Genomic DNA, 230686 nt, shown 5'->3' on the forward strand with positions numbered 1-230686 from the left:
GATGATGAATATCCGTACATCAACAGTATTATAAATATTGCAATAAATCGGCAAATGTTGCGATTCGAACTTTAGCCTGTGCCTGATCCAGTTCTATAGCATTGCCGTAACCATATTCAACGGCAATCACTTGCAACCCATTTTCACGTGCACCAATCACATCATATTGACGATCACCAACCATCAGTGACTCTGCTGGTTTTAAATTTTCTTGCTGCAAAATATAGGCAATTAGCTCACTTTTATTGGTCCGTTCACCAGATAACTCACTGCCATAAATCCCATTAAAATATGCTGTTAAAGCAAAATGTTGCAAAATTTGCTTGGCATAAATCGTCGGCTTTGCAGTCGCTAAAAAAATGTGATACGACTTATTTTTTAATGCGTGTAGCGTTGTAATCACATCAGGATAAAGTTGATTTTCAAATAAACCCGTGACAGAAAAACGCTCCCGATAAGCGAGTAATGCCTGCTCAGCCAAATCATCATGTAATTCAACATTTAAAATTTTAGCTAGAGATGCCTTTAAAGGAGGACCAATAATCCAATCTAAATCTGTATCTGCTGTAATAGGATGACCCACCTTCTGTAAAGCATAACGCACTGAAGCTGTAATCCCCACATAAGGATCAGTTAAAGTACCATCTAAATCTAGTAATATATTTTTAATCACAAAGCGACTCTTTTTAATGCCAAAATAAATAAAAAAAAGACTATCGAGACTTTCGTCATTTTTTCCTATACTAAGCCTATTTTAAATTAAAAGGATACGCTTGTGCGCCCTACAGTCATTTGTTTTTCAGGATTAGATCCTTCTGGTGGTGCGGGTCTTCAAGCCGATATAGAAGCGATTGGACAAAGTGGTGCTCATGCAGCCATCGCATGTACTGCACTCACTATTCAAAACTCACAGCAAGTATTTGGTTTTGAAGCAACATCAAGAGAACTTTTGTTAGCACAAGCCAATGCCGTGGTCACTGATTTACCGATTAAATGTGTAAAATCAGGCATGTTAGGTACCACAGATAATATTGCAGCTTTGGCAGAGTTTTTACGCCAACATCCTGATTATCTTTATGTATTAGATCCTGTTTTAGTGGCAAATAGTGGCGGCTCATTGGGAAATCAAGCAACATTGGTCAAAGCCTTTGCTGAACTGATTCCACTTGCTACGGTAATTACCCCAAATACCGTAGAATTACGTGCACTGAGCGGTGAACAAGACCTACAAAAAGCCACTGAAAAATTATTTAAAATGGGCGCTAAAGCCGTTTTAGTAAAAGGTGGACATGAAGACACACCTGATTATATTCGCAATATGCTATTTGAACATAATCAGCTTATTGCAGACACCACCTGTCCACGACTACCAGGAGAATATCATGGCTCAGGATGTTCTTTGGCCAGTTTTATTGCTGGACGTTTAGCACTAGGTGATCCATTAAAAGTTGCTGTACAACATGCAGAGGTTTGGTTATTTGGGGTATTACAACGTGCAGAATCGCCTGTAGTAGATGGACAAAAAATTCCTAAGCGTTTTTAAATATATTAAAAATTCAGTAAGATTAAAGAAGATCCGCGTATGTTTAATAATTAAACATACGCGGATCTTATCACGAATGTCATATACTCGTTACGTTGTTAGCTCACCTTTACGATACCAATAAAAAACGAACAGAACTTATGATTTGATAAAGCAATATTTCCTGTTCTTGATGCGTAGAAAACCAAACTTGTTGAGATATGTTCATTAAACTATTGTTTATAAAAAATTAGATCTGATTAGCTTGCTGTTCCAGTGCTAATAAACATTGTTTATTATCCAATCCTCCTGCAAACCCCACCAGCCGACCATCCACGCCAACAACTCTATGACATGGTGCAATAATCGAAATTGGATTTCGACTATTGGCTGCACCGACTGCCCGAACTGCTTTAACATTACCGATTTGTTCCGCAATTGCTTTATAACTTCGTGTTTCACCAAAAGGAATCATCAACAATGCTTGCCAAACTTTTTTTTGAAATTCTGTACCATGAAATTCTAGAGGTAAATCAAATACCTGACGTTGAGCATTAAAATATTCATTTAATTGTTGCTGTGTTTTAAGCAAAATAGGATGGGATGTATCAAGTTGTAAGTTATGTAATGGCACACGTTTAGGCTGCTCATTTTGCCACAGTACAGCCAGTAATGCTTGTTCATGGGCAACCAACTTCAATCGTCCAACTGGAGAGTCCATCTCCAAATAGGCATATGTCATCAAACCCTCCAGAATTTTTTCTCTATTGCATTTATGCAGCCAATTTCATTAAAACCAAACCTGAAATAATTAATACTGCTGCCAACATTCGCATCGCACTTGCTGGTTCACCCAGTACAAAGATCCCGACCAAAAATGATCCAATTGCACCAATACCCGTCCACACCGTATATGCTGTACCTAGAGGTAGCGATTTCATGGCATAGGCCAATAATGCAAAACTCAGCAACATAAAAATAATGGTAATTATACTTGGGCCAAGCTTACTAAAGCCTTCCGACAGCTTCATGCTATAGGCCCAAACAATTTCAAATATACCTGCAAAAATCAAAACGATCCAAGCCATTAAATTCTTTCTCCTTGATCAGGTCGTCCTGACTAATGTTCTGAATACATGGCTCAAAGTAGCTGTAGCAATGCGACATACAAAACAAGATTTGTTTTGTTCAGGGTGGTCGTCCACCATTAAAATAATCATTAAAGTATAATATATGTCATACAACTGACCAAACCCATACCTCAAAGTGAATAGGTATGGATCATGATTTAGCGCAAAAATGACATCTCTTTATCATCAATTATGATGTTTTAATCTTCTTCGTCTTCATCATAAACATAGGCCATACATCCCCAGCCATCATATTCAGCATCATATTGATCAGCAATATCAGTTAACCATTGTTCGACAGCAACGATATCTGCATAAATAGGTTCCATATAGAGATAAATGGTAATAAACCAAATATCACTCTCATCATCTTGACTCAAGGTTATTTTTTGATCTTGATGCAATAAATGTAATGCACAGCGCTCTGCAGATTGCTGATGCTGAACGGCCAATGAATACTCAATTTCATGCGCTTCACTCAGATCATCACCATCTTGATACATCTGCCAAAGTACATCACCATTGTCATCGTGTGGAAATTGCTGGTCATCACGTATCATTATCTTTCCTTATTGTATTATTTATTTGGCTCCTGCTAGATTAACGTAAAATCAATTTGATTGAAAGCCAGCTAAAAAGGCACATGCGCATGAATATTAACTTCAATCGCTTGCAAAGGATGCGTAAAAATTAAATCACTAGCATGCAAAGCCATTCGATTTAAATGTCCATGTTTTGGCTCAGGATGATAAATCTGATCGCCGAGAATCGGATGACCAATATGCAGCATATGAACGCGCAATTGATGTGAACGCCCCGTAATCGGCGTCAATCTCACTCGAGTAAAATTACGTTGTACATCATAATCTAATGCTTGATATAGGGTCTTGGCAGTTTTACCTATGTTGTAATCCACCATTTGGCGTGGCCTATTTTCCCAATCTGCAATGAGCGGAACATCGACCTCCCCTGTATCCTGTAACTGACCTTGAATTAAAGCAATATAGTTTTTCTGTACACCGCGTGCTTGAAACATTTTGCTAACTGCAACTTCCGCATCACGATGCTTAGCAAACATCAATAAACCAGAGGTTGCCATATCTAGACGATGTGTCACTTTAGCCAATGGAAAATCCTGTAAAATACGCAGATAGGCACTGTCCTGATGTTCCGGTAATCGCCCTGGAACAGATAATAATCCTGCTGGTTTTTCAATAACAACCAAATCATCATCTTCATAAACAATCGACAATCGACCTTGTGGCGGCATATAAATAAAATCAGGATCTAAAGGCATACAGACACAATTTTAATAAAAATGGCAAAATATCAAGCTGCTGAATGACTGTCAAACAGAATTAAAACGAGAATTGAGAATCATTAGGGAAATAAAGAATAGCGGTGAAACAAGATAATTGTTTTTAATTGTTATTGAATCGTAATAAGGGGGGATATAGGGAAAAACATTGTATCTGTTTACTTCAACAACCATAACTTGGTAAGTGATGATTTTTTGCCTATAAATTTCTGATTTATAGCGTCCTAAGCCGAATCGAGACCTTTTGGGTAAGTATTGTGCTCGCGTTTTGCGCCGCTGACAACATGCTACTCTTTTCGATTCCCGTCACACCCTTGAGATTTATAATAACTAGATAGGACTGAAATTAATTTCCTAAGAAATGCTTTTTTTTAAAAAAAATTGAAATATTTTTCATAAAAAGTACTTTAGATCATATTTTTTTTTCAATTCAATTTAAATAAGCTTTTTTTTTGCATGATTACAATGTTTTTTGAAATTTATTTAATACAATCTCATCAAACGATCTTAGATAAAAAATCGACTAAAGTATCCATGGTATTGCATAACCTGATACTTTAGTCCGTTCATTTATCTAAATTTTAACGTTCTTGATCTAAATATTCTGGCACTTTTGGTAATGCCCAACTGCAGAAAAAGCAGATAATCAACATGATAATCACGTAGATAAAAAAGAGATTCTCAATCCCAGCACCTTTAAACTGTAAAGCAACAGCTGGTGCAGAACCACCAAATATCGCATTACCAATGGCATAGGAAAAACCAACACCAAGTGCACGTACATAAGGAGGAAACATCTCAGCTTTAACTAGCCCACTAATTGAAGTATAAAAACTCAGTAGCAACATGAGAAAAATCAATAATAGTGTGACAATCAACGGTGAGTAGCTAAAATACGGCATCGCAATGACCATTACTGGATAAATAAATACAGCAACCGATGTACTAAAAATCAACATCGCAGCACGGCGACCAATCCGGTCTGAAATCATGCCAAAGAAAGGCTGTGACAACATAAAGACCAACAAAGCAACTGTCATCATTAAGCCAACGGTTTTGCCCTCTATCCCCAGATTGGTCATATATGTTTTTGAATATACTGTAATAACATAGAAACTGAGTGATCCTGCCGAAGTATATCCCACCACCAATAAAAAAGTTTTCCAGTGATGTTTAAACAGCTCTCTTAAACTACCTGCAACCTCTTTATCTTCCTCTGATTTATTTAATGTTTCTTCTAAGCGACTGCGTGCCAATAAAGAAATGATCGCGGCAATTCCACCAATGACAAATGGAATACGCCAGCCACCATCCATAAGTTGCTGCTCGCTCATTAATATTAAAAGCACCACACCCAATAAGCTGGCTAACAACTGGCCGCCAGATAGCGTGACATATTGAAAAGACGCATAAAAGCCACGTCTACCTTTTAGAGCAATCTCACTCATATATGTCGCAACTGCACCATACTCCCCGCCTACAGATAAACCTTGTAATAGACGTACCATTAATAACAGAAAAGGAGCTACCATTCCTACTTGCTCATAGGTTGGCAACAGTGCAAACAATATTGAGCTTAAGCCCATTAAACTAATTGAGATGACCATCGATTTTTTACGACCATGTTTATCGGCAATTCGGCCAAATAACCAACTCCCAATTGGACGCATAAAAAAGCTGGCAGCAAAAACTCCCCATACATATACAGCTTGGGTTGATGAACTCATACTCGGTGCAGTTAACGCATGCTGAAAATACATGGCAAATACAGCATAAATATAAAAATCAAACCATTCGACCAAGTTTCCGGAGGATGCACCTATAATTCCTCGAATACGTTTACGTTTTTCTTCTTGACTATAAATCGCTTCGCTCATTATTTATTCCCTATCTTCTCTATCGAAAAACTTATCTCCATACAGTGTCATCAATTTCAACACTGATTTGCATGTTAAGTTTAATCAATCAAAAAACCATTGAACGTTACATTTACAAACTAATATTTAATCAAATAAATACATATTTATTGATCAACCTTAGCTGAGATGAACTTAATATTGTTTAAAATTTATTAACAATAACCATGCCAAAACACAGATACAATATCAAACCACTACTTATTTTGAATTTAAATTAAATACAATTTCTTGATTTATTTATTATTATATTTTAAATATTTAAATTTAATCGAAATATACTTTAAAACTCATTAATTTTTCTAAAAATTAAAATATTAGGTATTTTGATCATGATTTAAAAAAAATTCTTTTTTTGTATTTGACGACTTATTTTTATAGCCATGATTAAAGTCATATAATAATAAACAAAATATACCATCAGAATATTTAACATATCTATATAAAAAGCCCTATTGGATAATAGGGCTTTATTTATTCTAAAACAGGATCTGCTGTTTATAATCGTGTGGCTTAGACTTAAGCAACCTTATCATTATATTGGGTGCAAAAGCATTTGGTACACGGGGGTAAACGATCTGTACCAATTTCTAAGAAGATACGATGTCCGCATTGCACACAAAAATAGAAGCCTGTTCCAGGTTTTTCACCAGCACTCACCATCTTTGTTCTCCATATGATTAGAAATGGTCCATTGAGTATAATCCAATTGTGATGAAGATCAATTAGCCATTTAGTCTAATAATATATAGATCAATCTGTGGCAATTTTGCACCATCATCAAGTCATCAATAGCGCTTGATGATGATATTGCAATGATGCTCTTAGCTCACTAAGCAACTTGACCTTCTAAAAAGTCTTGTGCAAAACGCTGTAATACACCACCTGCTTCATATACATGAACTTCTTCTTCGGTATCTAAACGGCAGGTTACAGGAACTTCTATCACTTGACTTTGTCCATGCTCTGTTGCACGTTCAATCACTAAAGTTAAATCAGAGCGTGGAGCAATATTTCCAATTACACTGTATAACTCAGTACCATCTAATTTTAGAGTTTTACGATCTGTGCCTGGTTTAAACTCTAATGGTAAAACCCCCATTCCAACTAAATTAGTACGATGAATACGTTCAAAACCTTCGGCAACAATCACTTCAACACCTGCAAGACGAACACCTTTAGCAGCCCAATCACGGCTTGAACCTTGACCATAATCCTTACCAGCAATCACAATTAACGGCTGCTTACGGTTCATATAGGTTTCAATCGCTTCCCACATGCGCATCACTTCACCTTCAGGCTCTACACGTGCTTTAGAACCTTGTTTAATTGTACCATCTGAACGGACAACCATTTCATTGTACAATTTTGGATTGGCTAAGGTTGCACGCTGTGCAGTTAAATGATCCCCACGATGAGTTGCATAAGAGTTAAAATCTTCTTCTGGTAACCCCATTTTTGCTAAATATTCACCCGCAGCACTGTCTAATACAATTGCATTTGAAGGCGATAAATGGTCAGTGGTAATATTATCACCTAAAATTGCCAATGGGCGCATTTTAGACAATGTACGAGGTGCAGCTAAAGCGCCCTCCCAATACGGTGGACGACGAATATAAGTGCTTTGCGGACGCCAATCATATAAAGGACTTGCTGATTTTTCAGTTACACCCAAATCAAACATTGGAATATAAACTTGGCGAAATTGTTCAGGTTTAACTGATGTTTTTACTAAAGCATCAATCTCTTCATCTGAAGGCCAAATGTCTTTTAAATAAACAGGTTGACCCTGTGAATCAGTACCTAAAGCATCTTTTTCAATATCAAAACGAATCGTTCCTGCAATTGCATAAGCAACTACCAATGGTGGCGATGCTAAAAATGCCTGCTTGGCATAAGGATGAATTCGACCATCAAAATTACGATTTCCAGAAAGTACCGCTGTCGCATATAAATCACGATCAATAATTTCCTGCTGAATGACTGGATCTAGCGCACCAGACATACCATTACAGGTGGTACATGCATACGCCACAATACCAAAACCTAACTGTTCCAGATCATGTAAAACACCAGCTTCCTCTAAATATAAAGCTGCTGCTTTAGAGCCCGGTGCAAATGATGATTTTACCCACGGTTTACGCGTTAAGCCCAACTGTCTTGCTTTACGCGCCAATAAACCGGCTGCCACGGTATTACGAGGATTAGAGGTATTGGTACACGATGTAATTGCAGCAATAATGACTGCACCATCTGGCATTAAACCATCATCTCGCTGTTCTACCACACCAGCAATACCTTTTTCTTTAAGGTCTGCGGTAGATACACGTGCATGAGGATTCGATGGTCCAGCAATATTACGTGTTACCGTAGATAAATCAAAACGCAATACCCGTGGATATTGTGCTTGCTGCATTTGCGATGCCCAAAGACCAGTTTCTTTGGCATAAGTTTCTACCAATGCAACTTGTGCAGCATCACGTCCAGTTAAGGTTAAATAATCAATGGTATTTTGATCGATATAAAACATCGCGGCTGTGGCACCATATTCAGGTGTCATATTGGAAATCGTCGCACGATCACCAACTGACATACTGTCAGCTCCTTCACCAAAGAATTCTAAATAAGCGCCAACGACACGTTCTTTACGTAAAAATTCCGTTAATGCCAAGACAATATCCGTTGCAGTAATACCTGCTTGACGCTGACCAACCAATTCAACCCCAATGATATCGGGTAAACGCATCCATGATGCACGACCTAACATGACATTTTCAGCTTCAAGGCCACCAACCCCAATTGAAATTACACCAAGTGCATCGGTATGTGGTGTATGTGAATCTGTTCCTACGCAGGTATCTGGAAATGCAACGCCATCACGTGATTGAATGACAGGTGACATTTTTTCCAAATTAATTTGATGCATAATGCCATTACCGGCTGGAATCACATCTACATTTTCAAATGCTGTTTTCGTCCACTCAATAAAATGGAAACGATCTTCATTACGTCGATCTTCAACCGCACGGTTTTTAGCAAAAGCTTCTGGATCAAAACCACCATATTCAACAGCCAAAGAGTGATCAACAATCAATTGTGTCGGAACAACTGGATTTACTTTAGCTGGATCGCCTCCTTGATCAGCAATGGCATCTCTTAATCCTGCTAAATCAACCAAAGCCGTTTGTCCCAAGATATCATGACAGACAACACGCGCAGGATACCAAGGAAAATCATGATCTTGCTTACGATAAATTAACTCTTTTAATGATTGTTGCAAAATAGATGGATCACAACGACGTACCAACTGTTCTGCCAATACTTTTGATGTATAAGGAAGTTTGTCATAGGCGCCTGGCTGAATATCCTCAATCGCTTGGCGCACATTGTAATATTCTAACTGGGTATTGTTCAGTGGTTGACGATAGTTGTTATTCATAGCTTACCTGCCTGTATTTCACGCGGTGTATTAACTTGTTTTGTTCATAAAGCTGTATGACTTTTATCGCATACTACACTGTCAAAACATCATTTCCCAAATTTGTTATTTTTCAAATAGTTATATAGAAATATACAATTATCATCATAAAATCATCATTATCATCAAATAATTCATGCTCCAAACCCTAGTTTTTTTTCAAAAATAGCGGAAAATAGACCTTATTCTTTAGTATTAGACATGACAATAGAGATTAAAAAATGAACACACTTGAATTTCATGCTTTCACTTTCAATGGCGTAGACGCACAAAAATTTCTGCAAGGTCAAGTGACATTAAATGTCGAACAACTCTCTGAGGGTCAAACACGTTATACAGGAATATGCAACTTAAAAGGTCGCTTAAAATTTGGTTTATGGTTAAACAAAATTGACACTGAACATTTTAAAATCATTGTTACTGCTGATCAGAGTGAAGCCTTCGCTAGCCATATTAAAAAATTTGCCGCTTTTTCCAAAGCAACACTCGATAATATTGGTACGGTTTATCCATTAATCGATGGTGAACATACGCAATTCTCTAGTACAACAACAGATATCACAGCATGGCAACATCAAGCCATTGAAAGTGGTCAAGCATGGATTTGTGCAGCCACTTCAGAAAAATTCCAACCACAAGAGTTACGCCTACATCAACGTGATGGTGTTCATTACGATAAAGGTTGTTATTTGGGACAAGAAATTGTGGCTCGTCTGTGGTTTAAAGCAAAACCAAAACACTGGTTACATCTCATACAAGGTCAAGGCGCAACACCGGACGCTGCAACTGAGATCACAAAAGACGTTGAGGTGGTCAATAGTATTGCCATCACCGATGGATATAAAGCTTTGGTGGTGGCCAAACCTGATGCATTAGCTGAATTACTCTCTGTACAGATCTTAGCCTTACCTGATGCGCTAAATGGTGATGTAGCACGTCCTCAAGCATAGGATAAAACTCATCATAATAAATCAAATAGAGGGAAAGTTGACAAGATCAATTTTCTCTCCGTAAGCCTATAGCATGGTGTTTAGAAATAAGATGATCAGGTTTATATTAGGTCCACCAAAGTGTAATTAAACCACTAATGACGGTAAAGCCCAAAATCGTACTCATCAATAATGGTGTTAATGCTCTGGCATTTAATCCATATACCTGTCCAAGTATTGCAAATAGCGTAGGCATTGGTAATGCCGCAATAATCGTACCGGCATAAATCATTTCTTGATCTACATCAGTTAAATAACTTAATCCTAAAAAAACCAGCAACGGCATTAAAATATTACTGGAAAAAACAATATAACAACTGGCTAAATTGACATATTTTAAAGTCATTCCCACCATACCACCACCAATTGCAAATAATGCCAGAGGTGATGCAGCTTGCCCTAAAAGCTTTAATACATCATCCAAATAATGAGGAATAGTCAGTTGTAATACCGAACAGCTCATCCCCAATACAACGGCCATAAATAAAGGATTTTTAACGAGCATCAACAAGGTATTTTTAATGATCATCGCAACAGGCATCTTTGTTTGCATACCCACTTCAGCCAATATTAATACCAGTGGTAATAACAATACACTTTCAATAATCACCACCAATGAGGTATACATCATGGCTTTTTCACCCATTAACAATGTCAATACTGCCGTACCAATTAAACCAGTATTCGACATCGCAGCACCCAGTGAAAATACGGATGTTTCTGAACGATTATATTGAAAATATTTTAAAACCAGCCAGTAAGCACTACCATACAAAATAAAAGTAATGGATGCATATACGATGAAATATTCTGCAAACCATATTTCATCAAGTTTCTTTGCTGCAAGCGATTGAAAAAATAATGCAGGTAAAGCAATTTTAATCACAAATGTGCCAATAGCCGCAATTTGTATTTGATTTAATAACCTGAGTCTTAGCGATAAATATCCGAGACAAAGTAAAATAAAAATCGGAATAATGACAGCCAAAACCATTAAAATTATGTCCTTACAGCGAGTGATAGCGTATGAGGTGATTGCATTCTATTCAGCAACCCTCTTTATCACACTCAATGATAAAAAGATGAGAGTCAAGAGAATGAGGGGGGGATGACTCACGCAGGATCAGCACATTTTAAAACCACAAAGGGTTACAATGTCATCTATCCGCGTGGTCATCCAATCAATATCATAGATCAAAACAATCTTGATTGGATTCTATTGATAGCATGCAATACAGCAATCCATCAGGAGTAATCATCCCATATTAATTAAAGTCGCTATCCACGCCAATATTTAAAAAGAATGAAATAAATCCTTTAATCCATGTGGTTGACATCTTAAATACTGGGGCGCAATTGCAATTTTTTCATCCAGTGCAGCTGCTGCATGCCATGGCCAATTCGGATCATAAAGAATTGCACGTGCAATTGCGATTGCATCTGCTTGCTGCTGTTGCAAAATTTCTTCTGCCTGTATTGGATCAGTAATTAATCCAACAGCAATGACCGGGATTTGCACATATTGCTTAATCGCATGTGCAAATGGTACCTGATAACCTGGCTGTACTTCAATTTTTTGTTGTGCATCTAGACCACCACTCGATACATGGATATAGGCTGCACCTAATTGCTCTAATTGCTGTGCCAATAAAATAGATGAATCAAGATCCCAACTCGGCTGTTCAGCAACCCAATCTGTTGCCGAAATACGTACACCAACAGGATAGTGAGCTGGTAAAGCCTGCTTTATCGCCTGAAAAACCTCTAAAGTAAAGCGAATACGTTCAGCAAAACCACCCCCATAACCATCTGTACGCTGATTGGTTAAAGGTGACATAAATTGGTGTAATAAATACCCATGCGCTGCATGTATCTCAATAATATCAAAACCGGCATCAACAGCTCGAATCGCTGCTGCAACAAAATCCTGAATAATCGTGTGAATTTCCGCAACAGTTAATGCATGAGGTGGAACATCTGTAGTATGAAAAGGCAGATCGGTTGCAGAGACCGTTAACCATCCTTGAGGATTATCTGGAGGTAATTGTCCACCTCCTTCCCATGGACGACGCACAGAGGCCTTACGTCCAGCATGCGCTAATTGCACGCCCATTGGCATAGGGGAGATCGATTTGAGTTCAGCTAAAAGCTGCTGCATTTTATGTGCTTGATGGTCATTCCATAAGCCCAGATCAGCATAACTAATACGCCCTTCAGCATGTACAGCGGTGGCCTCAATAAGACATAATCCTGCACCTGATAAAGCATATTTAGCCCATTGTTGCTGATGCCAATAGCTCACCTCGCCCTGCGCTGTTGCTGAATATTGACACATCGGTGCAATGATAATTCGATTGTCGAGCTGTAAACTTCCCAATTGCATCGCTTGAAATAATAATGACATACTGTCCTCTACGCTTGATTTTGTAATTTGACATCCACCAATATAGTTTTCATTAATCATTTAAGCTATATTTGAGCTGCTTTACCTTAACTATTTTGTCACTTTCTCGCTTTACGATAAAAACAAATTAATTTTACGATTAATCCTACAATATCATAACAATTTTTCTCATAAAACACCTAAATCATCAGCAGTTAAGTGATGTTTTAAATACCTTGATCCACTTTCTTTAGCTGGGCGGCCATTTTATTCAGCATTATGATCATGCTGAATATTGCTTGTATTTCATGATCATTAACCCAATATTAAAGCTATTGTTTCACCATGATGATGCCTTATGCCTGAGTTACCAGAAGTCGAAACCACCAAAATTAGCTTAGAACCTTTATTAGATCATACTGTGCTGGCTGTAACTGTTCGACAACCCAGCTTAAGATGGCCCATTCCTGAAGACATCCAACAATTGGTTGGACAAAAACTATGCCGATTATCTCGACGCTCTAAGTATATTGTGGCTGAATTTGAACAGCATCATATGCTGTGGCACTTAGGGATGTCAGGTAGCTTTCGATTATGCCAACACCATGAAGCATTAAAAAAACATGACCATATTATTTTTAAATTTGCTGATCTAGAATTACGTTATCATGATCCGCGCCGCTTTGGCTGCCTGATCTGGTTAGATCCACATACACAGCATAAACTGCTTGATCCACTCGGACCAGAACCTCTTGATGATACATTTAATACGGTATATTTAAGTGAAAAGCTCAAACATAAACGTGTAGCGATTAAAATGGCCATCATGGATAACCATATTGTTGTCGGAGTCGGTAATATTTATGCCACGGAAAGTTTATTTAATTTAGGTATTCATCCAGCCCAACCTGCCTCAACCCTAACCACTGTACAAATTCATCAACTGGTCATTGAAATTAAACGTATTCTCAAGCAAGCCATTCAATTGGGTGGCTCAACACTACGAGACTATACTAATGCTATGGGAGAAAACGGCTATTTTCAACAAACCTTATTGGCGTATGGCCGCAGTGGCGAGATGTGTGTCAATTGTGAAACAACCTTACAAAATATCAAATTAGGCCAACGTGCAAGTGTATTTTGTCCACAATGTCAGCCCTTGATCAACATCAAAGCAAGTAAATGAGGTGATTTATGAAAATGGCCATCGTACGTCATATTTTAGTCAAAGATAAAACTTTGGCAGAACAACTACGGCAAAAAATTAAGCATGGTGCTGATTTTACAAAAATTGCCAAACAATACTCTACCTGTCCCTCAGCAAAAAAAGGAGGTGAATTAGGTGAAGTAAAACCTAAACAACTGGTTGCAAGTATCGATAAAGCCGTATTTAGTCTTGCAGAGCATGAATTACATGGCCCCATCAAAAGCCCATTTGGCTGGCATTTACTCGAAATCAAATTTCGTATGGATTTCTAAATCTCAGTCTCTTTTAACATAAAAACGGCATATCATATGCCGTTTTTTCTATGATGTAAGTAGATATTTATCACGATAACATACCGCTAGATGATTAATTTTTACGTTTTAATTCATCACGAATTTCACGTAATAATGCAATATCTTCAGGGGTTGGGGCTGGTGCAGCAGGCTTTTTATCTTCTTTAATATGTAGTTTATTCATTAATTTAACCAATAAAAATACCACCCATGCTAACAAAATAAAATTGATTAAAATCGTAATAAAATTACCGTAGGCAAATACATTTAATCCTGCTGCTTTTGCGGCAGCAAGATTACTAATGTTATTTGGATTATCACCCAATACAATAAACCAGTTTGAATAATCAACCTTTCCACCTAAAATCCAAGATACAAATGGCATAATTAAATCAGTGACCGTTGAATCAATAATTTTATTGAATGCGCCACCAATAATGACACCTACCGCCAAATCCATGACACTGCCACGCATCGCAAAGGCTTTAAACTCTTGAATCATACCCATATTTATCTCCTATCATGTTCTTAATGACTGCTCATCTCATTAGGACTGATTGTAACTCACAGTCATATCAACTCATTATTTCAATTTTTTCAGTAACTTTTAACATTAAGGTATATAAAAAAACGCCAACTGACTGTTGGCGTTTTTTTACTTTTCTTCAAAAAGATTATTTACTACGATTACGCTTACGTTCGTTTTCAGTTAACCAACGTTTACGAATACGAATAGATTTTGGTGTTACTTCTACCAACTCATCATCTTCAATAAACTCGAGTGCTTGCTCAAGTGTAAACTCAACAGCTGGTGTTAAGGTTAATGCTTCATCTGTACCAGAAGCACGAACGTTTGTTAACTGTTTTGCTTTGGTTGGGTTAACAACCATATCGTCTGAACGAGAGTTTACACCGACGATCATTCCTTCATACACTTCAAGCTGTGGTTTAGCAAATAAACGACCACGATCTTGCAGGGTAAACAATGCATAACCCAAACAAGTTCCTTGAACCATAGAAATCAGTACACCGTTTTGACGTTTTGCCACAGTACCCTGTTTTGCAGGACCGTAATGAGCAAAGCTTGATGTCATAATCCCCGTACCAGACGTCATCGTCATAAATTCAGAACGGAAACCAATTAAACCACGTGAAGGTACGGTTGCTTCAATACGGATACGGCCTTTACCGTCAACTTCCATATTGGTCATCTCACCTTTACGATGGCCCATTTGCTCCATGACAGCACCTTGATGTTGTTCTTCAACATCGAAAGTGACATTTTCATACGGTTCTTGCATTTCACCGTCGATTTCTTTCATGATCACTTGTGGACGAGATACACCCATCTCAAAGCCTTCACGACGCATGGTTTCAATTAAAACAGATAAATGAAGCTCACCACGACCAGATACTTTAAAACGGTCAGGACTATCGGTATCTTCTACACGCAATGCCACGTTGTGGATCAATTCACGATCTAAACGCTCACGAATATTACGTGAAGTGACAAATTTACCTTCTTTACCAGCAAACGGTGAGTTGTTGACTTGGAATGTCATCGATACCGTCGGTTCATCTACAGATAATGCAGGTAATGCTTCAACATTTTTCGGATCACAAATTGTGTCAGAAATATTTAATGCATCAATACCAGTAATACAAACGATATCACCTGCTTGAGCTGATTCAACATCAATACGCTCTAAGCCATGGTAGCCCATGATTTTTAAAATACGGCCATTACGGGTATTGCCATCTTTATCAACTACAGTCACTTGAGTATTCAATTTAACTGAACCACGTTGAATACGACCTACACCAATTACACCCACGAAACTATTATAGTCAAGTGAAGAAATTTGCATTTGGAATGGACCGTCAACATCGACTGCTGGTGGCTCAACAATGTCTACAATCGTTTGGAACAATGGTGTCATATCTTCAGCAAGTTCTTCAGGAGAAGGACCAGCAACACCACGTAAACCCGATGCATACACGACTGGGAAGTCGAGTTGTTCATCCGTACCACCCAAGTTATCAAACAAATCGAATACTTGATCAATCACCCAATCAGGACGTGCACTTGGTTTATCGACTTTATTGATAATCACAATTGGCTTTAAACCACGTGCAAAGGCTTTTTGTGTCACAAAACGTGTTTGTGGCATTGGACCTTCTTGTGAGTCAACCAATAATAGTACGCAGTCTACCATAGACATCACACGTTCAACTTCACCACCAAAGTCGGCGTGTCCCGGGGTGTCGACGATGTTAATACGGTATTCTGTATCAGTACGTTTATCTAACCATTTAATCGCAGTGTTTTTAGCAAGAATGGTAATCCCACGCTCTGACTCTAGCGCGTTAGAATCCATGACACGCTCAATCTCGCCCGCTCGTTCACCGAGTGCACCCGATTGCTGTAAAAGTTTATCTACAAGAGTTGTTTTACCGTGGTCAACGTGCGCAATAATGGCAATGTTGCGAAGAGTTTTAATATCTGACATGTAAATTCGATACGCTTTAAATTTGAGGGCAAATTATACAGAAAAAACTTAACTTTTTATAGTGACAGTTTATTGACATTAACAATTTTTTTATCTTTAGCATGCGCTTTTCATTTTATAAATAAATCTAATCAGATTAGAATACCGCCATCTCGCCTTTATTTGCTGTATTTCATGTCAGATTTAAATCAATCCCAAGATCAAAAAGATCAACTTGATCTGGTTTATGGATTAAATGATCGTCCATCTCCTTTAATTGCATTTTTAGCCGCATTTCAACATCTACTTGCCATTATTGTGCCTATCGTTACACCTGGCTTATTAATCTGTTTAGCCTTAGGTGTGTCAAAACAAGATACCAATATGATTTTATCGATGTCATTGGTGATCTCTGGTATTGCAACATTCTTGCAATGTAAAAAAGTCGGACCATTTGGTGCCGGTTTATTGATTGTACAAGGTACAAGCTTTAATTTTATTGGTCCTATTATTGGAATTGGTTCTGCAATGGTGGCAGCAGGAACACCTGTAGAAACTGTTATGGCCTCTATTTTTGGTGTCGTCATTGCGGGTGCCTTTATCGAAATGGGGGTATCACAAATCTTGCCTTGGATTAAAAAGCTGATTACACCGCTGGTTACCGGGATTGTCGTATTACTGATTGGTTTAACTTTAATTAAAGAAGGACTCATCAGTATGGGGGGTGGCTATCAGGCCATGAGCGATAAAACTTTTGCCAATGCAGATAACTTAATCATGTCATGTACCGTACTGGCACTGATTATTTTATTAAATCGCGTTCGTATCACTTGGATTAAAAGTTCAGCGATTTTAATTGCTTTAGTGTGTGGCTATATTCTCGCTGCCTTTATGGGACATCTAGACTTTTCTAACTTAGCAGATGCACCACTAATCCAAGTTCCCACACCAATGCATTTTGGTTTAGATTTCTCTTGGAGTCTATTTATTCCTATGGCCTTTATTTATCTGGTAACTTCACTTGAAGCAATTGGTGATATTACCGCAACCTCCAAGCTATCTAACCAGCCAGTCGATGGTCCACAATGGATGCAACGCATTAAAGGTGGCGTATTGGTGAATGGTGCTAACTCTTTTTTAGCTGGAATTTTTAATACTTTTCCAAGTTCTGTTTTTGCACAAAATAATGGTGTCATTCAATTAACAGGTGTAGCGAGTCGCTATATTGGTATTTGGATTGCCATATTATTGATTATTCTCGGCTTATTACCTGTTGTTTCTGGCGTGATCCAAGCTGTACCACAAGCGGTACTGGGTGGTGCCGTCATGGTGATGTTTGGGGCTGTTGCTGCTTCTGGGATCAATATTTTATCCAGTATCCGCTTAGATCGTCGTGCATTATTAATTATTGCTATTTCATTGGCTTTGGGTTTAGGTGTAGCACAAGTACCACAAATTTTAGAACATCTTCCCGAATTATTCCGTAATATCTTTAGTTCTGGTGTTGCCACTGGCGGTATTGCGGCATTAATTCTCAATATTGTTTTACCTGAAACCCATAAGTAATTTTATAAACATGATCACACTGTTCAAAGCAATTTTGAGCAGTGTTTTTTATGAGAATGAGTGGTAAATATGGATCCAAGAAGTGAAGTCGTCATTCGACAACAAGATCATCTTCAGGGGCGAGTATTATTTATTAATGCGCCGAATGATCAGTTACTTAATATGATCAGCTCAGATATTCAAGCCAGTATTTGGACTTGGAATTATGCTGATTTTCTTGCGTTTAAAAAAAATGATTTCAATGTTCATTTTGGGATTGAGTTCGCATCACAAGATTTTGATCAGGTGGTTATTTTTGTCCCCAAATCTAAAGAGCTGCTGCATTATATTCTTCATTTAATTGCCAGTCATTTTCCGACCCAAAGCGCTGTTTTCTTAGTGGGTGAAAAAAAAGGTGGTGTTGAACGTGCAGCAAAACAACTTCAAGTACTTGGACCATGTCTTAAACTGGACAGTGCTCGACATTGTCAATTCTGGCAAGCATCGCTAACAATACCACAAGAGAAAACGTCTTTAACGCAATGGATCAAACATTATGATATTGACGTAAATGGACAAAAAATAACGGTTTATGCATTACCTGGTGTTTTTAGTCAAGCCAAGCTTGATATTGGAACAGCTGTACTTTTACCGTATCTCAAACAGGTAAAATCAGGTAAAATCGCAGACTTTGGTTGTGGGGCGGGTGTAATTGCTTGCTATTTAGCCAAGCTAAATCAGCAAAATTATATTTATGCGTCAGATATTGATGCTTTTGCGCTGTATTCAACTCAGCTCACGTTTGAACGTAATGGCATTGATGCAACTCAGTTTCAACTTCTCCCTGTTGCAAATTTGAGCGATCTCCCGACTGAACTGGATGCCATTGTCAGCAATCCGCCATTTCATCAAGGTATTCATACCCATTACGATGCGAGTGAACGTCTGTGTACACAATCAAAACATTATCTAAACTCAAATGGTGAACTCTGGATTGTGGCCAACCGCTTTCTCAATTACCCCATTTTAATTGAACAGCATTTTGGTCAATGTAAAGTGATGACAGACCAAAATGGCTTTAAGGTGCTTTATGCCTGTGTTTAATCATATAAAAAAGGAAACACCATGAGCGAGAATCAATCTGCACATTTAAAGCGTAAGCTAAGTGCACGCCATTTAAATATGATTGCGATTGGTGGCTCTATCGGTACTGGCTTATTTCTAGCTTCTGGTGAAACAATTGCAAATGCTGGCCCTGGTGGTGCCTTATTGGCCTATTGTCTAATTGGGATTATGATTTATTTCTTAATGACCAGTTTGGGCGAGCTGGCAACACACAATCCCACCTCAGGTGCCTTTTTTACCTATGGCACCAAATACGTCGATGGTGGCTTTGGCTTTGCCTTAGGCTGGAACTATTGGTACAACTGGGCAATTACTGTTGCATTTGAATTGGTTGCCGTACAATTTATTATGAAGTTCTGGTTTCCAGATCTTCCCGGCTTCTATTGGAGTGCCCTCTTCCTTGCCATTATTTTTGCCATCAATGCGCTCACGGTAAAAGGTTTTGGTGAAAGTGAATTTGTTTTCTCCTTAGTTAAAGTTCTCGCGATTATTGTTTTTATTATCATTGGTATTGCCATGATTGTAAAAATCATGATGACCCCTGATGCGCATGCCTTTGCCAACTGGACTCTGGGTGAAGCACCTTTTGTCGGTGGCTTACAGGCTATGATTGGTGTTGCCATGATTGCAGGATTCTCCTTTCAAGGCACAGAAATGGTTGGGGTCGCAGCAGGTGAATCCAAAGATCCTAAGAAAACGATTCCACTGGCCATTAAACAAATTTTTTGGCGCATCTTACTGTTTTATGTCGTATGTATTTTTATTATCGGTACACTGATTCCCTATACAGATCCATTCCTGTTACAAGCGGCATCAAGTGACAACATTGCTCTTTCACCATTTACATTATTATATGAAAAAGCAGGTTTTGCCTTTGCTGCCAGTCTGATGAATGCCGTTATTCTCACCGCTATTCTGTCTGCTGGTAATTCAGGAATGTATTCCTCTACACGAATGCTATTTGATATGGCACGTCATCAGCGCGCACCAAAATGGTTTGCCAAACTCGATTCTCGTGGCGTACCAATGAATGCGTTATATGCAACAACAGCAATTGCAGCCTTATGTTTTTTAACTACATTTATTGGTGAACAGCAAGTCTTTAACTGGTTACTGAATATCTCGGGTATGTGTGGGTTTATTGTCTGGCTCGGTATTGCCGTATCGCATTATCGCTTTCGTAAAGGTTATTTAGCGCAAGGATATAAACTTGAAGACTTGGCATATAAAGCCAAATTTTTCCCTTTTGCACCTTGGTTTGCCTTTACACTCTGTTCTGTGATTATTTTAGGACAAAACTACCAAGCATTTATGGGGGGGAAAATCGATTGGTTAGGCCTGATTTCGACCTATATCAGTATTCCATTGTTTTTAGCCATTTGGCTCGGCTATAAATGGAAATATAAAACCAAACTGATTTCCTATCAAAACATGGATGTTAAACCTGCAAAACTTGATGATGATTAAATAGTTGAGTATTTAGTAAAATCAATATGCTGTACTAGACCCTATGAGTATACCGCTACTTATAGGGTTTTTTTATGAGATGATATTTAAAAATTGAGTTGGCCTAATATCAACATCTTGATTTAAATTACCTCATTATCTACCCATAAACTTAGCACTCAAGACCTTATATTTATCTTATAATCAATAAGGTTATCGCAGTAATTATCTTATTTCATCATACGCGTAATTTTTATGGTTGCTCAAATTTAGATAGCCTATCACGACGAAAAAACCGTATAGCGCAAATTAAATTGTTTAGCACCTATCCGCTATTCGTTCATAACAGTTAATACTGTTTGACACTGTGAATGATATTATTTTGACCTTCCTTTCATATACTGAGCGATCTCATCCTTAGACAGCAATTCGCCTTTTCTAGATCCCTAAACCTTAAATCATTCACCACGTTACAGATAAAATTAAGCTTAAGTGCTAATTGATTGAGCACCTTGCAATATTGCTCTTTGATACGAAATTAACTGTTTTCATCGCCAAATATCAACACAAGAAAAATATCTATAAGCTTGCACAATAGGCCATCACCTCATATTTTGTGATATGGCTTACCTGATATCGATACCTTTAAAAAGGGTACTTTTACGCTCAATTTGATAAAAAAAACGACCCTTAAGGGTCGTTTTTTAGATCATCAGTTCAAATTATTGTTGAACTTGAGATGCTGGAACTGTACGGCTACCAGAAATCGTTGCAAATACACGACGGTTCATTGCACGACCTTCAGCAGTACTGTTGCTTGCAATTGGATCATTCCAAGCAAAGCCTTCAGTTGCTAAACGAGATGGATCAACGTTATATTCGTTTACAAGTGCTGATTTTACAGAGTTAGCACGAGCTAAAGATAAACGTTGGTTCAACGCTAATGGACCAGTGTTATCAGTATAACCTTTGATGTTAGCAGTCGCATTTGGATACTCAACTAACTTCTCAGCAACTTTAGCAATTTCTGGTTGGTATTGTGGTTTGATGTTTGATTTGTTTGTATCAAAGAACACACGAAGTTCCATGTTCAAATCTTCAACCAAATCTTGTGGCGGTGGAGTAACTGGAGCAATCACTTCAACTTCAGCAACTTCAACTACAGGAGCAGCAGGTTTTAAGTGGCCGCCAAGTACGACATTAAGACCAGCAAGTGCTGTATAGTTCCAGTTTTTAACTGCTTCGTTATAAGTTGCACGTGCTTCAGTACGAAGAGATAAAGCATCGTTTAAGCGCCAGAATGCACCAACACCTGCGTTACCAACAGTACCTTCTCTTTCGTCGATACCGCTTGCGCCATCTTCAAATTTTACTTTAGCATGACCTGCACCTAACAATACGTAAGGCTTGATTTTGCTGTCATAATCTTTAGTAATAAGATCAGATGTTACATAGAAGTTACCAGCAACAATACTTTGTTTGTATTTGCCTAGCTTGTCAAAATCACGCGCGCCTGCAGCTCTAGAATCAACATCACCTTTAACTTGGCTATATTCAGCTTCAAAGCCTAACCATGGTGTTAATTCAACACCAAGCGCAGCACCAGCAAAGACATCATCTTTAAGTTTGATATCGCCAGCTGCATTTGCATTATCTTTATTATAATCTTTCAAAGAATCTTGGAAAGTATAACCAAGTAACAACGGAGTAACAGTTACACCTGCATTTGCAGCAGCTAATGGAGCAGCTACGAGCATTGCTAACGCAATACGGCTCATTTTCATGGATTTATCCTCCAGAGATAACATTATTTTTCAAGTACAAGCCTAAACTTTGTCTATCCTGAGATAGGCTTTTACCCCAGTTTTTAAGCTAGTCACTATGAATCATACAAACACTTTGAGTCTTTTCCAAGTGGTTGATAGTTTTAATCCAGCAAATTATTGACAAAATTACTTACAAATTCCGTTGTAATTACGTAAATTTTACTAAATTTTCCGCAGTGAATAGCTTAAGCTAATCTTTTGGTTCAGTTTTATTCTACCATTCTTTCTTAAATTTCAAGAAATAAATCTTTTAAAAAAAATTTAATTTTTCAAAAAAAGCAACATAAGACAATGTTTTATAATAAAAATTTAGGGTTATGTCTCATTGAAGTTTTCATAGTATTGGCTATTTTAATATTATGTGCAAGCCTCATTTTCCCTTACTTTCAACATCTGTGGGCCAGACAAGAGTTATCACAAGTCACGCATCATCTCTATCAACAGATTCATCTGGCTAAAAATGCAGCTCAATTAAGACATAGCAACATCATATTGTGTTGCTCTCATCAGGGCCAACAATGTGAACTGAATTGTTGGCATCGACAATCGATTGTCTTCGCAGATCTTAATCAAAATCGTCAAATAGACCCGAATGAACCCATCTTGGATCATCGACAGCTTAATTTAAAGTATGGTCAGTTAAACTGGCATGGTGCATTACGTTCACCGTGTATTGTCTTTAAGGCCCACCTTGGCCACCCAATCGGATATAACGGCAGCTTTTACTATCAAAGCCATATACTCCCATTACAACAGCGAATTATCTTAAGCAAAACAGCACATATTCGAGTCGAAATAGCAACACTAGAGCAAAACTGATCAGTCTAACGATCTCGACTTTAATTGATCAACTTATTCCGTATAATTTTGTCAATCATGATAAACATGATGGAGAATGAAGACTATGCTCAACTATCGCTTGTTTATGATATTAGCACCTCACTCCCCTACATGTGCATGCTAGATTGTCATCTATTGATCATCATCGATAAAATAGTTTGAGATAAACTTACATTGCCATCATGCTATTGAATTGGGCTTGAATATCGACCTATTGATTACTTGATCTATTTTTAGCTGCGACAATCGATCAACAACAGAAGCAAATGATATTCAAGCATGAAAATATGGTTTTGCAAGGTAGTGACGCCATATTCAACCCTATAGATAATTACTCAGCATAAAAATTCAATCGACAAGGAAAAATACCAATGACAGATATCGTTATTCTCAGCGGTGCACGTACTGCAATGGGCGGTTTTCAAGGTAGCCTATCCAGCATTAGTGCACCTCAACTCGGTGCATTAACCATTCAAGAAGCGCTACATCGCTCGGGTTTACAAGCAACAGATATCGATGAAGTCATTATGGGTTGTGTTTTACCCGCTGGCTTAAAACAAGGACCTGCACGTCAAGCGATGCGTCAAGCTGGCTTAGCAGACAGTATTGGTGCAACCACCATCAATAAACTTTGTGGTTCCGGAATGAAAGCGGTGATGCAAGCTGCCGATGCAATTAAGGCAGGCTCTGCACATGCCATTATCGCGGGTGGCATGGAGTCGATGAGCAATGCACCTTATGTCCTTACCCAAGCACGTGCAGGTTACAGAATGGGCCACGGTGAAATAAAGGACCATATGTTTTTTGATGGTCTAGAAGATGCAGAAACTGGACGCTTAATGGGAGGATTTGCTCAAGACATGGCAGATAATCGAGCATATACGCGTCAACAGATGGATGAATTTGCGATTCGCTCTTTAAAACGTGCACAACATGCAATCACTGCTGGTTATTTTAATGATGAAATCGTCGCAGTCCCTATCACCACACGTCAGGGTGATAGCGTGATTACACAAGATGAGCAACCCCTGAATGCAAATCTCGAAAAAATTCCAACGTTACGTCCAGCCTTTGCAAAAAATGGCAGTATTACCGCAGCAAACTCCAGCTCAATTTCAGATGGTGCTTCTGCCTTAGTGATTAGCTCTGCCGCATATGCAGCAGCAAAACAGCAAACACCTTTAGCTAAAATCATTGCTTATAGCTCACACTCACAACATCCTGCAGAGTTTACTATTGCACCTATCGGTGCGATTGAAAAACTCTTAAAAAAAACTGGCTGGCATATTGACGATGTAGATCTTTGGGAAATTAATGAAGCCTTTGCCATGGTGACGATGGCTGCAATCGATGCCTTTAAGCTTAATCCAGATCAAGTCAATATTCATGGTGGTGCATGTGCGCTAGGACATCCTGTTGGTTCTACAGGTTCACGTATTATTTTAAGCTTAATTTATGCATTAAAACGTACAGGCGGTAAAAAAGGCATTGCTAGCTTATGTATTGGCGGTGGTGAGGCAACAGCGATTGCGATTGAACTATGCTAACAAATAGGCATCGCTATCATAGATAATCCTACAACTATAATTATAATCAAAAAAGCTGGATACAATATCCAGCTTTTTAATCATGATTGCGATCAATCTTAGACGCGATTAAGCACCAGTTTGATAATGCGCCTGTAACACTGCTGTAGATGCTTGATAAGGTGCGGTAAAATCAGTTAAACCAGCAGCAGCTTCGTGAATATCCTTGCCGTCTTTAATGATAAAACTATCAAAACCTGCACGTTTCATATAGTTTAAGACATCTTTAAAGACATCGCCTGTTGCACGTAACTCACCCTGAAAACCTTGACGACGTAATAAAGCAGCAAAAGAATAACCTCGACCATCATTAAAGCCTGCAAATTCAATAAAAATTGCATCTAATTGCTGTAATGGAAATTGATGCGTTTCTGGTGAAGTTTCTACCGTGACATACAGTGCCTTTCTTCCTGAAACAGCATCAATTTGATCGAGTTGCTCTACCGTTAACAGAACATCACCTGCAGGTAATACACCATCTTCTGTAATCATTTGATAGCGATTATCAATCACTTGACCATCTTTTGTCAGTACTGGTCGTGCGAGATTAAGCATATGCACGCTCCTTAAACGGTTTAATTCCTACACGGCGATAAGTATCAATAAATGCTTCACCTTCACTGCGTAAATCCAAATAAGTATTTAAAATTTCTTCGATGACATCTGGCACCACTTCAGCCGCAAATGATGGTCCTAAAATATCTCCAATAGAAGCATCATGATCAGCATTACCGCCTAAGGTAATTTGATAAAACTCTGCACCTTTTTTATCCACACCTAAAATACCAATATTACCGACATGATGGTGACCACAAGCATTCATACAACCTGAAATATTAAGATCCAATTTACCTAAGTTATAAATCGTATCTAAATCATCAAAACGACGAGTAATTGCTTCAGAAATCGGAATTGATTTGGCATTGGCCAATGAACAAAAATCACCACCAGGACAGCAGATAATATCGGTAATAAAACCAATGTGTGCACGAGCAAGATTGTTTTTATCCAGAATTTTCCATAATTCAAACAAATCTTTTTGTGGTACATCAACCAAAGCAATATTTTGCTCATGGGTAGTACGTAACTCACCAAAGGTATAACGATCAGCCAGATCAGCGATTAAATTCATTTCCTCGCTCGTCATGTCACCAGGTGCAATACCTGCACGCTTTAACGAAATCGTGACAATACGATAGCCTGGTACTTTATGCGCATAGGTATTGATATTAAACCATTGCTTAAATTTTGCTTCTGCAGCAAAAAGCGCACTAAAATCCTCATTGGCATAATTTTGATATGCAAATGGCTTAAACTCTTCATCCAGTTTTTGTAAAATTTCAGGCTGAATTTTTAAGCTTTGCTGGGTATGAGCAAACTCAGCTTCAACTTTTTCTGCAAAAACTTCTGGAGTGAGTGCTTTAACTAAAATTTTAATACGTGCTTTATATTTATTATCACGACGACCATGCAGGTTATAAACACGTAAAACCGCCTCTAAATAAGCAATCAAATCTTCACGTGGTAAAAAGTCACGAATAAAACTACCAATGACAGGGGTACGACCTAAACCACCACCAACTTTAATTTTATAACCGATCTCTCCCGCCTCATTTTTAACGATATACACGCCGATATCGTGAAATGATGTTGCTGCACGATCTACTTCTTCGAGTGCAGAAACTGCGATTTTAAATTTACGCGGTAAAAAAGCAAACTCAGGATGAAAGGTTGACCATTGACGGATCAACTCACAGGTTGGACGTGGATCAGCAATTTCACCTGCCACCACACCTGCATACTGATCGGTGGTCGTATTTCGAATACAGTTACCCGAAGTTTGAATCGCATGCATTTGAACAGTTGCAAGTTCAGCCAACATATCAGGAACATTTTCAAGTGCCGGCCAGTTAAATTGAATATTCTGACGTGTTGATACATGGGCATAACCACGATCATACGCTTTAGCCAATTCCGCAACTTTACGCAGTTGTTTAGAATTCATTAAACCATAAGGCACAGCAATACGGAGCATAGGTGCATAACGTTGCACATATAGACCATTTTGTAGACGTAACGGGCGATACTCGTCTTCAGTCAATTTACCCGCTAAATAACGTTCCGTTTGATCACGGAACTGCGCAACACGTTCATTAATCAGTTGCTGATCAAAATCAGTATATAAATACATGGCGTACAGCTAGTAATTTCTATTATAACCAGTTAAGCATAACCAGATTTAATCTATCAATAAAATGCGTTTTTTACATATTTCATAGCGATTTTATTGATAAGTATATGTTTAACCGGATCACCAAGCCAAAATCACCATATTTTATTCAATATCAATCGATGAACTGGCCCTCACCCCTCAATGCTACTGCAATCATTTTCAGTCACCAGATCAATTTAAACAAAAGATACAGTTAAGATCATTTTAAACAATATGCTAAGCATCACATTTTTGAGCTAACTTAAAATTAATATTTTCAAATATATCAATTTGTTAAAATATTTTTATTGTTAAAAACAATGTATAATCCACCATTAAAGGATCCATAAAGATCTAAAAACAATGTCATCTTAAGCCATTTACCTTGATAGTTTCGGCAATTTAACATGTGTAAACTGGTAATACTGATCCATCTATTGCCAGAAAATTTCTAAGTCATTTAGGTCAAAATACGTGAATGTGAACATACGAGAATCGGAAGGATTAGTGATGAGTCGAGATACGATTAGTATCCATTTTGTCAATGCTGCACTTACAGGTGTCAAACGCCTCGGCATGGACGTTGAAACACTACTTTCCCACGTGGGTATTGAAGCTGAATTACTCCGTCAGCCGAAAGCACGTATCTCGCCAGAACAATATACTCGTCTGGTTAAAATGCTCTGGATGGTCACTCAAGACGAACATGTTGGTTTTGATACTCAACCACGCAGACTGGGTACATTTGCCATTATGTGTCAACTGATTATCCATGCTAAAACCTTGGGTGATGCACTTGAACTCTCGACACAGTTCTACAAGCTTTTTGGTGATGAATGGTGTGTTTCACTGGAACGTGATAAACATGAAGCACGTTTAGTTCCGCTTATTCCAACTGCAGCAGATCCAGATCACTATATTACCGAAAGTATGCTAATGATCTGGCATGGACTAGCGTCTTGGTTAATTGATCGCCGTCTACCTCTTGAACGGGTACATTTTGGTTATCCACGTCCACATCATGCCGATGAATATGATGCTTTATTTTTTGCGCCTGTCATGCAATTCGATACACTACGTACTGAAATTACTTTTGCAGCGGACTATTTAGATTTACCAATTCGTCAATCAGAAGAATCACTGGAAGAGTTTTTAAAACTGGCGCCAGCACAATTGCTAGTCAAATTTAAAAATACCAATTCACTCACCTCACGTATTCGTGATGTACTAAAAAGTCAAATTGGTGAAGAAATGCCGACGCTCAATGATGTCGCATCGATGTTATATCTTTCACCACAAACATTACGTCGTCGCCTCGCTGCGGAAGGTAAAAGCTATCAAGGGGTAAAAGATGCATTACGTCGCGATGCTGCCATTCATTTATTATTAAACCCAGGCTTAACATTAGAAGACGTTGCACAGCAAGTGGGCTTTAGTGAAACCAGTACCTTCCATCGTGCCTTTAAAAAGTGGACTGGCGTAACACCTGGCTTATATCGCCAGCTCCATGGTTATCATTAATCAAATCTTTTGGATCTATTTTACAATAAGGTAAATATAGGTCCATCTTTAATTTGTAGATAAAGAATCAATATACAATCACTTGATATCTGACTGATTCTAATCATCTATTCCATCTTGGCTTAAGATCTAATCTGAATAAATCGTCCACAAGCCGAGTAGTTTATGCTATAAAGCTAGGCAACTTTTTCTGATGGATATTGCTCATTATGGCTAATCTTCCTCCTCCTGAAAGTACGCCTTGGGGCTGGAAAGCTCTCATCATCTCATGTATCGTTGGTGCAATATTTTTGGCTTTTATTTATTTAGCCGTTAATACAGAAGCAGACTACATGCCAAGCCAACAGCATAAACAAAATATGCAACAACATGCTTTTAAAGAGGCACCAACCATGTCTCCAGAAGCACTGCAAAAAGCACAGCAAGATCAATTAAAACGTGAAGAAATTGAAAAAAACATGAACAATCATGCCATGGCTAAACAAGATCATATGCAGATGAATATGCCAGCACAAGAAGCCAGTTCAACCCATTCACACTAAGCTTGGTCATCGCGTTGCGCTGGAGAATATCTCTACTTGCGCAGCGCAGATGATCTTGATCAAATCAATCTATTATTTAACTTCGCCTAAAGATCACGATCTCTCATTAAAACAATAAAACATAACGACCTACACTTGGTTATAGCACTGATTACAACGTATTTTAATTGATATCACTACACCTTATTGCCCGATACCTTCCAGCATAGATGATACTATTTACTTAGCTTTACATGAAATCACTATGATTTTTAAAAAAAATTTGTCATTTATATAGTGTGTGATATGCACTACTGTAAACAATAAAACATCCATGTATTAATGTCATTTTCATTCATTTATAGAAATATGATATTTCCGATCCATCATCATTCATAACATAAAAAGAGGGTTTACTTAATGTATTACAGCAATGGAAATTATGAGGCTTTTGCTAAACCAAGAAAACCACAAAATGTGGAGCAAAAATCAGCTTGGTTTGTTGGTTCTGGTCTTGCTTCATTGGCAGGTGCTGCCTTTCTGATTCGTGATGGACAAATGCAAGGTGACAAAATCACCATTTTAGAAGAACAAGCATTACCTGGGGGGGCATTAGATGGTATTAAAGAGCCCGAAAAAGGGTTTGTGATTCGTGGTGGCAGAGAAATGGAAAATCATTTTGAATGCCTTTGGGATTTATTTCGTTCCATCCCTTCTTTAGAGATTGAGGATGCCAGTGTCCTAGATGAATTTTACTGGCTAAATAAAGATGATCCGAATTATTCCTTACAACGAGCAACCATACAACAAGGTAAAGATGCTCAAACCAAAAACTTATTTACACTAAGTGAAGCTGCACAAAAAGATATTATTCAATTATTTCTTGCCACGCGTGAAGAAATGGAGAATAAAAGAATTAATGAAGTCATGGGTGAGGAATTTTTTGCAAGTAATTTTTGGTTATATTGGCGCACCATGTTTGCTTTTGAAGAATGGCACTCTGCTTTAGAAATGAAACTTTATTTACATCGTTTTATTCACCATATTCATGGTCTTCCTGATTTATCTACGCTGAAGTTTACCAAATATAATCAATACGAATCTCTGGTACTTCCTTTAGTGAAATGGCTTAAAGATCATGGCGTTAAATTTCAATATAATACAACGGTCACTGATGTAGACTTTCACATTACAACACAGAAACAAGCCACCTATCTCCACTGGATTCAAGATGGCCAAGCTGGGGGGAAAGCCTTAACATCAGATGACTTACTGTTTATTACCAACGGCTCATTAACTGAAAATTCTGATTGTGGAGATCATCATACTGCAGCAAAAATTAATGATGGCGCTGCTCCCGCTTGGGATTTATGGAAACGTATTGCGCAAAAGGATCCTGCTTTCGGTCATCCGGAAAAATTTTGTAGCAATATTACAGAAACGAAATGGGAATCAGCAACAGTCACGACTTTAGATCATCGTATTCCTCAATATATTGAAAAAATTGCAAAACGAGATCCTTTTAGTGGCAAGGTTGTCACTGGAGGGATTGTCACTGCCAAAGATTCATCGTGGTTACTGAGCTGGACTGTAAATCGTCAACCACATTTTAAACACCAACCTAAAGATCAAATTGTCGTATGGCTATATTCTCTTTTTGTTGAAACTCCTGGAGATTTTATTAAAAAACCGATGCAGGATTGTACTGGTGAAGAAATCACTCAGGAATGGTTATATCATTTAGGTGTGCCGGTAGAAGATATTGCAGAGTTAGCCCGTACTGGTGCAAATACCGTACCTGTCATGATGCCTTATGTTACCTCCTTCTTTATGCCACGTCAGGCAGGCGACCGCCCTGATGTTGTTCCAGCAGGTGCTGTTAATTTTGCATTTATTGGCCAGTTTGCTGAATCCAAACAACGTGACTGTATTTTTACGACAGAATATTCTGTGCGTACGCCAATGGAAGCAGTTTATACCCTATTAAATATTGAACGTGGAATTCCAGAAGTTTTTAATTCAACCTATGATATCCGTTGCTTACTTGCAGCAACAGGACGCCTACGTGATGGCAAAGCACTGGATATTCCTGGGCCGAAGTTTTTACGTCATTTATTGTTTAATAAACTCAATCACACACAAATTGGAACGTTGCTCAAAGAATATCAAATTGTCTCGGAAGATTAACAATTAATGTATTCGTAACGGTTATTGGCGGCTAGAATAAAGGCAATCGATGCTAACAGTCGATATGTGGTCATTATTTTAGCCGCGCTATACGCTGGAACACAGCAAATTACGCTAGCCCCATTTAAAATCAATAAACACCATAGTCTTGCATTAAATTCAGAAAATCCTGCTCATTGATGACACGTATACCGAGCTTTTGTGCTTTATCCAGTTTAGAGCCGGCCTTTTCACCAGCAACTAAACATTTGGTTTTACTCGAAATGCTTCCACTGACCCGCGCACCTAATGTTTGTAGCAGTTGTGCTGCCTCATCACGTCCCATTTGTGTCAATGTACCCGTAATCACCCAGCTTTCGCCATTTAACGGTTGGCGAGTGGGTGCAACAGGCGCATCCCAATGAATACCAGCCAACAATAGACGCTCAATCACTTCAATATTATGCGGTGCTTGAAAAAAATCGAGAATCCATTCTGCTGTAATAGCACCCACATCAGGTGTTTTCTTTAATGTTTCTAAATCAGCTTGTCTTAGCGCATCTAGTGTTTGAAAGGTATTAGCCAACATCCGTGCTGTCGTTTCACCTACACCGCGAATACCTAAAGCATAAATAAAGGCTGCTAATGTGGTATGTTTACTTTTTTCAATCGCATCAAATAAATTTTGAACAGATTTCTCTCCCATTTTTTCAATGCTTAAAAGTTGTTCTCGGTGTTGATCGAGTTGATAAATGTCGGCAACGTTTTTTAATAAGTCCAGATGTAATAATGATTCCGCCCAACGATCACCCAGACCTTCGATGTCCATTGCTTTACGTGAAACAAAATGTCGGATCGCTTCAATTCGTTGTGCTGCACAATACAATCCACCACTACAACGTGCCAAAGCCTCCCCTTCAGGCATCACCACAGGAGATGAACAAACAGGGCATTGACTTGGCAATTCAATACTTTGTGTTTGTTCTGGACGTAATTCAAGCCACACCTTTTCCACTTTTGGAATCACATCACCACTACGATAAACACTGACTGTATCACCAATACGTAAACCTAAACGATGAATTTCACCAATATTATGTAGCGTAACATTGGCAATCGTCACTCCACCGACAGCAACAGGATTCAGGCGTGCCACTGGCGTTAAAGTACCTGTACGTCCAACTTGCCAATCCACTTGTTCAACCTGAGTTAAAGCGGCAACTGCGGGAAATTTATAGGCCGTTGCCCAACGTGGTTCACGACTTAAAAAACCGAGTTGCTGTTGTTGTTTAAGATCATTGACCTTGATCACCATCCCATCAATTTCAACACTTAAATCTGCACGTTCCTGATTGATTTGCTCATAAACATGCTGCACCTCTTGAATGGTTTTACAGACAAAATGACGCTCGCCAATGGCAAAACCAAACTGCGTTAACCATGCTAAACTGGCAGACATGGTATGCTGTTGATGATGAGGCTCACATTGGGCAATACCGTAAGCATAGAAAGCCAAAGGACGTGCTGCTGCAATCTGAGGATCTAATTGACGTAAACTACCCGCAGCAGCATTACGTGGATTTGCAAAGGTTTTTTCATCTTTGGCCGCATTTTCAGCATTCAGTTTTTCAAAGCCCGATTTAGGCATTAACACCTCACCTCGTACTTCCAGCAGTTGAGGTATCGGATCTTTAATTGATGAGAGGACTTTTGGTAAATTACGAATTGTTTTAACATTTTGCGTAATATCTTCGCCAGTTTCACCATCGCCACGAGTTACACCACGAACTAAAATACCATTTTCATACCAAAGTGAAATGGCTAAACCATCAAATTTTAATTCAACATCATATTCAACATCCTGATTGCCTAAACGCTCTTCGACACGACGTGCAAAAGCAAAAAGTTCTTCTTGATTAAATACATTCCCCAAAGATAGCATCGGCACTGCATGAGTCACATTCTCAAATTTCGATAATGGCGTACCACCAACCGTCCTTGTAGGTGTATCAGGCTGAATACATTCAGGATATTGCTGTTCTAACGCCTTGAGTTGATGAAACAACTGATCATACTCACTGTCCTCAATCATCGGCTGATCCAACACATAATAGGCATGATTATGCTGAGCAAGTAATTGAATTAATTGACGCATATGTGCAATCACAGTGGCGTTTTGAGTCATGAGTTCACCATAAAAAAAGAGTGGTTTCCCACTCTAGACTGTAGTCTTTAAATACTTCAACTTAATTTCTGATCAATAAAATAATCACCACTCATCATGATGACTATAAATACAATCATGGGTGATTTTAAGCAAACATCCAATTAAAAACACAAGCGATTTTAGCGCTAAATCGTCTATTTGTTGCTTAATTTACCCGATCACAGCGACATTAAGTCGAAATCTATACATGTAATGTCAGCTTTTCAGCACAATATTATTAAATAATCGACTGACATTATACACCAAGCGTTTTTCCAGATTTATAATCAATCGCCTGATGACGCCAATACTCACGTAATTGAGGTGTTAATTCAAAATTATCTTGATCGTAAACTGCACCAGAAATTTCTCGTGCAATTAAACCAGAAATACTCACCATCGTATCAAATGCATTTTGTACATCATTATGTGGTAATGCTAAAAAGCAGGCCAAACCTTTAACCTCTTCAGTTGATAATGTTTCAAGATCAAATCCTTCAGTACCTTCTTCTGTAATTTTCAAAACAGAAAAAAGGAGTTTTGAACCATCATCATTATAGCGATGGAAACATTTCATTTCGCCAAAACGCAAACCATATTTTAACAGTACTTTTAAAGTCTTATCCCCAGATAAAACACGATGATTTGAAACAATATTAAAGGCAATAAATGACTCGGCTGTCACTAAAGCACACTCATCATCAACCACTTTTTGCTCATGTAAATGTGCATCCAAAATGCTACTTTCTTCGTTAAATTCAGCAATTTCAGCTTTATTGATATGATTGTTTAAACTAAACCCTTGCTCTGATGGTTTCTGCTCAAGCGGATTGGCCACTAAAATGCTTTCTGCGGTTAAACGCTGTGTTTCACGCGCTGAATCTTCAGCAACCGAATCTGCCTGAACCAATGTGGATACTGTCTGTTGATGATTTAAATCAATTTGAGCTTGATCTAAGCTGACTGACTCATGGACCACGGCATGATCTGCTGGTGGTTCATTTAATACAGGTTCAATTCGCTGTGATTCAATGCAATCAACTTGTAACTGGTCACGTACGTGACGTGGAATAATGGGCTGCTGAGATTCTTCATTTAACTGCAAAGCACTTTCTAATGAAGGCGCAGTATCATTTGGTTTTTTTAACAACCAAAATAATCCCAATAGAATCATAATGACTGCAAATACAATCCCAATAATTGTGGTAATTTCCATACTATGCCTCCGCGACTAAACCATATTCAACAGCTTCTTCTAAATTTACCGTCACTAATTTTGATGTTCCTGGTTCAGGCATGGTCACTCCAAGTAAATCTGTTGCCATGGTCATTGCCAATTTATTATGTGTAATGTAAATAAATTGAACCTGTTCAGAAAGCTCTTTAACCAGATTGCAAAAACGTCCAACATTCGCATCATCCAAGGGCGCATCAACCTCATCCAATACACAAAACGGTGCTGGATTTAAACGAAAAATTGCAAAAACCAATGCTAATGCAGTTAACGCTTTTTCACCACCAGAAAGTAATGCCAATGAACTATTACGCTTACCTGGTGGACGAGCCATTAGTTTTACACCCGATTGCCAGTCATCTTCAAGTATTAAACTGGCTTCACCACCATTAAAGACTTTAGGAAAAAGTAATTTTAATTCGGCATTCACTTGATCAAAGGTGGTCATAAACAGTTTACGCGTTTCTTGATCGATGCTCTTCATCGCAGATTGTAATTGAGTTACAGTATTTTTTAAATCATCCATTTGATGACTAAGCTCTTGATAACGCTTTAATACTTCTTCATACTCTTTAGAGGCTGCCAGATTTACAGCGCCTATTTTTTCAAATTGTTGCTGTGCTTTTGCTAAGTGTTGTTGATGTATTTTAAGATCAAGAGTGAGATCAGTGATCCTATCGGCAGCCATATCCTTTAATTGATCTAAATAATGCTGTACATCTGATTGAGCCGCTTGCCAAGCCAAACGTTTTTCTTCTAAATGTGTACGTAATGTCTCATCTTGTTGCTGCTGTTGCTGACGTTGTTCTGTGAGCTGCTGCTGCTGCTGCTGTACATGATTTAATTCAAGCTGCCATTGTTGCCAGGTTGTCTGTAAATGTTCAGTCAGCTGAATTTGCTGTACCAATTGAGTTTCTAATTCTGGTAATTCGGATTGAATCGGATGCAGTAATTGTTGTGACTGCTCAAGTTGTGACTGTATTTGTTGACACTGTACGCGTAAAAAAGAGCGATCTTTTTCTAACAGTTCATAGTGTTGAACGGTTTGAAGTTGTTGTCGTTGCTGTAAATGTAATGCTTGTTGGAGTGCTTGGCTATGTTGTTCAGCTACTGCTACTTTTTCATTGCAGGCTGCTAACTGTAATTGCAATGCTTGATACTCAGGCAAATTTTGCTCTAGCTTTATTGTTAAAGCATGGAGGTCAATATCTAGATCATCTTTTTGCATTGCATCTTCTTCAAGCTGTACATCAAGCTGTTGCAACTGTTGTTGTAATTGTTGCTTTTGTAAATCAAATGCCTGAGCCGTACTGTGTATTTTAGCAAGTTGAAGATCTAGCTGTTGATAGGCTTTTTGTTGTACTTTAAAGTGATCTTGTTGTTGCTGAATATTGTTTTGTAGTTGCTCAATTTCGGGTTGCAAAAGCTGTTGCTGTTGTTGACATTGTTGCTGTTGAATCAACAATTGACTTAACTGCTGCTCTATTTCTTCTAAACGTATCGTGTGACTTAATACACCTTGTGCAGCCTGCGATAACTGATCATACTGCAAGGCAATCACCCAATCTATGCCTACATGATAGCCATCTAAAGTCAAAATACTTTGTCCTGCAATTAATTGCGTTTGCTTAAGTAAAGCCTGATCTAATGATGTTGCAATTGCCACCTGTTGCCATAATGAATGTACTGGCTGCTCAATCCAGTCTGCCAAACAAGATAGACCTGCGATCATGGCTACTTGTGTATCTGTCACAGCAGTTAATTTTAGTTGACGGGCAATATCATGTTGAAAGTTCTCTGTCGATTGCAGTATATCTGCCGTCAACCATTTGGCTAAAAATAGCTCAATTAAATGCGCGTAAGGCTTAGCCTGCGGTTTTAATTTTAAATGATGTAACAATATGCTTTCACTGTGCGGTGAAGGACTGATTTGCACCATTAAACGGTGTAAATTTTTCTGCTCTGCGCGTAATACCTGAATATCAGACTTTAAATTTCGCTCATGGTGCTGATACTGAATTTGCTGTTCTAATAGCTGACTCAACTGAGCTGATTCACGTTGTAGATGATGTTCAATCTGTTGGATCATTGCAGCCAAATCAACTTTTTCCTGTTGCCGTTCTGCCAGCTCCTGATGCTGATCGTACTGATCAATATGTTGAATTTGCTGCGCTATTGTCTGATGTTGCTGCTCAATTCTTGCCATATTTTTAAGCAATTGTTGTTGCTGAGACAACAAGGTCGCTTTATGCTGCTGCTGTTGCTCTACCTTTACTTTAATATGAGCAAATTGTGCAGCGATCTGTTGCTGTTGTTGCGTTAATAATTGATCACTTTGCTGTTGTTGCTGTATTTGAGTTTCTTGAATTTGAACAGCGTCTATTTCTTGCTGTTGCTGCTGCAATAAAACCTCGAGCTGTTGCTCAATGAATTGTAAGCGTTGCTTGCCTTGATTTTTTTGCTGTTCTAGATCATCTATGCTGGCAATATACTGCTGTTGTAAGTTTTTTTTCTGTTTTAAAGTAATCTCTAATTCAGCCTGCTTTTTTTCTGCATGTTGCCACTGTTGCTGTAAAGGTGCTGATTTTTCAATAAGGTGCTGAAATAATGCATTGGTCGACACAAGCTCATGTTCAACACGATGTAACTCCACACGAACCAATTTAAATGTGTCATTTAATGCATTCATCTGCATTGTGTACTGTTGCTGTAGATCTAAGCTATGTTGACATTGAAACGACAGTATTTCGATTTTAAGTGTACGAATTTTTACTGCTAGATCTTGATATTGAAGAGCAGCTTCAGCTTGTTTTTTTAAGATTTTAAGCTGTGAATGCAGCTCAGTGGCAATATCCTCAAGACGAGATAAATTCTGTGTGGTATGTTCTAAATGTAACATTGTTTCGCGACGTCGTGCCTGATAACGAGAAACACCTGCGGCCTCTTCAATAAAAATCCGCATCTCCTCAGGTTTAGCATCAACCAAACGATTAATCATCCCCTGTTCGATAATGGCATAAGAACGCGGTCCTAATCCTGTCCCTAAAAAAATATCTGTAATATCACGACGACGACATTTGGTACCATTTAAAAAATATTCTGAAGCTCCCTCTCGCGTTACTTGACGGCGTATGACCAATTCATGGTAGGCATTATAAGCCCCCCCAAGCGTGCCATAAGTATTTTCAAAGCGTAACTCTACGCTGGCCATTCCAACAGGTTTACGTTTTACTGTACCCGTAAAAATTACATCCTGCATACGACCGCCACGCAATTGACGTGCGCTCGATTCTCCCATTACCCAGCGAATTGCATCAATCACATTCGACTTTCCACAGCCATTAGGGCCAACCACGGCTGTACGGTTTGCTTTAAAATTTAATCGTGTACTATCGGCAAAAGATTTAAAGCCGGAAAGTTTTAAGCTGCTTAAACGCATAATGTCCTAGAATTCATAGCATGAGTATCAACTGATGCAATTTTCAATTAACTGGATTTAAAGTGACTATCACAATACGCTACCCAAAGCAGCAGTATTGATCAAAAATCATTTGAGTAATCAAAGATTAATATAAGGTGGTCAATGCTTTAGCCACAAAATAAATACCAATCACCACCAACAGCATTGAAAAACATTTTTTCAACATCGCAGGAGATAACTGATGGGCAACTTTAGCACCTTGCTTAGCAGTAATAAAACTCATCACACTAATGCCAACAAACGCATAAATTTGAATATAACCAATGGTATTGGGTAACTGAATATTAGCTTGCTCACCAAACCACATAAACCCGAGTGCACCAGCTACGGCAATCGGTAAGCCACATGCTGCCGAAGTTCCGACCGCTTTTTGCATGACTACGCCACATTTATTTAAAAATGGAACAGTTAAACTTCCACCACCAATACCAAAAATAGCAGAAGCGATTCCAATCCCCCCACCAGCAACCACTTGCATTGCCGTAGAAGGTAATTTGTGATGAGGATCAACTACAACATTAGCCCCCTTAAACATTTTAAAGCCTACCGACAGCGCAAAAACACCAATCAATAATTGTAACCATAAACCGGGTAAGAGATCAGCAATTCCAGCACCAAAAAATGCACCGAAAATCAATCCAGGAGCTAAGTTCCTCACGACTGGCCACAGGATTCCTCCTTTGTTGTTGTGTGCCAAAATAGAACTGATAGATGTCACAATAATCGTCGCTAATGAAGTCCCTACCGCCATATGCATCACGATAGTCGGATCATAATTTAAGTAGGTAAAAACAACATATAAAATAGGAACAACAATCAGCCCTCCACCAACACCAAAAAGGCCTGCTGCAAATCCAGCAATTGCACCAATCAACAAATATATGATTAACTCCATAAATATTTTTCCAGAATCTGCTTAAAAATGGACTTCGAAACTCGTCAACTTCAACAATATCTTCGTGATGCCGATCAGCTACCAGAAATTGTGATGCTGAAACCGACTACAACATCCACCAATGATGATGTCAAAGCATTAGCCTCAAAAGGTGTACAAAGCATACTGATTTGCAGTGAGCAACAAACCCAAGGACGAGGGCAACAACGACGTTCATGGATATCACCACAAGGTAATATCTATTTAAGCGCCCTATTAAACTTAAATTTGCCTGTCGATGGTCGTCTTGCTTTAGAAATTGCGCTCAATATACTGCAAATGCCAAGCTTACAACACTTAGATTTACAAATAAAATGGCCAAATGATCTCTATCATGAGCATAAAAAGTGGGGAGGTATTTTAGTTGAACCACTTTCACCACAACAAGTGGTGATTGGTGTGGGCATTAATCTTCATCCGATCACAGCAGATGATCTCGAACAGCAAACCAGCTCTCTGGCTGAATTAGGTTTAAATTCAGCAGATCGAATCAGATTAATTGCTGAATTATATTTAGCCATTCAACGTGCTGGCGAATGGTTTAATTTTAATTGCTATAATCTTGCAACACGCTTTAATCACTATGCTGCCTTTATGCATAAAACCGTTTGTTTTCAGCATACACAGGGTGAAGTCGTTGGCGAATTTATCGGTATTCAAAATGATGGAGCAATACAAATCATAAATGCTCAAGGTCTTAACGTATTTTATCAGGGTCGTATGCGATACCAACCAGATAGCCAATAGAGTCACAACAATGAAAAATTTATATCTAGATATTGGGAATACTCGACTTAAATATTGGGTTACACAGCATAATCAAGTGATCGAACATGTTGCTGAATTACATTTACAATCTCCAGCTGATTTATTGCTGGGTCTGATTCAGCATTTTAAAAGTCTCGATTTACAGCAAGTTGGTGTTTCTTCAGTTCAAGACCAGAAAAACAATCAACGCATTCAACATATTTTACAATCTTTAAATATTCCAGTGATTTTTGCTAAAGTACATGCAAATTATGCCGGATTACAATGTGGATATGATGACACCACTCAGCTCGGTATTGATCGCTGGTTACAAGTACTGGCGGTCGTCAATCATCCTGATGAACAATATTGTGTCATTAGTTGTGGTACAGCATTAACGATTGATCTTACAGATGGTTTACAGCATTTAGGCGGTTATATTTTACCGAATTTATATTTACAGCGTGATGCCCTGATCCAAAATACCAAAGGCATTAAAATTCCTGATGCAGCCTTCGATCAACTGACGCCTGGGCGAAATACCATTGATGCCGTACATCATGGTATTTTATTAGGTTTACTCAGCAGTATTGAAAAAGTACTGCAACAACAGCCTAGAAAGCTGGTACTGACTGGCGGAGATGCAGCATTATTTGCCAAGTTTTTACCACAATACCAACCAATCATTGAAACGGATCTCTTGCTACGGGGCCTACAACGCTATTTAGATCTTTATCAGCAAACAACAGATCATGTTGATTGACACCATCAATAAATTTGAGATTTATCTTGCGATATTTTTAGCTCAATTGAGCTTATATGGCTGAGATATTTTTAATATAATTGCCCTTTCAGTAATATATTGAGTTTGAATTGTTAAAGTTGCTGCACAATCAATTAGGAATTTTAATCGCTCCTTTTATTTTTATCGCAACTTTAACTGGGCTACTGTATGCGTTAACACCACAGCTTGAACACTATATTTATCAAAAACAGTTAATTGCTCAACATACACCTGATCAAAAAACCTATCCACTTCGCCAACAGATTGCAGCCGCTTTAAATGTTTTACCTATGCAAGCAACCATCGTTGCTGTTCGTACGGCAACAACATCTGATGCAACCACTCGTATTCTTTACCAACTGCCTCAATCCAATACCACTACAGCCATATTCATCAATCCCTATAGCTTGACCATACAAGGTCAACTTCCTGTCTATGGAACCAGTGGTGTTTTACCGTTAAGAACCTTTCTTGATCAATTGCATCGCAGTTTATTATTAGGTGAATATGGACGTATTTATAGTGAACTTGCAGCCAGTTGGTTAGGTCTGTTTGCTTTAACTGGTTTAATTCAATGGTGGCGCTACCGTCAAAAAACGCAGCATGTCTCTAAACGATCTCGTGCTATACGATGGCACTATCTATTGGGTTTAGTGCTGTTACCGATGTTATTTTTCTTTTCGATAACAGGTCTAACTTGGTCAAAATGGACTGGTGCCAATATTGCCGAGCTTCGTCACCTCTTCAATAGTGCAACACCAAGCCTAAATCGTACCTTAACCACAACTGCCGTACAGGATCTCAATTCAGATCTACATGCAGAACATCAATCGCTCAGCCATACACATCAGCATAATGTTACGCCAATTGCACAGTTAGACAATTTTGATCATATTATTGATATTGCACGTCAATATGGGTTAAATGCAACTGCATTACAAATCAAACCCAGTCATCGCAACGATCAAGCATGGTCGATAGAAGAACTGGACCATCATTGGCCTATTGCGATTGATGCTTTAGCTGTCGATATGTCAAATCAACATGTTGTTGATCATTTAAAATTTAATGATTTTCCCTTATCTGCAAAACTTACACGTTGGGGAGTCGATTTACATATTGGTGTCTTATTTGGTTGGATAAATCAACTGCTATTAATCACTTCAGCTTTGATGATTTTATTACTGCTGATATTTGCTTATCGTGCTTGGTGGCGTTATCAGCGTCCATTGCAAACCTTACAACAGCTTAATTATACCATTTTGCAAAACTGGAAAATATTAACAACAAGAAAAAAATTAATATATATCAGCATAATATTTGCACTATATAGCATATTACCGATATGGAGCATCAGTGTAATCATTTTACAACTGACGGTATTTATAGGTCATTATTTTAATACTAAAAATCGCGATTGCACTTAAACAATCTGATGTACAGCCTGAGCTCATCAGGCTGAATCTATATACCTATTGATTTTACGTTTAAACTAAATTAGCGCATATTCGCATATCACAATCATCGATTTAACTTAGAAATATTTAAGCCAGCGATATTGTTTATGACTATGTTTATAGACAGAAAACCACGTTACAGCAGGATATAAGAGCAATATCAGTACAACACTCATCATCCACACTTGCTGCATCTGATTAAATGCAAAGTAATTACCATGATTATTACCCCATATCGCGAAACACAAGGCATAACATAATTTAAGCACATATAAATGTAATAGGTAAAAGAACATCGGCACTGAGCCAAAGATAATCAAAGGCTTAAAAATTTTATGTTGAATATAACGTTGAAAAAGCACCAAAATAATTAAACCAATACCTGCATTAAATAAAATAAAAAATAATGAAGGTGGATACTTGGTTAAATTAAAAAAACTCATGACTTGTAATGCAAAACTATCATGATATAACCATGGATGATCACCATATTGGTTGATCATGCGTAATATGATGAACAAGCCAATACTCGCAATCCCGATAGCACATAAATAGCGATCTCGTTGCTGAGGAGTAAAACGTGGTTCAAATAATTGTCCTAAGCAATATCCCAGCAAAATAACACCAATCCAAGGAAGCACTGGATAAGTGGTTCGGATACGCAAGGACTCAAATTCAATCCATGCTTTTTCATGCAAAATAAACCATAAATGTTCAAAAAATAATGGCCCCTTAAACGTCAGCATATCCAGTAAGTTATGACCAAAAATAATCACCAAGGAGAATAGCAATAACCATTTTTTAGAGAATCCAATACATAATGCCAGTATCACCATACTAAGGCCAATCGCCCAGATCACTTGCAAATAAATAGTCTGGGGTGGAAAAGTTGCTGTCCAAGCAAAATTGACCAATGTCAGTTCTAACAGTATTAGAAATATACCACGCTTCAATAAAAAAGCCCGTGTCTGCGCAAGATTCTGTACCTTCATTTGATATAAATAGGCAGATATCCCCGTCAACAAAACAAAGATTGGCGCACATAAATGCGCTAAAATTCGGCTCCAAAATAATAAAGGTTCAGTTTCAGAGACACTCATCGGATCTGATACTTGTTTATGCATATAAAATGTTTCGCGCACATGATCGACAAGCATAATCATGATCACAAAACCACGCAGTGCATCAATCGACTGTAATCGTTGCTGATTGTTAATTTTAGCTATCAATGCAATAAAACCCACTCGCCTATATAATGTTATAATATTACATTATTTTATAGCAGAGAGCAGTAATAGATCATATTTCATCTGCTTGATGATTGCTCATATCACTGTTGAGCTACGGTCATTTCATTGCACAATAAAAAAAGAAGCAATTTAAATTGCTTCTTTTGGATGGATTATGCTACTTGATCGATCATAAAATCAGATGATTAAGCTTAAGCGCTTTGCAATCGACCATGGTTATTTTTTACTATTCTGATTACCAAACAATGGTCCCATACCACCACCGCCACCAAACTGCTTTTGTAGACCGCCGAGTGAGCGCATCATTTTGCTCATACCAGATGGATTGGCAAATTTTTTCATCATTTTGGCCATTTGCGCATGTTGCTTAATCAGTTTATTCACTTCAGTGACATCCATACCACAACCAGCAGCAATGCGCTTTTTACGGCTTGGATTCATAAGATCTGGATTACGACGCTCTTTAATGGTCATCGACTGAATAATGGCTTGCATTTTTTTGACTTGTTTTTCAGGGTTAGCCTGTTCAAGTGCCTGTTGAATACCTGAGTTACTCATGCCAGGCAACTTGTCCAAGAAGCCCATCATTCCACCCATTTTATTCATTTGCTCAAATTGCATCAGCATATCTTCAAAGTTGAAGCTACCGCCTTTTTGCAATTTTTTTGCCATTTTTTCGGCTTTTTCTTTATCGATCTTACGTTCAACTTCTTCGACCAATGAAAGAACGTCACCCATACCCAAAATACGTTGGGCAATACGTTCTGGATGGAATGGTTCTAGCGCATCAAGTTTTTCACCCATCCCTAAAAACTTAATCGGTTTACCCGTAATTGCACGCACTGAAAGCGCTGCACCACCACGTGCATCACCATCAGTTTTGGTCAAAATGACCCCAGTCAGTGGTAATGCATCATTAAACGCTTTGGCCGTATTTGCAGCATCTTGTCCAGTCATTGCATCAACCACAAATAGTGTTTCTGTTGGTTGAATGGCTGCATGTAATGTTTTAATTTCATCCATCATGTCATCATCGACATGTAAACGACCTGCTGTATCGACAATTAAAACATCAGCAAATTGAATTTTGGCCTGTTCAATTGCACGATTTGCAATATCAATCGGTTTTTCACTGCTATCTGATTCAAAAAACAGTGCGCCAACTTCGCCTGCAACAGTTTGTAACTGTTTAATTGCTGCTGGACGATAGACGTCGGCTGAAACCATTGCCACTTTTTTCTTTTGGCGTTCTTGTAAAAAACGTGCCAATTTTGCTGCTGTCGTGGTTTTACCAGCACCTTGCAAACCAGCAAGCAAGACGACAACAGGAGGTTTAGCTGCGAGATCAAGGCTCTCATTGGCCTCGCCCATCATTTTAGTCAATTCGTTATGGACAATTTTAACAAAGGCTTGTCCTGGCGAGAGCTGTGTCATCACCTCTTGACCTAATGCTTCTTCCTTAACTTTCGCGATAAACTCACGAGTTACAGGTAATGCGACATCAGCTTCAAGAAGTGCCATACGCACTTCACGTAACGTATCTTTAATATTATCTTCGGTTAGCTGCCCTGAGCCAGTAACATTTCTTAAACTCTGCGTGAGGCGTTCTGTTAAGGTATCAAACATTGCAAAATCCGCGTAAAATAGTTACTAATGGCAAAAAATTTTCTGAAAGTGGAAAATTTTTGCTTAAGATGCTATAGGATACTTTAGTTCGAGTAGAATTTATATAAATGAATTTTTATCATCCCGAAAAAGGTTTGACATGATTAGCCTTCCGTTGGTTTATACCATCTTAGCCTTAATTGCTTATACGTCTGGTTTCTGGTATTTGCTGATTCACTTATTGTCTAAAAATGATATTAATCAATGGTTTATTCGTGTCATTTTAGGCTTAGGCTTATGCCTACATGCAGGCGTATTATATCAAGATATCATCACACCTTTGGGTGTAAATTATGATGTATTTAATCTGATGTCTTTTACATCTGGGATTATGCTATTACTCAGTATGGTTTTTAGTACTTATCGGCCTGTTATTACCATTAATTTACTGGGTATTCCAGTTGCCGCAACAGGGCTTATTCTTGGTTTTGCCTTCAGTCAACAAAATAATTTTATTGAACAACATTCCATTGGCTTAGATATTCATATTATTTTATCTTTAGCCGCTTATGTGGTTTTGCTGATGGCTGCCATCCAAGCCATCATTTTATGGTTTCAAAACCGCGAGCTTAAAAATAAGCAAAAGCGTCGTATTTGGGTGAATTTACTGCCCTCATTTCAAGCAATGGAAACACTGTTGTTTGATATGTTGATCATCGGATTTGCATTATTGACGGTTGCACTTGGTTTTGGCTTCCTAACAGTTGATGATGTATTTGCCCAGCACTTAGCCCACAAGACTGCATTTAGCATTATTTCATGGTTTATCTATGGCTCATTGTTGATTGGCCGTTACAAATTTGGTTGGCGTGGCCAAAAAGCGATTCGCTTTACCCTACTGGGATTCTTTTTATTGGCATTAGGTTTTATTGGTTCTAAATTTGTTTTAGAAATGATCATTAGACATTAAGTACTTTTATATCAAATCTGCATTAATAGCGTTTGATGGTACAAGATCAGCATCATGTAATAAAAACTTGACTTGTACTTTAAGTCCACCCAACTGTTCACTCTGTGAAAAAATCAACTCACCGTGTAATTGTTGCACAGCTTTGCTTACAATAGACAATCCCAAACCACTGCCAACTTCACTATGATTTTGAGTACGATAAAAACGCTGAGTAATAGTTTGATATAAGTGTGGATCTATTCCAGCACCACTGTCTTCAACCACGATACTGACATGGTGTTGCTGTTGTTGAATAGTCACATTAATGATCCCCTGTCGAGGCGTATATTTAATCGCATTATCAATTAAATTATAGAGTATAGAATGGAGTGTTGACTCAACACTATATACTTGAACACTATGCTGCTCCATGCCTAGATCAATCTCTTTTTGTAAAGCAAATTGAATCAATTGTTCCACACAATTTACCGCGATATCATTGATATCAAGCCAAGTAAAATTTGCGACCTCATTCAAGGATGCATCCTGCTGAGCCAGACTCAATAATTGACTCACCAAATGCCGAATCCGTTCCAATCCCTTACTTAAATTAGCAATCGCCGGATCATCTGGATAAGACTGCATTAATACTTGAATCTGTAAGTTCAATGCTGTTAAAGGGGTTCTGAGCTCGTGTGCTGCATCTGCAACAAATTGTTTCTGTTCATTTTGTGCCAAAGAAATACGTTCAAATAAATGATTCATCTCTTCAATAGTCGGGATAATTTCTTCAGGATAATGATCAGGTCGTATTGATGTGAGTGCATTGGCTTTACGTTGCGCCAATTCATCTCTAAAGTCTTGTAACGGTCTTAAATTACGCCGAATAATCCAACTTAAAGCAAGCAATGCAAAAGGTAGCACTAAAATATACGGAATAAACATATTGGCAGCTAACTCAAATGCTAAGCGTTGGCGTACGCTAGCCTGCTGGCTGACTTGTATTTGATAGTCAGCAACAGGTAAAACATACGTATGCCAAATACCATACGGTGTCTCATGCATATAGAATCCGGCTTTGGGTACAGCCGGTACCAACAACCCTAAATCAGATACAGCACTGGGCCGATGTTGTTCAGCATAAGACCAAACATCGACAAAAAGATCTTCCTCATGATAATGTCGATGTAAATCAATATTACTTTTACTTGGCTGAGGATCATGAACAGCAACTCTTTCAGCCAAATTTTGCATTTGTGCGTTTAAAATTTCATTGGTTTCTTCTAAAGCAATACGATAAGCAAATAAAATTAACAACGCACCCAAGATTACACTAAAAATAGAGACATAAATAATTAGCCGTTTTTTTAATGAATACGTCGATTGCATCGTATTTCCTAAACTTGTCCTAAACGGTAACCTAAACCTCGAATTGTACGAATAAAGTCTTTACCAAGTTTAGAACGTAAATGATGAATATAAACCTCAATGGTATTACTATTGATTTCGGTATCAATATTATAGAGCTTTTCTTCAAGATTAGTTTTAGAAAAGATTTTATTTGGATGGCTCATCAAGGCGAATAAAATCGCCCATTCTCGCTGAGATAACTCAATCACATGACCATCAAGTTGAGCGATATGCTGTTCAATATCCAAACTAAGATTGGCATGTTTTAAAATTTTATGCTCATCAAACTGACTGAGTTTCAAACCACTCCGACGTAATAACGCTTGAATACGTGCCAACAATTCATCAAATTCATAAGGTTTAATCAGATAATCATCTGCACCTTGATTTAAACACGCCACACGATTTTGTAACTGATCTCTTGCCGAAATAATCACGACAGGTAATTCAGATGAGTACTCTCTGATCTGTTTTAAAACTTGTGTACCATCTTTGAGTGGTAAACCTAAATCCAGCAATACCACATCAGCATGACCTTGCTGAATTTTTTTTAAACCATCAATGCCATTATTGACCCACTCTACCTCAAATTGATGTAACTTCAATAAGGTTGCTGTGGATTCAGCAATCATAAAATCGTCTTCAATAATGAGAATTTTAATCATATTCTAACTCTTATTATTTGATATCACAGTGTTGCAACATATCATTTTTCGAATCGCTTACTTGCGTATGAATCTGTAATAAATCAAGTAAAGTTGGAAATAAATTATCCTGACTTAATTGACTATTCTTTAATTTATTCAAACATGCCATATTCGCAGCTTCTGATTTTTTCCACTGTGGTGAAAACCACATTAGCATTGGTATATGGGTTTGCTGTGAAGGGGCAATTGCATATGGCGTACCGTGTAAATACATGCCTTTTTCACCCGTAGACTCGCCATGATCAGATAAATACCAGAATCCAGTTTGATATTGATTTACGTTTTTTAATGTATCAATCATTTGACTTAAAACATGGTCAGTATACAAAATTGAATTATCATAGGTATTAATTAAACGTTCTTGACTACACCCTTGTATTGCATTGGTATCACAGGTCGGCTGAAACTTTTTAAAATTAGCTGTAGTACGTTTAAAATAAGCAGGTCCATGGCTGCCCATCTGATGTAAAACCACTAATCTTGGCGTTTTATCATCTTTAGGAATCGTTTCAATATAGGCTTTTAGCGCATCAACTAATATCTCATCTAAGCACTCACCTTCAGCATCACACCATTTTTGTTTAATTGCCGCTGGTATTTGATAATTTTCAACACGATCACAAACCCCTTTACAGCCTGAGTTATTCTCAATCCAGGTCACTTTATAGCCTGCACGCTGCACAATATCGAGTAGACCTTCACGATGCATTGCTAACTGCTCATCATAATCACGACGTGGCATTCCTGAAAACATACAAGGTACTGAAACAGCAGTTGCTGTACCGCATGAACTGACTTGAGTAAAATTAATGATGTCCTGTTGTGCTAACTTTGGCGTGGTATTTTTCGTATAGCCATTCAATGCAAAACTTTCTGCACGTGCCGTCTCTCCAACCACCAATACCATCAATTTAGGTTCAGATGGCGTTTTTGCTTGAGCAGTCTGAATATATTTGGCATCTTGACCATAACGAACCAAAGGTAAATCCTTCTGTGGTCGTTGTTTTTTATAATAAGATAAACTTGATGCAATAACATTTTGTGGTGAAATCATTCCTTTTAAATAACGATGTTCACGAAATATCGCAGCATAATCCACATAGAAAAAGAATAATAAACCCGCAATCACGATCAATGAAGCGACCATTGCCATTATTTTTTTTAAGATCAGTTTACTCAACTTTTCAGGTTGAATACGAATCAGTAAAATTAAGATGATGGGAACCACCACCATCGAGAGCATCCACAATATATATTTAATAGACAACAGATCACGTACTTCTCGTTGATCTGTTTGCATCATATTTTGAATTTGTTCAGCATTCATAATTACGCCAAAATTAGTGACAAAATATGCGCTGACTCCGCCTAAAATCACTAAAATAATTGCGCTTGCTTTCGTGGTCCATTTCCAAGTGAGTAATTGTATGACCAAATTATAAAAAGCAACCACAATACATATCGTGGCCAAAAGCAAAAGTTGTGCCTTAAATCCTTGATAAGGCGTAAGGGTCTTAATCTGTTCAAAGAATCTAAAATTGAGTGCAATCCCTAACCATAAAGCCAAAATTAAATTAAACACTGTTAAACGCATTAAAGGAATAAAATTTCTTATGGTATTTAACTTCTTTCTAAAACTTAACATTGTGGTCGTCATGCAATTCTCTAAGAATGAATACTGTATGATGTAATTCTTAAACTATACTTAAATTTTATTTTTTAACTGTAACCAATTAAAAATCATATAAAAATTCAAATTAATTATTGGTTTCATCATCGCCAATAACAAAAAATTTAGGCCACCTTAACGTTGGCATTAAATAACGCTATACTTGTGTAAAGCAATAACTTATTTTAAAACTGAAGTACAAATTTCACGTCTATTATCATTTGAATAATTTCTATCGTTAATTATTTTTACGATAAAATTAATATTTAAGATAAAGTCAGATGAATATCTAAAATTTTAATTAACTCAATATCATATGATCAGCCTGTGAGCCAGTGTACATGAAAAAAATTCATCATAAACATATATTTTGGATTAAGCCTTTAATTCTTTCCTGTGTGATGAGTGGTTTTATCTCATTTACAGGTATCTTTTTTCATGAAAGCTTTTCAATTGCACAATTACTCAAATGGTTACATCACTGGGGAGAAGCATGGGTCTTGGCATATCCCTTATTATTACTGTGCTTACCCTTAGTTGAAAAAATTTTATTTCGTATCACACGATAAATATGTGCCAAAATAAATTGCTGCACTAAAGCGGCATACCAAAAACAATTTTAACGGATTAATCAGCCTATATAATTTAAATCATCCACACAATATGATCAAAAAAATCTTTAATATCGTGTCATTTATCGCCATCATGGGCTGTGTTTTTTGATTCTGTATACTGTTACAAAAGCATCTGGAAAATGCTAGTCAAAACAATTTTTTTTTGTTGAGATAGTCAGCTTATTCATTTTATTTAATAATCGATTTTAATTTATATGATGAAACTGACTCACTTCTCCCTGATCGCACTACTTGGCTTAAGCCTTATGGGCTGTGATAAAGCCATTAAATCATCCAGCAATACCACTGCAATTAATGCCCGAGAACCAGTCATTGCGATTGCCCTAGGGGGTGGTGGTGCCAAAGGTTTTGCACATATTGGCGTCCTTAAAGTTCTTGAATCACATGGTATTAAACCTAAAATTGTTACTGGAACCAGTGCTGGTAGTTTTGTTGGTAGCTTATATGCAAGTGGAAAATCGCCTTATCAATTACAACAACTTGCCCTAAATTTCAAAGAATCGGACATCCGCGATTTAACACTGAATCGTCAAGGTTTTCTCGTCGGTCAAAAGTTACAAGACTATGTCAATAAAAATATTGGCAATAAACCAATAGAACAATTTCCTATTCGTTTTGCAGCTGTGGCAACACGGTTAGACAATGGTAAAAAGGCTGAATTTATTAAAGGCAATACCGGTCAAGCTGTTCGTGCTTCTTGTAGTATTCCCAATATTTTTGTCCCTGCAACAATTGCTGGAGTGAAATATGTCGATGGCGGTTTAGTCAGCCCTATTCCTGTTCAAACGGCTAAAGCTATGGGGGCAGATTTAGTGATTGCAGTAGATATTTCCGCGCGTCCACAAGGCGGTAAAGCCACTAATGCTTTTGGTTTACTCGATCAAACCATTAATATTATGGGACAAAAAAGTATTGATGCTGAATTAAAACACGCGGATATCATTATTCAACCTCAAGTGGGTCATATCGGAACACTCGATCTAAAAGCCAGCAATCAAACCATTCTTGAAGGAGAAAAAGCAACTCAAGCTAAAATTCGCGCGATTCAAAAAGCAATTTATGACTTTAAACATTCACCTGCGGCACTTAAAGCACCGATAAAGGCCAGATTCTAAAACGAGTACGATGTGGTGATCATCGCAATGTGTAATAAAAGCTTGATAAGCACAGTATGATTGTCTACATTTTATCTGGTGTTTGTTGTATTGCGGCCTATCACGCAAGTATTGATCCGATATTCTTGGCTTCTGATGCAACATGTTCAAATACAATCAAAAAGAGTTGATCTATGGAATTTGTTTTAGAGCCTTGGTATTGGTTTGTATTGGGCGTTCTGCTCATGCTTTCTGAATTATTATTGCCTGCCTTTGCTGCACTGTGGTTTGGTATTGCCGCTTTAATGGTGGGTATTTTATATCTGATGTTTCCAATGATGAGTTTAACCACTCAACTGGTGACATGGATTATTCTGTCAATTTTATGTACCTTGGCTTGGTTTAAATTTATTAAGCCTTTATCCATTGATAAAACCAAAGCTGGATTATCTCGTGAGGCCACTATTGGACAAATAGGTATGGTCATCCAAACTCAACTGGAACATGATCAAATTCGTGTCCGTTTTCCATTGCCCGTGTTGGGTTCTGATGAATGGAACTGTCGTGCAAAGTCAGTGGTACAGGTCGGTGATCGTGTGCGTGTGATTGACATACTGGGAAATGATCTCGTGGTACAAGCACATCATCTCCATATAGAAAATGAAAATAGTGAGTAAATTATATGACTGCCAGTGCAATTATTGTTTTAGCCATTTTGGTTTTTGTCGGTGTAACCATTTTTAAAGGTGTACGTATTGTTCCTCAAGGTTATAAATGGATTGTACAACGACTGGGTAAATTTCATACCACTTTAAATCCAGGTCTTAATTTTGTAATTCCTTATATTGACGAAGTCGCTTATAAGATTACCACCAAAGATATTGTATTAGATATTCCATCACAAGAAGTCATTACACGTGATAATGCAGTATTACTCATGAATGCAGTCGCCTATATTAATTTAACGACACCAGAGAAAGCGGTATATGGCATTGAAAATTATAGTTGGGCAATTCAAAATTTAGTACAAACTGCATTACGTTCAATTGTTGGCGAAATGGATCTCGATGATGCACTTTCTTCACGTGAACATATTAAAGCCAAACTCAAAGCAGGTATTTCTGATGATATTTCAGACTGGGGAATTACGCTTAAAACTGTAGAAATTCAGGACATTAAACCATCCAATACCATGCAAGCAGCGATGGAAGAACAGGCAGCTGCAGAACGTCAACGTCGCGCAACCGTAACCAAAGCAGACGGCGAAAAACAAGCTGCTATTTTAGAAGCAGATGGACGTTTAGAAGCCTCACGTCGCGATGCAGAGGCACAAGTGGTATTGGCCGAATCCTCTCAACGTGCAATTGAAATGGTAACATCAGCGGTAGGTGATAAAGAAATTCCTGTGGCGTATCTATTGGGCGAACAATATGTCAAAGCCATGCAAGATATGGCGAAATCCAATAATGCCAAAACCGTGGTATTACCTGCAGATGTACTCAATACGATTCGCGGTATTATGGGACGGCAGTCTTAACCGTTATTTTCTTTAAGCTTCGGGCAAAGGAAAATCATATCTTATCTGTACTCAAACAAGATCAAGATAAGCAATGCTTAATTTATCTTGCTCTTGTTGTGTATGCTAAAGCCAATACCATTTAATCAAACCAGCTTGAGCCTAAAATATCTCATCGATTTGCTGTATATCGTATTTTTAATTACGATAAAAACCATTTTACTGTTAAATTATGTATAAATTTCGCCATAACTGTCACTTCTTCGGCAATTAAAAGCTCATTATAGCTCCCATATTTTTTCGGTCTCTCCCAATCAGGCTGAATGAGGTCTATGGTGTAGTCATTTTAATTTTGCCTTGATTCAAATTTGGATATTGTATGAGCTCCCTAAATCCGACCTTAATCACCTTCTTTTTTTATATTGTCGCCATGATCTTTATTGGTTTAATGGCATATCGTGCCACCAGTAACTTTTCAGACTATATTTTAGGAGGACGCAGTCTAGGAAGTTTTGTTACAGCACTTTCTGCGGGTGCATCAGATATGAGCGGCTGGTTACTGATGGGGCTGCCAGGTGCAATTTTTCTGGCAGGACTTTCTGAATCATGGATTGCGATTGGCTTGATTATTGGTGCATGGATTAATTGGTTCCTTGTTGCTGGTCGTTTACGTGTTCACACTGAAGTACAAAATAATGCCTTAACGCTACCTGACTATTTTTCTCATCGCTTTAATGACCATAAAAAAATTCTTCGTATTGTTTCAGCCTGTGTCATTTTAATATTTTTTGCTATTTATTGTGCTTCAGGCATGGTTGCAGGCGCTCGTCTATTTGAGAACATGTTTGACATGTCTTATCAAACTGCTCTTTGGATTAGTGCAATTGCAACCATTAGTTACGTTTTTATTGGTGGATTTTTGGCGGTGAGTTGGACCGATACGATTCAGGCCAGCTTAATGATTTTTGCCTTATTGATTACGCCAATGATTGCCTTTTTATCATTTTCAGATGTATCTGAATTTACCATGGCATTAGAAGCTGCTCGACCACAAGCCACGCATATGATGGGCAATTTAAGTTTTATCGCCATTCTTTCTTTACTTGGCTGGGGTCTTGGTTACTTTGGTCAGCCACATATTCTGGTGCGCTTTATGGCAGCAGATTCCGTTAAATCAATTCCTAATGCACGTCGTATTGGTATGGCATGGATGATTTTATGTCTGGGCGGTGCCGTTGCAGCCGGTTTTATTGGGATTGCCTTCTTTCAACAACATCCCGAACTGGCTCATGCTGTGAACAGCAATCCTGAAACGGTATTTATGGAACTTACCAAGGTATTATTTAATCCATGTGTTGCAGGTATTATTCTGGCTGCCATTCTCGCTGCAGTGATGAGTACACTCAGTTGCCAACTTTTGGTTTGCTCAAGTACCTTAACTGAAGATTTTTATAAAACCTTTATTCGTAAACATGCCTCTCAAAAAGAACTGGTTTGGGTTGGACGTTTAATGGTACTCCTGATCGCTATCCTCGCAATTTGGCTGGCAAGTAATCCAGATGCTAAAGTTTTAGGACTGGTCGCGTATGCTTGGGCTGGTTTTGGTGCCGCATTTGGTCCATTAATTATCTTATCGTTATTCTGGAAACGTATGACACTCAACGGTGCGATTATTGGTATGCTCGTGGGTGCTTTCGTGGTGATTATCTGGAAAAATATCTTCGCGGATACCGGACTTTATGAAATTATTCCCGGATTTATTTGTTCATTGTTGAGTATCATTATCGTCAGTTTATTAGATAAAGAACCCACTCAAGATATGACAGCACGTTTTGAAGAAGCAGATCAACGCTATAAAGCACCAAACTAAAACTCAAAAAATGATCATATCGCTGTGATAAAAAGGGAAACTATAAATAGTTTCCCTTTTTATATCGAAGATCATACTGTTCAATACTACCGATTCATCAATCTATTCAGTGGTTTATCTGATGGAGAAGATTTGATTATGAGGTTTTTTTACTTCTTGCTTTAAAACGTTTGGCAGGCCAAAACATCATAAATCTTGCGCCACCAAGTGTTGGACTTTCATCGACCTCAATACGTCCTCCAAACCAATAAGCAATACGGCTTACAATTGATAAGCCTAGCCCATAGCCACCAGAAGCGCGATTACGACTACCATCTAAACGAGTAAATGCTTCAAAGATACGTTTACGATCCTCAACGGGAATACCCGGCCCGTCATCCTCAACACAGATATAAGCCATACCTTGATCATCTACCCCACCACTCACAATCACTTTTTGATCGCAATAGCGTACAGCATTACCCACTAAGTTTTGTACGACACGATGTAAGTAACGATACTCAGCATCAACTTCTAAAATAGGTGATGGTGGATTTAATACAATTTCTTTCTGTGTTTTTAGTGCTTCTGTTTCAAGTACAACCTGATCCAGAACTTCTAATAAAATAATTTTTTCAAAATCAAATGAAGGAGTACCTTGTTCTAATTTGGCATAGGTCATGATTTCATCAATTAAGGTATTGAGTGCTTCAATATCTTTATCAATTTGTTCGACTTGTTGCAGACGATATTCATAATCTTCTTCTTCTGCCAACATTTCCATCCCAAAACGGATACGTGCTACTGGTGTACGTAGCTCATGCGAAACGGCACGCATCAGCTCACGTTGAGATTCAATCAAGCGCTGAATATGATCAACCATACTGTTATAATTGGCCGCCAAACTGGCCATTTCATCTGCACCTTCCACCGGTAAACGCAAACTAAGATTACCCGACTTCATGCGATATAATGCATAATTCACTTCTCTCAGCTTACGCTGCATAGGCACTAATAAACCATAAACACCTAAACTTAAAACAAATAGGCTTAATAAGGTAATACCTGTTGCCAATTCAAATGGCATCCAATTAAAAATTGGAATTGGACCAATCACCAATACTTTGCGTGGTGAATTTGGCATAGGTGAAAAAATTGACATGGTGGTGCCATTTTCACTGGCACTATCTTTAAATAGCACAATACTCTGATCAAGCAGAATACGGCGGATTTGATCTCCATCTAGATTCAGATCAGAAACATTTTTAATCGTCACGTTATATTTAAAGTGTTGACGAATTTCTGCCAGACGCTCTGCCTCTTGACCTGGATAGTAAGCCAGATAATCCCAAATAAATAATGGGATAAAGCGCATTTGTCTTTCACCAAGATCATCCACATTGATATTGATATAAATCAAATGCTTTGGATCATTTTTAATCCCAATAATAACATGAGCAACTTCATCTTTAGCATTATATTGAACAACAGCCTGCTGTTTTTCAATACGTGCCTTTTCCGAACCTGTAAGTTCAATTTTATTGGCGTTAATATAAGAAATGGGTACAGCAAATAATTCTGAGGCATCTTTAATCCAATCTCTTTTGAGCTGTATAGTCGGTTGCCGTGCTACACCTTCACTAATCACAAATGAAATACCGTCAGTGAGCGACTCTCGATATTCTTGCGCACGCTTATAGTTAATAATCTGAACTAAAAAATATCCAAATAAAGCTACCACCACAACCAATATGACTAAACCGCCATATATGCGCAAAAATATACTGTGTTTAAACACGGAAAGACCTTATTTTCATCAAAAGAAATTGACCTTGCTCAGGTTAAATACCATTGGTTTCTTTAACAAACAAATACCCTTTACTACGTACCGTCTTAATACGTTTAGGATTCTCTGGATCATCACCAATTTTTGGACGGATACGAGAAATACGGACATCAATCGAACGATCTTGCCCATCGTATTCTATACCTCTTAAGCGCTCAAAAATATCTTCTCGAGATAAAATACGGCCTGCATTCGATGCCAACAACCACAGCAGATCATACTCGGCACTGGTAAAATCAACCAATTCACCATGTAGGGTGACTGAACGACCACCATTATCAATGACTAAATCATCAAATTCGATACGCTGAGAGACTTCATCTTCTGGAACTTTATCAGTACGACGCAGTAATGCACGAATCCGTGCCAACAATACGCGTGGCTGTACAGGTTTTGCGACATAATCATCTGCCCCCATTTCTAGACCTAGCACTTGGTCCATATCTTCAGTACGTGCTGTTAACATCAAAATAGGCTGATGATAATGTGGGCGAACTTCACGACAGATTGTTAAACCATCTGCTCCCGGTAGCATGACATCCAATACCACTAAGTCAGGCTGTTCAGCAACAATACGACGAATAGCACGATTGCCATCTGGTTCTACCCCGACCTCAAGACCATTACGAATAAGATATTCTTGAGTTAAACGCGCAAGACGTTCATCATCTTCAACAATTAAAATTTTTGGTAACTTTTCTTCTTGGCTCATAACCGATCCTTTTATTCATCTTTATGTATTCTTCTTAGATGCAAGAGATACATTTCAACATATTGTTTCAATATACACACGTTTACATTGTAAACAAGATTCTATTCACCAAACTGATACATCAAAGTATAAATTTGTAATGTTTTTTATTACACATTGAATTAGTTGTATTTTTTATAATCATTCCTTATAAATTTACTTACAATTTGTGTGTAAAATAACCATGTATTCAAAGATATTCATCACAACAGCATTTAAGTTATTCTTTTTTACTTATCCACAAGGTTATCTATAAGCACTTAATCTAGGCTTTGCTATGCTATGTCCTTATATCACAAGCAATAAATAAGAACGTGTAAAAACAGAGACACTTTATGATATTTTTTAACCAGAAAAAATCAAAAAAAATCGGTAAATGTCAATATTGATCTGCTGGCAATTTTCCCGTATCTTGTGCCTAAATTGATTTTAAACCACTAAGTCTTGTGTTTATCCCCTCAAACACTGCGGCCCACTTTCTGCCCAGTTCAAATGGTCTATAAACATAACAATAGATGACAATGGAGCTATGCTGACAATGAGCGTAATCACATCAACACCAGGTCAATTTCAGGTGATTAAACGGACCGGAGACGTTGCCATATTTGATGCAGAAAAAATTTCTGTCGCGATTGGCAAGGCTTTTTTAGCCGTTGAAGGTCAACAAAGTGTTGATTCTAGCCGTGTTCATGACCGTATTGCACAGCTCACAGAAATGGTATTAAACACCTTTACACGTCGTTTACCATCTGGCGGTACTATTCATATTGAAGAAATTCAGGATCAAGTTGAGTTGGCATTGATGCGTACAGGTGAACAAAAAGTAGCACGTGCTTATGTGATTTACCGTGAGCAACGTACAGAAGCACGTAAACAAGCGGGTGGCAATCACCATCCAACCCTACAGATCAGTGGTGCCAATGGTCAACTTAAACCTTTAGATTTAAGTGCATTGCAAGCGACAATTGCAAAAGCGGCTGAAGGTTTAGAAGGTATTGATGTACAAGCCATCATTGATGAAACTGTAAAAAATCTTTATAACGGTGTCCAAGAGTCAGATATCGCAACCACGATGATGATGGCGACTCGTACCCGTATTGAACAAGAGCCTAACTATAGCTATGTGACGGCACGCTTATTACGTGACAATCTGGTCGCAACAGGTTTGGCATTCCTTGGCTTAAATAGTGATACGCTGGAAAATGATGCTTTAACGACCTTCTTAAACAAGGGAGTTGAACTCGAGTTACTCTCTCCTGAGTTATTAAACTATGATCTTGAACAACTGGCAGCAGCCATTCAACCTGAACGTTCAAATCAGTTTACTTACTTAGGTTTACAGACGTTATTTGATCGTTATTTTATTCATTCAGATGGTATTCGTTTTGAATTACCACAATTGTTCTTTATGCGTGTTGCCATGGGCTTGGCGTTGAATGAAGAGAATCGTGAACAACGTGCGATTGAGTTTTATAATCTTTTATCTAGCTTCGACTATATGGCATCAACGCCAACATTATTTAACTCGGGGACTTTACGTCCGCAATTGTCAAGTTGTTATCTGACCACGATTGGTGATGATCTATATGACATTTATGGTGCAATGCGTGATAACGCAATGCTATCAAAATGGGCAGGTGGTTTAGGAAATGACTGGACTCCAGTACGTGCACTGAACTCGTATATCAAAGGCACGAATGGTAAGTCTCAAGGTGTAGTGCCATTCTTAAAAGTGGCTAATGATACAGCCGTTGCCGTGAACCAAGGTGGTAAACGTAAGGGTGCCGTATGTGCATACTTAGAAACATGGCATTTGGACATCGAAGAATTCTTAGAATTACGTAAAAATACTGGTGATGATCGTCGTCGTACCCATGATATGAATACTGCGAATTGGGTTCCAGACTTATTTATGCAGCGCGTATTTGAAGATGCAGACTGGACCTTGTTTACGCCATCTGAAACACCAGATCTACATGATTTAACCGGTACTGAATTTGCTGAACGCTATGCGTATTATGAAAGCATTGCCAAAGAAACAGACATGCTGCATAAAAAAGTTCGTGCCAAAGATTTATGGCGCAAAATGTTGTCAATGCTGTTTGAAACAGGTCATCCTTGGATTACATTTAAAGATGTATGTAATCTACGTTCTCCACAGCAGCATGTTGGTGTCGTACACTCCTCTAACTTATGTACAGAAATTACGCTAAATACCAATCAAGATGAAATTGCGGTATGTAATTTAGGTTCCATCAACTTGGTACAACACATTCAAGATGGTGTACTTAATCGTGAAAAACTGGCTCGTACCGTTAAAACAGCAGTACGTATGTTAGATAACGTGATTGATATTAACTATTATGCAGTACCACAAGCACGTAATTCCAACTTAAAGCATCGCCCTGTTGGTATGGGAATTATGGGCTTTCAAGATGCACTTTATGAAATGAATCTTGCCTATGGTTCAGATGCTGCGGTTGAGTTTGCTGATGAATCTATGGAAGTCATTAGCTATTATGCCATTAGCACATCAAGTGACTTAGCTGTTGAACGTGGTCGTTATGAAACATTTAAAGGTTCATTGTGGGATCAAGGTATTCTACCAATCGACTCTTTAGAGATGGTCGCAAAATCTCGCCCAGAACGGATGTTTGAAGTTGATCGTAGCATGCGTCTTGATTGGGATAGCTTACGTCAGAAAGTACAAAAAGATGGCATGCGTAACTCTAATGTCATGGCGATTGCACCAACTGCAACCATTTCAAATATTTGTGGTGTATCACAATCGATTGAACCAACTTTCCAAAACCTCTATGTAAAATCTAACCTTTCTGGTGAATTTACCGTGATCAACCCTTATTTAGTGCGTGCACTCAAAGCACGTGGTTTATGGGATGCCGTCATGGTCAATGATTTAAAACACTTTGAAGGTTCAGTACAAAAAATTGCGCGTATTCCTGAAGAATTAAAAGCAATTTTTGCAACAGCATTTGAAGTTGAGCCTCGTTGGATTGTAGATGCAGCATCTCGTCGTCAAAAATGGATTGATCAAGCTCAATCATTAAACCTGTATATTTCAGGTGCAAATGGTAAAAAGCTCGATATCACCTATAAAATGGCATGGTTACGTGGTCTTAAAACCACATATTATCTCCGTGCATTAGGTGCAACATCTGCTGAGAAATCAACGATTAATACTGGTGCTTTAAATGCAGTTAAACCTGCGACTGTCACAGCACCCGTCGCAGCTGCTGCCGTAGCAAGCAAATCTCCAGTTGCGCAAGAAGAAGATGGTTTTTCACAAGCAGCTCCTGTACCACAGGCATGTTCCATTGATAATCCTGATTGCGAAGCATGTCAATAACAGCAATCTGTAACATATTCATCAAGCGCTGATGTTCGTCATCAGCCTTGATTAGATGACTTGAATCGAGACCGGTCTCATCAGCATCGCAGGTGATGCGATCACCTGCTGTCATGATTCAATAGATCACGGTTTATTAATCAGTAAGCCTTAGCACAAAGATACGTTTTGCCGACTGAATGGCTCAACATGATCTTGGATACTGATTCAATCGATCGGTCTATTTTTAAATTGTGGAATGTGTCATTTTCAATCAGAAAGTAGACCCCCTAACCATCTAACAGAGGAAATCAGCATGCTGCATATGACCCATAACTATATGTTAGGACTGGCTGTGTTGGTCATTTCCTTTGCCGTATTGTTTTATCTGCCAGTGGGTTACTTTTGGATTAAATTCCATAAACAAAAGCGTAAACAAAATAAGTCTTAGAAAGATGGGCTTGGATATAAAACCAACCATCGTCACTAAAACTTAATTTTGCTTACACAGAATAAGCGTATACTAGGCATCCTAGCTGTCGAAGCTTTGATGTCTGCATAAAAGATATAAAGCAACGTAGAGAGAGTTCATATGTCTATCCTAAGTTGGGACGATTTAGAAGATGATTCGCAAAAACCAGCTGCACCATCACAGCAGCCTGCGCCCGTCGAACCGCAAAAAGCGGCTCATTCGCAAGTGGTATCTGATCCAGAGCAACCACAGACGCATGTGGCAACTCCACAATCCACTTCATCCAGTCGAAATAGAACAGCAGATTCAACCGATTCGTTGGCAAGAGCATCTGCTTCCCTAGCACATCTTGATGTTGCACCAGGGTTAGAAGAGCTTGAAATGGGCGCACAGCGCGTACAAGTTGATGATAAAGCAATGATCAACTGTCGTGCAGACTTAAACCAACTGGTTCCATTTAAATATGAATGGGCTTGGCAAAAGTATCTTGATGGTTGTGCAAACCACTGGATGCCTCAAGAAGTCAATATGAACCATGATATTGCACTATGGAAATCAGAAAATGGCTTAACTGAAGATGAACGTACCATTGTCATGCGTTCTCTCGGTTTCTTTTCTACAGCCGATTCTTTAGTTGCCAATAATTTGGTTTTAGCGATTTATCGTCATATTACCAATCCTGAATGCCGTCAGTATATTTTACGTCAAGCATTTGAAGAAGCAATTCATACCCATGCCTATCAATACTGTATTGAATCTTTAGGCATGGATGAAGGTGAAGTCTTTAACATGTACCGTGAAGTACCATCGGTTGCACGTAAAGCGGCTTGGGGCTTGAAATATACCCAATCTTTAAGTGATCCAAACTTTAAGACGGGTACACCAGAAAATGATCAAATCTTGCTACGCAATTTAATCGCCTTCTATTGCGTACTTGAAGGGATCTTCTTCTACTGCGGTTTTAGCCAAATTTTATCAATGGGTCGTCGTAATAAAATGAATGGTGTTGCTGAGCAATTCCAATATATTTTACGCGATGAGTCAATGCACTTGAATTTCGGTATTGATATGATTAACCAGATCAAAATCGAAAATCCACAGTTGTGGACTGCTGAATTCCAAGAAGAAATTATTCAAATGATTTTGGAAGGAACCATGCTTGAAATCGAATATGCACGTGACACAATGCCACGCGGTGTATTGGGTATGAATGCGGCAATGATGGAAGAATATTTAAAATTCATCTGTAACCGTCGTTTAAGTCAGTTAGGTTTACCGGAGCAGTTTACTGGTGTGACCAATCCATTCCAATGGATGTCTGAAATGATGGACTTACGTAAAGAGAAAAACTTCTTTGAAACACGTGTCACTGACTATCAAACTGGCGGTGCATTAAGCTGGTAAGCTGATACGTCACGCGACACATAAGTTGTCATTTGCGACAAATGAAATTTCCTTGAATAAAAAAATAGAGCCTAATGGCTCTATTTTTTTATTCCAAATATTAGGTTGGCAATATAATTTTATATTCTTCTTATATGAAATTAATCTAGGAAGCCTACTTCCCAGAAATCCCCCCACCTGATCTAAGATTATAAAATCAGAATATCAATATGACCGATGATAGCGTTAACGCTATAATCATCTATTGACTAAAATTAAATTATTCATCATAAATATCGATTGATTACTATTTCATTATCAATAGATATGGTTTTATTTTTTAATACGAACCTATCCTTAGATTTAACTCAGATAAAATTTTATGTATCAGAATTTACAACATAGCTTTGAAAACCATGTCATTCTCGTTGTAGAGGATGATTATGATATTGGAGATATTCTCGAAAAATATATTAAAAATGAGAATATGCAGGTTATTCGCGCTATGGATGGGCAACAGGCTTTAGAGTACCTTAAAACCCATGCTATTGATCTTATTCTTCTGGACATTAAATTACCCAAAGTTAATGGTTGGGATATCCTACAAATTATTCGTCAAAGCAGCAGTTTACCCGTCATTATGCTAACAGCATTAGATGATCAGATTAATAAAATTATGGGGCTTAAAATGGGAGCCGATGATTTTATTATCAAACCTTTTAATCCCAATGAAGTGATTGCTAGAGTTCAAGCAGTATTAAGACGTAGTATCACTCAAACCATATCGCAAAATATTATTCGCTATCAAGATATTGAAATCAATTTAGAAAACCACCAAGTATTCTTATTAAAAAATAAGTATAAACAATTGCTTAACCTAACTTTAACTGAATATAACATTCTTGTTCTGATGCTAAAAACACCCAATAAGGTCTTTACACGACATGAACTCATTCAAAACTGTATGCCAGAAAGTGATGCATTAGATCGTACTGTCGATAGTCATATGAGTAAATTACGTAAAAAACTTGAAGAAAATGGTATTCATGGCTTATTAACGAATGTCCGTGGTGTCGGTTATCGGTTAGATCAAAAAAATGAAATTTAAATCAATAAAAAACTCGATTGGTATCAATTCCCAATTTATTTTAATGATGAGCCTATTAAATTTGGGGATTACCTTATTATCTTTTGCGTTAGGTTACGTAGTCTATAACTGGGCAATCAAAATTGGCTTTTTAGATGAACAAAATATTAATCCAGATGACTTTTATATTACCTCTGTTGATTTTATTTGGTTTTTCCTAGTGCTGTTAACAGGATTTTTGCTCTCTACTTTTTTAGCTTATCGATATGCTAAACGCTATACTCAACCCATTCATGCCTTAGCCAATGTGATTCAAGAAATTCAACAAGGTAATTTATCATTACGAATTGAAGCACCTCATCATGATATCCCCCATGAAATAAAATCACTCATTCAAAACTTTAATGCCATGGCTAATCAACTCGAAGTATCCGTAAAAAATGCAACGATTTGGAATGCTGCGATTGCACATGAATTAAGAACGCCTGTCACCATTTTACAAGGTCGATTACAAGGTGTGGTAGATGGTGTTTTTATTGCTGACCAACAATTACATCAAAATTTACTCAATCAAGTCGAAGGATTATCTTATCTGGTTGAAGATTTGCGTACATTGACCTTAATTGAAAATAAACAATTCCGTTTAGATCTACAAGAAAATAATTTACAAAGTAGTATTTATAAATGTGTACAAATGTTCCATGATCGCTTTCAAGTCAGACATATTCATGAAATATTCCAGCTAACAGATCAGCCTGTTTTATGTGATGTGCGACGAATGGAACAAGTTCTGATTGCACTCTTCTCAAATGTCTTAAGATATGCCAATTCAGGAAAACTGTTAATCAGTACCTATGTGACCTCAGATGCATGGGTCTTAATGTTAGAGGATGAAGGACCAGGTATTGATGATATTCACCTTGAACATCTATTCAAACCATTTTATCGTTTAGAAGATTCTCGATCGCGTTTAGATGGCGGGACTGGTTTAGGATTAGCAGTCATTTATGCCATTATTGAGGCACATCATGGCCGTATTCATTATTCTAAATCAAAAACATTAGCAGGAAGTTGTTTTACCATTCAATTAAAAAATAATCATTAACATATAATGCAAGGCTCAATTCTTATCTAAAATAAGCGGATAGGCCCATGACATCATATGCTTATTTTCAATCCTCCATAATACCACTGGCACTGGACTGGAGTACTGCGCGATGGTATCTATGAAGGCACCGCAACATAAACGGCGATATCCATGATGATAGAAAGAAATGCCTATCCGATCGTGATCAGCACTCACCCACGTTTCGAATCAAAAAGAACAGTTGTTATGCATGATACCGAGTGGCTATAGTTAACTGATCGGATCAATGGTGATTGTATAATTGAAATATACGCTGACGCTGAGCTGGTTTTGATCCAATATCCTGCTGATCACCATATTTACGATAAAATAGACATTACGCTATCTAGCTGATCACAGCGTAGATTAGTCTCTCATCAGCTCAAACCCAGCGTAAATCATGTATTTACTGATTGATAGAAAGATCATGAACCGCAGTTGTCTGTACTTTCATACCACCGCCCAACGATTTATAGAGTTCAATTTGATTATTTAAATTTGCTTGTTCAAGTGCCAATAACCCTTGTGCAGCACGATATGAACTACGCTGTGCATCTAGAACATTTAAATAGTCATCAATGCCAGCCTTAAAGCGTTGACTGGATAAATCATAAGCAGCTTGAGATGCATTCAACAAACGATGCTGTGCAGATAGGCGATCAGCGAGCGTAGCACGAACAGCAAGCGCATCATTAACTTCAGTAAATGCCGATTGAATCGCTTTTTCATAATCAGATAATGCTATTTGTTGATCAATCTCAGCAACTTTAATATTGGCTTTACGTGTCCCCCAATCGAAAATCGGCAGGTTAATACTCGGCCCAACAGACCAAACGAAAGTACCTGATTTAAATAGCTGATTTAAATCAGTACTGGCATAACCTGCATTCGCTGTTAAGCTAATCGTTGGAAATAAAAGTGCTTTAGCAGCACCAATATCAGCACCTGCGGCAGAGAGTTTAAATTCTGCACTTCGTAGATCAGGACGATTAAGTAAAAGATCACTCGGTAAACCAGTACCGATTGAAGTAATTGAGGTGACCTGCTTTACAGGTGTTTGCGCAAGTAGATGTGTTGCTACAGGTTGACCGACTACTAAATTTAATGCATTTAAAGCTTGAACAACTTGAGTTTTATAATTGGCAACATCAGCACGAGCCGTCTCGACGGAAATTTGTGCTTGACGAACTGAAAGTTCATTATCAAGACCAGTATTAAAACGCTTTTGATTCAGCTGATATGCTTGTTGTTGGCTATTTAATGTTTTCTGTGCTAATGCTAAGTTGGCATTGGCATAAGCATAAGCCAGCCATGTTTGTGCAACTTGACTGATCAAGGTAATTTGAATCGCATCACGTGCAGTTGCTGTCGCCAAATAACGATCCAAAGCACTGTCTTTCAAGCTACGAATCCGACCCCAGAAATCCAGTTCATAAGCCGTGATACCCAAACCGATATTGTATTTGGTTGCAGCTTTTGTGGTGCCTTGGCTATTTTGGCGTAATATCCCGCCATTGGCGCCAATCGTAGGTAATTGGCTATTAGCGCTAATTTGAAACAATTGCTGGGCACGTTCTATATTCAACGTTGCCGTACGTAAGTTTCGATTATTTTCTAAAGCTAAATTAATCACCTTAACTAAACGAGGATCGCTAAAAAAATCCTGATAACCAACTTCAGCGATGGTTTGACCATGAGCATGCGGATAAGCCAGTGGCAGATCTGCGTGTACAACAGGCTCTGGACCACGCATACTTTGGCAAGCTGCTAAAGTAAGGGCAAGTATAGAAACCATTGTACCGCGGCCGAGATAAGGGCAAAAATTTAGGACCATGTTTGTTACTCCTGATGATTAAACATCATAGGGTTATATTTAAAAATACCGATTATTCTGAATATGATGACGATACTCGATAGCGCTTAAATCGATCCATACAACTGTCTGCTTAGATAATTTAGAACACACTATTCATCTATACAGAATCAAATAAAATGATATTGATTAACCTACTATCGCCAATTGATAGGCATCCCATTCTTTTCTTAAAATGGCATATTGCAGCGTATTCTCATATTTTGCCGTTCCATCTGTATTCTTGATAAAAGAAATAAACTCTAAAAAATGTCCTTCCTGACGAAATCCTAAGCGTTCACATAATTTTTGCGAAGCAAGATTATCTTCTTCAACATAGGCATAAATTCGTCGTGTATTAAATTGCTGAAATAGGCAATTCATCACCATTCCAGTACTTTCTTTGGCATATCCCTGACCATGAAAGCGCTGATTAAAGTTCCAGCCAATCGAATAAGTATCGGGCTGTTCTTTCATCAAGAAAATTTCACCAATAAGTTGATCTGAATCTTTTAAACACACTGCAATATAATCATTATTGCGTTGTCTATTACGAATTTTAACCAATGCATCTTCAATCGAAATAATGCGATCAGCAACAAAGCAATGACTGATTGGGTGTGCTAAATAGGCCAATAAATTTGCTGCATCTCGTTCTTCAAATGGTCGTAAAATTAAACGAGAAGTTTCTAATCTAATCATTATCTGTGGTCTCTATACTTATTATTCACTTGAAAAATGGGTTAAATGTCATAGAAATTTAACCCATTCTTGATCAAGTATTAATTTGATCTCTTTGGTTTAGAGAATTTATCTACAGCTCCCATCACCACAATAAAAAAGATGGGTACAAATATAATCGCAAGTAGTGTTGCACTGATCATGCCGCCAAATACTCCAGTACCAATCGCTTTTTGAGTTTCGGAACTTGCGCCCGTGGCAATCACCAATGGAATAACACCACAAGTAAAAGCCAGAGATGTCATTAATATTGGACGTAAACGCAATTTTGCAGCAGCAATCGTCGCTTCAACCAAGCCCATACCTTCTTCTCGTAATGCTTTGGCAAATTCAACAATTAAAATGGCATTTTTTGCAGATAAACCAATAATGGTAATCATCCCGACTTTAAAGAAAATATCATTTGGCATACCACGAAGCATGACGGCAACAAAGGCACCAACCAATCCCAATGGTACGACAAGCATAACGGAAAGCGGAATGGACCAGCTTTCATAGAGTGCTGCGAGCACCAGAAATACGACGAGCATCGACAAAATTAATAGAAATAACGTTTGCGATTCAGACTGTTTCTCTTCTAAAGAAATACCTGTCCATTCATATCCCACGCCTTTAGGTAATTGTTGAATCAATGTTTCCATTTCTTTCATTGCTTGACCAGAAGATATACCAATTGCGGGGCTTCCGGTAATACTTAATGACGGACGGCCGTTATAACGGTTATATTGTTGTGCTGAATTTTGCCACACAGGTGTAATCACCTCAGACAAAGACACCAATTTACCATTTTGACTATTCACCTTAATCTGTAAAATGTCATCAATACTCATCCGCGACTGAGCATCCAGTTGTACGATCACTTGTTGCATACGATCTTGATTTGGAAAATCATTGATATACATTGAACCCATTGAGGTAGAAATAATATCGGTTACATCACTAAAATTGACCCCTAAACTTTGTAATTTATCACGATCAATTTTAAGCTGTACTGAGCTTCCATCTGGTAATCCTTCAGGATAAACATCCATAACAAGTTTACTTTGTGCAGCAAGTGCCAATAATTGTTCTTGTGCTTGCCGTAGTGCAGGCATACCAATATTGCCACGATCCTGTAATCGCAATGAGAAACCAGAAGAACTTCCAAGCTCATCAATTGCTGGAGGCAAGACTGACATCACTTGCCCCTCTGAACTCTCAGCCATTGCATGATTTGCATTTTTAACCACTTCCTGAGCACTAATGGTACGTTCTTTAAAGTCAACCAGATTAGTAAAATACATCGCGGTATTTTGACCTGAGCCACTAAAACCAAAGCCCAGAATTGCCATATTATCTTTAATACCAGTTTCTTGATCTAAGTGTTTTTGAAATTCAGCAACCACTTTACGACTACGTTGTTGTGTTGCATCAGCAGGAAGCTGAATAGAGGTCATAAACCATCCCTGATCTTCTTCTGGCATAAATGCAGTCGGGACATGTTTGAAACTAAAAATCAGTACCATAATAATGCCAAGGTAACATAAGATTGCTGCAACCTTGTGTTGAATAACCTTGAATAAACTACGCTCATATTGATGATTGAGCTTTTCAAAACTCCGATCAAACCATGCAAATATTCCTTTCTTCTGATGATTTTTATCGATTGGCTTTAATATTGTGGCACATAAAGCAGGCGTTAACGTTAACGCAAGCAATGCAGAAAATAGAATCGACACAGACATGGTCATCGTAAATTGACGGTAGATCATCCCCACCGAACCGGCTGCAAATGCCATGGGTAAAAATACCGCAGCCAATACCAAGGTAATGCCAATAATCGGATTGGTAATTTCTTTCATGGCTTTAGAAGTAGCATCAACGGGAGACAAACCTTCCGAAGCCATAATTCTTTCTACATTTTCAATCACAACAATCGCATCATCTACAATAATACCAATTGCCAAAACCATACCAAACATGGTCAATACGTTAATGGAAAATCCAGCAATCAACATCACAGCAAATGTCCCCAATAACGCAATTGGAGCCACAATTGCAGGAATGAGGGTATAACGAACATTATGTAGAAAGATAAACATAACGATAAAAACTAATGCCATTGCCTCAAGTAATGTTGTCACAACCTTTTGAATGGAGACCTTGACAAATGGTGCTGTATCATAAGGAATTGAAAAAGTCATTCCTTGAGGTAAAGAAGCAGTTAATTGTGCTATTTTTGCCTTGACACCTGCTGCAGTTTTAACAGCATTGGCACCGGGACTCATTTGTATCGCCACAGCGGTCGCAGGATTACCATTTTCTAAAATTGCAAAATTATATGATTGTGCGCCCAGTTCCACACGCGCCACATCGGATAAACGCACACTGGCACCATTTTTATTGGAACGTAAACTGATATTTTCAAACTGTTCAACCGTGCTCAGTTGTCCCAATGCCGTTAATGGAATAGTGATTTGCTGCCCACGCACAGCAGGTATATCACCAATACGGCCCGGAGAAATAGGTAAGTTCTGGTTTTGAATTGCGGTATTGACATCTTTAATACTTAAACCATAAGAAACTAAACGGTCCGGATCAACCCAAATCCGCATCGCTTTTTCAGCACCAAAATTTTGTACTTTACCAACACCTTCAACACGTTTAAGTTCTTCAATAACATAACGCGTCATATAATCACTTAAATCAATTTCAGAATATTGATGATTCGGCGAATTCAAACCAACCATCATCAAAAAACCCGATGAGGCGGCATCAACCATCAGCCCTTGTTGTCGTACAGATTGAGGCAATCGTGATTCAATTGCCTTGATCTTATTTTGTACATCAACTTGAGCAAGCTCAATATCTGTCCCCGGCTTAAAAGTAGCACTTACCGTTGCACTGCCGGAACTATCTGAACTAGAGCTGTAATAGAGTAAATGTTTAACCCCTGACATTTCACGCTCAATCAGTGTCACAACACTATCATTCAGTGTTTTAGGTGTTGCACCCGGATAAGTTGCCGTAATACTAATTTGTGGCGGTGCAACACTTGGAAAACGTGCAATAGGCAATTTAGGAATACTCAGTACACCCAATAAAATAATGAACAAGGCAATTACCCATGCAAAAATGGGACGCCGAATAAAAAATTGCGACATTATTTTGTGCCTCCATTTTCATTCTTGATCACAGCTGCTTGCCATGGTTTTATCTTAAGTGCCTGATTTGGCTGAACTCGATCGCCACCTTCAACAATCACTCGCTCTCCAACAGCTAAGCCTTGCATCACCACATAACTATTGTCATAACGTTGACCCAGTTGTACTGCTTTAGTTTGTGCAAAGCCCTTTTGGTTAATCACCATTACCGTTGCTTTACCACTGATATCATGCTGTATCGCTTGTTCTGGGACTAAAATGGCATTATCCACTTTTGCCCGACTGAGATTGACGCGTACATACATACCCGGTAATAGTTGATGCTGTGGATTATTGGCTAAAATACGGATCGTCACATCCCCAGTATCCTGATCAACCTGAGTATCTGAAAATAAAATTTGGCCTGTAACGTTATAAGGCTTTGCTTGACTATTTAAAATTTCAACCTGATTCTCTGCTTGAGAAAGCTGACCCTGTTGCAAGGCTTCTTGTAATTTTTCATAGTCACTAATAGATTGTTTGACATCCACATATACTTTATCAATTTGCTTGACCACCGCCATGGCATTACTATCACCTTGGCTGACTAATGCACCTTCAGTCACCAATATTTCACCAATAATCCCTGAGATAGGTGCGCTGACCGTTGCATATTTTAAGTTAAGTTGTTGTCTTGCGAGCGTTGCTTGCATTTGGGCAACATCGGCTTTGGCCTTACGATACTCAGCTTCAGTATTATTATAATCTTGCTGACTAATCGCATGAATCGGCACTAATTCAGCATACCGCTTTAACAAAACCTGTAAGCGTATCACTTCAGCTTGTGCACGCTGTAAAGCAGCATGATTACTTTTTACATCTGCTTGGAAAACTTCAGAATTGAGCTTAAAAAGGGGCTGACCAGCGTGTACATATGAACCTTGGGTAAATAAAACTTTATCAACAATACCACCCACTTGCGGTCGAATTTGTGCAATACGATATGCAGCAACACGTCCAGGAAGATTTTCAATTAAATGAATAGATTGCGCTTGTACAGTAATGGCACTGACTGTTGCAATTTGCTGTATTTCAGATGCCTGCTGTTGGCTATCGTCAGATTGACTACATCCCATCAATAGTACAGTCATCATGACTGAGCCGATTAAATGATGACTTTTTTTCATGATTTTTTCGAGAGAGTTTTAGATCATACTATTGTTCAATCATGGTGTGGATATCGTGCTAATATTGTGTGGAGATTGTGTGGAGAGATTTAAAAAATTAAGATCTGTATCTCAAATACAGTTTAAAAATCATCAATAGCGTAGGACAACATTTATTTCATCTAAGGGCCGATAATGCTTTATTACGTTCAATAAACTGGCATAACAAAATTAAAATTTAATATTGATGATCATATTTTTTTATATAACGGTATGATGTTAAAGTAACAGCATACGGTTTGATTAAGCATCTAAAATTGGATGTATTTTAAGTCAACTGTTATGTAGAAAATCATATCTTCATAATCAAATATCTCATCTCAATTAACCAAAGTATATATAGCAAGTCAATCAACTACTTTTATTGATACATTTCTGACCAATTTGCATATATTTTTTATTAATCACCAAAAAGATTTTATTATCGCCAATCAATGCCTGATCACGATATTCCTCGCCTGGCAATATATAAAAATGGGTTGCATCTTCATCTGTACCGTTACAACCTTGATGAATAATCACACGAAAAAAAGTATTTCCTGTATTTTTTAATAGCCCTTGTTTTTCATCTAAATGGTATTGAAAATTTTGTTTACGTGGACGCACGATTAAAATCGTACTTAAAGCCACTGAAGGTAAATAACTTGGTGATCGTGTCGTTGCGTTATTATTGAGCGATGTTAATGGTGTTTCAACAAAACTGACGCGATAATAACGCTCTTTATTATCTTGAGGACCTCGATAAATAAGCTTAAAAAAATCAGTAGATTGTTTATCAATAGTTTTTCTTAACGGTGTATACAAAATTTCTTTTTCTTTACTATTGATACGAACTTCATTTGTATTACTGGGTTTTTCTATTTCATAACTTTGAATAGTATATAAATTCATACTATTGGTATCATTGGTCAAATATTTTGCCATGATATTTTCATCACTGCCCATTTCATAAATATAGGAAGAAAAATACATGGCCTGACTGCTTAAACTAAAAAAAGCAGTCACTAATCCAATTAAAATCAAAGCAAAATATTTCATAAATTATCGATTCACACCAATCCATTTGGCTTCTACTTTAACATCCCCTTCCGCATGTACACTGCCTAACCAATCTACGCCTTTATCTATGGTAAATTGAGAAACACGGTCATTCATCGGAAATCTTAATTTTAAATCAGTCGAATAAAAATAACCAGATTGCTGCGTATCCCATGGTTCCACTGTCCAAGCAGCATGGGTTAAATCCAATGTTGCACTGGCATTACAACCACTATATTGTTCAACTATATTTCCTGTTTCATGGGTATAAGACAAATACGCTGGAATCGCCACATTAAGACTATTATCATTTGATTTAAATAAACAATAACGCATTGATTTTACTGTGGTAGATTCACCAATGACGCTTGCTGTAACGGTATCAGCTTTACGTGGTGCCGATTGTGTCACAATATAGTTAAATACGATATCCTGTTCATTGTCACCAATTTTACCCGATTTGACATCTTGGCTTAGATCTTTATGGCGAATACTAATGCCATATTCACGAGGAATAATATCAATATCAATTCCTGAAGAAAACTGATAATAGCCTGATTGTGGTGTTTCTGTATTATTTACAGCAAAAGTAAATACACCTCTTTGACCACCAGTTGTTGCTTGAGCATTTAACATTTTTTTAAAAAATGCTTTAGTAAATAAAACCCGAACAAAACCATCACCAGTTACAAACATACCATTCATACTATTATCTGTACCAGTATAATTAAAACGCTTCCAAACCCCATTTCCACCATCTATTTGGATATCTCGTGCAGCAAGTGAAATATTATTTAAGAGAGCTGTATCAACTACCATATAAAAACGTAAGTCACTTGAAAAGGTAGAAGGTGTGCCCTCAATATTATATTGCAGCATTTTACAAGCAACACCTTGCTGATTATCAGAAGAGCCTAAGATAAGATCTTCACAATATTGAGAATTGGGTCTTAAAGTGGGTGTGCCGTCTGTCGATACCCAAATTTCAGTAAAAGCATTAGTATCTAACAATGTAATATCAGCTTTTTTGGTAACGTTTAACTTAGCTTTTCCCCATCTACCATTAGGTGTATCCTTACAACGCTCACCTTTTGCTGCATCGTAACTGTCGCGTGTAGAACAATAATTAAAGTCATAGCTAACCATTGTACCAACTATTTGATTTTTTAAAAACTCATATGCAGGCATTGCAAAAGAGCCACGTGCAATCCCGCCATTAGCCGAACTAGATCCCCCTTTTATGCCATAAGCACCATATTGATCAACACTTACTGCTGGTAAAAATCCAGTAGATGGACAAGCTGCATTATTCGTTCGACAACGTATCCCTTGAAAAGGATAAAGCATAGCTGAATTTTCTAACCATAAGTCAACATTTGCATTATTAATAAGACCAGTATCAGTTCCCATATAACCTAATGAATCTTGCTTATTTTTACCGTATTTGGTCCAGACATTATTCCCTGTAAAACGTGGATTTAACTTTTCAGCTGCAATAAAATATTCTTTATCGATATTATTCTCAAAAAAAACAAAAGTATTATTTCCTTCGGTATCATATTTTGTAGGGGGTGTCGCTGCATAACTTAAATGTTGAATACAAACAGTTCCGACTGCTAAAAATAATGCTTTATAATTAATCATAACGACGTGCCTCTAAATTATCTTTACCATGAGTTGCCGCTTTATATATACAAGAGATTTCACCCAACCAAGCCACACCTTGTTGTTCTTTCAATGATAAAGTTGATTCACAAATATCACCATTTTCTTTAACAATAGTAATCACTGGATATTTTTTATCGACATCTAAAGAAAATTCACCATTAAAATCGGTTTTGGTTTTACCAATGTGGTTATTGAGCTGAACATGTGATGCAATTTCGCCATCTGGATAACGAATACGCCCAAAAATCGTTACCATCTGTTTCACATCAGGTTCAATTTTGGCCACATTCCCTGGATATAACACCACGGTATTTTTACGTCCCTGACCAATGCTGACACTATCCATTGAGTTTTTATCACTTCTTAATTCAACAGTATATTTTTTATAAGGTGCTAAAGGAATAAAATTACGATTACCACTTAAGGTATAATCTTGACCATTAATCAATGCCGACATTTTGGTACCACGAGGTAAACCGGTATTGATCAACACGCCAGAACCAAAATTATTATTTCCAAGCCCGATCGAAAAATTCGAACTAGCAATCGAGCCTTGGGTAGTATAGTTAAAGTTTTTACTATGTGCCGATGCACTGGCAGATAAAGTGCCTGAATTAATGGTAGTTTGATAAGATAAATACGCAGATGCAGAGAAGTCATCCTGATTTAAATAATCATTTTCTCTTTTAATAACTTGTTTAACATCAACACCAATACCATTAATGATGCTATTGCTAAAATTCTGTTTATAACTGGCATTAGCCAATAAATTACTATTACGGCTACTGATCCCCGCACTAAACCAGCGCGAAATTGGTAAACTGACATCAACAAAAATATATTTATCTTGATCCGAACGTTGACTCTCATAGGTCGATTTTTGTATTCCCGTTCTTAAACTGATATTGGCATAACGGGTATTAAATAAGTTTTGAAAATATTCAATATTGGTATTGGAATACTCACGTAATAAGCTTTTAGAATAACTGACATTTAAAAAACCTAGGCGTTCATAAAGTTGTTTAAAGTTAAAACTCAAACCTGCATCAAAGCCATGATTTTCCGTAAAATATAGTTTATTGCCCTGTTCACTTTTATTATAAGACCCCCAAACACTACCATAGCCTTTTGGTAAGTTATAACTTAATGCAATTGACCCTAAATAAGAAGAATCTGTCGCCAGCATTGCTTGTGCTGTAATATTGGTATTTGGATTAAAGGATAAAGTTGTTTGTGCTTCTGCAACAGCATTTTCATCAAATGCATAAAACGTGGATCTCAATGCCAAACCAGAAAGTACATTATAGTTTTTAGCCAGAGCTGCACCCATCAGCCAGGTATCTTGTTTACTGACTGTATTTAAATAAAGACTATTATTATTCTGGTCTTGTTTATAATATTCCAGCATTCCACCAAATAATTGCCAGTCCAATTTACCAGTGACACTGGAACTACGCCCATAAGATTTATTGACCTGAGCCGTTGTGGTAGTTTCCTGACCATCAATAATGGTTTTTAATTCAACATTATAAATACCATAAGGAAAGTTAGAGGTGTCAATTTCATGACTCCCCATGGAGAAATTTTGAATACTCAACAAACGACCATCACGGTAAATCTGTACCGTTCCAGCACTAGGTAAAAACACCACAATAGGAGTCAAAGACTGTTTATTATCTTCAATCACTGTATTACTTTTAGTCCCATAGCTGAAACCATAAATTTTACTGGTACTCAGTGCAGATAAACTGGCAATCGATTGCATACTCCAGGTATCCATCATCCCTGCAGCTAAACGACGTCCTGCAAAATCACGCTCATACATGGCCCGATATAAATTGCTTTGTACGTTACTCGTTCCAATCCCATAAATAGAACCATTTAAATTAACATGATGCTCTTTATAAGAACTCATGCTGTCCAAACTTAAATAGTTGGAAGAATTTGATAAACTATCATAGTCATTATAAGAATAACCAAAACGATAATTTAAAATGGAAGAAATTTCATTCGATGTCGCTTGAGCCAATACATCTGAACGTGGAATTAAACTCGTTGCCAATGCATTACGATCTACGGCCAATTCCAGATACATCGATTCGAGATTCATATTTAATGTTGAATCATCATTCACTTTAATCTGCATACTATGATTAAAGCTTTGATCAAGGGTCTGTAAGCGATCTTTTAACGCTGGTGATAGGGTTGTGGTTTGCTGATAACCATTAAAATCAATTGCCTCAACATATAATTGATCATTTTTATAAACAATTTTTGCATCCGCAACTTTCTGCTCACTCTTACCCTGTTTTATTGAGGCATCTTCTGTATATTTTAAATATACAGGGATACTAATCCCTTGTGCCAAAGCGCTCGACAATACCTCTGGGAAGGTATAATCCCCGACAACAATACGTTTTTCTCCAGCATAAGAGAACGTGGCCGCCAAAGTGCACCCCGTAAATAAAACGCTGGGCAATAAATGAGTTTTCATAGGCCTTTATTTACATTAATATATTGTCCAGCATACCAAATGCCTAAATGAGCTTTTGGCGCATTCCAATCAGTAAATTGTAATTTCACTGAAGTTCCAGGCATGACGTAATAGCGTTCACGACAGCCTTTCCCATCAATCTCTTTCTTCTTATCTAAACATGGACCTGCCGCAACAATACGAAAGCTGGCATTGCCGGTATTGGTAATGGTGCCATTGGCATATTGATAGTCGAGTTTGTCTTTACGTGGTGCAACCACTAAAATGGTATTAATAATCGCAGATGTGGTGGCAAGTGCCGCTTTATTGGCAGTATTGTCTTCTGCACCCAATACAGGGGCATCTAACCAAGATAAACGGTAATATCGTTCTTGATCATCTTCTGGTCCGGTATATAAAATTTTAAAAACATCTTTCCCCCCTCCAGGCAATACCAATCCTGCAGGGGTCGATAATACTTCCTTATTGTCATCTTTGATAACAACACCTGCTGCTGTTGGAGAGGTTATTTTTTCTATTTTTAAGCCAATATAACGTGCAACATTGGTGGTGTTTTCAACTTCTTTAACAATATTTTTTTGATGTGAATCAATAATCGAGGTGATATCACCCACATTGACTGCATGACTATGAATTGAAATTAAACAAATACAAATAGAAAGAATTTTTTTCATTATTATCAGTCGCTCATCCATATTAATATCTGGGAAAGATATGAGGGAATATTTTCCCTCATACCGTTACAACTACGACATTATGGAGTGTCCGACCATAATGCAGTAAATTGAACTGCGACTTCACCATTCCACATCCCATCAGCCAATGATGAAAAGTCTGTAGCTGCGCTACCATCTGAAGTAGCATCATCAATGGTAAACTCAAAACTACCTTGCGCTGATTCACGCCCACTACTTGCATAAATAGATGATTGTGCAAGTGCATCTAAGCCAGCACTAACCATCGGATTTTTAGTGCTAATTAAAGTTGTTGGAGTCGCTTTGGTTAACTTTGTACCATTCCACGCCACACCGACATTTAAAGTAGATGCATCAGATCCACGTGTTAAGGTATTGCTAATCAATTGTGAAGTAAGCTGAAAATCAGTTGCGCCAGCTTGACCTTCAATGGTGACATCAAAGGCACCAGTTTGCGTATTAAATGCTTTTAAACCTTCTGCATATTGAAAGTTTAAAGATTTTAATGGAGTAACTACCAAAATTGATTGAGTGTCTTTTACCGCAGTTGCATCCCATTTTGCAGTTGCAGATGCAGTGACAGGAAAATCAGCAGCAAAAGTTGCTGTAGCCATTAAAATAGATGATGATAACAATGCGAGTTTTGTAAGTTTATTTTTCATAGAGACCTCTGAATATATTTAATTATCACTTAGTTCATGTGTCTTCATAATGATCATATATTGCTATAATTCTTATTTAACATCATGAGATTAAGCCAGTTAAATATAAACAGTTGTCAAAAAAAATAATGCAGTGAATTATGTTATGAATTATGTATTCATGTTACTTAATTACCGCATTACTTACATAATAATGCATAAAAAATAACCGTTTTTTTTACATAAAAACATCTTTGCTTACATTGATCACTTTATATACAAAATCTATGCAACGAATATCTTTTTGCATTAATAACGCTTTTTCAGTGCTCAAAAATAATCGCTTTTTTTCTTAATATTTAATTTGATTTTTAGTATTTATATATAACCTATACAAGGTAATGACCTAATAAAATCAAAGCAGATAATCAAAATATCATTTCACTCAACGCATGATTTCGATCTCATTAAAATCAAAGCTACATTGGATACAACATATTGAATGATAAATTAAACTAGGGCGTGTCCTCATTTGAAGAATAATATTTAAACGCCTAGAATTAGGCTCTACTTTATCTCCATTTCAATATTTTTCAATGGCACGTACTCTTCTCACAGATGATATTTGGCAACAGATTCAAGTAACAATGAAATTTCATGGTTGCTATAGCTCAAAGAACAGTAGAAATATTATGGAAGCTATTTTATGGAAACTACGCACAGGTGCGACATGGCGTGATATTCCTCAAGAGTTTTGCCCTTGGAAAACTGCTTATAACCGTTTTAATCGCTGGGCTATGAAAGGCTTATGGGATAAATTTTTTTCAAACTACGAGGCAGCTTGGACCAAGAATGGGTATTCATTGATGGAAGCTACATACGCGCGCATCAGCATGCAAGTGGAGCTCGGCATGGCTTCGAGCGTGCAATTGGACAATCTCGTGGAGGACTCATAACAAAGATTCATCTTGCAACCGACGCGAATGGATTACCGATTGATTTTAAAATCACTGGGGGTGATGTCCATGACAGCCAAGTTGCAGAACACCTAATAGATCTAATTGAAACAGCAGATTATCTAATCGCGGACAAGGGATATGATTCTGAATATATCAGGAAGTCTGCTAGAAATCGAAAAATGATACCTATTATTCCATTAAGATCAAATAGTAAGAAATTCAATCTTGATTTTGATAAGTACTTATATTGCTTAAGACATTTAGTTGAGAATGCCTTTGCAAGATTAAAACACTTCCGTGCAATAGCAACTCGATTTGATAAACTCGCACGTAATTATCAGTCTATGATTTATATCGCCTGCATGTTCATTTGGTGTAAATCTAAATGAGGACACACCCTAGATATTGAATGAGCAATAGCATTCAATCAAAGAAAAAATCGAGTAATTCAATGAGAAATTTAAGCACGTTAAGATGATATTGCTATGCTAAAAAGGTGATGAGCTTTATTGACTTTTCTCGTATGCCTATTACGATCTGGGGGTGTTTTCGCTATTACAAAAAAGCCTCATTTTTTACATCTGCCTCTCAATTTCATCTATAAACGCTGCACCCATCAATGCGATTATCGTATATAAAGAAAAATACGCCTCATCACATTGAGATATCCATCTATGAATATAAAAAAATACGCGCTGGCCTAATCTTAAGTGTAACTACTTTCGTATTGGCTTCAACTGCTTTTGCGGCAGAACATGTGCAATATCAACAACAAAAACCACAGCAACATCATAGCAATCACACTAAAGCACAGCCAAAAACGAAACATATACCAACAAAATCGCATCATCGGCCACATCATGCTCAATCAGTAAAAAAAATTGACACTTCAAAAATTTAACAGCGAGATATGCTGAGTGATATCTCGCTTTTTTTAAGCGAAATGCATCTGCATCTGAATATGCGGAATTCCGCAATCTAGATAAGACCTTCCTTCAGATACAAATCCTAATTTTTCATAAAATGCAGTGGCATAACACTGTGCAGATAAAATTAAAAAGGGTCTTTGCTGCTGCTGTGCAAATTCAATAATCTGTTGCATCAACTTAAAACCAAGACCTGTTCCACGATATTCTTTTAATACCGCTACCCGTCCGATACGATGATCATCGGTTAATCTGGCCGTGGCAATCGCATATGAATCGATATAGATGACAAAATGGATACTCGATGCATCCAATTCATCCCACTCCTCGCTGGCAGGAATTTGCTGTTCTTCAATAAATACCTGTTGTCGAATAGATTTTGCATCTTGAGATAATTGACTCCAATCACCCGATTTAAATTGACCACTCATCGTCCATAATTCCTTTAGGCTTAATCGATATCATGTAAAAATACCTAACATTTACACCCTAAATCTTGTTGCTGCCATTGATTATTTAACAATAGCTCTAAAGCATGTTGCTCAATACCATACATCTGTTTTAATGCAGCAATTTGCGCAAGCACATCTGCATCTGGCTGTTGTATATCTTGACGTTTGATGGCCAAAATCATTTTATTTTTACTGGTATGTTCCAAGGCAACAAATTCAAAAACCTTGGTTTCATAACCATACGCTTTAAGTAATAAGGCACGAATGGTATCAGTTAACATTTCTGCTTGTTGTCCCGCATGAATACCAAATTGCAACATTGGTTGTAACACTTGAGGTGCTTGCAATTGTGGTCGTAATTCTTTATGACAACACGGCGCGCACATAATCACTTGTGCATGCAGACGAATGCCTGTGTGAATGGCAAAATCCGTTGCGATATCACATGCATGTAAGGCAATCATGACATCTAACTGTTGTGGCTGATAGGTTCTGACATCTCCCTGAAAAAAATCCAAATCTTGAAAACCCGATTTTTCTGCTACGCCTTGACAAAACTCAACCATCTTAGGATTCAGCTCTACACCAGTGATGCTAGGTTTTTGTTGATTTTTTTGCATATAATCATATAAGGCACAGGTTAAATAACCTTTACCCGAACCAAAATCAACCACATGTAAAGCATCATCCTTGGCTGGAATTTGCTGTAATGCACCTGCAAAGATTTCAACAAATTTATTAATTTGCTTCCACTTTTTCGCCATACTCGGAATGATTTGTGCATGAGTATCACTAATGCCTAAATGATATAAAAATGCACTATCCTGCTCAACATAACGCTGTTTAACGCGATCATGACTTTGTGGCTGTTTATTTTTAGACACATTTGTCTGAGGGTGAATATGCAACATGACTTTCTTTTTGTTTTTTTTCAACTGAATGATTTGATCCTGTAAAAATAAATTGGCCTGTTTACATTGTGCCAGTAATTCTGCGACTACATCATATGCTGTAGGTAATGAATAATTTTTAGTGATGTCTTGTGTTGAATAATGATATAAAGCACTTAAGTAAGCTTCACTTTGTAACATAATGACTCTCAAAGTGATTTTTTCTAAATCAACTAAACTGCCTTTATATTGACTTAAAACAACCTTTTCAAAATTTTTATCTGCAACAGCCTGTTGAATTTTTTCTAAAAATTGTTGTTCCTGTCGTGTAACAGTAATCATTTGAGACATGCGATTAACCTAAAAATAATGCTCTTTACAGTTTAAAGTGTATTACTTTAAATGCAAAATTAAATTATTATACAGTTGTATATTTTTATAAAGTATAAAACAGCATGAAAAATAATCCTCCCCTCGTTGAAAGCTATGATGAGCAAGAAGAACGTATCAATTATCTCAGTCATGGTTTAGGTGCATTGCTTTCATTAATCGCAGGAGTATTGTTGATTATTAAAGGCGCTTATTTAGACATCGCACAGTGGAGTGCACTTTGGATATATGCGATCAGTTTAGTCGTATTATTCTCTGCATCTGCACTGTATCACAGGGCAACCACAGCAGATCGTCGACATTTTTATAAAAAACTTGATCACACGGCAATTTATTATTTAATTGCAGGTACTTATACCCCATTTCTTGCGATTGCTATTCCAACAGCGAAAGCACACTATTTACTTATTTTACTTTGGGTGATTGCACTGATTGGTACCTTATTTAAATTGGTTTTTATTCATACTTTCCAACGGATTTCACTGATTGCTTATTTGGTGATGGGATGGCTAGCATTACTGGTTATCGATGATATGAAACACTTCTTAAATGATCAAGCATTAACCTTACTGATCGCTGGCGGTATAGCATACACGGTTGGTGCATTGTTTTATGCTTTAAAAAGCGTAAGATACACACACGCTATCTGGCATATTTTTGTACTGATGGGGGCAGGATTACAATTCTTGTCAATCTATCTGTACGTGATTTAATCCTTTTATTCTCTGTATTTTAGTGACCCTAAACGTGTTGAAAAAAGGTTGCCGTTGTTTTTTTAAGAAATTACGCCTTTTTTAAAAAGATTACGCTATTAAATCTAATTTTTTATTTTTAGTCAGTGTAAGGTCCTTTATGGCGTCAACAAATCTTGCTACAGATCAAACAGTAGTCAGCAACTCAAAATTTCGTGTACTTACAGCCAGTCTCGTCGGTACCACGATCGAATTTTTTGATTTTTATATTTATGCAACTGCAGCAGTCATTATTTTTCCACATTTGTTCTTCCCTGCCAGTACTGATCCAACAACGGCAACTATTCAGTCTTTAGCCACATTTGCTATTGCCTTTATTGCTCGTCCTATTGGTGCCGCAATTTTTGGTCATCTGGGTGACCGTATTGGCCGTAAAGCAACACTTGTCGCAGCATTACTCACGATGGGACTGTCGACCGTTGCTATTGGTTTACTGCCAACCTATGCTCAAATCGGCTTAGCAGCACCTTTACTTTTAGCACTGTGTCGTTTAGGTCAGGGGTTAGGCTTGGGTGGTGAATGGTCTGGCGCAGTATTATTGGCAACGGAAAATGCACCAGCAGGCAAACGTGCATGGTATGGCATGTTTCCACAGCTTGGTGCACCGATTGGTTTTATTTTAGCAACAGGCTCATTTATTGGTCTGGGTGCCTTTATGTCGGAAAGTGCATTTATGACATGGGGCTGGCGTATTCCATTTATAGCCAGTGCTTTACTGGTCATCGTTGGTCTATGGATTCGACTACAACTACACGAAACTCCTGCTTTTCAAAAAGTGCTAGATAAACAAAAAGAAGTCAATGTACCTTTTAAAGAAGTTATTGTAAAACATTGGAAAATGCTTATTTTAGGTACGATCGCAGCAATTTGTACTTTTGTCGTATTTTATCTGACCACCGTTTTTGCCCTCAATTGGGGAACAACTCAATTGGGCTATACGCGTTCTGAATTTCTCAAATTACAATTACTGGCAACATTATGTTTTGCGATTTTTATTCCGCTTTCAGCCATCTTAGCTGAAAAATTTGGTCGTCGTACAACCTCAATTGGCGTTTGTATAAGCTCGGCTTTGTTTGGTTTAGTATTCTCAAGTATGCTTGCATCTGGCAGTACACTGATCGTATTTTTATTCCTGTGTATCGGTTTAGCCATTATGGGACTCACCTACGGGCCAATTGGTACCGTTTTATCTGAGTTATTTCCCATTTCAGTACGTTATACCGGTTCTGCATTAACGTTTAATTTAGCTGGAATTTTTGGTGCATCATTTGCACCCTTGATTGCAACAGAATTAGCCACAAACTATGGCTTATATGCGGTCGGCTATTATTTAACAGCAGCATCTATTCTCTCTTTATTGGCATTTTTAGCGATTGGTGAAACCAAAAATATTGATGTCAATAATCAAGTTGAATAAGCTGGCGATATTTTAGTGTCAATTTGGCTTCAAGCAGTTGTCACGCCTGCCCAGAAATACGGTCAGTCAGTGTAAGCTGACTGACTGGAATATTTAAACCAGTTCAATTATATCAATTGTCGGTGGCACTCTAAAACGTAGTGGAACACCGACCATCCCTGTTCCAACAGTCACAAATACATTGGCATTTTCATGATAATAAAGCCCTTTTTTATGACCTAAAATAGAAACTTTCTTCATGACATAATCTGTAATCCAAGGTAGTTCTACTTGTCCACCATGTGTATGCCCAGACAACATTAATGGTTTATATTGAAGTTTAGGTACCATATCCACGGTATCAGGATTATGCGATAAAATTACCCAAGCTTTATCTTGAGGTAAATCTGGCATATGACGCATATCGGTTTTCCCTGCCCATAAATCGCCGACACCAAGTAACCTAAACTCATCAAAATCAACCATTTGACCTTCAATATCCAAGACATTATTTTGCTTCAATGCCTGTGCCAATAATGGCTGAATCGGTGGGCCAGGATATTGTTCATCATGGTTACCATTGACTGAATAAACGGGGGCTTGAATTTGTTTTAAGATGGCCAATTCATCTACCAGTGTCTGTTCTGGTTCATAAGTCCAATCACCAGCAACAACAACTAAATCAGGCTGTTGTTGATTAATTTTTTTAATCAGCAGTTTTAATTGTCGTTCATGGCCAGAAAATAAACCAATATGTAAGTCAGCAATTAAAGCAATTTTGACTGGCTGCTTAAGCCTGCTTTCAGGATAGAGTTGATATGATGTATACTTCACTCGAATCAGCATGGGTTCAATAAAGCGCGCATAAATCAGTAAAGCGGTTATACAGCAGACAAAAATGGCCTCATTGACTGAATAGTACCCCACACTCCCAGCATAAATGCTAAACAAACAGATTGGAATCAGTAAATAGGACAAATAAAATGCCAGCAAGTGTATAAATGCTTTAAATGGATGAATCGTTTCAGTTTTTTTCTGACTCATCCATGCTTGAGAGACAGCCCATAAGGTAAGCAATCCTAAACCAATATAAAAATAACTCAGGATTGAATGTTCTTGCCACATGATTTGCCTCGTAAATTTTGACTGCTAACATTTATTCAATTGAATATTTATCTTTTCATCGCTGAATATTAGACTCAAATCCAATTTGTTACTCGATTCGGCTCAGCTTTTGTTTAAGGAACTCATTTTGAATCATTCTCCTTCTCCATATCTCAACATATCTTTATCGCTAAAGATTTTCCTGAGCTGTCTCTTGAGTATTGGAATTGCAGCATGTTCAACTTTACCGCCTCAACAGCCTCAGCCTATTCAATCTGCACTGAGCACAGATACTCGCGATACATCATTAGCCAAAATGATTCAGCCGCTACGCCTACAGCATCCAGATTTAACAGGATATCATATTCTTTCTGATCCGCTCGATGCATTAGCAGCGAGGATTAGTCTAATTAACCAAGCCGAAAAAACATTAGATTTACAATATTATATTTGGAACAATGATCGGATTGGCGCACTTGCATTATATTCTATTTTGCAAGCTGCAAATCGCGGTGTCAAAGTACGATTATTAATTGATGACAATAATGCTAAAGAAATGGAAGGTATTTTTTTAGTTCTAGATCAGCATCCAAATATTGATATTAAACTTTATAATCCTTATCGTTTTAGACATTATCGCGCAATCGATATGTTACTCGATTTAAAACGTATTAACCGTCGCATGCACAATAAAAGTTTTATTGTCGATAATCAAATTGCACTGATTGGTGGTCGCAATATGAGTGATCAATACTATAATCTGGGTGACAATTATCAATTTGCTGATGTTGATGTGATGCTGGTGGGACAATCCTCAGACCAAGTAATTAATTCTTTTGATAATTACTGGAACGATGACTATGCCTATCCTGTAAAACAACTGGTTAATCCACAGCAATATCGCCTAGATTATGACAACTTAACACAGCAGTTAGCCCAAAATTATAAAGAGATTTCAACACAAAATTATTTAGATTTAGCCTATCATTCTCAAGCTTTTGAACGTAACTTTAATCAATTAATGCATTTTAATTGGACACAAGCTGAAGTATTTAGCGATCCTCCTGAAAAAATTAAAGGAACAGCAGTCCCAGCACAATACTTAGGACCTCAATTACTGGCAAAACTCGAAAAACCCGAACACCATCTTGATATCATTTCAGCCTATTTCGTACCAGGTAAAGAAGGTACTGCTCAATTAAATGCCTTGGCCCAACAAGGTGTAAAAGTTCGTATTCTGACCAACTCATTTAAAGCCAATGATGTTCCGATTGTGCACGCTTTTTATTCTAAATATCGTCCAGATCTGCTAGATCACAATGTACAACTGTATGAGTTTCTATATTCACCAGATCAAGAGGTATTGCATAAGGATATTGAAGAAATTGCACAAAAAATTAAAGTGAATATCAAAGGCTTAAGTCATGCAAGCTTACATGCAAAACTGTTTGCGATAGACGATAAACAGGTGTTTATTGGTTCACCAAATTTTGATCCTCGCTCGGCCTATTTAAATTCAGAAATTGGGGTACTACTCAATAGCCCAACATTGGCCCAAGGAATTCATCAAGCCATGAATCAAAATTTATCGCACTATGCCTATAAATTGTTATTAAATGCCGATCACCATATCAATTGGCAAGTTGAAAAAAATACCAAGGATATTCGAGAATTTAAGACTGAGCCAAGGATGAGATGGTATCAAAAAGCGGCATTAAAAGTCTTATCTTGGTTACCCATTGAAGGTTTTATGTAGAATCAAGTTCCCTTCGATTGAGTACTGAGTACCTGCTGATGCAGCTGTTTTAAGCCTTCAGTCATTTTTTCTTGAACTAAAGCTGTTAATGTACTCACCGTATGTCCTTCAACCGCTATACTGGGAAGTGCCATTAAATGTGCCGTCACTTTAGGCATAGCCACTACCTTTTTAACGTGCTCAACTAAACTGATATCTCCCACATAAGGTGCAACCATATCTAGTTCACCTTGTTGATTAACATAGCAAATCAAACAAATTTGAACCGGTTTTTGTACCTCAATTGCTGCACCTAAAATACGCCCATGAATTTTTTTAATCCGCGTACCATCAGTCGTCGTCGCTTCTGGAAAGAACAATACAGGAATACCCTGCTGTAAAAAACGGGCAATTTGTTCACGAATACGAATCGAATCACCAGATCCACGTTGAATAAATAAAGTTCCTCCTCCCTTCGCCAGTTTTCCCAGTATCGGCCAACGTTCAATTTCAGCTTTTGCTAAAAAAAATACTCTTGCACCTGAACCCAATACGGCAATATCCAACCACGAAATATGATTCGATACCCATAACGCAGGCGTTCTCGGGATCTCACCGTGAACTTTCACTTCAATATTAAATACCTTACACAAACGTTGACAAAAATATTGCACATAACGTGTATTGTTTGGATTATTGGGATCCTGATATAAGCCATGTCTAAAGACCAGATAAAATCCTTGTGAAATCGTCATTATTCCGGAGATGGCTTTTTGAGGATATAAAAAAAATTTTGACATATTACTCATATTAAATATCTAATTTCCATATTGACCAGCGTAATGATGACATCAATAACATGGAACAATCATAAGATTCTGCATGCTAAATGGGTTCGGTCTTTATCAGTATAATGACTGTTTTTAGTATACAAGCCGATAGGTAATGCGTAAATGGCATCAAAACCTATTCTTATTCAATCCATATTGATCTAAATCGACCTTAATTATTATCATCCATGACGATGATACTGATATGTTCATGACTACATCATGGTGATATCACGCTAAAATAGGACTAATTAGATCCAACAATTTGACGATCATGATGAATGTGCTGACATAAAATGGCATATTCATGTTAACTTTATAATATTAAATTTTATGTATCTTATGATGATCCTACATCTTTGGAGTTATTAAAATTCTATCATCCGTTTGCTCTATCTTCGCCAATCATGTGAATGATATAAAACAAGCCAATCGATTTAAAATCATCGTCTTATCATTGGGAGTAATGATTGAGTGATCAATGCAATGCAACAAGTACATGCTGAACGTGTTATTTTGGTCAGTGTATCTGTACAGATTTTAGCTGATTTAGATGCTGATGAGTTTGCTCTGCTCGCAAAATCCTCTGGTGCGCAAATTTTGCAGCATCTTCATGTACATAAAGTCAAACCAGAAGCAAAATTATTTGTCGGCTCTGGTAAGGCGGATGAAATTGCTGCTTTAGTGCAAACACTTGAGGCTGATCTGGTGATTTTTGATCAATCACTGAGTCCAGCACAAGCTCGTAATCTGGAAGCTGTAATGGCCTGTCGCGTTGTCGATCGTACTGAGCTTATTTTAGATATATTTGCCCAACGTGCACGTACCTATGAAGGTAAATTACAAGTTGAACTGGCACAATTACAACATCTATCTTCACGTTTAATTCGTAATCGAGGTCATTTAGATAGCCAAAAAGGTGGAATTGGCTTACGTGGTCCAGGTGAAACATTACTTGAAACAGATCGACGTTTATTACGCATCCGTATGGGACAACTCAAACATAAATTAGAAAAAGTACAACAAACGCGTATGCAAGGTCGTATAGCCCGCCAGAAAGCAGCCGTGCCAACAGTATCATTAGTAGGCTATACCAATGCTGGCAAATCGACTTTATTTAATGTATTGGCCAATAGCGATGTTTATGCCGCAGATCAACTTTTTGCTACCTTAGATCCAACATTAAGACGTCTAACTTGGGATGGTATTGGCACATTGGTATTGGCAGATACTGTGGGTTTTGTCCGCAATCTTTCTCATGCTTTGGTCGAATCCTTTAAAGCGACCCTTGAAGAAACACGAGAAGCAACACTATTGTTACATGTCATTGATGCTAGTCATCCAGATATGCTTGAGCAAATTGCAGCAGTTGAAACTGTATTACAAGAAATTGGTGTCGATGTGCCTATTATTCGTGTTTATAATAAAATTGATCAAAGCCATGATCAGGCAAAAATCGTCTATACCGCGTCCGGTCAACCTGAACGGGTCTACCTTTCTGCATATACTGGAGAAGGTCTATCATTATTACGTCAAGCCGTCCATGAGAGTTTAATGGGACAAATCCAAAGTTTTGATGTTATCCTGAAACCGGCTTACGGTAAGCTACGTCATCAATTTTATGAGCTAAATGTCATTCAGTGCGAATATTATGATCAAGAAGGTTATCTTCATTTACAGGTCATCATGTCGGCAGATAAAATTAAGCAACTGATTCAACAAGCAGGTTTACCCATCGATCAAATTCTCGGTGAAAAAGCAAAAATATTTGAGCGAACACTTGAAGAGTTTGAAATCAGGGATTAGATTGGTCTAGACGTGATAAATAAAATATTTGAACACATGGATTGGGTAAAAAAGATTGATTGGACAGCATGGTTTGCTACGATTGTATTAATTGTGGTATTTCGAGAAAGTGCCTTATGGTTAATGACACAACTGCATTATCCTGAGCTCGGTAATTTAACAGGCCTATTGAGCTTACTGATTGTCTTGGTCATTTGGCGAAAATTAGGGCATATTCCACCTCGACTCATCGATACAAACAATAAACTTATGAAAGAAAGTGCGTTTGCATTTTTACCCATCAGTGCTGGCTCACTGATTATGTTATTACATATGGGGGAAAAAATTCCAACATTTGTCGCGATACTCTTTATCAGTACATTAATTCCACTTTGGGTATATGCCAAAATAGCAAAACGCTGGTTATAGGAGGTCAAGTATGCTGTCGATTGTATATGGTTTCGTGATTACATTAATTGCCTATTTGATTTCTAAACCTTGTAATAAAAAACTGCCACAGATTCCTGTGATTGTATTTAGTATGTTTTTTATTTTAATCCTACTGTTTCTGTTTGGCATTCCTTATCAAACTTATGTTGAACAAACCAATCCACTCTTTAATCATTTATTGGGCTATGTGACTGTGGCTTTAGCCATTCCTTTAGCAGCGATGCGTTATGATGATTTACCGCTAAAAGCGGTGATTGCCATTTTAGTGTTTGCTAGCCTCAGTGCAGTTGCCTTACCGATGAGCTTGGCCTATTTACTACATATGGCCAATCCAGAAATCATGGCATTTGCCACACGAGCAGTCACCACACCAATTGCCATTAATATTGCGACCTTATTACAGGCCCCTATTGGTTTAGTGATTTTAATTGTGATTTTATCTGGCGTCATTGGTGCAGCCTTTTCACCTCTTATTTTACGACATATTAATGATGAAAGAGCTTCAGGTTTAGCGTTAGGTTTAGCAGCACATGCGATTGGTACCGCACAAGCATGGCAACGTGGTAGCGTAGCAGGTCGTTATGCAGCATTTGGTATGGCAGTCAATGCGGTATTTACGGCGATTTGGCTACCCAGTTTTATTCTCTATCTACAGTATCTCTGATATGTAATATTCATTCCGGTTGAATATCGTGGTAGAGCAAGCAGGTTTATGCAATAACAGATTCAATTGTGAATATACTTACGAAATAATACTTAGATGAGGTCATTTCAACGTCCTCATCCAATAGCATTATAAATGAATAATTTGATATTACATGTATTTTGATTAAGCTAGATGGCCATTTACAGATACAGATGTTCTAAACCACTAAGTATCATTGGTGCACCTTCTTTTGCATGAATGGCATTTGAAAGATTATGTATTAAAGATTCAGCAAAATTACCTTGATAGAGCTTTGTTCCTTGATGTGATAAATTTGACTTTGCATCGACATAAATCTTGCCACCAAGTTGTTGCCATAAATAACAAAAATGATAATCCTCTGAAAGATAACGTTTTGATTCCGGATGAACCATTGTATCAAAAAAGCGGAAATGTAAACCTTTATTCTCATAATCAATAGAATCAGAGACATAGTTTAATTCAGGATACGCTAGCATCATTTTTTCAAAAACCTGTCGCTTAATTAACATAAAGCCTGTAGGTGCTTCGTTTATTTCGATAAAACCATCTTCTTGGATTTGAATATGAACTTCACCCTGTTGATTGGTAGAGGCATTAACCGTATATTGCTGATAATGTGTAATAAATTCATTTTGTGTCATATGTTTGGGTAAACCCTCTACAGGCCATAGATCTCGTTTTAAAGGATAAACACCTGCGGCAATATCATAATCTGCTTGTAATAATCGAAATGCAGCATCTGGGCTAAAGCCAATATCTGCATCGATCCAAAATAAGTGTGTCCATTGTTTATTTTCTAAAAAGGTAGCAACACAATTATTTCTCGCCCGAGTGACTAAACTTTCACCCTGCATTAAATAAAACTGGATCGGCATACCAATTTGTAGTGCAGCTTGATGAAAATTAAGTAGTGACAAGATATAGTTATAAAAGTATTTACCATCATGACTTGGTGTTACAACCAATGGATAAATATTTTTTAATTGTTCTATTTTTAGCATTATTATTTCCAATTTTAATTCTATAGTATTTATTTAAAATTATTTATTTTATGTAGTGGTATTCTTTTATTTCAGAAATTTTTTGTTTCGATCACCACCAACATCCTCAAAACTATAAAGTTTTATTGATCTAAATACCATACTTTTCTGCGCCAATATGACAATTACGTTGAATACGATATGATATGTTTAAAATCATGAATGACGACTATTTTAGTCCTCTATAAATCACGATAGTGATACTCAATTGATCATAATGAAAACAGCATAAAAAAGATAAATAGCATTTATTTTTTATGCTGCACAATCACCCAGCCAATCACAGAACACGCTATGATCCAAGTTTTGGTCACACATATAGTCAGATCAACTTTTTAATCAGTTCAGCATAATACTGAGCCATAAGCGTGATACTTGATGCTAAAGCTTACATGACAGGATTATCTACTGCAAAACTGTGTTGATCTTCTAATCGATAAGCGATTAATTGATTTCCCCATACACAGCCGCCATCCACATTTTGTATGCCATCTGAAATGCGCTGACCTTGTAATGCTGCCCAATGGCCAAATATAACCTGATGGGTTTGTGCAGCTTGAGATTTAAACTCAAACCACGGTTGAAAACCTTTCGGCATCGGATCATCTAGAGCATCTTTAAAACTAAATTCTAAACGCCCTTCAGGATTGATTAAACGCATTCTGGTCAAGTAATTGGTAATACAACGTAAACGCGCATGTCCCGTTAAATCCTCTGACCATAAACTGGGTTCTTTACCATACATTTCAGCTAAAAATGCATCCAATACCTGAAAATCATCATGGGCAAGAATTGCTTCAACTTCTTGAGCAAACTCTGCTGTTTGCTGGGCATTCCATATATGAGGAATGCCCGCATGGGTCAAAATCGTTTGCTCGTTAGGAAAAAGACACAAGGGTTGGTGACGCAACCAATCAATCAGTTCATCACTATCAATAGCATCAATAACATCACGCGTATTGTCTTGTACTTTGCTTTGTTTAATACCACGTGCACAGGCTAATAAGGTTAAATCATGATTCCCCAAAATAGTTGCAGCAGCGCCAGCATCGACCAATTTTTTAATAAAACGTAATGCACCGAGTGAATTTTCGCCACGTGCAACCAAATCACCAGCAAACCAAATAAAGTCTTGATCTGGATCAAACTGAATTTTTTTAAGTAGTGCTTTTAATGCTTCAAAACAGCCTTGTACATCACCAATAACATAATTATATCGTATCGTACGGGTCATTTCTTTATGCCACCATTTGATCTGAGAGTGCAACAAACTGAGCCAGTGTTAATGTTTCTGGGCGAGCCATTGGATCAACACCTGCTTTTTCAAAGCCATCCTCAACTAACATGCCTTTTAAACTATTACGTAAAGTTTTACGACGTTGAGTAAACACATGCCCAACCAGACGTGCCAATGCTTTTTCATTTTTGGCAACAATCGGTTTTTCTTGATAAGGCTCTAAACGAAAAACTGCAGAAGTGACTTTAGGTGGTGGATTAAAAGAACCTGGTGGGACTTCAAATAAAAAAGTTGGTTTACAAAAATATTGGATCATCACCGATAAACGGCCGTATTCTTTGCTATTGGGAGCGGCAGTAATTCGATCAACAACTTCTTTTTGCAACATAAAATGCATGTCTTTCACCTTATCGCCAAACGCTAAAAGATGAAATAATAATGGTGTCGAAATATTATAGGGTAAGTTACCTACGACACGTAATGGACGATCTGGGCTAAATAATTGGGTGAAATCATATTTCAACGCATCTGTTTCAATAATCGTTAAGCGTTCAGGATAAGGAACCCGATTGGCCAAGCCTGCTGCCAAATCACGGTCCAATTCCAATACCGTTAAGGCATCACACTCTCCAATCAATGGCGCAGTTAATGCTGCTAGACCAGGTCCAATTTCAACAATATTATCACCTGTACGAGGATTTACTGAACGTACAATTTTTGCAATGACACGTTGGTCATGTAAGAAGTTTTGACCAAACCGTTTCCGTGTATGATGCCCTTCATCTTTAGGGTTTAAGGCATTAATTTGATACATAGACATTTCCAACGTGTAAATAAAACAGAATTATTGATGCGCTAAACTGAGCGCTAAATCGACAGCAACATGTAAGCTTGAACTTTGTGCCAGTCCAGTACCTGCAAGAGACAATGCTGTACCATGATCAACTGAGGTTCGAATAAAGGGTAAGCCCAAGGTAATATTAATGGCCTCGCCAAAACCTTGTGATTTTAACACAGGTAATCCCTGATCGTGATACATTGCTAATACAGCATCTGCATCTTTTAAATGTTCTGGTGTAAATAAGGTATCTGCTGGCAATGCCAAACTGATCGCGATACCTTTATCACGATAACTTTCCAATACCGGATTAATTATTTCAATTTCTTCCAAACCTAAATACCCGCCTTCACCCGCATGTGGATTTAATCCGCACACTAAAATACGAGGATGTTTGATTTTAAATTTTTGAGTTAAATCATCAATTAAAATATCAATTACTTGATGCAAACGCTGTGGCGTAATCGCATCAGCAACAGCGCGTAAAGCTAAATGGGTCGTGACCAATGCAACGCGTAAAGTTTTTGTTGCCAGCATCATGACGACACGTGGCACACCGGCATAGTCTTGGTAATATTCTGTATGCCCACTAAATGCGATACCTGCATCATTAATGACTGATTTTTGTACAGGTGCCGTCGCGACACCAACACTGTATCCGCTCATGGCATATTCTGCTGAACGACGTAATTGCTCAATCACATAGTCAGCATTATTTACATTTAATACACCAAGCTGTACATCTTCAGATAAAGGAACATGCTCAACATATAACTGCCCTTTTTTTGCTGGCTCCGTCTGTCCTTTAAATGCAATACAATCAACATGCATGTTTAATTGCTGAGCACGTGCTTGTAACATGGTCATATCAGCCAGTACAACGATAGGCCTTTCATCAATACGTTCAGCTAAACTTAAACAAATATCAGGGCCAATACCTGCAGGTTCGCCACTGGTCACATATAAAGGAAGCATACTGTCTATCTCATTGATTAGATGGCTTAGTTTATTATATACCTGTTTTTATTATTCCGTTTTATATTACAGCTTTAAACCCGTCTAACAATTTCTTCACTGATCTTGACCACTATTCAAGTATCTACTGATTTTTAAATCACCAAAAATCAACATAAAAACAAATAACTCAACATTATACTATTGATAAATATAAATTAAATAGAATTCCACCCAAATACTTTATGCTCAATCATACCGCTTTAGCAAACTTAGAGTCTTTATCTACCCAGCACAATCGTGTTAATGATACTTTGCGCTGAGGGGCTTTTGTTATATAATATATCGCTTGAAATTTTAATTTTTCATTTGTGATTCTTCACGCTTTCGTTTAGAATCTCGTCTCCTTTAGTTTGGACAGATTCCATAGTCCAAACCAACTATAATAGGTAGTGGTTTAATGAAAACTCTCAGCGCTAAGCCAGCTGAAGTTCAACACGACTGGTACGTTGTTGATGCTTCTGGCAAAACTTTAGGTCGCCTTGCGACTGAAATCGCTCGTCGTTTACGCGGTAAGCATAAAACATCTTATACTCCTCACGTTGACACTGGCGACTATATTGTTGTAATCAATGCTGAAGAAATTCAAGTGACTGGTAAAAAAGCACTTGATAAAAAATATTATCGCCATACTGGTTTCCCTGGTGGTATTCGCGAAACTAACTTTGAAAAGTTAATCGCGCATAAACCTGAAGCTGTTTTAGAAAAAGCAGTAAAAGGAATGTTACCAAAAGGTCCTCTTGGTTATGCAATGATCAAAAAAATGAAAGTGTACGCTGGTACTGAGCATCCACATGCTGCTCAACAGCCACAAGTTTTGGACATCTAAGGGATACAGCACATGGCTACTAACTATGGTACAGGTCGCCGTAAGACCGCAACTGCACGTGTTTTCCTATCAGCTGGTACTGGTAAACTCGTAATTAACAACCGTACTCTTGAGCAATATTTCGGTCGTGAAACTGCTCGTATGATCGTACGTCAACCACTAGAACTCCTTGAAGCTACTGAGCAGTATGATCTTTATATCACTGTTGCTGGTGGTGGTATTGGTGGTCAAGCAGGTGCTATCCGTCACGGTATTACTCGTGCATTGATCGCTTCTGACGAAACATTAAAACCTGCTCTTCGTCAAGCTGGTTTCGTTACTCGTGATGCTCGTGAAGTTGAACGTAAGAAACTTGGTTTACGTAAAGCACGTAAACGTCCTCAATTCTCTAAACGTTAATTCGTTTACCGAATTTGGACAAAAAACCCTGGTCTATCCAGGGTTTTTTTATATTGAACTAAAAATAAAATCTTAAATTACTCAATCAAATACCTTACATCCTTACACTATACAGTCGCTATTTAAATGCTGATGAAATCGCTATAAAGGATCTATGGCATAAAAGTAGTGTCGCCTTAAAATATCAATCGATATCGTTGCAACCAGCTTAGAATCGACCATTGTCTTATTTATACAAACAGATCCGTGATTTTATACGCCATTTTTAGTATCCTATCTTATTCACACACTATTGCATTGGAATATGTCCGTCGAAAGCACTCCAGCTCAGGGAATTACACTTTATAGTCATGTAGATGACTTTCGCTCACATTGGATTCGTTATGTGCTTGCTGAAAAACAAATTAAATACCATCTTATTCTGGTTGAAGAGGATGATGAAGATTTAGCGAGTCTTAATCCATATAACCGTTTGCCAATGCTAATTGAAAATGAGCTCAAACTCTTCAACGCTGCTATTATTTCTGAATATTTAGACGATCGCTATCGGCAAAATAAATTGTATGCAGATGCCCCAATGCCTCGCGCTGATCAACGTCAATATATTTGGCGCTTAGAACAAGACTGGTTTAAACTTGCCGATACAATTTTATGTCACCCAGATACCTTGGACCCTGATGCACAAAAAAAGGCACAACAGCAACTTAGGGATACGCTTATCTCTTTAACGCCCTTATTTCAACATTTTCCTTATTTTATGTCTGAACAATTTAGCATACTCGATTGTATGCTAGCGCCTATTTTTTTAAGATTAAAATCAATGAAAATTAATTTACCTGTACAACATTGTCGCCCTATTATTCTTTACTGCCAAAGAGTTTTTGCCCGTCCTGCATTTGTAAAATCCTTGACCATGCAGGAAAAAAACCGCTATGGTCAATATATTTCCAATTAAACGAGTGATATTATGTCAGAACAAAGTTTAAAATTAAGTCCTAATCGTCCTTATTTGGCTCGTGCAATTTATGATTGGATTTGTGACAACCAACTTACACCGTATATTATTGTTGATGCAACCCAACCTTATATCAGCGTTCCAGAACAATTTATTCAGGATGGACAAATTACACTAAACATTGCGCCACATGCGGTTAATAACTTTTACATGGATAAACAGGCCATAGCTTTCGCAGCACGTTTTGCTGGGGTGTCACGTGATATTTACGTTCCTTTTAAAGCATTAATTGGAATTTATGCACGTGAAAATGGAGAAGGACTGTTTTTTAATCCAGATGAATATCAAGACTTAGATGATACTGAAACAGAAGCTAGTTCTGAACAGCATCATGAAACGACGAAGAAGAAACCAACGCTCAGACTATTAGATTAATATACGGAGTATGTTTAATGGCTTTTGATTTAGTTCACTATTTTAATGATCAAATTATGATTCAAAAGCCAACACTCTTGAATCACTATCCACTTGATCAAAAAAACAAATATATTCAAGAAATTAATGCATTATCGCTCGGCAAGCTACTGATACTCTGGCGTGAAAATGATACTGCACTCTATCAAGAAATTCATCAATTAGATCATCTCTATATCCAAAATATCTCACGGCATTTAACTACCGCAGGTAGTAATCAATCCACCCTAGCTAAAACTGAATTAGAGCAAGTAATTGCTGAAATCTTTTCCTTACAGCTTATTGAACTTAAACAACTTGATGAAACAGGTCATTTAGGTAAAAATGGCATCGCAGAGCTCTTGTCTGGTCAAGTAGAACATTTGTCTGGTCAAGCTGAAGATTGGGTCTGGATCACGAATCGCCTTGTCGAACTTAAAGGGTCTAAAGCCACTCTCTCAGAAGAGCAATCACTCGCAAATACAGTACAGGAATTTAATAAGATGATGACACAAGATCAATCTCATATCCAAGCAGCAGAAGATGAAGTCGGCAGCATTAAAGAACCAACATGGGCCAAAATACTTGAACCTATTGTTGCTTTAGCAATCTTATGGATTCTGATTGATGCGCTGTGCACAGTGCTTGCCTAATTTACGTTAAAGCCGCATTTATGCGGCTTTTTCATGTTGTTTTATTGTCTTTCGAAAGACAGCACATCTGGCACATTTACTGGCATGGATGATCAGCACAGATGCAACCCTAGAGCAACTCTTGATACAACCTTTCTACCATCCCACCCTTGAAGAAGGGCTTAGAACAGCCTTAAAACATGCTAGAAGGCAACTTAAAAATAATATTTAAAGAAACCGCCATGCTGCGGTTTTTTAAAAATAAAACCAAAAAAAAATCCCCCAAGCGACTGCTTGAGGGATTTTCGAATAATGAGCTGGCGATGACTTACTCTCACATGGCTAACGCCACACTACCATCAGCGCGAAGAGGTTTCACTTCTGAGTTCGGGAAGGGATCAGGTGGTTCACTCTTGCTATTGTCGCCAGCACAACTGTTTATGGATACTTGCTTAGACTTACCTATTGCTAAGTTTTCTACCAAATGAGTTATTAACAGAGATTATATCTGAGTTGGATATGATGTTCGATCAGCGATACTAAATCAAGTATTTTCATCGTTAGATGATGTTTTATGAATCGATTGATGCTTTATATACAACTGTTTGGGTGTTGTATAGTCAAGCCTCACGAGCAATTAGTATTGGTCAGCTTCACATGTCACCATGCTTCCACATCCAACCTATCAACGTCGTAGTCTTCAACGGCTCTTTAGAGGACATAAAGTCCAAGGGAAATCTTATCTTGAGGTAGGCTTCCCGCTTAGATGCTTTCAGCGGTTATCCCTTCCGAACATAGCTACCCGGCGATGCGACTGGCGTCACAACCGGTACACCAGAGGTTCGTCCACTCTGGTCCTCTCGTACTAGGAGCAGATCCTCTCAAATTTCCAGCGCCCACGGTAGATAGGGACCGAACTGTCTCACGACGTTCTAAACCCAGCTCGCGTACCTCTTTAAATGGCGAACAGCCATACCCTTGGGACCTGCTTCAGCCCCAGGATGAGATGAGCCGACATCGAGGTGCCAAACACCGCCGTCGATATGAACTCTTGGGCGGTATCAGCCTGTTATCCCCAGAGTACCTTTTATCCGTTGAGCGATGGCCCTTCCATACAGAACCACCGGATCACTAAGACCTACTTTCGTACCTGCTCGACTTGTGGGTCTCGCAGTTAAGCGCGCTTTTGCCTTTATACTCTACGCGTGATTTCCGACCACGCTGAGCGCACCTTCGTACTCCTCCGTTACTCTTTAGGAGGAGACCGCCCCAGTCAAACTACCCACCAGACATGGTCCTCGTCCCGGATTACGGGACAGAGTTAGAACCTCAATATTACCAGGGTGGTATTTCAAGATTGGCTCCACCGAAACTAGCGTCTCGGTTTCAAAGCCTCCCACCTATCCTACACAAGTAAGATCAAAGTTCAATGTCAAGCTGCAGTAAAGGTTCACGGGGTCTTTCCGTCTAGCCGCGGGTACACCGCATCTTCACGGCGATTTCGATTTCACTGAGCCTCTGCTGGAGACAGCGCCCCCATCATTATGCCATTCGTGCAGGTCGGAACTTACCCGACAAGGAATTTCGCTACCTTAGGACCGTTATAGTTACGGCCGCCGTTTACTGGGGCTTCGATCAAGAGCTTCGCTTACGCTAACCCCATCAATTAACCTTCCAGCACCGGGCAGGCATCACACCCTATACGTCCACTTTCGTGTTTGCAGAGTGCTATGTTTTTAATAAACAGTTGCAGGGGCCTGGTTTCTGTGGCTGCCATCAGCTCAGGAAGCAAGTTCCATCACCGACAGCAGCGTACCTTCTCCCGAAGTTACGGTACCATTTTGCCTAGTTCCTTCAGCAGAGTTCTCTCAAGCGCTTTGGTCTACTCGACCTGACCACCTGTGTCGGTTTCGGGTACGATTCCTGTGTAACTGAAGCTTAGAGACTTTTCCTGGAAGCATAGTATCAGCCACTTTGCGAGTAAACTCGCTTGCTATCAGATCTCAGCATAGAGTACCCCGGATTTGCCTAAGATACATGCCTACATCCTTTCACCTGGACAACCAACGCCAGGCTGACTTAACTTTCTCCGTCCTCTCATCGCATTACACAGAAGTATTGGAATATTAACCAATTTCCCATCGACTACGCCTCTCGGCCTCGCCTTAGGGGTCGACTCACCCAGCCCCGATTAACGTTGGACTGGAACCCTTGGTCTTTCAGCGAACGGGTTTTTCACCCGTTTTGTCGTTACTCACGTCAGCATTCGCACTTCTGATACCTCCAGCAGACTTCTCAATCCACCTTCATCGGCTTACAGAACGCTCCCCTACCACGTATACAAAGTATACATCCGCAGCTTCGGCATATAGTTTTAGCCCCGTTACATCTTCCGCGCAGGCCGACTCGACTAGTGAGCTATTACGCTTTCTTTAAAGGGTGGCTGCTTCTAAGCCAACCTCCTAGCTGTCTATGCCTTCCCACATCGTTTCCCACTTAACTATAATTTTGGGGCCTTAGCTGGCGGTCTGGATTGTTTTCCTCTTGACTACGGACGTTAGCACCCGCAGTCTGTCTCCCGGATAGTACTCATTGGTATTCGGAGTTTGCATCGGTTTGGTAAGTCGGGATGACCCCCTAGCCGAAACAGTGCTCTACCCCCAATGGTATTCGTCCGAGGCGCTACCTAAATAGCTTTCGGGGAGAACCAGCTATCACCAAGTTTGATTAGCCTTTCACCCCTATCCACAAGTCATCCCCTGGCTTTTCAACGACAGTGGGTTCGGTCCTCCAGTTAGTGTTACCCAACCTTCAACCTGCTCATGGATAGATCACCTGGTTTCGGGTCTACACCCAGCAACTAAACGCCCTATTAAGACTCGGTTTCCCTACGGCTCCCCTATACGGTTAACCTTGCTACTGAATGTAAGTCGCTGACCCATTATACAAAAGGTACGCAGTCACCGAACAAGTCGGCTCCCACTGCTTGTATGCATGCGGTTTCAGGATCTATTTCACTCCCCTCACAGGGGTTCTTTTCGCCTTTCCCTCACGGTACTGGTTCACTATCGGTCAGTCAGGAGTATTTAGCCTTGGAGGATGGTCCCCCCATATTCAGACAAGGTTTCACGTGCCTCGCCCTACTCGTCATCATTATGTGTGCCCTTTCGTGTACAGGACTATCACCCACTACGGTTGCACTTCCCAGAGCATTCCACTAAAACACACATAACTTAATGGGCTGTTCCCCGTTCGCTCGCCGCTACTGAGGGAATCTCAATTGATTTCTTTTCCTAAGGGTACTGAGATGTTTCACTTCCCCTCGTTTGCCTTGCAACACTATGTATTCATGTTGCAATACCTACCTTATGGTAAGTGGGTTTCCCCATTCAGAAATCTCCGGATCACAGGATATTTGCCGCCTCCCCGGAGCTTATCGCAGGCTATTACGTCTTTCATCGCCTCTGACTGCCAAGGCATCCACCACATGCACTTAATTACTTGACTATACAACCCCAAACAGTCGTTTGTTCCTACAAGTAGAACAACCAACATTACAGTTTAGAGCTTTGTGAACTTAATCACTATACAGCTTCAATTAGATTCATATACCAAAACGCTTGATTCAGTTTAATCGCTAGTAACTCATTTCATTTAACATCAACAATTGCTTGTTAGGTTAACTAAAACGAGTATGAAAAAATTATTTCAACTCAAATATATTCTGTTAATGATTAACTACTGCCTCGTCAGCACGTAGTAAACTGTGATAAATCACAGAGATTAATAACAATGCATTTTACAATGCTTTATCACTAAGCTCTATAATCTAGCTTTCGTTCGATTAAAGTCTAAACACTCAGAGTAACGCTAAGCAATTTAGTTCTTAAATCCTGCGCACAGCATAGCTGTTTGCTTAAATTTTAAGGAAAAGCGTTGCTTTTCTTATCTTAAAATTTGGTGGAGACTAGGAGAGTCGAACTCCTGACCTCCTGCGTGCAAAGCAGGCGCTCTACCAACTAAGCTAAGTCCCCAGCTTAAGATCTCAATATATCTTGTTTCTTTTCACTCAGAATCCTTGAACCCATACACTAAGCACTCACTTTCGTTCGTTTGTCTTGCACTTCGCCTTAAAGTAGCACTTTAAGTCTTGTTCATGGTGGGTCTGACAAGACTTGAACTTGTGACCCCACGCTTATCAAGCGTGTGCTCTAACCAACTGAGCTACAGACCCTGAGAAAAATCAAAGCACTGCTTTTTTTGCAAGACAAATAAGCTTCGCTTATGCGTAGTATCTGCTTACAAAGACAAATCAATTACTCTGTTTTATCTTTAAGATATATTGCATGAAGAACAACTTGTTGTGGATTCTTACCAATCGTCAATCTTTCGTTAAGGAGGTGATCCAGCCGCAGGTTCCCCTACGGCTACCTTGTTACGACTTCACCCCAGTCATCGGCCACACCGTGGTAAGCGTCCTCCTTGCGGTTAGACTACCTACTTCTGGTGCAACAAACTCCCATGGTGTGACGGGCGGTGTGTACAAGGCCCGGGAACGTATTCACCGCGGCATTCTGATCCGCGATTACTAGCGATTCCGACTTCATGGAGTCGAGTTGCAGACTCCAATCCGGACTACGATCGGCTTTTTGAGATTAGCATCCTCTCGCGAGGTAGCAACCCTTTGTACCGACCATTGTAGCACGTGTGTAGCCCTGGTCGTAAGGGCCATGATGACTTGACGTCGTCCCCGCCTTCCTCCAGTTTGTCACTGGCAGTATCCTTAAAGTTCCCACCCGAAGTGCTGGCAAATAAGGAAAAGGGTTGCGCTCGTTGCGGGACTTAACCCAACATCTCACGACACGAGCTGACGACAGCCATGCAGCACCTGTATGTAAGTTCCCGAAGGCACCAATCCATCTCTGGAAAGTTCTTACTATGTCAAGACCAGGTAAGGTTCTTCGCGTTGCATCGAATTAAACCACATGCTCCACCGCTTGTGCGGGCCCCCGTCAATTCATTTGAGTTTTAGTCTTGCGACCGTACTCCCCAGGCGGTCTACTTATCGCGTTAGCTGCGCCACTAAAGCCTCAAAGGCCCCAACGGCTAGTAGACATCGTTTACGGCATGGACTACCAGGGTATCTAATCCTGTTTGCTCCCCATGCTTTCGTACCTCAGCGTCAGTATTAGGCCAGATGGCTGCCTTCGCCATCGGTATTCCTCCAGATCTCTACGCATTTCACCGCTACACCTGGAATTCTACCATCCTCTCCCATACTCTAGCTTCCCAGTATCGAATGCAATTCCCAAGTTAAGCTCGGGGATTTCACATCCGACTTAAAAAGCCGCCTACGCACGCTTTACGCCCAGTAAATCCGATTAACGCTCGCACCCTCTGTATTACCGCGGCTGCTGGCACAGAGTTAGCCGGTGCTTATTCTGCGAGTAACGTCCAGTACTCTTGGTTATTAACCAAGGTACCCTCCTCCTCGCTTAAAGTGCTTTACAACCAAAAGGCCTTCTTCACACACGCGGCATGGCTGGATCAGGGTTCCCCCCATTGTCCAATATTCCCCACTGCTGCCTCCCGTAGGAGTCTGGGCCGTGTCTCAGTCCCAGTGTGGCGGATCATCCTCTCAGACCCGCTACAGATCGTCGCCTTGGTAGGCTTTTACCCCACCAACTAGCTAATCTGACTTAGGCTCATCTATTAGCGCAAGGTCACAAGTGATCCCCTGCTTTCTCCCGTAGGACGTATGCGGTATTAGCATCCCTTTCGGAATGTTGTCCCCCACTAATAGGCAGATTCCTAAGTATTACTCACCCGTCCGCCGCTAGGTCCAGTAGCAAGCTACCTTTCCCCGCTCGACTTGCATGTGTTAAGCCTGCCGCCAGCGTTCAATCTGAGCCATGATCAAACTCTTCAGTTAAAATCATTTTGTAGCTTTAATCTAAGCTACTAAATCTGGCTCATCAATTTTCTGACAAATTCTCTCAAATAAACTTCGAGTAATTTAAACCAATCAATCAATGATAATATTTCGATCAATCAATCAGTAAAAATCCACACAAGTTGTTCTTCATAATTTCTTAATGATCTTCTTGTTGGTTCGTCACCAGCAAGCTAGGTCGGCTATATTACGCTCTTCGGTAGAAAAGTCAACTGGTTTTGTTAATTTATTTTCTAACAAATCTAAGTTTAACCTTAAACTCAAAACCCTAATCAGAATCTTAACACTTAAGCAACTTATTGATTTATCAGAAGTTTTATTTAACATCACCGCCGATGGATGTGCATTCTACAGTATTTCACATCGAACACAAGCCCTTTTCATAAAAATATTATCTAGACGTTCTTTTTTTAATCAAATTCACTTATATTGATGAAATAATATGTTTTTTTGATTTAATTTTTATCAGTGCTATTTACTGCTATTATGTATATATCACTTTCACATCTAATGCTTTAGACCTAAAGTACTGGGATTACATGTATGGATCATAAAAATTTAATTGTACTAAGCTCTTTTTGTGCCTTATTTTCTATTTCTGTTTACGCAGAGGATACCTTAGGTTCTACGGCAACATCCTCTACAGATATTTATAATTATAATTCAGATAACTCTCTCAAAAATTTAAAACAACTAAAGTTTAAAGACTTTAAAGTTGATGCCAATGCTGCACAACCTGATGAAGTAAAAGACCCACTTGAACCATTAAATCGTAAAATTTACGATTTCAACGATGTTTTAGATCGTAACATCATTCGCCCGATTGCCGTGCAATATAAGGAAAAAGTACCCAATGATGTTCGTGGCTCTTATAATGCTTTTCGGGTTAACCTCAGTGAACCATGGAATGCAGTTAACCAATTAATTCAAGGTCGCCCATTACGTGCAGTCAAAACACTCGGACGCTTTACACTAAATACATTAACCACATTAGGATTTGCAGATCCTGCCCAACATCTAGGGTTAGACAACGAAAGTGAAAGCTTCGGCACAACACTGGGTTATTATGGCGTACCATCTGGACCTTATATTGTATTACCTATTTATGGTCCAAGTACCCTGCGAGATGGTTTTGGTTTAGCAGTAGATAGTGTTGGACGTCCACAAGAATACTTACTTGATGATCACGCAACAGCATATTGGTCAGATCAAGCCGGTAGAGGAATTAATGCACGTTCACAATATCTAGATTTAGAAAGTGCATTACAAGGCGATCGTTATTCAGCATTACGAGATATTTATCTACAACGTAAAACCTTTGTGATCGCTGAGAAAAAAGGATTAGATACAGATTCTATTAACTTTATTGATGATACAGACGATTCAATAGAGGATGAAGATCATAGTCATTCAATCCATTAAATCACATGATCGCCTTAAACAATTTGATACATTTACACTTAGGGACAGTTATTATCTTCCCCTAAGTGTTTTGTAATTGTTATATTACAGGCATAATTTACTATTCAGGCTCAAATTATTCTTTTATGTATTTCATTCGCCCCACACGAGATATTCCTCATCTAAATCAAGTGATAAACACACTACCAAGTGTGCAAATGATTAACATCGAAGATATTGGCCTATATGACCCAACCATCATTGCAATTGCCGATGTACAAGATTTTTTAACTTATCAATGGAATTTAGCAACGATTGTACTTGCGTTTGATCAAGAAGGTGCCGCCTTAGCACAAGCATGGGAACAAGGAGCCTTAGCAGGCTGGCTATGGAACCATTTACCTGAAAATCCTGCGTTAGCATTAGCTAAAATTGATGCACAATATAAAAGAAACCAAGATAGTCGCGATTTACCTTCCGCAGCAGAACTACAAAAACGCTTACTTCCAAACCCGATTGAGTTAATCAATTATCAAGTTGAAACCTTATTTAAACCTTCTGCTTACCTATCTGGAGATTGGTTTGATTACTGGAAAATCAGTGATAAAGAAATCATGTTTTATCTTGCCGATGTTTCCGGACATGGTGTGACCAGCAGCTTACTAACCTCTTGGATGGCCGCTTTTCATGGGCGCTCTAAAACACCAAGAGAATTAATCAAAAAGCTCAATGGCATGTTAGTTCAAGAAAATATTGAAAAACATATCACCATGATTAGTGGCATTCTTAATTTAGAAACACATCAATTACGTTGGTCAAGTGCAGGACATTATCCACCTGCAATTATCTTTGAACCCAATCAACCCCCCAAAGTACTCAATACCAGCAGCTTCCCACTCGGTCTAACAGAAGATTTAGAAGTAGAGGAATTTGATTGTATTTTAAATCGTCATGCACGCTTCATTATTTGTTCAGATGGTGCACTAGAACCCTTTAATGGCGGGTTAAATGAACAATTCGAACAATTGGTCTATCATTTGCAAAATCAATCATTTCAAGCACCAGAGCATGTTGCAGATGATATTGCGATTTTAAGTTTAAGAAGAATGAATTAAATTTAAAATCAATAGCTTACAATGAAAGCAATCAATATATCCTCATCACATACTTGAGTCTAACCATTCGCTATGGGATAATTTTATATCCTTCTCTGAAAATGGCATTTATATGTCAACAGGTCATGTTGAATATGCAAGCTTGAACGGAACGCACATTTTTAAGCTTATAGGCGAAGTTCGTGCTCAATCTTGCATTAGTTTAGACAAACTTTTAAATAAAATTGAACAGCAATCCAATGTTGTTGGCGCTATCGTTGATTTAACGCAAACTACATTTATTGATAGTACAGTTTTAGGTGTACTCGCAAAACTTGGACTTAAACTGAAACAGATTCATCACATTCAGGCCGTCATGTTATCGACGAACCCAGATATTACAACCTTGGCCAACAGCATGGGATTAAGCAAAGTTTTTGTGATTCTGAACTACTGTGGCAATCCTAATGTTTGCACCAAAGCTTTAGTTGAAGAACACATTAGCGATAATACCATGTTATGTACCGTACTTGATGCACATAAAACCCTGATGCAGCTCAATGAGAGTAATAAAAACATGTTTGAACCTTTGGTCAAACAGTTGGAAATTGAACAAGACCATTTAGAACACACATCGAATAGCATACAAAGCTAACCTCTCTTTCTCTTGAGATTCATATATGACTTTACTTTCTGTGGCACAAATGAACTCCCAAAATGATCTTGAAGATAATTTCAAAGTCATTGAAGCATTGATACAGCAAAGTAAAGCAAATGGTGCCAGCTTAATTGTCTTCCCTGAAAATTTTGTTTGCTTTGCTGCTGGCAAACAACAACAAATCGCTGCTCAGTTTGAAGTGATTCAAAAACGGTTAGAACAGCTGGCTCACAGCTACCAGATATGGATCATTGCAGGAACCTTACCCTGTCCATTTCGTCCAGATGGTTCGATTATTCAAGATGGTCGTGTTCGCACTACCAGTTTATGTATTAGTCCTGAAGGTACTGAAGCACGTTATGACAAAATTCATTTATTTGATGTACAAGTCGGCGATGCTGTGGGTGGATATCAAGAATCTAAATTTTTTGAACCAGGAAATGAAATCGTTGTTGCCAAAACACCATTTGGACAAATCGGTTTAATGGTCTGCTATGACTTACGTTTTCCAGAGTTAGCATTATATTTACGTGCACAAGGCGCCAATATTCTAACTGCACCTGCAGCGTTCACCTATACAACAGGTCAAATGCACTGGCAATTACTATTACAAGCACGTGCAATAGATAGTCAATGTTATATATTAGGTGCAGCACAACAAGGTTGGCATGGGACAAAACGCCAAACTTGGGGACATACCGCAGCAACCGATCCTTCTGGGAAATTACTTGATATTATTAATCATGAAGGTGCTGGACTCATTACAATTTCTTGCGATCTACAACAACAGCAGTCTATTCGTAATGCAATGCCACTCCTTAAACATCGACGCTTATTCATGTTGTAATAACACAACATAAACCTGAGTTGACTTAATCAACAATATTTACTCAATAATTAACAATGAGAATAATTATCAATACACCCTAGATTCTTATTAAAATTAACACGTATAATATATAATTTGAACTCTGGATTTTATGATGTCATTACGCTTAATCATCAGCAGCATCGTGATTTTAATCAATCTAAGTAGCCATGCAGCAAACATAAACACCGAAAAGATTGATCGACAACCACCATCTTTGCTTAATCCAGATATCCCTCGTTTAGCCATTCCAGCAACACCTCATCACATTTCTTTGCCTGCTTTTGGTCAAGGTATTATTGGTTGGGGAACTGGACCAGACGGTGCAGAAAAACGCTTGCACAATATCACTAAAGCCGATGTTGACAAGCTAAAAACCCAGCATGTCGATCTAGATATGATTCAAAGCTGGCAACAATTTTATGAAAATGAAACACAGCGTAACCCAAACAATCCAACAGCACCTTTACGTGCCAAACTGATGCATAAAATTAGCCAACTCTGGTAATTTGCTTCACTGATTAGTTTTCGATTTATTTAGGCGCTGTGACTTACTTTAAATGGTATAAACTTGATGAATACTCAATGCTATCTATCAAGCAGATAGCAGAGTTAAATGAATTCATTTTAAAGAGCTTCAGCGCTGATATTTATAACAACTCAACTGATTCATTGGTGACACGTAACACCTCTTCCACCGTTGTTTTTCCTAAAAGAACTTTTCTTAATCCATCTTCACGAATACTACCTGTATGCTGTCGTATGTAATGCTCTAATTCAAACTCTGCTGCATTTGCATGAATTAAACGACGTACTTTTTCATCTATCGGTACAATTTCATAAATTGCCGTTCGCCCCATAAAACCACTCTGTGCACACTGTTCACATCCTTGTGCTTGAGGAACTTGTCGTACTACATCAGCAGCAATGGAAGTAAATAATGTTTGCTCAAAATCAGTCGCATCAACCCATGTAATACAATGTGTACATAAGGTCCTGACCAAACGCTGTGCAACAACACCAATTAAAGAACTAGACAACAAAAAAGGCTCTATTCCCATATCTTTTAATCGTGTAATAGCGCCAATCGCTGTATTGGTATGTAAAGTAGAAAGTACCAAATGTCCAGTCAATGAAGCTTGAATCGCAATTTCTGCTGTTTCTAAATCACGGATCTCACCCACCATAACAACATCGGGATCTTGTCTCAACATGGCTTTTAATGCGCGTGCAAAAGTCATATTTACTTTATTGTTCACTTGGGTTTGTCCAATACCTTCTAATTGATATTCAATCGGATCTTCCGCAGTCAAAATATTTTTTGAACCATCATTGATATCTGAAAGCGCTGCATATAACGTTGTGGTTTTTCCAGACCCTGTTGGTCCTGTAACTAAAATAATGCCGTGCGGCCGATGGACCAGTTGCGTTAATATTTCATAATCATGAGGCATTAAACCCAAATGAGTCATATTCAAACGTCCTGCTTGCTTATCCAGCAAACGCATCACAACACGTTCACCATAAGAGGAAGGTAGTGTCGAAACACGAACATCTACTTCACGCCCTGCTAAGCGTAATGAAATACGGCCATCCTGAGGAATACGTTTTTCTGCAATATCCAAACGTGCCATCACTTTAATACGAGAAACCAATAACGGCGCCAATTCACGGCGTGGCTGTACAATTTCACGCAACTGCCCATCAACACGTAAACGTACAGATAATTTTTTCTCAAAGCATTCAATATGAATATCAGATGCAGCAACACGAATAGCTTCGGAAAGTAATGCATTAATTAGTCGTACAATGGGTGCATCATCTTCTTGATCCATCAGATCTTCTGTTTGCGGAACTTGATCGGCTAGACTCAATAGATCTGGATGATCTTCCAAACCAGCTGCAACTTGTTGTGACTCACCACTATCACTAGAAAAACCACGACTTAATAATTGATTAAATTCATCTTCTTCAACCAGTTTATATGCTGCTTTTTGACCTAAAAATCGGCGTACTTCTTGTAATGCCAATAAAGACGTTGTATTTTTTCTAATAATAAAAACTTGATGATCAACATAATGTAACAACACACCATGTCTTTTTGCAAAACTATAAGGAATTTGTAACTGTTTCAGTATTTGCATTCGAAATTTATAATAATGATCACCGTAGTATTAAAATGTACATTATGTATATTACAGCATGAAGACTGCTTGATGCTTTATGAATAGAAGGAAGAATAAATTGTCTGCCCCCAATGATTACTATGAGACAAATCTCCCACCGATCAAATGGTGGGGTACTAAAGAATTTGAGCTCAACAGACCACAAGCCTGGCAGTTCGGTTCTCTTCTATTTCGCATTACACGAAGTTTACAAGAATGGCGCCTCGAGTATCATCGTCCACGTGTGCAATATGACTACGAACAGCAATATTATAATATTGATGATCCAGAATTTGGTTTCCCACAGCCCGTTAAAATTGAACGCTATATGTTTAAAACAACGCAAAGTACATTGGAACTGATGCCTCGCCTCGCCAATCGCTCGGTGGTCATTAAACCGGTCGATCCTATTTATATTCCCGCTGGACAACAAGGAACATTGTATATCAGTACCCCATTATGGATCGCAGGTTTTGTGAAAAGTCAAAAGGAACCTATTTTTGATCTTCCCATTATTTTACCCAAAGATACTTGGTTTGGCCCCAATCATCGTACAGGCGAAATCTGTTATGCAACCTCAGTTGATGGTCGAACGGATCTACAACAACTAACACCACGTGCTTTTAGAGCAGTTACACCAATCGAATTTCATAATATTAGTCCCTATCAGTTACGCTTTGATCGTATGAATGTTCCTGTACCCGCATTACCCTTATTTTATAGTCAAAGTACTGGTCGACTTTGGACATCACAAATTAAAGTCATTCATGAAGGTTCAGATCGTCCCCCCCGTATTCGTATTGAAAATCGAACACCTCCACTTGCAGGTGAAGTCAGTTATGTTCATCCTCCGAGAGAATCTGCAAGTGCCTTATTCAATATGTTTGACTCATTCTTCTAAAGGAATATTTTTAAATGGCTGATTCAAGTATTCCTCAAGGATTGCTGAATAGCATAAAAGGTATTTTCATGAGTTTTAATACCGAACGTCTCATGGAAATTGTCACCGCACTGATTTTATGCTGTCTGGGCTTTTTAATTGCTCGTTTTATTTCCAATACCTTTATTCGTACCGTTGGTTCGCGATTTAATGATCACCAACGCCTGATTTGGCGTCGTGGTATTTTTTACTTCATTTTTTTACTTTTTGTAATGACAAGCCTAAAAGAGGCTGGCTTTAAACTCAGCGTATTCCTTGGTGCTGCTGGTATTTTAACGGTAGCGATTGGCTTTGCATCACAAACATCCGCATCAAATTTAATTAGTGGTATTTTCTTAATTGGCGAGGGTTCTTTTGCAATAGGTGACACGATTCAAATTACGCTCATTCGTGGACACACCATTGAAGGTGAGGTAATTTCCATCGATTTACTCTCAGTCAAATTACTGACGCAAGATAATATTTATATTCGCCTCCCCAATGAGCAATTGATTCGAGCCCCAGTACATAATCTTTCTAAATTTTCCATACGGCGCATTCCGATTACCTTAGCCATAAATTTTCATGAAGACATTATTAAAGTCCGTAAAGTTCTACTTGATGTCGCCAATAAATATCCTTTGGTCTTGTCAGATCCTAAACCTGCAGTGACTGTGACAGCATTTAGAGAGTCTTCAATTGAATTATTATTTGCGGTCTGGTGTCAGCAAGAAAATTTTTTACAAGTGAGAGATGAGATGCATGAACGTATTCGTAATGGTTTTCTAGAAAATCATATCGAAATTCCTGTACCTAAAATGGGCTTCGTCGATTCACCACGATCCGCCTTAAATGCTGAAGATATTGATCAATATGCCAATCAAAAAGAGATCAAACGTGCCACACATTTAGAATAAGATTCCAACCTAAATATAACAATATCCCATTCAATTATTTCAGGTATTTGGCATAAATACCTGAAATAAATCAAATATAACCATATCAGTCATCTATAGCAGCTCGTTGCTATAAAGAAAAATATCATCTCGCAACAGATTAATCTGCTTTATGTTGTACTGTATTGATTGGCATCGGTGCAAGATAGGCGGTTAACAGCATCACAAAACCTGCAGCTAAGAAAGAAATAACACGCATTAATGTCGCTGTATGAGATAAATCAAATAGCACCAGTTTCAAACTGACCATCACTAAAATCCCACCGCCAAATAGCCATAATGTTTTAATTTTTTTCAGACTCGCAACACACATAATCACAAAAGCTAACGTAACCCATAATAAAGTGAGACTTAACTGAATCGTGGCATCAGACCAAATAGATACCTGATTAAATGGCGTTGCCAAATAAACATGTAAAGCACGTAATACAAGATAACTACTTAACCATAATAAAGCTAAAGCTGCTGTAACTGCTGCAATACCTTGATCTAATCCCGCTTTAACTTGTAATAATAGTATCAAAATCAATATTACAAATATGGCGATGCTCATTAAATCAAATGGGTTAAAAACAGGCATCCAGTACAATTGAAAACTTTGAGTGGATAGTAATGATGAACTAATGAGCCAAATCATCATCAACACTAAAGTCATTTTGGCTTCACAGAATATACGCCAACTGACATGTCGTCTTTGCCAATAGCAATAGATACAAAATATCAACGGCAATATCGCAATACTTAGATAAGGAAAAGAAGGAATAATCGCTAGACTAGCAAAAGCCAAACTCGAAAACATTCCCAAGCTTAGCCATTCTTTTTCAGCTTGAGTATTTAATGCAGGCCCCCACCATAAATAGCTTAGCAATCCTCCTGTCAACAATACGCCATATTGTTCTAATGGTGATTGCCATAGCAGAATACCATGCTGCATTCGTGTATAAATTAACATTAGAGCACATAGATATAATGGAATTACGCCAACCCACTTGGCAAGCAACCATCCCCAAAATACGGTATGGCGCTGTAATAGCGCATTAAATATCACGTAAAGTAGGCTACATAATAATAAGGTATAAATTGTGGTCAATGGCCCACTCAGTTGATCTTGTAATAAAATCCATAATAGCAAGGTTGCTGACAACATCGATATCGCCAGAAAAATGATCAACCATAGATTCAATTGACGATAAAACTGTTGTTTTAAGTATGCAACTAATACCGCTAAAAAGTAACAAAATGCCAAAATCCAATACATGCCATTGGCAAAATAATCATATTGATCTAAATAAAGTAGACCTGACACGCCAGCCATCAGGAGTAATCCTATGGCCAGATAACGACTGACTGCTATATTTTGATATAAGGCATAAATAAAAATAACCAATCCCTCAATGGCCCAACCTGCAATACGCCAACTATCCGGTAATAAAATCGGGGGAATAAGAACCAAGAAAATTTGCATCAGGCTTAAATAGCATTGTGCAATCGATGGCATCAATTTTTGTTTTAATGCCACGCTATACAAAATGGCAAAAACAGTGGCAAAGAGTAGACTTAGACCGGCTTGCCACCACATTTGATTGAGATACATCAAATAAAGATAGCCATATGCCAAGATAGGTGCAGCAAAAATCAGCGCAAAATCTAGAATTGGATCATATGCAGATGCTTTAATATCTGATTTTATAGATAACTGACTAAATCGAAAACCCAACCAGATAAAGATCGCAGCATGCATCAATACCAAAACAGTCAATAGCGGACGCTGTGCAATATCACCGTATATAAAGGCATAACCACCCGCTAAACTACATGTCATCAACAAGGCAATTTGATTTAAAAATTTCCAAGGTTGCCAAGTCGTTAAAGCAGCAACAGCTATATTAATCACCAAGTAATAGCTTAAAAATTCGCTTGCACTCGCAGTGATTAATGGCAACGTGAAGGGTGCTATATAGGCCACGATCATGGCCATAATCGCCAGCTCAACTGCACGTTGTTTTAAACTAAGAGCAATGGTTAAAGCCATAATGAGCACAAAACAAATACTGGCAATCCAAAAATCAGCAATCATCAGACTATAATATGCAAAGCATAAATTCAGAAATAAAGCCGCCAAGCCAAGTGCTTGTAAAGCCAATGCAAAACTTCTATTTTTGATGATGATACGATAACCCAATAACACAACCAAAAGACTCAACCCAGCGAGCAGGCCTAGTTGTACAGCCAAACTAAATTGCCAATGTTCAACAGCAAAACGTAATAATAGAATAATCCCCATCAGCAAAATCAAGACTGCAACTTTAAGTACTGGATTTCAAATAAAAATCCATTGCTTAACTTGTTGTAACAGTGACCATGAAAGCGGACTGGACTGTGAAGATGGTGCTATGAATTGCTGATCATGGCTCGGCTGAGTGAGCGCAATAGCAGAGCTATCGTTATGTTGTAATTTGGCCTGTATTTGCAATAGCGTATATTCTAGACGCCTTAACCACCTTAACAGAAAATAAATCCACGCGGTTATGCCCAGTACGACAACCCATTGCCACCCCATCACTCCACCCAACACAATCAGTAATGAACAAAGGTATAAAGGTAATCGTGTCGTTTGAAGCATTGAAACAGGTACATTTTGCGGCAAATGATCAATTTGTCGAGCAAATGCATCCATATATTGCATGATACTTAGCAACACAGCTAAACCACAGAGATAAGTCATGGCTTTAATCTCTAAAAACCAAGCCGTACCTGCAGCAATCATTAAAGCCATTAGCCAGATAATTCGAATTTCAATGTTTCCCTTCAACATATTTTCATACTTGCCTTATTCTGGGTTAGTGGATCATAACCTGTATATTCTTGTATAAAGACTTATTTCCTATTGATTACGGATTGCATCATCATGTTTCTGCCAGATCACAAAAAATCACGTACAATATTGCTGTTATTTGGATAAGGAATCAATCAATGCCACCTTTTGTCTTGGTCGATGGCTCATACTTTTTATTTCGTGCATATCATGCCGTACCACCATTAACCACTTCAAGCGGTTTACATACCAATGCCGTGCGTGGTGCTATTTCAGCAATCCAAAAATTAATACGTCGTACCCAACCGACACATATTGCCGTCATTTTTGATACGCCAGAGCCTACTTTCAGACATGAACTTTCTCCTATCTATAAAGGTGATCGACCAAGTATGCCTGAAGAACTATCACAGCAAATCCCTTATTTACATGCGCTTATTCGTGCACTAGGTATTCCATTACATATGCTTCCTGGTGCTGAAGCTGATGATATCATCGGTACACTGGCTAAACGTGCTGAAGCATTAGGCCACCAAGTCCTGATTTCGACTGGTGATAAGGATATGGCACAATTGGTGAGTGAAAAAATAACCTTAGAAGATAGTTTTAAAGAGCGCCCTTTAGATGTGAACGGCGTGTTTGAAAAATTTGGGGTCTGGCCAAATCAAATTATTGATTATCTGACACTAATGGGAGATGCATCCGATGGTATTATGGGCGTACCTGGTGTAGGAGCTAAAACAGCTGCCAAATTGCTGACTGAATATGGTTCAATTGGTGGTATTTTAGAAAATGTAGATAAAATTAAAGGTAAAGTTGGCCTGAATATTAAAGAAAATGTGGAAGGGATTACGCTTGACCATCAGCTCGCCAGCATCGTTTGTGATTTAGATTTAACATTTGGCTATGAGGATTTAAAACTACAAGAGCCAAATATCGATGCATTACGTGATTTATATACTGAACTAGAGTTTCGTAATCAACTACAATCACTCGATCATCCTAATAATCCAAATCATCCAGCTTATAAGCAAACGACGAAAGCCATTCATCAAGAAGTCAGATCTCAGACTACGGATGCCATCACCGATCAAGCGACCATAAGCAGTATTGATGATCAATTAGGACAAGCAACATATCATACCATCCTGACACAGCAGGATTGGCAAACGCTATTCGAACGCTTACAAACAGCAACACAATTTGCTTTTGACACTGAAACCACCAGTCTAGATTATCGTGTTGCAAAAATTGTCGGTTTTTCTGTAGCATTTGATGCCAAAGACGCCTATTACGTTCCTTTAGCACACGATTATGAAGGTGCACCGACACAGCTTAATCGCGATGATATTTTACAACAAATTCAACCTATTTTAGAAAATAATCAGATTAAAAAAATTGGCCATCATTTAAAATATGATGCACATGTTTTAAAAAATCATGGCATTGAACTGCAAGGCTGGTATTTCGATACTATGTTGGCTTCTTATGTACTTAATGCCGTGGCAACACGTCATGGTATGGATGATGTAGCACGTTTATACCTCAGTCATCTGACCACTACCTATGAACAAGTGGCTGGAAAAGGCGCAAAACAAAAAACGTTTAATCAAATTGATATTGAAACTGCTGCACATTATGCAGCAGAAGATGCTCATGTCACTTATCGTTTATATGAAGTACTGCATGCAAAGTTACAGCCATATCCAGAACTACTCAAATTACTGCATGATGTAGAAATGCCTGTTGCTCGTGTTCTCACCCAAATGGAAGAAAATGGAATTCAGCTTGATTTAGCATTTTTAGATCAGCTTAGTGAGGAATTTAGCAAAACGATTCAACAACTAGAAAGTGAAATTATTGAACTGGCAGGTGAAGAGTTTAATGTCGCTTCACCAAAACAAGTGGGTGAAATTTTATTTGAAAAACTGGGCTTAAAAGGGGGTAAAAAAACGGCAACCGGCCAATATAGTACCAGTGAAAATATTTTAGAAAAAATTGAACATCCTATTACTGGATTAATCCTACATTATCGTGGTTTAGCCAAGCTCAAAAGTACCTACACTGAGGGATTGTCAAAACAAGCCAATAATAACAGCCATCGTGTCCACACCAGTTATCACCAAGCTTTAACAGCCACTGGACGTTTATCATCAACGGATCCAAACTTACAGAATATTCCAATTAGAGAACAAATTGGACGACAAATTCGTCAAGCCTTTATTGCACCACCAGATCGTGTATTGCTCGCAGCCGATTACTCACAAATTGAACTGCGTCTGATGGCTCATTTTTCCCAAGACGATGCATTACTACATGCATTTAATCATGGACAAGATGTACATCGTCGTACAGCAGCAGAAGTATTAGGCATTGCCATAGAAGATGTCACTGCTGATCAACGCCGTCAAGCGAAAGCCGTTAATTTTGGTTTACTGTATGGTATGTCTGAGTTTGGTTTAACTCGTCAACTTGGATTTTCTCGTGAAGAATCTCGTGCCTATATTGCACAGTACTTTAGGCGTTATCCGGGTGTATATGACTATATGGAACGTACGCGCCAAACTGCACGTGAACAAGGCTTTGTGGAAACAATTTTAGGCCGCCGCTTATATACGCCTGATATTTTAGCCAACAATAAAATGATCAAACAGTCGGCTGAACGTGCTGCAATTAATGCACCCTTACAAGGTTCGGCAGCAGATATCATTAAAATGGCCATGATTGAAGTTGATCAAATTCTTCCTAAAGATCATGCACAAATGCTGCTTCAAGTACATGATGAATTGGTATTTGAAGTTGATACTGCATATGCTGAAGAACTGACTGTGCAATTAAAAACTGTGATGCAATCCGTATTAAATTTATCAGTACCGTTAATTGTAGAAGTCGGTCAGGGTCATAACTGGGATCAAGCACATTAAATATCGATAGATGATTCAGATCATGGTTGAAATTACTTAAAGTAAAATAAAATCATCAAAAAAAGGGGCGCATTTTGCGCCCCTTTTTTTGATGTAATATTACAAACCTGTCAATAAAACAATAGATACTTCATTCATTATCATTTCAATCACATATAATGCTAAAAAGGCTAAAATTGGTGATAAATCAATCATCCCCATATTCGGTAAAATACGACGAAATGGTGCCAATAACGGTTCAGCAAGCTCTTGAACGACTTCTATATAAGGAGAACGTGACTGAGTAAACATCACTACCCAACTCAAAATGATTGTGGCAAAAATTAAATATCGACAAAAACGAATTAAATCTTGAATCATGGATACAAACGTCAAAATCAATAAATGAATTGGACTATTTGGCATCGCTCCTGATAAGTACATCATCCCAAAGATTTTGAGCAAATACAGTACAATCAATAATACCAATGCAGCAAGATTTACTCGTCCTTTGGCCACTGTGGGAAAAATTCGACCAAAAATATCCACTATTTTCGTCGCTTTTACAGTCGAAAGCACCACAGGATTATAGGGTGTTACTGCTGCAAGTTGCATTAAAAAACGGAAGAATACGAGCAAAATCGCTACGTTAATGATGATGGTAAAAATTAGCGCAGAATTTGCACCCATATTAAAAATTTCCTACAAAAATTTAATTATTTAATGCTTTCACTTAAATCTTGCGCCAGTTCTTGACTACGCATTTTTGCTGCGGCTAAAGCAGCTTGAATATTTTGTGAAATTTGACCACGGTCAAACACTTCAATTGCCGCTTGAGTGGTCCCATTCGGTGAAGTGACGTTCTTACGTAATTCAGCAGGAGAATTTGCACTGGTAATCGCCATTTGTGCAGCACCTAATGCTGTTTGTAATGTCAAAGCGGTCGCAACTTTTTCATCCAGACCTAGATTTTTACCAGCACGAATCATACTTTCCATCATATAGAAAAAATAGGCTGGACCAGAACCTGATACAGCTGTGACCGCATCAATTTGCGCCTCGCTATTTACCCAGAGTGTTAATCCTGTTGCCGCTAAAATTTGGCTTGCCAATTCACGATCTGAAGCACTCACGGCATCAGTAGCATATAAACCATGCGCGCCTGTCTGAACCAAAGCAGGTGTATTTGGCATTACACGCACAATCTTGTCTGTTGCCAAAAGTGTTGCAATGGTGGAAATTTCCGCACCAGCGACAATGGATACTACCAGTTTATTCTCCAATAAACCATGTAAGGGTTGTAATACCGTTAACAATGCTTGTGGCTTGACTGCAAATACAACAATATCGGCATCATGAATCGCGGCAATATTGTCATCAGTGACCTGTACATTTTTTTCTTGAAGTAATTGACGTACTTTTTCCACTGGATCTGAAACTGTAATACGAGTGGGCGGTAAGCCACGTGCAATCAATCCCCCAATTAGGGCTTGAGCCATATTGCCACCACCAATAAACGTAATATTACAATTTAGTACTGCATTCATCTTTCGTGCTCATCGTTGAGTATTTATTTTGGAGCAACCCAATGGGGTTGCCAGCCACCCGTTTCACAATATGGAGATTGAGCTAACCAAAATCCTTTCGGTGTGAATATGCCTAGAATAACATTATCTACGCTCAATATTTGAATTGTATGTCGCTGCCAAGGCAAAATTTGTGCTTCTTGTATTGCTTTCTTTAATGGCCATGTTCCAATACGACCATATAAATGTACTTTCTCTCCCCCCACTCGAGCATTTAACTGTAGTGGTTGTTCTAAAAGATCAAAACTCAGCCCTATGGTAGCCGTTTCAATATTGTATTGACCTGATAACAGCGTATATGATTGATTTAATACAAATTGAATCATCATATTGGATAAGGTTTGCTCTTGAACAATAAAAGTCTCAACTGGGATCCGATATAATTGCTGTTGATAACGCAAATAATAATGCCGATTCCAATGCAGTTTGGCTTGTGCATCATGCTTGGAGGCAATCACTTCTTTTTGTAGTCGCTCTACCATCGCCAATGAAGGACGATATTGATCGTCACCTTTCATCCAAGCCGAAAGTAACTGACGTTGTCGAGCCAGTGATAATTTTTCCAAACGAGTTAAATCTAAGCCCGTATCAATCCGACACGCCGTCAAATCTTGTTGTAAAACTTGCTGCAATATTTCTTCGGCATCCTGCATTAAATAACTGCTACGATTTAATGCCTGTTGCATTTGAGGAAAACGCTGTTGTAATAATGGCCATAAAGCTTCGCGGCACCAAGCACGATCATAATGCAAATCCGTGTTGGTGGGATCTACCACATGTTCAATCTGTAATTGTGCTGCCCATTGGCAAATTTGCTCACGCGTCAACGACAATAAAGGTCGCCATATCGTGATGGTCTTTCTTTTTTCATAGGCTTTCATCGCAGCTAAACCCGTTACGCCACTACCTGACAATAATCGAAGGATGACTGTTTCAGCTTGATCTTGTTGATGATGCGCCAAAACCAAGACATCGTTTATCCCAAGATGTTGTTGATAAGCTTGATAACGTGCTGTTCTTGCTTGCTGTTCTAAATTTCCTGAAGCAACCTGAACTTGCTCAATAATACATGGAATACCCAGTTGCTGGCATTGCGCTGCAACAAATGTACCCCATGCTTGACTCGGTGCCTGTAATTGATGGTCCACATAAATTGCCCGTACTTTATCTGGATATAAAGCGGACAATAGATGCAGTAGTAACATAGAATCTATGCCACCACTACATCCTATTAAAACATGTGTTGCTTTAGAAAAGTGTTGAAGTTTACTTAAGACGTGAGTCCTAAATTGTCGCTTCCAAACTTCATCAAACGTTGGTAACGTGCTTCGCATCTATCTTTCGCATCCATCGGTTGCAATTCATCTAGTGCTTGTTTCAGTACTGCTTTCAAACTTTGCATGACATCTTCCGGATGTAAATGAGCTCCCTCACCTTCATCCACAATATGTTCAATAATACCAATTTTTTTCAGCTTATCTGCCGTTAAAGCTAAGGATTCGCTGGCTTGTTCTGCCTTATCGGCAGTTTTCCATAAAATACTGGCACAACCTTCTGGTGAAATCACTGAATAAATACTATGTGACAACATAATCACACGATCTGCAACACCAATACCCAATGCACCACCTGAACCACCTTCGCCAAGGACTGTTGCAATTACAGGCACTTTAAGATTGGACATTTGCGCTAAACTGGTCGCAATCGCTTCAGCTTGGCCACGTTCTTCTGCACCAACACCAGGATAAGCACCCATAGTGTCAATAAAAGTAAAGACCGGCAGATTAAAACGTTCCGCCATATCCATTAAACGCTGTGCTTTACGATACCCTTCAGGGTTACTCATACCAAAATTATGTTTTAGTTTCTCACGTGTACTACGTCCACGATGCTGACCAACTACCATGACTGGCTGACCATCAAAACGTGCCAAACCTCCGACCATTGCACCATCATCACCAAATAAGCGATCACCATGCAACGCGTCAAACTCTGTGAAAATCTCACCCACGTAATCTAAAAATTGCGGACGTTCAGGATGACGTGCAATTTGAACTGTTGCCCATGCTTTTGATTGAGCTGCTTTATTTTTCATAGGTCGACCACTATCCCTAAACTAACCATACGTTAATGGATGAATTGTTCCGACTGAATCTCCAATTCAATGTCCCAATGCTTAAACTGTATTTGTTCATCATACAGCTCTGCAATTAATAGAGGCCATTGCTTTGCATCACCAGAAACTTTAAGTTGCCATTGTTGCTCATTCACCACACTTAATTCAATGGCAGGAAGCATCGCATCACTACGACTGTGATTGACTAAAACTGCTAATCGAAGCAATAGACAAAGATAAACTAATTTGCTACCACCCACTTTCATCACATCAATTTTAGAATCATTACGCAATTTACGTCGGTGATGTGCAACCAAATGTGACAAATGATTTTGATCAATTTGTGAGAAACCAGCAATATCGGAATGCTGTAATAAATAAGCACCGTGACGATGATAACCACTATGGCTAATTGCTAGGCCAATCTCATGTAAATATGCGGCACGACGTAACAAATCACGATCATCATTATTTAAATGTAATACATGTTCTACGCGGTCAAATAAATGCTGCGCTGTTTTAACAACGCGTTCAGCTTGTTTTGTATCTGCATTATAGCGCCCCATGAGTGCATGTACTGAACGATCACGAATATCTTCATGCTGAAAGCGTCCAAGTAAGTCATACATGACGCCCTCACGCAATGCACCATCTGAATAGACCAGAGCATCTAGCTCTAATACATCAAATATGGCATATAAAATCGCAACTCCTGCAGGTAAAACAGCGCGACGATCTTCTTTTAAACCATTAAATTCAATTTCTGAAATATGCTTACATTTTAAAATTTTATCTTTTAATTTCTCTAGGCCTTCACGTGTTAATTGTTCTTGATCATTACTCCAGCCCATATTTACTGCAATTTGACGACATGCTTTAATGGTACCACTTGATCCAACAACAGTATCCCAGCCTTCAACTTTATAGGTGGTGGCAATACCCGATAATTCCTTACGTGCAGCAACAATCGCTTTATCAAACCGACTTGGGCTAATCTCTCCATCTTGGAAATAAGCTTTAGTAAAGGCAACACAACCCATTTGTAAGGATTCGGTATGTATAGGTTCAAATTCCTCGCCAATAATTAATTCTGTAGATCCCCCACCAATATCAATCACCAAACGACGACCGCTATTCGCCATGGTATGGGAAACCCCCAAGTAAATTAATCTAGCCTCTTCACGCCCTGCAATAATCTCAATCGGTTTAGGTAAAATTTCTGCAGCTTTTTGAATAAACTCATGACCATTTTTTGCTTGTCGTAATGCATTTGTTGCGACAATTCTTAATCGTTTCGGTTGAACAGAACCGAGACGGCCGACAAAGCGGGCCAAACAAGCTAAGCCTCTTTGCTGTGCTGCTTCAGTTAAATTATTATTTTCATCTAGCCCTGCTGCCAACTGTACTTTTTCTGACATTGAAGCCACTTTTTTGACTTCGCCATGATCCACACGTGCAATTGCCAGATGGAAACTGTTTGACCCCATGTCGATGGCTGCAAGCAACTCTTCATCAATCAAAAAATCAGACATTATTTCAACAAACCTATACAAAGTTGTGCCTAGATTAATTCACCTCTTTACAATTTAAAAGGCATTTCTTTATACAATTTACATCATGAGCATTTTTATGGCAAAAATGACAATTGTGTTACACGATGAGCATTATCGTGAGCATCAATTAGACAAAAAATAACGAAAGGAGGAAAATTTAACTGATACACCAGATTGTGAAGTTAAAGATGACTGTGTAATACTAGGCGATTCATCGGGTCTGTTAACACTTCAGTAATCATTTAGATTCAAACTGATTCTTGGTCACCTCATCAAACCCAACGGAAATAACCACATCATTTTCGAGTTTTAAAGTGAAGTCCAAGATGAGGTAAATAAAATTTTTTGGGACCTGTCAACAGCCCCTTATTGTTTCATCCTATTAAATCTCTTGGAGCACGCTTATGTCGAATAATATCGTAAATACTACTGATGCCAACTTTACAGCTGACGTTTTAGAATCTGAAATTCCTGTATTGGTTGATTTTTGGGCAGGCTGGTGTGCACCATGTAAAGCGATTGCACCTGTACTTGAAGTACTGGCAGCTGAATATGAAGGCAAAGTTAAAATTGTTAAAGTAGATGTCACTTCATGTGAACAAACAGCAGTGAATTTTAATATCCGTAATATTCCAGCATTACTGATGTTTAAAAATGGTGAAGTCGTTGCACAGCAAGTCGGTGCTGCACCAAAGTCAAAATTAACTGCATTTATTGAAGAAAATATCTAAACTGAACAAAGCATTCAATACGCTATATCAAATAGCGTATTTTTTTCGCTGAATATTTGACAAAACACTCAATCTCTCTTATATTGCTTTATCAAGAAAAAAGGCTTTTAAATCCCTCATTTTCTTATACGACACAACACATAAATGCCGCTCGGCAACAGAAATTGTTTTTCACATTTCTCTTTAAACAATATCTCAGTACTCTGGATTGTTATTGTGCAAATCAATTACTTTCGTTTTCTTGTACGTCTGCGGCCTATTGTTGCTTCCTTTCTAACCTGTATCTCAGAATTTTAATTCTATCTGACCAAATATGAATCTAACCGAACTCAAGAAAAAACCGATTGGCGAACTCATCAAGATTGCCGAGTTTATGGGCCTTGAAGGAATGGCACGTAACCGTAAGCAAGATATTATTTTTGCCATATTAAAGCGTCATGCAATGAATGGCGAAGAGATTTTTGGTGATGGCGTTCTGGAAATTTTGGCAGATGGCTTTGGCTTCCTTCGCTCAGCTGCTGGCTCTTATTTAGCAGGCCCAGATGACATCTATGTCAGTCCTTCCCAAATTCGTCGCTTTAATTTACGTACTGGTGATACCATCACAGGAACTATTCGCCCACCAAAAGAAGGCGAACGTTACTTTGCGTTATTAAAAGTCAATCAAATTAATTACGATACGCCAGAAAATTCACGCAATAAAATTCTTTTTGAAAATCTTACCCCACTCTTTCCAACCGAACAATTGGTGATGGAGCTCGGCAATGGTTCAACTGAAGATTTAACTGCACGTGTGGTGGACTTAATCGCACCGATTGGTAAAGGCCAACGTTCAATTATTGTTGCCCCACCAAAAGCTGGTAAAACAATGCTATTACAAAGCATTGCACAATCGATTGTACGCAATAATCCCGAAGTGATTCTGATTGTGTTACTGATTGACGAACGTCCTGAAGAAGTAACCGAAATGGAACGTACTGTGCGTGGTGAAGTCGTTGCTTCGACTTTCGATGAATCACCAGCACGTCATGTTCAAGTTGCTGAAATGGTAATTGAAAAAGCCAAACGTCTGGTTGAGCATAAAAAAGATGTTGTGGTTCTACTCGATTCGATTACCCGTCTTGCACGTGCATATAACACGGTTATTCCATCTTCAGGAAAAGTATTAACAGGGGGTGTGGATGCCCACGCCTTAGAACGCCCTAAACGTTTCTTTGGTGCTGCCCGTAACATTGAAGAAGGTGGTTCACTGACCATTATTTCAACTGCCTTAATTGAAACAGGTAGTAAGATGGATGAAGTGATCTATGAAGAATTCAAAGGAACAGGCAACCAAGAAATTACCTTAGATCGTCGTATTGCCGAGAAACGTGTTTTCCCTGCAATGAATATCAAGAAATCAGGCACACGTCGTGAAGAACGCCTAATGGATGAAGATAAATTACGTAAAGTTTGGATTCTACGCAAATTACTTCATCCAATGGATGAACTTGCTGCAATGGAATTCCTATTAGATCGCATGAAAGAGGCCAAAACCAATGATGACTTCTTTGATCAAATGCGACGCAAGGCATCCAACTAAATCACCCAATTATGATGGATGAGGATTGTGCTCATCTCTCTGCTATCAAGCCGAGTTCAGACATGAACTCGGTTTTTTTGTAATATGATATCCACATTAAAGCATTGAATGTCACATCACATTTTCAGCGTCTATCATCTCTAAAAATATTCTCATCATACTGAGTTGTAAATCAACACTGCTACACCGTCGCGCCAGTCAAAATAGTCGCCATTATAAATATAAATTAAATAATTTAAAATTTTATCCGCACTTCATCACCCTTTTAGCATGATTACATTACACCTTATTAAGCTTAACTATTGCATGGTGATAAAATAAACAATAACTTTATTTTTAACGCTTATTTTTGCTTTTGGTTGACACCATTTACACAAAGATACAATTTAGTGTTTTTTATCTCAACTTACTTTTTAAGTTAATGATTATAAAAAATAATTTCAAAAAAAACCTATATTTTTAGGGGGTTATATTGCATTTAGCCAATATAAATGCCGCTCTTAATTGTTATTTTCTGTTAAAAAAAGCCCTATTTTTCTTCAAATTTCTCAGTTTTTCTTCATGAAACAGTAGCTATTAAAAAAACTCAGTGGTAGCATATCCGCAGACCAGTTAGACTGCTCCTGCATTGTTACTGCCTAACAAATTTAGGAATAATAAAAGCACTTAACAGGCTAACGTAGGTTTTTTTTTATCTCATATTTTAGAGAGTGATGCTATGTTATTCAAAAAAATCGCTATTGCTGCTGCAGTTGCTACTACTTTAGCTTTCGTTGGTTGTGCTAAAAAAGAAGCTGCTACTGATACAGCTGCATCTGAAGCTACCTCTGAAGCAGCTGTTGCTTCTGAAGCGATCACTGTTGTTGCTTCTGAAGCTGCTTCTGACGCTAAAGACGCTGCATCTGAAGTTGTAGTATCTGAAACAGTTGAAGTTGCTCCTGCTTCTCAAGCTGCTGCTAAATAATCTTACGATTATTAGCCAAAAAAAAGAGAACTTACGTTCTCTTTTTTTTTGGCTAAACTTTATAGATAAATCTATAAAGTTTAGCAGAGCAACAGATCAATCGATCTGTTCACTCCCTACACGTTGACGAAATTTTTGCCCAGCACGGAAAGTCACAACACGACGAGCAGAAATTGGAATTTCCTCGCCTGTTTTAGGATTACGTCCCGGACGTTGACGTTTGTCACGCAACTCAAAATTACCGAATCCAGAAAGTTTGACTTGCTCGCCTGAGATTAGCGCCTGGCTAATTTCATCAAAGAATAATTCGACCATTTGTTTCGCTTCACGTCGATTTAAACTCGTGAGCTCACTTAAATGATCAGCCATTTCTGCTTTTGTTAATGCTGTCATGAAGCCCTCAATGTCGCTTGATAAGTGTTTTCTAAAACCTGGAGAATATTATCCATACCAGTTTTAATTTCAGCATCCTCTAATGTACGTGTTGGATGTTGCCATAGAAGTGCAAATGCTAAAGAACGCTTGCCATCTTCTACACCTTGTCCGGTATATACATCAAACAACCAGCTTGAATCTAATAATGCACCGCCAGTTGTTTCGATTAATTGCTGAATTTCTCTAACTGCAATCTTATCATTAATTAAAACTGCAATATCACGTCTAACCGATGGAAAACGTGATAATTCTGTAAAACTAGATACAAAAGTTTGCAAAATCGCCTGTTGATCCAGCTCGGCTACCCAGGTTACACCTAAATCGAGCTCATTTTCTAACGATGGATGTAATCGTCCAAAATAGCCAATAGATACTCCATCCACGAAAACTTCAGCAGATTGCCCTGGATGCAACCAAGTACGCGTCGAACGTACAAAATCTGCTTTTACACGTGCAGCCGTCAATAAAGCTTCAATATCACCTTTTAAATCAAAAAAGTCCATAGGCACTGGTTTGCCATGCCATGATTCACTTTCTTTTGATCCCAATGCAATCATTGCCAATGTGGGTATCTGTTTTAATTCAGTAATATTTTGCGCATTCTGATACTCAAAACGTAAGCCAAGCTCAAAAAAGCGTACACGACCTTGTTGACGGTTAATATTATATTGCACACACGGCACGAGACTCGACAACAAGGTTGAACGCATCACCGCCAAATCACTAGAAATCGGGTTAGCCAAAGCCAAAGGATGTACATCTGGATTTAATTGTTTTTCAAGTTTTAAATCAGCAAAGCTAAAGCTAATTGCCTCTTGATAACCCAAAGTCACTAAGGTTTGACGTAATGCAGCCAGTTCAAATTGATCTTGATGTTTAGCAAACTTCACATCAATCACAGGCAGACTCATTTGAATGTTATCATAACCATGAATACGTGCAATTTCTTCGATAAGATCTTGATAAATCACCATATCATAGCGATGTGACGGTGGCAGTACTTGCCATTTGCCTGCTGCTGTTAAATGCACAGTGCAACCCAAACGCGTTAAACTTTCCGTAATAAAGTCAGCGGCAATATCATAGCCCAGCAGTTGATCTACTTGTGATTGTTGTAATTCAATCATTTCACGCTTTGGTAATAATGCAGGTTGCTCAGCAATAATAATCGGACCAAAATCACCACCGGCAAGTGCTGCAATTAATTGAGATGCTCGCTGCATCGCCAGCATAGGTAATTCAAAATCAACCCCACGCTCATAACGTTGTGATGCATCGGTATGTAAACCAAAGCGACGTGCACGACCTGCTATATGTAGGGGTGCAAAGAATGCCGATTCTAGGAAAATTTCTTGGGTCTCATCGGTCACTGATGATGCCAATCCTCCCATAATACCCGCAATCGCCAATGCTTTTTCATCATCAGCAATCACCATCACATCTTCAGATAACTCAACTTCCTGATCATTTAATAACAACAGTTTTTCAGCAGTGGTCGCTTGACGTACATGAACTGTACCCTGCACTTTGGCACCATCAAACGCATGTAATGGCTGTCCCAGTTCCATTAATACATAGTTGGTAATATCAACCAAAATACTATGCTGACGAATGCCTGAACGTGCCAATGCACGCTCCATCCAAACCGGTGTTACGGCTTGAGTGTTTACATTTTTAATGACACGCCCCAAATAACGTGGGCAACCTTCTGTTTCAATCACAATTGGCTTTGTATCAGTAAGCGTTACCGCGACGTCTTGAATATCTGGTGGGGTGAGCGTAATTTGATTAATGACACCAATTTCACGAGCAATCCCACGTATACTAAAACAATCACCACGGTTAGGTGTAATACTAATATCAATCACGTGATCATCTAGATCTAGATATTCACGAATATCAACCCCAACCGGTGCATCGACGGGTAACTCTAATAAACCATCAATTTTATCTTCTAAATCAATCTCTGATGCACCACATAGCATACCTTGAGATTCAATACCGCGTAGCTTACCTTTTTTAATTTTAAAATCACCAGGCAATACCGCGCCAATGGTTGCGACCGGTGCTTTCATACCTGCACGTACATTCGGTGCACCACATACAATTTGTAATGGTGTCTCTGTACCAATATTCACTGTAGTAACACGTAGACGGTCAGCATCTGGATGCTGCTCAACGGTTAATACCTCACCCACAACAACACCAGTAAAAGGTTTTGCGGCAGGTGACAGTTCATCAACTTCTAAACCTAACATGGTCAGTTGATCAGATAATGTCTCTCTATCAATTGCGGGATTCACCCATGTGCGCAACCAATTTTCGCTAATTTTCATTTATAAAAACCTATGAATAATTTTTAAACCGCTGTATGAATGACATTTTCACCAATAGAGCAATCTTGCTCAGATTAATGCTGAGGCATTGTCATGCATGTAAAGTCACCATCAGTCATAAATACATTAACTGTATTAAGCAAACTGGCGTAAAAAACGCACATCATTTTGATAGAACATTCGCAAGTCATTAATGCCATAACGCAGCATTGCAAAACGCTCAACGCCCAAACCAAATGCAAAACCTGTATAGCGGTCTGGATCAATACCTGCTGCACGTAAAACATTTGGATGCACCATTCCACAGCCTAGTACTTCCAACCATTTGCCACGTTCATCCATGATATCAACTTCTGCACTCGGCTCTGTAAATGGAAAATAAGATGGACGAAAACGTACAGTGAGATCTTTTTCAAAAAATTCGTTTAATAGGTTGACCAACAAACCTTTTAATTCTGCAAAACTGGTATGTTCTGCAACATAAAGCCCTTCAATTTGATGAAACATCGGCGAATGTGTTTGGTCTGAATCACAACGATACACTCGACCAGGGCAAACAATTCGAATCGGAGGTTGCTGGGTTTCCATGGTACGAATTTGTACGCCTGAAGTATGGGTACGAAGCAAATGGGTTGCATCAAAATAGAACGTATCATGCATTGCACGTGCAGGATGATGACCAGGAATATTAAGGGCCTCAAAGTTATGATAATCATCCTCAACTTCAGGGCCTGTTGCAACACTAAAACCAGCCTTAGTAAAAAACTGACAAATTCGGTCTTGCACTTGTGTTACAGGATGAATACTACCAACACTTTGGCCACGACCTGGTAAGCTAATATCGATCGTTTCATTTGCAAGTTTTTGTTCTAATGCAGCTTGTTGTAATTCTGATTGACGCTCAGTTAATGCTGTATTAATTGCTTCACGTACAGCATGAATAGCAGCACCTTGAACTTTACGCGCTTCAGGGTCCATTTTACCCAGTGCCTTCGATTGTTCAGCTAGCTGGCTTTTTTTCCCTGTAAATTGCACACGTACTTGATCGAGTGCAGCAAGGTTTTCAGCTGCTGCAATTGCAGCAAGCGCTTCTGTGGTCAGGGCTTCCAGTGACATAGTAACTCTCAAAGCAACAAAGTTAGAAATTTAATTAAAACCGCTTATTCTAACAGTTTTTGCTTATTTTGTTGAAGTTTCATATTAAGGAAAATTGAATTAGTCATTTTTAGACGAAAACGTATAAGATATAAAGAAATTTAAAATAAATTTAAAGAGATCATCAATAATGGCACTCGATCAAATTTGGAAACAACAGCTTACGTTAGTAACCTATGGTAATGAATATTTACAACAGAATCTGGGCTTTCAAAGTTGGCTCAATCACGCTATTTTTAATCAACATTGTTTTTATTTCAGAGACTTACTTTCACAACACCTATTAGCACAACATTTTCAAATTTGGCTAGAAGGTTTAAAAAAGCAAGGATGTCAACGTATTAGCCTACATCGATCGACACTGCTAAATGAGGAGCATAATCCAAATCCAAATATTGAATTACTGGCATTTCCACACTTTATCGTAAGTCATCATGAGAAAAATAAATATGCATGGATTTTAGGCAAAGAATTAGCTGAATGGTATAGTGCAGATAATGATTATGAGGCACCTCAAAGTCAAACCAGCCCAGTCAGACAAGAAGTTTTTTGGCGTTACGACTTAAATCCTAAATTATTTAAACGGATACAAACAGATTTAGACTCACCTAACTGGGATGATATTCAAGACTATATGGATAAAGAGTTATTTAATCACAGTGCAGCCCAAGGCTTTACTGAACCTCCAGTACTTGATCAACCTTACTCAGGGCTGCAATATCCCTTATCCGAAACCGATATCCATCAGCAACAAGCTCAATCGCTACTTCCGACCAATTATTCAGCCGATTATGCACATCGTACACTGACACGTCTGGAAGCCTTATCGTATTTTGTAGAACATCAAATCCATCAATCATCAGCTAATCATGATCATGTGCAATTACTCAATCATTTTAATCAGAAGCTAGATGACTTGTACGCTAAATTTATTGTTAAAGCGGCAAATCATTATCAAAACGCTCAACTCACCCCGATTACATTACATAATCCATTGGATGATCAAACACCATTAAGTACGACAACACATAAAAAGAAATTTAAGGACCCTCAAATTTCCAGCAAATCAGGTGCATTTACCCTCATTATTATTACCATTATTATTTGTATTATTGGCTATTATTTCGGACTATAACATTTGTAACGTTGTTATTTGATGCTTAATATCAATAAAAAAAGACCGCTAAACGCGGTCTTCTTTTTATGCGATCTCGCCTTATGCAGCTAATGCGCTTTTTGCTTTTTCAGCTAAAGCAGCAAATGTAACTGCATCATGCATAGCGATGTCTGCAAGTACACGACGGTCGATAATTACTTGTGCTTTTTTCAAGCCAGCAATCATACGGCTGTATGACAAACCATTTAAACGCGCACCAGCATTAATACGCGCAATCCATAAAGCACGGAATTGACGTTTTTTCTGACGACGGTCACGGTAAGCATATTGACCAGCTTTGATTACTGCTTGGAACGCTACGCGATAAACACGTGAACGAGCACCATAGTAACCTTTAGCGCGAGCAAGAATTTTTTTGTGACGGCGATGAGCCTGTACACCACGTTTTACACGAGCCATTTATAATCTCCTTAGATGTACGGGCACATACGGCGAACTGAAGCAACGTCACTCACGTGAACCATTACACAGCCGCGTAATTGACGAATACGCTTAGCAGATTTTTTGGTCAAAATGTGGCGTTTGAACGCTTGTTTACGCTTAAAACCGTTAGCAGTAGCTTTAAAACGCTTTGCTGCACCACGGCGAGTTTTCATCTTAGGCATAACAACCTCTTTTGAACACCTGTTCGGAACGTCTGCACCATTGCAAAACGACCTGCAGGTAAGGGAGCGAGTATTCTAATGCATCTTTACTTAAAACAAAAGCGCTTATTTAAAACACGCTTTTTAACTTCAGCTCACGTCATATTTTCAAACACAGAACAAACATGGATTCTAAATTAAATCGTATAATCCTATATCTCCATCACATAATTCATCTATGAAAACAGCACAGGACGCTTTTGCAGCACTAAGATATCGGGATTTTTCTATTATTACCCTGAATCAATTTTGTCTTACCTTAGCAATCTTGATTCAAGAAATTATTGTCGCTTATACACTTTATCAAATGACCAAAGATCCACTTACACTTGGCCTCATTGGTTTAGCTGAAGCGATTCCTTTTATTGCATTATCACTTTGGGGTGGCTATTTTGCAGATCGCTTTAATAAGCAAACCATTATGAAAATATGCTTATTTTTTGCTATGCCAATGCCCTTAATTTTATGGTGGTTATTTCATCAACATAGTCTACAACATATTAGTCTAGCAAGCTTGTCATGGGGAATATATGCTGTTGTATTTGTACTGGGTACCATTCGCGGCTTTTATAACCCATCAGCAACATCATTAAAACCTTTTTTAATTCCACGTCAGTTATACGCTAATGGTGCGACATGGACCACCATTGGATGGCAAAGTGGCGTCATTATTGGTCCCGTCTTAGGTGGATTTATGTTGGCAGGGCTGGGAAAAGAAACCAGTTTATGGGCCGTCGCTATTCTGCTTACAATATGTTTTATTTTAATAAATTTACTCAGTGCTAGAACATTTCCACCAATTGACAGTCATGACCTGCTACAAAGTTTAGGAGATGGTTTTCGTTTTATTTGGAAAACTCAAATTGTACTTTGGGCAATTTCTTTGGATCTGGTATCCGTTTTATTTGGTGGAGTTATTGCATTACTGCCTATTTTTGCTGAAGATATTTTAAAGGTAGGACCTGAAGGCTTAGGTTATTTACGTGCCGCACCATCGATTGGTGCATTAGTGACCATGATTGCACTAACTAAATTTCCACCAACACAACATGCATGGCGAAATATGCTATTGGCTGTTGCAGGTTTTGGAGTATTTACAATTCTATTTGCCTTATCTGATCATCTTTGGCTGTCATTAGTCGCACTGGCGCTGACAGGTGCATGTGATAGTATTTCTGTTGTGATTCGCCAAACTATTTTACAAATTTATCCTCCTGAAAATATGCGTGGCCGTGTAGCAGCAGTCAATGGCATGTTTGTATCGAGCAGTAATGAATTAGGCGCATTCGAGTCAGGCTTGGCAGCCAAATATATGGGAACCATTTTAGCAACACTGGTTGGTGGTAGTGTCACATTATTGGTTGTTGCTATAAGCTGGCGTAAAACCAAAGCTTTATTTCATCTCGATATCACCCAAGGACAACGCTAAATCGTTATCAAAATATTACTTTTAAACTTGTCTTGCGAAATCAATGTCATAATTCTAAGGGATCGCTTATCTTGGTGAAGATCAAGCATCAGATCCCTCAATAATTTAAATGATTATCACCCAACTTAACCAAGATTATCACTATGAAACCTATTTTTTATCTCGCACTTTTATTCGCTTTAGGGACACACACTAGCCATAGTGCAACAACCGCAGTTAATCAATTAAAAATCCAAAAAAGTGAGGCATTACCTGCTCACTTAACAACACGTATTTCATGGACGCAATTTCCACAACCACAATATACAGCTCAAGATTTAGATGGGCAAAATCGTACAGCAATCATTCGCATTCATGCAGATGAAACTGGTCAAATCACCAAGGCAACCACACAAGAAAGTAGCGGTTTAGCAGCATTAGATCAAATTTTATTAACTGCTGTACGTCATGCCAAGGTGAACCCACCCATACAAAATGAAGTACCTGTTGCCATGATTGGCTATCAAACATTTCAACTCAGATTACCAGATGAGCATGAAGAGAACTGTAATTTAAGTTTTCAATCACAAAATTGGCTGGCACAAAATCGTGCCGAAAAAACAGCTTTTCAGTATCAACAACAACCTTCTATCACATTAACTCGGGATGATTTAAAAAATCATGATCGAAGCATTGCATTTAAATTTAAAGTAGGTCGTGCTGGACAAGTAAAAAAGGTTGACATCATTCAAGGCTCAGGCAACTATGATTTAGATCAAAAAGTACGACAAGCCATCTTAAACAGTCAAATTCATGTCAAACGTAGTATCAGTACATTATGGCTATATAAGAAATCAACTTTCAAAGACTATATTACGTTTAAACATTGTTAGTACTTAATCCATCATAGATACGGTTGGCTAAAAAGAGTGAATATCAAGCGCTAAAATAGAATGCTATTTTAAACTTAATCCATATATCCACCATTACTTTAGCCACCATATTTTGGATCACGCTGTCTGAATATGGCCTATTCAGATAAGGTCGCAAAACCCGAAAAAGAAAGATAAATAAAAATATAACGGCCACACTTGGCTAAACTAATCATCAATAAAAATCGTAGAAAGTTTTCTTTAAATAAACCTGCAATTAAAGTAATTGGATCACCAATAATCGGGACCCAACTCAGTAATAATGACCAAAAACCATATTTTTGATATATATTTTGTGCGCGCAACAACTGTTTTTCGGAAACTGGAAACCATTTTTTAGTTCTATAAGCGGTAATTTTGACGCCTAAGTACCAATTAACACATGAGCCTAAAATATTACCAATACTTGCAATCACAATTAATAACCACACTGCATAATGATCTTGAATAAATAAAGCCACTAAAACAGCTTCTGATTGCAATGGTAATAATGTTGCGGCACCAAATGCGGCAATAAACAACAATAATAAACTCATTTGGCAGCAGATAACCCGAGTTTTTTCTTGGTTTCTAAATACGCATAGTTCGACCAAATAACAGCACCAATCACAATCACAATCCGTGCCCATGTATAGCGCTGTGTAATAGGATCAATCGCTTGTTTTAAACGAGTTTGGTCCGATGTCGTTAAAATTTCAAGTATATGTTGCACATGAACTGCTTCGATGACAAATAAAATCAGGCATAGTGCAATACTTAAAATAATACTCCAATATATTTGAGGATTAGCCTCTACAATACGGGTAAAATTAAGCAAAAAATCTTTCATGTCATTATCCAATTAAAAAATCATCATCCAGATGATTTTCAATCTTAACATAGCGACACAAACTTAAATTGCTATTGCCATCGCTTTACGCACAGCTGGACGTGCAGCAATTCGATCTCGATAAGCCTTAACATGTGGATAATCATTTAAATCAATTTGTTGCCATTCATAACGATCGACCCAAGGGAAAATCGCCATATCCGCAATCGAATATTCTCCAGCAACATAGGCCTGCCCAATCAACTGTTGATTAAGAACAGCATATAGCCTTTTAGTTTCATTGACATAACGATCAGTAGCATACTTAATCCGCTCAGGTGCGAAACGACTAAAATGGTGATTTTGCCCCAACATAGGACCAAATCCTGCCATTTGCCACATTAACCATTGCTCAACTTCAACACGGGCTTGTTCATGCTCGGGATAAAATTTTCCAGTCTTACGTCCTAAATATTGTAAAATTGCACCCGATTCAAATATTGAAATAGGCTGATGCTGTGGTCCATCTTGATCCACAATTGCAGGAATTTTATTATTTGGCGATATTCTTAAAAAATCAGGTTGAAATTGATCATCTTCTAAAATATTAATCGGAAAAATTTGATAATCTAAATCCATTTCTTCTAAAGCAATAGTGATCTTCAAGCCATTGGGTGTACCCCAATAATATAAATCAATCATGGATTATCCTTTTCATTTTATTTCTTTATAGCATAACTGATCTTAAAAATTATGCGAAACAGGTAAAAACATACAATTTATTTCATACTCAAGCATCGAGTATATTGAGTTTATGTTAAATAAAAACAGTATTTATTGTATAAAAATATTAATCTTAGCAATTCAATCAATACTTTATCTTATGATCAGCAAAAGATGATGGTCAAGATATCACGATCAGCAACATACAACTTCAGATCGTTGAGAATAGAATCGACTAAAAATCATCCAATACCGAAAATTATTCAGCAAACTGCCTATAAATAAAAAAAGCACTGCCAATGCAGTGCTTTTTTATATCATGAAAATCTTACTTTTTCTTTTTCGGGCCAAGTAACATTCCCATTTGGCGACCTTCCATTTTGGGTGCCTGCTCAACTACACCCATCTCAGCCACATCAGCTTCAATTTTTTGTAATTGTGCAAGACCCAATTGTTGGTGCGCCATTTCACGACCACGGAAACGAAGTGTGATTTTAACCTTGTTACCTTCTTCAAGAAATTTGATGATGGCACGTAATTTCACATTATAATCACCAACATCGGTCGCAGGGCGGAGCTTGATTTCTTTCACCTGCACTTGATGTTGTTTTTTCTTCGCTTCTTTTTGCTTTTGTTTTAAATCAAACAAATGCTTATTAAAGTCCATGATCTTACAGACTGGTGGTTCTGTATTCGCAACAATCTCAACAAGATCAAGATCGACACTTTCTGCAGCACGTAAAGCTTCTGCCAAGCTTACGATACCTTTTTGCTCACCATTTTCGTCAACAAGACGAACTTCTTTCGCACGAATTTCATCATTCAAGGCAGGACGGTTTGATTTATTACCGCCCTGTTGATTACGGTCAGGCTGTTTAATCGCTGTTACTCCACAATGTACCGGCCGCGTTCGGCAACGGCTACTTTCACTAAGTCAACGAAAGCATCGATTGACATAGTACCCAAATTTTTTCCTGAGCGTGTACGTACGTTTACTGTACCTTCCTCAACTTCTCGGTCTCCAAGCACCAATAAGTAAGGAATACGCTCTAATGTACGTTCACGAATCTTAAAGCCGATTTTCTCATTTCTCAAGTCTGAAATTGCGCGAATTCCATTTTCCTTCAGTTGAGCGACCACTGATTCACATGCGTGTGCTTGGGAATCAGTAATATTCATGACACATACTTGAACTGGTGCCAACCATGGTGGCATAAATCCAGCATAGTGCTCAATAAGTATACCAATAAAACGTTCAAAACTGCCAAGAATTGCACGATGCAACATCACGGGTTGATCACGCTCGTTATCTTCTGTGACATAAGATGCATCTAAACGCTCTGGTAAATTAAAGTCACACTGAATAGTACCACATTGCCAAATACGACCTAAGCAATCTTTCAGTGAAAATTCAATTTTTGGACCATAGAATGCACCTTCACCAGGTTGCTCTTGCCATTCGAGTCCTGCAGCATCTAATGCATCAGCTAAAGATTTTTCAGCAACATCCCAAAGTTCATCTGCACCAACACGTTTTTCTGGACGTGTTGACAGCTTCATTTGTACGTCTTCAAAACCAAAATCTTTATATACTTCCAACGTTAACTTAATAAAATCAGCAACTTCTTTACCAATTTGCTCAGTCGTACAGAAAATATGTGCATCATCTTGGGTAAAACCACGTACACGCATAATGCCATGTAAAGAACCTGAAGGCTCATTACGGTGACACGAACCAAATTCAGCTAAACGGATCGGTAAATCACGATAGGATTTTAAACCCTGATTAAATACTTGCACATGACATGGGCAGTTCATAGGTTTTACAGCATAGTTACGGCTTTCCGAATGCGTTGTAAACATATTTTCTGCATAGTTAGCCGCATGACCTGATCGTTCCCATAAAGAAAAATCAACAATTTGTGGTGTTTTTACTTCAAGATAACCATGGTCTTGCTGAATTTTACGCATATACTGTTCAAGAACTTGGTATATGGTCCAACCATTTGGGTGCCAAAACACCATACCCGGTGCTTCTTCTTGCATATGAAATAGGTCTAAGGCTTTACCGATTTTACGGTGATCGCGCTTTTCGGCTTCTTCAATGCGTTTGATATAAGCTGCTAATTGTTTTTTATCTGCCCAAGCAGTACCGTAAATACGTTGTAATTGCTCATTTTTCGCATCACCACGCCAGTACGCACCTGACATCTTAGTTAATTTAAATGATTTTAAAAATTTAGTATTTGGGACATGTGGACCACGACACATATCGACATATTCTTGATGATAATATAAACCCATCTGAGTTTCATCTGGCATATCATCAATTAGACGTAATTTATAATCTTCACCACGTTCGGTAAATAGCTTGATGACCTCTGCACGTGGCGTCATTTTTTTAATGACATCATAATCTTGATCGATGAGCTGTTTCATTCGCTCTTCAATCGCCTGCATGTCTTCTGGCGTAAATGGTTTAGGACTAAATACATCGTAATAGAAACCATCTTCAATGACAGGTCCGATTACCATTTTCACTTCAGGAAAAAGTTGCTTAACGGCATGTCCAACTAAATGCGCACATGAATGACGAATAATATCGATCCCTTCATCATCTTTTGGCGTAATAATTTGTACAGTCGCATCTTCTGTAATTAAATCACAAGCATCCACTAAGTGGCCATTTACTCGGCCTGCAAGTGTATTTTTTGCTAAGCCTGGACCAATGCTCTGTGCAACTTCCATTACAGAGACAGCTTGATCAAACTGTTTTTGATCGCCATTAGGCAAGGTAATAATTGGCATATTAAAATCCTTAAGGAGTGATGCCCCGTACCATGGAGCATATCACCGCGAGATTATGATCGAGGGAGACCTCAAAATATAAAAACGGTGGATAAGTAAAAATCATCTAGAATTTTACACTTGTATGACTTTTTAATAAACCATTTATATTTTATTTAACATGATTTAAAAGTCTATAAGTTTATAAAACAGAATCATGATCAATGAATATCTTTTTGGTACAAGCAGTGTATCTTGATCATGGCAATGGTTACCATAACTCCACTTAAATAAATTAAATTTATATATATTTTTCAATATGTCACGATTTTTATAAAGCTCAGCTAACAGCACAATTTTTTCAGCGATTATCCTAAGCACCTGTCACTATTTCTGATGCATAAATCTGGCCTATATATCTGCTTATTCATATAAAATGTTAAACATACCTCATATAAACGATAGTGGTTATTTACCAAGATATACATTGCCTTTTTATTGGTGTTAATCAACCTATATTTCTCTGCGATGCTAAATGTACCGTTAAGCATAATGATGAATAGATCTGAATATTCAGGCAATTTTATTTTACACATAAGGCGTTGATCTGTTTTTTTACCATATCAATTCAAAATCGATTAGTCAGCTTAATCATCTCCCCAACCTTAATATCAACATCTTGGCTTTTTATAATAGCTGCTTAATTTTTGTATGGATGAATACCAAATAGCGTGTCATCACGATCTATTTGATCTCTACACTTTAAAAAATAAGCATAGCCTTGATCTATAAGGCTATGCATCATCGCCTACTCCATAACTGAGCTAAGGCGCTTGTAATGGCTTAAATCGCCAAATGATGCCAAGACTGTGCTTGACACTGATTCTTTTGCCATAGTTCCAAGAAATCTGTACTTAACAGCCATTGATATTCAAGATAACGTGCAGCTGAAATTTCATCTTTCCACGTGGGATCCAACTGTGCAGGATGACACATAATCACGGTATTATCAGGTGCATATTGTAGCCATTGCTGCCAAAGTTGCTGCAAACGCGCCATATCTGCATTAAAATCATAAATCCCAGCAAATGATGCATTATGTGGCCAGTGTTTTTCTAACAGCTGATGCTGAAGCGTTGAGCCTCCTAAATAATAAATAATTTTAGCTTTCAATTCCGTTTGATAGGTTGAAGTATTACGTATTGGTATTTTTTGCTGATAACGCTGCTGAATGCAATCGAGTAATATCTGTCTGACTTGGGGAAATTGGTGTACATGTTGATGACCATCAACAAAAGCAGGAATTGCGCCAATTTTAGCCTCAAACTGATCAAATTGAAGCTCAATCAATGATTTTAACTGCTCAGTTGAGAATTGCCGTAAATAACTCTTGAGCAATACTGATTTCAAACTACCTTGCTGTGCAAGACCCGTTAAATCAAAATGTAATCCAATCTCAATATTGGCATCTTTCAAGGCACAAACCTGTGCATCCTCAATACTTCCTAGACTCATAAAGCTGGTCGCATGAATTCTTTCTTGTTCAGCCAATACCACTACAGCCCGATTCACTGCTGAAGAAAAACCTAAATCATCAACATTAATAATGATATTTTTCATGACGAATACTTGCCTTTAAAGGCCCAAAATTTAGCCAGTACAAATGTGCATATCGTGACCAATCCAGTCGCAATCAGCCAAATCAACATATAATATTGTTGTCCTAAAAAAATAATTCCGGCCGTAAATATGCTTTGATTTAAAGCAAAACCAAATAAGGAACTGACAAACCATTTAGTTAAACTGACTTTCCAACTCACTTGAGGTTTTACAGCATGAAAAGTAAATTTCAAATGTCCAATAAAACCAAAGATAAATGCAATCAGAAAAGCCAATACATTGGCGAAAACCGGCTCATGATGAAAAATTTGTACCAACATGATAAGTGATAAAAAATGCACCAAAGCAGCCAGGCTACCGACAATCAAAAACAGTAGCCCCTGTTTAGGAAGATTCACTACTGCTGACTTTTGCTGTTCCATTTTTTATCCACAATATACAAAGGTCGTTGCTTTACTTCATCATAAATACGACCAATATATTCACCAATGACACCCAAACAAATTAATTGTAATCCAGCAGAAAACATAATTCCGACTGCAAGGGTTGGCCAGCCTTTTAAATCACGTCCAAAACATAATGTGTCAATAATGATAAATATGCCGTATAAAATCGCGATAATTGAAACTAAAAATCCCATACGAGAAATCCAGCGCAATGGTTTTACCGAAAATGAAGTGACCGCAATTAAAGCCAGTTCAAATAAGTGACTAAAATTAAATGAGCTGGTTCCTTCTAGGCGTTGCTCTGCCTGAAAAGGAATATACAGTGTCTTAAAACCCACCCATGAATATAAACCTTTCATAAACCGCTGTCGCTCAGGTAAATTCAATAAGGCATTCACGACCTTACGCTTCATGACTCGAAAATCACCGGCATGTGGTTCTAACTGATAACGTTGAGAATCTTGCATGAAACGATAAAACAGATGTTTATATAATTTTAAAACCAGACTTTCATGAGCACGGGTTGCCTGTACAGCGGCAACCATATCAGCATCCGTACGATGTAATACTTGTAACATTTCATCCAGTACAGCAATTGGATGCTGACCATCAGAGTCCATCAATGCAACTAACTGTCCTTTCGCTTCCTGTAACCCAGCACTTAATGCTGCCTCTTTACCAAAATTACGTGAAAACTGAATTAAATTTAAAGTCACATTTTGCGGTGCTAATACACTATGTTGTGCATAAACCTCATATAAATTATCTTTACTGCCATCATCAACTAAAATAATTTCACATTGCCCTTCCTTGGACTGTAAAAATGAATATAAGTTCGGCAAAATAATATTAACATTTTGTGCATCATTATATGCAGGCAAAATAATAGAAAGCTGGATTATCTGATCTTGTTCTGAGATCATATTATCAAATATTGGCATGATCACAATTCATCTATTTCGTTATGATTGAGTACAATGTTTAGGTATAAATGCTTGCCATTCAATAACTAATGGCGCTTTATTAGGAACTTTATCCCAAGCAATGCTCCATTCTCCCTGTTGAATGACCAGATTCTGATTTTTCTGTAATTCAGATAAATAAGGAATCTCTGGTTTTTTTCCTTTTTCCCATAGCACAAATGTCCCTTTTTGCTCTAAACGGGATAATGTCATCCATGGCGAATAACTTTTTGAGGTGGACATCATCACAGAAGGCATTTGATCCATTTTGGTGGCAGCAAGAATAGCCAGCCAATTATCTCCAGTAATATTATCTAATGGACATTGACTCATTGTATACCACTGCTGTTGAACTTTTTGACTAATTTGTTGTTGTGGCCAATCTAATCGCGATGGTTTATGACGTATTTGTCCACCAAATTGTAAATAGCTTGCCATGACCAAAGTAATCAAACTCAGCCAGATCCACAATCCTTTGATTAAACCACGTTGGCGTTGATTAAAAACAGATTCTGGTATTAAACTAAATAAAATTAAGGCAACTAAACTCCACATTGGAGAGGCCCACATATCTTTAATATTAATACCAGCAATCAGACTGATAATAAAAAGTAAAATACCGGGAAATAACCCCATAAAAAATAAAAAGTTTCTATCATTTTTATTCAGATAGTTAAAATTCAAATACAAACTTTTGTTACACAACAAAATGATCAGTAAAGGCAAAAAATTACTGACTTGAGCAGCAAGATATTTAAATGCAACCAAAGGATTATAGTGATGATCAGTACTTTCTGAACGCGATTGAATATAGTTAAAAGTAAGCCAATCGTGTTGATATAACCACCATAAATGTGGACTAAATACCAATAAAGCCAACAAGGTTGCAACCCACGGCTTAGCTGATAACCATAAATGTCGATAAGGGGTTAAGAGTGAGAAAAGCACGATCGAAAAAATAAGAAATACGACCGTATATTTCGTTAACATGCCAATCCCAGCAACCACACCAAAGATGAGCCATAATGACCAACGATTATGATTGAGGATTAAATAAAATATATAAATTAATCCTGCCCAAATTGGCATTTGAGCAACATTATGATTAAATTCAATTGATGGCCAAGTATAGTAATAAATTGCCAGAACAAAAATGGCGGCATACAATGCTTTTGGTTTAGAAACAATTTTACTGCCCAACAAATAGACAAAAACTAAAGTCAACGCAATACACATTTGACTTAAAATATAGGGGCCACTATAGCCAAATATCTTGTAAAAACTATATAACACCCAAGAAGAAAAAGGAGGATGTTTATAATATCCTAATTGCCATTCATGCCCCCAATAAATCCCCTCTGGAATATCAAGCGCGTAACTAGATGAAAGCACAACAGGCAATATCATCCATAATAAAAAATAAATCATTAAAATCAATATGATTTTTTTATCGAAATTCAGTTTTTCCAACATGGGAGACACTCTACTTTTTGTAGTGCTATTATACTAAATGCAATCTGTTTAGATATTCTATTGATAAAATATATTCAAATTTCATCGTCACCCTATCAGGGTTCATTCTCGATTGGAGGCCGCTTTGTTGAGTGCCTGTTTTTACTAAAGATCAATAACCAGTGTGACCTAAAAGTGCATGTGATCGGCATAATGCTCACAGATGATCTAATCAAGCACAATAAAATTGGTCATAGTCGCTACTGTAAATCTAAGCACTGCTAAGTACCCAACAGTTATGTGAAATCATTTTAATCCGCAGTTAACAATAGCTTACTCGACCAAAGCATAAATGAATTTCGCCTGAAAACGTTTTATGTTGAGCACAGGAAAAAATAATTAAAGATAACGAGGAAAACAGCATGGGAAGTGCATACGATGAATTACCACGGACACCCGCAAATTTTGTGGCATTATCTCCGTTACGTTATTTAGAACGTGCCGCGCATATCTATCCAGAACAGGATGCGATTATCTATGGGCAACGTCATATTTCTTGGCGAGCAACCTATCTACGCTGCAAACAGTTTGCAGCGCAATTGCAAGCACTGGGTATACAAAAAAATGATACCGTATCAACATTACTTCCCAATATTCCGGCCATGATTGAAGCGCATTTTGCCGTACCCATGGCAGGTGCTGTATTAAACACGCTCAATACTCGCCTAGATGCCAAAACACTGGCATTTATGCTGGAACATGCAGAAACCAAAGTTTTATTGGTCGATCCTGAGTTTGCAGAAATTGCACAGCAAGCCCTATTATTGGTACCACAAGATATTTATGTGATTGATGTTGCCGATACAAGCTATACATCATCAGCACGCTATATTGGTCAAGTTGAGTATGAGGACTGGCTAGCCAAAGGAAATGATGATTTTGAATGGCATTTACCAGCGGATGAATGGGATGCGATTAGCTTAAATTATACCTCTGGCACAACTGGTAATCCCAAAGGCGTGGTTTATCATCATCGTGGTGCGTATATCAATGCAGCCAGTAATATTATTGCATGTGGTATGACGCCACGTGCAACGTATTTATGGACATTACCATTATTTCATTGTAACGGTTGGTGCTTTGCTTGGACTATCGCAGCCAATGGTGGTACCAATATTTGTTTACGTAAAATTGAACCTGAACTGATTTATCAATTAATTGTGCAACATCAAGTGAATTACTTCTGTGGTGCACCGATTGTACTGTCACTTTTAATCAATACGCCTGAAGAAAAAAGATGCCAAATTCAACATCGTGTTGAAGTCATGGTGGCTGGTGCAGCACCACCAGCAACAATTATTGAAGGTATGAGAAATATTGGGATTAATGTGACTCATGTCTATGGACTTACTGAAACTTATGGTCCTTCTGCATTATGTGCAGCCCAAGCAGGTTGGTCAGATCTATCGATTCAAGAACAAGCCAAATTACATTCACGTCAAGGCGTTCCTTATCCATTACAAGATGGTATGAAGGTGTTAGATCCTGAAACAATGCAACCTGTTCCCCACGATGGTCAAACGATGGGAGAAATTATGTTCCGTGGCAATATTGTCATGAAAGGTTATTTAAAAAATCCACAAGCAACAGCCGAAGCATTTGCTGGTGGATGGTTTCATACGGGTGATTTAGCCGTATGCCAACCCGATGGTTATGCCAAAATTACCGATCGCTCTAAAGATGTGATTATCTCGGGTGGAGAAAATATTTCGTCATTAGAAGTGGAAGAAGTACTTTATCAACATCCCGCGATATTAACTGCTGCAGTTGTTGCTAAACCTGATACACGCTGGCAAGAAGTCCCTTGTGCTTTTATTGAATTAAAAGCTGGGAGTGATGTCAGCAGCGAAGAAATTCTAGCATTTTGTAGTGAGCATTTGGCGCGCTTTAAAGTACCCAAAGATATTGTGATTACTGAAATCCCCAAAACCTCCACAGGTAAGCTGCAAAAATTTATTCTTCGTGAATGGGCAAAACAGCGTGCCATAGGTGAATTTAATTAATCAAAAAGCCAATCCATGCTAAATGGATTGGCTTTTTAAATGACTAGCAGCATAATTAATTATCTGAAATTAGTGCAACTTGTTGAATATAATTAAATAATTTCAACTTAGATTCTGCAATTTGAGCAACTGCTTCTGGTTGTTTCATATCACGATGAATACGAAGTGCATGCTGGCGCAAAGTATGACGCTCAGCAGCATTATAGGTTTTCACAAACTCATTAATGACAACATCACCATCCTGAATAATACGATCAACCCAACGTTGTAATTGCGCTATTTTTTTAGCACCTTGCTGGGGTGTTAAATAAGATAAAATGACACTTTCATCTTCATTGCGCAATAATTTACCAATACGTTGAAACTGTCGACGTCTTGCTTCATAGGATGTAATGAGCTGTACATCTAATAAAGCCTCAATTAAACGTTCTTCAACTGGAAGATTTTGAATTTGTTTGGCATTTAATGCTGCCAATTGTTCACCTAAAGCAGCCATGCGTTGTACTGCTTTCTTTTGCTCAGTTTTACTTGCACGTCCATCTAAAGATTCAAAGTCTTCTTCGGTAAAGTTATGCGTTCGACGTGCCACGATTAATCTGCCTCATAAAATTTTGCTGCGAATAATGCTTGAATCTCAGACAAAGCTTTTTCTTCATCTACACCATCAATCACTAAACGCAATGTTGTACCTTTGCCTGCACCAAGCATTAACAAAGACATGATATTTTTTGCATCTACCAGTTTATCCGTTTTCCCAATTTGAATCGATGAGCGGAATTTTGTCGTCACTTCAATCAATTTGCCAGATGCACGGGCATGTAAGCCTAGTTTATTAATTACATCAACAGTTGTGTCAATCATGACCAGTGCTTCATTTCTCTATGTAAGACTTGAATAGACCATTTTGCCTGAAGCGCATTTTTTAGTCTATCCACAATATAAACGGAACGATGTTGCCCACCGGTACATCCAATTGAAATGGTAATGTAATGTCGATGACCAGCAGCAAAGGCAGGCAACCATTTTTCTAAAAATTGATTAATATCTTGAAACATTTCATTAGTTTGTTCATCATCTCCTAAAAATTGTCGTACAGGTTCATCTAAGCCAGTATATTTTCTTAATGTTAAATCCCAATGTGGATTAGGTAAATGACGAACATCAAACACATAATCAGCGTCTAAAGGAATACCATATTTATATCCAAAAGATTGTAAAATCACAATCAAATTATCAGTTTGTCCTAAACGATATAACAGGGTATCTTTTAAATCATGTACGCTATGATTGGTGGTATCAATTTGAATGGTTGCTTTAAATTGTATCGGCAGTAATAGATTTTTTTCTTCCTGCAAACATTCGGTTAAGGTTTTAAAACGTGTTGCCAGTGGATGTGGGCGTCGAGAAGCACTAAAACGGGTAATTAATTCTTGATCGGTTGCACTTAAATAAATAACATCTACCGTCCCGTAGTGCAATAACTGTTCGAAGACATGATCAAACTCTTTTAAATCGGCCTGAGTACTACGAACATCGACACCTAATGCCAAACATTCTAAGTTATTTTCTTGATCAAGCTTGGCAACAATCTCAGATAGCAATGCTACAGGCAAATTATCAATACAATAATAACCTAGATCTTCCAGTATCTGTAAGGCAGATGATTTTCCTGAGCCAGATTGACCTGTAACAATTAATATTCGCTTCATAGCAATGCTATCCTTTCGCGATGTTAAGAGATATAACGAATATATAAATTATCAATCAAACGCGTTTGACCTAATTTAGCTGCAATAAAAATTACAATATCTTGGTTAAAGCTAGAGACATGCTGTAATTCAGGAGAGCGAGCCTCTACATAGTCCACAACAAAACCTGCTTGTGTCAATGTCTCTTTAATATTCTTTAACACTTCAGCTAAACTTTCACCTTGCAACAGTGTGGTTTTTGCCGTTTGTAGACTATGATAAATTGTCGGTGCAACTTGACGGTTTTCTTGACTTAAATAACCATTTCGAGAACTTAAAGCTAAACCATCTTCTGCACGTGCAATCGGCACAGCCATGATTTCCACAGGTATATTTAAATCATGCACAAATTGACGAATTACGGCCAGTTGTTGAAAGTCTTTTTCACCAAAAAATGCATAATTCGGTTGCACGATATTAAAGAGTTTACTCACCACAACCGCAACACCATCAAAATGTCCCGGACGCTGTAAACCGCATAAATCATTGGTAATGCCACTTACAGCAATATTGGTTAAACACGGCTGATCACCGTACATTTGTGCCACAGAAGGTGCAAAAACGTAGTCACAACCTACCGTAGCCAATAATTGCTGATCTTGTTCTAAAGTGCGTGGATAACTATCATAATCTTCATTTGGACCAAACTGAATTGGATTAACAAAAATACTCACTATGACGATGTCACATTGCTTACGTGCTTCACGAACCAGTTGTAAGTGTCCTTGATGCAGATTACCCATCGTTGGGACCAGACCAATGATCTTTTGAGAAAGTCGTGCTGTATATAAAGCATCACGAATACCTTGGATCGTTGTTTCTAATTTCATAGTGTTACAGCTCTACTTGAAAAGTATGTTCTCTGGCAGGAAATGAACCATCTTGAACAGCCGTATGATACGCTTTGAATGCATCTAAAATTGCTGTTTCACCTGCCTGTTCTTTCATAAAATTACGTACAAACTTCGCTACGCGTGTAAAAGTAAGGCCTAACATATCTTGTACAACCAATACCTGTCCATCTGTTGCATGACCTGCGCCAATACCAATCACAGGAACATGTGGAAAGAGAGTCGTAATTTCCTCACCAAGTTGTGCTGGCACACACTCTAATAACAAAACAGCAGCACCGGCATTGACGACAGCATGACAATCTGCAATCAATTGATCTGCAGCTTCACGTGTACGTGCCTGTAATTTATAACCACCAAATACATGGACCGATTGTGGTGTTAGGCCTAAATGTACACAGACGGGAATTCCATTACGTGTTAACACTGCAATGCTTTCAGCTAACCAAGCGCCACCTTCCATTTTCACCATTTGCGCGCCTGCCTGCATCACGGACTTAGCGCTGTTTAAGGCATCATTTAGCGTGGCATAGCTCATAAATGGTAAATCAGTCATAATAAAGGCATGTTGATTACCACGACGTACTGCCGCAGTATGATAGACCATATCCTCAACCGTCACAGCTAAAGTAGAGTCTCGTCCTTGAATCGACATCCCCAAAGAGTCACCAACTAAAATACTATCAATTTCGGCAATTTCCATTGCTTTTGCCATACTCGCATCATAGCAAGTCAAACAAGAAAATTTACGTCCATCTGCTTTAAATCGTCTTAAATCACTTAGACTAATCATGAAGATGTTCCTCTATAAAAGTGTATACACCGTGCTTGAAATCAATTAAAGATCTGCCCATGTTGCATCGTCTAACACTGTCAGTGTTGCATGTTGCAAAATAGGTAAAGATTTTAATTGTTGTCCCTGAAGCTGTAAGTTCACATCTAAATCAAGCAAGGGAATAAGCACAAAATCACGCTGTAGAATGCCCACATGTGGTACCGTTAAACGCTCATTTTGAATTAGGGCTTCGCCATAAAGCAATAAATCCAAGTCTAAGGTGCGCTCACCCCAACGGCGTAAACGTACACGGCCAGATTCTTGTTCAAATCGTTGTAATTCATCCAATAACAGCAACGGTTCAAGATCAGTCTGCAAACATGCAACCGCATTTAAGTAATGCGGTTGATCTTGTGGTCCCATAGGCGGGCTTTGATATAGTTTAGATGTAATAACATCACCTAAAGTACGTAGTTTTTCGACTGCTTCAATCAAAATTTGACGTGAATCACCTAAATTACTGCCTAAACCAATATAAGTTTTTATACTCATTGCGTTGGTCCAAAAATGACATGTGTTAAATCGCGTTTTACACGTTGACGTTTCAAAATCGGATGGTCCGAAGTAATTTCGCGTTGCTGATTGTCGGTTGTCATTAAAACTTTTTGTGCCGCTGGTATCGCCGTTTTAGTTGCACGACGACTTTTGCTCACAGGTTCATTGACCAATGGCTCTATTGTGGCATCCTGACGCTGGTTTTTAGTCGAAGTATCATCCGATTTACGACGAGATTTAGCACGTTGACGATTATAGGCAGTGATCGCCCGCTCCTTATCATCGGTAGATAAGGTTTGGTACTGATCCCACCATTGCCCCATAGCTTGCGTAGAGGTATCACCTGATTTTTCTCGTAATAATAAAAAGTCAAATCCAGCTCTAAAACGTGCATGATTCGATAATGCATGAATTTGCTGTGGCTTTGGATTTAATAATCGTGTTTGCATTTCCCATACTTCACGAATAAAAGTTTCTGCAAAACGAGGAATAATCGTCCGTGTCGCTTGACGTTTTAACACATCTAATCCGGCTTGCGCACGCGCCTCTGCAGGTGCAATTCCTTTGGCCAAATAAACGTCACAACGTTCTAAAAAAACATTCCACAATAATACGGCATAAAAAAAGGCTGGATTAATCGTTTTGCCTATCGAAATTCGTTGATCCGTATTTTTCGCTGCACGTTCAATAAATGGGGTGATTTCAGGTTTAACTTCAGCAAATAACTGCTTCCAAACGCCAAAATCAATCAACATCGGTAAAACATGATTTAAGTGACCACTGGTAAACAATTTTTGTGATTCATCATATAAACGATGTGGAGAAACATCACGTAACAAGTGACTTAAATCAGGATTAAAAACATCTAATATCTTTTGATCAATAGCAAAGTTAAGTTTTGCCGCAAATCTTAATGCTCTCAGCATTCGTACAGGATCTTCTTCAAAACGTAGCTTTGGATCACCCAATAAACGTAATGTTTTTGATTTAACATCCTCTACAGCATGGCAAAAATCCAGCACAATCCCTTTACGCGGTTGATAGTACAAGGTATTAATTGAAAAATCACGACGCACAAAGTCTTGCTCTATCGTACCCCAATTATTATCACGTAAAATCATACCAGAAGATGACGTTACTTCTTTTTTAGGAGGTGCACGAAAGGTTGCAACTTCAACCAGTTCACGCCCTGAATACACATGAGCCAATTCAAAACGTCGCCCAATAATACGACAACGACGACCAAAGACATCTTTAATCTGAGCTGGTGTGGCATCGGTTACAGCATCAAAATCTTTTGGATTTTGACCCAACATTAAATCACGTACCCCCCCTCCCACAATATAGGCTTCATATCCTGCCTTAGTTAAAGCATCGATAACATCTAAAATATAAGCAGGTAATTGAGAGGTTGATAAACCACATTTTGACGCGCGCAAAGTTTGCAAAAGACGCTGTCTCCTACGTCTGAACGTAAACAATATAAGATGCCGCTAATCATATCTCTTACACCAACAAAGGGCAATTTGAATATGCTACTCAAATCCCAATAAATTAAACCAAGCTGTTATCAATTTAGCCTGATTATAAGGCCAATTTTGCTTTATTCTTTTCAAATAGTCCGGCTCCTATTCCTTTTACTTGTTGAATTTCCTCAATTGATTTAAATTTTCCATTCTTATTTCGATAATCGATAATCGCTTGTGCTTTTTTAGCACCAATACCCGAAAGCTGTTGTAGTTGTTCAGCGGATGCCGAATTTAATTGAATTTTATGTATAAATACAGGGTTATTTTTTGGTGATGCTGATGCTTTAATGGTGCTGGATTTCTGTGCTAACTGTTCATCTTTATGCTGTTGTTTCATTTTCCAAGCTAAATATTGCTGTTCATAACTGTCTGCATAAAGATGACCAAAACTACCAAGACCAATCAGCCAAAGTATGATCTTAAGTTGCATTTTTATAATTTTTATCCTTTAGGTTTTTGTTTATTTTTGTAAAAAAAGTTTTGCCTGCTCCCACAATAGATCCATTTCAACTAAAGACATCTGCTCAATGTCTTTATGCTGCAATAATGCCTGTTGCTCGATATAAGCAAAACGAGATCTAAACTTATCAATCGTGCCTAGTAATGCGATCTCACTAGAGAGATTAAGTTTACGTCCAACATTAATCAATGAAAATAAGCAATCTCCTAATTCAGCCTGTATTTCATCTGTTTGTTGAGTTTGAATTGCCGCTTTTAACTCAGCAAATTCCTCTTCAACCTTAGCCAAAGCACACTGTAAATCGGTAAAATCAAAACCCACATTGGCTGCTTTTTTCTGTAGATCATGGGCTTGTTGTATCGCTGGACCATGTTTAACCTCATCCAAGCGTGATGGCAATTGTGCTTTTTTCTCTTGTGCTTTAATACTTTGCCATAATGCTGTCACTTGTGCAGTCGATAGCTGCTGATGCTGCTGTGGATTAAAAACATGTGGATGGCGACGAATTAATTTTGCGATCAAGGTATTTACAACATCTTGGAAATCAAATGCATCCTGTTCTTGATACATTTGAGACTGGAATACCACTTGTAAGAGTAAATCACCCAATTCTTCTTTGATTTGCGCTATATCACCAGAGCGTACTGCAGCCTCTACCTCATAAGCTTCTTCAATTGCATAGGGTGTTAAAGTTTGTGGTGTCTGTGCCTGATCCCAAGGACATTGCTGACGAAGCTGTTGCATAATCTGTAAAAGCTGTTGCATCGATATTTTCCACAATTGTTACTAAGACTACCGCCATTATGACATGATAAAAAAAGCCCAAAGTTAACTTTGGGCTTAAACTGAGCATGACAATGTTTAACGTTTAAACTTTTTCTCAGCTTTCTTAAATTTCTGTACATAACGACGACGACGTGCCGCAGTACGTTCATCTACTTGAGACTTACGTCCTTCAAATGGGTTCTCTGAGGTTTTAAACTCAATTTTCACTGGTGTTCCTTCCAGTTTATAAACTTTACGAAACACATTTTCTAAATAGCGGCGATAATCTGCAGGGGTTTTATCTACTTTATTACCATGGATCACAATCGTAGGTGGATTTTGTCCACCAATATGTGCATAACGCATTTTAATCCGACGTCCTTGTACCATCGGTGGCTGATGTGCTTCTGTTGCATCTTGTAAAATTTGCGTAATTTTTGCAGGTGAAACTTTTAAATGCGATGAATCATACGCACGGTGAATTGAAGGATATAACTCACCCACACCCGTACCATGAAGTGCAGAAATTAAATGAATTTTTGCCCATGGAATAAAGTCAAAGCGACGCTCTACATCAAGTTTACATTGTTTACGATCATATTCAGACATATTGTCCCATTTATTGATCGCAATCACCATGGCACGTCCAGCTTCTAAAGCGTAGCCAATTAAATGTAAATCTTGTTCAACAATACCTTCTCGGGCATCAACGACCACCACCACGACATGCGCATCTTTCATCGCCTGTAAAGTTTTAACAATCGAAAATTTTTCGATCATTTCATCCACTTTACCTTTACGACGCACACCTGCAGTGTCAATTAAAGTATATTTACGTCCATCTCGTTCAAATGGAATATACACTGAATCACGTGTAGTTCCCGGTTGGTCAAAGGCAACAACGCGTTCTTCACCCAATAAACGGTTAACCAAAGTGGATTTACCCACGTTGGGGCGACCGATAATCGCTAAACGTAAACCGGTATCTTTATCATGCTCATCTGGATTTTCATCTTCAGGAACATCAGCGAGCACATCTTCCAACATTTGTTGCACGCCGCGACCATGACTGGCTGCAACTTGTAATGGCTCACCCATTCCCAGTTTATAAAATTCAACCAGAGCGGCCTCAGCATGAACACCGTCCACCTTATTGGCAACTAAAAATACTTTTTTGCCTAAGGTACGTAACTCACGTGCAATCTGTTCATCTGATGCCAATAAACCGGCACGTGCATCAACCACGAAAATAATAATATCTGCTTCATGAATTGCTGTTTTTGACTGTTCAGCCATATATGAATCAATACCATTTTCACTTTCACCAATACCCCCAGTATCGACGACAATGAATGATTTATTTTGATACGTTGCGTCGCCATACTTACGATCACGAGTAAGGCCAGCAAAGTCTGCTACAAGCGCATCACGACTTTTAGTAATTTGGTTAAACATCGTCGATTTTCCGACGTTCGGACGACCAATGAGCGCAATTACGGGTTTCATAGATTAACCTTTATTCAAGATCAGCCAGTTGGTCTGGTCTGAACATCAGAAACAAATGGAAGAAATAGGGTTGGTCAAAGACTTAAATAAAAACACGGGGTATCGAATTTTCAATCTCCCCGTGTTTAAAAAATACCAATATGGTGCTAGTTTAGCATAAGGCTCAGTAAAATTAACGCTTTTGCCAAATACTCACTGCACCCTTTTGTGTATCGACATAAAGTTGCTGATCAATAACGCGTAACGAACGTACTGCACCACTGGTTTTAGCACGTCCAATCAACTGACCAGTACTTGGATTAATCAGGTGTAAATAACCATCCAGATCACCAACAATTAGATCATCACCGAGCATTACTGGATTACTTAATTGACGATGAAGCAAGTCATTATTTTCCCATAGCTTGCGCCCAGAATTAATTTCATACGCCACCACTTGACCATCAGCAGCCGCAACAAATACACCATTACCAACCACTTCAGGGCGTTTGGTACTGCTGAGTTTTTCACTCCAGATTATTTTCTGTGAGTTGAGATCTAATGCGGTCACTTGGCCTTGATAACTGGTAGTAATTAAAAGATTAGCTACAGCAACAGGATCACCATTAATATCATTTAGACGTTGAATATCCGAACGTCCTTCACTAATCGCCACACGACGTTGCATTAACGGCGTACCTGTTAAGGAATCTAGGATATAAATATAGGCATTGGCATAAGCAATCGCGACTGCACGTTCATCCACTGCAACAGGCGATGCTGTACCACGCAAACTCAACGGAACATTCGGTAAGTTATAGCTCCAGATTTGCTTGCCATCGCTGACATTATTGGCAAACACAGTACCATCATTACTCAAGGTGATGACACGATTTGCCATCACTAAAGAAGGCGCTAAAATGGCACCAGAAAGCTGAGCAACCCACTTTTCTTCACCAGTAGCTTGATCTAAAGCAAACAGTTGACCTTTTTTATTGCCAACAATCACTATACCGTCAGCTGCTTTAACACCAGAACTTAAACCTAATTTAGATACTTGTTTTTCCCAAAGTTTTTGCTTACCTTGATAGGCAATCACCTTACCTTTAGGATCGGCAATAAAAATGATGCCATTTACTGCATCTGCTTGTAAACGTAAAGGATCTTTTTCAGATGTTGCCGAAACACTTTGACTAAATATAGGTGACAATGTGACAGATTGTTCAAGTTTTGGCAGTGGATTAGGTTTGACTTCCTCAACTTTAATTTTATTACTCGAACAACCCACCAAAGCTAAAGTTAAAACAGTGAGTGCAAAAGGTATTCTAAATTTTCTATTCATTCATTCTCATCCATTTGAGTTTCTAATATCGGACGCTCGACTTTAGGATCATCAACCAACACGCCAACACTTTGCAGTTTAATCTGTAAAATTTGACGATCTTGTTGCTGCTCAACCAAATCATTCCAAGCACTCAAATAGGCTTTTTTAGCATTTGGAATATCATTTTTTGCAAAGTAAACATCACCACGCGCTTCTTCAACCATCGCTTTATATGCGGGTAAAGTCACTGCTGATAATGACTGTAATGCATCATTATATTTTTTCTGTGCCAATTGAGCATAACCCAATCGTAATTTCACCAGTCCAACCAGACCTTCATCATCAACTTTTGAATTCTCAACGCGCTTCAGGGCTTTCTCTGCAGCAGCATAATCTGCTTTATCAAATGCAATTTTTGCCATTACCAATTGAGTTTGTATTGCCTGTGCTGAATCTGGTGCCTCTTTGACAATTTTATCTGCTGTTGCCACCAATTGCTGATAAATATTTGGATTTGTTTCAGCCGTAGTGGCTTCATCCATCAATTGTTGTACTCGCGCAGTATTGGTTTGACTTTCTGCCAAATTTTTCTTTTGCCACCACTGCCAACCGAAAAAGGCAATCAACGCAATTAGAATCCCACTCACGATGGCTGAGCCATACTTTTTGGCAAAAGACTTTAAATGATCAAGTTGACTTTCTTCACCTAATGCGTTCATTTGATTACCCTTTCCCCGATATACTAATGCTTATTTTGACCCAAGTTTATCAATAATAAAAGAGACGACATCAGATAAAGCCACTGTACTTTGCTCTGCTGTTGCCAACGCTTTAACTGAAAACTCACCTGCTTCTACTTCTCGCTCGCCCATAATTAAAGCAAAAATTGCACCTGATTGATCGGCCTTTTTCATTTGGCTTTTCATCGATCCCTGCGAACCCACTTTAAGACGAATAGTGCTATTGGCCTGTTCAAGTTGATCTCGAATTTGTTCAGCCAAAACCAATGCCTTACCTTGTGACACAGGATCTGCCACCAGAAAAACTTCACAATCACGTACAGGTGTCTGTACTTCAACTTGCTCTAATAACAGCAACAAACGTTCCATGCCCATGGCAAAACCAACGGCAGGAACCGATTGATCGGCTTTACCTTTTAGCTGCCCCACCAAACCATCATAACGTCCACCAGCACATACTGTACCTTGTGAACCCAAATGCGTTGTCGTCCATTCAAATACCGTTTTATTATAATAATCTAAGCCACGTACCAACTTTTGATTAATCACAAATGGAATACCTGCATCTGTCAAATACTGCTGTAACTGAGCAAAGTGATCCATTGTTGGTTGTTGCATAAAATCATGCAGCTTCGGTGCATGTTGCAAAATTTTCTGGGTCTGTTCATCTTTAGAGTCCAGAATACGCAGTGGATTGGTCACTAAACGACGTTGTGAGTCTTCATCCAGTTGGGCCTGGTGTTCAGTTAAAAATTCGACCAAAGCTGCACGATAAGCTGCACGCTCATCAGACTCACCCAGTGTATTTAATTCAAGTTGTACTTTATCGGCAACACCCATGCGTTTCCACAAACGTGCAGTCATTAAAATCAACTCAGCATCTTGATCTGGCGTAGCGACACCAAAGGTTTCGACACCAAATTGATGAAACTGGCGATAACGACCCTTTTGTGGTTTTTCATAGCGAAACATTGGTCCAACATACCAAACCTTAGGTGTTGCACCGCGTAACAGATTATGCTCCAGCATGGCACGTACGCAGCCTGCTGTCCCTTCAGGACGTAATGTTAAAGATTCAGGTGGATTACCTTTATCTAAAAACGTATACATTTCCTTTTCAACAATATCGGTCGCATCACCAATGGATCGTTTGAACAAATGTGTCTGTTCAACGATTGGAAGACGAATCTGTTGATAGCCATAAGCGTCCATCAAAGAAGATAGATGCTGTTCGAGGCGTCTCCACGCTGGTGTTTGCGTTGGAAGAATATCGTTAAAACCTTTAATTGCAACAATTGAACTCATGATGAACTACGAATGATCTCTTTAGATTTAGCTTCTTCAAGCTCTTTAACACGTTGACGAACCATAGTTTCGATTTCATCAACCAACTGATTAGTATCAATTAAATGGCTTTTTTCACCATTACGATACACAAGTGAACGTGGACTTGCACCCACAATACCAATATCTGCCTCTTTGGCTTCACCCGGTCCATTCACTTTACAACCAATAACAGAAACATCCATTGGGGTACGGATATCTTCCAAACGTTCTTCTAGTGATTGCATCACTTTAATGACGTTAAATTCTTGTCGTGAACAACTTGGGCAAGCAATAAAATTAATACCATTCGAACGAAGCCCTAATGATTTTAAAATATCAAAGCCAATTTTAACTTCTTCTTCCGGTTCAGCAGCTAAGGAAATACGCATAGTATCGCCAATCCCTTCCATCAGCAAACCACCTAAAGCAATTGCCGACTTGACTGAACCAGTACGATATATACCTGCTTCTGTGACCCCTAAATGCAATGGATTATCAATCTGAGCAGATAATAACCGATAAGCATCCAAGGTCAAAAATACATTTGATGCCTTCACTGATATTTTAAATTCTTGGAAATCTAAACGATCTAAAATATCAATATGACGCATTGCAGATTCAAGCAGTGCTTGACCTGTTGGTTCGCCATATTTTTTTTGAATATCTTTTTCCAATGAGCCAGCATTGACACCAATACGCATCGAAATATCATTATGTTTTGCGGCTGCAACAACTTCACGAATTTTAGCTTCTGAGCCAATATTACCTGGATTAATTCGTAAACAATCTGCACCTAAATCAGCAACACGCAAGGCAATTTTATAATCAAAATGAATGTCTGCAACTAAAGGGACATGCACGTGCTTACGAATCTCACCAAAAGCTTCCGCAGCCTCCATGGTCGGTACAGATACACGCATAATATCTGCACCCACATCGACACAACGCTGAATTTGAGCAATCGTCGCTGCAACATCACATGTCTCAGTATTGGTCATACTTTGAATACTAATCGGTGCATCGCCACCCACATACACAGAACCAACACGAATTTTCCGTGTTGGGCGACGCTTAATTGGATTTTCAATCATTATTTCGCTCTTTTGACAAAACAATTAACGAGATAAGCGGAATTCAGCTTTACCATTAACTGTATATGGCGTTAATGAAATATTTTCATTATTTAAACTTAAAGTCACAGCAGTAGCATCATCTAAACGAATTTGAAATGGTGTTTCGCCATGTAAGGTAATCGGTGATGCTTGACGACCTGTTGCCAACACTTTACCTGTGGCATCCACAATATATACCGAAGTTGGGTGACTAAATTCAAGCTGTAATTGATCACCCGAAGCAGTATTTTCTGAGTCTGATGAAATAACCTGAATATTATTGTGTTGATCTTGTCCAACAACCGTCGAATCACTTGACTTCATCCATCCTTGAATCGCGGTTACCAGCCCCACCAGAATCAAGATCACTACAATGGTCACGCTGATACGTTTTAACCACTTACGATTACGTTCACTATTGGACCCTGATAGTTTTCCCATAATTTTAATCGGTGAATTATTCAGTGCATGATCCGGTAACAATCCAGTATCTTTTTCGTAAATTTCATCAAAGCGTTGAATAATTAAGCTGGCATCAACATCTAAGAATTTAGCATAAGCACGATAATATCCTTTAATAAAGGTGACTTCTGGTAAAGACGTATATTCATCTTGCTCTAGAGCTGTTAAGGTTTTCGTTGGAATTTTTAGCTCACTTGCAATCTGTTCAAGTTCGAGCTGTTTATTCAGCCTAATATGACGTAAGTACTCACCTGGACGTTGAATATTTCCTAATACGTCTGGTCCGGTGTTAGTTACACCTGTTGATTGCTGTGGATTAGGATTTACTTCCATACGACCTCAGTACTGTACTGTAATTGCAAATAACGTTGATATTCTAGACTAGAAGGGTACAAAGCTCGCAACTGATTTACAAGCACTTGTCTTTCTAATGAATTGCCATTGGCACGTGCAATACGGATACCAATCCATAATGCATGTGAATCTAAATTCTTTTCACCAATCAGTGTTACCGCTTGGTGATATAATTGGGTTGCAGCAGGAATAGAGTTGCCTAAATATTTAATTTCTGCGAGCTCAATCATTGCGATGTATGAAGCTGGATTTACATTAAGCGCCTGTTGAAATGCCGATTCAGCATGTGTTAAGTCGCCTAGTTTCATGTAAGTTCTGCCTTTACTTTCAAGTGCAGTATAACGCTGATCATAGCCTAATGTTGAACCTGCGATTTCCAATTGTGCCAATGCTTCATTATAACGGCCTGTTTGATATAAATACGTACCATAGTTGTTACGGATTTGCGCATTTTTTGGCTCAACAGCAATCGCCATTTTAAAATATCGCTCAGCTTTGGCAATATTAGCAGGACTCCCCTCGTTCTGCAGTAATACTCCCATCATCATATTGGCATAGGCATCACGTGCATTTAGCCCTAATGCAGTATCCAATTCTCTTGATGCGGCATCATAGTCGGCGGATTTGATATATTCTGCTGCCAATTGAGTATGTGCTTGTAGCGATTTTGCTGGATCTGCTTTTAAGGCATTATTTGGTATATTTTGACATCCAAGCATGAAGCTTGTCACCATAGCTGTTGAACACAACCCTATAGATGTCCATCGATACTTTTGCAATGCCTTTCCCCCTTTCTCATTATCCCCGTGAACGTATAATCTCACCTTGTGCCGCAATTTTCTTTTTCCACTGTTCTGCACGACGTGTACGATCTGCCACTTGCCCTACCAATTGGCCACATGCCGCGTCAATGTCATCACCACGCGTCTGACGAATCGTACACACAAATCCAGCATCCGACAAAGTTTTTTGAAAAGAAATAATCCGATTGCGACTCGAGCGTCCGTATGGTGCATGAGGAAATGGATTAAATGGAATTAAATTAATTTTACTCGGTAAATTTTTTAACAATCTAATCATTTGTTGTGCATGTTCAGGTTGATCATTCACCCCATCCAGCATCACATATTCAATCGTAACATGTTTGCGTGAGCTTTCATTGCCATCTTTAGCAATATAACGCTGACAAGCTGCAATCAATTGAGCTAATGGATATTTTTTGTTAATTGGTACCAATTCATTACGTAACTCATCATTGGTTGCATGTAATGAAATCGCCAATGCAACATCAATATCTTGCGCTAACTGATCGATTTTTGGCACCACACCTGATGTTGACAATGTGACTCGTCGCTTTGACATGCCATAAGCAAAATCATCCAGCATAATCTGCATCGCACTTAACACGGCATCATAATTCAATAATGGTTCACCCATCCCCATCATGACGACATTGGTAACAGAACGCTCACGCTCTGCAATTGCCACATCTTCCATATAGGAATAGTTTGCCATCCATAACTGTCCAATAATTTCTGCAGGTGTTAAATCACGCTGAAAGCCTTGTTTGCCTGTCGAACAGAATGAGCAGTCAAGTGCACAGCCCACTTGAGATGAAATACATAAAGTTTTACGTGATCCGGTTTTATCTTCAGCAGGAATCAATACGGTTTCAACCAGTGATCCCTCACCATCTCCTACACGAAAAACCCATTTACGCGTACCATCTTTAGAATAATTTTTATGTACCACTTCTGGTGCTTTAATTTCAGCAACCTGTTGTAATTTTTCCCGAAGTTTCCCTGAGATATTGGTCATTTGAGCAAAATCTGTAACAAAAAACTGATGAATCCATTTCATCACTTGTCCTGCACGGAACTTTTTTTCACCCATTTGTTCAAAAAACTGTTCCAACTGCGAACGTGACATACCAAGTAAATTCACTTTTGCCACAGCATGATCTGATGTGGGAGTGGATGGAGATTGTGGCTGTTCAACCGAACGTGCAGAAACAGCAACTACTTCAGTACTCATGTGTATTACCTAAACCATGTCTATAAATGAAAGGAGCTGTTCAATAATCAATCACAGCTTTATGCAAGAAATAAAAAAACCAGACAAGTATAATAACACTTATCTGGTTTGAATACTTCGAATTAACGAGTGCGTGGTGCAATCTCTGTTTGAGCGAAGAAGTAGTTGATTTCACGATCAGCAGATGCAACTGAGTCTGAACCGTGTGCAGCATTTTCATCAATGCTTTCAGCGAAGTCTGCACGAATTGTACCAGGAGCTGCTTCTTTAGGATTTGTTGCACCTAAAATTTCACGGTGTGCAAGTACAGCATTTTCACCTTCAAGTACTGAAACAACTACTGGACCAGAAGTCATGAATGCAACAAGATCAGCAAAGAAACCACGTTCTTTATGCTCAGCGTAAAAGCCTTCTGCTTCTGCTTGAGTTAAGTGTTTCATTTTAGTTGCAACAATTTGTAAACCAGCATTTTCAAAACGTGCGAAAATATCACCAATATGATTTTTAGCAACAGCATCAGGTTTTACGATAGATAATGTACGTTCAATAGCCATGAGAGGCTCCTTAAGTCAAAGTAGACAGGAAAATTTGGCGCATTATACCGAATAATGCGCCAATTTCTGCCTATCGTCAGTAAAAAAATTACTTTTTTTAATTTCAAATTAGCTTGCTTCGTCAATCCAAGCCATTTGAATCGCCTCTAATAAACCTTCCGTTGACTTGGTTGGGTCATCATTAAAATCAGGCAAAGCACAGATCCACGCATGTAAATCGGTGAAACGAACCCATTGTGGGTCCACATCCGGATGTGCGTCATAAAGCTCAATGGCGATATCCATTGTATCGGTCCAACGTAAACCCATGAATGTTCCTTAACATCGATAAAATAATTTTTATTTTAACAAAATTTTATCAAATTGCAGATCAAAACTATTTAGATTGGAAGTCGCTGGTGGTTTCTCTGTTTGACTCTGCTGTAATACTTCACCGAGTTGTTTTAATTACACAGGTGTGATCGTGACATTCTGCTTTTGATTGTCATCCTGCATTTCCTGTTGCCGTGAGAAAAGATAGGGAACAATGCAAACTTTGAATATCTAAACACGATAGATAATATAACAATAAACCATTGATTATTTTAAAATAAAACATCAATCCAAACATAGTATGACTTAAAGCTTAATTTTTTTGATGTGCTATTAGTTGATAAAAAATCCGCTCAAACTGTTGAATTGAATAAAGCCAACCACATTGTTCAATATTTTGTCGTGCATACTCTCCCATATGTCTTAATCTTGTATAAACAGGTAATTGATACACCAATTCATCTAGGGACAGTAACCATTGTTGCTGTGGTGATAAATTTTCAACTTGATGGTATGCAATTGCTAAGCCACTGGCCATGGCTTGAGCAAGCCGATGATTTAATTCTGTCATTGGCTTTAAGTAAAGCAATATATCCGCACTCGCATATACCTGTGCCAATGAGGCTGTCGTCTTTAATTGACCCGTAAAAAAAATATGCATTTGCTGCTCAAGATAGCTTAAGAAGGGGAAATTTACCCGTTCACCAATTACCACCAATTTTACTGATTGACCTTGCTGAAGCATCTTTTGATAAAGCGCTATAAGTATGGTATGCGATGGTGACAAATCTTCTTCATAGAGCAATACGATATCATCTGGCTTAACACTCCATTGTTTGCGTAATGCTGTAGAACGCGATTGTCGATGAAATAATGTTAAATCTACACCCGGATCCACAACCTGTAGCGGACAAGTGACACCAAATTTCTTTAATGCTTGCTCTATTTCAAGACTCGGTACACAAGTGAGTTGAGTACTGTTATAAAACCACTGTAAATAACGCTGTATTGGTTTTATCAAAAACGCTAAATCAAAAAAACGGCTGAATGTACTGAAAGGTGAATGAAAGCCACTCGAAATCGGAATATGCATGACTTTTGCTATCTGTAAAGCAGCCAGTCCCAAAGGACCTTCTGTTGCAATATAGATCATATGGGGTAGAAAGTCTGCTAAGGCTGTGCTCATTTTTAAATGTTGTGATCCATCCAATTTCAGTCGACGTGATTGAGAACAACCCTCTAACTTAACCAAACACTCTTTGTAAGCGTTAAAGTGACCATGATCTTGCTTTTGTTGAGGTTTAATGAGTAAAACTTTATGTCCAAGATATTGCAAACCTCGACATAATTGCAATAAAGAACAAGAGTTTGCTGCTAACTCTAAAGGCCAGCTTTCAGTAACAATCGCAATTTTTAATCGAGGACGAACAAGATCATGTAATAATTGATCGCGTTTTAACATGGGCTGAGCTTTGTATTCAGCTTGCTTGAAATAAAACTTAAACCGCTCTTGAAATTCTTGTTGCGGAAAAAAGTTTGTTGCATATGACTGTGTCATAGCTCACCTATTATTTAGCTATTTTTATCCGTAGCTTAGGTGTTAGATATGACTATTTAATGACTTCATTTGATGATCTAATGATTAAATAACAGCATTACTTATTGATAGATCGCATATTAATGTATTGTTTTTAAATAACAATACAAAATAAGATCTCAACACACTGAAGCTGATCAAATATTAAAATTTATAAATAACACAATTTTTCAACAATTATTTACATCATAGAATCTATTGTACAATCAATAAAAAGCACAGCTCAATTCATAGACGAAGATTTTTCTTCATCACTTTGCTTCATCATTTTTATTATTTCAATTTCAAATCTGGCATGATGAAGCATTGATCAATATCAGCTCAATATTTTCAACTCAAGTCATACGCTATTTAATGGGATAAAACTGACCATCTTTTACCTGATATAGCCGATCTGCAAAACGAATCTGTTGTGTTGCAATATCAATAGAAGGTGACCCACCTAAACGTTCTAACTGCGGTGATCGTTGAAATTGTTTAGTTTTTGGATTATATAGCCAATAAATTGAAGAGAGCGCTGCATTCTTTTGTTGAGATGATGCTGTTAAAACCAGATCAAAATAACCATCAAAATTTAAATCAACATATTGTACAGCCGTTGCTAACGCAGAAAAACCACCGAGCTGTTGATAAATCTTTTTGCTCTTCCGATCAATAACTTCAATTTTTTCAATATTTTGTTCTGCAGTTACATTGTTTTCACGGCCATAAAATTTAAATAAAAACGTAGGACGCTGTGCCACAGTAACCAAGGGCGAAAATACAAGTGGCTGCTGAAAACCATCGAGTTGATTGGTTAATGTTGCACGATAAATTCCTGTTTCAACATTTAAATCACCACTTAATTGTATTGCCTGCTGGACTAAGCCTGATTGAGGATCAGCCCATAAGCGTATCGAATGTCCTTTTTGTTGCCCAGTCAAAGGGATCATTTGGTTTTGTGCTTGATCGTATAAAATTGCTTTAGGGTTCCAATAACCAGAGCCTAACTGCAATAAATAGGCGCCACTCGGTGACTTTAAAGCGCGTTGTACTTGAACTTCGACCGTACTGATTGGTATCAATGCTGGTGTAGGATTGACATCATTTGACTCTGCATAAGCCAGACTAACAGCACAATAACAGCTACATACTGCCACGATTTTTCGATACATCAACTGAATCATCTTTATACTATAACCAATCTACAGTCTACAGTTTCTCCAATAAAAAACCCACGCCAAAGCGTGGGTTTTTTGATGAAAACAAAAACTTAGTTTTTATCTTTATCAACAATTTTGTTTGCTTGAATCCAAGGCATCATGGCACGTAATTTAGCACCAGTCACTTCAATACCATGTGCTGCATTTTGACGACGACGAGCAGTCATTGAAGGATAGTTTAACGCACCCTCTTGAATAAACATCTTCGCATATTCACCTGATTGGATACGTTTTAATGCATTACGCATTGCTTCACGTGATTGTTCATTAATTACTTCAACACCAGTCACGTATTCGCCATATTCAGCATTATTGGATACTGAATAGTTCATATCTGCGATACCACCTTCGAACATTAAGTCAACGATCAATTTAAGTTCGTGTAAACATTCGAAATATGCCATTTCTGGTGCATAACCTGCTTCAACCAAAGTTTCGAAGCCCATTTTCACCAATTCAACCGCACCACCACAAAGAACAGCTTGCTCACCAAAAAGGTCTGTTTCTGTTTCTTCACGGAAAGATGTTTCGATAATACCAGTACGACCACCACCTACACCAGAAGCATAAGAAAGCGCAACGTTACGTGCATTACCTGATGCATCTTGATGAATTGCAATTAAATCAGGTACACCAGAACCACGCTGGTATTCAGAACGAACTGTATGACCAGGTGCTTTTGGTGCAATCATGATTACGTCTAAATCTTTACGTGGTACAACTTGGTTATAAAGTACAGAGAAACCATGAGCAAATGCTAAAGTTGCGCCTTCTTTAATGTTTGGTTCAATTACATCACGATAAAGTTGTGCTTGAAATTCATCTGGTGTCAAAATCATCACAACATCAGCTTGAGCAACAGCAGCAGGCACTTCTGATACTTTTAGACCAGCATTTTCGGCTTTTTTCCAAGAAGTAGAACCAGCACGTAAACCTACAGTTACATCTACACCTGAATCTTTAAGGTTTAATGCATGTGCATGACCTTGTGATCCATAACCAATGATTGCTACTTTTTTACCTTGGATGATCGATAAATCACAGTCTTTATCATAAAAAATTTGCATTGCTGTCTCCACTAAAATGCGATGTTTCTTGCTTAGTCCGATGAGTGTTATTGATATTCACTTGACTAAGTTTTCTCTACACTAAGAGAAAATAAAATTATTAAAAAATTAAACTGTTAAAACTTTTTCACCACGGGCAATACCCGATACACCCGAACGTACAACTTCAAGAATTGTATTTTCAGCCAATGCATCAATAAATGCATCCAGTTTTTCAGTGGTACCTGCCAGTTGAATAGTATACGTGGTTGGCGTTACATCCACCACTTGACCACGGAAAATATCAGAGGTACGTTTAATTTCATCACGTGCAGAACCAAGCGCTTTGACCTTAATCAGCATCAATTCACGCTCAATATGAGCACCTTCTGATAAATCAACAACTTTAACGACTTCTACCAGTTTATTCAGTTGTTTAGTGATTTGCTCAATTTTGTGCTCATCACCATACGTTGTTAATGTTAAACGTGATAGAGTGGAATCTTCAGTTGGCGCAACATTTAAACTCTCAATGTTATAGCCACGTTGAGAGAATAATCCTACCAATCGTGACAATGCACCCGCCTCATTTTCTACGAGAACAGAGATAATATGTCTCATGAAGTGCGCTCCCCTTTTGCCAACCACATGTCTTGCATTGACTGACCAGCAATTTGCATTGGATATACATGCTCAGAGCGATCAACCATCACGTTAATAAATACACATTTATCATTTATTGCCATCGCTTCAGCCAATTTAGACTCTAGCTCATCGGCATGATCAATTTGAATACCGACATGACCATAAGCTTCCATTAACTTGGCAAAATCTGGCAATGATTCAACATAAGAACTCGAGTGGCGGCCTTCATAATTCATATCTTGCCATTGTTTAACCATGCCTAAAGCACGATTATTCAAGCAAAGAATTTTGACATTCAAACCATATTGTTTACAGGTGGAAAGTTCCTGAATACACATCTGAATAGATGCTTCACCCGTAATACAAACCACTTGCTGGTCAGGAAATGCCAGTTTAGCTGCCATTGCATAAGGCAAACCAACACCCATGGTTCCTAAGCCGCCTGAGTTAATCCATTGACGTGGTCGTTTATAGGTATAGTACAACGCACCAAACATTTGATGTTGACCAACATCTGAAGTAATAATGGCTTCACTATTGGTGATTTTGTCTAATGCCTCAACCACTTGCTGTGGTTTCATACCACCATCAAGTGCTGGCTGATATCTTAGACCATGAACTTTACGCCATTCATTGATTTGATCCCACCATGCAGCAATTGCATCAGGATTTGGTTTTGAAGCATTCATTTGCTTCAGTTGTACCAGCATTTCAGTTAAAACAGGTTCTACAGCACCAACAATTGGAATATGTGCCATGATTGTTTTTGAAATCGTTGCCGGATCAATATCAATATGAATCACTTTGGCATTTGGACAAAATTTTGCCGGATTATTGGTTACACGGTCATCAAAACGTGCACCCACACATAAAATCACATCTGCATTATGCATGGTCATATTGGCTTCATAAGTGCCATGCATACCCAACATACCAATGAATTGTGGATCATCACCAGCGAATGCGCCCAGTCCCATCAAGGTACTGGTAACAGGAAAACCTAAAATATGGGCTAATTCTGTAAGTTGTGGTGCGGCATTACCTTGAACAACACCACCACCTGAATAAATAACAGGACGTTTGGCATGTAAGAGTTCATCAATTGCTTTACGAATTTGACCTGAGTGACCACGATGCGGTGGCTGATAAGAACGCATCTTCACTTTTTCTGGATATTCGTAAGCAAATTTTTCTGCTGGATTGGTTGCATCTTTTGGAATATCAATAACTACTGGACCAGGACGACCTGAAGATGCGATATAAAATGCTTTTTTAATAATAGACGGAATTTCACTTGCATGACGCACTTGGAAACTATGCTTAACGATCGGACGAGAAATACCCACCATATCTGTTTCTTGGAATGCATCTTCACCAATCAAATGCGAAGCAACCTGACCAGACAAAATCACCATTGGGATTGAGTCCATATAAGCAGTTGCAATTGGTGTGACTGTATTTGTTGCGCCTGGGCCTGATGTGACCAGCACAACACCCGTTTTACCTGTTACGCGTGAATAAGCATCTGCCATATGTCCTGCAGCTTGCTCATGACGTACCAGATAATGATTGATTTTATCTTGTTTAAAGAACGCATCGTAAATATGTAATACTGCGCCGCCTGGATATCCAAAAACATGTTCAACGCCTTCGTCCGCCAATGCGCGAACAAGCATTTCACCACCAGATAAAAGTTCCAACGTGATTCACCCTAGTCTTTTTCACTGCAAAATAGGAGGATTTATGCAGCTTTTAATTAATTCATTGTATGCACTGTTATAGCACACATATTTCATAGTTTTCATTGCAATAGGAAAAATTTATGATCTGACTGCGATTTAAGCAACAGATGACCACAAGCATATTGGGATAAATATGCTAATAAGCTTTGTGCAACTTCTCGGCTAGAGATATTGCCCATTACATGAAATGACACTTTATCGAAGGGTGATCGAGTAAAGGCATCTAAAACTAAAGATTGCATTTTTGTTGTTTAAACCCAGCTTGTCAAGTTTTAAACTTGGCTTTTTTTTGATTATTTAAAATACTTCCTTATTTTTATCCTAATTTCATGCTTTAAAATGCGTAGTCAAGTTTTAAAAAAATTATGAGTTATTGATTTAATTTAATTTTATAAAAATAAATCATAATTTTTTCATATCTAAATGATAAGAAAAAGGAATGTATTATTTCATCATTGCATAAAGTTTTTTATGCAAAATCATTTTTATATCGTGGTTAACATGAGGAGGGATACAAAAAAAGTACCTTAAATCGTCGATTGTTAGCTCGGATCATAGCCAAATATAAATCAATCCAAAATCATCATTTAAGCTCATTTTTTTAATGATTACGGTGATAAAAAAATAAAGCAGATGATTAAAGAACGGATGGTTAAAGCATAATTTTTAATATGTTCAAACCATATTAACCATCAATCACAACGATGCTAAAACAATCAACACAGCGTCTTAAGATCATATCACTGACCTCATCGCCAAAACCTCTTTAAAATAAGCTAATGCTACTCTCGCAATTCAACATGAAAAATAGTTGCATTTTTCCAATATAAAGCTTATTGCAAAATTCACTTTTAGGTCTATTTTGCGCTATGCTGTAGCATAAATTTTTAACCGTTATTCCAATTTACCTTTATGACTACTCACATTGCCCCTGAATATCAAGCCAGTGCGATTGAACCTACAGTCCAACAGGACTGGGAAACACGCAAAGCCTTTAAAGTTGCCGATACCGTAGAAGGTCCTCGTCGTTATATCCTTTCGATGTTTCCATATCCAAGTGGCAAACTGCATATGGGACATGTGCGTAACTATACCATTGGTGATGTTATTAGCCGCTTCCACCGCTTAAAAGGTGAAACTGTTTTACAACCCATGGGGTGGGATGCCTTTGGCTTACCTGCAGAAAATGCTGCGATTGCACATCAAGTTGCACCAGCAAAATGGACCTTTGAAAATATTGCTTACATGCGTGACCAATTAAAAAAATTAGGTTTATCGATTGATTGGGATCGTGAATTCGCGACCTGTACCCCTGAATATTATCACTGGGAACAATGGTTATTTGTTCAGTTGTATAAAAAAGGCTTAATTTATCGCAAACTATCTACAGTAAACTGGGATCCTGTAGATCAAACCGTTTTAGCCAATGAACAGGTTGAAAATGGTCGTGGTTGGCGTTCGGGTGCATTGGTCGAAAAACGTGATATTCCGATGTACTATTTCCGCATTACCGATTATGCACAAGAATTATTAGATGATTTAGATACATTAAAAGCAGGTTGGCCACAACAGGTCCTCACCATGCAGCGCAACTGGATTGGGCGTTCTCAAGGTATGGAAATCACCTTTCCTGCAGCTCATCCCGATATTTATGCCGATGGATTAACTGTTTTTACCACACGTGCGGATACCCTGATGGGCGTGACCTATGTCGCGATTGCTGCCGAACATCCAATGGCACTTAAAGCTGCTGAAAACAATCCAGAACTCGCAAACTTTATCGAAGAATGCCGTATGGGATCTGTTGCTGAAGCCGATCTTGCTACTGCTGAAAAGAAAGGCATGGCTACTGGATTATTTGTCAAGCATCCAATCAGTGGTGAAGCCGTTCCAGTCTGGATCGCAAATTATGTTTTAATGTCATATGGTTCAGGTGCAGTGATGGCTGTACCTGCACATGATGAACGTGATTTTGAGTTTGCCAATAAATATCAACTGAATATCAAACAAGTCATTGATGCCAAAGCCGAAGATGATGCTGATTTTAATGATACAACTTGGCAGGATTGGTATGGCTCTAAGGAAGGTCATTTAATCAATTCTGGCGTATTGGATGGTTTAGATTGCCAAGCTGCCTTTGATGCGATCTTGGCACAACTTGAGCCACAACAATTGGCCAATGTGAAAATTCAGTTCCGTTTACGTGATTGGGGTGTATCACGCCAACGCTATTGGGGTTGCCCAATTCCAATGATTAACTGTGATACTTGTGGTCAAGTACCTGTTCCTGAAGAACAATTACCCGTTGTATTACCAACAGACGTTGTCCCAGATGGTTCAGGTAATCCATTAAACAAAATGCCAGAATTCTATCAAACAACATGTCCATGCTGTGGTGCTGCTGCACGTCGTGAAACCGACACCTTGGATACATTTGTAGAGTCATCTTGGTACTATGCACGTTATGCTTCTCCTGACTTTACATCAGGAATGGTCAATCCAGATGCGGCACAGACATGGCTGCCTGTGAATCAGTATATTGGCGGCGTTGAACATGCAATCTTGCATTTATTATACGCTCGCTTTTTCCATAAGCTGATGCGTGACGAAGGTGTTGTTCAAGGAAATGAACCTTTTAGCCATTTATTAACACAAGGTATGGTATTGGCAGATACTTACTATCGTGAATCTGAGTCTGGTAAAAAAACATGGTTTAACCCTGCTGACATCGACCTTGAGCGTGATGAAAAAGGTCGTATTATTTCTGCAAAATACCGAGAGGATGGCCAAGAAGTCATCGTTGGTGGGCAAGAAAAAATGTCAAAGTCAAAAAACAACGGCATTGATCCACAAGCAATTATTGATCAATATGGTGCGGATACTGCACGTGTCTTTATGATGTTTGCAGCACCACCAGATCAATCTTTAGAGTGGTCAGATGCTGGTGTAGAAGGATCGAATCGTTTCTTAAAACGTGTATGGCGTTTGGCTTCCAGCTTCCTTGAACACGCGTATCCAGTGACTGCAATTGACACAGCAACACTGTCTAAAGATGCACAAGATCTGCGTCGTAAGACCCATGAAACGATCCAAAAAGTTGGTGATGATATCGAACGTCGTCATGCATTTAATACCGCGATTGCAGCCATGATGGAATTATTAAATGCCAACAACAAATTTGAGTTAAAAAATGATCATGATGCAGCTGTTATGCGTGAATCAATCATTAGCTTACTGATTTTATTATCACCATTTGCACCACATCTTAGCCAAACCTTATTAGCACAGTTTGACCTTGATTTAACTCAAGTGAAGTTCCCGACAGTCGATGAGTCTGCTTTAACACGCAATACGCAAACGATTGTGGTACAGGTCAATGGTAAGCTGCGTGGTAAATTAGAAGTCGCTATAGATGCATCTAAAGAGGATATTCTTGCTCAAGCGAAAGCTTTAGCAGAAGTACAACCTTTCTTAACGGGTCCAACCAAGAAAGAAATTGTGGTACCGAATAAACTAGTAAATTTAGTGGTGTAAACAAAACATACTTGATTGCTATGCTGCTAGCACCATGTTCAAACCAAGTCATCCTCAGCAAATTTCAATACTGTCGATGATCTACGCCAGATCATGCAAGCAACAGCATGCAATTCAACCCAGCCCGTTGCCAGCCAACGGGCTTTGACTTTACAATGATGGTAGTATTGCAAAATACACCTATCACTTTTGCGACGTTAATTTTGAGGACACCACATGCATTTCGTTCAACGTGTTGCAGCAGTTGTATTAACCTTAGGACTAGGTGCCAGCTTAGTCGGTTGTGGTTTTCATTTAAAAGGGAAAAACCCAAATGCAATTCCAGTTGAATATTCGAGAATGTATATTACAACACCAACGAATGCAGAGAATTTAGAAGAAAAATTAGCCCTATACTTGGGTTCAGCAGGCGTACAATTAACAGATAATAAAAATGCATATAACCTGCATATTCTTGAATATACACCTCATTTATACCAATTATCAGGTAAATTACGTCAGAATATTTTACGCGTAACCGTTACCTTTAGAATTGAAAATGCTGAAGGTAAGGCATTAACTGAAAACCGTACCATTACAGCAACCCGTAATTATCAATATAATGCAGAAACGGTAAACACCGATAATCTGGAAGAAAAACATTTAAGATCTATGCTGATTGATGATGTAGCACAGCAAATATCACGACAAATTTCATCCAATCGTTTACAAAAGATTGTCAATAGCAACACGATACCCGTCGCGAATCATACACCATAAATTTGATAGGCAACCTGCATGAAACTTGACTATTTACAAGCACTCAAACGTGTTGATGAAGCTCGAGGTGCTTGGGTTTTACATGGTCAAGAACCTTTATTGGAACAAAATTTACTGGATGCGTTTCGTGCCAGTTGGTTACAGCAGGATATAGAACGGCAACGTTATGAAATCAGTAGCGTTGCTGACTGGAAAAATGTATTTAATGCATTAAATAGCTTATCTCTTTTTTCTAATCAGCTGGCAATTGAAGCACATGGTAATATCAAACCTGATGCCAATGCATTAAAAGAACTAAAACACTACCTACAACATAATGAATCTAACTTGTTGTTAATCATTCTACCTAAGCAAGATAGCAACAGTTTAAAATCACAGTTTTTCCAAACGATAGATGCCAATGGTGTCAATGTTGCATTGACCGCCAACTATGCAAAAGATCGTCAACATATTTTAGCAACTGAAGCACAAAAATTAGGATTGCAATTAGATCCAGACGCGTGGCAATGGCTTGAACAACATCATGAGCATAATCTACTGGCCGCAAAAAATAGCCTTGTACGCGTGAGTGATACCTTCCCTGATCTCAATCATATTCAAATTGAGCACCTTTATTCGTGTCTACAAGACCAGTCCAGATATACAACCTATGATTTAAGTGATGCTTTATTACAAGGTGATTTAGTACAATCAATTAAAATTTATCAATATTTAGTTACATCAGGTGAGGCACTTTCCTTACTGCTCTGGAGTATTAGCAAAGAAATGCGTTTGATTATGCAGCTCTTTGAACAACCACAAAATGCTTTACAAATGGGTATCTGGAAAACAAAAATTGGCTTATATCAAAAAGCATTAAGACGCTTAAATCCCCAAGATTTTCTGAGTTGGCCGCATTTATTATTGCGGATTGATGCTGCAATTAAAGGACTAGGTGACGAAAATCCAGAAGATTTAATTCAGCAAGCGATTGCTTGTTTTTGCGGCAAAACACTTTTTTTGTGATAAAGCGATATTTTTCACTTATGAAAATGCCAATCATTCTTATTTAATTAAAATATTCACATTTTATCCGTAATTCACTTTTATAATCAAACACAATTTCTGCTAGCCATTTTGACTGAACCATGCCAAAAATAAAATCGTCCAAAACCATAATTGCTGTTATAGCCCTCTGCGCTATCATCATTGCCGCATGGTATTTTTTTAAACCGAAAGAAGAGCAAACACAATATATTACTACCGATGTGACATATGGTGATATTGAAAACTCTGTTCTTGCTACAGGCATTTTACAAGCCACTAAAATGGTCAGTGTCGGTGCTCAAGTGTCAGGACAAGTCAAAAAAATGTATGTCCAACTGGGTGATCAAGTCAAAGCTGGTCAATTAATTGCACAAATTGACTCCGTACGCCAAGAAAATGATTTAAAAACTGCTGAAGCGAGTATTAAAAACCAGCAAGCTCAACTGGCAGTTAAACAAGCCACACTGGCGAAAGTGGCAGCAGAATATAACCGTCAACAAGCAATGTTTGCCCAAGACGCAACCTCTCGTACTGATTTAGAATCAGCTTTGGCCAGTTATAAAACAGCGATAGCTGATATTGCTGCGATCAATGCACAAATTGAACAATCTCGCTTAACACTTTCTACAGCAAGAGAGAATCTGGGCTATACACGTATTATTGCACCGATGGATGGTACAGTCGTCGCAATTGTGACTGAAGAAGGCCAAACGGTAAATGCCAATCAAAGTGCACCGACGATTGTTAAATTAGCAAAACTCAATACCATGACAGTTAAAGCTGAAATTTCTGAGGCGGATGTCATGAAGGTTGAAAAAGGACAAACCGTTTATTTTACAACACTGGGTAATAGTGAGAAAAAACACTACGCTAAATTACGTCAGATTGAACCTGCACCCGACTCTATTAATACTGAAACCACCAATACATCATCATCATCAAGTTCAGCTGTCTACTATAATGCGCTCTTTGATATTCCAAATGAAGATGGCAAATTACGTATTGATATGACCGCACAGGTGTATATTATTCTAGATGAAGTCAAACATGCTTTAATCATTCCAGCTTCAGCTGTTCAAGCTTCAAATCGTCCACAACGTCAACGTACAAACACTGCCAATACTAATCAAACCTCAACGTCTGAAGCCAAAACAAGCGATGAGCGTCGCTCAGGTCGTCCACAACGTTTAGTTCTCTCTGATGCAGAACAAGCACTGATTGATCAAGGTAAAGCATCAAGAGGAATGGTTCGTATTCTACAAGACGATGGCAGTATTCAATTGCAACCGGTCCTTCTCGGCCTAAATAACCGTGTCAACGTACAAGTATTACGTGGTCTAAAAGCAGGAGAGAAAGTGGTGATTGCCGATGGTTCTGATTCAAGCAATGATTCAGCAAAACGTAGTAATAACCGTGGTCCTGGCATGAGAATGTAATCATGAGTGAAAATCAACAACCACTCTTAGTGGTCAAACAGCTCACACGAGAGTTTCCTGCTGGTGAAGATACTGTTCAGATCCTAAAAGGTATTGATCTCGAAATCTATGCGGGTGAATTGGTTGCAATTGTTGGACAATCTGGTTCTGGTAAATCTACATTAATGAATATCTTAGGCTGTTTAGATCAGCCGACAGAGGGTAGTTATACTGTTAATGGCCGAGAAACTCGTCAACTTGAAGCAGATGAATTAGCACAATTACGCCGTGAATATTTTGGTTTTATCTTTCAGCGCTATCATTTATTGGGTGATTTAAGCGCCGCTGGAAATGTTGAAGTACCCGCCATTTATGCTGGTGAAGATGTTGCTGCACGACATGCTCGGGCTATTGAGCTTTTGGGTGACTTGGGTCTAAGTGATAAAATCAACAATAGACCAAGCCAATTGTCTGGTGGTCAGCAACAACGGGTATCTATTGCACGTGCGTTAATAAATGGTGGAGATGTGATTCTGGCTGATGAACCAACAGGTGCATTAGACAAAAATAGTGGTATTGAAGTCATGCGTATTTTACGTGAACTCAATGCTAAGGGTCATACCATTATTTTAGTCACCCATGATCATAATGTGGCCAAAAACGCAACCCGAATTATTGAAATTAGTGATGGTCATATTATTTCTGATCAACCTAATACGCCTGAAATAGACCATGAAATACTGGAAAAACATCCCTTAGTTCGCAATCAAAAGAAAAAAATCTCTGCATGGCGCTCGACATTGGATCGTTTAGGTGAAGCCTTTCGTATGGCCTTACTGGCGATGAATGCACATCGTATGCGTACCTTTTTAACCATGTTAGGTATTATTATTGGGATTGCCTCGGTGGTTTCAGTGGTTGCTTTAGGCAATGGTTCACAAAAACAAATTCTGGAAAATATTAGCAGTCTAGGAACCAATACTATTACGGTGTATCAGGGCCGAGGATTTGGTGATAACTCGCGTGCATCTCAAGTTAAAACCTTAATTCCTGCCGATGCTGAAGCGCTAGCAGAACAACCTTATGTGGATGGCGTTTCCCCAGCGGTCAATACCAGTCTGACCATCCGTTATAAAGATACAGAAGCATCTGCCTCAATTAATGGTGTCAGCGCAGACTTTTTCTATGTAAAAGGCCTCAATTTTAATGCGGGTCAACCTTTTGATCGAAAAAGTGTGACTGAGCAAACTCAGGATGTGGTCATTGATAACAATACCAAAAAAACTTTTTTTGCTGATGGTACAGATCCCGTTGGTCAAGTCATTCTGTTAGGCAGTGTACCTTCACGTATTATTGGTGTACTCGAACCTGAAAAAGGGATGATGGCGAATTCTGATAGCTTAAATGTCTATTTACCTTATTCTACAGTTATGAGCCGAATGTTAGGACAAGCCAATGTCCGTAGCATTATTGTTAGAATCAAAGATGTTTACTCCAGTCAAGCTGCTGAAAATGCCATTTTAAATTTGCTTGAGCAGCGTCACAATGCACAAGACGTCTTTACCCAAAATGCCGATAGTATTCGTGAAACCATTCAACAAACGACAGCAACAATGACCTTGCTGATTTCTGCGATCGCCGTGATTTCACTCGTGGTGGGCGGAATTGGTGTCATGAATATTATGCTGGTTTCAGTTACAGAACGAACGCAAGAAATCGGGGTCCGAATGGCAGTAGGCGCACGGCAAAGTGATATCCTACAACAATTTTTGATTGAAGCTGTTTTGGTCTGTATTCTCGGTGGTATTTTAGGTGTTTTACTGTCCTTAGGAATTGGACAAATTATTGATCACTTCGCCAAAGGTCTATTTCAAATGGCCTATTCTACGACCTCAATTGTTGCTGCTTTTGTCTGTTCAAGTTTAATTGGGATTGTATTTGGTTTTATTCCAGCACGTAATGCAGCACGTCTTAACCCTGTCGATGCCCTGTCTCGAGAATAAGGAAAATCATATGCAATTTATCTCTACACGCTTTGCAGTTACGCTGATTTTCGCAACGACATTGGCAGGTTGTGCTGCAGTGGTTAAAACACCTTATCAAGCGCCAACTATTGATATTCCTGCGCATTTTGAATATGCCCAGAAATCAAATGATCCTTTAACGCCAAACCGTTATGCTGATCAATGGTGGACCTTATTTAATGATCCTCAACTTAATCAGTTGGTAAACCAAGTGATTGCAGCCAATCCTGATTTAGCGACTGCTGGAATCAATATTAAACAGGCTTTTTTACAAGCAGGTTTAGCTCAAGATCAACAAGGATTACGGATTAGTGCCAGTGCATCAGGTGGTCATAATTTTGATTTACATTCAGGTGATGGTAGTGATAAAGGAATATCATTGAATAGTGGCGTAAGCTATGAAGTCGATTTGTTTGGCAAACTAGCGCGACAAACTGAAGCTGCTAAATGGGAGGCGTTAGCTACTGAACAAGATTTACAAGCGACGGCGCAAAGTCTGATTGCCACGACAGCCAAACTATATTGGCAATTGGGTTATTTAAATGAACTTGATCGAGTTGCTGTCGAAAACCTTGCCAGCACAAATAAAACCTATCAATTGGTTCAGACTCAATATAAAACTGGCGCTGTTTCTGGTCTAGATCTGGCTCAAGCGGCTCAAGCGGTACAAAGCCAAAAATCGACCTTGAGCCAAATTGAACAGCAAAAAGTTGAAACCCGTACTGCTTTAGCTGTATTGCTCAATCAAACGATACAACAACTGAATATTACGGAGCCACAACACTTACCGAATGTTGCACTACCAGAGATTGTTGCAGGATTACCTGCCAGTCTATTGTCTCGTCGTCCAGATTTACAGGCCAGCGAGTTACGGTTACGTAAAACACTGGCCAATAAAGATGCTACTACAGCAAGTTATTATCCATCCATCAGCTTAACAGGTAGTTTAGGTGCTTCGAGTGTTTCATTAACCGAACTCCTGAAAAATCCTGTACTTAGTTTAGGTGCAAATTTAAGTCTACCCTTCCTGCAATATAATGATATGAAAAAAAATATTGCAATTAGTGACTTAAATTATGAAAAAGCCATTATTGGCTATCGTCAAAGCTTATATCAAGCCTTTGCCGATGTTGAAAATGCATTATCTAATCGTCGTGCACTCAATACACAAGTCGCACTACAACAACGTAATGTTGAACTGGCTCAACGTACAGAGTACTTAACTCAGGCACGCTATACACATGGTGCAATTGCCTTAAAAAATCTACTGGATGCACAGGAAACAACACGTAATGCACGGATGTCATTGGTACAAACCAAACAGAATCAATACAACGCGTATGTCACCTTAATGCAAGCCTTAGGTGGTAGTCCTATTCAACCTCATTCTTAAAATTTAACCATCACTCATATCTGATGATATGACTCCCCCAATTTAAGGGATCAATTAAAAATACCAGTCATATTGACTGGTATTTTTTTAATCATAGTGGTTTGACATACGACCAATATGTATTCAAACACAATAGATATGCAAGTGATTATTCTGTATCTAAAATTGAGGTACTCATCCCAACAGTACTATAACCTGCATCGACATAAAGAATTTCGCCAGTAATACCATTTGCCCAAGGTGAGCATAAGAATAAAGCCGCATTACCGACATCTTCAATCGTAACATTACGTTGTAATGGTGCAATTTTTTCATTGACATCAAGCATCTTACGGAAAGATTTAATTCCAGATGCAGCCAAAGTACGAATTGGACCAGCAGAAATGGCATTAACACGAATACCTTCAGCACCCAAACTAGATGCCAAGTAACGTACGCCTGCTTCCAAAGATGCCTTTGCCATTCCCATCACATTATAATTCGGCATGACACGCTCCGAACCTTGATAAGTCAAGGTTAATAAGCATCCTTGACGTGCAACCAATAATGGTTTCGCAGCACGCGCCATGGCAATAAAACTATATGCACTAATATCATGTGCAATTTTAAAGCCTTCCCGATCTGTTACCTCGGTAAAATCACCATCTAAAGTATGTGCAGGTGCAAATCCAATCGAATGCACTACACCATCTAAACCATCCCAATGTTGTGCTAATTCAGCAAATGCGTGATCGATTTCAGCATCAACAGCGACATCACATGGAAAGACCAGTGTTGAACCAAATTGCGCTGCAAACTCATCTACACGTTTTTTTAATTTTTCATTTGGATAAGTAAAAGCTAATTCAGCACCTTCACGGTGTAAAGCTTGTGCAATACCAAATGCAATTGAAAGTTTACTTGCAATACCCGCAATCAGAAAACGTTTACCAGCCAATAATCCTTGCGCCATGGAATTCTCACTTAAAATCATTTGTCCACATAATGCCTAAATTTATAAGATTACGAAATTGCATAATGCATCTTTTTTAACATTTAACCATAAATAACCATAAAAAAATCGCCCAAATAAATGGACGATTTTTTTATACAATTACATTCATCATTTAATCATCTTGCAACATGCCTAGCAAACGTAAAAATGAATAATACATCCATACTAACGTCGCTAAGAGTGCAATAGCACATAACCATTCCATGGCTTTTGGTGCTTGCTGTGCCACACCATTTTCAATTAAATCAAAATCTAAAATTAAATTTAAGGATGCAATCACCGCAACAAAAGCAGCAAAACCAATCCCTAATGCACTGGTTTCAAATAAAAATGGAATGCTAGAACCAAATGCCATACTCATGACAAACTGCACTACAAAAACTAGCGCAATTGCAAGGGTTGCAGACATGACCACCGATTTAAACTTTTCAGTTGCACGAATAATTTTAAAGCGATATAAACCAAACATCACTAAAGTTGTAACAAAAGTCGCCAAGAGGGCCTGTAATGGTACACCCGGATATTTTATCTGAAAAATAACAGATATGCCGCCTAAAAATGCACCTTCAAATAGGGCATAAGGTATTGCTAAACTTCTTGCAAATTTCGGTTTAAAGGTGGCAATAAGGGCAATCACAAAACCACCAATTGCGCCCACTAACGCACCCGCATAAGCCAAGGAAGCTTGGCCAGTTAAAAAGGTATAAAAGAATAAAGCGAGACCCACGACTGCAGCAATAACAGTTAATAGTACCGATTTACGAATCGTACCTTGTAGGGTCATTGGCTGTGAATAATCGCTAGAGACTTCTACACGTGTCAAAATAGGGTTATTACTTTGCATATAGTGCTCATTGTTATAATGTAAAACTGATTATAGTGTATACGCAGTTGAGCGTTTAAGCACGATAGCTAACAAGGATTTTTGTAAATCTAATTTAAATTTTTCTATATTTTTTTTAAAAGAGTGACCTCAACCATTCAATATAAAGCGTGTCATATAACATCAGACATAATCAATCAGATCAAGAATCAAAAATTAAGCTGTTTTATTATCTCATGATGAACTTTTCAAACGGATCAATACAGCAGATAACATCATCCCAATCCCCATACTAGTATATAAAATACCATCAATTGTCGCTATTGAGATAACGACAATCACCATAGTGATACTGCCTTGTTAATCAATACACTTAAACTAGGTCAATTAGCTCCCACAACAATCACAGTACTCATCACTCAGCCATTGCAGGCATCACTCAATTCAGAATGATGCCAATGATGGCATAGTCAGAGACTATACCACTACAGCATGTAATTGATTGAGTCTCACTACAACCGATCTGCATCTGTATTCACGATCTGTTATGCTGAGTGTTCAGTGAGATTAATCGATATAAAGCAAAGGAGATGAAACATTTGCTTGACCCCATATTTGAGCATCTAACATCATCAAACCCAAAGTAATCATTGCAGCAATACATAATATAAATAATAACTTGAAGATATTTATCACATGAAACACAACACACTCCCCCTTTAACGCTTTATCACGATTTAAACAAGATGCTGTTATCATGTAAAATGATTTGATTTGATAGTAAGTATCTCTAAAAGTGATTCAAATGCAGCTAAAGTCTCTGGAAATATTTCTGATGGTAGTGAAGTTAGGCAGTTTTTCTGAAGCTGCAAAGCATTTACATACCGTACAATCCAATGTTACGAGTCATATTAAAAAACTTGAACATGAATTAAAGGTTGAAATTCTTTTACGTCAAAATCCAATTTTACCTACACGTGCTGGATTACAATTGTATCGTTATGCAGAACAAATGATTAATTTACAAAAAGAAATTGTACAAGCTTTTAGCCAGATACAGCCTGTTCAAAATTTTCCTTTAACGCTGGGAAGTATGGAAACCACTGCAGCGGTTAGATTGCCAATACTGTTACAAGATCTACAAAAAATACAACCCAATTTACCCATCATGCTGAGTACGGGATCAAGTCGAGATTTAATTGATCAAGTTAAAGCATCACAATTAGACTGTGCTTTTATTGCCAATGATCAACCGATTGCTGAATTATTTAATTACCATGTCTGGACTGAACAACTGGTGTTAATTACGGCACGAAATGCACCACAACAGCTATCTACAACATATCTAAGTCATCAAAAATTCATTGCCTTTAAACAAGGGTGTAGCTATAGAAAGGCCATCGATTTATTTTTATCAAGCCATCACTTAGCGGCCACAAATATTCTTGAAATGGGTAGTCTAGACGGTATTGTCAGTTGTGTAAGTCTAGGCGTGGGTGTAGCGATTTTACCCCTGAGTTATATCCAACAATCTTATTTTTATCCGCATATTTGTGTGCATGAAATCACTGAAGATATTGCAACGATCCATACTTACTTAATTGCAGAGCAGCCCAATAAATGGAGCAGCAATATGACATATTTTATAGATCAGCTACCAGCACTTACTCGCCATCACCATGGTAAAGCAATAGGCTAATTGACAAAAGATAGGCCATGCTCAGAAGAATTTTATCTGAGATGGCCTACATGATCCATACCTTCAGTTCGTGCGATACTCTCTGTTGATCAACAACAACTCAAACAGCTAAAACTGAAAAATAGTGCATGATTAATCTTGATTCATGATAAAGAAATATTCACGATAATATTTTAATTCAACAATCGAATCACGGATATCATCCATTGCTAAATGTGATGCATTTTTCTTTAACCCACTCATAATTTCTGGACGCCAGCGTTTTGCTAACTCTTTAATAGAAGACACATCTAAATTACGATAATGAAAAAATTGCTCCATTTCAGGCATCAACCGATGTAGAAAACGACGATCTTGGCAAATAGAATTACCACACATAGGTGAAGCTTTTGGATTTACCCATTTTTTTAAAAATGCCAAGGTTTGTAATTCGGCATCACGTGCCGTGAGCTTACTCCGACGAACACGTTCAATTAGTCCTGATTGACCATGCTGTCGGGTATTCCATTCATCCATTGCATTGAGCACAACATCCGACTGATGTATCGCTAATACTGGTCCTTCCGCCAAAATATTTAAGTGATCGTCAGTAACAATCGTGGCAACTTCAATAATTTGATCGTGATCTGTATCCAGACCTGTCATTTCAAGGTCAATCCAAATCAGGCGTGTATCAGGTGTGCTGCTCATAAATCTGCAATCTTATTTAGGTTAAAAAATACCATATTAACAAATTTATTTGTCCTTGGCTGTAATTCTACCTCCGCTTCATGCTATTTTTGCTTTCCGATATTCATGGTTTTTTAGGATATGAATGGCTTTAATTCGTAAGCGTCGTCTGACAGAACAACAGCAACGTCGCATTCAGAAACAGCATAAAACGCGCCAAGAAGAGCTTGATACCAGCAATGATTTAGAAGGTCTAGTGGTGCAACATTACGGCCGACAGCTTGAGGTACAAGCACTATCCGTCCCAGAACAACATCCTGAAAAGCCGGTGCTTCAAGCTGGTGAACCAGAACCTTTTTGGAAACCAATTGAACTGGGCAGTATTTGGCGCTGCCATACGCGAACAAATCTTGAGTTATTGGTCACAGGTGACCGTGTAAAATGGCAAGCAGATCCCAATACAGGATTGGGTATTATTACGGCCATACAGCCACGCCAGTCTTTACTCACTCGCCCAGATCGCTACCATAAAGTTAAACCTGTCGCGGCCAATATTAGTTTAATTGTGATTGTGTTTGCGCCTTTGCCAGAACCTGCACCAGGTTTAATTGATCGTTATTTGGTGGCTTGTGCAGTCGCAGGTATTCCTGCGCTATTGGTCCTGAATAAAACCGATCTATTGCATCAAGATGATCCAATTTTAACACTGGTTAAAGAATATCAAAATTTAGGTTATGAAATTTTATTGACCCAATCAACTGGTGATTTATCCGCTCTAGCACAACGATTGGCTGGTGAAACGGTAGCTTTTGTAGGACAATCTGGAGTAGGTAAAAGCTCACTCATCAATAGTATTGTTCCAGATGCTGCACAAAAAACCAATGTTATTTCAGAAAATTCTGCTTTGGGACAACATACCACCACATCAACACGTTTAATCTCTTTTGGTGATGGTGCGGCCTTGATTGACTCTCCAGGAATTCGCGAATTTGGTTTATGGCACTTAGAAAGTGCACAAATACAACAAGGATTTCCTGAAATTGAACGCCAACTTGGCTATTGTCAGTTCCGTAATTGTACACATCGTCATGAAAAACAATGTGCACTGCGCTTAGCTGTTGAAAATAATGAAATTTCATCTCGTCGTTTAGATAGTTTTTTACGTTTATTGGATGAAATTACTGAAGCTCAGCAAAAAAATTGATGTTTATTCTGCTCGTGCACTTGAAGCAATGATTTTGATCGCCATATTTATCAGCTATACTCTTTAACAATTTTGAAATTGTAATTAGGTGACTTGTGGAACGTTGGTTCGAATTTATGGGGAATCACCCCTTCTTATTTGGAACACTCGCTGTTTTAATTGTGTTGTTCTTTATTTTGGAGGGTCAACGTAATGGTCGTAAGATTTCTCCTCAATCTTTGGGTATTTTAGTCAAAGCTAAAAATGCGCTATTAATTGACTTACGTGATGCAAAAGATTTTCGTGAAGGCCATATTAGTGGTAGCCGAAATATTCCATATAGCCAAATTACTAAACACATTGAAGAATTAAAAACGACTGATCGTCCTTTGGTTTTTATTTGTAACCTAGGTCAAGTTGCTGGTAGTGCATTGCAGCAGGTTGGTCATAAAGATTCATATCGTCTAGATGGCGGTATTAGTAACTGGAAAGCCCAAGGCTTACCTCTCGTTAAAGCTAAATAATTCGCTGAAGGAGGCCAACATGGCTGAAGTGACGATTTACTCAACAACTGTCTGTCCTTATTGTATTCGAGCTAAACAACTTCTCGAACGCAAAGGGGTGACCTATAAAGAAATTAACTTATCAAATGAAGCGCCAGAAGTTCGTATTGAATTAATGCAACGTACTAATCACCGTACAGTTCCGCAAATTTTCATTAATGATCAATTTATTGGCGGTTTTGATCAACTTTATGCTTTAGAGCGTGAAGGTAAGTTAGACAATTTATTAGCATAAAATAAGTAACGATTACTTCTAAAACTGAATAGGATTAAAAAATGAGTGAAGAACAACAAGTTCAACCACAATTAGCCTTAGAACGTATTTACACCAAAGATATTTCTTTTGAGGTACCAGGGGCACAAGTATTTACCAATGCTTGGGAACCAGAGCTGAATATCAATCTTTCTTCTTCAGCAGAAAAAGTAGATCCGACACATTTTGAAGTTTCTTTAAAAGTCGTGGTTCAGGCGAATAATGCTGGTGAAACTGCATTTATTGTTGACATTACTCAAGCTGGAATTTTCTTGGTCGATGGCGTCGAAGAAGATCGCTTACCTTATATCTTAGGTGCGTACTGTCCAAATATTTTATTCCCGTTCTTACGTGAAGCCGTCAATGATATGGTCACTAAGGGTAGCTTCCCACAGCTATTACTTACACCAATTAACTTTGATGCAGAGTTTGAAGCCAATATGCAACGTGCACAAGTTGCTGCTGCTGAAGGTCAAGCTTAAATCCATATATAAAAAAAGACCGTCTCGACGGTCTTTTTTTATGTCAGTACGATTATAAAAATTATGATTAAAACATCATATTAAATTAAAATAATGCTTCACCTTTTAGCTCATGATGCATCGCGTCATGAATCGCTTCTACCAATTGTTGAGCAATATCTTGTTTGGATGCCTTTTCTAAATCACGTTTTTCAAGTTGATAGTGCTCAGCAAAAAATACTGTCATCGCATTTTGATCTGAAGCAAAACCAATATCTGAACGAGAAACGTCATTACAAGCAATCATATCCAATTTTTTCGCAATCAGTTTAGCACTGGCATATGCCTCAACATGACGCGTTTCAGCCGCAAAACCGACCATAAATGGTCGCTTTGCTTGTAATGCAATCGTGGCCACAATATCTGGATTTTTGACTAAAGCGACATTAAGTTCATCGCCTGCCTTTTTAATTTTATGCTCAGCCACCTGCGCTACACGATAATCAGCTACGGCTGCTGTTGCAATAAAGACATCACAGCCTTGATCTAACATGTATAAACTTTTCTCTAGCATCTGTACAGCAGACTGAACATTGATTCGCTGTACACCATTTGGTGTATCTAAGCTGACAGGTCCTGCAATTAAGGTGACTTTCGCACCTGCGGCATAACAGGCAGAGGCTAAAGCAAAGCCCATTTTGCCAGTACTGTGATTGGAAATATAGCGTACTGGATCGATTGCTTCACGGGTAGGACCCGCTGTAATCACCACATTTTTGCCAGCCAATAAACCAAATTTTTCTGCAATGGCACGCTGTGCTTGATGAAAGTATGCTGTGACTTGATCGGCTAGATTTTCTGGTTCAGGCATACGGCCCAAGCCGACATCACCACATGCTTGTGCACCCGCATCAGGTAAAATCACATGCACGCCATCACTCACCAATGTGGCCAAATTACGTTGCGTCGCTTTGGCAGCCCACATTTGCTGATTCATTGCCGGTGCGATCCATACTGGTGCCTTGGTTGCTAAATACAAGGTAGATAACAAATCATCAGCTAAACCAGCAGCAAATTTTGCAATTGTGTCACAACTGGCAGGTGCAACTAAAAGCAGATCTGCCCAACGAGCAAGCTCAATATGCCCCATCCCTGCTTCAGCTTCAGGATCTAATAATTCTGTATGTACAGAATTACCTGACAGTGCTTGAAAAGTTAACGGCGTAATAAAGGCGAGAGCACCTTTTGTCATCACCACACGAACATTAAATCCTACATCTTTTAAACGGCGTACTAATATGGCACTTTTATATGCTGCAATACCTCCAGTCACGGCCAAGACAATATTTTTATTTGAAATCACACTTAAATCAAAGCTCACAAACAGGCTACCTTTCTGTTGTAATGGCGCCCACAATAGCATTAAATAATCGCTTACCCAAGATTCATTCTGAGAATTTCCGCATTACTTATCACTAAAAAATATCAGTACACTGCTCAATTTTTGCAATCTAATACTAAATTGCGACAATGGTCATCAATTTATATACTCGCCAATATGATTAATTGTCATGAAAGTTGACCGTACTATATGCTTTGTTATTGACAAAAGAAAGGTAAAAGAACAAGATCATGCTAAAACTTATGATGACGCTAATAGATGATTATTCGGGAACAAACCAGCGTTTTTAAACTGCTTTTTTCATGGAGAGGAACTATTTTACCTAAGGTATTACCATCCTTGGGTGTCGTCATGCTTTTAGCTGCGATTATTGGTGGCTTATCTTATACTGACCACTTTAATTTCCCCGAACTTCCCTTAGTCGGATTTACCTTATTTGGTATTGTATTGTCGATTTTTTTGGGCTTTAAAAACTCAGCATGTTATGACCGCTGGTGGGAAGCACGTAAACTATGGGGACTGCTTATTGCCAATGCACGCCATTTTGATCGAGATTGCCGCATTCTCAGTCAAGCACGGCGTGAACGCGTTATTCAGCATATTATTGTCTTTGCGAATGTATTACGTGATCGACTCAGACAACAGACAGCGAATCCAACAGAATTGGTCGAAACCAGCGGATTGAGCCAACAATCACTGACTTTGCTCTATCAACAGGTAAATGCACCGCAATACACCCTAAATCTCATTCAGTGGGAATTGTTACAAGCGCTTAAAGAGGGTGAAATTTCGGATATTATCTATAGTCAACTCAATGGTCATGTGGCTCAGTTAGGTTTGGTACAAGCCGGATGTGATCGAATTGCAACCACACCATTACCTTTTGCTTATTCTGTATTATTAAATCGCACCGTTTATTTTTTCTGCTTTATGTTGCCTTTTAGCTTGGGTTCAACACTGGGTTTGGCAACCCCGTTATTGGTTGGCGTGTTGGCCTATACCTTTTTAGGCTTGGATGCATTAAGCTCAGAAATTGAGGAGCCCTTTGGAACGCAAAGTAACGATCTGCCACTCGATGCAATGGTGCGTACTATTGAAATTGAATTATTAGGGACGCTCGGTAAACATACCCCGCCGCCTATTCAAGCTCAAGACAATAACCTGTTATAAGCGATTGTATATCATATTGAATAAACCATACCCGCTGCATATTTTTTTAAATATACTGTTTATAGTGAAGTATTTTTCGCGTATTCAGCACTCAATATCAATTAAAATTTTGCCAAATACCCACTTGCCCCTCTTTTAAACGAGGCGTATTGCCTAAACGAATCCAAGGCATATGATCACCGTGAAAATCACTGCCAATAGAAACCTTGAGTTGATACTCTGCAATCATTCGATCAATCATTTGTCGAGTTGAAGCGGGATCTGTCGCAGGCGGTAATTCAACTGCATCCCCCCCATAACGTGAAAATATTTCAATAAGATAACGAATATTTGTGGCAGATAATTGATAACGTGTAGGATGAGCAAGAACAGCATAGCCACCACTTTGATGAATAATCTGAATAGTTTCCTCTAAGCTTAAACCATCAAATTTAACATATGCTTTTTTACCTTCTTTAAGATATTTATCGAATGCTTGCTGTATCCGGCTGACATATTTTTTATTCAGCAATGTTTTGGCAATATGGCTTCGTGTAATACGATCAGCAATACCATCAACCAGCATCAAAACATCAGGATAAATATTTTCACCAATCAGAGGAATCAGCAGATCACAGATTTTTTTTGCCCGCTCGGCACGAATCTGTTGTTGTTGCGCCAATGCTGACTGTAAAGGAGAAAAGTTTTGTATATTTAATGCAACTACATGAACGGCATAAACTTTCTGTGTACTGGGCCTTGACCATTGACTGGAAATCTCAACACCAGAAATAAGTTTAACATCATGTTTTTCTGCAATTTTTTGTGCTAAAAATACACCATCAAGTGTATCATGATCGGTTAATGCCAACGTATGTATATGCTGTTTGACAGCAGCCAGTACTAACTGTTCTGGAGACAAAGTCCCATCAGAAATATTACTGTGTGTATGTAAATCTATGCCTTCCATCACTTATACTATATATCATTTATTTGCTCAGATTTAGATACTCTAACATGAAAGCACTTTTAGACTTTGTGCCACTGATTATTTTCTTTTATTTATATAAAACGGTAGATCCTCAGGATAGTCATCATCCCCTATTACAATTGATTGGCTCTGCAGGTGGTGTAGATAATAATAATATTTTAGTCGCAACGACAGGTCTAATCATTGCCATGTTGGTGGTCTATGGTGCGCTATTTGTCTTTCAAAAATTCCGTCTCGATAAACAGCAATGGATTGTATTATTTATGACGGTCATTTTTGGGGGAATTACCTTAATGCTCTCAGATGATTTTTATATTAAGTTAAAAGCAGCATTACTAAACTTGGTATTTGCAGGTGCATTTTTACTTTCTCCATTCTTTAGTAAAGAACGTAAACCACTGATCCAAAGACTGTTCGGCCCTGTATTACATTTATCAGAAAAAGGCTGGTTAAAACTTAATTATGCTTGGGCTGCAATGTTTATGTTAATGTCCGGCTTACATGTTTTCTTTGCATTTTTATTTATGAATGGAAAATATTGGGGAGAATTTACTGCATTTGGTGACATGATCGTCATGTTTTCCTTTATCATTATTCAGTTTATTGTATTGCGTAAATACTTTAAAAATCCTGAATAGTATTTCAGTTGCAAAGTCGAGAGCTCACATGCCATTATTTGTTGTTAGCTGTACAGATCAAGAAGGTACAGTGGAAAAACGTCTTGCCATTCGTCCACAACATTTAGCACGTTTAAGCCAATTAGATGCCGAAGGTCGTTTAATTGTTGCCGGTGCTATGCCCAAAGACCCCAATAATCCACAGGCAGGTTTTTATGGTAGTACCATCATTGTGGATTTCGATTCTAGAGCAGCGCTCGATGCTTGGTTAGCAGAGGAACCTTTCCTGAAAGAAGGGGTATATAGTCAGATTGATGTAAAGCCATTCAATAAGGCTTTCCCTAAAGGATAAGGTCTATGCGCCTCATTTTTTCAAGTGTGTTGAGCGTATGCTTTTACTGCTCTACGGTATGGGCAGTTGAAACAACACCATCGCCTGCTACCGTGACAGCAGAAGCTCCTACAGCAGCACCAGTGTTACAAACCATTCCAGCCAATAAGCCGGGTACAATTCCAACAGCAGCAAAAGATGCAGCTTCCTTGCAAGAGCAAAAGCTTACAGCTGAGCAGATGGTCAAAAATAAAGCATTGAATGAAGCTAAAGTGAAAGCTTTGGTTAAAGATCAAGCCGGTCGTTTACACCAACTGGAGAAAGCCAATCTAGATGCCTTGGCACAAAATCAAGAGTTACAGTTAAAAAATGATAACCTTGGTGTACAGGTTCAAGTATTGCAAAGTGAACGTAGCGCTCAAATGTTTTTATATGGTGCGATGACCATGACTGTTGGCGTATTGCTCGGCTTTTTTATTGCCGGCTATGTCTATGGTAAACGTCGGCGCCAATGGTAAATTATTTTTTTAATGTAAAAGGTTTTTAAATTTGTCTGACATCATTCAAACTGCTGATTTAGATTGGCAAATTGTCGATGGCATCGAAGTGCCAATTTCCAAACAATTTGGCGATGTTTATTTCTCCAAAGATAATGGCCTATTAGAAACACGTCATGTGTTTTTAAATGGCAATGATTTAACATATCGTTTGGCAAATTTAGAACCTTTTCAATATTTTACTGTAGGTGAAACAGGTTTTGGTACCGGTTTAAATATTTTAGCATTATGGCAATTATGGCAACAGGTTCGTCCTGAAAATCAGAGTCACCTCCATGTGGTTTCAGTTGAAAAATTTCCACTGACTCAACAGGATTTACAACGTGCTCTGCATGCATGGCCAGAATTACATACTTTCGCACAACAATTACTACAATACTACCCACAACCACTGGCTGGCTGTCATCGTCTCAATTTTCCCCAAGAGCGCTTTTCCTTAGATTTATGGTTTGGTGATGCACATGATGTTTTTCCTATGATGGAAAAAACACACCCGATTAATGCTTGGTTCTTGGATGGTTTTGCACCCTCTTGTAATCCAGATTTATGGGAAGAGCATATCCTGAGCAATATTGTTCGTTTATCTGATTATGGTACCACCTATGCTTCTTTTAGCGTGGCGGGTGTACTTAAACGTGGGTTACAACAACATGGTATTAATATTTCGCGACCACGTGGTTTTGGTCATAAACGTGAAATGTTAAAAGCGATTTGGCAAGCACCAGACGCTGTACCGAGCTCATATAAAGAAAAATCATGTGATAAGAAATTTAATTCTCAACGGCAAATCGCGATTATTGGCGCAGGAATCGCCGGATTAAGCTGTGCATGGGCTTTGGCCCAACGAGGTCATGAAGTCGTCATATACGACAAACAGGAGCCTTTGGCAGGTGCTTCTGGTAACCCTCTTGCCTTGCTTAATCCAAAATTATGCCCTGCAACTCAATGTGCTGAACACTTAATGACCTTGGCATGGCAATATGCCATACCCTATTACCGCCAATTCAATGCTTTTCGTAAAATTGATATCTCTCAGCTTGCGCTAAAGAATGCTGAAGATTTACTTTGTTTAGCTGAACAATATCCCCAATCCCTGTTACAACGCCAAACAGCAGAACAAAGTACACTTACAACCGCATATCACAGTTTAAAATTGACTGATGCAGGTGTCATCTCTCCACATCAATTTGCACAGCAAGTACTACAACATAGGCAAATTACATATCAACATGCAGAAATTAAGTCAATTAAACAAAAACAACGTGTAGAAGTATGTACCACTCAAGAACAGCACATCGAATATGACCAAGTGATTATTTGTGCCGCCAGACATAGTGTACAACTTTCTCAATATTACCCCGTCTTAAAGCCTATTCGAGGTCAAGTGAGTTGGCTGAATCACTCCCATCAAAGTTTGGATCAGGCTTATAGTTATGGTGGTTATTGTATGCAGCTCAATCCAGAGCAGTTAATCTTAGGGGCTTCATTTTATCCTCATCGTGACGATGAAGCTGTTTTATTAGAAGATCATCAACATAATTTTGCACTATTACATAGTGTCTTTCCACAATATGCCAATACCTTGGCGCCACCAGAAACTTGGCAAGGTCGTGCATCTATCCGCACACAAACACCTGACTATTTTCCATTACTCGGTCAATTACAAGCCGATGAAGAAATTTATACTTTTACCGGTTTAGGATCTAAAGGATTTTTATTTGCACCACTCTGTAGTGAAGTTCTCATGGCACTTATGTTAGGTGAAGTGTGTCCTATTCCAAGATCATTATTACAAAAACTGGCAGCGACACGATTTCAAAAGAAAATAAAAGCTAAAAAACCCTATTATCAACCACCAATCACAACATGATCTTGCGATCACATTCAACTAAAAAGCGCCTTACGGCGCTTTTTTAACTTAATTACTTTGCTCTAAGGGTAATCCCGCGTCACGAGCGGCACGTGTGCCTCCCATCAGCACAACATATTCACGACGATTATCAAAACCATCTAATAGTTCAGCTGCACGCGGTGCTTTACTTCCGCCACCACATAAAATGTAAATTGGCTCATCCGCTGATACTTGAGCAAGGCTCTCTGCTGATAAAGTTGTAATCGGTTGATTTACTGCACCTTTCAAATGTGCCTCAGCATAAGCTTGGGTATCACGAACATCCCAGATAACCGCATTTTCTGGGAACTCAAATGTAGTAATTTCTTGTTTACGGATCATTATACACTCCTTTGATGTAAACAATACTTGGCAAATGAAGAAAACCCCCCTAGCATCTCAGATATTCTTTCCATTTGTAAAGGTCTAATCTATGCCATCTTTTGATATTGTTTCAGAATTAGAAACTTTTGAAGTAAATCATGCCGTGCAAAACACGCAAAAAGAAATTGCTACACGCTTTGACTTCCGTGGTCAAGATGTCTCCATCGAATTAAATGAAAAAGCCAAGGAAATTAAAATCAAGACTGAAAGTGATTTCCAATGTGATCAAGTTTATAGCATGCTTGAAAATCATTTTTATAAACGTAAAATTGATGTACAAGCACTAGATCCACAAACCGCGACAGCGTCTGGTAAAAATTTTATTCAAGTCATTAAACTCAAAGATGGTCTTGATTCAGATACCGCAAAAAAAATTAACAAGGCCATTAAAGAAAGTGGGATTAAAGTACAATCGTCTATTCAAGGGGATAAAATTCGTGTTACAGATAAAAAACGAGATACGTTACAACAAATTATGGCTTTCTTAAAGGAAGAGCAATTCGGTATTCCTTTACAGTTTAATAATTTTAAAGACTAAAATAAAATCTAATCCAAGGGACAATATGCCACATAATCGCTTATATCGACTGGTCAAGATCAGCGCTAAACTTCCACAACCATTACGCCAACGTTTGTGGAATAAAGCTTTTGGTCATATTGTTCCTATGGTCGGGACAGCTAAAATTCAATATATACACATGCAGCCCAATCAAATCATTGTTCAACTAAAAAATCATGTGGCGGTACAAAATCATCTTGGACAGCTTCATGCTTGCGCGATGGCGCTACTGGCTGAAACTGCAACTGGTTTTATTACAGCACTCAATGTTCCTGATCATGCTATTGTTCTAATTAAAAGTATGCACATTGATTTTAAACGTCCAACATCGGGTAGGATGCAGGCAATTGCCACACTAAGCAAAGCACAACAAGACTTAATGCAAAACACCCTCAAGGGTGAAACCGTTGTCACAGTACATTTAACCGATGAAAGTCCTCATGCTCCCATAGAATGCCAAATGCGATGGGCATGGATCAGTAAAGATCAATTGCAAAAAAAAATCCCAGATTGAAATCCAGGATTTTAAATGACAGCAATAGCGTATTAGGCTGCTTGCTGCGACGCTAAAAACTTTTGTTTAGCTTCTTCTGGGATCTGACGTTTTCCACCTTTGACATCTACAGCCACAAAAGTAAATACGCCTTCCGTAACACGTTTTGCTTCACGAGAACTGTCATGACTATCCCATACTTCAATTTGCATTTGAATTGAAGTATTGCCTACTTTTAATATTTTGGTATAACAGGTAATGACATCGCCAACTTTAACAGGAACTAAAAATGTCATTTGATTAATTGAAATTGTTGCACAACGTCCTTTAGAAAAACGTTCTGCATGAATTGCTCCAGCCAAATCCATTTGTGACACAATCCAACCACCAAAAACATCACCGCTCCAGTTTGTATCTGCTGGCATTGCAATTGTTTGAAGAGATAAAATACCTTCAGGTTTTACATAAGAATCTGACACGTTAACTCCAAGCCCTTACTGTTAGGCGTTTAAATGTTGATCTAGCCATTGCTTTAATTCGCTAGACCGTAGTGCACCACTTATTCTAGCAATTTCATTGCTTTTATTCATTAAAACCAGTGTTGGAATGCTACGAACATGAAAAGCAGCACTCAAACGTGGATTTTCCTCCGTATTAATCTTTGCAAACACAACCTGAGGATAGGCTTGAGCAACCTGCTGAAAATGTGGCGCCATCATCTTACAAGGTCCACACCAATCTGCCCATAAGTCAATAAAAATAGGTAAATCACTATGTGTGATAAATTGACTAAAATTTTGCTCATTAAGCTCAATCGGTGCTAATGGGATTAAAGCATTATGACATTGACCACAGCTTGGATTTTGCGTCAATTTATCTTCAGCCACTCTATTTTTGGCATAGCATTCAGGACAAACAATAATCATGAAATAGACTCTCATTTAAACTATATAGTATTCTAATTGGGTTAAAATAGAGTTTTAAAAGGAGAATCATAAAAAAGATTAGCATATGATTTATTTGATGGATCAATACCAGTAATTTAGGCAACGATAAAGAAAGGTCAATCGTTAAATCCATATTAAATCATGTGATATAGCTCAATTTTATCTTGTATCGTGAACAGCACAATATTTTTTTACGAACTTTCAGCCCAATTTAACACTTAATGCTATTATAACCCTTATATTTCGTCGTTAAGTGGAGGAAAACATCGTGAGCGATCAAGTTGGATTTGCAGGTCAAATTGGACCTGAACATATCTCTCAAATTGTAGACAAAGGCTTTAAGTCTATTATCAATAATCGACCAGATATGGAAGGTGGACCCGATCAACCGACGAGTTCACAAATTGAAACTGCCGCACGTGAGGCACATTTAGACTATGTCTATCAACCTGTTGTCGCAGGTCAAATTAGCGAAATTGATGTACGTACTTTTGCCAATCATTTTAACGAATTACCAAAACCAGTCCTTATGTTCTGTCGTACGGGCAACCGTTCCAACAATCTTTACCAATTGGCAAAGCAAATGGATCTTTTGGATGACTAAACAGTTTGTTCAAGCCGTTTTTATTACTGCTGTTTTTCTTTGCTCATCTTGTAATATTTTGGCCCAAGATGCATTCACTCAAAATCTAACCCAAAATGTAAGCATTGCAAACAGCATGACTGTCGATAAGTTTACACAACTCATGCAACAAGGTTTTAAATCTGTCATTGTTCATCGTCCAGACAACGAAGCTGGTAATCTTGTTTCAGTGAGTCAACTTAGAGATATTGCAGAAAAAAAACGGATTGGTGTTATCTATCAACCGATTGAACAGGGTCAAATTAATCCTAAGGATATTGCTGAATTTGCTCAATATTTTAATGAATTACCGAAACCAATTTTACTGATTTGTAGAAGTGGAACACGATCAGCGTTACTTTATAAACAGGCAAAATCACAAGGATTACTCCATGAATAAATTATTGATTATCTTCATCTGTGCAGTCAGTATTGTCGGATGTAGTTCAATGAATGTACGCCCCACTGTAGGGGTCAACGTAGGCACATCGTTATAAAAACATTAAAAACGGCATTTTTGCCGTTTTTTTACAAATTTATCCACGTACTTTTCACTATAAATATGCTATCACTATCACAACGATAAATAAAAATATCTGTAAATTATGTATGATCTTATTATTATTGGCGCTGGTACTGCAGGCATAGCTGCATATAAAGAAGCAATTAAATTTACCGAAAATTTACTCATTATCAACGAGGGACCATGGGATACAACATGCTGATCAACTTGCACTGGTGGTCAATGGTACAATAAATGCTTCAAATGTCATGCAACGTGTTCAAACATTACGTGATCGGTTTACCTCTGCAACACAAAAAGATGTTGAGCACTGGCCAACTGCACATAAAGTTTCAGGCCGTGCTTACTTTATTAACCATAACACCGTACAGGTCAATCAGCACAGCTATCAAGCCAAAGCCTTTATTATCGCAGTTGGCTCTCGCCCTAAAAATAATTCACAATGGCAAAATGAATTACAAGATCGACTGATCACTTCGGATCAAATTTTTGAATTAACGACTTTACCTCGGTCACTTGCGGTGATTGGTAGCGGTGTAATTGCCATTGAATTAGCACAAGCCATGCAACGCTTAGGAGTTAAAACGACAGTATTTGCACGTAGTAAAAAGGTTGGTTCTCTAACTAGCCCAGCACTGCAACAACTGGCACAAGCAAGCTTAAGTCAAGAATTGCAAATTAAATTTGAAATTTTACCTGAACAGGTGCAAAGAACAGCGCATGGTGCTCGATTAAGTTATGTTGAACAACAACAAACACATCAGTTGGATGTCGATTATGTTTTACTGGCAACTGGTAGACAAAGCCAACTCGACTCCCTACACCTTGAAAATATTTCCACTGAATTTCACGATATAAACAGCTTACCAATCGATGCACACAGTAAACAATTGGCGAATTTACCAATCTTTATTGTGGGGGATGCCTATACATCAACCCCACTACAACATGAAGCTGCACATGAAGGACGCATTGCCGTCGAGAACTGTATTAACTATCCTCAGCTAAAATCAGTAAAAACACTCACACCATTGTCTATTGTATTTAGTGCACCTGAAATGGCTGTCGTTGGCCAAAGCTATCAGCAGCTCAAACAGCAAGAAATTGACTTTGTTACAGGCTATGTCGATTATACAACACAAGGACGTGCAGTCGTCATTGCGAAGAATCAAGGGGCTATTGAAATTTATATAGAGCGACAATCAAAAAAATTACTAGGCGCAGAATTATTTTGTCCAAAGGCGGAGCATCTGGCACATTTACTGGCATGGATGATCAGCACAGATGCAACCCTAGAGCAACTCTTGATACAACCTTTCTACCATCCCACCCTTGAAGAAGGGCTTAGAACAGCCTTAAAACATGCTAGAAGGCAACTTAAAAATAATATTTAAAGAAACCGCCATGCTGCGGTTTTTTAAAAATAAAACCAAAAAAAAATCCCCCAAGCGACTGCTTGAGGGATTTTCGAATAATGAGCTGGCGATGACTTACTCTCACATGGCTAACGCCACACTACCATCAGCGCGAAGAGGTTTCACTTCTGAGTTCGGGAAGGGATCAGGTGGTTCACTCTTGCTATTGTCGCCAGCACAACTGTTTATGGATACTTGCTTAGACTTACCTATTGCTAAGTTTTCTACCAAATGAGTTATTAACAGAGATTATATCTGAGTTGGATATGATGTTCGATCAGCGATACTAAATCAAGTATTTTCATCGTTAGATGATGTTTTATGAATCGATTGATGCTTTGTATACAACTGTTTGGGTGTTGTATAGTCAAGCCTCACGAGCAATTAGTATTGGTCAGCTTCACATGTCACCATGCTTCCACATCCAACCTATCAACGTCGTAGTCTTCAACGGCTCTTTAGAGGACATAAAGTCCAAGGGAAATCTTATCTTGAGGTAGGCTTCCCGCTTAGATGCTTTCAGCGGTTATCCCTTCCGAACATAGCTACCCGGCGATGCGACTGGCGTCACAACCGGTACACCAGAGGTTCGTCCACTCTGGTCCTCTCGTACTAGGAGCAGATCCTCTCAAATTTCCAGCGCCCACGGTAGATAGGGACCGAACTGTCTCACGACGTTCTAAACCCAGCTCGCGTACCTCTTTAAATGGCGAACAGCCATACCCTTGGGACCTGCTTCAGCCCCAGGATGAGATGAGCCGACATCGAGGTGCCAAACACCGCCGTCGATATGAACTCTTGGGCGGTATCAGCCTGTTATCCCCAGAGTACCTTTTATCCGTTGAGCGATGGCCCTTCCATACAGAACCACCGGATCACTAAGACCTACTTTCGTACCTGCTCGACTTGTGGGTCTCGCAGTTAAGCGCGCTTTTGCCTTTATACTCTACGCGTGATTTCCGACCACGCTGAGCGCACCTTCGTACTCCTCCGTTACTCTTTAGGAGGAGACCGCCCCAGTCAAACTACCCACCAGACATGGTCCTCGTCCCGGATTACGGGACAGAGTTAGAACCTCAATATTACCAGGGTGGTATTTCAAGATTGGCTCCACCGAAACTAGCGTCTCGGTTTCAAAGCCTCCCACCTATCCTACACAAGTAAGATCAAAGTTCAATGTCAAGCTGCAGTAAAGGTTCACGGGGTCTTTCCGTCTAGCCGCGGGTACACCGCATCTTCACGGCGATTTCGATTTCACTGAGCCTCTGCTGGAGACAGCGCCCCCATCATTATGCCATTCGTGCAGGTCGGAACTTACCCGACAAGGAATTTCGCTACCTTAGGACCGTTATAGTTACGGCCGCCGTTTACTGGGGCTTCGATCAAGAGCTTCGCTTACGCTAACCCCATCAATTAACCTTCCAGCACCGGGCAGGCATCACACCCTATACGTCCACTTTCGTGTTTGCAGAGTGCTATGTTTTTAATAAACAGTTGCAGGGGCCTGGTTTCTGTGGCTGCCATCAGCTCAGGAAGCAAGTTCCATCACCGACAGCAGCGTACCTTCTCCCGAAGTTACGGTACCATTTTGCCTAGTTCCTTCAGCAGAGTTCTCTCAAGCGCTTTGGTCTACTCGACCTGACCACCTGTGTCGGTTTCGGGTACGATTCCTGTGTAACTGAAGCTTAGAGACTTTTCCTGGAAGCATAGTATCAGCCACTTTGCGAGTAAACTCGCTTGCTATCAGATCTCAGCATAGAGTACCCCGGATTTGCCTAAGATACATGCCTACATCCTTTCACCTGGACAACCAACGCCAGGCTGACTTAACTTTCTCCGTCCTCTCATCGCATTACACAGAAGTATTGGAATATTAACCAATTTCCCATCGACTACGCCTCTCGGCCTCGCCTTAGGGGTCGACTCACCCAGCCCCGATTAACGTTGGACTGGAACCCTTGGTCTTTCAGCGAACGGGTTTTTCACCCGTTTTGTCGTTACTCACGTCAGCATTCGCACTTCTGATACCTCCAGCAGACTTCTCAATCCACCTTCATCGGCTTACAGAACGCTCCCCTACCACGTATACAAAGTATACATCCGCAGCTTCGGCATATAGTTTTAGCCCCGTTACATCTTCCGCGCAGGCCGACTCGACTAGTGAGCTATTACGCTTTCTTTAAAGGGTGGCTGCTTCTAAGCCAACCTCCTAGCTGTCTATGCCTTCCCACATCGTTTCCCACTTAACTATAATTTTGGGGCCTTAGCTGGCGGTCTGGATTGTTTTCCTCTTGACTACGGACGTTAGCACCCGCAGTCTGTCTCCCGGATAGTACTCATTGGTATTCGGAGTTTGCATCGGTTTGGTAAGTCGGGATGACCCCCTAGCCGAAACAGTGCTCTACCCCCAATGGTATTCGTCCGAGGCGCTACCTAAATAGCTTTCGGGGAGAACCAGCTATCACCAAGTTTGATTAGCCTTTCACCCCTATCCACAAGTCATCCCCTGGCTTTTCAACGACAGTGGGTTCGGTCCTCCAGTTAGTGTTACCCAACCTTCAACCTGCTCATGGATAGATCACCTGGTTTCGGGTCTACACCCAGCAACTAAACGCCCTATTAAGACTCGGTTTCCCTACGGCTCCCCTATACGGTTAACCTTGCTACTGAATGTAAGTCGCTGACCCATTATACAAAAGGTACGCAGTCACCGAACAAGTCGGCTCCCACTGCTTGTATGCATGCGGTTTCAGGATCTATTTCACTCCCCTCACAGGGGTTCTTTTCGCCTTTCCCTCACGGTACTGGTTCACTATCGGTCAGTCAGGAGTATTTAGCCTTGGAGGATGGTCCCCCCATATTCAGACAAGGTTTCACGTGCCTCGCCCTACTCGTCATCATTATGTGTGCCCTTTCGTGTACAGGACTATCACCCACTACGGTTGCACTTCCCAGAGCATTCCACTAAAACACACATAACTTAATGGGCTGTTCCCCGTTCGCTCGCCGCTACTGAGGGAATCTCAATTGATTTCTTTTCCTAAGGGTACTGAGATGTTTCACTTCCCCTCGTTTGCCTTGCAACACTATGTATTCATGTTGCAATACCTACCTTATGGTAAGTGGGTTTCCCCATTCAGAAATCTCCGGATCACAGGATATTTGCCGCCTCCCCGGAGCTTATCGCAGGCTATTACGTCTTTCATCGCCTCTGACTGCCAAGGCATCCACCACATGCACTTAATTACTTGACTATACAACCCCAAACAGTCGTTTGTTCCTACAAGTAGAACAACCAACATTACAGTTTAGAGCTTTGTGAACTTAATCACTATACAGCTTCAATTAGATTCATATACCAAAACGCTTGATTCAGTTTAATCGCTAGTAACTCATTTCTTGTAATTACTTACTTGAAACGAGTATGAACAAATTATTTCAACTCAAATATATTCTGTTAATGATTAACTACTGCCTCGTCAGCACGTAGTAAACTGTGATAAATCACAGAGATTAATAACAATGCATTTTACAATGCTTTATCACTAAGCTCTATAAGCTATCCGGTTATTTGCTTATAACTTATCCGTAGGATAAGTGGTGGAGACTAGGAGAGTCGAACTCCTGACCTCCTGCGTGCAAAGCAGGCGCTCTACCAACTAAGCTAAGTCCCCAGCTTAAGATCTCAATATATCTTGTTTCTTTTCACTCAGAATCCTTGAACCCATACACTACGCACTCACTTTCGTTCGTTTGTCTTGCACTTCGCCTTAAAGTAGCACTTTAAGTCTTGTTCATGGTGGGTCTGACAAGACTTGAACTTGTGACCCCACGCTTATCAAGCGTGTGCTCTAACCAACTGAGCTACAGACCCTGAGAAAAATCAAAGCACTGCTTTTTTTTGCAAGACAAATAAGCTTCGCTTATGCGTAGTATCTGCTCACAAAGACAAATCAATTACTCTGTTTTATCTTTAAGATATATTGCATGAAGAACAACTTGTTGTGGATTCTTACCAATCGTCAATCTTTCGTTAAGGAGGTGATCCAGCCGCAGGTTCCCCTACGGCTACCTTGTTACGACTTCACCCCAGTCATCGGCCACACCGTGGTAAGCGTCCTCCTTACGGTTAGACTACCTACTTCTGGTGCAACAAACTCCCATGGTGTGACGGGCGGTGTGTACAAGGCCCGGGAACGTATTCACCGCGGCATTCTGATCCGCGATTACTAGCGATTCCGACTTCATGGAGTCGAGTTGCAGACTCCAATCCGGACTACGATCGGCTTTTTGAGATTAGCATCCTCTCGCGAGGTAGCAACCCTTTGTACCGACCATTGTAGCACGTGTGTAGCCCTGGTCGTAAGGGCCATGATGACTTGACGTCGTCCCCGCCTTCCTCCAGTTTGTCACTGGCAGTATCCTTAAAGTTCCCACCCGAAGTGCTGGCAAATAAGGAAAAGGGTTGCGCTCGTTGCGGGACTTAACCCAACATCTCACGACACGAGCTGACGACAGCCATGCAGCACCTGTATGTAAGTTCCCGAAGGCACCAATCCATCTCTGGAAAGTTCTTACTATGTCAAGACCAGGTAAGGTTCTTCGCGTTGCATCGAATTAAACCACATGCTCCACCGCTTGTGCGGGCCCCCGTCAATTCATTTGAGTTTTAGTCTTGCGACCGTACTCCCCAGGCGGTCTACTTATCGCGTTAGCTGCGCCACTAAAGCCTCAAAGGCCCCAACGGCTAGTAGACATCGTTTACGGCATGGACTACCAGGGTATCTAATCCTGTTTGCTCCCCATGCTTTCGTACCTCAGCGTCAGTATTAGGCCAGATGGCTGCCTTCGCCATCGGTATTCCTCCAGATCTCTACGCATTTCACCGCTACACCTGGAATTCTACCATCCTCTCCCATACTCTAGCTTCCCAGTATCGAATGCAATTCCCAAGTTAAGCTCGGGGATTTCACATCCGACTTAAAAAGCCGCCTACGCACGCTTTACGCCCAGTAAATCCGATTAACGCTCGCACCCTCTGTATTACCGCGGCTGCTGGCACAGAGTTAGCCGGTGCTTATTCTGCGAGTAACGTCCAGTACTCTTGGGTATTAACCAAGGTACCCTCCTCCTCGCTTAAAGTGCTTTACAACCAAAAGGCCTTCTTCACACACGCGGCATGGCTGGATCAGGGTTCCCCCATTGTCCAATATTCCCCACTGCTGCCTCCCGTAGGAGTCTGGGCCGTGTCTCAGTCCCAGTGTGGCGGATCATCCTCTCAGACCCGCTACAGATCGTCGCCTTGGTAGGCCTTTACCCCACCAACTAGCTAATCTGACTTAGGCTCATCTATTAGCGCAAGGTCACAAGTGATCCCCTGCTTTCTCCCGTAGGACGTATGCGGTATTAGCATCCCTTTCGGAATGTTGTCCCCCACTAATAGGCAGATTCCTAAGTATTACTCACCCGTCCGCCGCTAGGTCCAGTAGCAAGCTACCTTTCCCCGCTCGACTTGCATGTGTTAAGCCTGCCGCCAGCGTTCAATCTGAGCCATGATCAAACTCTTCAGTTAAAATCATTTTGTAGCTTTAATCTAAGCTACTAAATCTGGCTCATCAATTTTCTGACAAATTCTCTCAAATAAACTTCGAGTAATTTAAACCAATCAATCAATGATAATATTTCGATCAATCAATCAGTAAAAATCCACACAAGTTGTTCTTCATAATTTCTTAATGATCTTCTTGTTGGTTCGTCACCAGCAAGCTAGGTCGGCTATATTACGCTCTTCGGTAGAAAAGTCAACTGGTTTTGTTAATTTATTTTCTAACAAATCTAAGTTTAACCTTAAACTCAAAACCCTAATCAGAATCTTAACACTTAAGCAACTTATTGATTTATCAGAAGTTTTATTTAACATCACCGCCGATGGATGTGCATTCTACAGTATTTCACATCGAACACAAGCCCTTTTATTAAAGAAATATTTCACTTGCTTACTTTTCACGCCACAAAAACCATAACTTATTGTTTTTTATCACCAACAAATTTTAATTTATTTTAACTCCGTTGCTTATCTTTTTATCAAGCACACTGCACATTCATCTGCATTTTAAGTTTAATCAATCAAAAAATTACTTTTTATATAAATAAAGTAATTTTCACATCATCTTTACTTTAAAAGAAATCAATACAAACCCACTAAATATCAATATTATTGTTTATCAAGATAGTTACGACATCCACACACAACAAAGACCAACTCGCTTATCAAGACCATACAAATCTAGATATCAATCTTTTTTTAAAGCCTTAGCATCACCACATAAAAGAAAATATTTAAACATTAAACAGTAGCAGCAATGTTCTGTTTGATATTTTATACCAATACCACAGAGCCATCCCTATGATCTTACTGCCGCAATATATTTACCTATCCTATAGCAATACTCTATGATTAAAATAAGTTACAAACGGAAAACGGAAAACGGAAAACGGAAAACGGAAAACGGAAAACGGAAAACGGAAAACGGAAAACGGAAAACGGAAAACGGAAAACGGAAAACGGAAAACGGAAAACGGAAAACGGAAAACGGAAAACGGAAAACGGAAAACGGAAAACCATGATCTTCGATCGAGCGATCATATAGTCATATATAAATAAAAATTGTTTGATGATAATTTTAGGCATAAAAAAACCGCATTTAAGCGGATCTTTTTAATTGGTCGGAGCAGTAGGATTCGAACCTACGACCCCCTGGTCCCAAACCAGGTGCACTACCAGGCTGTGCTATGCTCCGAATTGGGGTGAATGATGGGGCTCGAACCCACGACAACCGGAATCACAATCCGGGGCTCTACCAACTGAGCTACATCCACCGTTACAACACTTTAGATTCTACATATCAAACGAGCCAATGGCGCGCCTGACAGGATTCGAACCTGTGACCATCCGCTTAGAAGGCGGATGCTCTATCCAACTGAGCTACAGGCGCATGACTGTTGATATAAAATATCAAGCTGTTTGCCTTGAAGAATTGGTCGGAGCAGTAGGATTCGAACCTACGACCCCCTGGTCCCAAACCAGGTGCACTACCAGGCTGTGCTATGCTCCGATTCATCTCAGCTTTTTGTATCGAACATGTCGTTCGGTACGGTGTGCATTCTAGGCGTGACGCATCAAGACGTCAACACCTATATTTAAAAAAAATCAAAAAAATATCTCAAATGCTTATTTATCCAACACTTTAGGTATTTTTTAATCAATTTTAGCGTTTTAATGAAGCACTAAAAGCTAACATTCGATCTAAAGGCATTTTAGCACGCTCAGCCAAAGATCTCTCGACCTGTATCTCTTGATGGCCTTTTTGTAATACCTCAAGTATACCATCCAATTCATTCATCGCCATCCATGGACAATGTGCACAAGATCGACATGTTGCACCTTCACCTGCTGTCGGTGCTTCAATTAAAATTTTATCAGGAACTGCTTGTTGCATTTTGTAGAAAATACCACGATCTGTTGCCACAATTAGGCGTTGATGAGGTAATGTCTTCGCTGCTTGAATCAACTGTGATGTACTGCCAACTGCATCTGCAACATCCACCACAGATTCTGGTGATTCTGGATGAACCAATACTGCTGCATCTGGATATAAAGCTTTCATCTGCTCAATACCACGTGCACGAAATTCTTCATGTACAATACAAGCACCATCCCAGAGCAACATTTTAGCCCCTGTTTTCTTTTCAATATAACGACCGAGATGCTGGTCTGGTGCCCAAATAATTTTTTCACCAAGACTATCTAGATGTTCAATAATTTCAACCGCACAGCTCGAAGTTACCACCCAGTCTGCACGGGCTTTGACTGCCGCTGAGGTATTGGCATAGACCACAACGGTATGGTCAGGATGCTGATCACAGAACTGGGCAAACTCATGTTCTGGACAACCTAAATCCAAAGAACAGGTTGCTTCTAAAGTTGGCATTAAAATGGTTTTTTCTGGTGATAGGATTTTTGCCGTTTCACCCATAAATTTTACACCAGCAACCAGTAGTGTTGTTGCTGTATGATCTCGACCAAATCTTGCCATTTCTAAAGAATCAGAAACACAACCACCGGTATATTCAGCCAATTCCTGAATCTCAGGATCACAATAATAATGTGCAACTAATACAGCATTACGCTTTTTTAATTCTTGATGAATTTTTTCAAATTTTCCCTTTTTTTCAGCATCGCTTAACGAGTAGGCTTTTGGCTCACCTATGCGGTCTAAATGCGCCTGTACAATAGATTTTGCATCATTAGCAATTAAGTTAGTCGCATCATTCATCATTGCGTCTTCTCTGTCCTTTTACTTGATTCACAAGCTTTTTGAATAACCAGCCAAACCACCACACTGGTCAATAAATAATATCGTGATAAAAAAGCCTCACAAAGGAGGCTTTTAAACACTTAGGATTAAGATCGATAATCTGCGTTAATCTTGACATAATCATAAGACAAATCACAGGTATAAACCGTATCTTTTGATTGACCACGCCCCAAATCCACACGAATAGTCATTTCTGACTGTGACATCACACGTGCACCCTCGGCCTCAGTATAATCTTCAGCAGCACCACCATCTTTACAGATTTGTACATCATCCAACCAAACTTGAATTTTTTCAACGTCTAAATTCTGTACACCCGCATAACCAATGGCAGCCAAAATACGGCCCCAGTTTGGATCCGAAGCAAAAATTGCCGTTTTAACCAAAGGTGAATGGGCAATGCTGTAAGCAATATCACAACATTCTTGTGTATTTGCTCCACCTTCTACCGCCACAGTAATAAATTTAGTTGCACCTTCACCATCACGAATAATTAAATGTGCCAAACGCGTCATAATACGTTTTAACACCTCTAATACGACTGTATAACGTGCATCATCTACCGAACTAATCTCAGTACCACCTGCCTGACCCGTTGCAGCAAAGATACATGAATCATTGGTCGAGGTATCACCATCTACAGTAATTCGGTTAAATGATACATTTACCGCTTCTTTTAATAATGTCTGTACCAATGTTTGGCTAATCGGGACATCCGTTGCGACATAACCTAACATCGTCGCCATATTAGGGCGAATCATCCCTGCCCCTTTAGAGATCCCCGTCATGCTATAGGTAATGCCATCGAGAATAAACTGTTCTGATGCCCCTTTAGGTGCTGTATCCGTAGTCATAATACCCGTTGCAGCATCTAACCAAGCATTTTCATTTAATGTATCCAATGCTGGCTGTAAACCATTGACTAATCGTTCAATCGGCAATTGCTCACCAATAACGCCAGTAGAAAATGGTAAAACCTCTTCAGCCATTACGCCTGCTCGTTCAGCCAACTGTGCACAGGTTATTTCTGCATTTTTTAAACCTGTTTTACCTGTACCAGCATTAGCATTTCCGGTATTAATCACCAAGTAGCGCGGGTTAATCGTAGCCAAATGTGCTTTAGACACATGTACTGGTGCAGCACAAAATGCATTTTGAGTAAAAACACCAGCAACACGCGTTCCCTTTGAAAATTCAAAAATAACAAGGTCACGACGGTTCTGATATCGCACATAGGCTTCAGCTGTACCAATTCTTACACCTTTCACCACATACATGTGTGGCATAGACACGTCACCAACTGCCATTTTAAATTATCCAATTTAACTGATTAGAAAAAACTAGCTTAGATGAAATTACAGCAAAAATCGAGCTAAAGCAGTGAACAATATACGATAAATTTCATTTTAGCTGATAAAAAACCAGCACAAGTGGCTGGTTTATACTTAAGTATAAGTATTCATCAAGTCTCTAATCTTGCATTGATACTTTCAATTATTTAGATAAATCAATCAATGCTTGAGTTGCTATTTGCTGACTTTCTGGGGATAACGCAGGGTTTTTTGCCACAATACGCTGTGCATTAACCGCATTTGCTGCAGCAATCGCTTGCGTTTGTAAAACAACCGGACGCTGTTGTTCATTTGGAATAGTATATTGAATACCTGTGCGTGGACTCACCACGGTAGATTGACCATTAATACTTTGTACTTGTGTGGTCACAGGTGTAATGACATCTTGTATTTTTTCCACTGGCACAATTGACTTTGCCATCGTCATACCAGAAATTGTTACTGTTGTTAGCATTAAAGCTGTCATTAATTTTTTCATTGGATACCTATATTCATTTTCATTTAGATCTAAATATCATGAAATGGCAATTGATTTGCTTTTTTTAAAAAAAATCAAACACAAAACTTATGCACTAAAGACAACAAAGACAGAACCAATGCCCTGCCTCTGTTTATCATCACATTAGATTGAAGCTCACCCCAACCTAGAATCGCTTAAATTTTACCATGACATTGTTTGTATTTTAAACCAGATCCACAAGGGCAGGCTGCATTACGACTCGTTGGTGGTATAATTGCCTGTTGATCATTAAGTGTACCTTGCTGCTCAACCCACTCACCATCGACTAAATTTTCATCACCATCATGATGAGATAAATTTAACTGCATCGCTTCTGCCTGAGCTTGTTGCTGTGCCTCTAAGCGTGCTAACTCTTCTGGTGTTGGAATATGCACACGTGATAAATCACTCACCACATCTGCCTTAATTGCACCTAACATATTTACAAACAGGTTAAAAGCTTCTTTTTTATACTCTTGCTCTGGATTCTTTTGTGCATAACCACGTAAGTGAATTCCTTGACGTAAGTAGTCCATAGCGGCCAAATGGTCTTTCCAGTGACGATCCAACGAATTGAGCATAAAATGACGCTCAAGCATCGCTGCAGACTCATCTCCCATATTACTACGGCGCTCACGGTAACGCTGTACGATTTCATCCGCAATACGTTCAACCAATGCCTCTTCATCTAAACGACGATCTTCTTCAAGCCATTGGCTCACAGGTAGATCAACAGCAAGATCTTCACGTAATGCAACTTCTAGACCCGCAATATCCCATTGATCATGTATCGACTCAGGTGGTACATAATTTGCAATTAAACCTTTTGCAACTTCTCGATGCATTTCTTCAATATAATCTTGTAAGCTTTCTTCAGCCAAAACATCATCGCGTTGCGAATAAATAATTTTACGCTGTTCATTATTGACATCGTCATACTTTAATAAGTTTTTCCGGATATCAAAGTTACGTGCTTCTACTTTTCGCTGTGCATTTTCAATCGAACGAGAAACCATTTTATGTTCAATAGCTTCATCTTCTTTCAAACCCATAGCACGCATCATGGCTACAATTCGATCACCAGCAAAGATACGCATTAAATCATCTTCAAGTGACAAGTAGAAACGCGATACACCAGGATCACCTTGACGACCTGCACGACCACGTAACTGATTATCGATTCGACGAGATTCATGTCGTTCTGAACCAATGATATGTAAACCACCTGATGCTAAAACTGCATCATGATTATGTTGCCATTCATCTTTAAGCCGCTGCTCATCCTCTGCTGTTGGTTGCTCAATTTTTGCCAGTAATGCTTTCCAGTTACCACCCAATAGAATATCTGTACCACGACCTGCCATATTGGTGGCAATTGTCACAGCTTTAGGTGCACCGGCCTGTGCAATAATATCTGCTTCGCGTTCATGCTGTTTGGCATTCAGTACTTCATGTTGAATGCCTGCATTACGCAAATGATCAGACAGAATTTCAGAAGCTTCAATCGTTGCCGTACCAATCAAGATAGGTGCTACACCTGCTTCTTGGATCCGTTTAATTTCTTGGATAATCGCGGTATATTTACCATTACGATTTAAGTAAATTAAATCATTTTGGTCATCACGAATCATAGGACGATGGGTTGGAATGAGTACCACATCCAAACCATAAATTTCTTTCATTTCTGCAGCTTCGGTATCTGCGGTCCCTGTCATACCAGAAAGTTTTTTATATAGACGGAAGTAATTTTGGAATGTTGTAGTGGCCAGCGTTTGGTTTTCTGGCTGAATTTGCAGACCTTCTTTTGCTTCTACCGCTTGATGTAAGCCTTCAGACCAACGACGGCCTGGCATGGTACGACCAGTATTTTCATCAACAATAATCACTTCACCATCATGAATAATATAATGGACATTACGTTGATACAGAAAATGTGCTCGAATCGCTGCACTGACATGATGAACTAAATTTAAATTTGCTGCAGAATACAAACTCTCTCCTTCTGCAAGCAAGCCCATACTAATTAACTCAGATTCAACTGTTTCATAACCAATTTCCGTCATTTCCACAGAACGTTGTTTTTCATCGATCCAGAAATGGCCACCATCTACAACTTTTTCTTCTTTTTGTGGATGAAGCTTTGGTGGAATAGAGTTAATTGCAGCATAGAGTTGCGAAGAGTCTTCGCTTTGTCCAGAAATAATTAATGGTGTTCGTGCTTCATCAATTAAAATCGAGTCAACTTCATCAATAATGGCATAAATCAGACCACGTTGTTTTTTCTCTGCCAGAGAAAATACCATGTTGTCACGCAGATAATCGAAACCAAACTCGTTATTGGTTCCATAGGTAATATCAGCCTGATAAGCCAAAGATTTTTCCATTGGATCTTGCATCGAATAGATAATTCCAATGCTTAATCCTAAAAACTCAAATAATGGTCGATTGAGTTCAGCATCACGTTGTGCCAAGTAATCATTCACGGTAATCACATGAACGCCTTGACCACTTATTGCATTCAAATAACAGGCAAGGGTTCCCATTAATGTTTTACCTTCACCGGTACGCATTTCAGCAATTTTACCTTCATGAAGTGTAATACCACCAATAAGCTGCACATCATAATGGCGCATACCCATAATACGCTTTGCTGCTTCACGACAAACAGCAAATGCCTCTGGCATTAATTTGTCTAGACTTTCACCATTCTTATAACGTTGTTTAAATTCTTCGGTTTTCGCAGATAAGTCTGCATCGCTTAAGGCAGATATCGTCGGCTCGAGCGCATTAATCTTTTCAACGATTTTACGCATACGTTTGAGTTCGCGCTCATTTTTAGTACCGAAGATTCCTCCGATCAGACTTGCCAACATGAATAGACTCTCTAAATCTTGCTTGTCAATTAAATAAGTTTTTTATCAATCATTATTATGGTGTCAGAAATGTGAACTACAAGTGTTTTGCACCAAACACATCAAAAAAACTATTGACCTTCTGTGTAAACATAAAACATCAGGGCAAATAATGTATCAAATTTTAAACAGATGTTATAGAAATAGTTTGGATTTGGTCATTTGTTTTTCTATTGGAATTTTTAAGCTGATCTAAAAAACTCATCAAAATATGGGTTTAATCAATAAATCATACCAAGATATCACGCGTTATTTAGGTCATCATCTCCAATAAAACAGCATGAGTAGAACATGAAATATACTATAAGATATCAATTCTTTATACATGTAAACACGATTTACTTATCGAATAATCACACTGAATGCATCCCCTTCACCAACAGTACAGGATAGCGAGCATGATAAAATTATTTTATATTACTTTATTAAGTATTATCAGCTACATCAATCTTAACTCTTCCTTATATGCAGCTACCGATATAGCCACAGAACGGCCAGCACATTGGGCCACTTTGATTTCCTCGCAACATAACTTTTATCAAATTAGTCCTTTTTTATTTCGCAGTGAACAACCTGCTCAAAATTTGATTCCATTACTGCAATATTATCAAATTAATACCGTGATTAATCTAAGAAGTTCAGATAAGAAGGATCAACAAGCATTTAAAAATACATCCGTCGAATTAGTCCATATCCCCATTCATACTTGGGCGATTTCAAAACAAGATCTACTTCAAATCATGCAAGTCATTCAAACGGCAAAACAACAGCAAAAAAATGTGTTAATTCATTGTTATCATGGTTCTGATCGTACAGGAGCAAGTATTGCCATGTATCGAATTATTTTTGAGCATTGGTCAATTGAAGATGCGCTTAATGAAATGCAAAATGGGGGATACGGTTTTCATCCGATTTGGTTCAATATTAAAAAATTATTTACACCTGAAAATATACAATGGATTCAACAACAACTGCAGCATCCAGTATAAAAAACCAAATAAACACACAGCAATACAGCTGTATTGACTAAAGTTTATATCGGCTTAGCATCCATGCTGATCAACAATCATTGATCGCCCTTTAATTTCGTTTATCTAAAGGTACCCACTCAATAATCCATGCTGACTTCATACCCAAACTTTCATCAGCTGCAACTTTTTTACGTATATTATCTGCCGCCTCTCGATCTTTTGCTGGTCCAACCATTAAGCGAATCCCTTTAGACGTTGGACTTTTGGTAATTTTATACCCTTTCGCTCTAAGTTTTGCTGCCAAAGCATCGGCATTAGCCTGATTGGCTGCCAAAGCAACTTGTACCATCCACTGCTTATCACCATGTTCAAGAATATCTCTTGCACGCTCTGCTTCAGCCTTTTTCTTGTCTTCAGCTTTACGCGCGTCTTCTAAACGTTTCTTTTTTTCCTCAGCTTTACGCGCGTCTTCTAAACGTTTCTGTTTTTCTTCAGCTTTACGCGTTTCTTCTGAACGTTTCTGTTTTTCTTCAGCCTTACGGGCTTCCTCTAAACGCTTCTTTTTTTCCTCAGCCTGCCTATTTTCATCGGCCGCTTTACGCTCAGCTTCTTTCTTGGCTTGTTCTACTTTTAAATGCTGTGCCTTTTGCTGCTCTGTTTTTTTCTGCGCTGCATTTTGTTCAGCATCCAATCGTTTCTGTTTGACTTTCTCATCTTCAATTAATTCAGGTGGAATGTTATCAGAGCTTTGCTGAGCAGCCATCTTGCGTGCATTAATTGCAGCATATTCCTCTGCAGCTTTACGTGCAGCATCTGCCTCAGCTTGTTGCTGCATAGCCAAGTATTCTGCAGCACGTGCCTCTTGCTCCGCAAGCGCTTTTTCACGTGCACGTTTTTGTTCTGCCAGCAATCTTTTTTCTGTTTCAACATCAACAGTTAATGGTTGTAATGCCGTCATACCAGCGTTGGCTTGATGGTCTTTAGATTGCACTTGTCCAGCCAAATCAGGTTGTTGTATTCGATTTTGATGTATTTCTTCTTTGCCTTTAAGCAGTAGTGCTGCCAACAAAACACCGCCACCCAATAAAACAACACCGCCCATCCAACGTTGTTTATTATTCATTGACATGTTTCTAAATACTCCCATACGGCTTCAAGCGTATGAAATGAACCACACACTAAAATCAGCTGATTATTGTTTGTTTCATTCAGCGCTGATTCAAAAGCCATTTGCACACTGTTGTAGTGCTGCACATGTTCACCGTCTAATGCATCATTCAATTGCACTATATCTGCTGCACGGGGAACGGTTAATGCCGCAATTTTCCAGTGTTTGACCGTTCCTTTCAACACATTCACCACAGATGATATATCTTTGTCTGTCAGCATTGAAAATACACTGACAACTTCGGTGTAATGTTTATGATGTTTTAAATAATTAAGCAATTGATTTAACAAAAAATCAACACCATGAGGATTATGACCAGCATCAAAAATGACAGTCTTCCCCTGTACCTGACGAATTTCAAAACGCCCTGCGAGTTTAGCCTCAACAATCCCCTGAGCAATCGCCTGTTGAGAAATAGTCAAATCACTTAACAACAGTGCCGCAACTGCAGTCGAAATATTTTCTAATGCCAATGTTCCTAAAGGTAGTCTTAACGTTACACCCGGTGCAGCAAATATCCACCCTTGACCATCTGCAGCCAGTTGATAAAAATAATCACGATTTAAGGCATATAAAGAGGCATGACATTGCATAGCTTTATCTTGAATTGCTTGCGGCAGCATTTGCTGTCCACCAAAAATAACGGGAATATCTGGACGAATAATTCCTGCTTTTTCATAGGCAATTTTTTCAATGGTATCACCTAACCAATCGGTATGATCTAAACCAATATTGGTAATAACAGCGATATCTGGATCAACCACATTGACGACATCTAAACGACCACCTAGTCCGACCTCAAGCACCCAGACATCACATTGCTGTGCCTTAAAAATGACAAAAGCAGCCAGTGTTGTCGCTTCAAAAAAAGACAATGTTAATTGACAGTCTCGACGTGCTTGATCAACCTGCACAAAAGCATCGATCAAGGTTTGATCATCAACCTCAAGACCATTTAATTTCACACGTTCATTAAAATGGTAAATATGTGGCGATTGATAAAGACCTACACGATAACCTTGAGCATTCAATATGGCCGCCAAGGTGGTGGTGGTTGATCCCTTACCATTTGTACCAGCAACGGTAATGACTTTTGCATCAGGACGAGTGACTGCCAATTTTTCAGCAATTGGAATCACTCTTTCTAGACCAAGATCTATACCCGTAACATGAACATGGCTCCAGTACTCGAGCCATGTACTTAAAGAATCAGAGACAAGTGGAGCGTTGTTCAAGGTAAATTCATCAATTTAGTAGTAATGCGATATACAGTATCACGTAATGCATGACGATGAACAATTTGATCGATTACGCCATGATCAAGCAAATATTCAGCACGCTGGAAAGGTTCTTCTAACTTTTCACGCACCGTTTGTTCAATCACACGTTTACCCGCAAAGCCGATCATTGCTTTTGGCTCAGCCAAATGAACATCACCCAACATTGCTAAAGATGCTGTTACACCGCCATAAACAGGATGAGTGAGCACCACAATATAAGGCAAACCTGCTTCTTTTAAACGCTGAATTGCTGCTGAAGTACGTGCCATTTGCATTAAAGACAGCATGCCTTCTTGCATACGTGCACCACCAGATGCTGCAAAACATAACAAAGGTTGTTTTAAACTTATCGCATGTTCAGCTGCCTGAACAAAACGATCTCCCACAACAGTACCCATTGAGCCGCCCATAAAGTCAAACTCGAAAGCACAGGCTGTTAATGGTAAATCTTTTAACATGCCCTGCATTACGACCAATGCTTCGGTTTCACCCGTTTTAGTTTGAGCTTCAGCCATACGCTCTGGGTATGCTCGACTATCTACAAATTTAAGTGGATCTTTGGCTTTAAATTCTTGACCTAATTCGACTTGAACTTGATCAAAAAACCAGTTTAAACGATCGCGTGCTTTCATGCGCAAATGTTCATCACACTGTGGACAAACATAAGCATTAAAAGACATTGCGGTACGGGTGACTAAAGCATGACATTCAGGGCACTCAATGGTTGGCTCTGTTAAGGTCGCTTTTAATGTTTGCTGTTCATCAGGGATATGAATCCCAGGAACACCACGTTCTGTCCATGGTGTAGATGGGTTAAGGACTTTCCCAGTTTTGACTTCTTGATTCATACTCATTCATCGAGCGCAGCTCGAAGCTCCTTAACTTTATTAATCGTTTCAATCACAGCTTGTTCTGGAGCAAAATTTGCAAATTGTTTAACAAAGGCACTTCCGACAATTACTGCATCGGCAACATTAGCCATTGCTTTTGCTGATGCCGCATCATGAATACCAAAGCCCACTCCAACGGGAATATCCGTATATTGTTTAATTTTCTGGATTCGTGATGCTGCTTCAGATACATCTAAAGTAGCCGCACCCGTAACCCCTTTCAAGGAAACATAGTAAATAAATCCGCTGGCTTGCTTAACCACATGTTGAATACGTTCATCTGTTGAAGTAGGTGCTAACAAGAAAATCTGATCCATACTATATTTTTCAAGTACTTCAGCTAATTTTTCTGCTTCCTCTGGTGGTAAATCTACCAACAGTACACCATCAACACCACATTCATGTGCATAAGCCACAAATTTTTCATAACCAATCACTTCCACAGGATTTAAATATCCCATTAAAACAACAGGTGTTACATGATCATTTTGACGAAACTCTTTTACCATATTTAAGGCGTCTAGCGTATTCGTTCCACCAGCAATAGCCCGCTCTGCTGCAAGCGCAATCACAGGACCATCAGCCATTGGATCTGAGAAAGGTAAACCTAACTCAATGACATCTACCCCAGCATCAACCATTTGATGTAACAACGGTACTGTTACCTCTGGATGAGGGTCACCTGCCATAACATAAGAAACAAGCGCCTTACGCTGTTGAGATTTAATGTGTTCAAATCGTGTGGCTAAACGTGACATAGGGTTGTATTTTCCTTGAATTAATAAAACGGAGGCGTTGCGATTGTATAAATACAAGATATCGCATTGTAACGCTATTTTTTATCCATTGAATAGAGCCCAATACATGGAAGTCTCATTTCCTTTACAAATCATTTTTTTCAGAACAACCCAAAAGGTACATTTACTAATATTTACGTTTTTTTAACAATGATCAAAGATGCCTATTTTTAGCTTTTATAATAATATTAAGTAGTTATATAAATTTAGCTTTATTTAAAAAAAATCATAAAAATAAAAACCTTAGCCCTTATCATTTAAATTAACTTTAATTGCAAAACCTGCATTATACTAAAGACATTTTTTACTTTTTCATCTCCCTATGATCACCAACACCTCGGCAAATATGCAATCAAGAGCAATTGCATTATTGCCTCTTATTGTTTTTCTAGCGGTATTTTTAGGCAGTGGTATCTATCATTCCTATCTCGGAACAGCATTTGCCTTTTATCAAATAAAAGCACCCGTCGCAGCATTACCAGCGATTATTGTTGCTGTTTTACTCTATCGAGGCAAACTTAATAGTGCCATTGATAGTTTCTTAAAAGGTGCTAGCCATCCTAATCTGATTCTAATGTTTATGGTATTTATGCTGGCTGGCGCATTTGCCAGTACCAGTACGGCCATTGGTAGTGTCGAGGCGACTGTACAGCTTGGACTCTCCATTATTCCCGCTGAATTTGTATTGCCCATGCTATTTTTAATTTCAGCATTTATTGCCACAGCAATGGGTACATCGATGGGTACCATTGCTGCCTGTGCGCCTATTGCTTTTGGTTTTTCACAAGCCACCAATCTTGAAGTGATCTATACCATTGGTGCAGTCGTTGGTGGCGCGATGTTTGGTGATAATCTCTCCATGATTTCTGATACCACCATCGCAGCAACCAATAGTCAAAAAGTACAGTTACGCGATAAATTCAAAATCAATATCTGGATTGCTTTACCCGCATCGATCATTACTTTAATCATCTACTTTATGGTCAGTCATGGGTCACATGATATTGAATATAAAACATATAACCCATGGTTAATTCTGCCGTATATTGCTGTGTTTATCTTGGCCTTTACACGTCTACATGTCTTAGCTGTGCTATTAATCGGTGTAATTCTTTCAGGTCTTATGGGATTAAGTCAAACACAGGCATTTGGTATCTTACAACTGAATAATGCTATTTATGATGGCTTTACAGGCATGTTTGAAGTTGCTTTGCTATCGATGTTTCTGGGTGGTTTATCCTATATGATGCAGCAAGAAGGTGGATTAAATTGGCTAATCCAGCGTATCTATCAATTAACCCATTTATTCAATGTAGGGCGGCAACGTGCAGGTGAAATAGGAATTTGCTTTTTGGTTGTTTTTGCAAATCTATTTGTGGCCAATAATACCGTTGCGATTATTTTATCTGGAGATATGGCCTATGAAGTGACCAAGGAATATGGCGTAGATCCAAAACGTGCTGCTGCATTACTGGATATTTTTTCCTGTGTCGTTCAAGGGCTTATTCCCTATGGTGCACAGCTTTTACTGGCCTGTTCTATTGCAAAAATATCACCCGTAGAATTAATAGGCAGTATCTATTATTGTTGGGTATTGGCAATCTTTGCTATTTTGGCGATTATTTTACGCTTTCCCCATAGTCAATCACGCGTAACATCGACCTAGCTAAAAACATTATTGATCTAAAGTTAAAAAACGATCTTTACCAATCGTTTTTTAACTTGATGTTTAAATCCGTTACATCGAAATATATACTGTTTTAGGTGATCTTTTGTAGAAAATCACATGTTTTTGATGAGCAACGGTAGCAATAGCACATATATCATGGCGGGTTTAATCGTGTTGTATGTTTATATGAATAGATTTCTCAATCGTACAATAATCAATCATACAAGCCTAATCTACTGTGCAAGCAGATATTATTTGTCAAATTACCTAATATCAAAAATTATAAGCAAATGATCATAAAACATAGCACCGGACAGAAAATGCAGCGTATATTATTGGCATTTATATCATGCTAGTTTTGTTTGCGATATATCCATCACAGTTAAGCAACCATTATTGATCTTAGTCTAATTTTGCTTTAAAAGCGAATCCACTTATGCACTTCACCACCAAGTTACGTATTCATCTTTATTTCATCATTATTAATGCATGTATTGCCATGCTATTGGCCTGTCGTTATTTCTTTTATTTACCTGAACTACCAACAGATTTTTTAGGATTAAGTTTCTTAGTCTCTAGTGTTATTTCACATATGGCATTATTGACATTATTACTTGGCGTAATTTTAATTCCATTTTTGTTACTTCCCTTTCGCCTTAATCAAATTATTCAAGCCACTGCCGCATCATTAGCACTTATTGTATTATTTATAGATACGATTGTTTTTGCGCAATATCGTTTTCATATCAGCCTGATTATGCTGAAACTGGTCATGTCAGGTCAGGTGGTCAGTTTTGGTCTTATGACTTGGTTCATGACTATTGGCGCAGTTGTCGTGGTTTGGTTAGGCCAGTTTTTTTTATTGAACTGGCTCAATCGAAAATATACTTGTTGTCGTGACTGGAAAATAGGCAAAAAGTTTAGCGTATTAATCATCATCACCACACTCATCTCCCATAGTATTCATGTATGGGCTGTGGCCAATGTCTATCAACCTGTAATGATCACTAAAAAATATTTACCGTTATTTTATCCAACAACAGCCAATAGTCTGATGGAAAAATACGGCTGGGTCGATAAGGCAGCACTAGAAAAACAAAAGGCGATGTCTTTAAGCACTCAAAGTGACCTGAACTATCCTTTACAGCCTTTACAAACTGTTGCGATTAAACAGCCCATGAATATTGTTTTTATTGTCATTGATTCATGGCGTGCAGATACTTTTAATGCTGAAGTATCACCCAATATGTGGAATTTTGCACAATCAGGTAAAATTTTTAATAACCATCTTTCTACTGGTAATGCAACACGTACGGGTATTTTTGGGCTATTTTATGGGATTCCGGGTACATATTGGCATGCTATGTTAAGTAATCAACAAAGCCCTGTGTTGATTGATCGTTTACAAGCCTTAAATTATGACTTAGGGATTTTTGCAGCAGCAAAACTGACCAATCCTGAATTTGATCAAACTGTATTTGTCAATGTTCCACATTTACGTATTAACTCTACAGGCAATAGCTCATCTGAATTAGATCAAAACTTAACCAAAGACTGGTTGCACTGGTTTAATCATCGAGATAAATCAAAACCTTATTTTTCGTTTTTATTTTATGATTCACCACATGGTTATGATTTTCCAAAAGATTACCCACATCGTTATGAGCCAATGATTGATGAGGTCAATTATTTAAAACTAAATAATGATACTGATCCTCGTTTAATGATGAATCGCTATAAAACTAGTGTGCATTTTGTCGATAGTCAAATCAAAATCATTTTAGATCAATTAAAAAAATCTGGTGATTTAGATCATACCGTCATTATTATTACGGGGGATCATGGTCAAGAAGTGAATGATAATAAAAATAATTTTTGGGGACATAACAGTAACTATACTGACCCGCAAATCAAAGTTCCCTTTGCTATGATTGTGCCGAATATTCAAGACACACAATTGATGAAATGGGATAGTCATGCATATACCAGCCATCAAGATATTGTACCTACTCTCATGAAAAATTATTTAGGAGTAAGCAATGATATTAAAGATTATTCTGTGGGAGAAAATTTATTAGGTACACCGCTAAAACGAGACTGGTTATTGGCATCTAACTATAGTAGCTATGCGATTATCTCAGCGAATTCCATTTTAGATGTAGGTGTTGTTGGCCAATATGATATTTTAGATAAACATAATCGTCCAATTAAAAATCAACAACCTAATCCACAACAATTACGTGCAGCACTTGCACAAATTAGTCGCTTTAATAAATAAGCTTCATCGACGCTGCCGTATGGGTTAATCAACACATACGGCTAGTCACTCATATATTGCTCAAATACACCATATTCATCAAGTAAAATAATTTCTTGTCCCTGATGATAAATAATGCCGGTAATTTTGACTTGTGATTGATTAAATTGATGTTTAGAAAAACGTAAATTCTGTGGATCTAAACGATGCCAATCTATTTTTAAGCTTAAGCTAAAACTCTGATCATCCGCATAAATCTGCCAGACATTATCACTTTCCTGAACAAAAATCACCTGTGCCAACGCATAACATTGCGAGTTAATCCAAAGACAGTTTTGATTATAATAATCATCACGATATGACACTAAATTGAGCCCAATACGATGATGATATTGATTCCAGAAACTGCATGATAGTCCATAAATAGGTTGCTGATCATGATAAAAACCACAACTATCATTTAAGGTAGCCAAACTACGGGCATTAAACTCAATACGCTGATGCTGTTTATTATAGAAAAAACCTTCACAATTTAATGCCATTAATTTTTGTGTATAGAACCACCCTTGCATATTTACAGGACGACATATACTTAAGACCTGTGTTGCTGCACAAAAAATACGTGCAGAAAATTTAATTTCACCCATTTTAATCAATTGAATATATCGAACACCATTGGCATGTTCTATTTGTAATTGATAGGGATATTTTTGAAAATAACTTTGATTAAATAGAGGCTGTTCATCTAAAAATGTTTTACGTGAAAGAAGGCTGGTCGCATTCCAATGTACAATTTGTTTATTTTTATGATTATAAATATAAAAAAAGCTTTGTCCAAACCATGCCATATTAGTAATAGCTAAACCAATACTATAATATTGATGTTGAATAAAACAAAATTTAAATTTTTTATAATGTAAGCGTTTACGCCAACCCGTCAACACCTCACCATGTGCATTGATATACTGATAACGATCAATATCTATGCTTTTAGGGACAACATCGAAATGTCCGTAATCTGGTTGACCATTTTGCTGTATTAAATCCATTTATACATTTCCATGTTGAGTCGCATATACGCGCAAAATCAAATCAAATCAAATCAAATCAAATCAAATCAAATCATAGCTATAATCTGATCTAAGCAAAATAGCTAATATCACGCTATCCCCCCAGATCCCACACCAAAATCAAGCAATGGTAATATAGGTATTGGCCCAGCTATTTTCTAAAAAATGATCTTGCACTAATTGCACATAACAACCATTCACCTGATCAATTGCAATACAATCATCAACATCTAATACTCGATCTGTATGTGGCTTGGACCAATTTGATGCCATCTGCTGTTTGCCATATTGTTTTGCAGCCGCGGCATTTGGTGCAACAACAAAGATATAGCGATGTAACTCACCAAATTGCTGTGCATCATAGCCACCTAAATTGATTAGCCATAATTTTTGTTGCTGTACGATTGGTGGTTTGTCAGTTAACTGAATACGATAAGACTGCCCTGCAAACTCAATACCATTAATCTTTGCCCAAGCATCAATATGCAAGCCCTTTTGCTCACCAAACCATGCCTGTCTTAATTGTGCAAAGCTGGCTTCTAAACAGTCAGCGACTACGATAACCACATCATGAACTTCAATATTTGCCCGAGCATGACGCCCACCTAACATGACTAAAAATAAGCTTGACATCAGCACTCTCCACAACAATGATCGTTATCATACGCATGGATGACTTAAATGTCGCCTAAATTGTCATCGCCATACAGCAATACCGTTTTCCTACTGCTGTTTTAAATCAAAATAACCTACTATTTATAGAAAAAAAACGTGATGTATAAGATTCATCACGTTGTTTAAATTTGTCGAGACAGACATTTACCATACACTCAAATCAAGTGTAATATTTCACTACATCTCAACCATTTCTACACCATCAATACGTGCAACCGTCATTAAATCTTTATCACCACGACCAGAAACAGTGGCAATAATAATTTGATCTTTTGCCATGGTTGGCGCTAACTTGGTGACATAAGCCATCGCATGAGAACTTTCTAATGCAGGAATAATCCCTTCAATTTGCGTTAAATCACGGAAGCCCTGTAAAGCCTCTTGATCATTGATTGGCACATAATTGACACGGTGCATATCTTTTAAGAAGCTATGTTCTGGGCCGACACCAGGATAATCAAGACCTGCAGAAATAGAATGTGTTTCAATAATCTGTCCCTGTGCATCTGACATTAAATAGGTACGATTACCATGTAATACGCCAACATGCCCTGCATTTAAAGGTGCCGAATGACGACCCGTTTCAATACCATCTCCAGCTGCTTCTACCCCATACATTTGCACATCTTGGTCATTTAAAAATGGATAAAACAAGCCCATCGCATTTGAACCACCACCCACACATGCCACTAAAGCATCGGGTAAACGCCCAGCTTGCTCTTGAATCTGACGACGTGCTTCACGGCCAATAATTGACTGGAAATCACGAACCAATTGCGGATAAGGATGTGGACCAGCAACCGTACCAATCACATAATAGGTACTATCAACATTGGTCACCCAATCACGCATCGCCTCATTCATGGCATCTTTTAACGTTTTAGAGCCACTTTCTACTGGAACAACGGTTGCCCCCAACAAACGCATACGATATACATTCATCGCCTGACGCTTGACATCTTCAGCACCCATAAAGACAACACATTCAAGACCTAGACGTGCAGCAATCGTTGCGGTTGCTACACCATGCTGTCCTGCTCCCGTTTCAGCAATAATACGTTTCTTGCCAGATAGTTTCGCTAACAATGCTTGACCAATCGTATTATTAATTTTATGTGAACCGGTATGGTTTAGATCTTCACGTTTTAAATAAATTTGTGCACCACCCAACTCTTTTGACCATCGCTCTGCATAATACAAAGGACTTGGACGTCCGACATAAAATGCTAAATCGCGGTCGAATTCTGCCAAAAACTGCGAATCATTCTTCATACGGAAATAGAGTTTTTCTAAATCCTCTAAAGCTGCCATCAACGTTTCTGACACAAAACGTCCGCCATGGATACCAAAATGCCCACGTTCATCTGGGTATTGGGTATAGTCAATCACTGTATTAGCGTGATTCGTACTTTGCTGATCCACGTTGGACTCCTTGCATAAATTGTTCAATGAGTTGTTGGTCTTTGATACCTTTTGCGGATTCTACGCCTCCGCTGACATCGAGCGCATAGGCCTCAGTCGTCTTGATAGCGTCTTCAATATTTTCAGGCTTTAAGCCACCAGCCAGAATTAAAGGAATATCAATTTTTGGAAACTTAGTCCAGTCAAAACGATGTCCTGTTCCACCTTTTAGCTCAGGATGCCAAGCATCCAATAATACGGCACTTGCACCCGCTTGTTGATATTTTTTTATTGTATCTAATAGATCCATATCTGCTTTGACTTGAATTGCTTTATACCAACGGCGCTGTAGCTGTTTACCCAACATATGGCATTGTTCAGGTGTCTCATCACCATGGAACTGCAAAATATCCAAGGGAACTGTATGTAAAATTTCAGCAATCTCTGTCAGCGAGGCATTTACAAATAAACCAACACTTTGTACATAGGGCGGTAAATGCTGCAACAGGCGCTGTGCTTGTTGTGGTGTTACACTACGTGGACTAGGAGGATAAAATACTAAACCAATTGCATCTGCACCCGACTGTACGACAGCATGAAGGTCTTGAATGCGTGTGATACCACATATTTTTACACGAGTTCGCATAATTTCTGCTCTGTGATCATCGATGAGATGAGGTTGTTTAAAACATTTAGCATCATCATTGTAATGCAATTCCTCGCCGTTGCGTAAAGTTCCATAACAAAATTACCCGATACAATTGTGTGATTGACATACAGCTCGTATACTGCGCGCAAATGCAATAAGTTCATGCCATAACAGCTTAGGGAAGTTGGTGTAAATCCAACACTGCCCCCGCAACGGTAAAATGAAAAACTGATCTTTATAAATCTTAAGATTTACGCCACTGCAAATATTGTGGGAAGGCGGATCAGTAAGTCGTTTAGATTACATTTAAGTCCGGATACCTGCTTATTGTGCCTTTAAACTCAATCATTTACGGGGGGTAAATGAATGGAGCATAATGTAATGTCTATATATTTCCAACCTACCACCTTAGTCAGTGCTTTGGCGATTGCTATGGGGCTTTCTAGCAACGCACTTGCCAATAGTGACTCTCAAAATAATTTAAATGAAATTAAACATTTAGATACATTAGTGATTACCGCTTCACGTTTTGAAGAAAATCTTGCAGATGTTCCAGCACGTTTAACAGTGATTGATCAAAAAACTATTGAAAAAAATCCAATTCTAAATTTATCCGATATTATCAAGCATGATCCTTCTGTTTATATTAAACAAAGTGGAGGTATGGGACAAACAAGTGAAATTGGTCTGCGTGGAACTAAAGCAGTACATACTTTAGTTTTACAAGATGGGGCACGCTTAAATAGCCAAAATAATTATGGTCCTTTATATCCATCGTTTTTAGATACAACCAATATTCAGCAAATTGAAATATTAAAAGGACCAGCTTCAGTACAGTATGGTAGTGATGCCGTTGCAGGTGTCATTCAGCTTATTTCGAAGAAACCTGTTAAATCAGGTGCTCAATTTACTGGTATATATGGTGAAAATAATACTTATAAAACAATCATTAATGCTGATTATGTCGCTAAAAATGGTTTTTATGCTCAAATTGGGGGCCAACGCCTCGAAAGTGATGGAACTCGTATTTTTGAAAACCAACCTACCAGTGAAAAAGCAAGTTACGATCAAAAAGGCTATCATGCCAAAGTGGGTTATCTAGAAGAAAATAAAATAGATGCATCAGCTGCTATTAGTGAAAATAAAGGTACAAATATTTTTAGTAATAATTATATTAATAATACAGCACAACGTAACTTTGTTAATCGTGTAATTAACGCTAAAGTTAATTACAACATTCTAGAAAATATTATTTTAGGTACACATTTTTCCAATACACAAGATAAACAAGATGTCCCATCCCATGGTTCTCAATACAATACCGAAAATAACCAAAGTGATATCAATCTTCTTTGGAAATTTACACCAAATCAAAATCTTCTTGCCGGTGTAACTTATTTAGACTCTAAATATCAATCCAATACCATTAAAAATAACAACCAACACATCAATAGCACAGGCTATTATTTACAACATCAATTTCATGATGAGTTTTTTGATACACAATTAGGCATACGCTTAGAAGATAATCAGCAATTTGGCACACATACAGTTGGACAAGGTGCAATCCGTTATCACTTACAACCTAATGCCAGTATTTATGCAAATATTGGAACGGCCTTTCGTGCTCCAACACTCAATGAACTATATTCGCAATGGGGCGGAAATACTGATTTAAAAGCAGAAAAAAGTACATCTTATGAACTTGGTTTTGATTACGCAATTACACCAAATTTAACGACGAATCTATCCATTTATCAAACTCAAATTAAAAATTTAATTAACTATATTATACGATTAGAAAATATCGAAAAAGCAGAATTTACTGGTGGTGAAGCCATCATAAAATGGCAGCAAGATGATCTATTTTTATCTACAAGCTATGCTTATGTAAAAGCGATAGATGAACAGACACATCTTGATATCGTTTATCGTCCACGTCAAAGCTTAACCTTAACCACTGGATTAGAAAATGAAAGCTATGGTTTAAGTGCTTCCTTGATTACACATGGCAAAGCATATGCAGATCTTGCAAATAGTGTAAAGGTACCTGGTTATACCACTATTGATATCAATGCTTATTGGAATATTAATCCAAATGTTAAACTGTTTACCAATATTCAAAACATTGGTGACGTTAACTATAAAACAGAATACAAAAATTTTAGCCCTACGACTTGGTATATCAATGGTGGCCGTCTTGCATCTGTTGGTATTACGCTAAAATATTAATATATAGTTAAACCCCACCAAGGATAATGCCGATTCAGGTATTATCCTTTTTTAATGCGACTTGTAAAAGGATAAATCATGGGACACCGTTTAAGTAAAATTTATACCCGTACTGGAGATTCAGGTACCACAGGGCTCGGTGATGGTTCACGTGTTGCTAAAGATGATTTACGCATTCAGGCATTAGGAGATGTCGATGAACTGAATGCAGCAATTGGTGTACTACGTGCACATATTGCCCTCAGTCAAATTGAGCATAAAAATGATTGGGATCAATCACTCAGCTTAATTCAGCATTGGTTATTTGACTTAGGTGGCGAAGTTTGTATTCCACACTTTAGCTTGGTACAACCTGTAGCAATTGAATACTTGGAGCGGGAGATTGATCGACTCAATGAAAATTTACCGATGCTCAAGGATTTTATTCTACCGTCTGGAACGTTAATCTGTAGCTTTGCCCATCAGGCACGTGCGATCTGTCGACGCGCAGAGCGTAGCTTAATGAGTGTACAAGCACGTGACCAAAATATTCAGGCACCATCTTTACAACTCTTAAACCGCTTATCAGACTGGTTATTTGTTGCTTCACGTGCATTACAGTATGCTGAAGGTGGTACAGAAGTGCTGTGGCAAAAAAATATTAATGACACAATTTAAGCGTATACTTAAAGTTTAAGTTACTTTAGATGCTTGACTATGCAAATTATTGGTCATCGTGGTGCCCGTGGAGAAGCCCCTGAAAATACACTCGGTGGATTTCACTATCTGAGAAATTTAGGTGTTGGTGCAGTTGAGTTTGATGTCAGACAATTGTGTGATCGACAGCTGGTGGTGATACATGATGATCAATTACAGCGAACAACTGGGCAGCATCAGCAATTATACGCATGTACCTATCCTGAGCTACAACCATATAATCAAGCACAGTTATGGCCCAACTGGGCGCCATTCGAACCGACACCACTGTTATCGGATACACTGAGCGTGATTGAAAATTTTCAACATATTGAGGTGGAAATTAAGGCTGTTGACACTTGGCATGATGCAGAACAACTGGTGACGGTATTACACCAACAGCTGAAAGGCTTTGAACAAAATGCTGTAATTACCAGCTTTGATCATAAAATCCTACAGGTATTAATGCAGTGTGACTCGCCCTTTCAACGAGGATTATTGGTTGAGGATGACTTAAAATTTAAGGCAATAGATCAGGCACTGGCGTTAAATTGCTGTCAAATTGGCTGGAAAGACAGTTTAGCAACGGATGCGATCATTAATGCCACACAACAGGCAAACTTAGCCATCAGTGTCTGGACAGTGAATAATCTACAACGTGCTCAACAGCTACATGACTTAGGCATTCAGGGGCTGATTACGGATTATCCACAGCGCATGTTATCCTACTTTAGTACTAGATTAACACCACATCAATCATAACGCATCTTCGGTTATTGACCCGAAATATCGTTGTTCTCCCTATTTAGAGCAAAGTACTTCGATAAAATCAATCAAATATAAATATTATTTTGACATGTTTTGCAACAAGACAACTGTACAATAATGTTAATGACAGCCTATTGAAACATGCTAAGATGTTAAAAATTAATCCTATGATTTTTAGCCTCTAATTCCATTTTATACCTCCCCCAAGGTTCTAGGAGTACTGCTGGAGATGACCGCTCCCCTACCCAAAGCCCCAATGAATTGGGTCGCCATTTTTGCATTGGTTTTCTTACCAATTGTCGCTGTAATTGCCATTCCATTATATGCCTACCATCATGATTTTAGTCTTGCAGCTTGGCTAAGCATGTTGATACTGCTTGGTGTGAGTAGTTTAGGAATTACTGCAGGTTATCATCGTCTTTGGGCACATAGAGCGTATGAAGCCACGCTGCCTTTAAAGATTATCTTAATGATTATGGGGACCTTTGCAGTACAAAACAGTATCTTATTTTGGGGGTCAGGACATCGTACCCATCACCGCCATGTTGATGACGTAGAAAAAGACCCCTACTCAATTAACAACGGTTTTTGGTATGCACATATGGGCTGGATGCTACGCAACTATCCTGCTGCTGAACCTAATTTTAAAAATGCACCGGATTTATTAAATGATAAAGTGGTGATGTTCCAGCATAAATACTATATACCTCTAGTCATTGTTGTACATGCTGGTATTTTATTACCAATTGGTTGGGCTGTCGGTGATCTGGCAGGTGTCTTGCTCTTAGGTGGATTAATGCGTTTAATTTTAAGCCATCATGTCACCTTCTTTATTAATTCATTATGTCATATGTGGGGTAAGCGTCCATATACTGATGAAAATACCGCACGAGACAATTTTTGGCTCGCCATTGCAACTTGGGGTGAGGGCTATCATAACTATCATCATATTTTCCAATATGATTATCGTAATGGTGTGAAATGGTGGCAATATGATCCAACAAAATGGCTCATTTGGTCATGCTCAAAACTTGGTTTAGCTAAAAATTTACGTCGTATCCCAAGCTTTAATATTAAAAAAGCAGAGTTAGCGATGAAGTTTAAATATGCTCAGCAAGATTTAGCCATTTATGGATTAAATGTATCTGAAGATATTGGTAATGTTAAAAGCAAAATATCGCAAGAATATGAGGCATTTACACAGACACTCAATGATTGGGCAAATTTAAAAGAGCAAGAAATTCAAGCTAAGCGTGCATCTGTTGCTGAAAGAATTCACCAAATTGATGATAAGTTAAAAGTTGAGTTCCAACTGGTCGAACAACGTTTATCGCATCATCGTGAAACATTAAATATTTTATTACGTAATGTAAAAAAAGCCTCTGTTTCTGAATAAAAAGCGCAACAACAATGCTGTAAATGATGCCAATCAGTGCTGATGCTGATTGGCATTTTTTATGCCTTGATGATTGTAAATTACTCGATCTTGGCTAAATGAATTCTCACTCATACAAAATAACATAACTTTGTTATAGTAATTGGCAATACTTTTAGGGTTTTGCCATCATGCAATTCAATCCACGCTATGCAACACTGAGTCCAAAACTCTATCATCATCAAGACCCAAAACCTTTACTTGATGCCAAAGCTGGACACTTTAATCTCGAGTTAGCCAATACATTACAATGGTCAGATGAGGATAAACAGCAATGGGTTGAAATTTGTAGTGGACAAAAAACCTTTGCAGCATTTCAACCATTGGCCATGGTATATGCAGGTCATCAATTTGGCCAATGGGCTGGGCAACTCGGTGATGGTCGCGGCTTACTGATTGGACAAATTTTAGATCAAAATCAAAACACCATTGACTTACATTTAAAAGGTGCTGGACTGACACCATATTCACGTATGGGAGATGGTCGCGCTGTACTACGTTCTGTTATTCGTGAATATCTGGCAGGACATGCCCTCAATGCATTAAATGTTCCTTCCAGTAATGCTGTTGGCTTTACCTCGTCCAACCAAGGGATACAGCGTGAAAAGCTTGAACCTGGTGCAATGTTGCTACGAACATCAGATTGTCATATTCGCTTAGGTCATTTTGAATGGATCAATCAGTATCAACCAGACCTGCTGGCTGATTTTACTCAAAAATGTATTGAATGGCATTATCCAGAATGTTTAGACAGCCCACAGCCAATATTGGCTTTCGCCACACAAGTCATTCAGCGTACAGCCATCATGATTTCACACTGGCAACTGGTTGGTTTTGCACATGGTGTAATGAATACTGACAATCTTAATATTACTGGTTCAACTTTAGACTTTGGACCTTATGGTTTCTTAGAACGTTTTCGTCCAAACTGGATCAACAATCATTCAGATCATCAAGGACGTTATACCTATCAACAACAACCGAGTATCGCGCATTGGAACTTATGGATGTGGTTGAATAATTTGGTAGCACTTTGTCCTCAAGAGATTGAGAAAGCCCAGTGGAAAGAGCAATTAGCTGAATGTTTAGAACATTTTGAAACGACTTTTTTGGCACATTATCAACAAGGCCTCGCGAAAAAAATGGGCTTACCTGACTTCCATCAAGATAGTTTTGACTGTGCCATGAAATTTTTACATATTTTACAAAGTGAACAATTAGATTACAGCCAGAGTTTTATTCATTTGCAAAATAAAGATTATGAATATATTCAAGACCAATGTTTAGATCGTCGCCAGTTTGAAAGCTTTTTACACCAGTATCAAAATATACGTCAGCATCAAGATTTAGCAGCCTTGGATCAAATCATGCAAGCCGCAAATCCACGTTATATTTTACGTAATCATATGGCTCAAAAAGCCATTGAACTGGCTGAACGCAATGATTTTTCAGAAGTTGAGCGTTTATTTACCTTACTGAGCCAGCCTTTTAGTGCTCAACCTGATATTGAACAAAGTACAGATATTGCCCCATTGGCCCATGATCAGCCAGAAATCATGGTCAGTTGTTCCTCATAAGCAACATATGCGCAGTTTATACAACTGATGCTATTGAGGCATTAAACTGGGGGAATAATACACTCACGATCACGAGCGTTCAGGATATTCGAAACGATATCCGACACCATATACGGCCTGAACCCATTCATGACGATTCCCCGTTTCAGCCACATCAGAAATTTTACGGCGTAGGTTTTTAATGTGGCTATCAATCACACGGTCGGCCACATCAAAACTTGCAGGATTAATATGATCAAGTAATTGTGCCCGCGAATATACTTGCCCAACATGCTCCAAAAAGAGTTCTAATAAGCGATATTCTGTGAGAGTTAAATTAAGTGCTTTTTGTTTATACCAGATACGTTGCTGTGCTGGATCAATACGGAATAAATCTTGTGTTTCTGGTTCAGCTTTACGCTCTAAACGACGCAAAACGGCTTGTACACGCGCCACGAGTTCTTTAGGACTAAAAGGTTTACAGACATAGTCATCTGCTCCCATATTGAGCCCGAGTACACGATCAATTTCTTCAGTACGTGCTGTCACCATAATAATAGGAAGATCAGATTGTTCACGGACTTTACGACAAATCGTTAAACCATCCATACGTGGCAGCATCAGATCCAAAATCATCAAACTCGGTTTGCGTTGTATAAAACTTTGATAGGCATCCTGACCATCATGAAACATAGTGACTTCAAAACCTGCAGCTTCAAGATAATCGCGAACCAATTGTGCCAGTTCAACTTCATCTTCGACCAACATAATATGTTTCATTCATATTTTCCTTTTAATGTTTTCAATAACTTTGGAAAGACTAATTTACAACGTAGACCACCAAGCGGAGAATGCTCAAAAGTTAATTGACCACCCAATGCTTCAGCAATCTTAACCGACAATGCTAATCCAAGCCCTGTTCCACCTGTTGCACGTGTACGAGAATCATCTACGCGATAAAAACGTTGACCTAAATTGGCTAACTGTTCATCACTGACACCCAGTGGACTATCATCCACATACAGGCTCCAATCTGTCTCTGTTTGCGCTGTATGCACATGGATCTGTCCACCTGTTTCAGTATAGCGGATACTATTACTCAATAAGTTCACAATGATTTGCTTAAATCGATCACAATCAAGTTGTAATTCGCTATCAGAACCTGTCGCCAGAACAGTTAAATGTGCACGTTCAAATTGAGGTTTAAAGTTTTCCAGCTCTTGCTCAACCACCTGCCATGGAGAGACTATCGTAAAATAACAT

Annotated in this window: 193 protein-coding genes, 8 tRNA genes, 6 rRNA genes, 2 pseudogenes and 1 riboswitch (1 of these 210 running past the window's edge); of the genes and pseudogenes, 84 read left to right on the forward strand and 125 right to left on the reverse strand. The window is 38.6% G+C overall.

Translation table 11 applies throughout. The features are described from left to right. Nucleotides 1–28: 28 nt before the first annotated feature. On the reverse strand, nt 29–673 hold the full coding sequence (locus QSG86_RS01350; protein WP_317032523.1) for an HAD hydrolase-like protein: 645 nt from the start codon (nt 671–673) through the stop codon (nt 29–31). Between the two features lie 102 nt (nt 674–775). On the opposite strand from QSG86_RS01350, the gene QSG86_RS01355 reads away from it, so the two are divergent. Then, nucleotides 776–1543: a hydroxymethylpyrimidine/phosphomethylpyrimidine kinase gene (locus tag QSG86_RS01355; protein ID WP_317032524.1), complete on the forward strand. Its 768-nt coding sequence runs from the start codon at nt 776–778 to the stop codon at nt 1541–1543. Between the two features lie 229 nt (nt 1544–1772). Here QSG86_RS01355 and QSG86_RS01360 read toward each other — a convergent pair whose 3' ends face one another. From QSG86_RS01360 to acnD, 7 genes are all read right to left on the reverse strand, one after another. Beyond that, the gene (locus tag QSG86_RS01360) at nt 1773–2264 is read right to left on the reverse strand and encodes a methylated-DNA--[protein]-cysteine S-methyltransferase (protein WP_317032525.1); all 492 of its coding nucleotides are present in this window, start codon (nt 2262–2264) and stop codon (nt 1773–1775) included. 31 nt (nt 2265–2295) lie between these two features. Continuing rightward, the gene (locus QSG86_RS01365) at nt 2296–2610 is read right to left on the reverse strand and encodes a multidrug efflux SMR transporter (protein ID WP_317032526.1); all 315 of its coding nucleotides are present in this window, start codon (nt 2608–2610) and stop codon (nt 2296–2298) included. A gap of 242 nt (nt 2611–2852) precedes the next feature. Next, on the reverse strand, nt 2853–3212 hold the full coding sequence (locus QSG86_RS01370) for a ribonuclease E inhibitor RraB (RefSeq protein WP_317032527.1): 360 nt from the start codon (nt 3210–3212) through the stop codon (nt 2853–2855). Between the two features lie 71 nt (nt 3213–3283). Further along, entirely contained in the window at nt 3284–3949 is a 666-nt protein-coding gene (locus QSG86_RS01375) for a pseudouridine synthase (protein ID WP_317032528.1), read from the reverse strand. Between the two features lie 602 nt (nt 3950–4551). Continuing rightward, nucleotides 4552–5847 (reverse strand): MFS transporter, encoded by a 1296-nt coding sequence (locus QSG86_RS01380; RefSeq protein WP_317032529.1) that lies wholly within the window; start codon nt 5845–5847, stop codon nt 4552–4554. 558 nt (nt 5848–6405) lie between these two features. Next, nucleotides 6406–6549 carry a zinc ribbon-containing protein gene (locus QSG86_RS01385; protein ID WP_317032530.1) on the reverse strand — a complete coding sequence of 48 codons (144 nt, stop codon included), beginning with the start codon at nt 6547–6549 and terminating at the stop codon, nt 6406–6408. Between the two features lie 169 nt (nt 6550–6718). Continuing rightward, complete coding sequence (gene acnD, locus QSG86_RS01390) at nt 6719–9325, reverse strand: Fe/S-dependent 2-methylisocitrate dehydratase AcnD (RefSeq protein ID WP_317032531.1); 2607 nt, start codon at nt 9323–9325, stop codon at nt 6719–6721. 260 nt (nt 9326–9585) lie between these two features. Here acnD and QSG86_RS01395 point away from each other — a divergent pair, with 260 nt between their 5' ends. Further along, nucleotides 9586–10314, forward strand: a complete 729-nt coding sequence (locus QSG86_RS01395) for a folate-binding Fe/S cluster repair protein (protein ID WP_317032532.1) — start codon at nt 9586–9588, stop codon at nt 10312–10314. Between the two features lie 106 nt (nt 10315–10420). On the opposite strand, the gene QSG86_RS01400 is transcribed toward QSG86_RS01395, so the two are convergent. Together QSG86_RS01400 and QSG86_RS01405 are read right to left on the reverse strand one after the other, a co-directional pair. Next, nucleotides 10421–11347 carry an AEC family transporter gene (locus tag QSG86_RS01400; protein WP_317032533.1) on the reverse strand — a complete coding sequence of 309 codons (927 nt, stop codon included), beginning with the start codon at nt 11345–11347 and terminating at the stop codon, nt 10421–10423. A gap of 300 nt (nt 11348–11647) precedes the next feature. Beyond that, nucleotides 11648–12757, reverse strand: coding sequence for an NADH:flavin oxidoreductase/NADH oxidase (locus tag QSG86_RS01405; RefSeq protein ID WP_317032534.1), 1110 nt, complete (start codon nt 12755–12757; stop codon nt 11648–11650). Between the two features lie 337 nt (nt 12758–13094). On the opposite strand from QSG86_RS01405, the gene mutM reads away from it, so the two are divergent. Then, nucleotides 13095–13922 (forward strand): bifunctional DNA-formamidopyrimidine glycosylase/DNA-(apurinic or apyrimidinic site) lyase, encoded by an 828-nt coding sequence (gene mutM / locus QSG86_RS01410; RefSeq protein ID WP_317032535.1) that lies wholly within the window; start codon nt 13095–13097, stop codon nt 13920–13922. Between the two features lie 8 nt (nt 13923–13930). Beyond that, complete coding sequence (locus tag QSG86_RS01415; protein WP_317032536.1) at nt 13931–14215, forward strand: peptidylprolyl isomerase; 285 nt, start codon at nt 13931–13933, stop codon at nt 14213–14215. Between the two features lie 94 nt (nt 14216–14309). Here the strand turns inward: QSG86_RS01415 and mscL are convergent, their stop codons facing one another. Next, nucleotides 14310–14744 (reverse strand): large conductance mechanosensitive channel protein MscL, encoded by a 435-nt coding sequence (gene mscL, locus QSG86_RS01420; RefSeq protein WP_317032537.1) that lies wholly within the window; start codon nt 14742–14744, stop codon nt 14310–14312. Between the two features lie 166 nt (nt 14745–14910). Beyond that, nucleotides 14911–16746, reverse strand: a complete 1836-nt coding sequence (gene typA / locus QSG86_RS01425; protein ID WP_317032538.1) for a translational GTPase TypA — start codon at nt 16744–16746, stop codon at nt 14911–14913. Nucleotides 16747–16920: 174 nt separating this feature from the next. Here typA and QSG86_RS01430 point away from each other — a divergent pair, with 174 nt between their 5' ends. From QSG86_RS01430 to QSG86_RS01440, 3 genes are all read left to right on the forward strand, one after another. Further along, on the forward strand, nt 16921–18291 hold the full coding sequence (locus QSG86_RS01430) for a uracil-xanthine permease family protein (RefSeq protein WP_317032539.1): 1371 nt from the start codon (nt 16921–16923) through the stop codon (nt 18289–18291). A gap of 69 nt (nt 18292–18360) precedes the next feature. Further along, nucleotides 18361–19374 (forward strand): class I SAM-dependent methyltransferase, encoded by a 1014-nt coding sequence (locus QSG86_RS01435; RefSeq protein ID WP_317032540.1) that lies wholly within the window; start codon nt 18361–18363, stop codon nt 19372–19374. Nucleotides 19375–19395: 21 nt separating this feature from the next. Further along, nucleotides 19396–20862, forward strand: coding sequence for an amino acid permease (locus QSG86_RS01440; RefSeq protein ID WP_317032541.1), 1467 nt, complete (start codon nt 19396–19398; stop codon nt 20860–20862). Nucleotides 20863–21563: 701 nt separating this feature from the next. Here the strand turns inward: QSG86_RS01440 and omp38 are convergent. Next, nucleotides 21564–22625, reverse strand: coding sequence for an outer membrane protein Omp38 (gene omp38 / locus QSG86_RS01445; protein ID WP_317032542.1), 1062 nt, complete (start codon nt 22623–22625; stop codon nt 21564–21566). 333 nt (nt 22626–22958) lie between these two features. On the opposite strand from omp38, the gene QSG86_RS01450 reads away from it, so the two are divergent. Then, entirely contained in the window at nt 22959–23486 is a 528-nt protein-coding gene (locus QSG86_RS01450) for a Tfp pilus assembly protein FimT/FimU (protein WP_317032543.1), read from the forward strand. 392 nt (nt 23487–23878) lie between these two features. Then, nucleotides 23879–25054 (forward strand): thiolase family protein, encoded by a 1176-nt coding sequence (locus tag QSG86_RS01455; protein ID WP_317032544.1) that lies wholly within the window; start codon nt 23879–23881, stop codon nt 25052–25054. Between the two features lie 108 nt (nt 25055–25162). Here QSG86_RS01455 and QSG86_RS01460 read toward each other — a convergent pair whose 3' ends face one another. Both QSG86_RS01460 and QSG86_RS01465 read right to left on the reverse strand, forming a co-directional pair. Then, nucleotides 25163–25648: a DUF934 domain-containing protein gene (locus tag QSG86_RS01460; RefSeq protein WP_317032545.1), complete on the reverse strand. Its 486-nt coding sequence runs from the start codon at nt 25646–25648 to the stop codon at nt 25163–25165. Then, on the reverse strand, nt 25641–27284 hold the full coding sequence (locus QSG86_RS01465; RefSeq protein WP_317032546.1) for a nitrite/sulfite reductase: 1644 nt from the start codon (nt 27282–27284) through the stop codon (nt 25641–25643). Before QSG86_RS01465 ends, QSG86_RS01460 begins: the two co-directional genes overlap by 8 nt. A 531-nt stretch (nt 27285–27815) precedes the next feature. Here QSG86_RS01465 and QSG86_RS01470 point away from each other — a divergent pair. The 3 genes from QSG86_RS01470 (at nt 27816) to QSG86_RS01480 (ending at nt 31534) form a co-directional block, all read left to right on the forward strand. Continuing rightward, nucleotides 27816–28826: an AraC family transcriptional regulator gene (locus tag QSG86_RS01470; protein WP_317032547.1), complete on the forward strand. Its 1011-nt coding sequence runs from the start codon at nt 27816–27818 to the stop codon at nt 28824–28826. 209 nt (nt 28827–29035) lie between these two features. Next, nucleotides 29036–29368, forward strand: coding sequence for a hypothetical protein (locus QSG86_RS01475; RefSeq protein ID WP_317029888.1), 333 nt, complete (start codon nt 29036–29038; stop codon nt 29366–29368). Between the two features lie 399 nt (nt 29369–29767). Further along, nucleotides 29768–31534 carry an oleate hydratase gene (locus QSG86_RS01480; RefSeq protein ID WP_317029889.1) on the forward strand — a complete coding sequence of 589 codons (1767 nt, stop codon included), beginning with the start codon at nt 29768–29770 and terminating at the stop codon, nt 31532–31534. A gap of 130 nt (nt 31535–31664) precedes the next feature. On the opposite strand, the gene ligA is transcribed toward QSG86_RS01480, so the two are convergent. From ligA to QSG86_RS01500, 4 genes are all read right to left on the reverse strand, one after another. Next, the gene (gene ligA, locus QSG86_RS01485) at nt 31665–33698 is read right to left on the reverse strand and encodes an NAD-dependent DNA ligase LigA (protein WP_317029890.1); all 2034 of its coding nucleotides are present in this window, start codon (nt 33696–33698) and stop codon (nt 31665–31667) included. Nucleotides 33699–33975: 277 nt separating this feature from the next. Further along, the gene (locus tag QSG86_RS01490) at nt 33976–34935 is read right to left on the reverse strand and encodes a cell division protein ZipA C-terminal FtsZ-binding domain-containing protein (protein WP_317029891.1); all 960 of its coding nucleotides are present in this window, start codon (nt 34933–34935) and stop codon (nt 33976–33978) included. 1 nt (nt 34936) lies between these two features. Next, nucleotides 34937–38392, reverse strand: coding sequence for a chromosome segregation protein SMC (smc, locus tag QSG86_RS01495; protein ID WP_317029892.1), 3456 nt, complete (start codon nt 38390–38392; stop codon nt 34937–34939). Between the two features lie 127 nt (nt 38393–38519). Continuing rightward, nucleotides 38520–39329, reverse strand: coding sequence for a sulfite exporter TauE/SafE family protein (locus tag QSG86_RS01500; RefSeq protein WP_317029893.1), 810 nt, complete (start codon nt 39327–39329; stop codon nt 38520–38522). 27 nt (nt 39330–39356) lie between these two features. Here QSG86_RS01500 and QSG86_RS01505 point away from each other — a divergent pair, with 27 nt between their 5' ends. The 3 genes from QSG86_RS01505 to QSG86_RS01515 all read left to right on the forward strand — a co-directional run bounded on the left by QSG86_RS01505 (nt 39357) and on the right by QSG86_RS01515 (nt 42326). After that, nucleotides 39357–40115: a biotin--[acetyl-CoA-carboxylase] ligase gene (locus QSG86_RS01505; RefSeq protein WP_317029894.1), complete on the forward strand. Its 759-nt coding sequence runs from the start codon at nt 39357–39359 to the stop codon at nt 40113–40115. Between the two features lie 10 nt (nt 40116–40125). Beyond that, the gene (locus QSG86_RS01510; RefSeq protein WP_317029895.1) at nt 40126–40878 is read left to right on the forward strand and encodes a type III pantothenate kinase; all 753 of its coding nucleotides are present in this window, start codon (nt 40126–40128) and stop codon (nt 40876–40878) included. A 110-nt stretch (nt 40879–40988) separates the two neighbouring features. After that, nucleotides 40989–42326 (forward strand): PepSY domain-containing protein, encoded by a 1338-nt coding sequence (locus QSG86_RS01515; RefSeq protein WP_317029896.1) that lies wholly within the window; start codon nt 40989–40991, stop codon nt 42324–42326. A gap of 107 nt (nt 42327–42433) precedes the next feature. On the opposite strand, the gene QSG86_RS01520 is transcribed toward QSG86_RS01515, so the two are convergent. Both QSG86_RS01520 and ffh read right to left on the reverse strand, forming a co-directional pair. Next, the gene (locus QSG86_RS01520) at nt 42434–43582 is read right to left on the reverse strand and encodes a DUF1624 domain-containing protein (protein ID WP_317032630.1); all 1149 of its coding nucleotides are present in this window, start codon (nt 43580–43582) and stop codon (nt 42434–42436) included. A 240-nt stretch (nt 43583–43822) separates the two neighbouring features. Continuing rightward, on the reverse strand, nt 43823–45232 hold the full coding sequence (gene ffh, locus QSG86_RS01525) for a signal recognition particle protein (protein WP_317029897.1): 1410 nt from the start codon (nt 45230–45232) through the stop codon (nt 43823–43825). Between the two features lie 139 nt (nt 45233–45371). On the opposite strand from ffh, the gene QSG86_RS01530 reads away from it, so the two are divergent. After that, nucleotides 45372–46181, forward strand: a complete 810-nt coding sequence (locus tag QSG86_RS01530) for an inner membrane protein YpjD (RefSeq protein ID WP_317029898.1) — start codon at nt 45372–45374, stop codon at nt 46179–46181. A 6-nt stretch (nt 46182–46187) separates the two neighbouring features. Here QSG86_RS01530 and QSG86_RS01535 read toward each other — a convergent pair whose 3' ends face one another. From QSG86_RS01535 to QSG86_RS01545, 3 genes are read right to left on the reverse strand one after another with little or no spacing between them, the layout of a single operon-like run. After that, the gene (locus QSG86_RS01535) at nt 46188–47549 is read right to left on the reverse strand and encodes an ATP-binding protein (protein ID WP_317029899.1); all 1362 of its coding nucleotides are present in this window, start codon (nt 47547–47549) and stop codon (nt 46188–46190) included. Between the two features lie 8 nt (nt 47550–47557). Beyond that, nucleotides 47558–48235 carry a response regulator transcription factor gene (locus QSG86_RS01540; RefSeq protein ID WP_317029900.1) on the reverse strand — a complete coding sequence of 226 codons (678 nt, stop codon included), beginning with the start codon at nt 48233–48235 and terminating at the stop codon, nt 47558–47560. Nucleotides 48236–48248: 13 nt separating this feature from the next. Continuing rightward, nucleotides 48249–49922, reverse strand: a complete 1674-nt coding sequence (locus QSG86_RS01545) for a phosphoethanolamine transferase (protein ID WP_410487505.1) — start codon at nt 49920–49922, stop codon at nt 48249–48251. A gap of 365 nt (nt 49923–50287) precedes the next feature. Between QSG86_RS01545 and QSG86_RS01550 the strand changes: the two genes are divergently transcribed. From QSG86_RS01550 to putP, 5 genes are all read left to right on the forward strand, one after another. Then, on the forward strand, nt 50288–50515 hold the full coding sequence (locus QSG86_RS01550; protein WP_317029901.1) for a DUF2798 domain-containing protein: 228 nt from the start codon (nt 50288–50290) through the stop codon (nt 50513–50515). 263 nt (nt 50516–50778) lie between these two features. Beyond that, complete coding sequence (locus QSG86_RS01555) at nt 50779–51696, forward strand: patatin-like phospholipase family protein (protein ID WP_317032632.1); 918 nt, start codon at nt 50779–50781, stop codon at nt 51694–51696. A 173-nt stretch (nt 51697–51869) separates the two neighbouring features. Then, nucleotides 51870–52352, forward strand: a complete 483-nt coding sequence (locus tag QSG86_RS01560; protein ID WP_317029902.1) for an NfeD family protein — start codon at nt 51870–51872, stop codon at nt 52350–52352. A gap of 5 nt (nt 52353–52357) precedes the next feature. Then, nucleotides 52358–53212, forward strand: coding sequence for an SPFH domain-containing protein (locus QSG86_RS01565; protein WP_317029903.1), 855 nt, complete (start codon nt 52358–52360; stop codon nt 53210–53212). A gap of 358 nt (nt 53213–53570) precedes the next feature. After that, the gene (putP, locus tag QSG86_RS01570; RefSeq protein ID WP_317029904.1) at nt 53571–55061 is read left to right on the forward strand and encodes a sodium/proline symporter PutP; all 1491 of its coding nucleotides are present in this window, start codon (nt 53571–53573) and stop codon (nt 55059–55061) included. 136 nt (nt 55062–55197) lie between these two features. On the opposite strand, the gene QSG86_RS01575 is transcribed toward putP, so the two are convergent. Together QSG86_RS01575 and bfmR are read right to left on the reverse strand one after the other, a co-directional pair. Next, nucleotides 55198–56838 carry an ATP-binding protein gene (locus QSG86_RS01575; RefSeq protein ID WP_317029905.1) on the reverse strand — a complete coding sequence of 547 codons (1641 nt, stop codon included), beginning with the start codon at nt 56836–56838 and terminating at the stop codon, nt 55198–55200. 43 nt (nt 56839–56881) lie between these two features. Beyond that, a complete protein-coding gene (gene bfmR / locus QSG86_RS01580; RefSeq protein WP_317029906.1) occupies nt 56882–57598 on the reverse strand; it encodes a response regulator transcription factor BfmR in 717 nt (238 codons plus the stop codon). 577 nt (nt 57599–58175) lie between these two features. On the opposite strand from bfmR, the gene QSG86_RS01585 reads away from it, so the two are divergent. The 5 genes from QSG86_RS01585 to adeS all read left to right on the forward strand — a co-directional run bounded on the left by QSG86_RS01585 (nt 58176) and on the right by adeS (nt 65030). Next, complete coding sequence (locus QSG86_RS01585; RefSeq protein WP_317029907.1) at nt 58176–61004, forward strand: ribonucleoside-diphosphate reductase subunit alpha; 2829 nt, start codon at nt 58176–58178, stop codon at nt 61002–61004. Between the two features lie 295 nt (nt 61005–61299). Beyond that, nucleotides 61300–61434 (forward strand): hypothetical protein, encoded by a 135-nt coding sequence (locus QSG86_RS01590; RefSeq protein ID WP_317029908.1) that lies wholly within the window; start codon nt 61300–61302, stop codon nt 61432–61434. 141 nt (nt 61435–61575) lie between these two features. Beyond that, nucleotides 61576–62859 carry a ribonucleotide-diphosphate reductase subunit beta gene (locus QSG86_RS01595; RefSeq protein WP_317029909.1) on the forward strand — a complete coding sequence of 428 codons (1284 nt, stop codon included), beginning with the start codon at nt 61576–61578 and terminating at the stop codon, nt 62857–62859. 361 nt (nt 62860–63220) lie between these two features. Beyond that, nucleotides 63221–63946, forward strand: a complete 726-nt coding sequence (gene adeR, locus QSG86_RS01600) for an efflux system response regulator transcription factor AdeR (protein ID WP_317029910.1) — start codon at nt 63221–63223, stop codon at nt 63944–63946. Beyond that, a complete protein-coding gene (adeS, locus tag QSG86_RS01605; RefSeq protein ID WP_317029911.1) occupies nt 63936–65030 on the forward strand; it encodes a two-component sensor histidine kinase AdeS in 1095 nt (364 codons plus the stop codon). The genes adeR and adeS overlap by 11 nt, the downstream gene beginning before the upstream one ends. Before the next feature lie 427 nt (nt 65031–65457). On the opposite strand, the gene adeC is transcribed toward adeS, so the two are convergent. From adeC to QSG86_RS01650, 9 genes are all read right to left on the reverse strand, one after another. Next, nucleotides 65458–66885 carry an AdeC/AdeK/OprM family multidrug efflux complex outer membrane factor gene (gene adeC, locus QSG86_RS01610; protein WP_317029912.1) on the reverse strand — a complete coding sequence of 476 codons (1428 nt, stop codon included), beginning with the start codon at nt 66883–66885 and terminating at the stop codon, nt 65458–65460. Between the two features lie 168 nt (nt 66886–67053). Next, nucleotides 67054–67605, reverse strand: coding sequence for a GNAT family protein (locus tag QSG86_RS01615; RefSeq protein WP_317029913.1), 552 nt, complete (start codon nt 67603–67605; stop codon nt 67054–67056). An 80-nt stretch (nt 67606–67685) separates the two neighbouring features. After that, nucleotides 67686–70790: a multidrug efflux RND transporter permease subunit gene (locus QSG86_RS01620; RefSeq protein WP_317032633.1), complete on the reverse strand. Its 3105-nt coding sequence runs from the start codon at nt 70788–70790 to the stop codon at nt 67686–67688. Then, on the reverse strand, nt 70787–71953 hold the full coding sequence (locus QSG86_RS01625) for an efflux RND transporter periplasmic adaptor subunit (RefSeq protein ID WP_317029914.1): 1167 nt from the start codon (nt 71951–71953) through the stop codon (nt 70787–70789). The genes QSG86_RS01620 and QSG86_RS01625 overlap by 4 nt, the downstream gene beginning before the upstream one ends. A 390-nt stretch (nt 71954–72343) precedes the next feature. Then, entirely contained in the window at nt 72344–73030 is a 687-nt protein-coding gene (locus tag QSG86_RS01630; RefSeq protein ID WP_317029915.1) for a molecular chaperone, read from the reverse strand. Nucleotides 73031–73033: 3 nt separating this feature from the next. Continuing rightward, on the reverse strand, nt 73034–74674 hold the full coding sequence (locus QSG86_RS01635) for a hypothetical protein (RefSeq protein WP_317029916.1): 1641 nt from the start codon (nt 74672–74674) through the stop codon (nt 73034–73036). Next, nucleotides 74667–77192 (reverse strand): TcfC E-set like domain-containing protein, encoded by a 2526-nt coding sequence (locus QSG86_RS01640; RefSeq protein ID WP_317033356.1) that lies wholly within the window; start codon nt 77190–77192, stop codon nt 74667–74669. Before QSG86_RS01640 ends, QSG86_RS01635 begins: the two co-directional genes overlap by 8 nt. Then, on the reverse strand, nt 77189–77866 hold the full coding sequence (locus QSG86_RS01645) for a hypothetical protein (RefSeq protein ID WP_317029918.1): 678 nt from the start codon (nt 77864–77866) through the stop codon (nt 77189–77191). Before QSG86_RS01645 ends, QSG86_RS01640 begins: the two co-directional genes overlap by 4 nt. 80 nt (nt 77867–77946) lie before the next feature. Then, on the reverse strand, nt 77947–78549 hold the full coding sequence (locus tag QSG86_RS01650; protein ID WP_317029919.1) for a common pilus major fimbrillin subunit EcpA: 603 nt from the start codon (nt 78547–78549) through the stop codon (nt 77947–77949). A gap of 575 nt (nt 78550–79124) precedes the next feature. Between QSG86_RS01650 and QSG86_RS01655 the strand changes: the two genes are divergently transcribed. Together QSG86_RS01655 and QSG86_RS01660 are read left to right on the forward strand one after the other, a co-directional pair. Continuing rightward, nucleotides 79125–79876 (forward strand): IS5 family transposase gene (locus tag QSG86_RS01655; RefSeq protein ID WP_410487433.1). Its coding sequence is split into 2 segments (ribosomal slippage): nt 79125–79347 and nt 79347–79876, totalling 753 coding nucleotides; the frame shifts between segments, so codons are not numbered across the junction. 230 nt (nt 79877–80106) lie between these two features. Then, nucleotides 80107–80388: a hypothetical protein gene (locus QSG86_RS01660; protein ID WP_317029921.1), complete on the forward strand. Its 282-nt coding sequence runs from the start codon at nt 80107–80109 to the stop codon at nt 80386–80388. A gap of 33 nt (nt 80389–80421) precedes the next feature. Here QSG86_RS01660 and QSG86_RS01665 read toward each other — a convergent pair whose 3' ends face one another. Further along, entirely contained in the window at nt 80422–80844 is a 423-nt protein-coding gene (locus tag QSG86_RS01665) for a GNAT family N-acetyltransferase (protein WP_317029922.1), read from the reverse strand. Nucleotides 80845–80888: 44 nt separating this feature from the next. Continuing rightward, the gene (locus QSG86_RS01670) at nt 80889–82106 is read right to left on the reverse strand and encodes an SAM-dependent methyltransferase (RefSeq protein ID WP_317029923.1); all 1218 of its coding nucleotides are present in this window, start codon (nt 82104–82106) and stop codon (nt 80889–80891) included. Between the two features lie 104 nt (nt 82107–82210). Between QSG86_RS01670 and trhA the strand changes: the two genes are divergently transcribed. Together trhA and QSG86_RS01680 are read left to right on the forward strand one after the other, a co-directional pair. Next, a complete protein-coding gene (trhA, locus tag QSG86_RS01675; protein WP_317029924.1) occupies nt 82211–82858 on the forward strand; it encodes a PAQR family membrane homeostasis protein TrhA in 648 nt (215 codons plus the stop codon). Nucleotides 82859–82997: 139 nt separating this feature from the next. Further along, nucleotides 82998–84314, forward strand: coding sequence for an MFS transporter (locus QSG86_RS01680; RefSeq protein WP_317029925.1), 1317 nt, complete (start codon nt 82998–83000; stop codon nt 84312–84314). Nucleotides 84315–84407: 93 nt separating this feature from the next. Here the strand turns inward: QSG86_RS01680 and QSG86_RS01685 are convergent, their stop codons facing one another. Beyond that, complete coding sequence (locus tag QSG86_RS01685; protein ID WP_317029926.1) at nt 84408–85418, reverse strand: metallophosphoesterase; 1011 nt, start codon at nt 85416–85418, stop codon at nt 84408–84410. A gap of 124 nt (nt 85419–85542) precedes the next feature. On the opposite strand from QSG86_RS01685, the gene QSG86_RS01690 reads away from it, so the two are divergent. Beyond that, the gene (locus tag QSG86_RS01690) at nt 85543–87153 is read left to right on the forward strand and encodes a phospholipase D family protein (RefSeq protein WP_410487506.1); all 1611 of its coding nucleotides are present in this window, start codon (nt 85543–85545) and stop codon (nt 87151–87153) included. A gap of 2 nt (nt 87154–87155) precedes the next feature. Here the strand turns inward: QSG86_RS01690 and QSG86_RS01695 are convergent, their stop codons facing one another. Further along, on the reverse strand, nt 87156–87932 hold the full coding sequence (locus QSG86_RS01695; RefSeq protein WP_410487434.1) for a lysophospholipid acyltransferase family protein: 777 nt from the start codon (nt 87930–87932) through the stop codon (nt 87156–87158). Between the two features lie 516 nt (nt 87933–88448). On the opposite strand from QSG86_RS01695, the gene hflX reads away from it, so the two are divergent. Genes hflX through QSG86_RS01710 form a run of 3 tightly spaced genes read left to right on the forward strand, consistent with a single transcriptional unit; the run spans nt 88449 to nt 90861 of the window. Continuing rightward, nucleotides 88449–89768 (forward strand): ribosome rescue GTPase HflX, encoded by a 1320-nt coding sequence (hflX, locus tag QSG86_RS01700; protein WP_317029928.1) that lies wholly within the window; start codon nt 88449–88451, stop codon nt 89766–89768. 36 nt (nt 89769–89804) lie between these two features. After that, nucleotides 89805–90176, forward strand: a complete 372-nt coding sequence (locus tag QSG86_RS01705; RefSeq protein WP_317032635.1) for a hypothetical protein — start codon at nt 89805–89807, stop codon at nt 90174–90176. Between the two features lie 10 nt (nt 90177–90186). Next, nucleotides 90187–90861 carry an LrgB family protein gene (locus QSG86_RS01710; RefSeq protein WP_317029929.1) on the forward strand — a complete coding sequence of 225 codons (675 nt, stop codon included), beginning with the start codon at nt 90187–90189 and terminating at the stop codon, nt 90859–90861. A 182-nt stretch (nt 90862–91043) separates the two neighbouring features. Here the strand turns inward: QSG86_RS01710 and QSG86_RS01715 are convergent, their stop codons facing one another. The 4 genes from QSG86_RS01715 to pdxA all read right to left on the reverse strand — a co-directional run bounded on the left by QSG86_RS01715 (nt 91044) and on the right by pdxA (nt 94975). Continuing rightward, a complete protein-coding gene (locus QSG86_RS01715) occupies nt 91044–91886 on the reverse strand; it encodes a hypothetical protein (protein ID WP_317029930.1) in 843 nt (280 codons plus the stop codon). Between the two features lie 427 nt (nt 91887–92313). Beyond that, nucleotides 92314–93159 carry a symmetrical bis(5'-nucleosyl)-tetraphosphatase gene (locus QSG86_RS01720; protein ID WP_317029931.1) on the reverse strand — a complete coding sequence of 282 codons (846 nt, stop codon included), beginning with the start codon at nt 93157–93159 and terminating at the stop codon, nt 92314–92316. 4 nt (nt 93160–93163) lie between these two features. Further along, complete coding sequence (rsmA, locus tag QSG86_RS01725) at nt 93164–93976, reverse strand: 16S rRNA (adenine(1518)-N(6)/adenine(1519)-N(6))-dimethyltransferase RsmA (RefSeq protein WP_317029932.1); 813 nt, start codon at nt 93974–93976, stop codon at nt 93164–93166. Nucleotides 93977–94006: 30 nt separating this feature from the next. Then, the gene (pdxA, locus tag QSG86_RS01730; RefSeq protein ID WP_317029933.1) at nt 94007–94975 is read right to left on the reverse strand and encodes a 4-hydroxythreonine-4-phosphate dehydrogenase PdxA; all 969 of its coding nucleotides are present in this window, start codon (nt 94973–94975) and stop codon (nt 94007–94009) included. Nucleotides 94976–95414: 439 nt separating this feature from the next. Between pdxA and rplM the strand changes: the two genes are divergently transcribed. The 6 genes and pseudogenes from rplM to QSG86_RS01760 all read left to right on the forward strand — a co-directional run. Continuing rightward, nucleotides 95415–95843: a 50S ribosomal protein L13 gene (gene rplM / locus QSG86_RS01735; protein WP_004695096.1), complete on the forward strand. Its 429-nt coding sequence runs from the start codon at nt 95415–95417 to the stop codon at nt 95841–95843. Nucleotides 95844–95855: 12 nt separating this feature from the next. Further along, complete coding sequence (gene rpsI / locus QSG86_RS01740; RefSeq protein WP_317029934.1) at nt 95856–96242, forward strand: 30S ribosomal protein S9; 387 nt, start codon at nt 95856–95858, stop codon at nt 96240–96242. Nucleotides 96243–96546: 304 nt separating this feature from the next. After that, nucleotides 96547–97197: a glutathione S-transferase N-terminal domain-containing protein gene (locus tag QSG86_RS01745; protein WP_317029935.1), complete on the forward strand. Its 651-nt coding sequence runs from the start codon at nt 96547–96549 to the stop codon at nt 97195–97197. A 12-nt stretch (nt 97198–97209) separates the two neighbouring features. Then, nucleotides 97210–97632, forward strand: coding sequence for a ClpXP protease specificity-enhancing factor (locus QSG86_RS01750; RefSeq protein WP_317029936.1), 423 nt, complete (start codon nt 97210–97212; stop codon nt 97630–97632). A gap of 17 nt (nt 97633–97649) precedes the next feature. Then, complete coding sequence (locus tag QSG86_RS01755) at nt 97650–98303, forward strand: hypothetical protein (RefSeq protein WP_317029937.1); 654 nt, start codon at nt 97650–97652, stop codon at nt 98301–98303. Nucleotides 98304–98361: 58 nt separating this feature from the next. Next, nucleotides 98362–98514 (forward strand): annotated as a pseudogene (locus QSG86_RS01760) (dihydrolipoyl dehydrogenase); the annotation flags it as partial. 83 nt (nt 98515–98597) lie between these two features. Here QSG86_RS01760 and rrf (QSG86_RS01765) read toward each other — a convergent pair. The 5 genes from rrf (QSG86_RS01765) to QSG86_RS01785 all read right to left on the reverse strand — a co-directional run bounded on the left by rrf (QSG86_RS01765) (nt 98598) and on the right by QSG86_RS01785 (nt 104214). Beyond that, nucleotides 98598–98712: ribosomal RNA gene (rrf, locus tag QSG86_RS01765) — 5S ribosomal RNA — on the reverse strand. A gap of 186 nt (nt 98713–98898) precedes the next feature. After that, a 23S ribosomal RNA gene (locus QSG86_RS01770) occupies nt 98899–101789 on the reverse strand. Between the two features lie 451 nt (nt 101790–102240). Beyond that, nucleotides 102241–102316, reverse strand: a tRNA-Ala gene (locus QSG86_RS01775). 123 nt (nt 102317–102439) lie between these two features. Further along, a tRNA-Ile gene (locus QSG86_RS01780) sits at nt 102440–102516 on the reverse strand. Nucleotides 102517–102675: 159 nt separating this feature from the next. Then, nucleotides 102676–104214, reverse strand: a 16S ribosomal RNA gene (locus QSG86_RS01785). The 16S, 23S and 5S rRNA genes sit together here with 2 tRNA genes alongside, the layout of an rRNA operon. Nucleotides 104215–104778: 564 nt before the next feature. On the opposite strand from QSG86_RS01785, the gene QSG86_RS01790 reads away from it, so the two are divergent. The 5 genes from QSG86_RS01790 (at nt 104779) to QSG86_RS01810 (ending at nt 108764) form a co-directional block, all read left to right on the forward strand. Further along, complete coding sequence (locus QSG86_RS01790; protein ID WP_317029938.1) at nt 104779–105657, forward strand: VacJ family lipoprotein; 879 nt, start codon at nt 104779–104781, stop codon at nt 105655–105657. A 125-nt stretch (nt 105658–105782) separates the two neighbouring features. Continuing rightward, nucleotides 105783–106751: an RsbU family protein phosphatase GigA gene (gene gigA / locus QSG86_RS01795; RefSeq protein ID WP_317029939.1), complete on the forward strand. Its 969-nt coding sequence runs from the start codon at nt 105783–105785 to the stop codon at nt 106749–106751. Between the two features lie 112 nt (nt 106752–106863). After that, complete coding sequence (gigB, locus tag QSG86_RS01800) at nt 106864–107385, forward strand: anti-anti-sigma factor GigB (RefSeq protein WP_317029940.1); 522 nt, start codon at nt 106864–106866, stop codon at nt 107383–107385. A 25-nt stretch (nt 107386–107410) separates the two neighbouring features. Then, a complete protein-coding gene (locus tag QSG86_RS01805; RefSeq protein WP_317029941.1) occupies nt 107411–108235 on the forward strand; it encodes a carbon-nitrogen hydrolase family protein in 825 nt (274 codons plus the stop codon). A gap of 136 nt (nt 108236–108371) precedes the next feature. Further along, nucleotides 108372–108764, forward strand: coding sequence for a DUF4951 domain-containing protein (locus QSG86_RS01810; RefSeq protein ID WP_317032636.1), 393 nt, complete (start codon nt 108372–108374; stop codon nt 108762–108764). 142 nt (nt 108765–108906) lie between these two features. Here QSG86_RS01810 and gspE read toward each other — a convergent pair whose 3' ends face one another. After that, on the reverse strand, nt 108907–110400 hold the full coding sequence (gspE, locus tag QSG86_RS01815; protein WP_317029942.1) for a type II secretion system ATPase GspE: 1494 nt from the start codon (nt 110398–110400) through the stop codon (nt 108907–108909). Between the two features lie 100 nt (nt 110401–110500). Here gspE and QSG86_RS01820 point away from each other — a divergent pair, with 100 nt between their 5' ends. Beyond that, the gene (locus tag QSG86_RS01820) at nt 110501–111322 is read left to right on the forward strand and encodes a hypothetical protein (RefSeq protein WP_410487435.1); all 822 of its coding nucleotides are present in this window, start codon (nt 110501–110503) and stop codon (nt 111320–111322) included. Nucleotides 111323–111336: 14 nt separating this feature from the next. Further along, complete coding sequence (locus tag QSG86_RS01825) at nt 111337–112257, forward strand: mechanosensitive ion channel family protein (protein ID WP_317029944.1); 921 nt, start codon at nt 111337–111339, stop codon at nt 112255–112257. A gap of 139 nt (nt 112258–112396) precedes the next feature. On the opposite strand, the gene QSG86_RS01830 is transcribed toward QSG86_RS01825, so the two are convergent. Both QSG86_RS01830 and QSG86_RS16640 read right to left on the reverse strand, forming a co-directional pair. Then, nucleotides 112397–114580 carry a DUF2339 domain-containing protein gene (locus QSG86_RS01830; RefSeq protein ID WP_410487436.1) on the reverse strand — a complete coding sequence of 728 codons (2184 nt, stop codon included), beginning with the start codon at nt 114578–114580 and terminating at the stop codon, nt 112397–112399. 36 nt (nt 114581–114616) lie between these two features. After that, entirely contained in the window at nt 114617–115111 is a 495-nt protein-coding gene (locus QSG86_RS16640; RefSeq protein ID WP_410487437.1) for a hypothetical protein, read from the reverse strand. Between the two features lie 158 nt (nt 115112–115269). Between QSG86_RS16640 and polA the strand changes: the two genes are divergently transcribed. Next, complete coding sequence (polA, locus tag QSG86_RS01835; protein WP_317029945.1) at nt 115270–118035, forward strand: DNA polymerase I; 2766 nt, start codon at nt 115270–115272, stop codon at nt 118033–118035. 99 nt (nt 118036–118134) lie between these two features. Here polA and QSG86_RS01840 read toward each other — a convergent pair whose 3' ends face one another. Genes QSG86_RS01840 through ppx form a run of 5 tightly spaced genes read right to left on the reverse strand, consistent with a single transcriptional unit; the run spans nt 118135 to nt 123248 of the window. After that, the gene (locus QSG86_RS01840) at nt 118135–118704 is read right to left on the reverse strand and encodes a YggT family protein (RefSeq protein WP_317029946.1); all 570 of its coding nucleotides are present in this window, start codon (nt 118702–118704) and stop codon (nt 118135–118137) included. A 26-nt stretch (nt 118705–118730) separates the two neighbouring features. Continuing rightward, nucleotides 118731–119561 carry a pyrroline-5-carboxylate reductase gene (gene proC / locus QSG86_RS01845; protein WP_317029947.1) on the reverse strand — a complete coding sequence of 277 codons (831 nt, stop codon included), beginning with the start codon at nt 119559–119561 and terminating at the stop codon, nt 118731–118733. Between the two features lie 23 nt (nt 119562–119584). After that, entirely contained in the window at nt 119585–120934 is a 1350-nt protein-coding gene (gene tilS, locus QSG86_RS01850) for a tRNA lysidine(34) synthetase TilS (RefSeq protein ID WP_317029948.1), read from the reverse strand. Next, nucleotides 120871–121695 (reverse strand): acetyl-CoA carboxylase carboxyltransferase subunit alpha, encoded by an 825-nt coding sequence (locus QSG86_RS01855; protein ID WP_317029949.1) that lies wholly within the window; start codon nt 121693–121695, stop codon nt 120871–120873. Before QSG86_RS01855 ends, tilS begins: the two co-directional genes overlap by 64 nt. Before the next feature lie 32 nt (nt 121696–121727). Beyond that, the gene (gene ppx / locus QSG86_RS01860) at nt 121728–123248 is read right to left on the reverse strand and encodes an exopolyphosphatase (protein ID WP_317029950.1); all 1521 of its coding nucleotides are present in this window, start codon (nt 123246–123248) and stop codon (nt 121728–121730) included. Nucleotides 123249–123673: 425 nt separating this feature from the next. Between ppx and trxA the strand changes: the two genes are divergently transcribed. The 3 genes from trxA (at nt 123674) to QSG86_RS01875 (ending at nt 126546) form a co-directional block, all read left to right on the forward strand. Next, the gene (gene trxA, locus QSG86_RS01865) at nt 123674–124000 is read left to right on the forward strand and encodes a thioredoxin (RefSeq protein WP_317029951.1); all 327 of its coding nucleotides are present in this window, start codon (nt 123674–123676) and stop codon (nt 123998–124000) included. Nucleotides 124001–124313: 313 nt separating this feature from the next. Next, complete coding sequence (gene rho, locus QSG86_RS01870; RefSeq protein WP_317029952.1) at nt 124314–125582, forward strand: transcription termination factor Rho; 1269 nt, start codon at nt 124314–124316, stop codon at nt 125580–125582. Nucleotides 125583–126300: 718 nt separating this feature from the next. After that, on the forward strand, nt 126301–126546 hold the full coding sequence (locus QSG86_RS01875; protein ID WP_317029953.1) for a hypothetical protein: 246 nt from the start codon (nt 126301–126303) through the stop codon (nt 126544–126546). Nucleotides 126547–126642: 96 nt separating this feature from the next. Here the strand turns inward: QSG86_RS01875 and QSG86_RS01880 are convergent, their stop codons facing one another. From QSG86_RS01880 to pheS, 3 genes are all read right to left on the reverse strand, one after another. Next, nucleotides 126643–126939 carry an integration host factor subunit alpha gene (locus QSG86_RS01880; protein ID WP_317029954.1) on the reverse strand — a complete coding sequence of 99 codons (297 nt, stop codon included), beginning with the start codon at nt 126937–126939 and terminating at the stop codon, nt 126643–126645. Beyond that, complete coding sequence (pheT, locus tag QSG86_RS01885; RefSeq protein ID WP_317029955.1) at nt 126936–129317, reverse strand: phenylalanine--tRNA ligase subunit beta; 2382 nt, start codon at nt 129315–129317, stop codon at nt 126936–126938. Before pheT ends, QSG86_RS01880 begins: the two co-directional genes overlap by 4 nt. 135 nt (nt 129318–129452) lie before the next feature. Next, nucleotides 129453–130433: a phenylalanine--tRNA ligase subunit alpha gene (pheS, locus tag QSG86_RS01890; protein ID WP_317029956.1), complete on the reverse strand. Its 981-nt coding sequence runs from the start codon at nt 130431–130433 to the stop codon at nt 129453–129455. 169 nt (nt 130434–130602) lie between these two features. Between pheS and QSG86_RS01895 the strand changes: the two genes are divergently transcribed. After that, nucleotides 130603–131607: a hypothetical protein gene (locus QSG86_RS01895; RefSeq protein WP_317029957.1), complete on the forward strand. Its 1005-nt coding sequence runs from the start codon at nt 130603–130605 to the stop codon at nt 131605–131607. 81 nt (nt 131608–131688) lie between these two features. Here the strand turns inward: QSG86_RS01895 and rplT are convergent, their stop codons facing one another. Continuing rightward, entirely contained in the window at nt 131689–132048 is a 360-nt protein-coding gene (gene rplT / locus QSG86_RS01900) for a 50S ribosomal protein L20 (RefSeq protein WP_317029958.1), read from the reverse strand. 11 nt (nt 132049–132059) lie between these two features. Further along, nucleotides 132060–132254 (reverse strand): 50S ribosomal protein L35, encoded by a 195-nt coding sequence (gene rpmI / locus QSG86_RS01905; protein ID WP_004278281.1) that lies wholly within the window; start codon nt 132252–132254, stop codon nt 132060–132062. A gap of 217 nt (nt 132255–132471) precedes the next feature. On the opposite strand from rpmI, the gene QSG86_RS01910 reads away from it, so the two are divergent. Then, nucleotides 132472–133722, forward strand: a complete 1251-nt coding sequence (locus QSG86_RS01910) for an MFS transporter (RefSeq protein WP_317029959.1) — start codon at nt 132472–132474, stop codon at nt 133720–133722. Between the two features lie 143 nt (nt 133723–133865). Then, nucleotides 133866–134594, forward strand: coding sequence for a TonB family protein (locus QSG86_RS01915; RefSeq protein ID WP_317029960.1), 729 nt, complete (start codon nt 133866–133868; stop codon nt 134592–134594). 137 nt (nt 134595–134731) lie between these two features. Here the strand turns inward: QSG86_RS01915 and QSG86_RS01920 are convergent, their stop codons facing one another. The 9 genes from QSG86_RS01920 to QSG86_RS01960 form a co-directional block, all read right to left on the reverse strand. Further along, complete coding sequence (locus tag QSG86_RS01920; protein WP_317029961.1) at nt 134732–135169, reverse strand: YqaA family protein; 438 nt, start codon at nt 135167–135169, stop codon at nt 134732–134734. Further along, on the reverse strand, nt 135166–135462 hold the full coding sequence (locus QSG86_RS01925) for a hypothetical protein (protein WP_317029962.1): 297 nt from the start codon (nt 135460–135462) through the stop codon (nt 135166–135168). The genes QSG86_RS01920 and QSG86_RS01925 overlap by 4 nt, the downstream gene beginning before the upstream one ends. A 63-nt stretch (nt 135463–135525) precedes the next feature. Continuing rightward, entirely contained in the window at nt 135526–136143 is a 618-nt protein-coding gene (locus tag QSG86_RS01930; RefSeq protein ID WP_317029963.1) for a glutathione binding-like protein, read from the reverse strand. Between the two features lie 349 nt (nt 136144–136492). Beyond that, nucleotides 136493–137044, reverse strand: a complete 552-nt coding sequence (infC, locus tag QSG86_RS01935) for a translation initiation factor IF-3 (protein WP_317032637.1) — start codon at nt 137042–137044, stop codon at nt 136493–136495. A gap of 5 nt (nt 137045–137049) precedes the next feature. After that, complete coding sequence (gene thrS / locus QSG86_RS01940) at nt 137050–138972, reverse strand: threonine--tRNA ligase (RefSeq protein WP_317029964.1); 1923 nt, start codon at nt 138970–138972, stop codon at nt 137050–137052. A gap of 822 nt (nt 138973–139794) precedes the next feature. Beyond that, nucleotides 139795–140571, reverse strand: a complete 777-nt coding sequence (locus tag QSG86_RS01945; RefSeq protein ID WP_317029965.1) for a ChbG/HpnK family deacetylase — start codon at nt 140569–140571, stop codon at nt 139795–139797. Then, nucleotides 140568–140993: a GtrA family protein gene (locus tag QSG86_RS01950; RefSeq protein WP_317029966.1), complete on the reverse strand. Its 426-nt coding sequence runs from the start codon at nt 140991–140993 to the stop codon at nt 140568–140570. Before QSG86_RS01950 ends, QSG86_RS01945 begins: the two co-directional genes overlap by 4 nt. Next, on the reverse strand, nt 140969–141958 hold the full coding sequence (locus tag QSG86_RS01955) for a glycosyltransferase family 2 protein (protein ID WP_317029967.1): 990 nt from the start codon (nt 141956–141958) through the stop codon (nt 140969–140971). Before QSG86_RS01955 ends, QSG86_RS01950 begins: the two co-directional genes overlap by 25 nt. Before the next feature lie 21 nt (nt 141959–141979). Then, nucleotides 141980–143407 carry a glycosyltransferase family 39 protein gene (locus QSG86_RS01960; RefSeq protein ID WP_317029968.1) on the reverse strand — a complete coding sequence of 476 codons (1428 nt, stop codon included), beginning with the start codon at nt 143405–143407 and terminating at the stop codon, nt 141980–141982. Nucleotides 143408–143853: 446 nt separating this feature from the next. Here QSG86_RS01960 and QSG86_RS01965 point away from each other — a divergent pair, with 446 nt between their 5' ends. Then, the gene (locus tag QSG86_RS01965; RefSeq protein ID WP_317029969.1) at nt 143854–145494 is read left to right on the forward strand and encodes an acyl-CoA synthetase; all 1641 of its coding nucleotides are present in this window, start codon (nt 143854–143856) and stop codon (nt 145492–145494) included. A 55-nt stretch (nt 145495–145549) separates the two neighbouring features. Here QSG86_RS01965 and yjgA read toward each other — a convergent pair whose 3' ends face one another. From yjgA to QSG86_RS02085, 24 genes are all read right to left on the reverse strand, one after another. Then, on the reverse strand, nt 145550–146083 hold the full coding sequence (gene yjgA, locus QSG86_RS01970; RefSeq protein ID WP_317029970.1) for a ribosome biogenesis factor YjgA: 534 nt from the start codon (nt 146081–146083) through the stop codon (nt 145550–145552). Nucleotides 146084–146085: 2 nt separating this feature from the next. Further along, nucleotides 146086–146355 carry an HPr family phosphocarrier protein gene (locus tag QSG86_RS01975; protein ID WP_317029971.1) on the reverse strand — a complete coding sequence of 90 codons (270 nt, stop codon included), beginning with the start codon at nt 146353–146355 and terminating at the stop codon, nt 146086–146088. Further along, nucleotides 146352–147203, reverse strand: coding sequence for an RNase adapter RapZ (gene rapZ / locus QSG86_RS01980; RefSeq protein ID WP_317029972.1), 852 nt, complete (start codon nt 147201–147203; stop codon nt 146352–146354). Before rapZ ends, QSG86_RS01975 begins: the two co-directional genes overlap by 4 nt. 23 nt (nt 147204–147226) lie before the next feature. Then, nucleotides 147227–148072, reverse strand: a complete 846-nt coding sequence (gene panC, locus QSG86_RS01985; protein WP_317029973.1) for a pantoate--beta-alanine ligase — start codon at nt 148070–148072, stop codon at nt 147227–147229. Between the two features lie 4 nt (nt 148073–148076). Beyond that, a complete protein-coding gene (panB, locus tag QSG86_RS01990; RefSeq protein WP_317029974.1) occupies nt 148077–148886 on the reverse strand; it encodes a 3-methyl-2-oxobutanoate hydroxymethyltransferase in 810 nt (269 codons plus the stop codon). Nucleotides 148887–148931: 45 nt separating this feature from the next. Then, entirely contained in the window at nt 148932–149420 is a 489-nt protein-coding gene (gene folK, locus QSG86_RS01995) for a 2-amino-4-hydroxy-6-hydroxymethyldihydropteridine diphosphokinase (protein ID WP_317029975.1), read from the reverse strand. Then, nucleotides 149417–150871 carry a polynucleotide adenylyltransferase PcnB gene (gene pcnB, locus QSG86_RS02000; protein ID WP_317029976.1) on the reverse strand — a complete coding sequence of 485 codons (1455 nt, stop codon included), beginning with the start codon at nt 150869–150871 and terminating at the stop codon, nt 149417–149419. The genes folK and pcnB overlap by 4 nt, the downstream gene beginning before the upstream one ends. A 136-nt stretch (nt 150872–151007) precedes the next feature. Then, nucleotides 151008–151382, reverse strand: a complete 375-nt coding sequence (locus tag QSG86_RS02005; RefSeq protein ID WP_317029977.1) for a ComEA family DNA-binding protein — start codon at nt 151380–151382, stop codon at nt 151008–151010. A 30-nt stretch (nt 151383–151412) separates the two neighbouring features. Beyond that, nucleotides 151413–152177 carry a nucleoside triphosphate pyrophosphohydrolase gene (gene mazG, locus QSG86_RS02010; protein WP_317029978.1) on the reverse strand — a complete coding sequence of 255 codons (765 nt, stop codon included), beginning with the start codon at nt 152175–152177 and terminating at the stop codon, nt 151413–151415. A gap of 96 nt (nt 152178–152273) precedes the next feature. Further along, the gene (gene der / locus QSG86_RS02015; protein WP_317029979.1) at nt 152274–153683 is read right to left on the reverse strand and encodes a ribosome biogenesis GTPase Der; all 1410 of its coding nucleotides are present in this window, start codon (nt 153681–153683) and stop codon (nt 152274–152276) included. Between the two features lie 172 nt (nt 153684–153855). Further along, on the reverse strand, nt 153856–155004 hold the full coding sequence (gene bamB, locus QSG86_RS02020; RefSeq protein ID WP_317029980.1) for an outer membrane protein assembly factor BamB: 1149 nt from the start codon (nt 155002–155004) through the stop codon (nt 153856–153858). Next, the gene (locus tag QSG86_RS02025; protein WP_317029981.1) at nt 155001–155705 is read right to left on the reverse strand and encodes a YfgM family protein; all 705 of its coding nucleotides are present in this window, start codon (nt 155703–155705) and stop codon (nt 155001–155003) included. The genes bamB and QSG86_RS02025 overlap by 4 nt, the downstream gene beginning before the upstream one ends. 30 nt (nt 155706–155735) lie before the next feature. Then, nucleotides 155736–157031 (reverse strand): histidine--tRNA ligase, encoded by a 1296-nt coding sequence (hisS, locus tag QSG86_RS02030; RefSeq protein WP_317029982.1) that lies wholly within the window; start codon nt 157029–157031, stop codon nt 155736–155738. After that, entirely contained in the window at nt 157028–158143 is a 1116-nt protein-coding gene (gene ispG, locus QSG86_RS02035; RefSeq protein ID WP_317029983.1) for a flavodoxin-dependent (E)-4-hydroxy-3-methylbut-2-enyl-diphosphate synthase, read from the reverse strand. The genes hisS and ispG overlap by 4 nt, the downstream gene beginning before the upstream one ends. A 24-nt stretch (nt 158144–158167) precedes the next feature. Next, nucleotides 158168–158959 carry a helix-turn-helix domain-containing protein gene (locus tag QSG86_RS02040; RefSeq protein WP_317029984.1) on the reverse strand — a complete coding sequence of 264 codons (792 nt, stop codon included), beginning with the start codon at nt 158957–158959 and terminating at the stop codon, nt 158168–158170. Beyond that, nucleotides 158950–159699 (reverse strand): type IV pilus biogenesis/stability protein PilW, encoded by a 750-nt coding sequence (gene pilW / locus QSG86_RS02045; RefSeq protein ID WP_317029985.1) that lies wholly within the window; start codon nt 159697–159699, stop codon nt 158950–158952. The genes QSG86_RS02040 and pilW overlap by 10 nt, the downstream gene beginning before the upstream one ends. A 79-nt stretch (nt 159700–159778) precedes the next feature. Next, entirely contained in the window at nt 159779–161014 is a 1236-nt protein-coding gene (gene rlmN / locus QSG86_RS02050) for a 23S rRNA (adenine(2503)-C(2))-methyltransferase RlmN (RefSeq protein WP_317029986.1), read from the reverse strand. Between the two features lie 122 nt (nt 161015–161136). Continuing rightward, nucleotides 161137–161568 carry a nucleoside-diphosphate kinase gene (ndk, locus tag QSG86_RS02055; RefSeq protein WP_317029987.1) on the reverse strand — a complete coding sequence of 144 codons (432 nt, stop codon included), beginning with the start codon at nt 161566–161568 and terminating at the stop codon, nt 161137–161139. Between the two features lie 108 nt (nt 161569–161676). Further along, nucleotides 161677–161877, reverse strand: a complete 201-nt coding sequence (gene iscX / locus QSG86_RS02060; RefSeq protein ID WP_317029988.1) for a Fe-S cluster assembly protein IscX — start codon at nt 161875–161877, stop codon at nt 161677–161679. Nucleotides 161878–162193: 316 nt separating this feature from the next. Continuing rightward, complete coding sequence (locus tag QSG86_RS02065) at nt 162194–163438, reverse strand: glycosyltransferase (protein WP_317029989.1); 1245 nt, start codon at nt 163436–163438, stop codon at nt 162194–162196. A gap of 386 nt (nt 163439–163824) precedes the next feature. Further along, a complete protein-coding gene (locus tag QSG86_RS02070) occupies nt 163825–164631 on the reverse strand; it encodes an XAC2610-related protein (RefSeq protein WP_317029990.1) in 807 nt (268 codons plus the stop codon). 98 nt (nt 164632–164729) lie between these two features. After that, complete coding sequence (gene ilvC / locus QSG86_RS02075; protein ID WP_317029991.1) at nt 164730–165746, reverse strand: ketol-acid reductoisomerase; 1017 nt, start codon at nt 165744–165746, stop codon at nt 164730–164732. A gap of 108 nt (nt 165747–165854) precedes the next feature. Beyond that, nucleotides 165855–166346 carry an acetolactate synthase small subunit gene (gene ilvN / locus QSG86_RS02080; protein ID WP_317029992.1) on the reverse strand — a complete coding sequence of 164 codons (492 nt, stop codon included), beginning with the start codon at nt 166344–166346 and terminating at the stop codon, nt 165855–165857. After that, on the reverse strand, nt 166343–168070 hold the full coding sequence (locus QSG86_RS02085) for an acetolactate synthase 3 large subunit (RefSeq protein ID WP_317029993.1): 1728 nt from the start codon (nt 168068–168070) through the stop codon (nt 166343–166345). Before QSG86_RS02085 ends, ilvN begins: the two co-directional genes overlap by 4 nt. A gap of 954 nt (nt 168071–169024) precedes the next feature. Here QSG86_RS02085 and leuS point away from each other — a divergent pair. The 6 genes from leuS (at nt 169025) to QSG86_RS02115 (ending at nt 178263) form a co-directional block, all read left to right on the forward strand. After that, the gene (gene leuS, locus QSG86_RS02090) at nt 169025–171646 is read left to right on the forward strand and encodes a leucine--tRNA ligase (protein WP_317029994.1); all 2622 of its coding nucleotides are present in this window, start codon (nt 169025–169027) and stop codon (nt 171644–171646) included. A gap of 216 nt (nt 171647–171862) precedes the next feature. After that, nucleotides 171863–172405: an LPS assembly lipoprotein LptE gene (gene lptE, locus QSG86_RS02095; protein WP_317029995.1), complete on the forward strand. Its 543-nt coding sequence runs from the start codon at nt 171863–171865 to the stop codon at nt 172403–172405. 18 nt (nt 172406–172423) lie between these two features. Then, on the forward strand, nt 172424–173410 hold the full coding sequence (gene holA, locus QSG86_RS02100; protein WP_317029996.1) for a DNA polymerase III subunit delta: 987 nt from the start codon (nt 172424–172426) through the stop codon (nt 173408–173410). A gap of 122 nt (nt 173411–173532) precedes the next feature. Beyond that, nucleotides 173533–174867 (forward strand): efflux RND transporter periplasmic adaptor subunit, encoded by a 1335-nt coding sequence (locus QSG86_RS02105; protein WP_317029997.1) that lies wholly within the window; start codon nt 173533–173535, stop codon nt 174865–174867. Between the two features lie 2 nt (nt 174868–174869). After that, entirely contained in the window at nt 174870–176849 is a 1980-nt protein-coding gene (locus tag QSG86_RS02110) for a MacB family efflux pump subunit (RefSeq protein WP_317029998.1), read from the forward strand. Nucleotides 176850–176859: 10 nt separating this feature from the next. After that, entirely contained in the window at nt 176860–178263 is a 1404-nt protein-coding gene (locus tag QSG86_RS02115; protein WP_317029999.1) for an efflux transporter outer membrane subunit, read from the forward strand. Nucleotides 178264–178411: 148 nt separating this feature from the next. Here QSG86_RS02115 and QSG86_RS02120 read toward each other — a convergent pair whose 3' ends face one another. Together QSG86_RS02120 and QSG86_RS02125 are read right to left on the reverse strand one after the other, a co-directional pair. Continuing rightward, a complete protein-coding gene (locus QSG86_RS02120) occupies nt 178412–179215 on the reverse strand; it encodes an enoyl-ACP reductase (RefSeq protein WP_317030000.1) in 804 nt (267 codons plus the stop codon). A 154-nt stretch (nt 179216–179369) separates the two neighbouring features. Then, the gene (locus QSG86_RS02125) at nt 179370–180101 is read right to left on the reverse strand and encodes a Bax inhibitor-1/YccA family protein (protein ID WP_317030001.1); all 732 of its coding nucleotides are present in this window, start codon (nt 180099–180101) and stop codon (nt 179370–179372) included. A 784-nt stretch (nt 180102–180885) separates the two neighbouring features. On the opposite strand from QSG86_RS02125, the gene QSG86_RS02130 reads away from it, so the two are divergent. Further along, complete coding sequence (locus QSG86_RS02130; protein ID WP_317030002.1) at nt 180886–181779, forward strand: LysR family transcriptional regulator; 894 nt, start codon at nt 180886–180888, stop codon at nt 181777–181779. 132 nt (nt 181780–181911) lie between these two features. Here the strand turns inward: QSG86_RS02130 and orn are convergent, their stop codons facing one another. Beyond that, nucleotides 181912–182469 (reverse strand): oligoribonuclease, encoded by a 558-nt coding sequence (orn, locus tag QSG86_RS02135; protein WP_317030003.1) that lies wholly within the window; start codon nt 182467–182469, stop codon nt 181912–181914. 124 nt (nt 182470–182593) lie between these two features. Here orn and rsgA point away from each other — a divergent pair, with 124 nt between their 5' ends. The 4 genes from rsgA to secB all read left to right on the forward strand — a co-directional run bounded on the left by rsgA (nt 182594) and on the right by secB (nt 184929). Next, entirely contained in the window at nt 182594–183652 is a 1059-nt protein-coding gene (gene rsgA / locus QSG86_RS02140) for a ribosome small subunit-dependent GTPase A (protein ID WP_317030004.1), read from the forward strand. Nucleotides 183653–183747: 95 nt separating this feature from the next. Next, complete coding sequence (locus tag QSG86_RS02145) at nt 183748–184155, forward strand: rhodanese-like domain-containing protein (protein WP_317030005.1); 408 nt, start codon at nt 183748–183750, stop codon at nt 184153–184155. Nucleotides 184156–184174: 19 nt separating this feature from the next. After that, nucleotides 184175–184429: a glutaredoxin 3 gene (gene grxC / locus QSG86_RS02150; protein ID WP_317030006.1), complete on the forward strand. Its 255-nt coding sequence runs from the start codon at nt 184175–184177 to the stop codon at nt 184427–184429. A gap of 41 nt (nt 184430–184470) precedes the next feature. Beyond that, complete coding sequence (secB, locus tag QSG86_RS02155; RefSeq protein WP_317030007.1) at nt 184471–184929, forward strand: protein-export chaperone SecB; 459 nt, start codon at nt 184471–184473, stop codon at nt 184927–184929. A gap of 85 nt (nt 184930–185014) precedes the next feature. Here the strand turns inward: secB and coaBC are convergent, their stop codons facing one another. Next, nucleotides 185015–186289, reverse strand: a complete 1275-nt coding sequence (coaBC, locus tag QSG86_RS02160) for a bifunctional phosphopantothenoylcysteine decarboxylase/phosphopantothenate--cysteine ligase CoaBC (protein WP_317032638.1) — start codon at nt 186287–186289, stop codon at nt 185015–185017. Nucleotides 186290–186568: 279 nt separating this feature from the next. On the opposite strand from coaBC, the gene QSG86_RS02165 reads away from it, so the two are divergent. After that, nucleotides 186569–187480: a bestrophin family protein gene (locus QSG86_RS02165; RefSeq protein WP_317030008.1), complete on the forward strand. Its 912-nt coding sequence runs from the start codon at nt 186569–186571 to the stop codon at nt 187478–187480. A gap of 97 nt (nt 187481–187577) precedes the next feature. On the opposite strand, the gene QSG86_RS02170 is transcribed toward QSG86_RS02165, so the two are convergent. Further along, complete coding sequence (locus QSG86_RS02170) at nt 187578–188429, reverse strand: PHP domain-containing protein (protein ID WP_317030009.1); 852 nt, start codon at nt 188427–188429, stop codon at nt 187578–187580. Nucleotides 188430–188476: 47 nt separating this feature from the next. Between QSG86_RS02170 and QSG86_RS02175 the strand changes: the two genes are divergently transcribed. From QSG86_RS02175 to mnmC, 4 genes are read left to right on the forward strand one after another with little or no spacing between them, the layout of a single operon-like run. Continuing rightward, on the forward strand, nt 188477–189088 hold the full coding sequence (locus QSG86_RS02175) for an inner membrane-spanning protein YciB (protein WP_317030010.1): 612 nt from the start codon (nt 188477–188479) through the stop codon (nt 189086–189088). A gap of 28 nt (nt 189089–189116) precedes the next feature. Further along, entirely contained in the window at nt 189117–189419 is a 303-nt protein-coding gene (locus QSG86_RS02180; protein WP_317030011.1) for a YciI family protein, read from the forward strand. Nucleotides 189420–189424: 5 nt separating this feature from the next. After that, nucleotides 189425–189916 carry a hypothetical protein gene (locus QSG86_RS02185; protein ID WP_317030012.1) on the forward strand — a complete coding sequence of 164 codons (492 nt, stop codon included), beginning with the start codon at nt 189425–189427 and terminating at the stop codon, nt 189914–189916. A 31-nt stretch (nt 189917–189947) separates the two neighbouring features. After that, a complete protein-coding gene (gene mnmC, locus QSG86_RS02190; protein ID WP_317030013.1) occupies nt 189948–191825 on the forward strand; it encodes an FAD-dependent 5-carboxymethylaminomethyl-2-thiouridine(34) oxidoreductase MnmC in 1878 nt (625 codons plus the stop codon). 48 nt (nt 191826–191873) lie between these two features. On the opposite strand, the gene QSG86_RS02195 is transcribed toward mnmC, so the two are convergent. Further along, a complete protein-coding gene (locus QSG86_RS02195) occupies nt 191874–192188 on the reverse strand; it encodes a rhodanese-like domain-containing protein (RefSeq protein WP_317030014.1) in 315 nt (104 codons plus the stop codon). 91 nt (nt 192189–192279) lie between these two features. On the opposite strand from QSG86_RS02195, the gene QSG86_RS02200 reads away from it, so the two are divergent. Both QSG86_RS02200 and QSG86_RS02205 read left to right on the forward strand, forming a co-directional pair. Further along, nucleotides 192280–192768 carry a YajQ family cyclic di-GMP-binding protein gene (locus tag QSG86_RS02200; RefSeq protein ID WP_317030015.1) on the forward strand — a complete coding sequence of 163 codons (489 nt, stop codon included), beginning with the start codon at nt 192280–192282 and terminating at the stop codon, nt 192766–192768. A 25-nt stretch (nt 192769–192793) separates the two neighbouring features. Beyond that, nucleotides 192794–193303 (forward strand): DUF4442 domain-containing protein, encoded by a 510-nt coding sequence (locus tag QSG86_RS02205; RefSeq protein ID WP_317030016.1) that lies wholly within the window; start codon nt 192794–192796, stop codon nt 193301–193303. Between the two features lie 32 nt (nt 193304–193335). Here the strand turns inward: QSG86_RS02205 and QSG86_RS02210 are convergent, their stop codons facing one another. Next, nucleotides 193336–193761 carry an acyl-CoA thioesterase gene (locus QSG86_RS02210; RefSeq protein ID WP_317030017.1) on the reverse strand — a complete coding sequence of 142 codons (426 nt, stop codon included), beginning with the start codon at nt 193759–193761 and terminating at the stop codon, nt 193336–193338. Between the two features lie 21 nt (nt 193762–193782). Beyond that, nucleotides 193783–194208 (reverse strand): thioredoxin TrxC, encoded by a 426-nt coding sequence (trxC, locus tag QSG86_RS02215; RefSeq protein WP_317030018.1) that lies wholly within the window; start codon nt 194206–194208, stop codon nt 193783–193785. A gap of 289 nt (nt 194209–194497) precedes the next feature. On the opposite strand from trxC, the gene QSG86_RS02220 reads away from it, so the two are divergent. The 3 genes and pseudogenes from QSG86_RS02220 to QSG86_RS02230 all read left to right on the forward strand — a co-directional run bounded on the left by QSG86_RS02220 (nt 194498) and on the right by QSG86_RS02230 (nt 196768). Then, the gene (locus QSG86_RS02220; protein ID WP_317030019.1) at nt 194498–194833 is read left to right on the forward strand and encodes a beta-lactamase hydrolase domain-containing protein; all 336 of its coding nucleotides are present in this window, start codon (nt 194498–194500) and stop codon (nt 194831–194833) included. Continuing rightward, on the forward strand, nt 194826–195251 hold the full coding sequence (locus QSG86_RS02225; RefSeq protein ID WP_317030020.1) for a beta-lactamase hydrolase domain-containing protein: 426 nt from the start codon (nt 194826–194828) through the stop codon (nt 195249–195251). The genes QSG86_RS02220 and QSG86_RS02225 overlap by 8 nt, the downstream gene beginning before the upstream one ends. Nucleotides 195252–195456: 205 nt before the next feature. Further along, nucleotides 195457–196768: pseudogene (locus QSG86_RS02230) on the forward strand (dihydrolipoyl dehydrogenase). An 83-nt stretch (nt 196769–196851) separates the two neighbouring features. Here QSG86_RS02230 and rrf (QSG86_RS02235) read toward each other — a convergent pair. The 13 genes from rrf (QSG86_RS02235) to secA form a co-directional block, all read right to left on the reverse strand. Continuing rightward, nucleotides 196852–196966: ribosomal RNA gene (rrf, locus tag QSG86_RS02235) — 5S ribosomal RNA — on the reverse strand. 186 nt (nt 196967–197152) lie between these two features. Beyond that, a 23S ribosomal RNA gene (locus QSG86_RS02240) occupies nt 197153–200043 on the reverse strand. A 344-nt stretch (nt 200044–200387) separates the two neighbouring features. Beyond that, nucleotides 200388–200463 (reverse strand) — tRNA-Ala (locus QSG86_RS02245). 123 nt (nt 200464–200586) lie between these two features. Continuing rightward, nucleotides 200587–200663, reverse strand: a tRNA-Ile gene (locus tag QSG86_RS02250). Between the two features lie 160 nt (nt 200664–200823). Next, nucleotides 200824–202361: ribosomal RNA gene (locus QSG86_RS02255) — 16S ribosomal RNA — on the reverse strand. A 1151-nt stretch (nt 202362–203512) separates the two neighbouring features. Next, nucleotides 203513–203589: transfer RNA gene (locus tag QSG86_RS02260), tRNA-Pro, on the reverse strand. 3 nt (nt 203590–203592) lie between these two features. Then, nucleotides 203593–203668 (reverse strand) — tRNA-His (locus QSG86_RS02265). A gap of 39 nt (nt 203669–203707) precedes the next feature. Then, nucleotides 203708–203784: transfer RNA gene (locus QSG86_RS02270), tRNA-Arg, on the reverse strand. A gap of 43 nt (nt 203785–203827) precedes the next feature. Next, nucleotides 203828–203904 (reverse strand) — tRNA-Pro (locus QSG86_RS02275). A gap of 153 nt (nt 203905–204057) precedes the next feature. Beyond that, nucleotides 204058–205125: a quinolinate synthase NadA gene (gene nadA / locus QSG86_RS02280; protein WP_317032639.1), complete on the reverse strand. Its 1068-nt coding sequence runs from the start codon at nt 205123–205125 to the stop codon at nt 204058–204060. A 128-nt stretch (nt 205126–205253) separates the two neighbouring features. Next, on the reverse strand, nt 205254–206474 hold the full coding sequence (gene argJ / locus QSG86_RS02285) for a bifunctional glutamate N-acetyltransferase/amino-acid acetyltransferase ArgJ (protein ID WP_317030021.1): 1221 nt from the start codon (nt 206472–206474) through the stop codon (nt 205254–205256). Nucleotides 206475–206661: 187 nt separating this feature from the next. After that, on the reverse strand, nt 206662–206946 hold the full coding sequence (locus QSG86_RS02290; RefSeq protein ID WP_410487507.1) for a hypothetical protein: 285 nt from the start codon (nt 206944–206946) through the stop codon (nt 206662–206664). Between the two features lie 227 nt (nt 206947–207173). Further along, a complete protein-coding gene (gene secA / locus QSG86_RS02295; RefSeq protein WP_317030023.1) occupies nt 207174–209891 on the reverse strand; it encodes a preprotein translocase subunit SecA in 2718 nt (905 codons plus the stop codon). Nucleotides 209892–210328: 437 nt separating this feature from the next. Here secA and QSG86_RS02300 point away from each other — a divergent pair, with 437 nt between their 5' ends. Further along, a complete protein-coding gene (locus QSG86_RS02300; RefSeq protein ID WP_317030024.1) occupies nt 210329–210919 on the forward strand; it encodes a dual specificity protein phosphatase family protein in 591 nt (196 codons plus the stop codon). Between the two features lie 91 nt (nt 210920–211010). Here QSG86_RS02300 and QSG86_RS02305 read toward each other — a convergent pair whose 3' ends face one another. Genes QSG86_RS02305 through trpA form a run of 4 tightly spaced genes read right to left on the reverse strand, consistent with a single transcriptional unit; the run spans nt 211011 to nt 214997 of the window. Next, nucleotides 211011–212024, reverse strand: coding sequence for an SPOR domain-containing protein (locus QSG86_RS02305; RefSeq protein ID WP_317032640.1), 1014 nt, complete (start codon nt 212022–212024; stop codon nt 211011–211013). Next, complete coding sequence (gene folC / locus QSG86_RS02310; RefSeq protein WP_317030025.1) at nt 212021–213304, reverse strand: bifunctional tetrahydrofolate synthase/dihydrofolate synthase; 1284 nt, start codon at nt 213302–213304, stop codon at nt 212021–212023. The genes QSG86_RS02305 and folC overlap by 4 nt, the downstream gene beginning before the upstream one ends. After that, entirely contained in the window at nt 213301–214197 is an 897-nt protein-coding gene (gene accD, locus QSG86_RS02315) for an acetyl-CoA carboxylase, carboxyltransferase subunit beta (protein WP_317030026.1), read from the reverse strand. The genes folC and accD overlap by 4 nt, the downstream gene beginning before the upstream one ends. Before the next feature lie 2 nt (nt 214198–214199). Then, complete coding sequence (gene trpA, locus QSG86_RS02320) at nt 214200–214997, reverse strand: tryptophan synthase subunit alpha (protein WP_317030027.1); 798 nt, start codon at nt 214995–214997, stop codon at nt 214200–214202. A gap of 361 nt (nt 214998–215358) precedes the next feature. On the opposite strand from trpA, the gene QSG86_RS02325 reads away from it, so the two are divergent. Both QSG86_RS02325 and QSG86_RS02330 read left to right on the forward strand, forming a co-directional pair. Continuing rightward, a complete protein-coding gene (locus QSG86_RS02325; RefSeq protein WP_317030028.1) occupies nt 215359–216702 on the forward strand; it encodes a Na+/H+ antiporter NhaC family protein in 1344 nt (447 codons plus the stop codon). Nucleotides 216703–217141: 439 nt separating this feature from the next. Further along, nucleotides 217142–218983: a DUF3413 domain-containing protein gene (locus QSG86_RS02330; RefSeq protein WP_317030029.1), complete on the forward strand. Its 1842-nt coding sequence runs from the start codon at nt 217142–217144 to the stop codon at nt 218981–218983. Nucleotides 218984–219024: 41 nt separating this feature from the next. Here the strand turns inward: QSG86_RS02330 and QSG86_RS02335 are convergent, their stop codons facing one another. The 4 genes from QSG86_RS02335 to QSG86_RS02350 form a co-directional block, all read right to left on the reverse strand. Beyond that, nucleotides 219025–220011, reverse strand: coding sequence for a DUF2804 family protein (locus QSG86_RS02335; protein WP_317030030.1), 987 nt, complete (start codon nt 220009–220011; stop codon nt 219025–219027). A gap of 141 nt (nt 220012–220152) precedes the next feature. Then, complete coding sequence (locus tag QSG86_RS02340) at nt 220153–220665, reverse strand: DUF1543 domain-containing protein (protein WP_317030031.1); 513 nt, start codon at nt 220663–220665, stop codon at nt 220153–220155. A 219-nt stretch (nt 220666–220884) separates the two neighbouring features. Next, nucleotides 220885–222129 carry a tryptophan synthase subunit beta gene (gene trpB / locus QSG86_RS02345; RefSeq protein ID WP_317030032.1) on the reverse strand — a complete coding sequence of 415 codons (1245 nt, stop codon included), beginning with the start codon at nt 222127–222129 and terminating at the stop codon, nt 220885–220887. Then, on the reverse strand, nt 222101–222754 hold the full coding sequence (locus QSG86_RS02350; RefSeq protein WP_317030033.1) for a phosphoribosylanthranilate isomerase: 654 nt from the start codon (nt 222752–222754) through the stop codon (nt 222101–222103). Before QSG86_RS02350 ends, trpB begins: the two co-directional genes overlap by 29 nt. Nucleotides 222755–222896: 142 nt before the next feature. Then, a riboswitch (cobalamin riboswitch) is annotated at nt 222897–223100 on the forward strand. A 38-nt stretch (nt 223101–223138) separates the two neighbouring features. On the opposite strand from QSG86_RS02350, the gene QSG86_RS02355 reads away from it, so the two are divergent. From QSG86_RS02355 to QSG86_RS02375, 5 genes are all read left to right on the forward strand, one after another. Next, nucleotides 223139–224989, forward strand: a complete 1851-nt coding sequence (locus QSG86_RS02355) for a TonB-dependent receptor plug domain-containing protein (RefSeq protein ID WP_317030034.1) — start codon at nt 223139–223141, stop codon at nt 224987–224989. 78 nt (nt 224990–225067) lie between these two features. Further along, a complete protein-coding gene (locus tag QSG86_RS02360) occupies nt 225068–225646 on the forward strand; it encodes a cob(I)yrinic acid a,c-diamide adenosyltransferase (RefSeq protein ID WP_317030035.1) in 579 nt (192 codons plus the stop codon). Nucleotides 225647–225685: 39 nt separating this feature from the next. Further along, a complete protein-coding gene (locus QSG86_RS02365) occupies nt 225686–226426 on the forward strand; it encodes a glycerophosphodiester phosphodiesterase (RefSeq protein WP_317030036.1) in 741 nt (246 codons plus the stop codon). A 235-nt stretch (nt 226427–226661) separates the two neighbouring features. Then, nucleotides 226662–227828 (forward strand): acyl-CoA desaturase, encoded by a 1167-nt coding sequence (locus tag QSG86_RS02370; protein WP_317030037.1) that lies wholly within the window; start codon nt 226662–226664, stop codon nt 227826–227828. A 170-nt stretch (nt 227829–227998) separates the two neighbouring features. Next, a complete protein-coding gene (locus QSG86_RS02375) occupies nt 227999–229444 on the forward strand; it encodes a protein adenylyltransferase SelO (protein WP_317030038.1) in 1446 nt (481 codons plus the stop codon). A gap of 69 nt (nt 229445–229513) precedes the next feature. Here the strand turns inward: QSG86_RS02375 and QSG86_RS02380 are convergent, their stop codons facing one another. Both QSG86_RS02380 and baeS read right to left on the reverse strand, forming a co-directional pair. Further along, nucleotides 229514–230203: a response regulator transcription factor gene (locus QSG86_RS02380; RefSeq protein WP_317030039.1), complete on the reverse strand. Its 690-nt coding sequence runs from the start codon at nt 230201–230203 to the stop codon at nt 229514–229516. Continuing rightward, nucleotides 230200–230686: the final stretch of a sensor histidine kinase efflux regulator BaeS gene (baeS, locus tag QSG86_RS02385; RefSeq protein WP_410487508.1), read on the reverse strand. It continues 1118 nt past the right edge of the window; only the last 487 of its 1605 coding nucleotides appear in the window; the start codon falls outside the window, past its right edge — the gene reads right to left on this strand; the stop codon is at nt 230200–230202. Before baeS ends, QSG86_RS02380 begins: the two co-directional genes overlap by 4 nt.

It is taken from the genome of Acinetobacter sp. SAAs474 (genome assembly GCF_032823475.1).
Taxonomy (GTDB): domain Bacteria; phylum Pseudomonadota; class Gammaproteobacteria; order Pseudomonadales; family Moraxellaceae; genus Acinetobacter.

Excerpts from the sequence above, each read along its gene's own strand:
- acnD (WP_317032531.1), bottom strand. The coding sequence starts at position 9,325 with ATGAATAACAACTATCGTCAACCACTGAACAATACCCAGTTAGAATAT.
- ispG (WP_317029983.1), bottom strand. The coding sequence starts at position 158,143 with ATGATTGAAAATCCAATTAAGCGTCGCCCAACACGGAAAATTCGTGTT.
- QSG86_RS01375 (WP_317032528.1), bottom strand. The coding sequence starts at position 3,949 with ATGCCTTTAGATCCTGATTTTATTTATATGCCGCCACAAGGTCGATTG.
- QSG86_RS01910 (WP_317029959.1), top strand. The coding sequence starts at position 132,472 with ATGAAAACAGCACAGGACGCTTTTGCAGCACTAAGATATCGGGATTTT.
- QSG86_RS01480 (WP_317029889.1), top strand. The coding sequence starts at position 29,768 with ATGTATTACAGCAATGGAAATTATGAGGCTTTTGCTAAACCAAGAAAA.
- QSG86_RS01830 (WP_410487436.1), bottom strand. The coding sequence starts at position 114,580 with ATGGGGATTATTCTATTATTACGTTTTGCTGTTGAACATTGGCAATTT.
- QSG86_RS01560 (WP_317029902.1), top strand. The coding sequence starts at position 51,870 with ATGGAATTTGTTTTAGAGCCTTGGTATTGGTTTGTATTGGGCGTTCTG.
- bfmR (WP_317029906.1), bottom strand. The coding sequence starts at position 57,598 with ATGAGCCAAGAAGAAAAGTTACCAAAAATTTTAATTGTTGAAGATGAT.
- rpsI (WP_317029934.1), top strand. The coding sequence starts at position 95,856 with ATGGCTACTAACTATGGTACAGGTCGCCGTAAGACCGCAACTGCACGT.
- rplT (WP_317029958.1), bottom strand. The coding sequence starts at position 132,048 with ATGGCTCGTGTAAAACGTGGTGTACAGGCTCATCGCCGTCACAAAAAA.
- QSG86_RS01395 (WP_317032532.1), top strand. The coding sequence starts at position 9,586 with ATGAACACACTTGAATTTCATGCTTTCACTTTCAATGGCGTAGACGCA.
- QSG86_RS02360 (WP_317030035.1), top strand. The coding sequence starts at position 225,068 with ATGGGACACCGTTTAAGTAAAATTTATACCCGTACTGGAGATTCAGGT.
- QSG86_RS01590 (WP_317029908.1), top strand. The coding sequence starts at position 61,300 with ATGCTGCATATGACCCATAACTATATGTTAGGACTGGCTGTGTTGGTC.
- ffh (WP_317029897.1), bottom strand. The coding sequence starts at position 45,232 with ATGTTTGATACCTTAACAGAACGCCTCACGCAGAGTTTAAGAAATGTT.
- pdxA (WP_317029933.1), bottom strand. The coding sequence starts at position 94,975 with ATGCTTCCTTTATATGTGACCAGTGGCGAACCTGCAGGTATTGGCCCT.
- bamB (WP_317029980.1), bottom strand. The coding sequence starts at position 155,004 with ATGAATAGAAAATTTAGAATACCTTTTGCACTCACTGTTTTAACTTTA.
- smc (WP_317029892.1), bottom strand. The coding sequence starts at position 38,392 with ATGCGTTTAAGCAGCTTAAAACTTTCCGGCTTTAAATCTTTTGCCGAT.
- nadA (WP_317032639.1), bottom strand. The coding sequence starts at position 205,125 with ATGAATGATGCGACTAACTTAATTGCTAATGATGCAAAATCTATTGTA.
- QSG86_RS01825 (WP_317029944.1), top strand. The coding sequence starts at position 111,337 with ATGGCTGATTCAAGTATTCCTCAAGGATTGCTGAATAGCATAAAAGGT.
- QSG86_RS01665 (WP_317029922.1), bottom strand. The coding sequence starts at position 80,844 with ATGAGTGGTCAATTTAAATCGGGTGATTGGAGTCAATTATCTCAAGAT.
- QSG86_RS02165 (WP_317030008.1), top strand. The coding sequence starts at position 186,569 with ATGATTATTCGGGAACAAACCAGCGTTTTTAAACTGCTTTTTTCATGG.
- QSG86_RS01945 (WP_317029965.1), bottom strand. The coding sequence starts at position 140,571 with ATGAAAAATATCATTATTAATGTTGATGATTTAGGTTTTTCTTCAGCA.
- QSG86_RS02005 (WP_317029977.1), bottom strand. The coding sequence starts at position 151,382 with ATGCAACTTAAGATCATACTTTGGCTGATTGGTCTTGGTAGTTTTGGT.
- QSG86_RS01585 (WP_317029907.1), top strand. The coding sequence starts at position 58,176 with ATGAGCGTAATCACATCAACACCAGGTCAATTTCAGGTGATTAAACGG.
- rsmA (WP_317029932.1), bottom strand. The coding sequence starts at position 93,976 with ATGTATCAAATTAATGCCTTAAACCCTAAAGATGAAGGGCATCATACA.
- QSG86_RS01505 (WP_317029894.1), top strand. The coding sequence starts at position 39,357 with ATGGACTTCGAAACTCGTCAACTTCAACAATATCTTCGTGATGCCGAT.
- QSG86_RS01540 (WP_317029900.1), bottom strand. The coding sequence starts at position 48,235 with ATGATTAAAATTCTCATTATTGAAGACGATTTTATGATTGCTGAATCC.
- adeS (WP_317029911.1), top strand. The coding sequence starts at position 63,936 with ATGAAATTTAAATCAATAAAAAACTCGATTGGTATCAATTCCCAATTT.
- QSG86_RS01475 (WP_317029888.1), top strand. The coding sequence starts at position 29,036 with ATGGCTAATCTTCCTCCTCCTGAAAGTACGCCTTGGGGCTGGAAAGCT.
- QSG86_RS01810 (WP_317032636.1), top strand. The coding sequence starts at position 108,372 with ATGTCATTACGCTTAATCATCAGCAGCATCGTGATTTTAATCAATCTA.
- rho (WP_317029952.1), top strand. The coding sequence starts at position 124,314 with ATGAATCTAACCGAACTCAAGAAAAAACCGATTGGCGAACTCATCAAG.
- QSG86_RS01630 (WP_317029915.1), bottom strand. The coding sequence starts at position 73,030 with ATGAAATATTTTGCTTTGATTTTAATTGGATTAGTGACTGCTTTTTTT.
- QSG86_RS01930 (WP_317029963.1), bottom strand. The coding sequence starts at position 136,143 with ATGATTGATTTATATTATTGGGGTACACCCAATGGCTTGAAGATCACT.
- QSG86_RS01510 (WP_317029895.1), top strand. The coding sequence starts at position 40,126 with ATGAAAAATTTATATCTAGATATTGGGAATACTCGACTTAAATATTGG.
- QSG86_RS01415 (WP_317032536.1), top strand. The coding sequence starts at position 13,931 with ATGAAAATGGCCATCGTACGTCATATTTTAGTCAAAGATAAAACTTTG.
- QSG86_RS02335 (WP_317030030.1), bottom strand. The coding sequence starts at position 220,011 with ATGGATTTAATACAGCAAAATGGTCAACCAGATTACGGACATTTCGAT.
- QSG86_RS02340 (WP_317030031.1), bottom strand. The coding sequence starts at position 220,665 with ATGTCAAGCTTATTTTTAGTCATGTTAGGTGGGCGTCATGCTCGGGCA.
- QSG86_RS02365 (WP_317030036.1), top strand. The coding sequence starts at position 225,686 with ATGCAAATTATTGGTCATCGTGGTGCCCGTGGAGAAGCCCCTGAAAAT.
- QSG86_RS01490 (WP_317029891.1), bottom strand. The coding sequence starts at position 34,935 with ATGGAAATTACCACAATTATTGGGATTGTATTTGCAGTCATTATGATT.
- tilS (WP_317029948.1), bottom strand. The coding sequence starts at position 120,934 with ATGCGAAGCACGTTACCAACGTTTGATGAAGTTTGGAAGCGACAATTT.
- QSG86_RS16640 (WP_410487437.1), bottom strand. The coding sequence starts at position 115,111 with ATGTTGAAGGGAAACATTGAAATTCGAATTATCTGGCTAATGGCTTTA.
- QSG86_RS02185 (WP_317030012.1), top strand. The coding sequence starts at position 189,425 with ATGCGCCTCATTTTTTCAAGTGTGTTGAGCGTATGCTTTTACTGCTCT.
- ilvN (WP_317029992.1), bottom strand. The coding sequence starts at position 166,346 with ATGAGACATATTATCTCTGTTCTCGTAGAAAATGAGGCGGGTGCATTG.
- rplM (WP_004695096.1), top strand. The coding sequence starts at position 95,415 with ATGAAAACTCTCAGCGCTAAGCCAGCTGAAGTTCAACACGACTGGTAC.
- omp38 (WP_317032542.1), bottom strand. The coding sequence starts at position 22,625 with ATGAAAATGAGCCGTATTGCGTTAGCAATGCTCGTAGCTGCTCCATTA.
- ndk (WP_317029987.1), bottom strand. The coding sequence starts at position 161,568 with ATGGCTATTGAACGTACATTATCTATCGTAAAACCTGATGCTGTTGCT.
- QSG86_RS01625 (WP_317029914.1), bottom strand. The coding sequence starts at position 71,953 with ATGAAAAAAAGTCATCATTTAATCGGCTCAGTCATGATGACTGTACTA.
- QSG86_RS02200 (WP_317030015.1), top strand. The coding sequence starts at position 192,280 with ATGCCATCTTTTGATATTGTTTCAGAATTAGAAACTTTTGAAGTAAAT.
- QSG86_RS02330 (WP_317030029.1), top strand. The coding sequence starts at position 217,142 with ATGCACTTCACCACCAAGTTACGTATTCATCTTTATTTCATCATTATT.
- QSG86_RS02175 (WP_317030010.1), top strand. The coding sequence starts at position 188,477 with ATGAAAGCACTTTTAGACTTTGTGCCACTGATTATTTTCTTTTATTTA.
- QSG86_RS01875 (WP_317029953.1), top strand. The coding sequence starts at position 126,301 with ATGTTATTCAAAAAAATCGCTATTGCTGCTGCAGTTGCTACTACTTTA.
- QSG86_RS01975 (WP_317029971.1), bottom strand. The coding sequence starts at position 146,355 with ATGATTGACACAACTGTTGATGTAATTAATAAACTAGGCTTACATGCC.
- QSG86_RS02205 (WP_317030016.1), top strand. The coding sequence starts at position 192,794 with ATGCCACATAATCGCTTATATCGACTGGTCAAGATCAGCGCTAAACTT.
- trxA (WP_317029951.1), top strand. The coding sequence starts at position 123,674 with ATGTCGAATAATATCGTAAATACTACTGATGCCAACTTTACAGCTGAC.
- QSG86_RS02130 (WP_317030002.1), top strand. The coding sequence starts at position 180,886 with ATGCAGCTAAAGTCTCTGGAAATATTTCTGATGGTAGTGAAGTTAGGC.
- QSG86_RS01550 (WP_317029901.1), top strand. The coding sequence starts at position 50,288 with ATGAAAAAAATTCATCATAAACATATATTTTGGATTAAGCCTTTAATT.
- secA (WP_317030023.1), bottom strand. The coding sequence starts at position 209,891 with ATGTTGGCAAGTCTGATCGGAGGAATCTTCGGTACTAAAAATGAGCGC.
- rlmN (WP_317029986.1), bottom strand. The coding sequence starts at position 161,014 with ATGAGTACTGAAGTAGTTGCTGTTTCTGCACGTTCGGTTGAACAGCCA.
- typA (WP_317032538.1), bottom strand. The coding sequence starts at position 16,746 with ATGTCAGATATTAAAACTCTTCGCAACATTGCCATTATTGCGCACGTT.
- QSG86_RS01790 (WP_317029938.1), top strand. The coding sequence starts at position 104,779 with ATGGATCATAAAAATTTAATTGTACTAAGCTCTTTTTGTGCCTTATTT.
- QSG86_RS02065 (WP_317029989.1), bottom strand. The coding sequence starts at position 163,438 with ATGACACAGTCATATGCAACAAACTTTTTTCCGCAACAAGAATTTCAA.
- QSG86_RS01645 (WP_317029918.1), bottom strand. The coding sequence starts at position 77,866 with ATGAAAAAAATTCTTTCTATTTGTATTTGTTTAATTTCAATTCATAGT.
- QSG86_RS01385 (WP_317032530.1), bottom strand. The coding sequence starts at position 6,549 with ATGGTGAGTGCTGGTGAAAAACCTGGAACAGGCTTCTATTTTTGTGTG.
- QSG86_RS01680 (WP_317029925.1), top strand. The coding sequence starts at position 82,998 with ATGGCGTCAACAAATCTTGCTACAGATCAAACAGTAGTCAGCAACTCA.
- QSG86_RS02025 (WP_317029981.1), bottom strand. The coding sequence starts at position 155,705 with ATGAACGCATTAGGTGAAGAAAGTCAACTTGATCATTTAAAGTCTTTT.
- QSG86_RS01840 (WP_317029946.1), bottom strand. The coding sequence starts at position 118,704 with ATGGGTGCAAATTCTGCGCTAATTTTTACCATCATCATTAACGTAGCG.
- adeC (WP_317029912.1), bottom strand. The coding sequence starts at position 66,885 with ATGGTCCTAAATTTTTGCCCTTATCTCGGCCGCGGTACAATGGTTTCT.
- QSG86_RS01920 (WP_317029961.1), bottom strand. The coding sequence starts at position 135,169 with ATGAGTTTATTATTGTTGTTTATTGCCGCATTTGGTGCCGCAACATTA.
- QSG86_RS01465 (WP_317032546.1), bottom strand. The coding sequence starts at position 27,284 with ATGTATTTATATACTGATTTTGATCAGCAACTGATTAATGAACGTGTT.
- QSG86_RS02195 (WP_317030014.1), bottom strand. The coding sequence starts at position 192,188 with ATGATCCGTAAACAAGAAATTACTACATTTGAGTTCCCAGAAAATGCG.
- panC (WP_317029973.1), bottom strand. The coding sequence starts at position 148,072 with ATGAAATTAGAAACAACGATCCAAGGTATTCGTGATGCTTTATATACA.
- pheS (WP_317029956.1), bottom strand. The coding sequence starts at position 130,433 with ATGTCACTGGAAGCCCTGACCACAGAAGCGCTTGCTGCAATTGCAGCA.
- QSG86_RS01895 (WP_317029957.1), top strand. The coding sequence starts at position 130,603 with ATGGCACTCGATCAAATTTGGAAACAACAGCTTACGTTAGTAACCTAT.
- argJ (WP_317030021.1), bottom strand. The coding sequence starts at position 206,474 with ATGGCAGTTGGTGACGTGTCTATGCCACACATGTATGTGGTGAAAGGT.
- QSG86_RS01955 (WP_317029967.1), bottom strand. The coding sequence starts at position 141,958 with ATGCCAATATTTGATAATATGATCTCAGAACAAGATCAGATAATCCAG.
- QSG86_RS01685 (WP_317029926.1), bottom strand. The coding sequence starts at position 85,418 with ATGTGGCAAGAACATTCAATCCTGAGTTATTTTTATATTGGTTTAGGA.
- QSG86_RS02115 (WP_317029999.1), top strand. The coding sequence starts at position 176,860 with ATGCAATTTATCTCTACACGCTTTGCAGTTACGCTGATTTTCGCAACG.
- QSG86_RS01380 (WP_317032529.1), bottom strand. The coding sequence starts at position 5,847 with ATGAGCGAAGCGATTTATAGTCAAGAAGAAAAACGTAAACGTATTCGA.
- pilW (WP_317029985.1), bottom strand. The coding sequence starts at position 159,699 with ATGCTTGGATGTCAAAATATACCAAATAATGCCTTAAAAGCAGATCCA.
- secB (WP_317030007.1), top strand. The coding sequence starts at position 184,471 with ATGAGTGAAGAACAACAAGTTCAACCACAATTAGCCTTAGAACGTATT.
- QSG86_RS01440 (WP_317032541.1), top strand. The coding sequence starts at position 19,396 with ATGAGCGAGAATCAATCTGCACATTTAAAGCGTAAGCTAAGTGCACGC.
- QSG86_RS01950 (WP_317029966.1), bottom strand. The coding sequence starts at position 140,993 with ATGGAACAGCAAAAGTCAGCAGTAGTGAATCTTCCTAAACAGGGGCTA.
- rsgA (WP_317030004.1), top strand. The coding sequence starts at position 182,594 with ATGGCTTTAATTCGTAAGCGTCGTCTGACAGAACAACAGCAACGTCGC.
- holA (WP_317029996.1), top strand. The coding sequence starts at position 172,424 with ATGAAACTTGACTATTTACAAGCACTCAAACGTGTTGATGAAGCTCGA.
- rapZ (WP_317029972.1), bottom strand. The coding sequence starts at position 147,203 with ATGAAGCGAATATTAATTGTTACAGGTCAATCTGGCTCAGGAAAATCA.
- QSG86_RS02350 (WP_317030033.1), bottom strand. The coding sequence starts at position 222,754 with ATGCGAACTCGTGTAAAAATATGTGGTATCACACGCATTCAAGACCTT.
- QSG86_RS02305 (WP_317032640.1), bottom strand. The coding sequence starts at position 212,024 with ATGAATAATAAACAACGTTGGATGGGCGGTGTTGTTTTATTGGGTGGC.
- gspE (WP_317029942.1), bottom strand. The coding sequence starts at position 110,400 with ATGCAAATACTGAAACAGTTACAAATTCCTTATAGTTTTGCAAAAAGA.
- QSG86_RS01530 (WP_317029898.1), top strand. The coding sequence starts at position 45,372 with ATGATTAGCCTTCCGTTGGTTTATACCATCTTAGCCTTAATTGCTTAT.
- QSG86_RS02125 (WP_317030001.1), bottom strand. The coding sequence starts at position 180,101 with ATGCAAAGTAATAACCCTATTTTGACACGTGTAGAAGTCTCTAGCGAT.
- QSG86_RS01640 (WP_317033356.1), bottom strand. The coding sequence starts at position 77,192 with ATGAAAACTCATTTATTGCCCAGCGTTTTATTTACGGGGTGCACTTTG.
- folK (WP_317029975.1), bottom strand. The coding sequence starts at position 149,420 with ATGAGTATAAAAACTTATATTGGTTTAGGCAGTAATTTAGGTGATTCA.
- QSG86_RS01595 (WP_317029909.1), top strand. The coding sequence starts at position 61,576 with ATGTCTATCCTAAGTTGGGACGATTTAGAAGATGATTCGCAAAAACCA.
- QSG86_RS01370 (WP_317032527.1), bottom strand. The coding sequence starts at position 3,212 with ATGATACGTGATGACCAGCAATTTCCACACGATGACAATGGTGATGTA.
- QSG86_RS01855 (WP_317029949.1), bottom strand. The coding sequence starts at position 121,695 with ATGAAAAATAAAGCAGCTCAATCAAAAGCATGGGCAACAGTTCAAATT.
- QSG86_RS01805 (WP_317029941.1), top strand. The coding sequence starts at position 107,411 with ATGACTTTACTTTCTGTGGCACAAATGAACTCCCAAAATGATCTTGAA.
- ppx (WP_317029950.1), bottom strand. The coding sequence starts at position 123,248 with ATGTCTGATTTTTTGATTGATGAAGAGTTGCTTGCAGCCATCGACATG.
- QSG86_RS01555 (WP_317032632.1), top strand. The coding sequence starts at position 50,779 with ATGAAACTGACTCACTTCTCCCTGATCGCACTACTTGGCTTAAGCCTT.
- QSG86_RS01715 (WP_317029930.1), bottom strand. The coding sequence starts at position 91,886 with ATGCTAAAAATAGAACAATTAAAAAATATTTATCCATTGGTTGTAACA.
- proC (WP_317029947.1), bottom strand. The coding sequence starts at position 119,561 with ATGAATGCAGTACTAAATTGTAATATTACGTTTATTGGTGGTGGCAAT.
- QSG86_RS01405 (WP_317032534.1), bottom strand. The coding sequence starts at position 12,757 with ATGTCATTATTATTTCAAGCGATGCAATTGGGAAGTTTACAGCTCGAC.
- QSG86_RS01565 (WP_317029903.1), top strand. The coding sequence starts at position 52,358 with ATGACTGCCAGTGCAATTATTGTTTTAGCCATTTTGGTTTTTGTCGGT.
- QSG86_RS01660 (WP_317029921.1), top strand. The coding sequence starts at position 80,107 with ATGCGATTATCGTATATAAAGAAAAATACGCCTCATCACATTGAGATA.
- mscL (WP_317032537.1), bottom strand. The coding sequence starts at position 14,744 with ATGGGTATGATTCAAGAGTTTAAAGCCTTTGCGATGCGTGGCAGTGTC.
- grxC (WP_317030006.1), top strand. The coding sequence starts at position 184,175 with ATGGCTGAAGTGACGATTTACTCAACAACTGTCTGTCCTTATTGTATT.
- thrS (WP_317029964.1), bottom strand. The coding sequence starts at position 138,972 with ATGCCAATTATTACCTTGCCTAATGGCGATCAAAAACAGTTTGATCAA.
- mazG (WP_317029978.1), bottom strand. The coding sequence starts at position 152,177 with ATGCAACAGCTTTTACAGATTATGCAACAGCTTCGTCAGCAATGTCCT.
- QSG86_RS01365 (WP_317032526.1), bottom strand. The coding sequence starts at position 2,610 with ATGGCTTGGATCGTTTTGATTTTTGCAGGTATATTTGAAATTGTTTGG.
- QSG86_RS01500 (WP_317029893.1), bottom strand. The coding sequence starts at position 39,329 with ATGGAGTTAATCATATATTTGTTGATTGGTGCAATTGCTGGATTTGCA.
- ilvC (WP_317029991.1), bottom strand. The coding sequence starts at position 165,746 with ATGCAAATTTTTTATGATAAAGACTGTGATTTATCGATCATCCAAGGT.
- QSG86_RS01915 (WP_317029960.1), top strand. The coding sequence starts at position 133,866 with ATGAAACCTATTTTTTATCTCGCACTTTTATTCGCTTTAGGGACACAC.
- QSG86_RS02040 (WP_317029984.1), bottom strand. The coding sequence starts at position 158,959 with ATGGAAGTAAATCCTAATCCACAGCAATCAACAGGTGTAACTAACACC.
- QSG86_RS01695 (WP_410487434.1), bottom strand. The coding sequence starts at position 87,932 with ATGTCAAAATTTTTTTTATATCCTCAAAAAGCCATCTCCGGAATAATG.
- iscX (WP_317029988.1), bottom strand. The coding sequence starts at position 161,877 with ATGGGTTTACGTTGGACCGATACAATGGATATCGCCATTGAGCTTTAT.
- pheT (WP_317029955.1), bottom strand. The coding sequence starts at position 129,317 with ATGAAAATTAGCGAAAATTGGTTGCGCACATGGGTGAATCCCGCAATT.
- QSG86_RS01535 (WP_317029899.1), bottom strand. The coding sequence starts at position 47,549 with ATGCAATCGACGTATTCATTAAAAAAACGGCTAATTATTTATGTCTCT.
- trxC (WP_317030018.1), bottom strand. The coding sequence starts at position 194,208 with ATGATTATTGTTTGTCCTGAATGCTATGCCAAAAATAGAGTGGCTGAA.
- QSG86_RS01960 (WP_317029968.1), bottom strand. The coding sequence starts at position 143,407 with ATGATTTATTTTTTATTATGGATGATATTGCCTGTTGTGCTTTCATCT.
- QSG86_RS01400 (WP_317032533.1), bottom strand. The coding sequence starts at position 11,347 with ATGGTTTTGGCTGTCATTATTCCGATTTTTATTTTACTTTGTCTCGGA.
- QSG86_RS01925 (WP_317029962.1), bottom strand. The coding sequence starts at position 135,462 with ATGAAAGATTTTTTGCTTAATTTTACCCGTATTGTAGAGGCTAATCCT.
- QSG86_RS02105 (WP_317029997.1), top strand. The coding sequence starts at position 173,533 with ATGCCAAAAATAAAATCGTCCAAAACCATAATTGCTGTTATAGCCCTC.
- trhA (WP_317029924.1), top strand. The coding sequence starts at position 82,211 with ATGAAAAATAATCCTCCCCTCGTTGAAAGCTATGATGAGCAAGAAGAA.
- accD (WP_317030026.1), bottom strand. The coding sequence starts at position 214,197 with ATGAATCAAGAAGTCAAAACTGGGAAAGTCCTTAACCCATCTACACCA.
- QSG86_RS01615 (WP_317029913.1), bottom strand. The coding sequence starts at position 67,605 with ATGATTAGATTAGAAACTTCTCGTTTAATTTTACGACCATTTGAAGAA.
- mutM (WP_317032535.1), top strand. The coding sequence starts at position 13,095 with ATGCCTGAGTTACCAGAAGTCGAAACCACCAAAATTAGCTTAGAACCT.
- QSG86_RS02170 (WP_317030009.1), bottom strand. The coding sequence starts at position 188,429 with ATGGAAGGCATAGATTTACATACACACAGTAATATTTCTGATGGGACT.
- QSG86_RS02180 (WP_317030011.1), top strand. The coding sequence starts at position 189,117 with ATGCCATTATTTGTTGTTAGCTGTACAGATCAAGAAGGTACAGTGGAA.
- der (WP_317029979.1), bottom strand. The coding sequence starts at position 153,683 with ATGAAACCCGTAATTGCGCTCATTGGTCGTCCGAACGTCGGAAAATCG.
- QSG86_RS01435 (WP_317032540.1), top strand. The coding sequence starts at position 18,361 with ATGGATCCAAGAAGTGAAGTCGTCATTCGACAACAAGATCATCTTCAG.
- QSG86_RS01710 (WP_317029929.1), top strand. The coding sequence starts at position 90,187 with ATGCTGTCGATTGTATATGGTTTCGTGATTACATTAATTGCCTATTTG.
- QSG86_RS02290 (WP_410487507.1), bottom strand. The coding sequence starts at position 206,946 with ATGACGATGGCAAAGTCAATTGTGCCAGTGGAAAAAATACAAGATGTC.
- QSG86_RS02300 (WP_317030024.1), top strand. The coding sequence starts at position 210,329 with ATGATAAAATTATTTTATATTACTTTATTAAGTATTATCAGCTACATC.
- lptE (WP_317029995.1), top strand. The coding sequence starts at position 171,863 with ATGCATTTCGTTCAACGTGTTGCAGCAGTTGTATTAACCTTAGGACTA.
- hisS (WP_317029982.1), bottom strand. The coding sequence starts at position 157,031 with ATGAGTTCAATTGTTGCAATTAAAGGTTTTAACGATATTCTTCCAACG.
- QSG86_RS01460 (WP_317032545.1), bottom strand. The coding sequence starts at position 25,648 with ATGCTTAATCTCGCACGACCAGTACTGACAAAAGATGGTCAAGTGATT.
- ligA (WP_317029890.1), bottom strand. The coding sequence starts at position 33,698 with ATGACTCAAAACGCCACTGTGATTGCACATATGCGTCAATTAATTCAA.
- QSG86_RS01470 (WP_317032547.1), top strand. The coding sequence starts at position 27,816 with ATGAGTCGAGATACGATTAGTATCCATTTTGTCAATGCTGCACTTACA.
- adeR (WP_317029910.1), top strand. The coding sequence starts at position 63,221 with ATGTATCAGAATTTACAACATAGCTTTGAAAACCATGTCATTCTCGTT.
- leuS (WP_317029994.1), top strand. The coding sequence starts at position 169,025 with ATGACTACTCACATTGCCCCTGAATATCAAGCCAGTGCGATTGAACCT.
- orn (WP_317030003.1), bottom strand. The coding sequence starts at position 182,469 with ATGAGCAGCACACCTGATACACGCCTGATTTGGATTGACCTTGAAATG.
- QSG86_RS01705 (WP_317032635.1), top strand. The coding sequence starts at position 89,805 with ATGGATTGGGTAAAAAAGATTGATTGGACAGCATGGTTTGCTACGATT.
- polA (WP_317029945.1), top strand. The coding sequence starts at position 115,270 with ATGCCACCTTTTGTCTTGGTCGATGGCTCATACTTTTTATTTCGTGCA.
- hflX (WP_317029928.1), top strand. The coding sequence starts at position 88,449 with ATGCAACAAGTACATGCTGAACGTGTTATTTTGGTCAGTGTATCTGTA.
- QSG86_RS01635 (WP_317029916.1), bottom strand. The coding sequence starts at position 74,674 with ATGATTAATTATAAAGCATTATTTTTAGCAGTCGGAACTGTTTGTATT.
- QSG86_RS01755 (WP_317029937.1), top strand. The coding sequence starts at position 97,650 with ATGGCTTTTGATTTAGTTCACTATTTTAATGATCAAATTATGATTCAA.
- gigA (WP_317029939.1), top strand. The coding sequence starts at position 105,783 with ATGTATTTCATTCGCCCCACACGAGATATTCCTCATCTAAATCAAGTG.
- gigB (WP_317029940.1), top strand. The coding sequence starts at position 106,864 with ATGTCAACAGGTCATGTTGAATATGCAAGCTTGAACGGAACGCACATT.
- QSG86_RS02070 (WP_317029990.1), bottom strand. The coding sequence starts at position 164,631 with ATGTATCGAAAAATCGTGGCAGTATGTAGCTGTTATTGTGCTGTTAGT.
- QSG86_RS01750 (WP_317029936.1), top strand. The coding sequence starts at position 97,210 with ATGTCAGAACAAAGTTTAAAATTAAGTCCTAATCGTCCTTATTTGGCT.
- QSG86_RS02375 (WP_317030038.1), top strand. The coding sequence starts at position 227,999 with ATGCAATTCAATCCACGCTATGCAACACTGAGTCCAAAACTCTATCAT.
- QSG86_RS02380 (WP_317030039.1), bottom strand. The coding sequence starts at position 230,203 with ATGAAACATATTATGTTGGTCGAAGATGAAGTTGAACTGGCACAATTG.
- QSG86_RS01450 (WP_317032543.1), top strand. The coding sequence starts at position 22,959 with ATGTTTTATAATAAAAATTTAGGGTTATGTCTCATTGAAGTTTTCATA.
- QSG86_RS02370 (WP_317030037.1), top strand. The coding sequence starts at position 226,662 with ATGACCGCTCCCCTACCCAAAGCCCCAATGAATTGGGTCGCCATTTTT.
- QSG86_RS01965 (WP_317029969.1), top strand. The coding sequence starts at position 143,854 with ATGGGAAGTGCATACGATGAATTACCACGGACACCCGCAAATTTTGTG.
- putP (WP_317029904.1), top strand. The coding sequence starts at position 53,571 with ATGAGCTCCCTAAATCCGACCTTAATCACCTTCTTTTTTTATATTGTC.
- QSG86_RS01720 (WP_317029931.1), bottom strand. The coding sequence starts at position 93,159 with ATGACCCGTACGATACGATATAATTATGTTATTGGTGATGTACAAGGC.
- trpA (WP_317030027.1), bottom strand. The coding sequence starts at position 214,997 with ATGTCACGTTTAGCCACACGATTTGAACACATTAAATCTCAACAGCGT.
- QSG86_RS01360 (WP_317032525.1), bottom strand. The coding sequence starts at position 2,264 with ATGACATATGCCTATTTGGAGATGGACTCTCCAGTTGGACGATTGAAG.
- QSG86_RS01650 (WP_317029919.1), bottom strand. The coding sequence starts at position 78,549 with ATGAAAAATAAACTTACAAAACTCGCATTGTTATCATCATCTATTTTA.
- panB (WP_317029974.1), bottom strand. The coding sequence starts at position 148,886 with ATGATTAGTCTAAGTGATTTAAGACGATTTAAAGCAGATGGACGTAAA.
- QSG86_RS02355 (WP_317030034.1), top strand. The coding sequence starts at position 223,139 with ATGTCTATATATTTCCAACCTACCACCTTAGTCAGTGCTTTGGCGATT.
- QSG86_RS02110 (WP_317029998.1), top strand. The coding sequence starts at position 174,870 with ATGAGTGAAAATCAACAACCACTCTTAGTGGTCAAACAGCTCACACGA.
- QSG86_RS01545 (WP_410487505.1), bottom strand. The coding sequence starts at position 49,922 with ATGTTAAGTTTTAGAAAGAAGTTAAATACCATAAGAAATTTTATTCCT.
- QSG86_RS02225 (WP_317030020.1), top strand. The coding sequence starts at position 194,826 with ATGACTAAACAGTTTGTTCAAGCCGTTTTTATTACTGCTGTTTTTCTT.
- QSG86_RS01880 (WP_317029954.1), bottom strand. The coding sequence starts at position 126,939 with ATGACAGCATTAACAAAAGCAGAAATGGCTGATCATTTAAGTGAGCTC.
- QSG86_RS01455 (WP_317032544.1), top strand. The coding sequence starts at position 23,879 with ATGACAGATATCGTTATTCTCAGCGGTGCACGTACTGCAATGGGCGGT.
- QSG86_RS01430 (WP_317032539.1), top strand. The coding sequence starts at position 16,921 with ATGTCAGATTTAAATCAATCCCAAGATCAAAAAGATCAACTTGATCTG.
- QSG86_RS02325 (WP_317030028.1), top strand. The coding sequence starts at position 215,359 with ATGATCACCAACACCTCGGCAAATATGCAATCAAGAGCAATTGCATTA.
- QSG86_RS01670 (WP_317029923.1), bottom strand. The coding sequence starts at position 82,106 with ATGTCTCAAATGATTACTGTTACACGACAGGAACAACAATTTTTAGAA.
- QSG86_RS01745 (WP_317029935.1), top strand. The coding sequence starts at position 96,547 with ATGTCCGTCGAAAGCACTCCAGCTCAGGGAATTACACTTTATAGTCAT.
- rpmI (WP_004278281.1), bottom strand. The coding sequence starts at position 132,254 with ATGCCTAAGATGAAAACTCGCCGTGGTGCAGCAAAGCGTTTTAAAGCT.
- QSG86_RS02120 (WP_317030000.1), bottom strand. The coding sequence starts at position 179,215 with ATGGCGCAAGGATTATTGGCTGGTAAACGTTTTCTGATTGCGGGTATT.